Source organism: Brucella sp. 22210, from assembly GCF_052045675.1.
GTDB lineage: Bacteria > Pseudomonadota > Alphaproteobacteria > Rhizobiales > Rhizobiaceae > Brucella.
The window spans coordinates 1-212,544 of the sequence record NZ_JBQEPD010000009.1; the positions used below are offsets into that span (position 1 = coordinate 1).

The following is a 212,544-nucleotide window of genomic DNA, read 5'->3' on the forward strand; positions in this document are numbered from 1 at the left end:
GTAAGCGCTGTTTTCAGGCCACGGCTTTGAGATCGTGCGTTGCGGCATAGGCCCAAGGCAGCAGGTCGTCGATCTGGCTATTTGGATGATTGTTGACGATCTTGGTGAGGACGTCTGAGAGATAGGCCAGTGGCTCGACATTGTTGAGCTTTGCCGTCTCGATGAGCGAGGCGATAGTCGCCCAGTGTTCGGCCCCGGCGTCAGAACCGGCAAATAGCGCATTTTTGCGATTGAGGGCAATTGGCCTGATTGACCGTTCGACGACGTTGGAATCGATCTCGATCCGGCCATCGTCGATGAAGCGGGTCAAGCCGTCCCAGCGTGACAAGGCATAGCGGATTGCTTCGGCGAGTTTTGTCTTCTGGCTGATGTAGCCGAGTTGTTCACGCAGCCAGGGAGCGAGGCTGTCGGTAATCGGACGACTTTTTTCCTGACGGGCGACACGACGCTCCTCGTGGGGCCGGCCACGTATCTCTTCTTCGATCCTGTAAAGTTCGCCGATGCGTCGCAGCGCCTCGCTGGCGATGGGTGCCGGACCAGCGGCAGCAAGCTCATAGAAGCGGCGTCGAACGTGGGACCAGCAGAAGGCCAGCGACACGGTGTTCTTTGCCGCGAGCGGGCGATATCCACTGTAGCCGTCTACCTGCAGGATGCCGACGAAGCCGTCGAGATGGGCCATCGGTCGTTCGCCTTTGCGATCTGGCGCATAGACATAGGTGACACCGGGCGGGTCATCGCCCTGCCACGGCCGGTCATCTCGTGCATAAGCCCAAAGCTGGCCGGTCTTGGTTTTGCCACGTCCCGGATCGAGCACCGGGGCCGTCGTCTCGTCGGCGAAGAGCTTGGACGATGACTTCAGATGATCGAGCAGCCGCTGATGGACCGGGCGTAGATGCCAGGCGGCGCGACCGACCCAGTCGGCGAGCGTCGAACGGTCGAGGTCGATGCCCTGACGCTTGTAGATTTGCGCCTGGCGATACAGCGGCAGGTGGTCAGCATATTTAGATACCAGCACCTGGGCGACGGTTGCCTCTGTCGGGATGCCGCCCTCGATCAGCCTTGCCGGGGCCGGAGCCTGGACAACGACTTCTTCACAGGCCCGGCAGGCATACTTCGGGCGGCGCAGCACGAGCACCCGGAATTGGGCGGGCACAAGATCGAGCTTCTCGCTGACATCCTCGCCGATCCGATGCAGGTCGTTGCGGCAGCAGGGGCAGGCATGGTTATCGATATCGACCACGATCTCGACGCGCGGCAGATGCGCTGGCAGTGAACCCCGGTTCGTACGCCGTTTAGCGACCTGCGCCTGGCGCAGAGCAGTCGAGCCTTGTTCCTTCTCTTCCAGCCCGGCAGCCTCGATCTGTTCGGCCTCTTCAAGCCCAAGCAGAAGCTGGTCCTCTGGAAGCGTCTCTGCCCGTCGACCAAAGCGGTGACGCTGTAATTCCTTGATGATCTGCCGCAGGCGGGCATTCTCCGCCTCACGCGAAAGCACCATTGCTTTCAGCGCGTTCAGGTCATCCGGAAGCTCGTCTGCCGTCATCGTCATGGATCGAGAACAGCATATTTTGCCGCTCGGAGCGAGACGCTGAATGGCTCTGATTCAATTGGTCGCGCCCGTTATCCGGCCTTTATCGGCGTGCGCGTTTCGCTCGGCGCATGCACGCGTTTCCAGTCCAATCCTTCGAACAGAGCCGAGAACTGGGCGGCCGTCAGATGCATCACACCGTCTTGCATTCGAGGCCAATGGAACTCGCCATCCTCGATCCGCTTGGCGACCAGGCACACGCCGCTGCCGTCCCAGAAGATCAGCTTGATCCGGTCCGTTCGTTTGGCCCGGAATACGTAGATCGTGCCCGAGAACGGGTCGGCACCCATCTGGGCCTTTACCAATGCCGCCAATCCTTCAGCACCTTTGCGGAAGTCGACAGGCTTGGTGGCGATCATCACTTTTACCGCACCGGACGGGCCAATCACGACTGAGCCTTCAACGCCTGGATGACGGCGGCAATGGTTGCAGCATCGGTGCCAGAGGCAATACGCAGCCAGGCTCCATCAATCCGCAATTCAATGGCCGCCTCCGGAGAAGTTCTTCTTGGCAAACGTGCTTGCCGCGCCCTCTTCGGTTCCGAATTCTCGGGCGACACGACGACTGCTGGTGCAAACATTGGTGCTTGCTCCGGCACCGACAACACATCAAGCGGCTTTCGGGCGAGCCGTCGCCATGTGAACAACTGCTGCGGCGTCAATCCATGCCGCCGCGCCACAGAGCACACCGTGACGCCAGGCTCGCAACTCTCCGCAATGATCTGCGCCTTCTGATCGTCGCTCCATTCGCGACGACGGCCATTGCCTGTGAACACCTCAAACCGGCGTATCGGCTCATCCTTGGATTTAAGCGTAAGTTCTGAAATCGACATATGTCCTAGCCCTCTTTCGAGGTTGAACATCAATGATCAAGCGATGATCCGGAAGGTGGGGTCAGGACAGCGCTTACAAATAATCGCGCGGATATCCCAAACCTCAGACGTTATCCTGATTGGTGAGCCGTCATGCTCGGACGAATAGCGAAATGTTATGCCGCGGGGATCGAGAGAAGCTATCTCCCCAATACATCTTAAGAAGTTGTCAGGCGCGATGCAGCTGTCTTCATCGTCTAATTCAGTAACGACACTGCAAAAAGTATCCATCAAGATGCAGAGGTCGTGTCCAGCTCGTTTGGGAACGGTGCCTCCAGCATATTTAATATGCCACTTCAGAGCGACCTCGATAGCGTGACGAAGATTAAACAGAGCTGGAAAGATGAGATTGTTTGCGCGAGGCCATTCATCTACGACTGTCTTAAGAAGCAGACAGCTCGCATCAAGATAACCTTCCCATATTCGACACTCACGCGCTGTGCCATCCTGGAGAAGTCAACGTTAGGAACGTCTTGCAACGCAGGCGTAATCAAGCCACCAGCATGAGTGCGTTGAAACTCTTTATATAAGATAGCTTCATCATTCTTATCGATCTGCAAGGGCGGTGCTCCAGATGGATATCAAATGAGACGTTCGCTGTGACAACGAGCGCTCATCAACTCATAGTAGCACATCTTGGATTCCCGACGGATGCGAAGGCAATCCTGACCGTAAAAAAGAAAAAAGCCCGGACGAGCCGGGCCTTCTCGACAGCCGCTCACGTTCATCACGCAGCGACCGAAATCTTACCTTCACACACAAATGCTTCGAAAAGCCTTCCGGCTTTCCGAGATCATGCATTAGCCGTTAACGGCATCCTTCAGGCCCTTGCCGGCCGAGAACTTCGGCACGTTGCGAGCCGGAATAGCAACTTCCTTGCCGGTCGACGGATTGCGGCCGGTCGAAGCTGCACGGTGCGAAACGGAGAAAACGCCGAAGCCTGGCAGGCGGACTTCTTCACCAGCCTTCAGTGCGCCGGTGACAGCAGCGAGCACAGCGTCAACAGCCGTACCGGCATCAGCCTTCGTCAAACCGCCCTTTTCCGCGACTGCGGCAACCAATTCGTTCTTGTTCATTGGCATTTCCTTTCTTTACCTACCGGAACGGATAACGTGACCGGATTGGGCGGAGTTTATTCGAAACGCTCGCCAAACCAAGCCTGTCAATGTCAAAAAAGCCCGGTTTTCTGGGGTTAAACACAGAAATGCCGGGCTTTTGGCCCGGCATTTCGTTTGTTGGTCGTCTTACGGACTGTCAATGCGCTGTTGTAGCGCCTGCTTCATCGTCAACCGCAGGCACGTTTGCAGGTGCTTCGGGCTCCGTCCACTCGATTGGTTCGGGCTGACGCACGAGCGCGTGCTTCAGCACTTCACCAACGCGAGACACCGGAACGATCTCAAGATTGTTCTTCACATTGTCCGGAATCTCCGCCAGATCCTTGGCGTTTTCTTCTGGGATGAGAACCTTCTTGATGCCACCGCGCAGAGCCGCGAGAAGCTTTTCCTTCAGGCCGCCAATTGGCAGAACCCGACCGCGCAGCGTCACTTCACCGGTCATCGCGATATCCTTGCGAACCGGAATACCGGTCAGCACGGAAACGATGGTCGTGACCATGGCGATACCGGCGGACGGACCGTCCTTCGGCGTCGCACCTTCCGGCACGTGGACGTGGATGTCGCGCTTGTCGAACAGCGGAGGCTCGATGCCGAAATCAACGGCCCGCGAACGGACATAGGATGCCGCAGCGGAAATCGATTCCTTCATCACGTCACGCAGGTTACCCGTGACGGTCATGCGGCCCTTACCGGGCATCATGACACCTTCAATGGTCAGCAATTCGCCGCCAACTTCCGTCCATGCCAAGCCGGTAACAACACCGACCTGATCTTCGCCGTCGATCTGACCGAACCGGAAACGCTCGACACCCAGATAGTCAGAGAGATTCTTGTCAGTGATCTTCACCGACTTCTTCTTCGACTTCAGGATTTCGGTGACAGCCTTACGGGCGAGAGTCATCATCTCGCGCTCAAGGCTACGTACACCGGCTTCCCGGGTATAAAGGCGGATCACATTGCGCAGTGCATCGTCCGTGAGCGAGAACTCCTTCGGCTGCAAAGCATGGTCCTTGATGGCCTTCGGCAGCAGGTGCCGCTTGGCGATCTCCAGCTTTTCATCCTCGGTGTAACCGGCGATACGGATGATCTCCATACGATCCAGCAACGGACCAGGGATGTTCAGCGTATTAGCGGTCGTCACGAACATGACGTTGGACAGGTCGTACTCAACCTCAAGGTAATGATCCATGAAGGTTGCGTTCTGTTCCGGATCCAGCACCTCGAGCATTGCCGACGACGGATCGCCGCGGAAATCCTGGCCCATCTTGTCGATTTCATCGAGCAGAAAGAGCGGGTTGGACTTCTTCGCCTTCTTCATCGACTGGATGACCTTGCCGGGCATCGAGCCGATATAGGTGCGGCGGTGACCGCGGATTTCAGCTTCATCACGCACGCCACCGAGCGACATACGCACATATTCACGACCGGTCGCCTTGGCGATAGAGCGCGCAAGCGACGTCTTGCCGACGCCGGGAGGTCCAACGAGGCAGATGATCGGACCCTTGATCTTGGTCGAACGGGCTTGCACCGCCAGATATTCGACAATGCGTTCCTTGACCTTGTCGAGACCGAAGTGATCGTTGTTGAGCACTTCTTCCGCAAAGTTCAGGTCCTGCTTGACCTTCGACTTCTTGCCCCACGGAATGGACAGCAGCCAGTCGAGATAGTTGCGCACAACCGTCGCTTCGGCAGACATCGGGCTCATGGTGCGCAGCTTCTTCAGCTCAGCCTGGGCCTTTTCACGCGCTTCCTTGGAAAGCTTGGTCTTGTTGATGCGTTCTTCCAGTTCAGCCGCTTCATCGCGACCGTCCTCGCCGTCACCAAGCTCCTTCTGGATCGCCTTCATTTGCTCGTTGAGATAATATTCGCGCTGCGTCTTCTCCATCTGGCGCTTGACGCGCGAGCGGATGCGCTTCTCAACCTGCAGAACCGAAATTTCGGCTTCCATGAAGGAAAGAGCCTTCTCAAGACGCTCACGCACCGAGAGAATGGACAGCATTTCCTGCTTTTCAGGAATCTTGATCGCGAGATGCGAAGCAACCGTATCAGCAAGCTTGGAATAATCGTCGATCTGGCTGGCAGCGCCAACCACTTCCGGCGAAATCTTCTTGTTCAGCTTGACGTAGTTTTCGAAGTCAGAAACCACCGAACGGGCAAGCGCCTCAATCTCGACGGCATCTTCTTCAGGCTCCGGCAGAGCCGCAGCATAAGCTTCGTGATAGTCTTCGCGATCTGTAAACTTGGAAATCTTGGCGCGCGCTGTGCCCTCGACCAGCACCTTTACGGTGCCGTCCGGCAGCTTCAAAAGCTGAAGCACATTGGCAATCGTGCCAATTTCGTAAATCGCGTCAGGCGCCGGATCGTCATCGGCGGCGTTCTTCTGGGTCGCAAGCAGTATCTGCTTGTCTACGCCCATCACTTCTTCCAGAGCGCGAATAGACTTTTCGCGTCCGACAAAAAGCGGAACGATCATGTGCGGGAAGACCACAATATCGCGCAACGGAAGAACGGCATAAAGCCCGTCTGCACCGCCCACTTCCGATCCACCCATCGGGGTCTTGTCTTCAATACCCGTCATAACTCAAGTCCTTTCTCAGGCCTTTCGACCCGACTGCCACGCCGGCGCCCCCTTTCATCATGAGGCAGGTCGCACAGCGTGCTTCGGTTCATACTTGGAGAGCCAAGCCCAGCAATTCAATAGCCAGTATCGGGGCGGCTTTCATAGAATCGTTAACTATCCTGCGCCGTCCTGGCAATTTGCACAATATGCCGCTTCGGATATGCCCCGATACAAGAGCGTTGAACTCTCAACACTAAATTGAATTGCCAGACTGGCAACAAAAAAGGCCGCTTTCGCGGCCTTTTGAGGATATTTTCAATCTCTTAAGCCGAAACGTTGCCCTTCTCGTCCTGACGCTCCGCATAGATGTACAGAGGACGGGCGCTGCCATCCACCACATCACCGGAGATCACGACTTCGCGAACACCTTCCAGTGTCGGCAATTCGAACATCGTATCGAGCAGGATCTTTTCCATGATCGAGCGCAGACCACGAGCACCCGTCTTGCGTTCGACTGCCTTGTTGGCAATGGCGCGCAAGGCGTCGTCGTGGAACACCAGCTCAACATTTTCCATATCGAACAGGCGCTGATACTGCTTCACGAGCGCGTTCTTCGGCTCGGTCAGGATCTGAACCAGTGCATCAACGTCGAGGTCTTCGAGCGTTGCGATAACCGGCAGACGACCGACGAATTCCGGAATGAGACCGAACTTCAGCAAATCTTCCGGTTCCAGCTCGCGGAACACCGCACCGATACGACGCTCGTCAACGGAGCGGACCGTCGCGCCGAAACCGATGGAGGTCTTCTCGCCACGTGCGGAGATGATCTTGTCGAGACCGGCAAAAGCACCGCCACAGATGAACAGGATGTTCGTCGTATCCACCTGCAGGAATTCCTGCTGCGGATGCTTGCGACCGCCCTGCGGAGGAACCGAAGCAACGGTGCCTTCCATGATCTTGAGAAGCGCCTGCTGCACGCCTTCGCCCGATACATCGCGCGTGATGGACGGGTTGTCGGACTTGCGGCTTATCTTGTCCACTTCGTCGATATAGACGATGCCGCGCTGTGCGCGTTCGACGTTGTAATCAGCAGCCTGAAGCAGTTTCAGGATGATGTTTTCAACGTCTTCACCGACATAACCGGCTTCCGTGAGTGTCGTCGCGTCGGCCATGGTGAATGGCACATCGATGATGCGAGCGAGCGTCTGGGCAAGATAGGTCTTGCCGCAGCCGGTCGGACCAACGAGAAGAATATTCGACTTCGCCAGTTCGATATCGTTGCTCTTCGACTGATGCGCGAGACGCTTGTAGTGATTGTGCACCGCGACCGACAGAACGCGCTTGGCATCCTTCTGGCCGATGACGTAGTCGTCAAGAACGGCCATGATTTCCTGCGGCGTAGGCACGCCCTCGCGGGACTTCACCATCGAGGATTTGTTTTCCTCGCGGATGATATCCATGCAGAGTTCGACGCATTCGTCGCAGATGAAAACGGTCGGGCCTGCAATCAGCTTGCGCACTTCATGCTGGCTTTTGCCGCAGAACGAGCAATAAAGCGTATTCTTGGAATCGCCGCCGCTGTTGCTGACTTTGCTCATTGCAGTTTCCTTTCAATAAACCGAAACGAACCTTGGGCTGTTCATTCCGATCGTTTCTTCCGGTTCGGACCCAGTAATGAAGGAAAAACACGCCTTCTACCGGTCACAATGACAGTTGATACGCACTGTCCCTGTAGTCTCTAGGTTTCCGTTCACCGTAGACTCCCCGACCGAAGGAGTCTTTCAGTGACTTTTGCAGAACCTGAACCTTCGAACAAACAAAAAATAAGTTCCCGGCAAAGATTCGGCCTGATCTGACCAACTTTAGCGCCTTGATGCCCAACAGATGCTTAACGCGGCGCGTTAACCTTCACGTTGGTCCAAGAATTGAGCCCCTTTTGTGGCAAAAGGGGCCAAAAATTGGAAGCGAGCCGGATTCAGGCTCACTTCGATTCGTCGGCGCTCACATCGCGTGCTTCAACGACCTTGTCGATGAGACCAAATTCGAGCGCTTCCTGTGCGGTCATGAAATGATCGCGGTCGAGCGTGCGTTCGATGGTTTCGTAGTCGCGGCCCGTGTGCTTCACGTAAACTTCGTTCAGACGGCGCTTCATCTTGATGATGTCCTGCGCATGGCGTTCGATATCGGACGCCTGGCCCTGGAAGCCGCCCGAAGGCTGGTGAACCATGATGCGGGCATTCGGCAGCGCATAACGCTGGCCGGTTGCACCTGCCGTCAGAAGCAGCGAGCCCATCGATGCGGCCTGCCCCATGCAGAGCGTGGATACCGGCGGACGGATGAACTGCATTGTGTCGTAGATCGCCATGCCGGACGTCACCACGCCACCCGGCGAGTTGATGTACATGTTGATCTCTTTTTTCGGATTCTCGGCTTCGAGGAACAGAAGCTGCGCGCAAACCAGCATTGACATGCCGTCTTCGACCGGTCCGTTGACGAAGATGATGCGCTCTTTCAGAAGGCGCGAGAAAATATCATAGGCCCGCTCGCCACGGTTGGTCTGCTCGACCACCATCGGCACGAGGTTCATGACGGTTTCAATCGGATCTCTCATTATGGGCCTCTGGATGTAATGATGCGAATTGAGTGGATTTGAATCGTCGGACTACCATACATAGGGCGTTGCGCCCCTGTTCCGCAAGTGGTGCTCGGTTCCTCACGGAATCATGACTAATCCCAGTCGTTTTCCGGCTTCTCCGGCTTGATACCGCGCTTGTCGTCGAGCGTCCGGCGCGCCACTTCCGTGAGACGCGCCTTGACCCGAACCGAACCGTCTTCCAGGTCTTCGCGCTGCACTTCACTGCCGTGCTCGTAGATCCAGTTCAGTATGTGCAGCTCGAAAGGCGAAAGAACGATATCTATAGCGCCAAGCACGCCCGCTATCCGTGTTTCGATCAGACTAAGCAAGCGATCAACGCCCTCGCCTGTGATGGCTGACAGGGGTATCGGGCGGCCTTCATCGCCACCGGCAGCGGCCAGACGCAATGCTGCCTCACGGCCGCTCTCGTCGAGATTGTCGATCTTGTTCCAGATTTCCACGACGCGCTTGCGATCCTGCGGCTCGATGCCGAGACCGGCAAGGATATTCTCAACATCTTCTGCCTGCGCGGCGTTATCCGGATCGGAAATATCGCGCACGTGCAAAATGAGATCGGCTTCCACCACTTCTTCCAGCGTGGCGCGGAAGGCGGCCACCAGATGATGCGGCAGATTGGAAATGAAGCCCACCGTATCGGACAGGATGACCGTCTCGCCATGGGGCAGCCGAATGCGACGGAGCGTCGGATCAAGCGTGGCGAAGAGCATATCCTCAGCCAGCACCTCAGCACCCGTCATACGGTTGAACAGCGTTGATTTGCCAGCATTGGTATAACCGACAAGCGCAACAATCGGATGCGGCACCTTGCGCCGCTTCTGGCGATGCAACGTGCGCGTGCGAACAACTGTTTCAAGCTCGCGCTTGATCTTCAGAATCTTGTCCTGCAACAGCCGACGGTCGGCTTCGATCTGGGTTTCACCCGGGCCGCCAAGGAAGCCGCCGCCACCGCGCTGACGTTCCAAGTGGGTCCAGCTGCGAACCAGACGGCCCTTCTGATAATTCAGATGTGCCAGTTCGACCTGCAACGCACCTTCCTTGGTACGCGCGCGCTCGCCGAAAATCTCAAGAATCAGGCCCGTGCGGTCGATAACCTTGACGTTCCATTCCTTTTCGAGATTGCGCTGCTGTACCGGCGTCAGAGCATGATCGACAATGACCAGCCCGATGTCGTTTTCCTTGACCGTATCGGCAATGGCTTCGACCTTGCCTGCGCCAAGCAAAGTTGCGGGTCGCGGATTGGCAATAACCGCGACTTCAGCGTGAATGATTTCAAGATCAATGGCGCGCGCCAGACCGACAGCTTCTTCCAAACGCGCTTCACTGGAGCGCTGAAACTGCGTGCGTGCGCCATCTTCGCCCGAACCGTTGGCATTATAGCGCTCCGGCAAAATGGGAACGACAACGGCAGCTCTGGTCGGTTCTTGTTCGGAAAGGCCGTAGCCTTTGTTTGCATCGTCTTTATGCGCGTCGAAGGACGACGCGTTTTTATCCTTGAATTTGGACAAATAAATATTCTCCGGGGAGTGCAGAGACATTGCGCTCCATCATCAAGCACAAATAGGTCGCCGCTATGCGTGTTTCAAATAGAAGACGCCCCGGGCGTTAAAGCAAATATATCCGAGTCCCATGGCTGGAACCCGGAATAATTGCCTAACAAAACATCAGGGCGATGCGACATCGATGGACGAAGCCGCTGCACCCGAATGGAATTCGGAAAGCGTCAGGCTTCCTCGCCTTCGAACATCTGAACCGGCTGGCTCGGCATGATCGTCGAAATTGCGTGCTTATAGACAAGCTGCGAATGACCATCGCGGCGCAGCAGCACACAGAAATTGTCGAAAGACGTCACAATACCGGTCAGTTTTACGCCATTGATCAGAAAAATCGTCAGGGAGATCTTCTGTTTGCGTACGGAGTTCAGAAAAAGGTCTTGAAGATTTTGCGATCGTTCAGCCATTGTTTTTATTCCTTTAATCGATCAGCAGCCTGTTCGCGATACGTGAAAGCGGTGAACCCGCTCTATCTCTTTGTTTTCATGCATTTCTCGACCAGCAAAACCGTTAAACACTTTTGCTGGAAATGCCGTTATTCCTTGTCGCATTTCCGAACGCAAAACCGTTTGAGACGTTTGCGGGGAATGCTGTAGACGAGCATGCGCATTTGCATAAATCAAGCACCGGAACGCGAGGTGCCGGTACAGAACTGCAATTGCTGTGGAAAGACAACTGCTTCGCCCTCAGCTTTCGGTTAACAGGATGGGAATCTTTGCGCAACCGACAATTTTGTTGAACACGTGTCAATTATTGGTAGCAAGGTTAGTGTTGCGTGATCAGCTCGCCTTGGAAAGCTCAATATTATCATTGCGTTCAAGCAAAGGTCTAACCCGATCCCTCATCCACATGTAAAAACTGCCGGGTTGTAATGAAACAACTGCCTTGTGTTTTTTATGGACATGGAAGCCAATAAAATCCGGATGGTCGAGCGGCTCCAGACCGTAGGCCGGATCATAGATGCGCGTCGCATCCTTACCGACCCAATAGTAGAAGTTCTCACGTGGCGCGGCGTGCTTGAAAACCCCGTATTTGCGGGCGAGCCGCGAAATACCATCATTGCCAAAGACCGTAATACCGATGGAGGCCGGCGTGATTTCCTTGCCAATCGCCCGGTAATAGAGCGGCCGCAACTTTCCGCGCCGAAATCCGAGCCATCGCGGCAAAGGATAGGTCGCAGACATATAGGCTTCAAACTCGCCAATGATCGGATGATCATGCGGGAAATAGAGCGCTGATACGCCCACCCGATATTGGTTTTCACGTGCGAGATAGGGCTTTTCCGGGTCTGGATGGAACTGCTTCAGAAGAAACACGTCCGTATCAAGCCACACACCCTGCTGATGTTTCATCAGCATGATGCGGAAAATATCACTGAACTGGACAATGGTTCGCGACGAACGGAAAGTCGGATAACCGGGATCAAGCCGCTTGAACGCGCGTTCAGGCAATATCGTATTGGCGTCGTGCAATTCCACGCCAGCGGGAACATTTTCTATCGGCGCGTAGGCAAACAGCTTTACGCGCTGACCCGTCATGACCATCGACGCCAGACAAATCTGATCGACTTCGCGCAAGCGAGGTCCGTACCAAAAGGTACAAATGTCCATAAAAAGCCCCCAAGAAATAAAGCTTGGAGGCTTATATCACTCATACTTAATTAACTATATCAGATTCCTTCAATTAAAAGAATTCGAGGCTGACGCGGAACATCTGTTCCACATGTTTGACGGCTTCTGCCGTGGCAAAAATCACCACCCGATCCTTCGGCTTGATGCGAACATCGCCATTGGGGCGGATAACCTGCCCATCCCTGTAAATCGCGCCGATTCGCAAACCCACGGGCAAATCCAAATCCCGCAACGGCGCGCCGACGAGCGACGACGTTTCCAGTGCTTCGGCCTCGATGATTTCGGCCATATCGCGATAGACACTGTAGACCGCACGAATACGGCCTCGGCGCACATGCTGGAGGATTTTTGAAACCGTGACCGCCTTCGGATTGATATAGGCGTCGATCCCCACCATGTGGGTGAAATCCTGATAGGCCACCGTATTCAGCAAGGCCATATTACTTTTGCAGCCAAGGCGCTTCGCCATGATGCTGGAGAGAATATTGACCTGATCCTGATTGGTGAGCGCCACCATCAGATCGGCGTCCTGAATATCGGCTTCTTGCAGCAAGGCCTGATCCAGCGCGCTGCCATGCAGCACCATGGTCCGCTTCAGCTGATCGGCAATCGTGAAAGCGCGCTCATGGTCGCTTTCGATCATCTTTACACGGGTCTGCCATTTCCGGTCTTCGATGGCCTTGGCAACATAAAGCCCGATATTGCCGCCGCCCGCGATAACGATGCGGCGCGCTTCCGGCTTTTCATGCCCGAACAGTGACAGTGTGCGGCGGACCTGCTCGCGCGTGGTGACAACATAAGCGAGGTCGCCCGCATTCAGCTCATCGGACGAGCGTGGAATGAACAGGTTTTCATTGCGCACAACTCCGACAACCGTTGCCGCCAGATCGGGAAACAGATCGGTCAATTGCTTGAGCGGTGTGTTGATGACCGGGCATTCTTCGAGACATTCAATGGCAAGGCCAATGACGCGATCATCGGCAAAGCGCAAAACATCTGTCGCGCCCTGCAGAGCGATACGGCGCAGCACCACCTCGCCCACTTCCAGTTCAGGCGAAATGATCACATCAATCGGAAGGTTTTCGCGGAGAAACAGGTCCTGATATTCCGCCTTGAGATAGGATTGGGCGCGAATGCGTGCAATCTTCGTCGGCACATTGAACACCGAATGCGCGACCTGACAGGCGACCATGTTCACTTCGTCGGACAGCGTAACAGCGATGATCATATCCGCTTCATCAGCGCCAGCCGCAGCCAGCACATCCGGCTGCGAGCCATGACCAACGAATCCACGCACATCCAGCGTATCACGCACGATTTCGATGTGGCGCGCCGACGTATCAATGACAGAAACGTCGTTTTCCTCGGCGGCCAGTCGTTCGGCTATGCCATAGCCGACCTGCCCCGCTCCGCATACGATCACCCGCATGGCTGCTCCGCTTGTAGAATTACTAAACGCTTATACGCCGAGTGATTTCAATTTACGATGCAAGGCCGAGCGTTCCATGCCGACAAATTCCGCAGTGCGCGAAATATTGCCGCCAAAGCGGTTGATCTGCGCGATCAGATATTCCTTCTCAAAACGCTCGCGCGCTTCGCGCAGTGGCAAAGCCATGATGTGCTGGTCCGATTCCGTCGGCGCACGCGGCAGCGTGTCACCAATTTCGGCAGGCAGCAGATCAGCCGTTACCGGCGCATCCGCATCGTCGCCACGCGCCAGAATCATCAGGCGCTCCACATTGTTGCGCAGCTGGCGAATATTGCCCGGCCAGCTATGAGCCTGAAGCACCGCCATCGCATCGGCGCCGATCTTGCGCGGCTTGATACCCGCCTGCCCGGCGATCTGTGTCATGAAATATTCGACAAGCGACGGAATATCCTCGCGACGTGCTGCGAGCGGCGGAACCTGTACCGGCACAACCGACAGGCGGTGGAACAGATCTTCACGGAATGTGCCTTCGGCAATCATGCCTTCAAGATTCTGCGCAGTCGAAGAAATGATACGCACATCGACCTTGACGCGTTTGGTACCGCCGACGCGCTCAAACTGCTGATCGACCAGCACGCGCAGAATCTTGTTCTGCGTTTCGCGCGGCATGTCGGCGACTTCATCAAGATAGAGAATGCCGCCGTGGGCTTCTTCCAAAGCACCGACTTTGCGCTCGCCACCATCCATTTCCGTGCCGAAAAGTTCGATCTCCATGCGCTCCGGTGTAATCGTCGCCGCATTCACGGTCACAAACGGTCCGTTGGCGCGGGTCGATTGTGCGTGAATGGCGCGGGCCGCGAGTTCCTTGCCAGCACCCGAAGGGCCGGTGATCATGATGCGGCTGTTGGTGGGCGCAACACGCTCGATGGTCTGCCGCAACTGGCTCATGGCCAGCGATGCACCAATAAGCTCCATGCTTTCGCCGGACCGCTTGCGCAGATTGGACACTTCGCGCTTCAGCTTGGAGGTTTCCAGAGCACGCTCAGCAACGAGGATCAAACGATCCGCCTTGAACGGCTTTTCGATGAAATCGTAAGCACCGCGCCGGATGGCGGAAACCGCCGTCTCGATGTTGCCGTGACCGGAAATCATGACCACCGGCAGATCGGGATGCAACTTCTTGATTTCATCCAGCAGAGCCAGCCCGTCAAGACGGCTGCCCTGGAGCCAGATGTCCAGAAACACCAATCGCGGCACGCGATCGCCAATAGCCGCCAGTGCGCTATCCGCATCGAATGCGGTACGGGTTTCATGACCCTCATCGCTGAGAATACCAGCTACGAGCTCCCGGATATCCGCTTCGTCATCAACTACAAGAATATCGGCTGCCATATCAATTCACCTGTCCAGCTATCTTTGTGTCGTCATTTCCGTTGGCAGCCTCGGTTACACCGGCCTGCATATCTGGAAAGACCATCCGTATCATTGCGCCACGACCTCCGTGGAAATCCGCTGGCGCGTCATGCAATTCGAGATGTCCGCCGTGATCCTCAACGATCTTGCGGACGATGGCGAGGCCGAGCCCCGTACCCTTTTCACGCGTGGTCATATAGGGCTCAAGCAGCTTCTGACGGTCGTCACCCGGCAAGCCCTTGCCGTTGTCGATCACATCGACAATCAAATTTCCGTCAGCCTTGTACGAATGAATAAGAATATGCCCTTCACCGCGGTCTTCCTTGGCAACGGCATCAATCGCTTCGCTCGCATTCTTGATGACATTACCGAAAGCCTGACCGATCAGACGGCTGTCAAAAGAACCAGTCAGCTTTTCCGGTCCGAAATTGTTTTCGAACTTGATGTCGCTGCGACTGACTTCGATCAGGAAGGACGCTTCGCGCAAGGCTTCGCGCATATCCATCTGTCGCATTTCCGGCTTCGGCATACGGGCAAAAGCGGAGAATTCATCGACCATGCGGCCAATATCGCCAACCTGGCGGATGATGGTATCGGTGCACTGATCAAAAACTTCCCGATCTTCGGTGATGACCTTGCCATAGCGACGGCGAATGCGTTCAGCCGAAAGCTGGATCGGGGTCAGCGGATTCTTGATTTCATGCGCGATGCGGCGCGCGACATCGGCCCATGCCGAGGTGCGTTGCGCCTGCACGAGATCGGTGATGTCATCCACCGTCACGACATAAGAATGGTCCTCGGATTCAATATCTTCGACCGTGACCTGTACATTGAAGGTGCGCGCCACGCCGTTGCGCGTCATGCTCACCTGTTCGCGATGCATCGTCTTGTCCGCAGTACGCGCAACTTCAAAGGCCTGACCGATTTCCGGCGCAATGCTGCTGAGGCTCTTGCCCACCGCATCCTGCGATGTAACGCCAAACATGTGTTCCGCCGAGCGGTTGAGAATCGAGATGGAACCATCGGTTTCAATACCGATGACACCCGCCGTAACGCCCGAAAGTACAGCTTCCGAGAAGCGACGGCGCTCGTCGATCTGATCCTTGGCCGCAATCAGTTCGTTGCGCTGGCTCTTCAGCTCCGCAACCATGTTGTTGAAAGTGCCAGACAGTGCACCGACGTCACCATCGGACGAACGAACGGGAACGGAAACATCAAGATCACCGGCCGTCACGTCATCGGCGGCACCGATCAGCAGGCGGATTGGGCGCACCAGACGATCAGCAACCGCGATACCGGTCCAGATTGCAGACAGAAGAACGATCAGCGTCAAACCGAAATACAGGAGTGCAAAGGCAATCTGGGTCGGAATACGGTTTGCATCCATCTCCTGATAACGCTGCGTATTGGCTTCCATCAAACGCATTGCATCAAGAATCTGCGGATCGACAGCCCGCACAGTGTATAAAAACACGTCCGGAATCTCGCGCATCTTGATGATCGCGCCAACGAAATTACTGTTGCCGGGCGGGATGATGACGGGCTTGCCATCGGTCGCCGTTTTCAGCGCATCTTCAGTCGGCGGCGGCAGGCGCGGTTCCAGCCCTGTGCCGCTTTTCACCACGATAGAACCGTTTTGGCGCACGAGAAATGCGCCGAGCAGCCCGCGTCCTCGCGTCTGCAACGTCAGCAGTTCAATAAAGCCGCCCCGGTCGAGACTATAAAGTGTGCGCTGCGCATCCAGATCCTGCAGCATCGAGTAAGACGTGCTTTGCAGATTGAGTGCCGTCTCGCGAATATAGGCCGTGGTCAGGCTTTGCGACGAATTCACGATATCGCGCGTATTGGTGTCGAACCACCGGTCCAGACCGAGATTGAGCGTTACCGACGCGACAATGGCCACCACAATCGCCGGAACTGCTGCAATCAACGAGAACAACGCCACGATACGGACATGTAGCCGCGACGCCGCCTTACCCGAGCGGCGCGCTGTGACGATGCGATAGACCTCACGGCAAATCAGCAAAATCAGGAACAAAATCAATGCGACATTGATGATGACCAAGGCCAGCGTGACCGTGCGATCAGGTGTGATCGGAGTAATGCCAATCAGAATCGCAAACGAAATGGACGCCGTAATCAGCGCCGAAACGACGGTGATAATGCCGGGCAATGCCAGAAGCCTGCGCCCCTCGCCCTTGCGCGACGATTGTTCCGTCTTATCCAGATTCGTGGTCAGATTCGCTGCGTTCATATTAACCATGATACCCAATAGAGTTGCATCTATGCAACGCATTGTGGCGAAAATGCAACGTTTGTTTTCGGAGATTGCTGAAAATCAACAGTACACGCATGACGAGCATTGACTCGTGAAACGCGCCACGCCGGGCAGGCAGAACTTTTATTCCCCTGTTTCCTGCGATGATTGGGAAATCAAAGCGCGCTACGATCCCAGAAGAGGTCGTCTATTCTTTGACGTTTCCGGACGATGAATTCAAAATTCACACCATGGAAACAGCTCAGTACATATTCGTACTTATCGCCGCCTCACCCTTCGTCATCTGGGGCGTCATTCTTTATGGCCTGTCCCTCGCGGTGCCATTAAAGAGCGATCTCGGCGCAAGTCTGGCAGGTGAAGGCACATCAAAAGCGACAGATGGACAATCGTTTTATCTCTCTGAGCTTCCTGATGTTGCTATCGAACATTATTATATTCATCAGACGGAACGAACACCCTATATTTCCAGCTGAAGACCATTCATCTAAAAAGAGATATACAGACATAAATTCAGTAATCGATTGCTGACATGCAATATTGTCTGGAACCAATTGCAAAATAATGCATTCTGTTCGGCACAGTCATACAGGTTCTTTGGCTGATTGATGTGTCCGACCATGTCTCTTCAGACAATTCCCCGGTCGGGCCACCTGTTTTACAACTGGAGTTCGACATGGGCATTTTCGACAAGATCAAGGGCGCCATCTGGGGTCAGGCACAAGCAGCGACACCTGCAACGGAAACGACCGCAACCGCCGAACCGAGCCAGACGACAGCGGCAGCTCCTTCCCCGACTGCAGCTCCTTCTTCGTCAGCACCTGCTGCTACGGGCGCTGTTGATGTCAGCGCTGTTCTCGATGCAGCGGTGGCAAAAAGCGGTCAGAAGCTCAACTGGAAAACGTCTATCGTCGATCTGATGAAGGCGCTTGGCCTCGACAGCAGCCTGGAACACCGCAAGGAACTCGCCAAAGAACTTGGATATACCGGCGACACGAGCGATTCCGCGACCATGAATGTGTGGCTGCACAAACAGGTCATTCAGAAGCTCAAGGACAATGGCGGCATTGTGCCTGCCGGCCTTTAATATTTTGCGCTCATAAGGGAACTTATGATCACATAATACGTTTATAAACAGATGCTTGGAATGAGAAGTTTATCCCATGGATAAGCAATCGTTCCAAGCGTTTGTCGACTGTTCGAACGATCGATCCGATTTCTTGAGATGTGGCGTAAAGCGCTGACGTTTCGGGAACCTGTTGTCACACATGTTAGTTTCTTTTGCGGGTCCGCTTATCGGTCCCAACTTTGGAAGACATGTTTCAGGGCTTGGCATAACCAATTGGTACTTGCTGAGCCTGGATTAAAGGAGTGGATCAAATGAGCGGTGCAGGCGTGGGCTGGATTGCAGCCATCATCATAGGTGGCCTCGCTGGCTGGATTGCTTCCAATTTCATGAACAGCAATACCGGCATATTCATGAATATCATTCTGGGCATCATCGGTGCCGCAGTGGCGAGCTTCATATTCGGTTTTCTGGGTGTCTCTTTCGGCGGCTGGCTTGGCTATCTGATTTCCGGCTTTGTCGGCGCCTGTATACTCCTATGGATTGGACGAATGATCAGCTCATAAAACAAGGCGCCAATGGCGCCTTCTTTGTGCTTACGAGCCGGTCTTACTTGCCAGATATCCCCTTCAGACATCGAACATGGCAAGTGTACGCAACAACGTTTCGAACGTCGCTGGCTGGCTCTGATCCTGCTGCGTATCCGCGACCGTATCAGTTCTTGACGAAGCTTTGCGTACGGTGCTTGGGCTGTAGCCATATTGCTGCGTGAACGCGCGCGTAAAATTGGCAGCAGAATCAAAGCCGAAAGCCAGAGCAACATCCGCCACCCTTCGATTTTCGCTTGCATCTGCCAGCATGGCATGAGCCCCGAACAGACGCCTTTGCCGAATGTAATTCAGAACGCCGCCCGATCCTTCAAAGAGCTGATAAAGATGTGTGCGTGAAACAGCCAGTTCGCGGCTCAGAGCTTCCGGTGTCAAATCGCGCGACATCAGATTTTTTTGGATGAAACGTCTCGCCTTGGTCATCAATCCCAGTTGGGAAATCTGCTCGCTGACATCGATCTTTTTTACGAGCGGAGCAATCGTATCGAATATGATCTGTCGCAGACTGTCCCGCAAACCGGGTAAGTCTTCATTGGTCGCTCGACTGAGACCATCCTCAAGGCTTGTAACGAAATCGATCAACAGTTTGGCGCGATAACCGCCCAGAGTGACATTATTGCTGGCTTCCGGCATGCCGCCACGACCGGCAAACTGGTCGACAGGAATGATAAGGGACACAGATTCCGACGCAATGGCCCGCCCCCGAAATGGATAGCCGAGCGAGCGCACATCGATCATTCCCGGCTCATTTTCGGCAACACGACCGTCAACGCCTGTCCAGCTATGACCGCTGCGCAAAAAACTGATCTGCCAATGATCAATCGAGCTGAAACGCACCTTTTCCTTTGGACGCTCATAGCTGAATGCCGGTGCGGTCTGCTGGATGAGAAGCATCCCCCCCAGATCCCACACGGCTTGAGTGGCTAAAAAGCCTTCGCCGGGACGAATGCCATCGGGCAGCCGCAAGTCCAGCAAGGGGGCCATATGCTGCTGCCAAGCGGAGAACTGCTCAGACGGGTCGTAACGTTCCGTTGAAAAAACAAGGGGGGCCAATGGGTTGGAACCGCCAGTAACCTCGCCCAGCGGAGAAACCGGCGTACGAACTGATTGCCGACGCTCGACAAATTCCGATTTAAGGTCTTGCCCGGTCTTGTCATTGTCGGACGTCACGGAAATTCCCTGATTTCACCGCTCATCCCAAGCGATGCATTTCGGCATTAGACTTTATGCTTAGATAATAACATTAGAAAAAATTAAATAAATCGAATTCGCCGTCGAAAGATTAAATTAGTTTCATGTATAAAGTTGCGAAAAACTTGCCTCTGATAGTCTCTTTTAAAATGCCGACCCCACATTACTCGAAAATTGGAAAATACAAGCAAATCCAATTAGTAAGCGACCGTTTTCACCATACACCCAACGCTATTAGTATATTAGAACAAGCTAACAGTAGACAGCCGCGCGCCATTCATGGGATATATGCAACTGCATCCCATTTAGTGAAAATTGTTCGGAATTTCCGGCAGGAATGTTAAATCGCGCTTGCTAAAACACCTCCAAAATAACCAACAGGAGGCAGTCGCATGAACAATGTATTTTTCAATGCTGTACGCCGTGAAAGCGTAAAATGGGTAGCAACGGCAGCAATCGGTCTCGCAGCTTCTTTGTGCCTGTCAGCAAACGCGCAGGCAAAGGACAGCCATAAGCCGAAGAATGACACGCGGTCGGTTTATCTCGTCAAGTATCGCGTCAATAACGAAGTCCGTTACAATAAGAACCCGATGGGTCAGGTGATTAAAGTTTCGGCTTCGCAATATTTCGGCGGAAATTCCTATGTCTGCACGCCGAGCGGCTTTGGTCAAAAGTCGCGCTGCTTCATGCGTGACTAATCATGTTCGTGGCCTGGATCCGACATTTGCATTGCTTCTGATCGAGCATGCAAATGTCGTCGTCCAAAGACCACCAGCCCGCCAACTCCGCTCATGCACTCCTAACGCACGAAGTTGGCGAGCCGGTTCCCCGCCCGTTATTTCGTGGCCATCGCTTTCATGCGGTCCAGTCCCTTGCTGACCAAATCGCCCCGCACGAGCTTGTGTGCCTCATCGGTCGATTGCGAAGGATTGCTCTGGAAGACATACCATTCGCCGCCAATCGAGCGCTTCTGGTAGATCACGCCCGCCTTCTCACGATGCTGGAAGCAGGTTGTGTTTGGCACAGCGCCGGATATGTCACGCCAGCGGGCTTGCATGCAGAGCTTGCCGGCGTCCGTGGCGTACCAACGCCCCTCAGCGTATGACCAGACCTTGCCCTTCTGGGACCAGGCCTTGAACTTGTGTCCGTCGGCTGCGAAGTAGCCGCCGCCGTCCTTCCATTTCCATGTTTTGCCCGCATAGATCGCCTCAAGGGCCTGTGCGGACATTGGTGATGCTGCAGCGGCCAGCCTGGCCGTTGCGTCATCTGCTTTTGGCTTCGGTGCAGCTTCAGCGACACCTGCCACGAGGAGTACGGACAGCGCCGCACTCACGGCTGTGAAACGGATCGAAAACATTTTGCTTTCCTGTCCAATCGTTTAACGGTCGGGGTTAGACGTTTAGTTTAATCCAAAGGATGGTTCGCAACGCGCCAGTCAGGCCGTCCGACGCCCTTCGGCCACGGATAGACTTCACGGTCGTTGAAGTAGACAGCGGCTGTCAGCGCCGGGAATTCGGCATGCGGCTTGTTGGCTTCCGCAGCCCATGCCCGGACATAAGCGTCGCTGCCTTCATAGCCAAGCTCGGCAATTACAATTGGCTTTTTGAAGCCCACAACCCGATCATAGCCTGGCTTTGCGCGTTCGACGAAACTCGTGGCTCGACCGACATCCAGCATATCATAAGGCTCGTAGCCGAACACCGAGAGGCCGATCACGTCCACGAAGGCATCTCCGGGATAATAGGCCTGAAGCCCCTCTTCTCCCTTTGGCGACCACATATATTTGGCATTGGGCAAGGATTTTTTGCAAACCTTGACCGAATGCTGATAGGCGGCGATGTATCCCTGTGGCGACCAATAGGACCAGGTAAACTGCCCCGCCTTGTCGTCCATTTCCTGTGCCCAACGAATGGTGACCGGGCTTTTCAGCTTGGACGCCGCCGAGCAGACAGCCGCCATGTTGGAGTCATAACGGCCATTCTCGATGCCGCTCAAAAGTGCGTCCGGCGCAACACGCCAGTCGCGCGCCCATGACCATGGCTCGATGGTAATCAGAAGCTCACGGCCGCGTTCACGCGCATAGGCATCAGCGGCGCTCAGGCTCGTCAGATCCACATCTTCCCATGGCAAGAACAGATGTTCGATCTTCGAGTTGGGGTCGTTGGTGAAATCCCCATGCGGATCATAAGCGCCGGCCTTGATCGAGCTTGGCGTTATGACCGGGCGCTTGTCGTGAAACAGATTGCGCGTATCGACCGTCGCACCGGAAACACCGCTTGCGGCATAGACAGCGCTGGAAACGAATGCTCCGCAGAGCAAAATCGAAGCTATCTTATAAGGGGTTTTCATGTCCCCCTCCCTTCTATTGTTTCGGCGATTGCGGAGTTGTTGCTGCCGCTTTCAGCTCGCCATTCTTTTGTTCCGTTGAAAGACTGATAGAGATGAGCTTGTGCGCCTCGTCATCTGCGCGACCATCAGCGTGACGGAAGACGTACCAGGTCCCGTCCGGCTCGCGCTTCTGATAGACTGTGCCGTCACCAATTCGGTGCGAAAAGCACGTTTTCACAGGGTACTTGCCCTGTTCCGTGTGCCAATCGGCCTTCAGACACATGAGGCCGGTCGTCGTAATCATCCAGCGACCTTCCGCCCAGGCTTTGCCCTTTTCACCGTCGACACGCGCGGTGAAACGGCGATCCGTGGTCTCCATCTGGCCCGAGCCGTCCGGCCATTGCCAGTTCTTGTTGCGGTAAAGCGTGTAGATTTCGAACGGCGTCATCACGCGCGTGCCGGCAGGCGTATTATCACCGGGCATAGTCGCGGCGTCTGCCGTGCCTGCGGCAAGCCCCGTCAGGCCTGCCATCAGGGCGAGTGATGCCAGAGCCAGCTTGCTCCGGCGGCTTGAAGAGCGGCCGGTATCAAACATCGATAGTTTCATTTGATCCTCCCACGATTTTGAGATTGCGCGCGCCCGCCTGGGGTTCTTGTGGTTGGCGAGCGCGCGCCTGCGGCAGCAACGTTGTTGGTTTTATTTCCTGCCGCAGATGAACGGGGCGACCGATGGTCGAAACACGAAATCCAAGTCTTTCGGCCGCGGTTCGGGAAAAGACGTTTCTAAGGTCAACGAGAACTGCCTGATGCATCAGGCGCTTCATGCGAGCGAGATCTAGCTTGCGAATGCTGTCCCATTCAGTCACGACGACCGCAGCGTCCGCATCGGCAACGCAGTCATAGGCGTTCTCGAAAAACTCCACATCGGTCAGGATACGGCGCGCATTCTCGATGCCAACCGGATCGTGCGCCTGAATGCGCGCACCGAAACGCTGCAAGGTTTCGATCAGCGGAATGGACGGCGCATCGCGCATATCGTCCGTATCGGGCTTGAAGGTCAGACCGAGAACAGCAATGGTTCGTCCCTCGATATCGCCGCCGAGTGCATCCATGACCTTCAGCGCCATGCGGCGCTTGCGCGCTTCATTTGCGGTCACGGTTTCCTCGACCAGACGCAGGGCAACCCCGTGGTCCTGTGCGGTCCGCAGCAGAGCAATCGTGTCCTTCGGGAAGCAAGAGCCGCCATAGCCCGGACCCGCATTCAGAAAACTGGTGCCGATCCGCTTGTCCAGCCCCATGCCCAAAGCCAGATCGGTAACGTCGCTGCCCACTTCCTCGCAGAGATCGGCGAGTTCGTTGATGAAGGTGATCTTGGTGGCGAGGAACGCATTCGCCGCATATTTGATCAGTTCGGATGTACGGCGTTGTGTCACTACGATGGGCGTCTGGTTTGCTTCAAGCGCAGCGCTGTAAAGCTCGACGAGAAGCTTGCGCGCCCGCTCGTCTTCGACGCCGATTACCACGCGGTCCGGTTCCAGAAAGTCGCGAATGGCAACGCCTTCCCGCAGGAATTCGGGATTAGAGGCAACCGAGAAGGTTCCCGGCTTGCGCACCGAACCGATGATCTTCTGCACCACATCGCCGGTGCCCACCGGAACGGTTGACTTCACGACAACAACCACATTGTCATCGATCAACGGCGCGAGTTCACGTGCTGCCATATAGACGAACGACAGGTCGGCATCGCCATGTCCGGCACGTGCTGGCGTACCGACCGCGATGAGCACGAGCTGCGCACCCTTGACGGCTTCCGCAAGATTGCAGGTGAAGCTGAGACGGCCAAAGGCGAAGTTGCGCTCGACCAGTTCATCAAGCCCCGGTTCGTAAATGGGCACAACGCCGCGTTCCAGTCCGGAAATCTTCTGCGCGTCCTTGTCCACGCAGACAACCTCATGTCCCCAGGCGGCGAAGCAGGTGCCGCTGACCAAACCGACATAACCCGTTCCAATGACAGCGATCTTCATAACAAGTCCCGCCTCTCCGCTAGTTGTTTTCGTTGTTCGACCCATCGGACACTGACTCGCGCCAACGTGGGTTGAATATTGTTCTGTGAATGTCGCGCCCGCCGACGCCTGCTCCCGCTACGGAGAACCGGTCTTCAAACAGTGTGAAACTCTTCGTGCCCCAGGCCAGCGCTTCAATGCCATCGCGTCCGCGTTCGGCAGTGGTGATACCGGTCACGGCCACGAGAACCATGAAGCTGCTGGCCAAAGCAGAACGGTAGAAACCGCTCTTCGCACGCACTTTGTTTTCGCGGGCGTGCTGCACGATGATGACCAGCATCAACAGTAGATAGGCGCATGTATTGATGGTCGAGAATACGTAGAAGCCGCGGATCTGGGCTGTGTCCTGCACCAGCAAAACTGGCAGGATGGAAAACAGCGCGATCAGGGCATAAGGCGCAAGCAGGCGAAACGGAACCGGATCGACTTCCGAAGCGCCCTTGGGCGTGACACGGAAATCAACGAACGAACCGGTCATCCAGTCGCGAATTGCCGCCAGCGTTCCCGCCATGGCCCAAGGCCACCGTGCGAGCAGAAACAATGTTGCTTCCCAGCTGAAAACCTTGGCGTCGACCGGACGGAACGTCTTGCTCGACCGCCACCAGAGCGCCAGCAGCAGCATCATGATCGACTGCGGCAGAAAATGGGTCAGGAAATCCGGATAGGTCACGCTGACAAAGTTGTCGCCAGTGACGAGAATGATGATCGGCAACAGGAAACCCAGCAGCAGAAAGAATGCATAGAGCGGATACCAGAGCTGCGAAAAGAGGAACTGGAACTTCAAGCGCAGCGGCAAGCGACCGATCAGCTTTGGCGTGTATTGCAGCAGCAGCATGACCAGACTGCGCGACCACTGGAACTCCTGCGTTACAAGGTCACCGAAGGTTCGTGGGCCGTCGCCATGGGCGATAGCGTCCAGCGCATGAACACCGCGCCAGCCATGAGCATTCATGAACAGCGTCGTCGAATGGTCTTCAGCAAGCTCGGGTCCGAGACCGCCGATTTCCTTCAGAGCCGCTGTACGCACTGCATAATGTGAACCGATACACACAGGCGCAAAGCCGCCATTGTAACCCGCCTGCAACGAGCCATGCATGCTCGCCTCAACATAGAGACGTCCGCGTGCCGACCAGCTTTCATGTGCATTGCGATCACAGATGCTTGGCGCGGAAACATAGCCGATTGCCGGGTCTGCGAATGGACGCAGAATGTTGTAGAGATAATCCGGTTCTGGCACATGGTCCGCATCGAGCTGCGATACGAAGTCATAGCGTTCATAGCCGTAATGATCATAGAAGAACGCCAGATTGCCTTCCTTGCACCGCGTACGGCGTGGCCAGGTTTGCCGGTGATAATCCGCACGTCCCTTGCGCGTCGAAACAAACACACCATGCTCACGGCACCAGGCCAGCGTTGATGGCGATGGATCTTCATCGGCAAGCCAGGTGTCATGCGGGACATTCTGAGCCAGCATGGCAAGCAGTGTTTCCGACACCACTTCAAACGGTTCGGACGGTGCCTTGGTGACCACCATGGCCACACGGCTTCCTTCCGGCAGCCGCAGCGGGCCGGACGGGCGCGCAGCATGGAAGAAAATCAGGATAAAATAGAGCGGCAGGATGGTTATCCAGGCCAAAAGCGCTGTCACCAGAACGGAACCAACCGGATGGATGTGTTCGGCGCTGATCAGCCACCACTGCCAGAAATAGGCGATGGCCATGGCCCAGAGAATGATGCCGACAATATATTCAACCCGCTTGCGGCCGGTGAAAATGGGCGTCAGCAATGGTTCCTTGTTGTCCGCAACCAGAGGAATCCGGGGCGTCTTCATGATCGCGCCTCCAGACCGAAGAATGGAGCAGCAGTACGAATAATCGTGTCGAGATCGGAGTGGAGCGTTGTGAAGCCAAGCTTTACTGCTGCTTCCGCCGGATCGGCGTAAAGTGCTGGCGGATCGCCTGCCCGACGCGCGCGCATTTCGACCGGCACCTGACGTCCCGTAACACGACCGATGGCATCGACGATTTCCTTGATCGACGTGCCGCGTCCGGTTCCAAGATTGAGAACGAGATTACCGCCGCCATTGACCAGATGTTCGACCGCCAGCACGTGAGCCCGCGCCAGATCGACAACATGGATATAGTCGCGAATGCAGGTGCCGTCCGGCGTGTCGTAATCATCACCGAAAACTTCAAGCACATCGGCGCTTCCAGCTGCAGCCAGCATGGCGCGCGGAATAAGATGGGTTTCAGGATCGTGCTTTTCGCCCAGTTCCCCGTCGATATCGGCGCCGCAAGCGTTGAAATAACGCAGCGCCGCATAATGCATTCCGTAGGCTGTCGAATAATCGGCAAGCATATGCTCAGCGATCAGCTTGGTCCGCCCATAAGGATTGATTGGCCGCTGCACCTCGCCTTCCCGGATCGGCAAGCGATCGGGAACACCATAGGTAGCGCAGCTGGACGAGAAGATGACCGGACGACCGCCCGTCAAACGGCACGCTTCCAGAAGCGATTGCGTGCCGCAGACATTGTTCCGGTAATACTTGGCCGGGTCCGTGACGGATTCTCCCACATAGGCCGAAGCCGCAAAGTGGATGACTGCAACAGGATCATAGGTCTCAATCGCTGCGATGAGCTTGTCCTGCGAGAGAATATCGCCTTCGACGAATTCACCCCAACGTACCGAAGCCTTATGACCGGTCGACAGATTGTCATAGACGACCGGTGAAAAACCGTGCCCGGCCAAAAGCTTGGCCGTATGGCTACCGATAAAGCCAGCACCGCCGGCAACGAGTACGTTTTGCTGGGTCATCATGCCACCTCAACAAGCTCTCCCGAAGGTCGGACCAGCTGGCGCTCAAAGTAGGAGATCGTCGACTTCAGACCTTCTGTCAGGGCAATCGCCGGTTCCCAGCCAAGCTCGCGCTTGGCAACCGTGATGTCCGGGCGACGCTGGCGCGGGTCATCGGTTGGCAACGGGCGTTGCACAATTCGCGATGACGAACCGGTCAGAGCGATGATCTGTTCAGCCAGTTCACGCACTGTGAACTCACCGGGATTGCCGAGATTGACCGGCGTGTGGATGGCAGGCTGGCTGCCCATCAGGCGGCAGAAACCTTCAATAAGATCATCGACATAGCAGAAGGAGCGCGTTTGGGAGCCATCGCCATAGATGGTGATATCGTCGCCCTTGAGAGCCTGCACGATGAAGTTGGATACGACGCGGCCATCATCGGGGCGCATGCGCGGACCATAGGTGTTGAAGATACGCACGATGCGAATATCGACGCCGTATTGCTTATGGAAATCATAAAACAGCGTTTCAGCCGACCGCTTGCCTTCGTCGTAGCAAGAGCGCGGGCCGAACGAATTGACATTGCCCCAATAGGATTCCGGCTGCGGATGCACCTGCGGATCGCCATAGACTTCAGATGTTGAAGCCTGAAAAATCCGGGCCTGATAATGAGCAGCAAGTTCGAGCAGATTAAGCGAGCCGATAACGCTCGTCTTCATCGTGTGAACCGGATCGGCCTGGTAATGCGGCGGCGAAGCCGGGCATGCCAGATTGTAGATTTCATCAACCGGCAGATCGAGCGGATGCACAATGTCATGGCGAACGAAGCTGAACGTGTCGTAGCGCAGCAGATTGCGCAGGTTTTCGATACGCCCCGTGGAAAAATTATCGACACAGATAACGAAATTACCTTCGCGCAGGAGCCGTTCGCAAAGATGCGAACCTAGGAACCCTGCTCCGCCAGCAACGAGAATACGACGCGTTGACATGCGTTCAGCGGATATACTCGAAGATTTGAAGATGATGCTCACAAAAACCTCCCGCGATACTCATCCGGTTTATGTCAATTCTTCAAACGCAAAGAGACACCCCAGCAGCCACAGAGATGTGGACACCATAATCATTGGTTTTGGATGTTCTTTATTGGATGATTGACGATAACCGCGCCGGTTGGCTCTGTCGTTAGCGTAGAATCCTGAAACTTGTCTCCACGTCCAATTTTTCTTTAAAACGGCGCGTTTTGTACTTTTTTGGACAAGAAAATTGAATTTTGAAAACTTTAAAACCGATCAATCCGGCCGAAAAAAATCTAATGTGATTGACACTTTCAATGGCGATTTTGATGCCCAGCAAGGTGATTTTCGCGAATCGTCGACTCGAAAAATCAACGTAATAATACGCACTGTAATATTTGTTTATATTTCCATTTAATTCATTAGAGGTGGCATAGATTTGCATATAAAATATTTCATACTCTGAACCCTCGGCAGCAGCCCTACAGCAAAGATTTCGGCGCTATAACCTCACCCACGTCTCTACGTATTCATATTTGCAGCCTTTATCCATATACGGGTTTACATTAGCTTGCGCGCATTCTTGAGGTGATGAGGAGGAGACACATCGGGATGAGTGCTGCACATATTGATACTGCTGTTCGAAAGGCCACCCGGCGATTGCTGCCATTTCTGGCGCTGATGCTGATCATGGCCTTTCTGGATCGCGCGAATATCGGCTTTGCCAAGAAGGAATTCCAACTCGATACGGGTTTGAGCGATGCCGCCTATGCTTTCGGAGCGGGTATATTCTTCATCGGTTACGCTCTGTTTGAAGTGCCGAGCAATATTATCCTGCACAAAGTCGGAGCGCGGCTCTGGCTTAGCCGTATCATGATCAGCTGGGGCCTCGTATCCGCAGCGATGATGTTCGCCCATACGGAAACCGTGTTCTACACGCTGCGTTTTCTGCTGGGCGTTTGCGAAGCCGGTTTTTATCCCGGTGTGCTGCTCTATCTAACCTACTGGTTTCCAGCGAAGGAACGCGCAAAGGCGACGGGCCTGTTCTATCTGGGCGTACCGCTTGCTCTGGTGCTGGGCAGCCCCCTGTCCGGCTGGCTGCTCACACATCACGGCGTTTTCGGACTGACCAACTGGCAATGGATGTTCCTTGTCGAAGGTCTTGGCGCCTCGCTTATGGGCATCATCGCACTCTTCTATCTGACCGACCGGCCTGAAAAGGCAAGCTGGCTCACACCAGAAGAAAGAGACGCGCTGACCACTGTCGTGAAGGCAGAAGAAGCCGCCAAGGAAAACACCCACAAACATTCGGCGCTTTCTGTTCTGAAAGACGCCAGAGTGTGGGCGTTTATCGCGATCTACTTTTTCCTGCAGATCGGCACCGCGCCGCTGACATTCTACTTCCCGTCGCGATTCGCCGATGCGGCATCGGGTGGCGAGATGAACCTCTTCATCGGCACGCTGTTGAGCCTGCCGTGGCTGTGTTCGGTGATTGCAACCCGCTATTTCACAGTGCTTGCGGACAATACCGGCAAACACCGGCTTATCTGCGCCCTGATGGTTACCGCGGGCACCATCGCTTTGGGCATGATCGGCCTGACTGGAAACGCGTGGATCATGCTGATTGCGGCATGTATTGCGGTGCCGGGGCTTACGGCATCACAGCCCGTTTTCTGGAGCCTGCCGACGCGCTATCTCGGTGGCGTTGGCGCGGCAAGCGGTATTGCCTTCATCGTATCCATCGGCAATCTGGGCGCATTCTTCGCGCCGCAGATCAAGAACTGGGCCGATGTTGCCGTCGGCAATCACGATGCCGGGTTCTATGTTCTGGCTCTTCTTTGCGCCCTCGCCATCGTCGTTTTGGTCGGACTGCGTGCATGGAATGGCGGAAACGAACTCGCAAAGCGCCCTGCATAACCACTTCAACAAACAGGCTCCTGGCTGACCTTTCGGCCAGGAGTTTCACCCCGCGTTACTCATTCATGCAGCCCGCGTCAGATTTAGTCTGGTTTATGAAAATAAGTCATTGATGCGATTGCTTGGTTCAGCTAGAAACGCGGCAGATCAGGCTTTCAGCCGTCCAGTGTGCACCCGTAGCTCAGCTGGATAGAGTGCTGCCCTCCGAAGGCAGAGGTCACAGGTTCGAATCCTGTCGGGTGCGCCATTTCTCAATCAGCTTTCAAATCCACTTGGGATGCTTGTAGCCAGCCGTCAATACCTTTGGCTGCGGCTATGCCCATTGCGAAACATGCCGTCAGGAGATAACCGCCGGTCGGCGCTTCCCAATCGACCATTTCACCCGCAACAAAGATGCCGGGAAATTTTCGCAGCATCTGATTCTGGTCGATCTCGTCCCAGACGATACCGCCTGCCGAAGAGATAACTTCCTCTATCGGACGGGTGCGCAACAGCGGAACGTGAAGCGCCTTGATGGCATGAGCCAGTTTGTCAGGGTTTTTATCCCGCAGATATTCCGCGACAAGCGCTGCCTTCACACCGGTCAGGCCAGCCCCCTTGCGTAGTAGGTTGCCGAAACTGAGCTTGCTGTCCTGCCGGGCCAGATCAGCTTTCAAACGCTCGACACTGCGCCCCGGTGCAAGATCAAGCACCAGATCGGCCTGCCCGTCTGCCGCCAGCGCGTCGCGCAACGCCGCTGCGTGGGCGTAGACAAGGCTGCCTTCGACGCCCGTCTTGGTGGCAACGAATTCGCCCTGTGTCGTTCCAGCCGTGCTCGTGATGGTAACGGATTTGACTGGTTCGCCTGCAAAACGGCTCGCCAGATACTCGCTCCAGTTAACATCGAAGCCGCAATTTGCAGAGCGCAACGGAGCAATCGTGATGCCCTTCTCCGTAAAAGGCGACACCCAGGCACCGTTCGAACCGAGTTTAGGCCAGCTTGCGCCGCCAAAGGCAAACAGCGCAGCATCGCATTCGACTGTTTCACGGCCATTGGCCGTTTCCACAATCGGCATATCGCCATCAAAGCCGACCCAGCGATGACGCGTCAGCACGCGCACGCCCTGCGTTTCCAGACGACGCCCCCACGCGCGCAGAAGCGGCGAGGCTTTCATCACCTTGGGAAACACGCGATCCGACGATCCGACGAAGGTTTCAGCACCAAGCGCGTCAGCCCAATTCCGCAGATCTTGAGGCCCAAACTTTTGCAGCATTGGCAGAAGCCGGGCATTGGCTGCGCCAAACCGGGTCGTAAAGACGGAGAAATCTTCCGCATGGGTGATGTTGAGACCGGATTTTCCAGCCAGCAGGAATTTGCGTCCGACCGTCGGCATCTGCTCGTAAACAGTCACGCCATATCCGAGCGCCGACAGTTTTTCGGCTGCGATCAGACCGGATGGACCGCCGCCGAAAACCGCTATGCGACCACTACGCATGACTGTCTTGCCGGGAAGTGGACGTCAAATCCATCAGTCCTGCTTCTCCAGCATTTCCTTAACGGTGGTCGCCAACTGCTTGAGCGAGAACGGCTTTGGTAGGAAACCGAACTTTGCATCGGCAGGCAGGTTGCGCGCGAAGGCGTCTTCTGCATAACCGGATACAAACACGAATTTGATATCCGGATAAGTCTTGCGCAGTTCACGCAACAGCGTCGGACCGTCCATTTCTGGCATGACCACGTCGGACACAACGATATCCACTTCGCCGCCAAGCTCTTCCATGATTTCCAGAGCTTCGACACCAGAAGCCGCTTCATGCACCGTATAGCCGCGTGACTGGAGCGCGCGCACGCCGCCCATACGCACGGCATCCTCGTCTTCCACGAGCAGAACCGTAGCGGAACCGGAAAGGTCGGTCGCCTTTTCGACCTTCTTTTCCTTGACCGCGACAGGCACATCCTCAGCGCTCTTTTCCACGATGAGGCGTGGCAGGAAGATCTTGAAGGTCGTTCCCTTGCCGACTTCGGAATCGCAATAGATGAAGCCGCCGGTCTGCTTGATGATGCCGTAGACCATCGACAGGCCGAGACCCGTGCCCTTGCCCACTTCCTTGGTAGTGAAGAACGGCTCAAAAATCTTCTCAAGCACATCGGCTGGAATGCCGGTGCCGGTATCTTCCACCTCGAAGACGACATAATCGGCTTCCGGAAGATCGCGATAGTTGAGCTTTGCCGCTTCATGGACAGGCACGTTGCGGGTCCGCAGCGTGATTGCACCGCCCTCGGGCATTGCATCGCGTGCATTCACCGCCAGATTGACGGCAACCTGCTCGAACTGGCCCAGATCAGCTTTGACCGGCCACAGATCGCGGCCATGATCGATCTTGAGTTCGATATCCTTGCCGACAAGACGTGCAAGCAGCATGCGCAGATCGGCGAGAACGTCGGTCAGGTCCAGCACTTCCGGACGCAGCGTCTGGCGGCGCGAGAACGCGAGCAACTGGCGCACAAGCGACGCCGCGCGGTTTGCGTTCTGCTTAATGTTCATAATGTCCGGGAATGACGGATCGGATGCGCGATGATTGGTCAACAACAGGTCCGACGACATGATGATCGCCGTCAGAACGTTGTTGAAGTCGTGGGCAATACCACCGGCAAGCTGGCCGACAGCCTGCATCTTCTGGCTCTGCGCCATCTGGTTTTCGAGCGCTTTCTGCTCGGTGGTTTCAACGGCGGAAATGATTGCCGCCTCTTCCGACGATTCCCCGCCCATATCGCTAACCGGGCTCATATAGAAACGAATATGCCGTTCCTCATTACCCGGAAGCACCGTGTCGACCGGCGAAATGCTGGCCTGCCCGGCAAATGCCGCGGCAAGCGCCTTGGTGAACACTTCACGGTCACGCTCATGAACGACATTTTCGAGCTTCACACGGCGATCGACGGAATCGCGATCCACAACGGACGAGAAAATATCGAGGAAGCGCGCATTCGTGCGCAGCGTGTGGCCCTGTGCATCGACGGCGGCAATGGCCATCGGCGCTGAATTGAAGAAGCGCGTGAACCGCACTTCCGCCGAACGCAGCGCTGCCGAGGAATCATCACCCTCTGCGCGATCCAGCACGATAGTACGGCTCGTTCCGCGCGTGCCGTCACGGGCCGCCTGCACACGATGATAAAAGCGTACGGCCAGGCTCTGACCATTGCGCTTGATGAGATCGAGATCGATCACCGTATTGCGGCTGGTGCCGGGTTCAGCCTTGACGGCCTTGATGAGCGCCATGCCGCTGCCCGCAACGATTTCGTTGAGCGTCAGCGAACCCGGCGTGAAGGCGGTCAGATCGACGCCCAGCCATTCCGCCAAAGTGGCGTTGAGATAGATGATACGACCCGATGGATCGGCAGAGAAGAAGCCCGCCGGTGCGTGATCAAGATGATTGATCGCTTCCTGAAGCTCCTGAAAGAAACGTTCCTGTTCGGCGCGTTCCTCGGAAATATCGGCAATCTGCCAGGCAGCGAGCGGGCCTTTGTAGTCCTGCCCTGCCTCAATAGGGCGCGCCTTGATCCGATACCAGACCGGCGCCAAAGAGCCATGCGCCTCGCGGGAAAGCCCGCCAGACAGCCGCACTTCTTCCTGCCCGGAAAGACCGTCGCGCACCGCATTTGTAAGACGGTAGATTGCGTCGGAAGCTGCTGGTTCAGCCGTCAGCACATTGTCGAGCGAGCGGATGCCATCGGCGTTCGCAACACCAGTCATATTGGCATAGGCCTGATTGGCATAGACGATCTGCCCGCGAGAATCGGAAATGACCGTGCCTTCCGGCTGCGAATCCATGAAGGAATGTGCCAGATCCTGCCCGCCTTTACGCTGGCTGAACTGGATCAGACCTGTGGTGGCACCCAGAAGATAGAAGACGCCGACCATAGACAGGATGCCCATCAGGATAAGCGCGAAGCCATCGCCGATCCGGTCGCGAAACAGGAAATAGACAACCGCCAGCCCGGTCAGCAGAAGGCCGACGATCAGCAGACGCAGCGCGCCGCTGGAATTGCGCTTCGGTGTGACGAGCGGTTTCGGATATGCGTTGTCCGTCTGTCGAGACATCAAGCCCACCGACCTTCCATGCTGCATGACTGTTCTCCGCAGGCAGCGATTGTGCCGCGCATTGTTTCAATCAGCCAAGACGTCTTTTCACTCATTAAGCAACCCGATCCTGTCGCCACCCATTTCCTTGCGCGTTCTCCATAAACGATCGCGCAGCGGGGCGAAACGCCATGCATCTGGGTATATCCGATTCGCAGAATGCGTTAATCGGCGAGCAGCACAAGCGTTGCTACACGGAAACGGTGTAAACCGGGTCGTTTTTCACTGTTTTGATGGGCGTTCATAGATTTCCCGCATTTCGCCCACAATTTGATAGAACATTCCCAACGCTTGCAAATTCAACTACTGTCCTGAAAATGCAAGTTACGCGATGATGCGGAATGTCGGGGGATGCGCAATCTCCGTTTCATCATCGTTTTTCGAATATAGAATTTAAGAGGGTATCCGCATGAAGGAATGGCTCAGCGGCATCGTTGGAGAAAGCGCGGCTAATATTGTCGGCTTTGTGCTTATATTTGCGATCATTCTCGGCGGAATTTTCGTTGTCTTGAGTATTATCCGCCGTTTCAGCGGGGGCAGCTTCACATCGAACAGCCGGTCGCGCCAGCCACGCCTCTCCGTTATGGATGCCGCAGCGGTCGATAGCCGCCGCAAGCTGGTTCTCATTCGTCGCGATGATGTCGAGCATCTGCTGCTCATCGGCGGCCCGACCGATGTGGTGGTCGAACAGAATATCGTCATGGAATCACGTGCGCATGCCCGCGTGCAGACTTCGCGCATCGAGCCGGAACATATCGAGCGCTTTCGCCAGCACGAGGCGACGATTGCCAGCGATGTAAGCGAGCGCCCTGCTCTGTCATCACAAAACTCCGTGCCAGAATCAGCGCCGGAAAAGGATGAAGCGATCCAGCTCAGCTCGGCTATCGAGACGCCGGTCTATCGCAAGCCGGAACCGCCAAAGGAAGAACCGGTCCGGCAGGAAGCCCCGCAGGTTGTTGCACCGCGTGTGCCGCCACGCCCGCCGGTGGCACCGACTGTTGCTCCCGCGGCCCCGCAGGCACCTGCCCGCCCTCCGGTCGCACCACCCGTACAGGCAGCGCCCCAAAACCGTCCACAACCAAGACCCGCTCCGAATTATCCGCCGCAGCCGCGCACCGTACTTCCGGCTCAGCCGCCGCAGCCTTCGCAGCCGCCTGCACGCGCCCATCCTGCCTATCCGCTCAGCCAGGTATCGCGCGGCGTGGTCAGCTCCACCTCAAATCTGGCGACTACGGCTACCGTGGCGGCTGGCGCTGCTGCTGCAACCGTCGCTTCCGCAAACCTTGGCAGCATCGTTCCAGAGCGTGAACCGGTTGCCGCTCCAACAACTGCACCTACGCCGCCACTCGATGTGACCAGCCCATCCGTTTCGTCCACCGTAACGCCGGATTTCACCAGCGTAGCAGAACCTAAGCGCGTCGAGCCGGAAGTGACAGTTGCCGCGTCGACGCAATCGGCTCCGGCAACGGAAGATGACGGACTGGAAGGACTGGGCGGCGCCTTGCACGACGCGATCATGGCTGACCTCGAAACGGAAGCAGTACCGGCCAAGGAAGAAGCACCTACTGCGGAACCGGATCTGACGGCTGACTTCTTCGAGGATGAACTGCTAAGCTCACTCGATATCTCAGCGACCGACGATACACCATCAGACGATATTGAAGACGAGATGGAAAAGCTTCTCGGTGAACTGACAAAGAACGAAACCCGCCCATAAGCGAACTGTTGTTTTAGAGCGGTTCCGGTTAAAACGGAATCGTGGAACCGCTCAATCTATTTGTTTTGACGCATTATCCTACGCATCGAAGCGGGACCAGAACTCAGTCCAGTGGACTGAGTTCCCCGCGTAGGCGCTTCGCACTTTTGCTGGAAATGCTCTAAGATTGAAGCGCCAGCGGTTTATGCCGCTGGCGTTTTCATTTCATGAGAAGAAAACCTTCGCCTCTGGCGGAGGATTGGAAGAGTTTCACGCAGTATGAAAGAAACCTCCGGCTTGGATCACGAAGTGATCGAAACCGGAGGTTATAATGGACGATAACCATCTTACACATGCGACGTGGGTCTGCCAATATCATGTGGTTTTTGGCAGCAAATACCGCACGAAGCGGCTTTATGGCGACCTTCGCCTTGAGCTACGGGATTTGTTTATTCGATTGAGCTTGCAAAAAGGGTGCCGGATAGAAGAAGGACACCTGATGCCGGACCACGTGCATATGCTGATATCGATCCCACCGAAATATTCGGTGGCGCACATTGTCGGGTTTCTGAAGGGCAAGACGGCGCTTTATGTTGCCAATAAATATGCAAAGAAGCGCAAATATCGCGGTTATCACTTTTGGGCGCGAGGATACTTCGTTTCGACCATCGGTTACGATGAACAGGTCGTTAGACGTTATATCCGCAATCAGGAAAAGGCCGACAAGGTTTCAGACCATGCCGACCTTTTTAAGGGCTCTTACTAGCACATAACAAAACCACTTCTAGTGGTTCAAGCGTAGCGTTCCAAACCTCCACCTCTGGTGGAGGTCATGACTTTTGATGCATATGCAAAAACAAAAGGCTGCGGTCGCCCGCAGCCTTCGAAATTTCTCAAACCAACGTTATGTTTTAGTCGTCGCGATAAACTTTTTCACGACGCTCATGACGTTCCTGCGCCTCAATAGACAACGTCGCGATTGGGCGTGCATCCAGACGCTTCAGGCTGATTGGCTCGCCGGTTTCTTCACAGAAACCATAAGTGCCTTCGTCAATCCGGCTCAGAGCCGCATCAATCTTGGAAATCAGCTTCCGCTGTCTGTCGCGAGCCCTAAGCTCAATTGCCCGGTCCGTTTCGGAGGATGCCCTATCCGCCAGGTCGGGATGGTTTGCATTTTCCTGCTGTAGCGCTTCAAGCGTTTCACGCGCTTCGCGCAGAATATCATTCCTCCACGCGATCAACTTCGCGCGGAAATAAGACTTCTGCCGTTCATTCATGAACGGTTCGTCTTCAGTGGGCCTATAGTCAAGGTCGATTAATTCACTCATTCTGAATCACCCCACATCTAGGAGACGCGTGCGGTTATATAAGTCCATCGTCCAGTCGACACAACATCAAAGAAACGTATCCCACTACTTTTTAGTGCATCAATTTTGTGTGTATTTGCAAAAAAATTGTGCAAAAGACGCGCGCAACAGATACTCCGCCCATTATGTCTGGAGGATGACATCGACGATTAAATTTAGATTGCAATGGGAAACATCAATTCACTAATTCAGATTTCGTTGCTCTATTCTGCCCAATAAATTGGCATAAATCCGCTGTGAATAACGTCAGGCAATGGTGGAAAATCACAACCAACAGCGCAACCACCGCGCATTTTAGCAAAATTCATGGCAAAACATCTGTGTAATCAGGTTCGGGACGGTACAGATGAGTCGATTGCTTCTCCTACGACATGCCAAAGCCGTTTGGGCAAAGCCCGGGATGAAAGACTACGACCGACCGCTGGATGCGGAAGGTCACGCTGCGCTTGATCGACTTGCCGCGGCGATGCGCGCAACAGGCCTCCTGCCCGACCGCGTTGTGTTGTCCGGCTCCTCCCGTACGCGGGAAACCGCCTTCGGCCTGCTGGAAAGGCTGAGCGTCGAGGTGGAAACTGTCATCGACGACGAAATCTACAGCGGCGGCGCAGCAGAATATCTTCGATCCATCCGCACGCATGGCGATGTCGAGACGCTGATGCTGGTCGGGCACAATCCAAGCATGGAAGATCTGGCGCTTGCACTATGCGAAAAAGGTGATCCAGACAGTCTCGACCGGCTGCATGCCGGTTTTCCGACAGCCGCTCTCGCCACCATATCCTTTTCTGGAAAGCTGAGCGATCTCAGCAGTGAACACGGATTTCTTGAAAGTTTTCCGCAGCCGTAAGCTTGAAAGATGATGCGGACGGGGCCTCTTCTTGCGAAATGGGCCCGTCATCTTATTTATAGCGTGAATTGGGATTCACCCTGCGAGGACATCATTGGCAAAGCTTACCAGTATCGGCGATGAAGCCAAAATCGCACTGGACACATTGACGGAACGTGCGACCGGGCTTCTTTCTCCTTCGCTACGCCTAGGTGTGACAGGCCTGTCCCGCGCAGGTAAAACGGTTTTCATCACGGCACTGGTGCATAATCTCGTTCATGGCGGCAGGCTGCCGATGTTCGAAGCTTATAAGTCAGGCCGGATTTCCCGCGCGCTTCTCGAGCCGCAGCCAGACGACGCCGTTCCGCGCTTTCAATATGAAGAACATCTATCGGCGCTTATCGATGAGCGCATCTGGCCGGATTCCACACGCGCCATTTCGCAGCTACGCCTGACTATTGAATATGAAACGGCTTCTGCATGGGGACGCTGGCTGTCTCCCGGGCGGCTTTCGGTTGATATTGTCGATTATCCCGGTGAATGGCTGCTTGATCTGCCGTTGCTCGGCAAAAGCTATGCCGAATTTAGTGCAGATTCCTTCGCGCTTGCCAACGAACCGACCCATATCGATCTGGCGCAGCCTTGGCTGGTGGAAGCTGCCTCGGTCGATCCGACCGAAAAGGCCGACGAATTGACGGCGCAGCGGCTGGTCAAGAGCTTCACCGCCTATCTGCGTGCTGGCAAAGCCGACGAGCGTGCGCTTTCCACTTTGCCGCCCGGTCGGTTCCTGATGCCGGGTGATCTCGACGGCTCGCCTGCCCTGACCTTTGCTCCACTGCCCAATCTCTCACAGAACGACATTAAGGCCGGATCGCTCGCTGCCATGATGGAACGGCGTTACGAGGCCTATAAGACCTATGTCGTGAAACCGTTCTTCCGCGAACACATTGCGCGACTGGACCGCCAGATCGTGCTGATCGACGCCATGCAGGCCATGAACGCTGGCGGCGCTGTGGTGGCGGACCTCGAACGTGCGTTAACCGACATTCTGTCCTGTTTCCGGCCCGGACGTGCCAATCTCCTGACTGGCCTTATCCAGCGCCGCATCGGGCGTATTTTGGTGGCCGCAACCAAGGCCGACCATCTGCATCATGAAAGCCATGACCGCTTGCAGGCCATTGTGCGTCGTCTTGTGGAACGCGCCATCGAGCGCGCCAATTTTTCAGGCGCAGACATTGATGTTCTGGCCATGGCGGCAGTCCGGGCAACCCGCGAAGCGACCGTCACGCAAGGAAAAGAGGTTCTCCCCGTCATCGTCGGCACACCGCTCAAGGGCGAGCGTATCGATGGTGAGATATTTGATGGTGGAACGGAAACAGCTATATTTCCCGGTGACTTGCCAAAGAACCCTAATGTAATTTTTGAACAGTTTTCCACGCCGGAAGACCCTGCCATTCGCTTCGTCCGGTTCCGCCCTCCACGCCTTGAACGCACTGCCGAGGGTGTGACGCTGTCGCTCCCGCACATAAGGCTGGACCGCGCCCTTCAGTTCCTGATCGGAGATCGTCTGGCATGAGCGATGATACACCGCGCAAACCGACTTCCTTCAAGGTTGATACTCCGCCCCGCGCAAAGCCTCTCCCGGAAGCCCCTGATGAGACGCCACGCCGTCCTCGTGCCGTAAAAGATCTGGAGCAGATCGTCGTTGAGCCCGATATTTTCGAACTCAGCGACGAAGAAGCCGCCGAACTCGCAATCCTTGATCCAGCTTTCGAGGCGCCGAAACGCAAAGGCTGGTTCGGCGGATGGTCGCTTGGAAAAATCCTGACCGGCGCATTAGGCATTTTGGTTTCCTTCGCCGTCGGCATCTGGACAGAAGACCTTATTCAGGCGCTTTTTGCCCGTGCCGACTGGCTTGGCTGGACCGCACTGGCAGTGGCGCTTGTAGCCCTCGCCGCATTCATCGCCATCATAACCAGGGAATTGCTGGCCCTGCGACGGCTCGCCTCTGTGCAGCATCTGCGCAAGGACGCAGCGGACGCCGCCGAGCGTGACGATATGGCTGCCGCCCGCAAAGCGGTTGATGACTTGCGCGCCATTGCGGCCAATTTGCCGGAAACGGCGCGTGGACGTCAGCTTCTCGACGGTTTGACCGACGACATTATCGATGGGCGCGATCTGATCCGGCTTGCGGAAACCGAAATTTTGCGCCCGCTCGACCGCGAAGCGCGCGCGCTCATTCTCAATGCATCGAAGCGTGTATCGATCGTCACAGCGATCAGCCCGCGAGCGCTGGTTGATATTGGCTATGTGATTTTTGAGTCGGCGCGGCTCATTCGCAGGCTTTCGCAGCTTTACGGCGGCAGACCCGGCACACTGGGCTTCATCAAGCTTGCACGGCGCGTTCTCGCCCATCTGGCCGTCACCGGAACACTCGCCATGGGCGACAGCGTGATCCAGCAGCTGGTCGGTCAGGGTCTGGCATCGCGGCTGTCGGCCAAACTCGGCGAAGGCGTGGTTAACGGCCTCATGACTGCGCGGATCGGCATAGCGGCGATGGACGTCGTGCGCCCCTTCCCGTTCAATGCAGAAAGACGCCCCGGCGTCAGCGATTTCATTGGTGATCTGGCCCGCGTTAATGCCGATAGAACGGCCGCATCGAAGTCCGGAAAGGCTTCGACGGGTAAAACACAGCCGTGAGTTTTCGGGGAAAACAGTCTGACTTTCAGCCCGATGAAAACCAAGCGTTAACCATTCAAGACGATTATTAGCAGATAGAAATCCTGCGTCAGAATCGAGTGATCTGGTCGTTTGGCATAATCCTGTTTTGATGTGCCCATTCAGTCCGATTGTTTCTGACATTGCCGGTCATTCCGGCTTTTTGCAGCGTATGACACGACATTCGGTCGTGACATGCTGACCAACAACGATTAGGAATGGCGTCCAGTTGAGGTCGCAAATTCCGGGACAGAGCCGACTATGAAGAATTGCATCGCTGCCTGCCTGACGCTGCTGCCCGTCTCGCTTTCCGCTGCGCCGGTTCTGGCCGCAGACAAGGACAAGCAGTTTTTCCAGACGATCGAAGGCCAGTGGTCCGGTCCCGGTGAAATCGTTGCCGGCAAGTACAAGGGCACCAAATTCGTCTGCAATCTCGCTGGTTCCACACCGGACGATGCGGTTGGCATGACACTGGACGGCAGCTGCCGCGTCGGCGTCTTTTCGCAGCCCATGAAGGCAACCGTCACGCGCGTCGGCTCCGGTTATTCCGGCAAGTTCAATGACGGGTCCGAAGGCAAAGGCCTCGATGTCACGTCGGGCTCTGTCAGCGGCAACAAGATGGTTTTCGGCCTCAATCGCAAACAGCTGAACGGCGCCATGCTGGCTCGCGTTTCGGATCAGAACACGATGAATGTCACCGTGTCGGTGCGTGTCGAAAAGGAACTCGTTCCGGTCATCGGCATGAGCCTCAAGCGCATTGATAATGTCGCCGTCGGCAGCATCGCCAAGAACTGATTGCTTAGAGCATTTCCAGCAAAAGTGCGAAGCGGTTTTGCGTAGGATAATGCGTGAAAACAACTAGATAGAGCGGTTCCGACGATTCCGTTAAGATCGGAACCTTTCTTGAGCTTTATTGGTTCCACCAGCCCGCATCCGTGCGGGCTTTTTCTATTTCGGATGATGGAACATCCGCTTTCCATTCGGCAACGCTACGCCCGGCAACCACCAATGACGGCGCTATATCGTTGAGCGGCACAAGCACGAAAGCCCGTTCCTGCATGCGCGGATGGGGGAGCTGAAGCTCCGGCAGCGCCATCGTTATCGGCTGCCCGGCAGCGTCTTTCATCGCAAGAATGTCGATATCGATAATACGCGGGCCCCAACGCTCCAACCGCACACGCTTCAGCGAGCGCTCGACATCGAGACAGGTCGCAATAAGCTCAAGCGGTTCGAGCCTGGTTTCCAACTCTGCGCAGGCGTTGTGAAACCAAGCCTGATCTGTCTTGCCCCATGGCGGGGTGCGGTAAACGGACGAAACAGCCACGACGTTTGTATCAGCGCGCGCATCCAGCATACGCAACGCACTGGCCATTGAAATGACGGGGTCGTCAATATTCCCGCCAAGGCCAAGCCAGGCGCGATAAGGTCCTGCGTCTACGCTCACTGCGGATAAACCACCGTAACCTCGACATGATCCAGAACACCCGGCACCGGCGCATTGGGCTTGCGAACGGTAATTTCCGCACGCTTGACCTGCGGAAACCGCTTGCTCAGAGCTTTGGCGACATCAAGCGCCAGAGTCTCGATCAGATAGCGCTGGCGACCGGTGATGATCTCCTCAATCACCGTGAAAGCCGTCCCATAATGGACGGTGCCTTCAATATCGTCGCTTTCCAGCGCATTGCCCGGATCGACATCCAGAATAGCGTCGACATAAAAACGCTGACCGAGTTTGTGTTCTTCATCGAACACGCCGTGGTGCGCAAAGAATGCGCAATTCATAATCCGGATCGTGTACACGGCTTCACTTTCTGTTTTCGCTGCGCTTCACTTGCAGGATAGCATCCGCAACTGCAAGAGCGTCTCTATTAAAAGCGACATTGTGAACGCGAAAGATGTCGGCTCCTGCCAGTCGCAATGCCACCGAAGTCGCAGATGTAGCTATATCACGCTTCAATGGGTCGGTCTCACCTGTGATCGTGCCCACAAAGCGTTTGCGGGAGGTGCCGACCAGCCACGGATAGCCAAAACGCTGCAACTCCTCCATCCGCGCCATCAAAACCACGTCGTCTTCGACAGTCTTGCCGAAGCCGAAACCCGGGTCGAGAACAATGCGGGATCGATCAATATCTGCCGCTGCTGCAATCTCCAGTGACTTGTTCAGGAAGACGGCGCGATCTTCGATGACATCGGGATCAGTTTCCCGGTCGCGGGTCGTATGCATGATAACAAGCCCAGCTCCGGTTTCGCGGGCAACCTCGGCAATAGCCGGTTCGCGCTGCAAGCCCCATATGTCATTGACGATATGAGCACCGGCCTCAACTGCCGCTCTGGCGGTCGATGCCCGATACGTGTCAACCGAGATAATGCAGCCGAAACGTTCCGTCAGCGCCTTGATGACCGGCACGACACGGCCCTGTTCGGTTATCGCATCGACGCTTTCCGCGCCCGGACGGGTCGATTCCCCGCCAACATCAATGATAGTAGCGCCGTCCTCAAGCATCTTTCCGGCAGCGGCGAGCGCTGTTTCGAACTCGCTATGATGCCCGCCGTCGGAAAAGGAATCCGGCGTGACATTGAGAATGCCCATGATCACGGACTTTTCCCCGAACTCAAGGCTGCGCCCGTGAGCCAGATGCCAGATTTTCGCCATTTCCGGTTATTCCTGTATAGATGCTAATTAAGGCCCGCTATGCAACCAAGCTGGCCGAATGTCATTTAACGAGATGCGTTATAGTTCTCTTGACGTTTGCATGCCAAGCTGCGACGGCAAAAATTGAGTTTATTCAGAGTTTAGAAAAAAGGTGCCAGGATATGATTTTCAAAAAGCGGATTCTGGCTTTTGGCGCAGCTCTGGCAATCTTTGCATCTCAGGCTGACGCCGCCTCAATCTTCCGCGAATTCAAATATTACACCATCAATGGCAAGACCGCAGCTGAACTGGATAAGGCACTGTCCCGCAGCGGCCCCTTTCTGAAGAAAACCGGACAACATCATCCGGGTGCAGCGGAAATCCGCTTTGACGCCAAGGTCCGTTATGGCCGCGCGCCGGGAAAATCCTGCAAGGTGCAGGACGTTTATGTCAATGTTCACGCGAAAGTTTCGTTGCCGCGCTGGGCGCAGCGCCGCAAGGCGACGCCGGAACTGGCGCTGATCTGGGACACGCTCTATCAGGACATTCGCCGTCACGAGGAAAGCCACATCGTCATTGCGCGCAGCCATGCCAGCGAGATGGAACGGCAGATTCGTGCACTTCCTTCGCGTTCGGATTGCGCCGTTCTGCGCAAGGATATCGACAAGATCACAGCGCGTCTCATGGAAGCCCATGATGAGGCGCAACAGCGCTTCGACCGCGTCGAAACTATTAATTTTGAAAAGCGCTTCGAGCGCCTTTTGACCTATCGTCTTGAAAAGATGAACCAGCTGCCGCGCTGATTACTGGGATCCGGCTTTCTGCAATCTCTTGCGCACAGCCTGCGTCATGAGAGCAGCTTCATGAAAGCCCGACAGGATCAGCTTCAGCTTGCCCGGATAATGGCAGGCATCACCAATCGCATAGATATCGGGCTGTGACGTCGCAAAGCTTTCAGGCGAAACAGCAATCGCATTGCCTGCCCTCTCCAAGCCAAGCCCGGTCAATGGATCGGGTCGCACGATCTGACCATCCGGTCCGAACGCCCCCAGACCTGAAGCAATCACCACGGCATCAGCCTTGATTGAGATCGCCTTGTCCGTCGTCAGGGCAAAGCGCTCTCCGACGCGTTCCAGCATCATTACGGTTTGACCGTAATGGAATGTGGGACCGTAAGGCGCGATCTGTTCCAGGAGCCGCGACGCCAGCTCGTCGCCCATAATTGTCGGGAAGCCCGGAATATCGAAGATCGGCTTGTCAGGATAAAAGACGGTGCATTGTCCGCCCGGCCGATCCAACGCGTCTATCAGCTGGCATTTGAACCCGAACAGGCCGAGCTGGAAAACGGCGAAGAGGGCAACCGGCCCTGCCCCGATGATCGCTATATCGCTTTTTATACCGATCCCCGGAGTGGCTGCCATCCTCTTAGTTCTGGCGTTCCGGAACCTGCACGACGAGACCGTCGATAGCATCGGTCACGCGGATCTGACAGGAAAGGCGCGAATTCGGACGCACCTCATAGGCGAAATCCAGCATGTCCTCTTCCATCGGATCGGGTCCGCCAACTGTCTCGGTCCATTCTTCATCGACATAAACGTGGCAGGTTGCGCAGGCGCAGGCGCCGCCGCATTCGGCATCGATGCCCGGAATGCCATTGCGAATGGCCGCTTCCATTACGCTGGAACCGTTATCGGCCTCTACTTCGGTACGTGCCGCGCCGTCTGCGGATACGAATACGATCTTGGTCATTTTCATTCCTTGAAACGCGTGAAACCACGCGATCTTTTATCCCTTGCGGCGGATCACCTGAAATTGGGATCTGCACGCATAATCTCGCAAAGGCAGATACGGCGTTCCGGCCCTAGTTTCAACTGTGAGAGCCCCGTTAAGCCCAACTGCGCCAATATGCCGTGTTATATAATGTAAAAGCGGCTGCGCCAGCGGTGATATAAAAGGTTTTCTGCAAAACTCTGCCTTGCCGTTGTGCAAGATTGGGGCATATGATGAGAAAAATGGGAATGCAGACAATCGGATCAACGAATCCTGCGCCCAGGCAATACATCTTAAAGTTGCAATACCGGAACGTAAATTCGAAATACGGGCAATTTTGTTAACGAATTCGCACCGCCTTTCGAGCCGCAAAAAGCGACCCCTGCCGATTTCCACAACTTGCTAATAATTGCAAAAAGCCCGGAAACATCGCATTTTAGTGAAGCCAAACGTTTTCTGTTAACCTTGTATTTAAAGTTTTAGGCATCAGCGGGCGTCGCCTATTTCCTTAACAGGACCGAGCCGGTACGATGCAAAATGGCGGATAAAGTTTAGTAACGGCTCTTTGACGATCCGGCCGTCACGGTAATTGAGTACGAGGTAGGCGAACAATGGCTTCCAAATCCAAGGCACAGAAGCTCGACCTTGAGGTTGAAAAGGCACTAGAACAGGCACTCGACATCGACTTCGGCGATGATCTCGATATCGATATGGACTTAAGTGCGTTCGACGAGAGCTTCTCGGTCGACGATCTGGAAGAGCAGATTTCGCGCGCCGCTGAAGAGCTGGTCGCGGAACAGAAGACGAAGGCAGCAGAACCTGCGAAAGTCGCATCAGCGGCAATCGAAACCAGGGTTGCGCCAGTCGTTTCTGCATCCGTTATCGCCACGCCTGCCGCGCCGCCTGTGCCGCCGGTGGTCAAAGCCGCGCCAGCAATTCAGCAAATCGTCGCCAATACGCCGCACAAGCCTACCCCGGTTAAGCCTGACACGAAGCAAGCCGCTCCCTCGCCTCAGCTTGCAGACGTGCCGGAAGCTCCGGAGGCCATCCTGCGTCCTGTTGCACCGGCAGCGACCGTTAGCGTTGCCACGCCTGCAGCACGCACGCCCGCCAACGACGACTCCCGCAACGACCGCGCTATCGCAACCGCGCCGCGCCGCGTGACCGAACGTTCGTCCAAGCTTTACTGGACCACCACAGCCATCAGCGTGCTTTGGGCCGCCGGTGGCGTTGCACTTAGCAAGGCTATCGATCCGACTGTTTTCTCCAGTCTTGAAGCCACCAAGGACTTCTTCACTTCGCCTGCTGGCATTGGTGTGGTTGCAGGCGTTGCCCTGCCCGTCGCCATGTTCTGGGGCTTTGCGCAGCTTGTGAAGCGCGCACAGGAAATGCATAACGCCGCGCGCAGCATGTCTGAAGCCGCCATGAAGCTGCTTCAGCCGGAAGCCGTATCGGCTGACCGCGTTTCGACGCTGAGCCAGGCTGTCCGCCGCGAAGTGGCTGCAATGAACGAAGGCATCGAACGCACGCTTGCCCGTGCTGTTGAGCTGGAAACCCTCGTTCAGTCTGAAGTCAATCAGCTTGAGCGCGCTTATAGCGACAATGAAGTTCGCATTCGTTCGCTGGTCGGCGATCTGGGCAATGAGCGTGAAGCCGTTGTCAGCCATGCCGAACGCGTCCGCTCCTCGATTTCTGGTGCTCACGAACAGCTCAAGGAAGAACTGTCGAGCGCATCCAACATCATTCGCGACAATGTTCTGTCTGCTTCCCAGCAGCTCAGCTCGCTGTTGAGCGAATCTGGCGAACGCCTGATTGGCAGCATCAATGAGAGCGGCAGTTCTATTGCCGAAGCCATTGAAACCCGGACCGGCGATATCGGCTCGCGCATCACGACTTCGGGCGAGGCTTTTGCCAATCTGCTCGACACGCGTATTGCGACACTGGACGAACAGTCCCGCACGATCTCCGAGCGCTTCACGACGGCTCTGGACGAACGCGCCGCTGGCATTGCCAACCTGCTTGGCAGCTCCACGGAATCGATGGTCAGTGAGTTCGACACGCGCCTTGCCAATCTGGAAGGCACCTTGTCTGAACGCGGCCATGCCCTGCTTTCCGAGTTCGAGGCTCGCGCCCACGCACTCGACAGCAGCACAGAGAAGCTCAACGCCGCTCTGGAAACCCGCTCGCGCCAGATCAACGAAAATCTCATCGCCCGCACGCGTGAAATCGCCGAGACCTTCTCCGGCGGTCGCGCTTCACTCAGCTCGATGATTGATGAAACCAAGACGAAGATCAGCGACGATCTGACCTCGATCGGTGAAAGCGTCGGCAATCTTCTCGGTGAAAAGGCAGCTTCCTTCGCTGGTAAGCTGGCCGAAAGCCGCGATGTACTGGCCGCTTCGCTCGAAGGAGAAACCGACCGCGTTTCGGCAGTCATTCGCGGCCATGCTGATACGCTGGCAGCCCGCACCGATGACATTCGCAATGCGATTGACGGCAGCGCATCGGCGCTCAATTCTGTCGCCGATAATCATGCCGCCATTCTGGCAGAGCGTACCAATGCGCTGCAGCAGGCAATGGCGAGCCATTCGGCACTGCTGGATGCGAGCTTTGCCGATCATGCCCGTTCGCTGGAAGAACGCGCTTCCGCTCTGCATACCGTCATCACCGGCAATCAGGCCATGCTTGCTCAGCTGATGGATGAACGCACGGCTGCAATGCGCGATAATTTCAACGAAAATCGCGAAGTCATGGCGCGCACCTTCGATGAACGCGTCAGCTCGCTTCAGGCGCTCATTGCCGACAACCAGTCTTCGCTGGCACGCATTCTGGACGAACGCGCGGCAACGCTCGGCGAATCCATCGCAGCCGGACGCGACGCTTTCGAAGCAACGCTTGGTGAACATGTTCGTCATGTCGAAGAACGCACAAGCGGCCTGCGCACTGTTCTGAGCAACCACAATGACTCGCTGGTTGATATTCTGAACGGACATGAGCAGACAATTGAAACGCGTGCAGCGGCCATCCGCGCAACGCTGAGCGACAGCACGTCTTCGCTTAACCAGTCCCTGCAAGACCATAGCGACGTTCTGGATCAGCGCACTGCCAATCTGCGCGGCGCAATTGCCGACAGCGCTTCCGCTATTGGACAGGCTTTCGAAGGCCAGACCGGCATTATCGAAGGACACACCGCCAATCTGCGCAGCGTCATCGCTGAAAGCGGTGCCGTTATCAATCAGGCATTCGCAGGTCAGAACGGCGCGATTGAAGAGCTCACCGCCAATCTGCGTAACGTCATTGCCGATAGCAGCGCCATCATCAACGATGCTTTCGCAGGCCAGACCGGCATTATTGAAGAACGCACGCAGACCATGGAAAAGGCGCTTTCTATCGGCGTCGACAATGTTCGCCGTGCGCTGGAACAGAGCGCTGGCGTTGTTGCTACCTCGCTGCGCGAGAAGATCGGCGAAGCGGCAAGCACGCTTTCCGCAGAAGCTGCCAAGGCCGGTCAGGCTCTGGATGGCTTCGGCGAAGCCTTCAGCGCACGCCTGATCGACAATCTGTCGGGTACGGAAGCACGTCTCGGTGACCGCGCCGATGCGATTGCCGGACGTCTCGGCGACATCGAAACCCGCCTCACCGGCGAACTCGGCTCCATCGAAGCCCGTATCGCCGATACGGCTGCCAAGACCAGCGAGACCCTTGCCGGTCACAGCGAAGCTTTTGCAGCCAGCGTTGTCGATAATCTGGCAGGTACAGAAGTCCGCCTCAATGAACGCGCTGGCGCTATCGCGAGCGGTCTTGAAGCCATCGAGAACCGCCTCACCGGCGAACTCAGCGCTATCGAGGCTCGCATCGCCGATACCGCATCGAAGACGAGCGAGACCCTTGCCGGTCACAGCGAAACCTTCTCGGTCAGCGTTGCCGACAATCTGGCAGGCACAGAAGCCCGCCTCGTGGAACGCGCCGACGCGATTGCCACCCGTCTCGGTGACATTGGCTCGCGCATCACGATGGAACTCGGTTCTGTGGAAGCCCGCATCGCGCAGGTTACGGATACGACGGCTGTCACTCTTGAAGAGCGCACGCGTGAACTCAATGCAGTTCTCTCGGCTCGCTCGCAGGAAATCACCAAGATCCTCAACGATACCGCAGAGCCGCTGGTACAGCGCCTTGCCGATAGCGGACGTGGTCTGGCACAGCAGCTTGAAGAAGCAACCCATGCCGCAACCGACCGCCTGCGTTCGGAAAATGCCGCGCTGGTCAATGCACTGGCAAACCGCACGGCAGAAACCATCGCAGCTGTTCAGCAGGCAAAAGCTGGTCTCTCCGACAATGTCAGCGAGCTGATCGACCGCCTCTCCACTTCGAATGGCGAGCTTGGCAAGCTGATCGACGCTGCAACGCGCAACCTGACTGATATCGACGGGCGTCTCGTCGACACGACGTCCAGCTTCGTCGAAAACACCAATCGGGCTGCGCAGATGTTCCAGGCCTCGACCGGTCTGATCGACACCAATATCGGTACGCTGCGTGCGCTTTCCGATAGCACGCTGTCGCAGATCGCCGACATTGCAGACCGTTTCGAAGACCATGGAAAGGTTCTTTCCTCGGCCTCCGACATGATCAATTCGGCTCAGAATGGTCTCGTCACCACGCTGTCCGACCGCCAGCAGGCGCTCGACAAGCTGGCTTCCGGCCTCGTGGAAAAGTCGGAAGGTATTGAGAAGCTCATGCAGTCCTTCGAAACTCTGGTTGCCTCGGCATTCCAGCGCGCAGAAGGCCAGACCCGCGCCTCGGCGGAAAAGATGCGCGAAAGCGTTTCGGAAATCGTCGAGCAGGCAGCCCAGAAGTTCTCGGCAGCAACCGACGATATCCGTCGCACCGCTGGCGAAATTCGCACCGAGCTGAACACCACGCGCGGCGAGCTGAAGCGCGGCGTTCTCGATATGCCTGCCGAAGCCAAGGAAACCACGACCGCCATGCGCAAGGCCGTGAGCGAGCAGATCAGCGCGCTCAAGGAACTGGCAGAAATCGTCAACAAGTCAGGCCGTCTGGTCGACGTTGGCGAAAGCCGCGCAGACCGTCCGGTTTCGCGTCCTGCACCCGCTGCACAGCGCCCGGCTCCTGTTCAGGCACCAGTTCAGCCCTCGGCAGCTCCGGTCGCACAGGCTGATGTTGCCGTTCGCCAGCGTCCGGTTGAAATGCCCAAGGCTCCGGCAGCAACGGCACCTGCTGCCACCGCTGAAAAGCCTCGCGGCTGGGTTTCCGATCTCCTTGCCCGCGCATCGCGTGAGGAAGAAGAAGCCGTTCAACCAAAGGCACAGCCAACCGCCGCTCCGCGTTCGCCAAGCCATGTGGTTGAATCGCTGAACTCGCTGTCGGTCGATATCGCCCGCGCTATCGATCATGAAGCATCGGTTGAACTCTGGGATCGCTACCGCCGTGGCGAGCGCAACGTCTTCACCCGTCGCCTGTACACGCTCAAGGGTCAGCAGACTTTTGACGACATCAAGCGCAAGTATCAGACGGATGGCGAATTCCGCCGCGCTGTGGACCGCTACATGGACGACTTCCAGCGCCTGCTTGAAGATGTCGCCCGTAACGACCGCGACAACATGGTGACGCAGACCTATCTGACGTCCGATACCGGCAAGGTTTACACCATGCTGGCCCATGCCAGCGGCCGCCTGCGCTAACAAGCGTTAGAGACATAACTAGTCAGAACGCGGCCTTCGGGCCGCGTTTTTTGTTGCTCTGACAGGATAAAAACCGGCGCAGTGTACGTAGGCGCAGACGCGGCAAAGTCCGCCGTTCCCGGGTTTCTGATGCCAAATAAAAAAAGGCGGGGTTCAAAGCCCCGCCTTGTTCATTTCTACCGATCAGCTCGAACGTCTATGCGACTTAAATAGCGGAAACTGTCCAGCCGACAATTTCATTTGCGGCACGATCAAAGGCTGCATCGAGCGCCTTCACGTAAGCCGCATTACCGGTTCCGCTGACAGGCGCAGTACTCCGGAACACCCGCGTTGCGCGCACTTCACCGGTCTTGTCATTCATAAGCTTGATGGCGAGTTCCACAACAGCAGTTCTGGAGCCGCCGCTGACCTGTACACCGAACATACGAAGGTCTGTCAGGATCTGATAATTGATCGCCAGACCGTCACCCGGACGGCCAACGCCGCCAAACACCCCGGTATTCTCATAAGCCTGGACGAGGCGGGACTGAACGATATTCGTCAGCCTGTCGCCCCACTGCGCGCCTTTGAGATATTCGATGGAACCCGGCGCGGAACTGATCACGATATTTTCGCTATCGAGCGCCTTCAACGCTGTCGGCGTCGGAACTAAAAGCTGCAAGCTCTTGCGGCTCGGCGACGACACAGCTGGCTTCGGCGTCGTCAGATTGAACGTATCGAGAGGTGTCGTTCCACAGCCAGCAAGAAGCGCCGCCAGAACAAGCGAAACAGAACCTGCGAGAGAACGGTTGCGGCGCGATTTCACGTTCATAGACCCGTTTGTCGAATTTTCAGCCGAGAAAATCAATGACGCGCCCTTCCGTTATACTGAGGTACACTGCCTTGCCCGCCGAAAATCAAACGTTGCGGGTTGCGTTCGAGTTCTGTGATCGCCTGTTCTATACGCTGTATGGAGCGGCGGCTGTCAACAACCACAGACTGCACGTCCCTAAGACCCTGGCCTGAGAAACGCTGCAAATTATCTGCAATCGGTCCCAAGCGCTTGTCGAGATTGTCCGAAGTCTGGCGAATGGATTCAAGCGTCGCCTTGGCCTGCGCCACAACCCCGTCCTTGTCATCCGTGGACAGAAGCTTGTCGGTCTTGGCCAGAATGCCGTCAACGCGAACCGACGCAGCATTGAGACGCGCCATCGTTTCCTTCGCGTCTTCGATGATCTGCTTGATGTTACCGGCATTGGAGCCCAGTTCGTCGATGACATCGGCATTTTTGGCCAGTGCATCGGTGAATGTCTTGGTATTGTTGATCGTGTCGGTCAGAGGACCACGGGCTTCTTTGACAAAGCCTTCCAGCTCGCCGAGCACCGTGTTGGCGCGTCCGAAAATGTCCTGTGCGGTGGCGAGGAGATTGTTGACCGCAGACGGGTCAGCGTCGATACGAGCGACCGATTCTTCCTTGGCTGCTTCTGTCAGCAGGTTAGGCTCATCCAGACGGCCACCCTTGAGTTCGATATAGGCCTGACCGGTCAGACCCTGAAAGCCAAGCGTTGCGGCAGTCGAACGCGTGATTGGTGTGCTGCCGTTCACGCGGGTCTGCACGATCACCATTTCCGGGTTGCTCTCATCGAGATGCAACCCCCGAACGTCACCGACCTTGATACCGTTGAACAAAACCTGACTTCCAACAGTCAGGCCCGTTACCGAGCCGGGAATACGCACATCCATGGGAATGGATTCACGAGCCTCACCGAAGCGCGCAATCCAGTACACGAATCCGAAAGCCAGCAGGCTGACAAGCAGCGTGAAAACCCCGACCAGAACGTAATTGGCTTTTGTTTCCATATCTTATCCCGTCTGCAAGCGGCTGCCGGGCCGCCGTCTTGATGGCGCCGAAGTATCGATCTGGCGCGCTCGCTTGCCCCGAAAATAGGATTTAACCCATGGGTCGTCTACATGCAGCATGTCTTCAATCGTGCCGCTGACCAGCACTTTCTTGTTCCCCAGAACGGCAATTCGGTCACAGATGGCGAAGAGGCTGTCGAGATCGTGCGTGACCATATAGACGGTCAGACCCATCGTATCGCGCAGGTTCGCAATCAGCTCATCAAACTCCGCAGCGCCGATCGGATCGAGCCCCGAGGTCGGCTCGTCGAGAAAAACGATATCCGGATCGAGCGCCAGCGCACGCGCCAAAGCGGCGCGCTTGATCATGCCGCCTGAAAGTTCAGATGGAAATTTCTCAGCCGTATCCGGCTTCAGTCCCACGAGATCAATCTTCAGTCGCGCCAGCTCATCCATCAGCTTTGGCGACAGATCGAGATATTCGCGCATCGGAACCTGAATATTCTCAAGCACGTTGAGCGCGGAAAACAACGCGCCGTGCTGGAAAAGAACGCCCATCCGCATGTCGATGGCCATTTTCTCCATTTCATTGAGACGATCAATGTTGCGACCGAGAATCTCGATTTCGCCGGACTGCTTCTTGTTCAGCCCCAAAATGGTGCGCATCAGCACGGACTTGCCTGATCCTGATGGACCGATGAAGCCCAAAACCTCGCCCTTGTAGATATCGAGCGAAAGCCTATCCAACACTGGCGAACGGCCAAACGAAACCGTTACGTCGCGTACCGAAATCATCGGTATCGCCGTGTGATGGCTTTCATCCTGCTGTGGTTGCGACTCTACGTCGATACCGTTCTCCATACCTATTCTTTAACCGAGCCAAGCTTCCGACTGAACAGCCGAAAGCGACCGCAGGTTCAGTTTTCTGTGTAACTGTGTCTCAAAGAACCCAAACAAAACAACGGTCATATAAATCTCTAGAAATTAATCGCTGCGTAGAACATCGCAAACATGCCGTCGACGACGATAACCACGAAAATAGCCTTCACCACCGATGCGGTGACCCGGCGTCCAAGTGATTCTGCACTTCCGCCGACTTTCATACCTTCGACCGAAGCAAGAATACCGATGATCATTGCCATGAACGGTGCCTTGATCAAACCGGCGAAATAGGTATTCAGCGCTACTGCATCATGCAGACGGCTGATAAAGGCTTCCGGCGAGATATTGGAATAAAACCACGCGACGCCGCCTGCCCCGACCAATGCGGCCAGATTGGAAATGATTGTCAGCAGCGGCAGCACGATGACGAGGGCAACAAGGCGCGGAAACACCAGAACGCCTACGGGATTGAGCCCGATAACCGTCAGCGCGTCGGTTTCTTCGCGCATTTTCATGGAGCCAATTTCAGCAGTAATCGCGCTGCCGGAGCGGCCTGCAATCATGATCGCGGTCAAAAGCACGCCCAATTCACGCAAGACCAGAATGCCGACCAGATCGACCACGAAAATCTCAGCACCGAAGTAACGCAGCTGAAAAGCACCCTGCTGCGCGATGATCGCACCGACGATGGTCGACATCAGAATGATAATGGGAATGGCACCCACGCCCATGCGATCCATCTGCGTTACGATGGCGGCAATCGGAATCCCGCTTCCGCGACCATATTTGAGCTGCGCACCGCGAATAGTGGCACCCAGAATATGCATCGACATCTTGAAGTCGTCGTAAATCGAGACGACGCCACCGCCAAGGGCAGCCAGAAAAGCAATGAGAAAGAATGGTTTCTTGGTGCGAGGAACATCGAGCGCCCGCTCAACCGCACCGCCAACTTCATCCATCAGCGGTGCCCAGGATTCGCGAATGCCTTCAAGCTGCACATCGGCCTTCTGGGTCACGAGACGCTGCCTCAGCCGCTCGACAAGCCAGGCGCCTGCCGTATCGAGGCCGGATATGCCGGAAGCATCAATATGCGTGGATTGGCTGCCCGCGACTTTTTCGAGGCTGCGCATCTTGTCATCGACAAGATGAACGCTTTGCGAAACCCAGCGTCCGCTCAAGCGAACGAGGCGCACGCCATCCTGATCCGCCACATCGATCTTTGGCGCGACATTCGCGGCAGCTCTTGCTTTGTCAGCAGTGTCGGTCAACATGGCAAACCTCATATACGAGTCGTAACACGACCGAAATACAGCGTATTGGAGCATCCGCCCGATGAATCAGACGAATACCCCAATTCCGCGCTCTCACGCACCATCTCATCCCAAAAGCCCATCAACTTTTCGGGATTGAGATTCGGAAGGCTCTCCATGCAGAATACCTTGAACATCCTTGTTGAACGCTACCCCATCGCCGGAAAATTCACAATTTCGCGTGGGTCAAAGACTGAAGCTGCCGTTGTTGTGTGTGCAATTGGCAACGGTGAGCATCAAGGGCGTGGCGAATGCGTACCTTATGCGCGCTATGGCGAGAGCATTGAAAGCGTCACCGCGTCAATCGAAGCCGTCCGGGCCGAGATCGAAGGCGGCGCGACACGTCAGGACATTCAGAAGCTGATGCCTGCCGGTGCCGCGCGCAATGCCGTCGACTGTGCCTTGTGGGATCTAGAAGCCAAGATCAGCGGTAAAAGCGTTGCCGATACGCTGGGCGGTGAATTCAAGCCGCTTGAAACGGCGATTACCGTTTCGCTGGGCACGCCAGAGGAAATGGCAGAATCCACGGCCAAAGTTGCACATTATCCGCTGATCAAGGTGAAGATGGGCGGCGAGAACGACATTGAGCGCATTCGCGCCGTCACCGATGCAGCACCAAACAGCCGCATCATCATTGATGCGAATGAAGGCTGGACCGATGCAAATATTGCCGAAAACATGCGCGCTGCCGCCGATGCGGGCGTGATCCTGATCGAACAACCCCTGCCTGCTGGTAAAGATGCGATACTGAGCGAGATTGAACGCCCGGTCATGATCTGTGCCGACGAAAGTGTCCACACGTCAGAGGGTCTGGAAGAACTTGCCAAGCGCTATGACGCCGTGAACATCAAGCTCGACAAGGCAGGCGGACTGACCGAAGGTCTGGTGATGCGCGAAAAGGCCATTGGTCTTGGCCTGAAAATCATGGTCGGTTGCATGGTCGGCACATCGCTTGGTATGGCGCCCGCGGTGCTACTTGCCCAGAAGGCAACGGTTGTCGATCTCGACGGACCGCTGCTTCTTGCGCATGATCGTGATCCGGGCCTTCGTTACGACGGCGCGCTTGTTTATCCGCCGGAAGCGACCGTCTGGGGCTGAGCGGCCTCCTGATAGGTCCGCGAAGGGCGATCACCAGCAATCGAGGTCAAAGCCTCTTCAAAAATGTCGCCACAGGTTTCCCACGTAAAGGGCTTCAGAACCTGTTCGGGATCGAAGGGTTCAAGCTCCAGCGCGGCCATGCAGGCCGCGTGCAAATCTTCTGAAAGAACGCCTGCGCCCGTCGCACCGATGACGTCTTTCGATCCCGGCACAGGAAATGCCGCGACAGGCAGGCCTGACGCAATTGCTTCCAGCAGAACAAGGCCAAACGTGTCTGTCCGGCTTGGGAAAACGAACACATCAGCCGACGCATAGGTTTCCGCAAGCGCCTCACCTTCCCGCTTACCGACAAATACGGCATCCGGAAAACGTGATTTCAGATCATCGAGCGCCGGGCCGTCACCGACGATCAGTTTGGTACCGGGAAGATCGAGACTAAGAAATGCCGGAAGGTTCTTTTCCGTTGCCACGCGCCCAACGCAGATGAAGACAGGCCCCGGCAGATCGCGGTTCACATTGGCGCGGGCGTGAAAGACGCCGCGATCCACGCCGCGCGTCCACAGATTGAGGCCGGTAAAGCCGCGCTCTTTCAGATCATCCAGAATGGATTGCGTCGGCACGAGCGTATGCGACGCGGCATTGTGGAAATGCCGCAGAAATCCATAGCTCCAGCTCAAGGGAACCGGAAAACGCTCCGCCACATATTCGGGAAAGCGCGTGTGAAAACTGGTGGTGAAACTCCAGCCCTTTTTCAGGCAAGCCTGCCGCGCCATATAGCCCAGCGGACCTTCGGTAGCGATATGGATATAGTCCGGCTTCATCTGTACGAGCCGCCGCCGAAATGCACCGGGCGTAGTCAGAGCAAGCCTGATCTCGGGATAGGTCGGGCACGGTATCGATTTATAATCGAGTGGGGAAACGACGATCACCTCGTAGCCCCGTGCGCGCATCATTTCTTCGCACTTGGTCAGTGTCCGAACGACACCGTTGACTTGTGGATGCCAGGCGTCGGTGACGATGACGAGCTTGTTCATCCGGCAATTTTCGCCGCGTTGCGGGCAGCACGTGGTAGCCGGACAATTCTGTTGTCATCAGCCCGGCTGTCCTGCGCAATGGCTTTGCCGCCGGACGACTTCTCGTCGCGCATCTGGGTCCAATTCACCAGTTCCATGCGACCGTCGAAATGCTCCAGCACCGCCGTGCAACTTTCCACCCAGTCACCGGTATTGATATATTCAACATCGTTCATTTTTTCGATGGTGGCGTGGTGAATATGGCCGCAAATGACGCCATCGACGCCGATGCGCTTCGCCTCTTCAGACACGACCGTTTCGAACTCGCCGATGAAATTGACCGCCTTTTTCACCCGGAATTTCGCCCAGGCCGAAAATGACCAGTAGCGCAGGCCGAAGAGAGACCGCACACGGTTCATCAATGTGTTGATCCAGATCGCGGTATCATAGGCCCAGTCGCCGAGATAAGCGATGAAACGGGCATTGCGCACCACCACGTCAAACTGATCGCCGTGGATCACCAGAAACTTGCGGCCATCCGCCGTCTCGTGAATGGAGCGGTTCATGACTTCAATACCGCCAAAATGCGTTCCCTGAAAATTACGCAGGAACTCATCGTGATTGCCGGCGATGTAGATGATATTGGTGCCCTTGCGGCTCTTGCGCAGCAGCTTCTGGACAACGTCGTTATGTTCCTGCGGCCAGTGCCAGTTGCGCCGCAACCGCCAGCCATCGACGATATCGCCGACCAGATACATCGTATCCGCATCATGGTAACGCAGGAAATCGAGAAGCAGGTCGGCCTGCGCGGCTTTTGACCCCAAATGCACATCCGAGATGAAAATCGTCCGGAATTTCTTCGCTTCTGCTGCGTCAGTGCTCATTTTGGTTGTCCCTCTCAATGGCAACCTGAAACTGCATGCAGAAAACCTGATTCATGTCACAGGGGCATGACGGGACTGTAACGCGCATATGACAGCTGCCGACGGACCAGCCGTCGCCCGAAAACCACGATCACAGAACATTGAGCGTGAAAAACACCGAAAAACGTTCAAATCGGGCGCAAGAAAAGTGGACACATCAGCGCGTCAACCAGAATCCGGTTGATTGCCCTTGGCGCTTGGTGGCATGTCTCCATGACCTTTAAAAAAGCAAAGAGGATCGAGCCGTGGATTTGGGCTTGAAAGGTCGCAAGGCAATCGTATGCGCTTCCAGCAAAGGTCTGGGCCGCGCCTGCGCCGAAGCACTGGCCGAAGCAGGATGCGATATCGTGCTGAACGGTCGTAGTGAAGAAACACTGCTTGAAGCAGCTGAGGCCGTCCGCTCGGCCTATGGCGTCAATGTGGTTACCGTGGCTGCCGATGTTTCGACCCCGGAAGGCCAGCAGGCTTTGCTTGCCGCCTGCCCCAACCCCGATATTCTCGTCAACAACAATGGCGGGCCGCCTTTCCGCGACTTCCGTTTGCTCGACCGCGAAGCCCTTCTCGAAGGCGTGACGCAGAACATGGTCACCCCCATTGAGCTGATCAAGGCAGTCATCGACGGCATGGTCGAGCGCGGCTTTGGCCGCATCGTCAACATCACCTCCACCTCGGTCTATGCGCCCATTCCGGGGCTTGACCTGTCGTCCGGGGCCCGTGCCGGGCTGACCGCCTTTCTGGCTGGCGTTGCCCGCACCGTTGCGGGAGCCAATGTCACCATCAACAATATCCTGCCCGGTGCCTTCGACACCGACCGCCTGCGCAAGGGCTTTGCCTTCTCGGCAGAGAAGACCGGTACCACAGCAGAAGCGGAAGCAGCCAAGCGCGCGGCGCGTATCCCGGCAGGACGCATAGGCCAGCCGGAAGAGTTCGGAAAAGCTTGCGCCTTTCTCTGCTCACAGCATGCAGGCTATATAACGGGGCAGAATCTCGTTATTGACGGCGGTGCTTATCAGAGTGCCTTCTGACGCGGCCATTACATTACAGATAAACTCATTCTCCAAAACGGGCCTAATGGGACGTGAGAGTTTAAGTTAAAACCAGAATGCCCGACCCACGTGTTTAAAGGCTCGGTGTGCATGTAATTGCACCCTCCACGCGCCGTTCATCATCCCGGCGGTGCGGAAAAATGGAAAGCGATGCGACTATGACCAAGAAAACTCCTTCCACGCCGACGCGTTCGGACTTCGATGAAGCAGCTCTGTTTTTCCATCGATATCCGAAGCCCGGAAAGCTGGAAATCCAGTCAACCAAGCCGCTCGGGAACCAGCGTGACCTTGCGCTCGCTTATTCGCCGGGCGTAGCCGCTCCCTGCCTCGCCATTCAGGAAGACCCGGCAACCGCCGCCGAATACACGGCGCGCGGCAACCTCGTGGCGGTCGTTTCGAACGGTACGGCTGTTCTCGGCCTCGGCAATATCGGCGCGCTCGCATCGAAGCCGGTCATGGAAGGCAAGGCGGTCCTGTTCAAGAAATTCGCCGATATCGATGTTTTCGACATCGAAATCGACGCGCTTGAAATCAACCGTGTCGTCGACGTGGTTTCCGCTCTTGAGCCGACCTTCGGCGGCATCAATCTGGAAGATATCAAGGCGCCGGAATGTTTCGAAGTTGAAGAACAGCTTCGCGCAAAGATGAATATTCCGGTTTTCCATGACGATCAGCATGGTACGGCGATCATCGTAGCCGCCGCAGTGCTGAACGGTCTGGAGCTTGCTGGCAAGCAGATTGCAGACGCCAAGATCGTCACCTCCGGTGCCGGTGCGGCGGCTCTCGCCTGCCTCAATCTTCTCGTCAATCTCGGCGCCAAGCGCGAAAACATCTGGGTCTGCGATCTGGAAGGCGTGGTCTATGAAGGCCGCAACACGCTGATGGACCGCTGGAAAGAAATCTATGCGCAGAAGACCGACGCACGCACCCTGGCCGATGTCATCGGCGGCGCGGATGTGTTCCTCGGCCTTTCAGCAGCAGGCGTCCTGAAGCCGGAACTGCTCAATCAGATGGCTGAAAAGCCGCTGATCATGGCGCTGGCCAATCCGAAGCCGGAAATCATGCCGGAAGAAGCGCGCGCTGCGCGTGCCGACGCCATGATCTGCACCGGACGGTCCGACTATCCCAACCAGGTCAACAACGTTCTTTGCTTCCCATACATCTTCCGCGGCGCACTCGATGTCGGTGCAACCGCGATCAATGAAGAAATGAAGCTTGCCGCCGTGCGCGCCATTGCGTCGCTTGCGCGTGAAGAACCTTCCGATGTCGCTGCCAAAGCCTATTCCGGCGATACACCGACCTTCGGCCCGGACTACATCATTCCCTCGCCTTTCGATCAGCGCCTGATCCTGCGTATTGCTCCGGCTGTCGCAAAGGCTGCGATGGAAACCGGTGTCGCCACGCGCCCGATCGAAGACATGGAAGCCTATCTCGACAGACTGAACCGCTTCGTGTTCCGCTCGGGCCTCATCATGAAGCCGGTTTTCGCTGCGGCCCGTTCGCAAGACAAGCCGAAGCGCGTCATCTATGCCGATGGTGAAGACGAGCGCGTGCTGCGCGCCGCACAGGTGGTGATCGAAGAACGTATCGCCGCGCCAATCCTCGTCGGTCGTCCGCAGGTTGTTGAAACGCGCCTGCGCCGCTATGGCCTGAAAATCCGTCAGGGTGTCGATTTCGAACTCATCAACCCTGAAGACGATCCACGCTACCGCGACTATGTCGACCTGTACCTGTCCTATACGGGCCGTCAGGGCGTCACGCCGGAAGCTGCCCGCACCATCGTGCGCACCAATTCAACCGCGATTGCGGCGCTTGCTGTGATGCGTGACGAAGCGGATGCGATGATCTGCGGTCTTGAAGGCCGTTTCGAGCGCCATCTGCGCGTTGTGCGCCAGATCATCGGCATTGTGCCGGGTATCCGCGATTATTCCGCGCTCAGCCTGCTGATTTCGCAGCGCGGCGCGCTGTTCCTGACCGACACCTATGTGAATGTCGATCCGAATGCCAACGAGCTTGCCGAAATGGCAATTCTCGCCGCCAAGGAAATCGACCGCTTCGGCATTGTGCCGAAGGCTGCTCTGGTTTCGCATTCGAACTTTGGTTCGAAGGAAAGCGCCAGTGCGGAAAAGATGCGGCAGGCTGCGGCTATTCTCGCGGAAAAGGCTCCAGATCTTGAATCTGACGGCGAAATGCATGGTGACTCGGCCCTGTCTCAGGCGCTGCGCGACCGCGTGTTCCCGAATTCGCGCCTCAAGGGTGAAGCCAATCTTCTGGTTTTCCCGAACCTTGATGCGGCGAATATCACGCTCAACGTCGTCAAGACCGTCACCGACGCCCTGCATGTCGGCCCGATTCTGCTCGGTGCAGCACGCCCTGCGCATATTCTGACGCCTTCGGTGACATCGCGCGGCGTCGTCAACATGACCGCTCTATCGGTAGTGGAAGCGTTGCAGCGCGCAGGCGAAGCGCCTGCCCGCAAGACAAAGCTCCGCAAGTAAGCATCTTCCAAAACAAGAAAGCCGGCACAGTATCCACTGTGCCGGCTATTTTATTTCCTATCGTAAACGATCCGATCAGGGCTGTCGGCTTTGCGCCTTTTCCGGGCCCATCAGCACCAGAAGGTCGGCCAGTTCTGGCCCGTGAGCCTGTCCGGTCAGCACCAGACGCAACGGCATGAAGAGCCCCTTGCCCTTGCGTCCCGTTTCCGACTTGACCGCATCCGTCCACATCTTCCAGGTCTGCTGATCCCAAGGGCCTGCTGGCAAAAGCGTGAACGCGGCTTGTGCAAATTCGACATCTTCATCCGACAGTTCCGGCGTGTCCGGCAGGTCGCCGGTCACGATCTGCCACCAATGCTGCACATCACCGAAACGATCCAGATTGCCACGCACGGCGAGCCAGAATGGCTCGGCCTTGTCGCCTTCAATGCCAAGCGCTGCGAGACGCGGCTTGGCGTCTGCAAAAGACATTTCATGCAGCAATGCGCGATTAAGCGTGTCCAGTTCTGCCGGATCGAACTTGGCAGACGATTTTGAAATCGACGCCAGATCAAAACGTTCTGCCAGCGCATCCATGGTTGGCGCGGCGGCGACGTTTTCCGACGTGCCGATCAGAATAGCCAGCGAAGCAACCGCCATCGGCTCGTAGCCGTTTTCGCGCAGTGATCCGACCGAAAGCGCGCCGGTGCGCTTTGAAAGCCCCTCGCCGGTCGTGGTCGTCAGCAGATTGTGGTGTCCGAACACCGGCGGCTCAGCGCCGAGCGCGCGGAAGATTGCAATCTGCACGCCCGTATTCGTCAGATGGTCGTCGCCACGGATAATATGGCTGACGCCGAGATCGATATCATCCACGACCGAAGGGAGCGTATAGAGATAGGTGCCATCTTCGCGCACCAGCACGGGGTCCGACATGGACGCCAGATCAACAACCTGAGACCCACGCACCAGATCGTCCCAGTGAACTTCGGTGCGCTGTGTTGCGAACGGGTCGCTCTCGAAATTCGGTAGCAGGAAACGCCAATGCGGCTTGCGGCCTTCCGCCTCGAAAGCAGCCTTTTCCGCATCAGTGAGTTTTAGCGCCTCGCGGCCATAAACCGGCGGCAGGCGGCGCGCGAGGCGCAGCTTGCGGCGGCGCTCCAGCTCGTCAGCGGTTTCATAGCAGGCATAAAGCAGGCCTGCGGCCTTCAGCTTTTCCACTGCGCGGGCATAAACATCAAAACGCTTCGACTGATATTCAATGCGGTCTGGTTTCACGCCCAGCCAGTCGAGATCGACGGCGATGGCCTCGGCATATTCCACACGCGACCGTTCAACATCCGTATCGTCATAGCGCAGGATGAACCTACCGCCGTTTTTCTTGGCAAAAAGCCAGTTGGACAGCGCAGTGCGCGTGTTGCCGATATGAATATAGCCCGTCGGCGACGGAGCGAAACGCACAGTTACAGTCATTTCAAAGGCTTTCAGTCAGTATGTTCAGCGGTCGCGGAAGCGGTTCGTTATGGGATAACGGCGATCGCGTCCAAAATTCTTCCTGGTAATCTTTACACCCGGCGCAGATTGCCGGCGCTTGTATTCAGCCAGATAGAGCAGATGTTCAATCCGTTGCACGGTTTCAACCGGATGACCACGCGCAACAATATCAGCATTGCTCATTTCGTTTTCGACCAGACATTCCAAAATATCGTCGAGCACCGGATAAGGCGGCAAGCTGTCCTGATCGGTCTGGTTCTCACGCAATTCGGCGGACGGCGCCTTGGAGATGATGTTCTCGGGGATCACTGCGCCTGTAGGTCCGAGCGAACCTTGCGGAACATGGCTGTTGCGCCATTCCGACATCGCATAGACCTGCATCTTGTACACGTCCTTGATCGGATTGAAACCGCCATTCATATCGCCGTAAAGCGTGGCGTAGCCAACCGACATTTCCGACTTGTTGCCGGTCGTGACGACCATGGAGCCGAACTTGTTCGACACCGCCATAAGGATCGTGCCACGTGCCCGGCTTTGCAGGTTTTCTTCAGTCACGCCGCTATTGGTTCCAGCAAAGAGTGGCTGGAGCGCACTCATGAAGCCTTCAACCGGCTCGGCGATCGGCACGATATCGTAACGCACGCCAAGCGCCTTGGCGCAATCGGCTGCGTCTTTCAGGGATTCATCCGACGTATAGCGATATGGCAGCATGATGCAGCGCACACGCTCCGGCCCCAATGCGTCAACGCCCATGGCAGCGCAGATTGCCGAGTCGATACCGCCCGAAAGACCAAGAACGACGTCCTTGAAACCGTTCTTGTTCACATAATCACGCAGACCCAGCACACAGGCGGAATAGTCCGTCTCCAACCCTTCTGGAAGTGTGGCCTTCTCACCCTCTTCACAACGCCATGTGTCACCGTCACGCCGCCAGATGGTCAAGGCAATCTGCTCGGCAAATTGCGGCATTTGCAGGCACGGGAAATTGTTGCCCGGATTGAAAGCGAATGACGCACCATCGAAGACAAGCTCGTCCTGACCGCCAACCTGATTGACATAGAGCATCGGCAATTCTGCCAGCAGCACCTGCTTCAGAACGACCTGATAGCGCAAGTCCAGCTTGGAACGATGATAGGGGGAACCATTGGGCACGAGAAGGAATTCAGCACCACTTTCGGCAAGCGTTTCCGAAACGCCAAGTTCACCCCAGATATCCTCGCAGATCGGAATACCGATGCGCACGCCCCGGAAATTGACCGGGCCAAGCAGCGGGCCAGCCTCGAAAACGCGTTTTTCGTCAAACTCACCGTAATTCGGCAGATCGACCTTGAACCGCTCGGCAATCACCTCACCGCCATCCAGCACCATGACCGAATTATGCAATCCACTTTCGCGCCGCAAAGGCGTTCCGATGATGACGCCCGGGCCGCCATCCGCCGTATCGGCGGCGAGTTCGCGCACTGCATGCTCGCAGGCTGCAACGAAGGATGGCTTCAACACCAGATCCTCGGGCGGATAACCGGCAATGAACAGCTCTGTGAACAGGATGAGATCAGCCTTCATCTCGGCAGCTTGTGCACGAGCGGCGCGAGCTTTGACAAGATTTCCGGCGATATCGCCCATGACGGGATTGAGCTGCGCGACTGCAATACGAAGCATAATGAGATTCTCACCAACACTATTTCTGTCAGAGATTTAGCGTGGGAGTGGAAGGGATGCAATGAGCGGCTCTGCCTCCCCTCGGAGATTGGATTAGATTACTGACGAGAATGACCTGAATTATTCTCGCCCCCCCGAAGACCGACACGCGCCAACTTCGCGACCTGCCGTAAATCACTTCCCGTCCGCATTCGGTGTTGTAGGGAGACAATGAATATAATCCGCCAGATTTTCATAACTATCACAATGATGCCCATTCGTTTCCGAAGGCAAAGCATCGGCGGCGTTGGCGTCAACAAAATAGCGCCCAACCGACATCATGAATATCAACAATAAAAACGGATAAATTATTCTGATCATTTTCCTCTCCGTGAATCATTTCAAGAGAAAATACCAATCAGTACAATTTACGAAATACCAACAATGGAGAAACTATTCGTATGCTCTCCATTTCGAATAGTACTGTATTTATTTTAATAATAGAAAGACGAAATCAGCACATAGCCCCATGTTGTAACGACAAATATAATTGCAATCAACACGGCCAAGGAGCCGCAATCCTTGGCGATCTGGATTTCCTTGTGAAAATCGAGCGAAACCGCATCGCATGTGGCCTCGATACCCGTATTCAGAATTTCGACCATCATCAAAAACAGGATCGAGCCGGTCATCAGCAGGAACGCCAGCCATGTCGGCGCAAGAAAGAACGCGACCGGCAAGGAGATCAGGAACAGTACCAGTTCCTGTTGCACAGCCTTTTCATTGCCCGCGAGGTATTTCAGTGCCCGCATCGAGTTCAGGAAAGCCAGAAAAATGCGCTGCATAAATACCCCCAAAAGACACTGGTCATGATTTCGCGCTGTTGCCCGAGAATGCTTTAGAGAACTTTGCCTCAAAAGCAACAGGGCGGAGATCGAAACCTCCGCCCTGCGTAACGATAGCTATTTAAGAACTGCTCAGGCGCTAGCAACCTGCTTGTCAGCCCCTGCATCACGCTCCTTCTTCAGAAGCTCGGCCAGCAGGAACGCCAGTTCCAGTGCCTGATCGGCATTGAGGCGCGGATCGCAATGCGTATGGTAGCGGTCCTGCAGATCGTCTGCGGAAATGGCGCGGGCGCCGCCCGTGCATTCTGTAACGTTCTTGCCGGTCATTTCGACATGGATACCGCCCGGATGTGTGCCTTCGGCGCGATGAATCGCGAAGAAGGATTCCACTTCCTTGAGAATACGGTCGAACGGACGCGTCTTGTAACCGCCAGCAGTGATCGTATTGCCGTGCATCGGATCGCAGGACCAGACAACCTTGCGGCCTTCCTTCTCGACAGCGCGGATGAGCTGCGGCAGGTGATCGCCCACCTTGTCGTAGCCAAAGCGTGCGATAAGCGTCAGACGGCCAGCTTCGTTTTCCGGGTTGAGCAGGTCGATCAGGCGGATGAGATCATCCGGCTGCAAGGACGGGCCGCACTTGAGACCGAGCGGGTTCTTGATGCCACGGCAGTATTCGATATGCGCATGGTCAGCCTGACGCGTGCGATCACCGATCCAGATCATGTGACCGGACGTGCCGTACCAGTCGCCCGACGTGGAGTCGACGCGGGTCAGTGCTTCTTCATAGCCGAGAAGCAGCGCTTCGTGGCTCGTGTAGAAATCCGTTTCGCGCAGCGAATGGTTGCTGTCGGAAGTGATGCCGATAGCGCGCATGAAGTGCATCGTTTCGGAGATGCGCTGCGCCAGCGCGGTGTAACGTTCAGCCTGCGGGCTCTTGCCAACGAAGCCGAGCATCCACTGGTGCACGTTTTCCAGATTGGCATAACCACCCTGCGCGAAAGCGCGCAGCAGGTTGAGCGTCGCGGCCGACTGGCGGTAAGCCATGTCCTGGCGCTGCGGATCGGGCGTGCGCGAGGATTCATCGAAATCGATGCCGTTGATGATATCGCCACGGTAAGACGGCAGCTCAATGCCATCCTTCGTTTCCATATCCGACGAACGCGGCTTGGCGAACTGACCGGCAATACGGCCAACCTTCACCACCGGCTTGGAAGCGCCGAAGGTAAGTACGACGGCCATTTGCAGGAACACGCGGAAGAAGTCGCGGATATTATCCGCGCCATGTTCAGCGAAGCTTTCGGCGCAATCGCCGCCCTGAAGCAGAAATGCCTTGCCTTCCGCCACTGCGGCCAGCTGTTGCTTGAGCTTGCGCGCCTCGCCTGCAAAAACCAATGGCGGATAGGTGCGAAGACGGGCCTCAACGTCGTTCAAAGCCTGTGCGTCCGGATAAAACGGCACTTGCTTGATCGGTTTGTTTCTCCAGGAATGCGGGGTCCAGTTCTTCGTCATTAGAGCACCTGTTTTGCGTTATCCGCTCGATAATCCTCGGATTATATCCTCCTTACACGAAAGCCGGAATTCCCGAACATGCGGCTTGCACCTGAAGAAGATGCCAGCCTCATATCTAAACCCCGGCGTGCGTGGGTCGCGCTGATATAATGCACGCGCGGGTTTAATGCCAGTAATATTCGTTAAGGATATTTGCCTGCGGCGAAAGGATCAGTTGTCGACTTTTTCGCCGTTTACGACGCGATAACTTGGCTTGTACATGGTGACCAGTTCTTCGGCTGCAGTCGGATGAACCGCCATGGTGCGGTCGAAATCGTCCTTGGTCGCTCCCGCCTTGAGAGAGATGCCCAGAAGCTGCGCCATTTCACCGGCGTCCGGCCCCATAATATGGGTGCCCAGAACCCTGCGGCTCTTCGCATCGACGACGATTTTCATCAGCATCTTTTCGTTGCGGCCCGAAAGCGTGTTCTTCATCGGGCGGAACAGCGCGCGATAGACTTCAACTTCCGGATATTTCTTCGCAGCCTGCTCTTCGCTCAGACCGACAGTGCCAATTTCCGGTTGGGAAAAGACAGCGGTTGCAATCAGCTCGTGATCCGGCTTGGTCGGATTGTCCTTGAACACCGTCTCGAGGAAGCACATTGCCTCGTGAATCGCCACAGGCGTCAGCTGCACGCGGTTGGTGACATCGCCAACCGCCCAGATATTGGCGGTGCTGGTGCGCGAATAATCATCCACCTTGATAGCGCCAAGCTTGTCGAGCTTCACACCAGCAGCCTCAAGGCCGAGACCGTCCGTGTTGGGCATGCGGCCAAGCGCCAGCATCGCCTGCCCGGCTTCAAGCGTTTCGCCGTTGGACAGCGTGATCGACAACAGACCGTTTGCCTGCTTCGCGACGTTTTCGAACACCGCCTCGCAAATGATACGAATGCCCTTGGCTGCCATGGTTTCATGCAACAGATGGCGCACATCGCCGTCGAAACCGTTCAGGATTTCCTTGCCGCGATAGACAAGCGTGGTGTCCACACCGAGACCGTGGAAGATATTGGCGAACTCGACCGCGATATAGCCGCCGCCCGCGATGACAATCGCCTTGGGCAATTCTTCCAGATGGAAGGCTTCGTTGGAGCTGATGCAAAGCTCGTGACCGGGTAGAGCCTCATGCGGGTTCGGACGGCCGCCGGTGGCAACCAGAATATGCTCGGCCGTAATCCGACGCCCATCGGCCTTCAGCTCGATCGTGTGCTCATCGACGAGCACCGCGCGACTTGCGAAAATTTCGACCTTCGAATTTTCCAGCCCCTTCCGATAGAGACCTTCCAGACGGTTAATTTCCTTGTCCTTGGCATCGATAAGCTTCTTCCAGTCGAAGTTGCTCTCACCCACGGTCCAGCCGTAGCCAACGGCATCCTCGAAATGTTCAGGAAACTGCGAGGCATAGACAAACAGCTTTTTCGGCACACAGCCACGAATGACGCAAGTGCCGCCCATGCGATACTCTTCAGCCAGACCGACCTTTTTCCCCATGGCCCCTGCCAGACGGCCTGCACGCACACCGCCGGAACCACCGCCGATAACAAAGAGGTCGTAGTCGTAGCTGGCCATGGGAATTCTCCTTTTGAATCACACACCCGAACGCCCGAGGCTTTTCCGGCGGGATTCTGCATCAACAACAGATTCGGGTGATATGTAAGCAAAAGAAAAAGCCCGGCCAAGTCGCCGGGCTTTCAATTTTTCTTATGCTGTTCGCAAATTACTGCTGAGCAGGCTGGTCCGTCGGCTGCGCGGCGGTCGAACCGGCCTGAGCGGCCAGAACTTCAGCAACGTCGCGAGCGAGGTCACGAGCAACGCCATTCTGCCAGACATTGGCGGCCTTCACGACTTCGCGGGTCACGATCGGGCCTTCCGACAGGAGCTTCTTGCCAGCTGGCGAGGTGTAGAAGGTCGAGATTGCCTTCAGTTCCTCTTCGGAAAATGCCTTTGCATAAGCGCGGGCGGATTCTGTTTCGAGGTCCGAACGGCGGGAAGCCAGAGCCAGAGCCTTTTCGTCGACGGTCTTGGTGATCAGACCTTCGAGGTTTGGATCCTTCTGGATCAGCTCGCCCTTGAGCGCACGGGCTGCGTTCGGCAGAATTTCGTCGAACTGCTCGGTTGCGTGGATCGCGGAGATCGCTTCGCGGGCAGCCTGCAGATGGGCATCAGTGATTTCCTGCGCCGAAGCCGCATGAACGCCGGCCATCAGGGCGAATACGGAAAGCGGTGCAATCAGACGACGAAAGCCAGTTACCGGGATCATATGCTCAATACTCCGTTCAATCAGTTCAACACCAGTTGTAGCACTGGCAGTTCAAGACCGGTTCAGGGTTCGAATGCCGTCGGTTCCGGCAATTACTGCCGCACGCGCCAGCCCGATGAAAAGTCCATGCTCGACAACGCCAGGAATGGCGAAGAGAGCGTCAGAGAGTGTCTTTGGCTCGGGAATGCGGCCAAAAGATGCATCGACGATGTAGTGTCCACCATCTGTTACAAAAGGCGAACCATCTTTTAAACGCAGGTTCAGCGGGCCTGCAAGGCCGCATTTCGTGGCTGCCGCCTCGATTGCGCGCATCGTTGCGCCGAGACCGAAGCGATTGACCTCGATTGGAAGCGGAAAACGACCGAGCGTTTCCACAACTTTCGACTGGTCTGCAATGACGATCATGGCGTCGGAAGCTGCAGCCACGATCTTCTCGCGCAGCAACGCACCGCCGCCGCCCTTGATGAGCGAAAGCTCGCCATTGACTTCGTCAGCGCCATCAATGGTCAGATCGAGATGCGGGGTTTCTTCCAGTGTTGTGAGGGGAACGCCCAGTTCCTGACACAGGCTGGCGGTGCGTTCGGATGTCGGCACACCGATGATCTTGAAACCGCCCTGCACTTTTTCGGCCAGCAGACGCACGAATTCTTCTGCCGTGGAGCCGGTTCCGATGCCAAGACGCATACCGTCCTTGACATGCGTCAGTGCCTCGGCTGCGGCGGCGATCTTCAGCTTGCGTGCTTCGTCCATGAAAGAAATCCTAGCATATCCTCCGGGTTGACCCGGCGGATTCTCGTCCCAATTCGGTTCGCCTCTAGCACGCGTGGGCATCACAACAAAGCATCTATTTAAATATGACGCAGAATTTCACATCTGCGCGACGAAAGAACCTACCCTTGAGCCACCGTGCGCTATCGGTTACGTATGCCAGACCCCATCCATGCGAAAGACCCACTATGTCCGTTGCCAGTGCCAAGCCCATCATCGTTTTCGATCTCGACGGCACGCTCGTCGATACCGCGCCGGACCTTCTCGACAGCCTCAATCACTGCCTGTCGATTTCCGGCCTCAAGGCGGCTGATCGCACGGCCTTGCGCCGTTTCGTCGGTCAGGGCGGACGCACAATGATCGAACGCGCTTTTGCTGCCCAGCAAACCCAGATCGACGAGACACGTCTCGACCGTCTGGTGGAGGAGTTCCGCGAGCATTACGCGGACAATATGCCCGGACATTCCATCTTCTTCCCCGGCGTACTGGAAGCGCTCGACCGGTTTCAGGCCCACGGCTTCGAACTGGCTGTCTGCACGAACAAGTTCGAATCTCTTTCGGTCAAGCTGTTGACATCGATGGGCGAAGCCTCGCGCTTTGCCGCCATTTGTGGCGCAGACACATTCGCCTGGCGCAAGCCGGACCCGCGCCACCTGACGGACACCATTGCCCGCGCCGGTGGCAATCGGGATCGCGCGCTTATGGTCGGCGATAGCCGCACGGATATCGATACCGCCAAGGCTGCGGGTATTCCGGTAGTAGCCGTCGATTTCGGCTATACCGACCTTCCGGTCCAGCATTACGAGCCGAGCCGCGTGATTTCGCATTATGACGAATTCACCCTCGAAATGGCTGAACAGCTGATAGATGCGGTCTCCGACCCAGTCTGAAAGGATAGTGAGCAGTGAAAAATACATTTTTTCAGTTTGTTACGCTGGCTTTTTCAACTGTTTTGGCAGCGGGCGCTTTCGCTCAGGACAAATCGGCGCCCGGGCTTCCGGGCGTTGAAGCACAAAAGCCTCTTGTCTCAGCTCCGCCGCCCGCCCCGGAACCGGATCAGGCTCCGAAGGGAAACTGGAAGAACTTTCGCGTCGGCAACACCGACGTGTCTGTTTCGGGCGATATCATCATTGATGTCGGCACCGGCCAAGGCGGCTCCCGTCACCGATAGCTTTTAGTTTCGGGTTGAACCCACCAGAGCCGACCAGACGGCTGGAAGCAAAGCGGGCAGGTCTTCGGCAATCAATCCGTGACCAAAACGCCGACCGGCATCGGCATGCGCCCAGACAGCAGCACAGGCCGCTTCAAAGGGCGGCATTCCCTGCGCCAGCAATCCGCCCACAATGCCTGCCAGAACATCGCCAGACCCCGCAGTCGCCAGAAATGGCGTTCCATTCGCATTGATCGCGGCGCGACCATCCGGTGCGGCGATGACCGTATCCGGCCCCTTATAGATCAGCACAGCATTGGCAAGGGCCGCAGCCTTGCGCGCCTTATCGAGCTTTGACGCATCCTCACTGGCGACATCCGGGAAGAGCCGACGGAATTCCCCTTCGTGAGGTGTCAGAATGAGTGCGGTCTTTGCGTCTTTTCTGGCCTCGAACAGTTCACGCGGGTTGTTTTCGAAGGCCGTTATGCCATCCGCATCAAGCACAAGCCCGTTCAACGCGGGAAACGCCAATGCTGAACCACCTGCCGACATCAGGGCGTGCTCGCGCGCAAAAACCGCATTTCCATAGCCGGGGCCGAGCACAACTGATGCGACTTTCCGATCGGCGACGAAATCCCGCACATCCTTAGCGCTGCGGGTCTCGCGCACCATGATGCTCGTGACATGGGCCGCATTGACGGCCACAGCGTCCGGCGGCGATAACAGCGTTACGGCTCCTGCGCCGCTTCTTGCAGCGGCAAGTGCGGATAATCGCGCCGCCCCTGTGGCGTGCATTCCGCCGGAAAAGACCGCGACATGGCCGCGGCTATATTTATGGGCGTTGACGTTCAGGACAGGCAGGTCCTCAATCCACAATCCGGGGGCATTTTCATGCGCTTGCGGATGAATAGTGTCCAGAACGCGATCCGGAATGCCAATATCCGCGACATGAAGAACACCGCACAAGGCCCTGCCCGGCTGCAACAAATGGCCGGGTTTCTTGCGGAAGAATGTGACCGTCGCCCGCGCCTTGACGGCCACGCCCAGTATCTGCCCGCTGGCGCCCGACACACCGCTTGGCAGATCGACGGCGATAACCGGAATGTCTGATGCGTTGATGGCGTCGATGGCCACGCCTTCCGTACCGCGAACAGCGCGCGTCAGTCCCGCACCATAAATGGCGTCAATGACGCCCGAAAAACTCGCGGGCGAAAATTCGTTGATGTTGCGCACCTCGCCCTTGTGAAATAGCGAAGCGCGAAGCGCATCGCTGCCCTTTCGCGGCGGTGCCACGCTGAAGCAGACCACTTCGAAACCCGCTTCCAGAAGATATTGTGCTGCGACATAACCGTCACCGCCATTATTGCCCGGTCCGCACAAAACCGCGACCGGTCCCTTGTTCGCGAACATGCGCCGTGCGACATCCGCAACGGCCCGTCCAGCCGCCAACATCAGGGAAAAGCCGTCTCGCACGCCATTATCCATGGTCCAGCGGTCCGCTGCGGCCATTTCATCGGGCGAAAGCAGTTCCAACATCACGCACCTGTTTCGTAAGACGGATTTTGCGGTGATTAAACACGCGCCACTGGGCTTTGTGCAAGAGAGCCTATATTTGTCGCAAATTGATTACTTTTTAATCATACATTGAGTATCGGGATCACTCTTCCACACCCCAGCGATAGGCACCGCCTTGCAAAGGTGCCGCCTTTAGTGCCACTCTGCTAAGGAAATGGAAGAGAAGAGAAAATTTTGCCTAAGTTTTTGAAACTGGCACGCTTCATGCTTCTCCTACAGTGAAACGGGCACAACGCTCATTTCTGAAGAAAAGCGGAGACCATTCTCTGATGAAAAAGATCGAAGCCATTATTAAGCCCTTCAAACTCGATGAAGTGAAGGAAGCCCTTCAGGAAGTCGGTTTGCAGGGTATTACTGTCATCGAAGCCAAGGGCTTTGGACGACAGAAAGGTCATACCGAGCTTTACCGCGGCGCCGAATATGTCGTTGACTTTCTTCCCAAGGTGAAAGTCGAAGTCATTGTAGCGGATGAAACCGTGGACAACGCGATTGAAGCCATCCGCAAGGCAGCCCAGACGGGCCGCATCGGCGACGGCAAGATTTTCGTCTCCAACATTGAAGAAGTCATTCGCATCCGCACCGGTGAATCCGGCGTGGACGCCATCTGATTGACATCAGCCTACCTATCCTTCGTCGTGCAAACAGGGAATTAAAATGACGACCGCCAACGATATTCTGAAACAGATCAAAGACAACGACATCAAGTTTGTGGACCTTCGCTTCACCGACCCGAAGGGCAAGCTCCAGCACGTCACGATGGATATCGGCCTTGTTGACGAAGAAATGTTCGTTGACGGTGTCATGTTCGACGGCTCGTCGATCGCCGGCTGGAAGGCCATCAACGAATCCGACATGGTTCTGATGCCAGATCCCACGACGGCTCATATCGACCCGTTCTTCGCCCAGTCCACGCTGGTCATTCTTTGCGACATTCTCGAGCCTATCTCGGGCGAAGCTTACAGCCGCGATCCGCGCACGACCGCAAAGAAGGCGGAAGCCTACATGAAGTCGCTCGGCATCGGCGACACGGTCTATGTCGGCCCGGAAGCCGAATTCTTCGTCTTCGACGACGTGAAGTACAAGGCTGACCCATACAATACGGGCTTCAAGCTCGACTCGACCGAACTGCCGTCCAACGACGACACCGACTATGAAACCGGCAATCTCGGCCACCGTCCGCGCGTCAAGGGCGGCTATTTCCCGGTTCCGCCGATCGACAGCTGCCAGGACATGCGTTCCGAAATGCTCACCGTTCTGACGGAAATGGGCGTAACGGTTGAAAAGCATCACCACGAAGTGGCATCGGCTCAGCACGAACTCGGCGTCAAGTTCGACTCGCTCGTTCGCAACGCCGACAAGATGCAGATCTACAAGTATGTCGTGCATCAGGTTGCCAATGCCTATGGCAAGACCGCAACCTTCATGCCGAAGCCGATTTTCGGCGATAACGGCTCGGGCATGCACGTCCACTTCTCGATCTGGAAAGACGGCAAGCCGACCTTTGCTGGCAATGAATATGCCGGTCTGTCGGAAAACTGCCTGTTCTTCATCGGCGGCGTCATCAAGCACGCCAAGGCTGTGAACGCATTCACCAACCCGTCGACCAACTCGTACAAGCGTCTGGTTCCGGGCTATGAAGCTCCGGTTCTGCTGGCCTATTCGGCACGTAACCGTTCGGCTTCCTGCCGTATTCCTTTCGGCTCCTCGCCGAAGTCGAAGCGCCTTGAAGTTCGCTTCCCGGATCCGGCTGCCAACCCGTATCTCGCTTTCGCATCGCTACTGATGGCTGGCCTCGACGGCATCAAGAACAAGATCCATCCTGGCCAGGCCATGGACAAGGATCTGTACGACCTGCCTGCAAAGGAACTCAAGAAGATCCCGACCGTTTGCGGCTCGCTTCGTGAAGCGCTCCAGTCGCTCGACAAGGATCGCGAATTCCTCAAGGCCGGTGGCGTGTTCACCGACGACCAGATCGACTCGTTCATCGAGCTGAAGATGGCCGAAGTGATGCGTTTCGAAATGACCCCGCATCCGGTCGAATTCGACATGTACTACTCGGTCTAATCCATGGGTAAGCGGGGGCGCTTGCGCTCCCGCAACTCCAAGAGTTACCGAGGGGAACGACGCGTTTTTAAAAACGCGCGAAAGAAAACCCGGCTTCATGGCCGGGTTTTCTTTTTGTTATCAGTGCTTTGGATAAGCTATCTAAGAAATGGGTTCAGAGCGCCTTGAGTATGCGCGCCGCGATCATCATTTCGACTTCGCGTGCCTTACGCCGCGCCGCAGCTTCGGCGTCTTCGCCCCACTGTTCGGTCGTCCAGTCTTCATCGATATGCGCCAGCGACCAGCCGTCTTCGGCAGACACTTCTTCCTTGGCAATAGCCAGCGCAATGATGGCCGAACCAGTCAGAGTCGTCATCGTGTGAAGCGAGGCGAGCGCAATCGGATCGTTGAAAGCAGACAGATGAATGCCAAATGCCGTGATCGCCTCACGCGGCTGCTCAACATGCATGACACCTTCGGCGAGCGCAAAACGGGCGCCAAGTGTTTCCGCCCAGTCGATCAGTGGGTCCCAACGCGCTGTCTGGCGGGAAACGAGTTCCTGCGGCGCGTCGGCGCGATAGCACAGCAAATCCGTGCCAGCGAAACGCAACACATCCTCAAGCACCGCCTGCGGGTCTTGTGCAATGCCGTCAATGGCGGTGTTCACAAGCCGGGTGGCTGGCATTTTGCCCGGATCGATAACCTTTTCCTGCGCGCGGAACTCTTCCGCGACGATTTCTGCCGCGGCAGCTGTCGGCAATAGCAGAAGGCTGCGCGCTGGCGTCTTCACCGGGCGACCATCGAGATGAACTGCAAAGCCACCATCGACTTCAGCGACGTCCACCCGCTCATAGAAGCGTTTCGGCAGCTGCGCCTGCATCAGCTTCTGGGCCCGAATGATGGGATTCTCGTCGGAAAGCTGCTTACCAGCTTCAAGATCGCTCAAAGTATCACGCATGGGTCTTTCCAATTTTTAAAGCGTATCCATTGCTTTCAGCAGCGGATGAAGGTCGTGCGGCGTGCTCAATATGTGCTGTGCACCGGCTTCGACAAGCGCCTGTCGGTCATGATAGCCCCATGACACGCCTGCCGCCAAAGCGCCAGCCGAGCGGGCCATCTGCATATCGTAGATCGCATCGCCGATAACAATGGTTCGGTCGGGTTCTATCCCCATTTCCGCGCAGGATTCAAGCACCATCGCCGGATGGGGCTTGGACGGGCAGTCGTCCGCCGTGCGAATGACCAGAAAATGCTTCCCAATGCCGTGGCGTTCGAACACCGCATGAACGCCGCGACGCGACTTGCCCGTGACGATGCCCAAAAGCAGATCATCCCGCTCTCCAAGTTCCGTCAGAAGCGGCAGAATGCCATCATAAAGCGGTTCCGCAAAATCCGGCGCCTGCCGCAGGCGGATGAAATTTTCTTTATAGCGCTGCGTCAGCCAGTCGACCTGCTCGTCCGGCTCCCGCCCCAGTAATTGCGCTATGGCCAAAGGAAGCGAGAGGCCAATGATCGAATGCGTTTCGGCCTGTTTTGGCGGCGTCAGCCCTGCATCGGCAAAGCTTTCCGCCATGCAGCGATGAATGAAGTCACCGCTATCCACCAGAGTGCCGTCACAATCGAAAAGAACGAGTTTCATCGTGCTGTTGCCGCCTTTGCCGGTCGATTGATGATTATCAGGCCGAGGCCAATCAGGATCAAGGCTGCGAATATCTTCCAGCTCAATGCTTCCCCCAGAACGATGCCGCTCAGCAATACGCCGAAGGCGGGCGTGAGAAAGGCGAAATTGGAGAGTTTCGAGGCCGGATAGCGGTTCACCATCCAGAACCAGAGCGGATAGGTGAATGCAACCACGAAGAAGGACTGGAACAGCAGCGAGATCACCGAAAGAACATTCGGATCGCGAACGAGCGGACCGGCGAAGCCGATGAACGGCAACGGAACCAAAGCGGCGACGACAAGCTGGTACAACAGGATTTTCTCAGGAACGGCATAAGCAAGCTTGCTGCGCTTGATGACCAGTGTGGTCAATCCCCAGAGAATACCAGAAACGAGCGCCAGAAGATCGCCATAGAAAGCATATGGCCCCGGTCGGCTGACATGGTCGGAAAAGACGATGAACACGCCGAGAAAAGCCACGCACATGCCGACAAAGGCACGGACAGACATGCGCTCGCCGAGCAGGAAATGACTGCCGATTGCCACCCAGAACGGCATGACATTCATCATCAGGGTCACGCGGCTGACATTTGTCAGGTCCATCGAGATGAAAATCAGCACAAACTCAGTGCCGAAGAGCAATCCTGCAAGGATGCCGGGCAGCAGAGTCCCGTCTTTCCTGAACAGCGGAATGCGCCGCCAGAAACACCAGAGAAACACGCATATCCCGCCCAAAACTGAACGGGCGGAAGCCATCAGCATCGGGTTAAAACCCTGATTGCCGATCTTCACGGCAACCTGATTGAGCCCCCAGCTGAACATGATGAAGATGACCAGAGCAATGGCCAGCCCATCGAAAGAAGCCCGGCCTTGAGCCGTCCCCCCATTTTCCCCTGCCATTTCAATTCTTCTTTTTTATCGTGTTCAGTCTTCCGCACTGTCCTCGTCGAAGCCGAGCAGGTTCCACGACTGCACCATATGCGGCGGCAACGGCGCGGTCACGTCAATCACGCCACCCGATGGGTTGGGGATGCGGATGCGACGCGCATGCAGATGCAGGCGCTTCTGAATGCCGCCGGGGAACTCCCAGTTCTGGTCGGCTTCGAAATATTTTGGATCTCCAATGATCGGATGACCGATATAGGCGGCATGGACGCGTAGCTGGTGCGTGCGGCCCGTATAAGGCTCCATTTCCAGCCAGGTCAGATTGTTGCCCGCCTTTTCGATGATGCGGTAATAGGAAACCGCATGATCGGAATCCGGCTCGCCGTGCTGGCAAACGCGCATCTTGTCGCCATCCGGTGTCTGGTCCTTGACCAGCCAGGTCGAAATCTTGTCTTCGCGCTTGCGCGGAACGCCCTTCACCAAGGCCCAATAGGTCTTTTTCGTATCGCGCTCGCGAAATGCGGCAGTCAAAGCCTGCGCCGCGCCACGTGTACGGGCCACGACCAGCACGCCAGACGTATCGCGGTCGATGCGGTGCACCAGACGCGGCTTCTCGCCTCTTTTATTGCGCCAGGCTTCCAGCATGCCGTCAACATGACGCGTCAACCCCGAACCGCCCTGCACCGCCAGACCGGCAGGCTTGTTGAAGACGAACACTTTCGGGTCTTCATAGATCAGCATCTGCGAGAGAACGTCGCCGTCCTGCTGGCTGCGGATGGTGCGCGCTGTAACCGGACCTTTCGCCTTTTCGTCGACGCCGAGCGGCGGGATACGAACCATCTGGTTCGCCTGAAGACGCGTATCGGCCTTGGCACGACCGCCATCCACACGTACCTGACCGGAACGCAGCAATTTTTGCAGATGGCCAAAGCCCAGCCCAGGAAAGTGAACCTTGAACCAGCGATCGAGACGCATGCCCGCCTCGCTCGTATCCACAATCTTCTGTTCAACGCCTGCCATGGAAAAACCCGATCAATATCTTTCTGAGGCGCGACCGCGCGCGCCAACTTGTTAATCCTGTCAATAGACGTGAGTTTCCCCGATTGCTAGTGCAATTCCGGAAAACTGCAATTTGACGCCTTTCAGGCCACTTGCGCCCAATATTGGACGAAAAAGGCCAGAATCTTCACAGTCAGTTACATACGTTTTTAATTTATGGTCGGTTCTGACACCCAATAGCCACTTCTTCCCGACATTAGATATTGATAGAACAGTGGGGTCGTACCATTTAGCCCCGTAAATAGAACGAGCGGGAGTGCGAAAGTGTCATTGCTCAAAATATACTGGCGAGCCATGGAATATCTTGCGGTCGAGAAAGCCGCAACGATATCGATGTGCGTTGCGAGTGTCCTCGTTGCCCTTGTTACGCTGGCCGAGCCGATCCTGTTCGGTCAGGTCATTCAGGCTATCTCGGATAAGGGGGATATCATCTCCCCTCTATCGATGTGGGCCGCACTTGGCGTCTTCAACATCATCGCAGCCGTTTTCGTGGCGCGTGGTGCGGATAGGCTTGCGCATCGCCGCCGTCTCGGCGTGATGATCGACTCCTATGAGCGCCTGATCACCATGCCCCTCGCCTGGCATCAGAAGCGCGGCACGTCCAATGCCCTGCACACGCTGATCCGCGCAACGGACTCGCTCTTCACGCTCTGGCTTGAATTCATGCGTCAGCATCTGACCACGGTTGTGGCTCTGGCTACGCTTATTCCAGTCGCCATGAACATGGACATGCGCATGTCGCTCGTCCTAATCGTGCTCGGCGTGATCTATGTCATGATCGGTCAGCTGGTCATGCGCAAGACCAAGGACGGCCAGATGGCTGTCGAAAAGCACCATCACAAGCTGTTCGAGCATGTCAGCGATACGATCAGCAATGTTTCGGTCGTGCAGAGCTATAATCGCATTGCCTCTGAAACGCAGGCGCTGCGTGACTATGCGCGCAATCTGGAAAAGGCACAGTTTCCGGTTCTCAACTGGTGGGCACTCGCCAGTGGTTTGAACCGCATGGCTTCGACCTTCTCCATGGTGGTCGTGCTGGTTCTCGGCGCTTATTTCGTGACCAAAGGCCAGATGCGCGTTGGCGACGTGATTGCCTTTATCGGCTTCGCACAGCTGATGATCGGCCGTCTCGACCAGATCAGCGCCTTCATCAACCAGACCGTGACGGCACGCGCCAAGCTCGAAGAATTCTTCGAAATGGAAGACGCAACCGCCGATCGTCAGGAACCGCAGAATGTGGCCGATCTGGAGAACGTCAAGGGCGACATCGTTTTCGACAATGTTACGTTCGAGTTCCCGAATTCGGGTCAGGGCGTTTATGACGTGTCGTTCGAGGTAAAGCCCGGCCAGACGGTCGCCATCGTCGGTCCGACCGGTGCGGGTAAGACCACGCTGATCAATATTCTCCAGCGTGTGTTCGACCCGGCTGCTGGTCGCGTGCTGATCGACGGTGTCGATACGCGCACTGTCAGCCGTCGCTCGCTGCGTCATGCGATTGCCACCGTGTTTCAGGATGCTGGCCTCTTCAACCGTACCGTCGAGGAAAATATCCGTGTCGGTCGTGAAAACGCCTCGCATGAAGAAGTCCATGCCGCAGCCAAGGCTGCCGCAGCCCACGACTTCGTTCTTGCCAAGGCCAATGGTTACGACACAGTCGTCGGCGAACGCGGTTCACAGCTTTCGGGTGGTGAACGCCAGCGTCTGGCAATTGCCCGCGCGATCCTGAAGGATTCTCCGATCCTCGTGCTCGACGAAGCGACTAGCGCGCTCGACGTCGAGACCGAAGAAAAGGTGAAGCAGGCAGTGGACGATCTAAGCCAGAACCGCACGACCTTCATCATCGCGCACCGCCTGTCGACGGTTCGCTCGGCGGATCAGGTTTTGTTCATGGACAAGGGCCATCTGGTCGAACGCGGCAGCTTCGATGAACTCGCGGCCCGTGGCGGTCGTTTCTCCGACCTGCTCCGTGCCGGTGGCCTGGCTCTCGAAGACAAGCAGACCACCAAGAAGTCCGTTGAGGGCAGCGCTGAAGGCACCCCGGAAGGCAGCAATGTGATGCCCTTCCCGGCTCGCGCCTGATTGCGCACCACACGAAACAAAAAGCCCGGCAGAGTTGCCGGGCTTTTTCGTTTAGAGCGGGATTTCAAACCGGAGCCCGTCATAACCGGGCTCAACATTATCGGGCGTTTCACGCAGCACCGTCTCGTAGTCGAGCGGCACATGCATATGCGTGAGAATTGCCCGCTTGGGCGCAAATAGCTCAATCCATTCCAGCGCCTGCTCAAGCGAAAAATGGCTCGGATGCGGGCGATATTGCAAAGCGCCGAGGATCAGCACATCCGCATGTCGGACATAACGCAGGCTCTCATCCGGGAATGCGCTGACATCCGTGCAATAGACGACATTGCCGATGCGGAAGCCAAGCGACTCGATATCGCCATGGATCTGCCGGAATGGTTCGAACGATATTTCACCGCCTGCACCGTCGATGGTGAAGGGTGTTTCGGCTGCAATATCATGCATGCTCAGGATCGGCGGATAGCTTGAGCCCGCCGGTGTCTCGAAACAATAGCCGAAGGCGTCGTAAAGCCGGTTGCGCGTGAAGCGATTGGCATAGACGTCCATCAAGCGACGATTATCCACCACATAGGTGCGCAGATCGTCGATCCCGTGAATATGGTCGGCATGTGGATGGGTATAGACTGCCGCATCAAGCGAATGCACGCTGGCATTGATCATCTGCGTGCGGAAATCCGGCCCCGTATCGATCACCACTGTCGTATGGTGGCCGTTCGCATTGAAACGCTCCACCAGCAGGGACGTACGGGTACGACGGTTTTTCGGGTTTTCCGGATCGCAATTACCCCAATCGCCATTGATGCGCGGCACGCCGGGCGACGAACCGCAGCCCAGAACCGTGAAACGCAGGCAATTTCGGGGAAAAGTCACGCTCAAACTTCCTCTGAAGGCCGAGGCATCTTGGAGAACAGCCTGAATACGTTGTCGCTCGTGATACGGGCGATTTCGTCATTGCTCACGCCAATCGTATCGGCCAGCATGGCAGCGGTGTGCTGCACGAAAGACGGTTCGTTGCGCTTGCCGCGATGCGGCAGCGGAGCGAGAAACGGCGCATCCGTTTCCACCAGCAGGCGGTCACGCGGAACAATGGTGGCTATTTCACGAATTTCCGGCGAGTTCTTGAAAGTCAGAATGCCGGAAAAGGAAACATAGCCGCCAAGCTCAATGCCTTTTTCAGCCAATGCCCGTCCGGAAGAAAAGCAATGGAGAATGAAAGGGAAAGCGCCCTTGGCCGTTTCCTGTTCCAGAATTTCTGCCATATCATCGTCTGCACTGCGTGCATGGATGACAAGCGGCAGCTGCGTCCGGCGCGCGGCTTCGATGTGAACGAGAAACCCCTGACGCTGCGCTTCGGGCGGAGCGTAGTCGTAGTGATAATCGAGACCCGCCTCGCCTATGGCGACAACCTTCGGATGGTCCGCAAGGCGCACAAGATCGTCAGCCGTGATATCCAGTTCTTCATGCGCGTTGTTCGGATGAGTACCGACCGAGCAATAGACGGACTCATAGGCCTCCGCGATGGCGCGGATCGTATCGAATTTGCGAACGCGCGTGGAGATCGTCACCATGCGCTTGATCCCGGCATCGAGCGCGCGCTGCACAACAGCATCGCGCTCCGGCTCGAAATCGGCAAAGTCGAGGTGACAATGGCTATCGACAAGTATCATCGCACTCAGTTCTGCTCTTCTGTTTCCACATAGCGCGGGAAAACCGGCTGCGGGGCTGGCAGATCGGCACCGCCGACAAGCTGGCTTGCTGCCACGTCAGTGAACTGACGCTTGTCGGCAGGGACCGCCAGAATGTCGAGCAGCTTTTCTGCCGATTGCGGGATGAAAGGCTGCACCATGATGCCGACACGGCGAATGACTTCCGCCGTCACATAGAGCACGGTGCCCATACGCGCCGGATCGGTCTTGCGCAGCGCCCAAGGCTCCTGACCCGCGAAATAGCGGTTGGCTTCCGCGACAACGGCGAAGATCGCGCCAAGCGCCAGATGCAGCGCCTGATCGTCCATGGCTTTACGCGCGGTTTCCAGCGCCGCATCAGCCTGATCGAGAATGGCCTTGTCGGCATCCGAGAATTCGCCCGGCTGCGGAACCTTGCCTTCGCAATTCTTGGCGATCATCGACAGCGAACGCTGCGCCAGATTGCCGAGATCGTTGGCGAGATCGGCATTGGTGCGATTGACGATGGCGTCATGGCTGTAGCTGCCGTCCTGACCGAACGGCACTTCGCGCATCAGGAAGTAGCGCAGCTGGTCCAGACCGTAACGCTCGACCAGACCGAACGGATCGATGACGTTGCCGAGCGACTTCGACATCTTCTCGCCGCGGTTGAACAGGAAGCCGTGTGCAAACACGCGCTTTGGCAACGGAATACCTGCCGACATCAGGAATGCAGGCCAGTAGACCGCATGGAAACGCGAAATGTCCTTGCCGATGATATGCGCATCGGCTGGCCAATAAGCCCACTTGTCACTGGTCGTATCGGGATAGCCAAGCGCCGTGATGTAGTTGGTCAGCGCATCGACCCAGACATACATGACGTGCTTTTCGTCGCCCGGTACCGGAATACCCCAATCGAAAGTGGTGCGCGAAATCGACAGGTCCTTCAGACCGGACTTCACGAAGCTCACAATTTCATTGCGGCGTTCGGCAGGCATGATGAAGCCCGGATTCTTTTCATAAAGCTCGAGCAGCTTGTCCTGATATTGCGAAAGACGGAAGAAATAGCTTTCCTCCTCAACCCACTCAACAGGCGTGCCTTGTGGACCGTAGCGAACATTATCCGCACGGACTTCGGTTTCTTCCTCGCCATAATAGGCTTCGTCGCGAACCGAATACCAGCCCGCATAACCACCCTTGTAGATGTCGCCATTGGCAGCCATTGCCTGCCAGATGGCCTGACTGGCCTTGTAATGGCGCTCTTCGGAAGTGCGGATATAGTCGTCGTTCGAGCTGTTCAGAACCTCGGCCATGCGACGGAAAGCTTCAGTATTGCGGTCTGCAAGCTCGCGAGGCGTGATGCCTTCCTTGCGCGCGCTTTGCAGCATCTTGATACCATGCTCGTCCGTACCGGTCAGGAAATGCACATCCTTGCCGTTCAGGCGCTGAAAACGCGCCATCGCGTCGGTTGCAATCAGTTCATAAGCGTGACCGATATGCGGCTTGCCGTTAGGGTAAGCAATCGCGGTGGTGATATAGTATTTTTCGCGGCTCATTATGGACCCGGTCTTTCGATGTTTGAAAGCGCGCCTGACCGTTTGCGGGAACGATCACCAGACACACACAAGAGAAAATCGTCGGCTGTGACATAAACCATGTGAGCGGTCATGTCACGCCACAGTGCAGCAAGTTGGGCTTATCTGGAGCTACGACCCGGCACCGGTGTGAAAAGCGCGATGCGTCTTCTCCAGCAGGATCACAACCGCTTGCTTGCGATCAAGATTATAGGTTTCGGCATCGACGATCTCGCGACCGAGATCGCTCCAGAATCGTGACCACTGATCGGCCTCGCGCAATTGCCCTGCCTCGGCGCGCCTGCGCGCTTCAGCAGCGATGCGCTCCATCAGATGATCGCGGAAGAGTTGATACTGTATTTCAGCCTCGCGACCGGTCAGCACACTGGCCAGCGCCTGTGCCTTGGGCAAATCGAAAGCTGGCCGTTCCAGTATCCCATCGACCGTGTCGGAAATCTCGATGCCGCCGTGCGCCACAAGCAGAAGGGCCTTGCGCACGCTGCCTTCCGCGCGTTCCAGCAGCGTCGGCGTGACGCTTGCCGCATCAAGCCCGATATGCGCTCCCACATGGGACAGTGCATCCTTCATGGCCATTTCGTCCAGCGGGCGCAGCTGGATGCTCTGGCAGCGCGAGCGGATGGTCGGCAAAAGGCGACCGGATGAATGCGAAACCAGAACGAACAGCGCACGCGCTGGCGGTTCTTCCAGCGTTTTCAAAAGCGCATTGGCCGCATTGCGGTTCATGTCATCGGCAGGATCAACAATAACGATACGCCATGCATGATCGGAGGCGGTGCGTGTCAGAAAATGCGTGACCCGGCGGATTTCCTCGACCGTGATACCCGTGCGGAATTTGCCGGTCTTCTGATCGAATGGGCGATTGATATGCAACACCGCCGGGTGCATTCCACCCGCGATCTGCCGCCACAAGGGCCTCGCGAAATCCGGCGTGCCGATGTCTTCCGGCGCATTGGCCTGATCGCCATGGCTCAGCATGTGTCCTGCCAGATGAAAGCCCAGCGTCGCCTTGCCGATGCCCTGCTCGCCCTCAAGCAGCAACGCATGATGCATCCGGCCTTCGCGATAGGCCTGCGCCAGAAAGCGCGTCACCTCTCCGTGGCCGGTCAGATAATCGCTCGCGGACGGCTCCGGAATGCCTTCAATGGAATCATGCGCCTTGGGGACGTCGAGTTCGTCGATCACAACAGCCCCTTCTTCTTCAGGAGTTCCCTGGCCAGTGCGCCGATATCCTCGGCGATTTCTTCCTGCGGGCGATCTGCCGTAACAACCTTGCAGCGCTCAGGCTCCGCTTCCGCAATGGCCAGAAATGCCTGACGGCGCGCCTCATGCACGGCAATATCTTCCTTTTCAAAACGATCCGCAGTCTCGTTCCCGCGGCGTTTCCCTGCGCGAGAAAGCCCTTTTTCAGCGGGAATATCGAGAATGATCGTCATGTCGGGAACAGCACCATCGATTGCAATGCGTTCAATTGCTGCCATATAGGTCGCATCGAGATTACCGGTCACACCCTGATAGGCACGGCTGGAATCGATGAAGCGATCACACAGCACAACACGCCCCTCGGCAAGCGCCGGGCGGATCAGCTGATCGACATGATCGGCGCGGGCGGCTGCGAACAACATTGCCTCCATAGCCGGGCCATAGCTTTCGGCATTGCCGCTCAGGATGACGTGCCGCACAGCCTCGGCACCCGGCGAACCGCCGGGCTCACGCGTAATGACGGGATTAAATCCGTTTGCGCGCAAATATTTGGCCAGCAAGGCGATCTGCGTCGACTTGCCTGCACCTTCGCCGCCTTCGAATGTGATGAATAATCCTGACACTCTGGCTTCCGCATTACGTTCTGAAAAGATTCAATCGCTACAAGAGCTTGATTCAAGTTCATACCGGCCTTTGGCGGTCAGGTCGAGAATTTTGAGCACATCCCAAAAACTGTCTAAAGATATTTCCGCAGCCAGCCGGTCGAGAGTTCGACCGCGCTGCTCCAGGCTCGCTGGGCAAGAGAGCCTTCCTCGACAGATTGCGCTGCATATAACGGCACTTGCTGAACCATATTGCCGTTGAGGTCAAATTCCAGAAGACCGATCTTGCTGTCCGCTTCAACCGGCGCATGCAGCGGTCCCTCATAAATGAACCGCGCTTTTAGCTTATCCCGCCCCTCTTTTGGCAGCAGCAATTCGACATCATCTTTGACTTTCAGCGAAACGCTGGCCTGCGTGCCGCCGAAGACCTGCGCTTCACCGACAATATCGTTTGCCGAATAAAGACGCATATCATCAAACGACGTCATACCCCACTGAATGAGCTTTCTGGCTTCCTCTTCGCGTTCCTTAACGCTGGCAAGACCGCTCAATGCCAGAAACAGACGCCGCCCATTCTGCTGCGCCGATGCGACGAGAGCGTAGCCCGATGCTTCCGTATAACCGGTGCCCATGCCATCCGCACCAACGTCCAGCCGCAACAGCGGATTGCGGTTGCGCTGCGTGATGTTGTTCCAAGTAAAGGCTTCCTGCGAATAATATTTGTAGAAATCCGGGTGAGCCGAGTGAATATGGCGCGCAAGTTTGGCCAGATCATCCAGTGTGACCGACTGTCCGTTTGCTGGCAAACCAGTCGAATTCACAAACACCGAATTAGAAAGACCAAGCTCCCTGGCGCGCTGGTTCATCCGCTCTGCGAAACTTTGCTCGCTTCCAGCCAGTCCTTCAGCCAGAATGATCGCACCATCGTTAGCCGACTGAACAATTAGTCCCTGAAGAAGATCCGCGACGGTCGGTGACGACTTAATGCGGGCGAACATGGTCGATGTGCCCGATGGAGCGCCGCCGGTGCGCCATGCATTTTCACTGACCGTATAGGGGGTTTCAAGCGTCGTCTGGCCTTTTTCCAGCGCTTCAAACACCACTTCCGCCGTCATCAGCTTGGCGAGCGATGCAGGAGGGATTGGCGTTTCTGCACCTTTTGAGAGAAGCACAGTGCCGCTGCGATCATCGATCAGCAGGGCTTGCGGAGCCTTGACCACGAGTGAAGTCTCGACCGGTGCAGCGACAGACGCAACAGACGTCAGAACGGCAGCGATTCCCACCGTTCCAGCTGCTAAAACCCCAGCAATTCTCGAATGAAGCCCCATGGAAATCCTGTCACGACCGCACTGAACGCAAGCTTACGCAACGAATTCGACCAAAATCAATCCTTCAAACCGCATCACTCAAATATGATGCGATTGAACGGGTCTTCGTGCCTGAATCAAAAAGCAAAAAGACTTACGGCTTTAGAGCAGACACTCAGTCCATACGCACGACAAATGCGTTCGCTGCTCCAGCCTTCCAGGCGGCGCGCAGAAGAGCGTCGTTACCGCCTTTTTCCGCAACGGCGGTCAGTTCATAGAACTCGCCCTTTTCAGTCGGCACCTTGGTGCGGCTGATTTTAGCTGTTTTCGGAAGTGCGCGCTGCATCTTTTCAGCAGCTTCAAGCGTGTCGAACAGGCCCAGCTCGACATATTCGCCGTGCTCTTCCGCGTTGCGGCGCTTCCATGCACTGGAAATAGCGCTTGGCGTCAGGATGCTGCCATAGGTGCGCTCTTCGGTATAGGCGCTCGCGGCGATCCGGTCAGACGCATAACCTGCCAGTCCGTTGATATGACCGGCATTGGCCATACCAAAGCTGGAATTCGGCTTGCGCGACGGCGTCGGCACATTGGGCGGCAAAATCGGTGCGGGGCCGGAAGCGTCGCCATAAGCCGGATTGACCGAGAACGGCGATTCCTGCGGAACAGGCGCATAGCCTGGCATAGGCGCGCTTTGCGGCTCCATGGCAGGCATCGGAATGCGGGATTTCGGCGATGTGGGCGTCGGACCATTCATGGCCATCATTACGCCCGTTGCTGGCTGGCCGATCATGTCGCCGCCAGACGGACGGTAGGATGCCAACAGATAGGCGTCGTCGTTGCCTTCCAGAGGCGCGCGCCCGACATATTCGACCTTCACATTGGCGGTGCCGTGATGCTGGTAGTCGAGCATTTCCGCCGCCTTCTGCGACAGATCGATCACGCGGTTAAATTCGTAAGGACCGCGATCATTCACGCGAACAATGACGGAGCTGCCGGTGTCCATATTGGTCACGCGGGCATAGCTCGGCAGCGGCATGGTCGGATGCGCTGCGGTCAGATGCGCCATATCATAGACTTCGCCATTGGCGGTCAGACGGCCATGAAAGGCCTCGCCATACCAGGACGCACGGCCGACAGCCGTATAGTTCTTGTCTTCTTTCGGATAGTACCAGCGGCCCTTGACCTTGTAAGGCTGGCCTGTCTGATCGCGTCCGCCGCCGCGCGGCAAAGGCTTACCGGTGCCATAGGCAACACGGGGGCTGGCTTTCACGCCATATTTGGACTCGGCGAAATATTCCTTGGAGCGCTTGGGTTTAGGCTTGCCCTGTGGAGGCGTGGCGCAACCAGCAAGAGCAACGGCAATAGCCATGAAGGTCATCATGGCGACCGAGCCGCGTTTGTCACGCAACATCGCCGCCTTTTCGCTGACCGAAATTTTCAGCCCACGCTTCGAACTCATACGCCACACGCCCGTTACTCGACAGGCAGCCAAAAACGCTGGCTGCACTTTACATAAATCCAGTGATGTCACCGATTTATTGACGGATCATTAAAACTTTCAGAAAAGCTGTAATTTGAGTCGATACACGCACAAGATGATTAACAGTGCAGCGCGCCGCCTCCCTGAATTGTGGAACCAACCTGCCTCCCACAGAGTTGGAAACATACAACAAGGAGAACATCATGTTTCGAGCACTCATTCTGTGGCTTCTGGGCGTACCATTCATCCTCGTGCTGATTATCTGGTATTTTTTCTTCTAAAGGGGGAACATTCGAAGGAGTATCCCGTTTTAGAAGTGGCTCTCATGACCTCTGAGCCAGTCACCTAACGTCATGATTAGGCCCGCGCTTCATAGCTGCGGGCCCTTTTTTTGACTAACTTTCAGCGACTACGCGCCGATGGAGCCGGAATAAGGGCATTGATCGCCCGCCGATGCAGTTTGAAATGCGCTGGCGTCCAGGTGGAAAGTTCACCATCAGTATTGACCGCGCGCGGCTTCTTGGTGCGGATAATCACCTCTGTGGTGGGAAAAGCGCGCACATCATCCCATTTCGACTGTGTGCCTCGCCGCAAGCTTGGCAACAGCCGCAGCAAATGCCACCAGTGGTCGACTTCGAGGCTGTAGAAATCCAGCTTGCCGTCATCGATGGCAGCGTCCTTTTCAACGGCCATACCGCCACCGTAAAACTTGCCATTACCGACCGACACCTGCAGGGTTTTGATCTTTTCTGTGATGCCGTCATGTTCAAGATAGGCGGTAAACAGCTCTGAACGCATTAAAATGCGCGCTGCGACGATACCGTAGCCGAGCTTGCCCCATTTCTTTTTCGCGTCCGCGCTCAACTGCTGCGCAAGTTCGGCGCTAAACCCGATGCTCGCCACATTGAAATAGAGATGACCATTCACCTCGCCCAGATCGATGGGATGAGTTTCATAAGCCACGAGCTGACGTGCCGCCTCAACTGGATCGGCTGGGATGCTCACCGTGCGGGCAAAATCATTGGCTGTGCCAAGGGGCAAAATGGCAAGCGGCATGCCGGTCTCCATAAGCCCTTTTGCAGCCGCATTGAGTGAGCCGTCTCCGCCGCCAATGATGACCAGATCATGGTCCCGCTCGCGTGAGATGACATCCGAGATGGTTTCGCCCTCGCGAGGTTGATGCTCGAACAACTCCAATCCGCCGCGCTCAAGTTCCGTCCTCATCATGCCGCCAAACCCCTTCCCGTTACGGGCATTGGGGTTCACGATCAGCAATGCGCGACGCTTGGTTGTCTTCACCATGTAGTATCCGTCAATCGATTTCGCTCTTAGTCCGCACCTTGGAGAACCGCTGGGCGGGACTCATTATCGATCCGGTCCGGGACTCCGTGTTCTGCAAATGGCGACAGATTGACGGATATCAATATGCGACAGCGCTAATTCTCGCGCCCCGACAGCAGAGTTGAAGACGGTAACAGCGCGTGATCAAAAGCAAAGAGGCGGCACGAATGCCGCCTCTTCCACGAAGCTGTTCTTATTTGAAGCGCCTAGTATCAATGCATCGGCATCGGACCGACAAAATCGGCATGGTCATCGCCGTTCAGATTGCTCTGCCAGTCAACAATCACCTTCTGTCCAACCCTGACATTGGGATGTGTATTCGGGAAAAGTTCGAAACTCTGACCATTATCCAATGTCACGACCTGGCTCGCGCGATCATAGGCCTTCAGTTTTCCGATGGTGAAATCTTCTGCGTGTGCCGCAAAGGCAAAAAGCGAAACACCTGCTGCGACAGCAGCCATAAGATGGTAACGCATACTAGTCTTCCTCCAGACAGCGCAATCGAATTGCACTCCTCCGACGGTCCGTCAACTCGCAGATTTCTTCGATGATCCTATCTCCGAAGAACATCAATACCTGTCGGGCCGGGCCGTACTTATAAATAAGACCAAATATTCTTATTTTCATGGCGCTTTCGATCAATAAGGATCACGGTCAATCACAGCTTTGCGACTGAGGGACAACTTTCTTCATGATGGATAGCCTTGCCGTGATCTTACAGATTGACGGGCTCGGCAAGAGAACATAGCTTGTTTCCCAGAGTGCAAAACTCTTCGATCTGATTGAGCCAGAATAGGCTTCAAGATATTGAAATATCTTGCAGATTGCGGGTATGATGTAATGGTAGCCTGTCAGCTTCCCAAGCTGAACGCGCGGGTTCGATTCCCGCTACCCGCTCCAGTTTTTGCCGCCACTCAAAACCAATTGCTGTCTTAACTTTGCCTGACCATCGGGGCTGACATATTTCGCGTCACACCCAATTTCTTTGTAGTATAATTATATATTATATTTCTAATAATAAACATTATAAAATTAAACCCAATTATTTGCGATGCAACCATTCCTCAACTCAATATATAATTTGACATTATTTAAGAACGAGATGGTTCATGCAAAAATTTTCCATTCTGGTTTCTGTTGTAACCAGAAATCGCCCTGCGATGCTGGGTACACTTTTAGAGTCATTGAAAAGCGTCATCGTACCAGAACAGGCCGCTCTGCATTTTCTGGTCGTGGAGAACAACACGCGCAGAACGCTGGATGAACGGGTTGCTCGCTTTGAAGCGCATATGCCGCAGCACGTTGTCCAGTATCAGCTGGAACAGCGGATCGGCATTTCGCATTCCCGCAATTGCGCGCTCAACCATGCCATCAGAAATGATCATGATTTTCTGGTCTTCATTGACGATGACGAGATTCCTGAAGCTGACTGGCTGGTTGAGTTATTTGCGGAGCAGCAGCGCGAAAAGCTGGATATTGTCGGCTCGCCGGTGCGCCCAATGCCCATAGATGGCAAATTGAACAGCTGGCAGAAATTCGTCTGGTCCGGACTGGATCGGCTCGCCAGCCGTTCAGAGCGCAAATCACGCCTGAAATGGGAAGGCGGCATGGCTGATGGCATCAAGGTTGCCACCGGGAGCTGGATGGGCAGGCTCGATTTTTTCCGCGAGACGGGCCTCAAATTCGATTCCTATTTCGGCCTGACAGGCGGCGAGGACTGGCATTTATGGGCGAAGGCGAAAACGCTCGGCGCGCGAACGGGTTGGGCGCCAGATGCGATCGTCTACGAAACCGTGCCGCTTTGCCGGTTGACGCTTTCCTATCATTTCCGCCGCAATCGCGATCACAACACGACGGAGTTCATTTCATCCTATAAGAAGAACCCGTCGCGAGCGCTTGGAAAACTGCCTTCCTTGCTGGCAAGCCGCAGCTGGAAATTGCTGGTGTCCATATTGTCTATCCCCCTGAAAGGAGCACCTGCAGTACTTGCATCCGCAACGGCGCTTGGCGGCCTTGTCGGATTACTGCGTGGCTGTGCAGGCAAGCAATCCCTGCATTACGCCAAGACGACCGGACATTGAGCCACTAAGCACTGCAAACAAAAAAGCCCCGCATAACGGGGCTTTTTCGTACATGAATTTGTAACGACAATCAGTACCAGCCGACAGCGACCTGCGCTTCTTCGGACATGCGGTCTGCAGTCCATGGCGGATCGAATGTCATCGAAACTTCGACCATGGAAACGCCTTCAACCGCGCCGACAGCGTTTTCCACCCAGCCCGGCATCTCGCCAGCAACCGGGCAGCCGGGAGCTGTCAGGGTCATTTCGATCTTCACGGTACGGTCGTCTTCGATATCGATCTTGTAGACGAGGCCGAGTTCGTAGATATCAGCCGGAATCTCTGGATCATAAACAGTCTTCAGCGCCGCAATGATGTCGTCCGTCATGCGCAGGAGTTCCTCCTGCGGAATGGCGGAGGCAGAAAATACAGAGCCGCCCTCGGCTTTCGCCGTTTCATCGGCAGGCTTGGTTTCAGCCTGATCCTGAACTTTTTGTTCCATCTCGGTCATCCGAAAAACTTCCTCGCCTTTTCCAAGGCTTCCGCCAATGCATCCACTTCAGCGCGGGTATTGTACATGGCAAAGGATGCACGGCATGTAGAGGTGACGCCAAAGCGTTTCAAGAGGGGTTGCGCGCAATGCGTGCCCGCACGCACAGCGACCCCGGCCCTGTCGATCACCATCGACACATCATGCGCATGGATGCCTTCCAGCGCAAACGAGATGATCGCTCCCTTATCCGGCGCATGACCGAAAATACGGAGCGAATTGATCTTGCCCAGCTGTTCGTGGGCGTAATCGCGCAAATCTTCCTCATGGGCGAGAATGGCGTGACGGCCAATCTTTTCCATATATTCAAGTGCTGCGCCAAGGCCGATCGCCTGAACGATAGGCGGTGTGCCAGCCTCAAACCGGTGCGGCGGATGATTGTAAGTCACGTTATCTTCCGTGACTTCCTCGATCATTTCGCCGCCGCCCTGGAAGGGACGCATCTTTTCCAGCATCTCGGCGCGTCCGTAAAGAACACCGATACCGGACGGACCATAGACCTTGTGGCCGGTGAAAACATACCAGTCACAACCCAGATCCTGCACGTCGACCGGCAGATGCACTGCGCCCTGACTGCCATCGACCAGCACCGGAATGCCGCGCGCATGGGCAAGTTCAACGATCTTCTTGATCGGCGTCACGGTGCCGAGCGCATTCGACATATGCGTGATGGCGACCAGCTTGGTGCGATCCGTCAGACGCTTCTCGAATTCCTCGATGTGGAAGATGCCTTCATCGTCCACCGGAGCGAAAACCAGCTTCGCGCCCTGACGTTCACGAATGAAATGCCATGGCACGATATTGGAGTGGTGCTCCATGATCGAGACCAGAATCTCGTCGCCCTCGCCGATATGCGGCATGCCATAGCCATAAGCGACCGTATTGATCGCTTCAGTAGCGTTCTTGGTGAAGACGATTTCATCGACTGAGCCAGCATTCAGAAAACGCCGAACGCTTTCGCGCGACTTTTCATAGGCATCGGTTGCGGCATTCGACAGGAAATGCAGACCGCGATGAACATTCGCATATTCATTGGAATAGGCATGCGTCACGGCGTCAATGACGCTCTGCGGCTTCTGCGCCGAAGCGCCATTGTCGAGATAGACAAGCGGTTTGCCGTGTACTTCGCGCGACAGGATCGGGAAATCCCGGCGGATGGCTTCCACGTCATAGGCCGCAACAAGCGGATTCTTCTGGTCCATGATCGTACCTTTTGCCGTTCGGCAGGAAAAGACAGCGCGCACATCTGCGCGCTGTCTCATTCAATCAGGCCCGATTTACTCAGGCCCGATTTACTCAGGCATGAATGGCGAGCCAGTTGGACAGCACTGCTTCCAGTGCGTCAACCAGCGTTTCGTCTTCCAGCTCTTCGATGATCTCGGCGATGAACGCCTTGATCAGCAGGCCACGCGCCTCGTTTTCCGGAACACCCCGGGCCATCAGATAGAACAGATAGTCCTTGGAAAGCTCGGCAACCGTTGCACCGTGACCGCAGGCCACGTCATCCGCAAAGATTTCGAGTTCCGGCTTGGCATCGAACTCGCCCTCATCCGAAAGCAAGAGCGTGTTGCAGGCCATGCGGGCATCGGTCTTCTGGGCGATCTGCGCAACGCGGATCATGCCCTGGAAAACGCCGCGCGCACGGTCCTTGACCACATTGCGGATGATCTGGGTCGAACGGGTGTTCTCCACCAGATGACCGACCGTCATGGTAATGTCGGTATGCGTGTCGTCGGCCAGAAGATTGAGGCCGCGAAGCTCGAAGTCGGAATCTTCACCCGTCACATTGACGTGCACTTCCTGACGAACCAGCTTGCCGCCCGCATTGACGATGTAGAGCGTGAGCTTGGAGCCCTTGCCGATCGTCGCATTGAACTGCGAAAGCTGCGTCGCCTGGCCGAAATCGCGCAGGATGACCCAGAGGACTTCTGCACCATCACCAACCGAAACATGGCTCACCGACGTCGAGAAAGCATCGCTTTCGCCGCCGTTCTGGCGTTCGATGATCGTTGCCTTGACATCGGAACCGATGCGAACCGGAAAGCGCGTATGGCCCTGCCCGGTCTTCTGGATGTTCTGGATTTCGAGAGGCGATTCCAGCTCGGTGCCGTCGGCAATCGAGATCATCCAGCCATCGCTGACATAAGCAGCGTTGATCTGGCCGATTGTATCGTCGGTGCCACGCGTCTTGAGCTGGAGGGCCAACGAGCCATCGGCCAACGCTTCACGAACCGGCGTCAGCGAAACGCCTTCAAGTGCCTTGGCGTCAAGCGCAACGCCATTGCTGGCGGCCAGAATGGTGGAACCGGCAAGCAATGCCGAAAGCGGCTGCGAACCCGCAGAGCTGTCGAATGCCGCAACGCCCTTCAAAAGCGTGCGGAAATCCGTGTAATGCCAGCTTTCAACGCGACGGGACGGCAGCCCGTTGGTCTTGAGCAGTTCAAGCGCCGTATCGCGTGCTACAACGACATCGCCATTACCGGACAAATTGCCGATAAGATCGCCAAAGCTGTCAATCAGCGCGCTTTCAGCAGGCGTCCTCGGCTTTGCGGTCTGAGTGGTCTGGATATTCATAATCCAATCCTCCTCAGGCTGCTTCGCCGATTACTTCGGCATAACCGTTTTCTTCCAGATGCAGTGCGAGGCTCTTGTCGCCAGACTTGATGACCTGGCCCTTGTAAAGCACGTGCACGCTATCGGGAACGATGTATTCGAGCAGACGCTGATAGTGGGTGATGACGATCACGGCGCGATCAGGCGAACGCAGCGCATTGACGCCTTCCGAAACGATCTTCAGCGCATCGATGTCGAGGCCGGAGTCGGTTTCGTCGAGCACGCAGAGGCTTGGCTCCAGAAGCTGCATCTGAAGAATTTCAGCGCGCTTCTTTTCGCCGCCCGAGAAGCCGACATTGAGCGGGCGCTTGAGCATGTTCATGTCGATGTTGAGGCCGCCGGCGACGTCCTTCACGCGCTTGATGAATTCCGGAATCTTCAGTTCCGGTTCACCGCGCGCCTTGCGCTGGCTGTTCATCGCAACCTTCAGGAATTCCATCGTGGCAACGCCCGGTATTTCCATCGGATATTGGAAAGCGAGGAAAATGCCCTTGGCGGCGCGTTCTGCCGGGTCGAGTTCGAGGATCGACTCGCCGTTATAGAGAATGTCGCCTTCGGTCACTTCGTAGTCGTCGCGACCAGCGAGGATGTAGGACAGCGTGGACTTGCCCGAACCGTTCGGACCCATGATCGCAGCCACTTCACCCTTGTTCACGGTGAGGTTCAGGCCACGGATGATCTCGGTATCCGTGTCGGCGATCTTTGCATGGAGGTTCTTGATCTCAAGCATGAATGTAAACCTTGTTCTAATGCCAGGAAAAGGCTGGCCAGAAAATCTGATGCGAGAAGGGAGGAATGCGTCGGTTAACCGACGCTGCCCTCAAGCGAGATGCCGATAAGCTTCTGAGCTTCGACGGCGAACTCCATCGGCAGTTCCTGAATGACTTCCTTCACGAAGCCATTGACGATGAGAGCGATTGCCTCCTCTTCCGGAATGCCGCGCTGCATCACGTAGAACAGCTGGTCTTCGGAAATCTTGGAGGTGGTTGCCTCGTGCTCGAACTGCGCCGTAGCGTTCTTTGCTTCGATGTACGGCACCGTATGCGCGCCGCAATCGTTGCCGATCAGAAGCGAGTCGCACTGGGTGAAGTTGCGGGCATTCTCAGCCTTGCGATGGGCCGAAACCTGTCCGCGATAGGTGTTGTTCGACTTGCCAGCCGAAATACCCTTGGAAATGATGCGGCTCGACGTGTTCTTGCCGAGATGGATCATCTTGGTGCCCGAGTCGATCTGCTGATAACCGTTCGACACGGCAATCGAGTAGAACTCGCCGCGCGAATTGTCGCCGCGCAGAATGCAGGACGGGTATTTCCAGGTGATGGCGGAACCGGTCTCAACCTGTGTCCAGGAGATCTTGGAATTGTCGCCACGGCAATCGCCACGCTTGGTTACGAAGTTGTAGATGCCGCCCTTGCCACTGCTATCGCCCGGATACCAGTTCTGGACCGTCGAATACTTGATTTCGGCGTTTTCCATCGCAACCAGTTCAACCACGGCGGCGTGCAGCTGGTTTTCATCGCGCTGCGGCGCGGTGCAACCTTCCAGATAGGAAACATAGGCGCCTTCATCAGCGATGATGAGAGTGCGTTCGAACTGACCCGTATTCTTCTCGTTGATACGGAAATAGGTCGACAGTTCCATCGGGCAGCGAACGCCCTTCGGAACATAGACGAACGATCCATCCGTGAAGACAGCCGAATTCAGCGTCGCATAATAGTTGTCCGACACCGGAACGACCGAAGCCAGATATTTCTGGACCAGCTCCGGATGCTCGCGGATCGCTTCCGAAATCGAGCAGAAGATCACGCCCGCCTTGGACAGTTCTTCCTTGAAGGTGGTCACAACCGAAACACTGTCGAACACGGCATCGACGGCCACGCGGCCGGATGCATAGACATTGTCGGAAGGATTGCCGTCAATTTCGCTCGGATCGCCCTGCTTGCGGACACCAGCAAGAATTTCCTGCTCGCGCAGCGGAATGCCAAGCTTTTCGTAGGTTTTCAGAAGTTCCGGATCGACTTCGTCCAGCGACTTCGGGCCGCTCTGGTTCTTCGGGGCCGCGTAATAATAGGCGTCCTGGAAATCGATCTTCGGATAGTCGACACGCGCCCAGCTTGGCTCTTCCATGGTGAGCCAGCGCTCATAGGCCTTCAGGCGCCATTCCAGCATCCATTCCGGCTCGTTCTTCTTAGCGGAGATGAAGCGAATGATGTCTTCGTTCAGGCCCTTGGGAGCCTTCTCTGCTTCGATCGTCGTTTCGAAGCCGTACTTGTACTGATCCACGTCAAGGCCGCGGACCTGATCAATGGTCTCCTGCACTGCAGGCATTGGCGTTCTCCATCCTCGTCGGGGTCAAGGCCCGACAGTTGCAAACGTCAAGGTGATATGTCTTGAACAATACCGCCTCAATATAGTGTGCGTGGCCCTTCTTTAAAACCTCTCTAAACTGAATTTCAAGCGCCGGTTTCAAATTTGCCCCTAAAAATGCCGATTAAAATGATCAACTTATTGAAACAGTCCGATGAAACGTATCGCAGGAAAAGCCAATACCGGCTTTGAAGCGTTGATTTTCCTTCGAAAACTCCGGCGTTCAAGCCGAGCAAAGGAATCATCGCGCTCTTGCCGTCTGCGGGCTTGCTCATATGTAGTTCAGCATGGAAGGAAAACCATGATGAGCACCAGTGATCTGCAGGACTATGTGAAATTCCTCGAGCAGCAGGTGAATGACGAGGGCAAAACCATCGAACAGCTGAAGTTCTTTCAGAACGCCCACGACAAGTTCAATATTTCAAATGCCAGTGCTTCCTCCGATATCGCAGACGATATTGCCAAGCGGGAAGAGTTCAAAACCCGCTATGAAGGCTATATCGCAGCTGCGAAGAAGAAACTTGGCCTCGATTTTTAGGTCGAGGCTTTTCTGGTGTGGCGTTCGACGATTGTGCGCAGGACCGCGAGAAACGCGTCGACCGAATCCGCACAGACATCTGGTTCCAGCGAAACACGGATCGCGCCGGGACCATCCTCGTGGCCCATGGCGGCCAGCACGTGGCTAGGGCCGACCTTGCCTGACGAACAGGCTGAACCCGCGGAAAGCGCTATTCCGCCAAGATCAAAGGCAATCTGAACCGTTTCCGCTTTCTGGCCATCGAGCGAGAAGAATGTCGTATTGGGCAAACGGCTGACCGACTTGCCGTGAATGACAGCGCCCGGTGCAATTTCTGCAATGCCCGCTTCCAGACTGTCCCGCATATTGGAAGACCAGCCACCAGCATCGAGCCGCTTTTTTGCTACGGCAGCAGCAGCGCCAAAGCCCGCAATCAGCGGCAAAGCCTCTGTGCCCGCACGGTGCCCTTTCTCCTGCCCGCCGCCACGCACCAGCGCGCGCGGCATCATAAGGTCGGAAACGGCGATAACTGCGCCGACACCCTTCGGGCCGCCGATCTTATGGGACGAAACAATGAGATAATCGCCGCAATTGTCTGAAATATCGAGCGGAATACGCCCTGCGGCCTGAACAGCGTCCACGACATAGATGCCCCCCGCAGCCTTCACGATAGCAGCAATTTTCGCCACGGGCTGAATGACGCCGGTTTCGTTATTCGCGGCCTGCACGGCGACCAGCGGCAAGCCTTTGCTCTTGTCATGGGCAGCGAGCGTTTCCGTCAGCACATCCAGCCGTAGAATGCCGTTTTCATCGACAGGCAATGTGGTGATATTCTCCGCCGCAAACTGGCCGCCAGCGGTCATGCAAGGATGTTCGGTCGCACTGACATAAAGATGCGAAAGACGCACCGTCGAGCGGCCCATCATGTAATTCGGCGTCAAAAGCGTGGATGCAGCTTCGGTTGCGCCAGAGGTAAAGAAGACATGTTCGGGTTTAGCATTGACCAGCGATGCAACGTTGCGGCGGGCCGCTTCAACCAGCGCACGCGCAGCACGGCCCTCACGATGCACGGAGGACGGATTGCCCGTAATGCCCAAAGCCTCGATAACCGCATCCCGCGCTTCATCGAGCAAAGGCGCACTGGCATTATAGTCCAGATACAGCCTCTTGCCGCTCACGTTCACCGTCCCTATCTCCTAAATAACGTCAAGAATGGGCTTCGAGCGCAATTTCCTTGAATTTTCAATCCGGAAAAGCCTATTAAGCCATTCTACGTGCTGAACTTCAGGTTCAGCCTGTCAAAATTTCAAATCGGTTCTAGAAGCGGCGTCCCCCAACGTCAAGTTCGCAGCTTCCGGTCCGGTCTTCCCGTTACAAGCGGAGTACACATGCCAGAAGTCATTTTTAACGGACCTGCCGGACGCCTCGAAGGCCGCTATCAGCCTTCCAAGGAAAAGAATGCGCCCATCGCGCTCATCCTGCACCCGCATCCGCAGTTCGGCGGCACGATGAACAACAAGATCGTCTACGATCTGTTCTATATGTTCCAGCAGCGCGGTTTTACGACACTGCGCTTCAACTTCCGCGGCATCGGTCGCAGCCAAGGCGAATTCGATCATGGCGCAGGCGAATTGTCTGATGCGGCGAGCGCGCTCGACTGGGTGCAAGCCCTGCATCCGGATTCCAAGAATTGTTGGGTTGCCGGTTATTCCTTCGGGTCCTGGATCGGCATGCAGCTTCTGATGCGCCGTCCAGAGATCGAAGGCTTCATCTCCGTCGCGCCGCAGCCGAACACCTATGACTTCTCGTTCCTCGCGCCCTGCCCTTCGTCTGGTCTCATCATCCATGGTGATCAGGACAAGGTTGCACCGCCCAAGGACGTGCAGGCGCTGGTGGACAAGCTCAAGACCCAGAAGGGCATCACCATTACGCAGAACACGATTGAAGGCGCCAACCACTTCTTTGCAGGCCATGGCGACCAGCTGATCGAAGAATGCTCGGAATATCTCGACCGCCGCCTGATGGGCGAACTGGTCGAAGCGCGTCCAAAGCGACTGCGCTAAGCAACGCTTCGGCCTCAGTCGCAAACCAGATTTATCTGGTCTTATCCGGCGGATCGCTCCGCCGGATTTTTTGTGCATAGTGTTTTCGTCAGGTCGATTCGTTTCTCAGCAGGTGCGCCATGCCGGTCTATGCCCTTCTCGCAATTGCCATCTGCTCCGAAGTCATCGGCACATTGAGCCTCAAGGCCTCGGACGGCTTTACCCGCCTTGGCCCATCTGTCGTGGTGATCATCGCCTACGGACTTGCCTTTTATTTCTTGTCTCTGACCTTGAAGACCATTCCCGTCGGCATCGCCTATGCCGTCTGGTCGGGGATCGGCGTCACGCTGGTCGCGCTGATTGGCTGGCTTGTCTTCGGCCAGAAGCTCGACTTTGCCGCCGTGGCCGGCATGGGCTTGATCATCGCCGGTGTCATCGTGCTCAATCTGTTTTCAGGCACCGCACAGCACTGAACAGTCGAAGCTGTTGACGAAACCTGCGCAAATTACGTGTTTCCCCAGTCCTTGGGGAGTTTCCTTGTTTTTGGCGGTTGATTGGTGCTAAAGGCCAACTTATCACTTTGTTGTAAGCAGCCGCTTACTCCAGTTTCAACTTCGCCTTATCAGTCAGGAAAAAGGAATGTCCGGTTTCAAATCCGATTTTCTTCGCACGCTTTCCGAGCGTGGCTTCATTCATCAAATCTCTGATGAAAGCGGCCTCGACGAATTGTTGGCCAAGGAAACCGTGACGGCTTATATCGGCTTCGACCCGACGGCACCAAGTCTGCACGCGGGCGGCCTTATCCAGATCATGATGCTGCATTGGTTCCAGCAGACCGGCCACAGGCCTGTCGCCCTGATGGGCGGCGGCACGGGCATGGTTGGCGATCCGTCCTTCAAGGACGAAGCACGCAAGCTGATGACCGAAGATACGATTGCCGAGAATATTGCCGGCATCAAGCGCGTCTTCGCGAACTACCTCACCTTTGGTGATGGCGCTACCGACGCGCTGATGGTCAACAATGCCGACTGGCTGCGCAACATCAATTACCTCGAATTCCTGCGCGACGTGGGCCGTCACTTCTCGGTCAATCGCATGCTGTCCTTCGATTCGGTGAAGACGCGTCTCGACCGTGAGCAGTCGTTGTCCTTCCTCGAATTCAACTACATGATCCTGCAGGCTTATGATTTTGTCGAGCTGAGCAAGCGCCACGATATCCGTCTGCAGATGGGCGGCTCCGATCAGTGGGGCAATATCATCAACGGTATCGACCTCGGCCACCGCATGGGGACACCGCAGCTCTATGCCTTGACCTCCCCGCTGCTCACCACCGCTTCCGGCCAGAAGATGGGCAAGTCGCTGGGCGGCGCCATCTGGCTCAATGCGGAAATGCTAAGCGCCTATGACTTCTGGCAATACTGGCGCAACACCGAAGATGCCGACGTCGAGCGCTTCCTGAAGCTCTACACGACGCTTCCGATGGATGAGATCGCCAAGCTGGCGGCGCTCGAAGGCTCCGAGATCAACGAAGCGAAGAAGATCCTCGCGACTGAGATAACGGCTATTCTGCATGGCCGCGACGCAGCTGAGGAATCCGCCGAAACCGCCCGCAAGACCTTTGAAGACGGCGAACTGTCTGAAAATCTTCCGACGGTCGGCGTCCATAAGGCCACGCTCAACAGCGGCATCGGCATTCTGGCGCTGATGGTTCTGGCAGAACTCTGCACGACGAATGGTGAAGCACGTCGTCACGTCGAAGGTGGAGCTGTGCGCATCAATGACGAACCGGTTACCGATCCGCGCATGATGATCGATGCCGGTGCATTGAACGATCAGGGCGTCATCAAGCTCTCGCTCGGCAAGAAGCGCCACGTGCTTATCCGCCCGGCCTGATCTGCCAATCAGTATGAATTGAAATGAAGAAGCCGGGCTTAGTGCCCGGCTTTTTTGTGCACGGTAGTTCCACACAGAACCACTCTAGAATTCGAAGATCGAGCGGAAGATACCCGGTGCTATGATCGAGATCGGATTGACGATAACCTGTGGCTGCTTGGCGCTTCCCGAAAGCTTGTACGTAATGCCGATCAGGCCGCGATCACGACCATTCCCCAGCAGCATGCCCACGATAGGCACTTCACCGAACAGGCGGTTCACGCCATAGGCTGGCATGAAGGTGCCGGTGATCGCCATATTGCCTTGCTTGTCGTAAAGCGTTCCCTGGAAGGTGGTCCCGACCGATGGCCCGCGCACCACGCCCTTCGACAGGTTGAGATAGCCATCACCCTTTTCAATCAGCGAGAAGCCGCGCTCGATATCGACGCGCGACACATCGATATCACGCTTTACCGCCTGATTGAGGCTCGCTCCGCCGGTGGCAGGTGGGCTGGATACGAGCTTGGCCAGACGCGGCTCGTTGATGATCGCAAAATTGCGCGCATCAATCTGCCCGCGCAATGGACCGTCGCCCTGTGCAGCGAGACCCACCGTTATTTTGCCGCCGCGCATCTTGTCGTACAAGTCGAAGAAGCGCAGCACCGCGCCCGCATCGTTGGACTGGAGCGAAATCGACCGGGCGTCGCCCTGATCATTGTTGGTGGCGACGAATGACTGACCGGATGCGGTCTGGGCATTGACAGAAACACCGGAAATGCGATTGCCGGAGCTTTCGTAAGAAATGGCAACATTGCGCAGGGATTCGCCGTTGAAGCCGCTGACTTCATCCACCTGTGCGCTCACGACCACACGTGGTCCCTTGCTTTTGCCGCTGCTACCCCTGCCGCCCAGATCCGACGCCTGCTTGATCAAAGCGCGCGCGTCGAATTGCGATCCGCGCACAGTGACACGGTAGCCATTGGCGCCCTTGGTGGCTTTGACTGACAAATCGTCATTTCGATTGAGACGCAATTCGCTGAAATCAGCGGACTGGAAGTCGCCCTTGGCAATCGACAGATTGCCTTTCACACCGAAGGCATCACCAGTGAAGACCAGATTGGTGATATCGATCTTGCTCTTGTCGTCCGGGTTCTGGAAAAAATCAAAAGTCGCCTTGGCCGGAATGCCTGCGCCCTTGCGCCATCCAAGCCATGACAGGTCCACCTGCGTCTTGGCAAGATCGGCAGTGACGTGGCGTTTTCCGCCGTCTGCCATGCTCAGATCGACCGACATCGGCCCAGAAAAGACGGAATTGAGTCCCGGAAAGACCGCGTTGCGGGTCTTGTCGTCGATTTCCAGCTTGATCTTCTGATCGCGTTTTGCAGGGCCGGAGAGATCGACCGGCTCGACCATCGTCACCTTACCCGGCACGCCGTCGAGCTTGGCATCCGCGGTGATGACAGCGGCAGTCTGGTCAACCTTGATCGTGCCTGTGGCATTGCTTACATTCGAGCCGCCAACGGGCTTTGCAATATCGAGATTGTTGAAACCGATATCGGCATTCCATTTCAACGTACCGGGCGGCGGGTCCTTCGACACGGCGAAGCTTACCTTCACCTGCGCCTTGACATCACCTGAGACGTCTTCTGGCAGGAACGGCACATTTTTCAACACATCAATCGGCTTTTTGCCGGCAATCTCGGCGATGGCGGATGCATCGCCCGAAACCGTAATATCGAGATCAGAAATAACCGGACGCTGCGGGCCCCACGGAATGATCAGCGTGCCGTTGGAAACATCCGCTCTTCTGTTGTTCGCCGTGTAGACTACGCCTTTAGGCAGCTTGATCGTCGTATGCGCGCCGCGAACGGTGATCACGCCATCCGCATCGCGAACTGGCGGCAATTCACCGACAACATCCAGACGCGTGTCGAAAACCTTGAAATCACCCTTGATTTCATCGCCCGTGAGCGGTGGCGGCAGACCCGGACCGTTGAAGCGTCCCGCAGCCAGCGAAATGTCGATCTGGCTGTCTTTCAGCGTACCGCCATAGAGGTTTTTCAGCACCCATTCACGGGCGCCATCGGCCACATCGATTGGCCAGAGATGCTTGGCATCTGCCACCGGCATTTTCGGAATGCGCAGCATGAAGATCATTTCCGGCGAACCGTTGCCGAAGGCCATGCCGCCCTGCCCGTAAAGCTGGCCATTCTCGGTCTGCACATCGAGATTGGCGAACTGCACGCGCAACTGGTTGGCGAGAAAACGACCAGATATGCGAGTCGCAAAAGAAAGCGGCTGTTCGGTCGATTCAGCAGGCATGCTTGTGGCAGAACTGGTCAGAACCTCGAAACGATAGGCCGGGCCGTCCTGATTGCCCACATCTTCCGGCTCCGGACCAAATGCACCGTTGAACTGCGCCTGTAGCCCGCCCAGTTGTAATTGCGATTGCTTGATCTCGATCTTGCGGCTGCCAACCTGATGCTCAAGGCTCAAAAGCGCATGACCGCGAATATCCTCTACCCGCCCCATCTGCATGTCGATGCCATCGACGCCCAGATCGACGCCGAGGCGTTCTGGCTGATCAGATGTAGCCGCTGTACCGGAAAGCGTAATTTTCGCCTGCCCATCCAGCTCGAAATGCGCCGGGTTGATCCTGTTGTTCGCCATGACGGGCGTTACTTCAGGCGGCGAACCGAGTGTCACCGGAATATCATTGATGTTGAGCGTAAAGCCTTTAAGGCTGTTATCCGCCACATTGCGATCAATCTTGCCGTCAATCGCTATTCTCTTGCCCTGCCAGAGCAGATCACCCGTAATGGCGATCTTTCCCTGATCTTCGACCAGTCGCGCGCTCTGGATATTGACGGACTGCTGCCCGTCGCCCGCCTTAAAGCGGATCGTGCTGTTGAAAATGCTGATAGCACGCGTGTCCTGCTGGCGCAGAAGCTCCACACTCCTGCGCATAGCCGCGAAAATCTGTTCGGACACCGCATCGAAATCGACAATGCCGCGTTCGTCATAAGGCAGAGATTTCCAGAAACCGTCGCCCTTGGCCTCCGGCATATCGAAAGTCACACCCTCGACTTCGAGCTGCGCCACGCGAACCGAGCCGGTCAGCAACGGCAGAGGCGCCAAACCGAGGCGCACAGACCGGATACCTTTGATTTCAACGCCTTGCTTGGGATCAGCCACGGAAACATCGCGTGCTTCCATGGCAACATGGCTGTCCTGATCGAGCGACAATGCGGCGCTGCCAATTGATGCCGTCGCGCCATCGCCCAGCACCCCGATCAGAGCTTTCTGCGCCTCATTGCGCAAAAGCTCGCTGTTCACACCACCACGGAGAATGAGAAAACCGGCACCGCCGATGAGAATGAGCAGAATGCAGATTGAAACGAAAGCATGGGAACAACGCGAAATAAAAGATCGTCCCGAGCGCGGCGGGCCGTCTGCGAGACCATCTGTGCCATCAGCGGCCAGACGCTCGATTCTGTCCATTTCCCGCTTACTGAAGCGGATTCGTTTCGGTTTCTCTGTCAATAACCCAGCCGGATATCAAGTGCTGCAATCGACGTTTGTTTCATAAAGTGAATCATGAAACAATCGTATGGAATTGATTTTACTCACCCTTTCCATCTGAGACGGTGTCCGCGGTTTTCGCTTGCGTCCATATTCCGACATTTCGCCAATCTGCGAAACGATGTGGTTTCCATGGTTGCACAAGCGTCACTCGAATGCGATAGCTCGGACTGTAACAGGTGATTTCCATGCTAATCCATAAAAGAAAGGCACAGATATGGCTCATCCCCAAGTTGGCGAAACGGCACCGGATTTCAGCTTGCCGTCAGATGGACTTTCGGGCGGCGGCCAACTCACCCTGTCATCGCTGAAAGGCAAGCCTGTTGTCCTGTATTTTTATCCCAAGGATGACACGTCCGGCTGCACCAAGGAAGCGATTGCCTTTTCACAATTGAAGCCGGAATTCGATAAGATCGGCGCACGCGTGATCGGCCTGTCGCCAGACAGCGCCACGAAACATGCCAAGTTTCGCAAAAAGCATGATTTGACCGTCGATCTCGTCGCAGACGAAGAGCGTACCGCGCTTGAAGCCTATGGCGTATGGGTCGAGAAAAGCATGTATGGCCGCAAATATATGGGCGTCGAGCGCACGACCTTTCTGATCGATGCAGCTGGCCGCATTGCCCGTGTCTGGAACAAGGTGAAAGTTGCCGGTCACGCTGAAGAGGTACTCGAAGCGGCGCGCGCGCTTTAAAGCGGTATCTGTTTCAGATGCGTGAGACAAAATCCCCCGAACAAACGCTGCGCGGCAATGCCATTCGTGCCATTGCCTCAGCCGACCTGAACGAAAAGGTGCGCCTCACCCGCGAGACAGCCGCACGCTGGTTCGGGCGCACGCTTTCAGTGCGCAGCCCGCTTGATCCGCCCTTGCCGGATCGCCCGGGACGTCCGGACAAGCCGGAACTTGTGCCGCCGCGCATGATGAAGAAGCGCTCGCTCCATTCAGAGCATGGCCGTATCGCGCTCATGCACGCGCTCGCCCATATTGAGCTGAATGCCATTGATCTGGCGCTCGATATCGTGGCGCGCTTTGCGGCCAAACCCATTCCGCGCAGCTTTTTCGATGGCTGGATGAAGGTCGCCGATGACGAGGCTCGCCATTTCACCCTGTTGCGCAATCGCCTGAACGACCTTGGCGCGGATTATGGCGACATGCCCGCCCATGACGGGCTGTGGCAGTCGGCACACCAGACGCGCAATGATCTGGAGGCGCGGCTCGCCGTGGTTCCGCTCATACTGGAAGCACGCGGCCTTGATCTAACACCTTCGCTTCTGGAAAAGATGATCGAAACCGGCGACCACGAGACGGCGGCGATACTCGATGTCATCTACAATGATGAGAAGACCCATGTGGCGGTGGGTGCAAAATGGTTTCGCTTTTTCTGCGCGCGCAATCGTATCGACCCGGTTGCCCGCTTTCAGGAACTGGTGCGAACGAATTTTCGAGGCGATCTCAAGCCGCCATTCAACGACCTGGCGCGTGCCGAAGCTGGTCTCACGCCATCCTTTTATCGCACTTTGTCTCCCGTCTCGATCTGAGGCTAATTCTGGCCCGCATGGCTGGCGCAAGCCAGAAATGCAAAGCTTTGTTAACCCTAATAAGTTGTAATCAAACTTAGGGAATCGGTGCGTTTTCTAAGACGTTCCGCCAAACTTCTGCGGTCCTTACCTTCATTCACCAGCTGAATTCAGGTTCCGGGCTGCTCTACTGAGGGGCATGCGGGTGCCATGACGAATAAGCGGGCGAAAACAGCGGGAAAGACGGTCTTCGGCGAACGCAAGGAGCCGCCTGTCGTCATTATCGCTCGCGGTGAAAAAATCAGCCATTTTACCTTTCGCCCATGGATGGCTATCGCAGGCGGCGCTGCTTTTCTGGCGCTTTCAGCCGCCTATCTCGGTTCAACTGCCTATCTTGTGTTGCGCGATGATCTGATCAGTTCGGGCATTGCCCGGCAGGCCCGCAATCAGCAGCTTTATGAAGACCGCATTTCCTTGCTGCGCACGGAAGTGGATCGCATCACGAGCCGCCAGATGCTCGATCAGCAAGTCATGGAAAACAAGCTCGCCGAGCTGATGCAGCGCCAGCAGACGCTAAGCGCGCGCGACGGCAAGCTTGCACCTTTGCTGGAACGGGCCTCGAAGCTGCAGCCAATGCCGGATATGCCGACACAGGCAGCGCCCTTTGCCGAAGAACACAGCCAGCTTGTCCCGGACGAAGCGATTGGCGGACGGGATTTTCCCGGCATCGATCCGATCATAACCGGGCCAGTGCCCAAAGACATCAAGCCGGAACGTCGCGCCGATGCGGGGCCGCTGGGCTTGCGTCTTGCTGGCGGCATGTCGGGTGAATCCACAATCGAAACCTCCGACAAGCTGCTCGCTACCATTAATCAGACCCTGCATCGCATTGAAAGCGAGCAGAACGGCAAGGTGCGCAATCTGGCCGATGCGGCTTCTGAAAAAGCCGACACCATCGTCGATACGTTGAATTCCGCAGGCCTGCGCATCGAAACGTCGGACAGTGCGCATTCCGCCATGGGTGGTCCGCTGATCCCGATTTCAGCGCCGGGCACAGTCATCAACGATTTCGACATGCAGATCCGCAATCTCGACAGCGCGCTCGAGCGGCTTGACAGCGTTCGCAAGCAGATCAAGGCAATGCCGCTGGCAAACCCTGCCCCCGGCATGCCGGTGACAAGCCTTTTCGGATATCGCAGCGATCCGTTTTTCGGAAGTACAGCCTTTCATTCGGGCATCGATTTTCGCGCAGCCTATGGCCAGACAGTAAGAGCGACGGCGGCAGGAACAATCACAAAAGCCGGACGTTTCGGCGGCTATGGAAATATGGTCGAGATCGACCACGGCAATGGCTTTGCCACGCGCTTTGCGCATCTCTCGCAGGTTCTCGTCCACGATGGCCAGAAAATTGCGCGCGGCGCGGTCGTCGGACAGGCGGGCAGCACCGGACGCTCGACCGGTAGTCACCTTCACTATGAGGTTCGCGAGAATGGTCGCCCGGTCAACCCGGTCAATTTTCTCAAGGCTGGCAAGCAGATAGAGCCGCTTCTCTAATAAGAGGTATAAAAAACCCGGCACTGAGGCCGGGTTTTGTATTCGGAGATTTTGAAGCGATATCAGTCGATATCGTCGATCATCTCGCCACCGCCCTGAATACGATGGGCAAGCGCTGCTTCCATGAAAGGCGTTACCGCGCCGTCCAGCACTTCCTGCGGATTGGTGCTTTCCACGCCAGTGCGCAGATCCTTCACCAACTGGTATGGCTGCAGAACGTAGGACCGAATCTGATGCCCCCAGCCAATATCGGTCTTGGTGGCATTGGCTGCGTCGGTCGCTTCTTCGCGCTTCTTCAGCTCTTCCTCGTACAAACGCGCGCGCAACATGGACCATGCTTTTTCACGGTTCTTGTGCTGTGAACGTTCCGCCTGACACTGCACCACGATACCGGTCGCGATATGCGTGATACGCACAGCGGAGTCGGTCGTGTTGACGTGCTGTCCGCCCGCACCCGATGCACGATAGGTATCGATGCGAACATCTGCTTCCGTCACCTGCACATCGATATTGTCATCGATCACCGGGTAAACCCAGATGCTGGCGAAGGACGTATGACGACGGGCGTTGGAGTCATAAGGCGAAATGCGGACCAGACGATGAACGCCTGATTCGGTTTTCATCATGCCGTATGAATTGTGCCCCTTGACGAGAATGGTCGCGGATTTGATACCCGCTTCTTCGCCTTCGTGCACTTCCATCACCTCGACCTTACGGCCGTTGCGTTCCGCCCAGCGCGTATACATGCGCAGCAGCATCGACGCCCAGTCCTGGCTTTCCGTACCGCCGGCACCGGCATGCACTTCGACATAGGTGTCGTTTGCATCGGCTTCGCCTGACAGAAGCATGTCGATCTGACGACGATCAATCTCGACCTTGAGTTCACGGATAGTTTTTTCCGCGTCCTCGATGATCGACTTGTCGCCTTCCTCTTCGCCCATGGCGATGAGTTCGATGCTGTCGTTCAATGTCTGGGTAAGCTGATTGATGCCGTTAATGCTGTCTTCCAGCTGCTGGCGCTCACGCATCAGCTTCTGGGCTTCCTGGGCATCATTCCAAAGCGTGGGATCTTCGGCTCTCTGGTTGAGATAGCCGAGACGTTTTATCGCCTGATCCCAGTCAAAGATGCCTCCTCAGCAGGCTTATGGCCTGCTTGATTTCGTCAACCAGCGTCTCGATTTCCGCGCGCATGGGCAAATCGTTCCTTCAGTAATTCGTATTTCGGTGGGAAAACCAAGTCGAACGCAAAGCCCGGCTCGTCATTTCCAGCATCGGACAGTCTGTCCAAGCGCCGCGGACCATAGTGACGACGCCCCGCTGTGTAAAGGGAAAAGCCCTTTATTCCAATCAGTAAAGTCCGCCAGAACCAGAGCTGATCGCGCGCGTGGCCTGTGGCGATTGCGGTGCGACAGGCGCGCCTTCGCGGAACGAATCCATACCGATGACCGAATAGCTATCAGACGGTCCGGTGCCCGGCTTGAAGGCTTCCATGATGAGGTTCGGATCGCCCTGATTGGTGCGCATGCCGGTCTTGCGGTTGATCGCAATCAGCGTCATGCCTTCCGGCACGCGGAAGTCCACCTTGGGCGTTCCAGCCAGAGCCTGTTCCATGAACGACTTGAACACAGGTGCAGCAAGGCCGCCACCGGTGCCGCCGCGTCCAAGCGAAGTCGGCGTGTCGTAGCCCATGAAGACGCCAACCACGAGGTCAGGCGTAAAGCCGACGAACCAAGCGTCCTTTTCGTCATTGGACGTACCGGTCTTGCCAGCCAGTGGACGGTCAAGGCTCTTCAAAATCTGCGCCGTACCACGCTGAACAACGCCTTCCATCATCGATGTGATCTGGTAGGCGGTCATCGGATCCAGCACCTGATCGCGATTGTCGATCAGGGTCGGTTCTTCCTGATTGGCCCAATCCTGCGCATTGCAGCCTTCACACTGGCGTCCATCATGCTTGAACACGGTCTTGCCGTAGCGATCCTGAATGCGGTCGATCATCGACGGGGTGATGCTCTGTCCGCCATTGGCGATAACCGAATAGGCTGTCACCATGCGCAGCACGGTGGTTTCACCAGCACCGAGCGACATGGAGAGAACCGGCAGCATCTTGTCGTAAACGCCGAAACGTTCAGCATATTCAGCGACAAGCTTCATGCCCATATCCTGCGCCAGACGCACGGTCATGACGTTACGCGACTGCTCGATACCGTAGCGAAGCGTAGACGGACCGGCGAATTTGCCGGAATAGTTTTTCGGAGCCCAGACGCCGAGCGAACCGCCCTGATTGACTTCCAGCGGACCGTCGAGAACCACGGATGCCGGCGTATAACCATTGTCGAGCGCTGCCGAATAGACGAACGGCTTGAACGACGAACCCGGCTGGCGATAGGCCTGCGTTGCGCGGTTGAATTCCGATTCCGCATAGGAGAAGCCGCCGACCATCGACAGAACACGGCCTGTATGCGGGTCCATGGCGACGAGCGCGCCTTCAAGCTTCGGCGGCTGCTGCAGCCGGTATCCATTGCCTTCTTTCGCGACATAGATGATGTCGCCGGTGTTGAGCACGCCTTCAGGCGACTTCGCACTGCTGCGCTTGCCGCCAATATTGGTAACGCGCATTGCCCACTTCATGTCATCGGCAGAGATAAAGGCGCGCTTGCGTTCCTTGCTGCGTGAACCGGTCGCTTCGACTTGTGGCTGAAGGCCGATATCGGCGCCCGCTGCGGAAACATTGAGCACAATGGCAAGCTGCCATTCCGGAACATCCGAATAAGACTGCATGTCGCCAAAGGCCGTGCCCCAGTCATTGCCGAGTTCGACATTCTTTAGCGGCCCGCGCCAGCCGCGCGCTTCGTCATAGCGCAGCAGAGCCGATTGCAGCGATTTGCGCGCTTCGGCCTGCAAGGTCGGATTCAGCGTTGTGCGGACGGACAGACCGCCTTCATAAAGGGCATCGACACCATATTTCTGGATGATCTGGCGACGCACTTCCTCGGTGAAATATTCCGATGCGAAGACGTAGTTTGTATCGCTGCGCGAGGTGACGCCGAGCGGCTGCTTCTTGGCGTCTTCCGCTTCCGCCGTCGTGATGTAACCGTTTTCGGCCATACGATCGATCACCCAGTTGCGACGCTCCAAAGCGCGGGCTGGCTGACGGAAGGGGTGATAATTGTTCGGGCCTTTCGGGAGCGCCGCGAGATATGCGCTTTCAGCGATGTTCAGCTCGCCGACCGACTTGTCGAAATAGGTCAGCGCTGCGCTGGCGATACCATAAGAGCCAAGGCCGAAGAAAATTTCATTCAGGTAAAGTTCGAGAATGCGATCTTTCGAATAGGCCTGCTCGATACGCATGGCCAGAATCGCTTCGCGAATCTTGCGGTCATAGGTCTGGGTCGAGGACAGGAGGAAGTTCTTCGCCACCTGCTGCGTGATGGTCGACGCCCCCATCGGACGGCGACCCGAGCCCATATTCTTGACATTGGTGAGAACGGCACGCGCCAGACCGCCGAAATCGAGACCATGATGCTCGTAGAAGGTCTTGTCTTCAGCGGAGATGAATGCAGCCTTGACCCGGTTCGGCACGGCCTGGATCGGCAGATACATGCGACGTTCCCGCGCAAACTCTGCCATCAGACTACCATCCGACGCGTGAACGCGGGTCATCACCGGGGGTTCGTATTTCGCGAGCACTTCGTAATCGGGCAAATCCTTGGAAAGGCTTCCCACGTAAAGGGCGACGCCGCCTGCCACCAGGAGCAACAGCACCGTTCCAATTCCGAAGAAATATCCGATAAGCCTTACCATATTCGCAGAATCCTGCCGTCAGATTAGTCCCATGATAAGCGTCAAAGCGCCAACCGCCAACCCACGAGCCTCGCAAGGTCTCATGATACTAAGGCTTAGTGACCACCAAATGCGTCAAACGCAAGATCGTTTGTCGGTTTTAACAGAATTAACGCCTTTACGCTCGGTCCCCGTACAAAAATACGACAAACTGTTGCATGCGTGCATCGTTATGGTGGTCATCAACCTTTCGTTACAATAGCTGGTCGCCGTAATGTTTCGAACGACTTAATTGCCAAAGCAAGACGGTCAGCTAATTTTTTGCGCCATTCCGGATTGCTTATCAGTTTTTCGTCTTCTGCATTGGACAGATAACCGATCTCGATCAGTACGGAAGGCACGTCCGGCGCACGCAGGACCTGAAACCCTGCGAAACGATGCGGATTGTTGATGAGATTCACCTGCCCCTGCAAATGGGTGATCACTTTTTCCGCAAAGCTCAGCGAGAATGTGTGGGTCTCCCGGCGAGTCAGATCGAGCAGGATATCGGCAACTTCCGGCATTTCATCCGGCGCAGCGCCCCCTAGATTGTCAGATTTGTTTTCACGCTCCGCCATTGCGCGCGCCACGGCATCGGACGCCTTGTCCGAAATCGTATAAACCGTCGCGCCGCGAATATCGTTTTGGTTGATCGTATCCGCGTGGATGGAGATGAACAGATCGGCCTCATGCTGGCGCGCAATGCGAACACGTTCGGATAGACGAAGATAGGTATCGTCGTCGCGTGTCATCAGGACCTGGATATTCTTTTCCTGCGCCAGACGGTCACGCAATTCGATACCAAAGGCCAGCGTCAGGTCTTTTTCCTTGATGCCGCTCAGGCTTTCGGCGCCGCTGTCGATGCCGCCGTGCCCCGGATCAATCATGACCGTGAAGGGGCGAGGCTCGTTTTTGCCCGCGTCCGGAGCTGTCGCCGATTTGCGCTCGGTGGAACTGGTAATTTCGGAGCGCCCTTGCAGTTGCGCCGTGAATTCGCGGTCGGAAGTTGCGACAATATCCGCAACGAGACGATAGCCCGATGCGCTTTCATTTTTCAAAACGCGGAGGTCTTCCACCTTGAAGGGGCCGCGCAGCGTCAGAATGAGGCGCGAACGCCCCTTCCCGGCCAATCCATAGCGGACATGGGAAACAAGACCCCGGGGTTTGACGCTCTTTTCATCGAAACCGAAGCGGGTCTCGGGCAGTTCGACCACCAGACGATGCGGGTTGTCGAAGAGACTCGTGGTCAGCGTCGGCTCACGATCGAACATAACGACAATGCGGGTGCGCAGATCGTCGCCAGCCATGCGGAATGTGAGCGCCGTGAGCGGCTTGTCGTTCTGCTCGGCTGCCAGAGCGGCACCAATGTGAAAGAGACCAACAAAGAAAAACATCGCAAGCGCGAGCCACTGCCGCACGCCTGAAGAGATTGTCGTCGCTTTTTCACCGTTTCGAAAATGCATTCGCCACACGATCGACTAAAATTGAATTGGTGACACCAAATAGCGATGCCAGCGCGATTTATGTGCGCCTCAATGCGCGATTGTCCATTCGACCCGCCGCACGCAACTCTTCAAACTGTCGTACAGAACTACGGTTAACGAAGGATTTCCAGCCGCAATTGAGCCGCGAATATCACCTACACTCGGGTTACGACGAAATTGCGATGCGGATGTCAACTGATATTCGTACTTGTCATCATGCATCCGACGCCATAAAAGCTAATGCAGGTTACGGGTTAGCTGTCAGAATCGTTTGCCGGTTTTTAAATATGGCCGGAGAGAACGAGAGCGAGAACAGTGGTTTATACGCTCACAGTCCCGGTAGCCGGAACAGAATTCAGTGGAGATGTGGCTCCCCCGCCATCCACTTTTGATTGGTCGATTGCGCATTGTTACGCGCTGTCGCCACCGCATCGAGCTTAAAGCCGGGTCTGGCTTCAGGATAGAACGGTGCGTGGATTTGAGAATTTAAGGTGTCCTTGTGCGCCCAGATGGACGCACGGCGCTTTAACGCTCGAGAAGAGCAACGAAATCGGCCCGGTCTCCGGGTCATATATTGAGGTCGTTTCGTTCGGAACAGCTATGGGTCTAGTAAGACTGACCATTGCAAGCCTGAAGACCGTGATCGCCACGAGGCCGTCGCGCGTACAGGCAACAGCTTATGTTCCGGCGAACCCAGAACCATCCGGCAGATGCAATACGGTTAGGTCGGCAGCCTTCAGGGCTTCGTCCGGCGCACGTGTTTTGCGTCTTCGCGCCGGCAGGAAAGACAATAATGTCCAACAAAATGCTCATCGATGCCTCCCACCCGGAGGAAACCCGCGTCATCGTCACGCGTGGCAACAAGATTGAAGAATTCGACTTCGAGTCGGAACACAAGAAGCAGCTGAAAGGCAATATTTACCTCGCGCGGGTCACGCGCGTCGAACCTTCGCTTCAGGCTGCGTTTGTGGAATATGGCGGCAACCGTCACGGTTTCCTCGCCTTTTCGGAAATCCATCCCGATTATTACCAGATTCCGGTCGCCGACCGTCTGGCTCTGCTTGAAGCGGAAGCCAAGGCGCAGCGCGCCGAAGACGACGATGACGACGAGCCGCGCGCCAAGAGCGAACGGTCTGGCGAGCGCTCGGGTGAACGGTCGAACGACCGCTCGCGCCGTAATCGCCGCCGCGGCGGTCGTGACAACCAGAACAAGGCGCAGGCCAGCACCTCCGATAACGGCCTGCCCGCAGCAGAGCCTGTCGGCCCTGGTTTCGCAAACTATGTGCCGGGAACGCCTGCCAGCGCCCTGTCGCACAAGGGCGACGTGATTTCCGAGGCCGTCGACAGTGGCGACGAAGACGATATCGAACATGAAGAAGACATGGTCGAATCGGTCGGTTCGGAAGATGCGCTGGAAGAACTGCCAACGCATACCCGCACCCATCGTCGCCAGTACAACATTCAGGAAGTGATCAAGCGTCGCCAGATTCTGCTGGTGCAGGTGGTCAAGGAAGAGCGCGGCAACAAGGGCGCAGCTCTCACCACCTATCTGTCGCTGGCCGGTCGTTATTCGGTTCTGATGCCGAACACTGCGCGTGGCGGCGGCATTTCCCGCAAGATCACTCAGCCACAGGACCGCAAGCGCCTGAAGGAAATCGTCAAGGAACTCGAAGTGCCGCAGGGCATGGGCGTGATCCTGCGTACCGCTGGCGCCAATCGCACCAAGGCGGAAGTCAAGCGCGACTACGAATATCTGATGCGCCTTTGGGAAAATGTCCGCACGCTGACCTTGCAATCGACGGCGCCTTCCCTCGTCTATGAAGAAGGCAGCCTGATCAAGCGCTCGATCCGCGACCTTTATAACAAGGACATCACGGAAATCCTGGTTTCCGGCGAGAACGGCTATCGCGAAGCCAAGGATTTCATGCGCATGCTCATGCCGAGCCATGCCAAGGTGGTCCAGCCCTATCGCGAGCAGGTGCCGATCTTCACGCGCAACGGCGTCGAAGCGCAGCTCGACCGCATGCTGCTGCCGCAGGTTACGTTGAAATCGGGTGGCTATCTGATCATCAACCAGACCGAAGCGCTGGTTGCCATCGATGTCAACTCCGGTCGTTCGACGCGCGAACATTCCATCGAAGACACAGCGCTCCAAACCAATCTGGAAGCTGCCGAGGAAGTGGCGCGCCAGCTGCGTCTGCGCGACCTTGCCGGTCTGATCGTCGTCGACTTCATCGACATGGAAGAAAAGCGCAACAACCGCGCTGTCGAAAAGAAGATGAAGGACTGCCTGAAGGACGACCGCGCCCGCATTCAGGTTGGTCGCATCTCGCATTTCGGCCTTCTTGAAATGTCGCGCCAGCGCATCCGTGCATCCGTGCTCGAAAGCACGATGCAGGTCTGCCAGCATTGCGGCGGTACCGGACATGTCCGCTCTGACTCTTCGATGGCCCTGCACATCATTCGCGGCATCGAAGATTATTTGCTGCGCCATTCGGGCTTTGACATCAATGTTCGCACACCAGCGGCTTCGGCCCTTTATGTGCTGAACCACAAGCGCCAGTTGCTGGCCGATCTCGAAGGCCGCTTTGGCGTTGCCATCAGCATCGATGCCGACGAAAGTGTTGGTCACCAGCATTTCGCTATCGACAAGGGCGCGCCGTCCACCCGTCCGGTGACGCAGCCGCCTGTCCAGCCGATGGCCTATCTTGAAGACGACTTCGAAGATCCTGAAATTCCGGTCGAGGAAGACGAGGAAGAAGAAGACGTCAAGGCCGAAGCACCGGCCCGTGAAGAACGCAGCGAAGAAGGCGATCGCAAGCGTCGCCGTCGTCGCCGTCGTCGTGGCGGAAAGGATCGCGATAGCCGCGAACAGACCGCTCAGGACGATGCTGCTTCCGATGAAGCAGATGACGATGCAGAAGAAGGCGACGAAGCTTCTGACGCCCGTTCGGATGCCGCATTGAGCGACGATGATCGCCGCAAGAAGCGTCGTCGTGGCCGTCGTGGTGGACGCAAGAACCGTCGTGAAGACGAAGTGCGCGGTCGCAAGGTTCCGGATCCGGAATTCGTCGGCTACACGCCTGTTCTGCCGGTAAAGGTCGAGGCCGCTATTGAAGCCGCCACCGCCGAAGTCGTCGCTGCCAAGGCCGAAATCGTTGAAGTTGTGGAAGCGGTTGCCGTCGCAACGGAAGCTGCCGAAGCCCCGGCTGAAGCTGAAAAGCCAACGAAGACTGCCCGCAAGCCGCGCGCGCGCAAGTCTGCAAAGACTGAGGAATCTGCAGAAGAAGTCGTGGCGGCGGAAGTTGAAGAAGCGCCAGCCAAGCCAGCCCGGAAGAACACCCGGTCTCGCAAGAAGGCTGATGACGTCGCAGCCGCACCGGAAGCCGTAGAAGCACCTGAAGCAGTCGAAGCTGAAAAGCCGAAGCGCCGCACGCGTAAAGCAGCTGCCAAGCCGGTTGCGGAAGTCGAAGAAGCTGTTGCCGTTGAGGCTGAAGCCGAAGTGGCTGTGATCGAAGAACCGGCCAAGCAGACCGAGCCTGTCGTCACGTCGAGCGATACCGACGAGCAGAAGCCGAAGCGCGGCGGATGGTGGCAGAAGAAGGGTTTCTTCTAAGCCCGGCCCAATTGCACAACTAAAAAAACCGGCGGAAACGCCGGTTTTTTGTTGGTCTGTTTAGAGCGCTTTTCGATCTGATTATTTGTGTTAACGCGCATCCCGAAAACCGTTTCACACTTTTCGGGATGCGCTTTAATCAGGCTGACTGTTGCGGCAGCCAGTCTTCCAGACGGCGAACGGCTTCCTGCATCTCCCCGACTTTTCCAGCATAGGAAAAGCGCATCGTGCGGTGCCCATCCAGCGGATCGAAATCACGGCCCGGCGTTGCAGCAATATTGATCTCTGCAATCATCTTGCGTGCGAATTCCATGCTGTCATTGGTGAAGCGCGAAACATCGCAATAGGCGTAGAACGCTCCATCCATAGGTGCCGCCAGTTTCAGGCCCATGCGTGGCAGATGTTCAAGCAGGATTGCGCGGTTCTGCCGATAACGATCCTTGATGCGCTCCAGCTCGGCTGTGGCGTGGAAAGCCTCGATGGCCGCACGCTGCGAAAGTTCGGGTGCGGAAATATAAAGGCTCTGGCTCAGCCGTTCGATGGCTCGCACATCGCCCTCCGGCAAAACCATCCAGCCGATGCGCCAGCCCGTCATGCAATAATATTTCGAGAAGGAGTTGATGATCGTAACATCGTCGGCAATTTCGAGTGCCGTCACATCATCGGTTTCATAGGAAAGCCGATGATAGATTTCGTCCGAAATCACGCGAATACCGAGCGAGCGGGCCGTATCGATGATCGCCTTCAGTTCAGGCTTGGCAATAACAGCGCCCGTTGGATTGGCCGGGCTTGCAAACAGCACGCCCTTCAATGGCTTTTCGGCGTGCGCTGCGGCTAGTGCCTCGGCAGTCAGAGCCGCCGATGTGCCGTTGCCGGTCGGTATTTCCACCACTTCCAGCCCAAGCGCCGTCAGAATATTGCGATAGGCCGGATAGCCGGGACGCGTGATCGCCACCCGGTCACCCGGATCGAAATAGACCACGAAAGCCAGATTGAAAGCTGCCGATGAACCGGTCGTCACGGCGATTCGATCCGCCGAAACGGAAACGCCGTAATGATCGGCATAATGCGAGGCAATTGCCTCACGCAGTTCAATCAGCCCAAGAGCGTCGGTATAGCCGATGCGTCCGTCTTTCAGTGCCTGTTCGGCCGCCTGTCGCACGATCTGCGGCGCCGGATCTGCGGGCTGGCCCACCGCCATGGAAATAATCGGATGGCCCGCGGCGCGGCGGCGGTTTGCCTCTGCCAGAACATCCATGGCGTGAAATGGCTCGACCGCACTGCGACTTGAAAGACTGATCAACTTTACCTCCAGAACACTGCAAGCGCTCCCGTGGAGCGCCGCATGGACAGAACATATTATCACCGCCGTATAAACGTCGGATTGGTAAAGCAACAGCGCTTTTAGGAAATTGGGTGCAATGTCCTGGATGATTGCTTGTAAAGGACGCCTGTAGCGCGGCCTTCACGCACATTGGGGTCTAAAGATTGATGGCAACAATATCGGAATTGACCGGCTGGCACTACAGTTGCAAATTCGTCAGGCCGTCGCGAAGCGAGTGATTTTCGAGCACCGGAGCGGAGCGTACTTTTAGGTACGTGAGCACCGGAGCACAGGAAATCGCTCGTTGCAGCCCGGCATGGCGAAGAATGCAACTGTAGTGATAGGAAAGTCGGCAGAGATTGCACTGCCAATATCTGGCTTTTTAAGATCATGCTGCCTTGTCCATATGCCGTTTAAAATGCAACCGGACGGTTATAAGGTCCTGAACCGAAACCCGTTTGCCGATAGAATGAGCAAACCACTGCGAGATTCGCGGAAACTAAGAGGAGGACGACGAGCATTATGGCAGCATTGATCGCGCCGTTCCCGACCGGGACCTTATCCTTTGGAAGATTCGTGCGCCGTTCCGTGGCGGCACTTTCGGCCCTTGCCGTGGCGGTTACCGGCGTTATCCCCGCTTCCGCCCAGTCGCGCGGCGTACCAATCGTGCGCGACGCAGAAATCGAGGCGCTGGTCGCGGATTATGCTGCGCCGATCCTAAAGGCCGCCGGTCTTTCCAGCCGTGGCGTGCGCGTCATTCTCGTCAATTCGCAAAGCTTCAACGCCTTCGTCGATGGCCGACGTATTTTCATCAATACCGGCGCCATCATGCAGGCCGATACGCCCAATGAAATCATTGGCGTGATTGCCCATGAGGCAGGCCATCTGGCCGGTGGGCATCAGGACCGTCTGCGTGAACAGTTGAGCCGCGCGCGGACCATGGCTGTGATCGGTATGCTGCTTGGCGTGGGTGCCGGTGTTGCAGGCGCGGCAGCCGGCAGTGGCTCGGCAGCCGGTGCGGGCGGCGGCATTGCGCTCGGCAGCGCCGAAGCGGCGATGCGCAGCGTTCTCAGCTATCAGCGCACCGAAGAAATGACGGCTGACCGTATGGCGGTCAACTATCTCAACGCGACCGGGCAATCGACCAAGGGCATGCTGGACACGTTCCAGCGTTTTGCCTCCGCCCTCTCCTTATCGGGCACGCAGATCGACCAATATCGCATCAGCCATCCGCTTCCACGCGAGCGTATCGCCAATCTGGAAGAACTGGCCAAGAAGAGCCCTAATTTCAACAAGACGGATTCGCCTGCCCTGCAATTGCGCCATGACATGGCGCGCGCCAAGATCGCCGCCTATTCGGGCAATATGGGCGAGTTGCAGCGTATGTTTCGGGGCAATCCCGGCGGACTTCCCGCGCGCTATGGCAGCGCGATTACCACCTATCTGAACGGCTCGGCGCGTTCTGCCCAGCCCAAATTCGATGCCCTGATCAAGGAACAACCAAAGAACCCCTATTTCTACGAAATGCGTGGCGAGGTTCTTATCAAGGCGAATGATGCTGCCGGTGCCGCCAAGGCCTTCCAGACCGCCGTGTCGCTCGATCCGCTCAAATCTCCGCTGCTGCGCATGAGCTATGGGCGTGCGCTCATGCTGACGGGCGCTAAGGCAAACATGCCGACAGCAATCAAGGAGATAAAAGCGGGCATCGCATCCGATCCGGAATTCCCGGGCGGCTATGGATATCTCGCGCAAGCCTATGGCCAGCAGGGCAGCATGGGACTTGCAGACCTTGCGACCGCCGACATGAACTTCTATTCGGGCAAACTTCAGGATGCCCAGATATTCGCGATCCGCGCGCAGAAGCAACTGAAATCCGGAACTCCCGACTGGTTGCGCGCGCAGGACATTATCAGTACGAAGAAAAGCAAATAACGTCCGGTATTGGTCTATATTGGTCACGGCGTATTTTTGAACGGATTGGAATTTCACGATGAAGAATGCAGTTTCCATCACGCTGGCGAGCGGCATTGTCGGTTTGGCAGCGTTGGCTCTTGGTTATGGCGCGGGTCTGTCGCGCCACGCGTCTGCGCCGGTCGCGGCGGCAACAGCCGCAACGACAGCTGAGGCACCGCTTAACCAGCAGGCTATTGAAAATGTGGTGCGCAACTATCTTCTCCAAAATCCTGAACTGATGCTGGAAGTGCAGAGCGCGCTGGAAACCAAGCAGGCGCATGAGGCGCAGGAACAGGTCAAAAAGGTTCTGACCGCCAATCAGAGCGCACTTTACAATCCGCAGCATGACGCCGTTTTCGGCAATCCGAACGGCGATGTGACCGTTTACGAGTTCTTCGATTACAATTGCGGCTATTGCAAACGCGCCCTGCCCGACATGCAGGCCATCCTGAAAAACGATCCGAATGTTCGTTTCGTCATGAAGGAATTCCCCATCCTCGGCCCGGATTCGGTGAAGGCGCATATTGTTGCGCAGGCTTTCAAGGCACTGATGCCGGAAAAATATGCCGAATATCATAGTGTCCTGCTCGGCGCACAGGAACGCGCCACCGAAGCATCCGCCATTGCAGATGCCGTCAAGCTCGGCGCTGACGAAACCGCGCTGCGTGAAAAGATGAAGGACCCGGCGATCACCGGCGCTTTCCAGGACACCTATCAGCTGGCAACGCAGCTCAACATCACCGGCACGCCGTCCTATATCATCGGTAATGAGCTGGTGCCGGGCGCCATCGGCGCCGACGGCCTTATCGAGAGAATCGCCGCCGCACGCACTGCCGCCAAGATGTGAAAATGACACCCTGTGCCCGATAGGCTTTCTTATCTGAAAGCCTATCGGGCACAGACTTATCAAAAGCCGGTGATTACCGGCTCTTGAAGAAAAAATGCCGTAATGCCGGTGCATCTCGCAAAGAATAGCGGGAAAAACCGGTCAGGCAGAACATCTGCACTGAATTATAGGGTTTCGGCTTGCATCCAAGCTCTCTATATGGAAAGCGAAGTGTTACTAAATTTTCGTGGTAACACGATATCGGTTGCAAAGGATTTGGCGCGGACACAAATGACAAAGACGGTTTTTGTTCTAAACGGTCCCAATCTCAATCTTCTGGGAAAGCGTGAACCGGGAATTTATGGCGTTGCGACGCTCGCCGACATTGAAGCGGCCTGCAAGCGCGAAGCCGGTTCTCTTGATCTCGAAGTTGATTTTCGCCAGTCCAACTATGAAGGCGATCTGGTCACCTGGATTCAGGAAGCGGGCGAAAAAGACGCCTATGTCCTGATCAATCCGGCAGCCTACAGCCACACTTCAATTGCCATCCACGACGCGATCCGCTCAGCGAAGGTCACAGTTGTGGAAGTGCATCTTTCGAACATTCATACGCGTGAGGCCTTCCGGCATCACTCTTATGTATCCGCAGTCGCCAAAGGCGTCATTTGCGGCTTTGGCGCGGAAGGGTATCTGCTCGGCCTACGCGCGCTCGCGGCAATTGCCAAAGAACAAGAACACAACGGGCAAAGCGTAAAAGGGGCCTGATATGTCCAGCAAAAATACTGTCATCGACAAAGAAACCATCCGCGATCTCGCGGATATCCTCAACGATACCGACCTCACCGATATCGAAATCGAACATGGCGATCTGCGTATCCGCGTTTCGCGCAATGTAACGGTTCAGGCCGCAGCGACCGTCTATCCGCCCGCAGCACCGGTCGCTGCAGCAGCACCTGCCGCCGCCGCTCCGGCAGCAGCCGAGCCGACCAAGGCTGAACTGGCAAAGAACGCCGTTCTGTCGCCGATGGTTGGCACTGCCTATCTTGCTCCGGCACCGGGCGCACGCAACTTCATCGAAGTTGGCACGCAGGTGAAGGAAGGCCAGACCCTCCTCATCATCGAAGCCATGAAGACCATGAACCAGATCCCCGCCCCGCGCGCTGGTACGGTCAAGGCCATTCTGATCGAAGACGCCCAGCCGGTTGAATTCAACGAACCGCTCGTCGTGATCGAGTAAGCGTCGTTCAACCCTTGTTTGACGTGTCTTCACTTCACGAAACCGGAACTGGCAGCAAGCGCATGTTTCAAAAGATCCTCATAGCCAATCGTGGCGAAATCGCTCTTCGCGTGCTCAGAGCCTGTAAGGAACTGGGCATCAAGACGGTCGCTGTTCACTCCACGGCGGATGCCGACGCGATGCATGTCCGTCTGGCAGATGAAAGTGTTTGTATCGGCCCGCCGCCATCGCGCGACAGCTATCTGAACATTCATCAGATCGTTGCTGCATGCGAGATCACCGGCGCGGATGCGATCCATCCCGGCTACGGCTTCCTGTCCGAGAACGCCAAGTTCGCGGAAATTCTCGAAGCACACAACATCACCTTCATCGGCCCCACCGCCTCCCATATCCGCATCATGGGCGACAAGATCGAAGCCAAGCGCACAGCCAAGCGCCTCGGTATTCCGGTCGTTCCCGGGTCGGATGGCGGCATCACCGACGATGTTGAAGCTGCACGCGTGGCGAAGGAAATCGGCTTCCCGGTCATCATCAAGGCTTCGGCTGGTGGTGGCGGTCGCGGCATGAAAGTGGCGCGCACTGAGGAAGACCTGTCGATTGCTCTTGCAACCGCACGTTCCGAAGCAGCTGCCGCTTTCGGTGATGATGCCGTGTATATTGAGAAGTATCTCGAAAAGCCGCGTCACATTGAAGTTCAAGTCATGGGCGACGGTGCGGGTAACGCGATCCATCTGGGCGAACGCGACTGCTCCTTGCAGCGCCGTCACCAGAAGGTCTGGGAAGAAGCCAACTCCCCGGCTCTCAACACGGAAGCACGCGACAAGATCGGCATGATCTGCGCCAACGCCGTTGCCGAGCTTGGCTATCGCGGCGCAGGCACGATCGAGTTCCTCTATGAAAACGGCGAGTTCTATTTCATTGAAATGAACACCCGTCTGCAGGTGGAACATCCGGTCACGGAAGCCATCACCGGCATCGATCTCGTGCATGAGCAGATTCGCGTAGCTGCGGGTCTCGGCCTTTCGGTGAAGCAGAAGGACGTGCGTTTCTCTGGCCACGCCATTGAATGCCGCATCAATGCGGAAGACCCGCGTAACTTCACGCCGTCACCGGGTCTCATCACCCACTACCATACGCCCGGCGGCCTCGGCATCCGTGTGGATTCCGGCGTTTACTCCGGCTATCGCATTCCGCCTTATTACGACAGCCTCATCGGCAAGCTCATCGTACATGGACGCAACCGCGTCGAATGCATGATGCGTCTGCGTCGCGCGCTGGATGAATTCGTGGTGGATGGCGTCAAGACGACCCTGCCCCTGTTCCAGGAGCTGATTGGAAATCAGGACATCGCCAATGGTGCCTATGATATCCACTGGCTGGAAAAATATCTGGCTAGCCAGTCCGAGAGCGAAGGCGCTTAAATAAGTGACAGCAGGAGCAAAACCGGACGACTATACAATCGAACCGGAATTGCTCCTGCGCGCTTACGCCACCGGGGTTTTCCCGATGGCCGAAGAGGCGGATGATCCAGAGGTCTTCTGGGTACGCCCTGAAAAACGCGGTGTCATACCGCTTGATGCATTCCATATCCCCCGCAGCCTGCAAAAGACCATTCGGCAGGGCATTTTCGATATCAGGCTCGACAGTGATTTCGAGGGCGTCATCGACGGATGCGCCAGCGGCGCCGGCGAACGCGCGCGCACATGGATCAACGGTCCAATCCGCGAAGCCTATGGCAAACTGTTTGAAATCGGACATTGCCATACGGTCGAGGCATGGCACGGGGGCAAGCTGGTCGGCGGCCTTTATGGCGTAACGCTCGGCAGAGCCTTTTTCGGCGAGAGCATGTTCACGCGCAAGCGCGATGCTTCAAAAGTCTGTCTCGCTTTTCTGGTGCAGCATCTCGTCAAGCAGGGCTTCCTGCTGCTCGATACCCAGTTCACCACACCGCATCTTGAGCGTTTCGGTGCTATCGAAGTTCCCCGCAAGAAATACGAGAAAATTCTCGAGCAAGCCCTTGAGAGCATTGCCCGTTTCTAACTTGACCGGAAAAAGTTGGAATCAGTTCTGCTGTGCAGCTGGTGCCGGGACGTCGGACTTCTGCTTGCAGTCTTTCAGCCACACGTCATAGATCGGATGCTCAACAGCGTTGAGACCGGGGCTGTCAGCAAACATCCAGCCCGTGAAGATACGGCGAATCTTGCGATCCAGCGTAATTTCCTCAACCTCGACAAAACTGTCGGTGCGTGGCGCTTCATTCTCGGTGCGGGAATAGCAAACCTTCGGCGTTACCTGAAGCGCGCCGAATTGAACCGTCTCATTGATATAGACATCAAATGTCGTGATGCGGCCGGTGATCTTGTCCAGTCCCGAAAACTCCGCGACCGGATTGGAAACACGTTCTGCCTGAGCTGCATGCAAGCTGCCTACAGCCGCAAAAAGCGAAATCAGGGCCACATGTGCAGCCTTCTTGATTTTGTCTTTTCCGTTGCCAGCCGTGCCGGGGGAATGCTTCGTCAAAACGGAAACCCGCATCAAAGATTGATCAAATGAACTGGAATCGTTCCTAGGCTCGAAATGTGACGATTCGTTGCCCTGCTGCAAGGTGCAATGGCCGGAACAGACCTTCATCACCCGTCTATCCCGGCCTTTTAAGTCTAAAAAGCCAAAACGTAGCGGGAAATAAGAAAATCCGGCGTGAAAATCACGCCGGATTGTAAACTTGTTCAGTCTCAGTTGCCCGGTGTCCAGGCATCGTATTCGCCCGTCACGCGCGGACGCTCGGCCTGTTCCGTACCCGGACGGGCAATCGAGCCCTTCGGACGATAAGCCAGCGGCGAACCTGTCAGATTCTGCAAATGCGGCTTCTGCCAGTCGCGCGGCTTGTAGTCTTCCTTGCTCGGCGGCGTATCGACGCGATGATGCATCCAGCCGTGCCAGCCCGCAGGAATTGCACTTGCTTCCGCATAGCCATTGAAAATGACCCAGCGACGTGTGCGACCTTCGGAGTCCTTGCCACCCTGATAGTAGATGTTGCCGAACTCGTCTTCACCGACGCGCTCGCCTTTGCGCCATGTGTGCAAACGCGTACCGAGCGTCTGACCATTCCACCAGGTGAAGACTTGCGTAAGAAATTTCATCATGGCCTTTTCCAGATCCATCATCATCGCGGACAGACGAAACTGTCGCTTTGTCCTTGCTTATGGCCCTATCGCCCGATCAAGGCAAGGGTCAAGTTGCCGCTGTCACAAGAGTATGAAGAGGCTAAAACTCGTCAGCTTTCGGCTTTTCGCTTGGGCAAGACGCGCTTCACATGCTCCAGCCGTCGAGCGACTTTTCCATCACGAGAACCGGTTCCTTGCAGTTCGGATCGCCCCAGTCCTCGTTACGCCCGACGGTGGCATAGCCCTTGCGTTCGTAGAACTTCACCGCCTTGGCGTTCTTCTCGATCACTTCGAGCTTGATTGCGCGCACATCGGGGAAAGCCATCTCGATTTCTGCAAGCAGCATCGTGCCCACACCCTGAACCTGCACGTCTGGACGCACATAGAGCTGGTGCAGCGATGCCTTGCCTTCCTCGGACTGGCTGGCGAAAGCCATGCCATCGATACCGCCCTCGCCGTTATCGGCGACGATGAATTCCGAATAAGGCTTGCGCAGATTGGCTTTCAGCGCGGCAACGCTATGCCACTGGCCGGTGACGGCGTTGACCATCTCCCGGCCCAGAATGTCGTCGAAAGTCGCGTGCCAGGTCGATACGAGCAGCTCGTGAACTGCCTTCAGATCAGCCTCGGTGGCGCTGCGAACGCACATTACTCTTCAATCCCGAGCTTGGCCTTGACCAGATCGTTCACAGCCTGTGGGTTGGCCTTGCCGCCCGTGGCCCTCATGACCTGACCGACAAACCAGCCAGCCAGCGTCGGCTTGGCCTTGGCCTGTTCGACCTTCTCCGGATTGGCGGCAATGATGTCGTCGACCGCCTTTTCGATGGCGCCGGTATCGGTGACCTGCTTCATGCCGCGTTCTTCAACGAGCTTCTTCGGGTCCCCGCCTTCGTTCCAGACGATTTCGAACAGGTCCTTGGCGATCTTGCCGGAAATCGTGCCGTCCTTGATGAGGTCAATCACTGCGCCAAGCTGTTCAGGGCTGACCGGCGATTCCTCGATGCTCTTGCCCGCCTTGTTGAGCGCACCGAGTAGATCGTTGATGACCCAGTTGGCCGCAGCTTTGCCATCGCGGCCGGCAGCTACAGATTCGTAATAGTCGGCAATCGCCTTTTCCGTGACGAGAATCGAGGCGTCGTAGATCGAAATGCCCTGCTTTTCGACCAGACGCTGCTTCTTCTCATCCGGCAGTTCCGGCAGGTCAGCAGCCAGTGCATCCACAAATGCCTGATCGAATTCGAGCGGCAGCAGATCAGGATCCGGGAAATAGCGGTAATCATGCGCTTCTTCCTTGGAGCGCATCGAACGGGTTTCGCCCTTCACAGGATCGAACAGGCGCGTTTCCTGATCGATGGAACCACCATCTTCCAGAATGCCGATCTGACGGCGCGCTTCATATTCGATGGCCTGACCGACAAAGCGGATCGAGTTGACGTTCTTGATTTCGCAACGCGTGCCGAATTCACCGCCCGGACGACGCACGGAAACGTTGACGTCGGCGCGCATGGAGCCTTCGTCCATATTGCCGTCGCAGGTGCCGAGATAACGGACAATCGTGCGCAGCTTGGTCAGATAGGCGCGCGCCTCATCCGACGAGCGCAAATCCGGCTTGGAGACGATTTCCATCAGCGCCACGCCAGAACGGTTCAGGTCGACATAGGACATGGTCGGATGCTGATCATGCATCGACTTGCCCGCGTCCTGTTCCAGATGCAGACGCTCGATACCGATCTCCACATCTTCGAACTGGCCCTTATTGTCGGGGCCGACCGAAATCATGATCTTGCCCTCGCCGACAATCGGCTGCTTGAACTGCGAAATCTGATAGCCCTGAGGCAGATCGGGATAGAAGTAGTTCTTGCGATCGAAAACCGACTTCAGATTGATCTGGGCATTGAGGCCAATACCGGTGCGGACAGCCTGCTTGACGCATTCCAGATTGATGACCGGCAGCATGCCCGGCATGGCGGCATCCACCAGAGATACATTGGCGTTCGGATCGGCGCCGAACGAAGTGGAAGCGCCTGAGAACAGCTTCGACTCGGACGTGACCTGCGCATGGACTTCCATGCCGATGACGACTTCCCAGTCGCCAGTGGCGCCGGAGATGAAGCGTTTCGGTTCCGGTATGCGTGTATCAATAAGGGACATGCTGGCTCGCAAATATTCTGATTGAGCTAAAAACGGATTGATTACTGGCTAGAGCAAAGCCCCCATGGATGCAAGCTTTTCAGCCGTTTATCCGTGGGTTGAAACGGAAAAGGCCGCGCAATGCGCGGCCAGTTCCAAATTCGCTAGAGCGGTTCCGTTTAATACGGAATCGTGGAACCGCTCTATCTATTTATTGTGAAGCATTATCCTACGCAAAACCGCTACGCACTTTTGCTGGAAATGCTCTAGACAGAGAAGATTAAGCCTCTTCGGACTTGTCTTCGTCGGCCTTCTTCTTCGGAGCGGCCTTCTTCTTCGGCGCAGCCTTCTTTGCAGGCTTTGCTTCCGAACCGTCTTCGTCTTCAGCCGTCAGCTCTTCCTTCGAGACCTTCTTGTCGGTCACGTTGATGTTGGCGAGCAGATGGTCAACGACCTTTTCTTCGAAGATCGGGGCGCGGAGGTTAGCAACGGCATCCGGCGTCTTGCGCAGGAAGTCGTAGATTTCCTTTTCCTGGCCCGGATAACGGCGAACCTGGTCGTAAACAGCGCGCTGCAGCTCTTCTTCAGAAACTTCAACGCCAGCCTTCTCGCCGATTTCGGAGAGAACGAGGCCGAGACGCACGCGGCGTTCTGCGAGCTTGCGATATTCTTCGCGAGCAGCTTCTTCCGTGGTTTCTTCGTCTTCGAAGGTACGGCCAGCCTGCTGCAGGTCGAAGTTGATCTGCTGCCAGATGTTGTTGAATTCAGCGTCGACCAGCTTCTGCGGAGTTTCGAACTGATAATCGCCATCCAGAGCGTCGAGAATCTGACGCTTTACCTTCTGGCGGGTGATCTGGCCGTACTGGCTTTCGATCTGTTCGCGAACAACCTGACGCAGACGCTCAAGCGACTCGATGCCGAGCTTCGTAGCGGTTTCGTCGTTGAGTTCCAGTTCGTTCGGCTTGGCAACTTCCTTGACCTTGATGTCGAAGGTAGCTTCCTTGCCTGCAAGGTGCGCTGCGCCGTATTCAGCCGGGAAGGTCACATTGATGACCTTTTCGTCGCCAGCCTTGACGCCAACGAGCTGCTCTTCAAAGCCCGGAATGAACTGGCCCGAACCCAGAACGAGCTGGGCGTCGTTGTCTGCGCCGCCGTCGAACGGCTCGCCGTCGAGCTTGCCGAGATAGTCGATCGTGACGCGATCTTCGTTTTCGGCCTTGCCCTTCTTGGTTTCGAAGGTGCGGGTCGAGGAAGCGATGCGCTTGACCTGCTCGTCAACTTCTTCTTCCGAGATTTCGACGACTTCACGGGTCACGGCGATCTTGGAGAAATCCTTGACGTCGATAGCCGGCAGAACTTCGTAGTTCAGCGAGAAAACGAAATCGGCCTTGCCGTCGAGAACCTTTTCGGCCTCTTTTTCGTCTTCCGACATGATGACTTCAGGCTGGGTAGCCGACTTTTCGTTACGGTCTGCGAGAACCGAACGCGACGAATCGCTCAGGATTTCATTGACGATCTCGGCCATGAACGAACGGCCATACATCTTGCGCAGGTGACCGGCAGGCACCTTGCCCGGACGGAAACCATTGATCTTGGCGCGGCCGCGCGCGGTATCGAGCCGCTCAGCGAGCTTGGCTTCGAGATCTCCGGCCGGAACCACGACTTTAATCTCGCGCTTCAGCCCTTCATTGAGCGTTTCGGTAACCTGCATGTTCAAACCTTCACTTCTTGTCATTATCCCGCCGTTTCCGGCACCTTGCTCTAGACGCTGGGCCTCTAGACGCGGGAGAGAAATTCTTTGGCCTTATTGGCAGTTGGTGCGGATAGAGGGACTCGAACCCCCACGGTCTCCCGCCAGAACCTAAATCTGGTGCGTCTACCAATTTCGCCATATCCGCTTCTGAACCGAAGCGCATTCTTTAGAACGCACCAAATTCGTCTCAGATCTTGAACTGCCCTCGAAAGCGCGCGTCTCTATATCATCCAATTTTCCCGGTTCAAAGGAAAAAAGCCGCCTTCCCGGTATAGATTTTCCGGTTTGGCAAGACGAAACACTTCCGGCACTCTGCCCCTCTATATAGCGATCATTCCGCGCATGCCAAGCCTGAGATAAACTTCAGCTTGAAGTAGCCGGATAAGACTGCCGGAACAGCGGGAAACCCTGATCAATAGAGCGGTTCTTCATAGAGTTGCCGCCCCTCGTCCCGCAAAGCCTTGATGACCGCCGCACCGCTATCATCGACAGCAACGACAACAGAAATCCGGCTTTCGCGTTGTCCGATTTCGATATCGCGACCCTGCCCTTCGGGAACATAATAGCGTTCGATGCCGAAATTGAGGCGAATGGTCTGATCCGGATAGCCTGAAACCGGGTAAGTCGACTGGCCGCGAATCTGTACCTCATCCGGTGCAAGATCGGTGAAAGGGCTGAGCGCCGCCCGCGAGAAATGCCACAGCTTCTCCGCATCCGGTTTCAGGGCCACATAGACGGTTCGCGGCTCGCCCGAAGGTTTGCCCTGCACGTCCTTGCCCATGACACTGGAAATCTCATAGCCCAGAATGACGTAATCGCCGCGCATCAGATCGCGCGGATCGACCGGCTCGGTCTGCAACACGATTTCATGGCCTGAGCGCAATATGGATGCGCGCTGTTCAATCCCCGCATAAAGAATGCCGCTTTGCAGCAAGGCGGAGACGGCAGCACCTATATAAAGCCACTTCCTGCTCATGACTGGCTCCCCGCTTCACGCTTTTTACCGAACCGTCGTTCCATCCGGCGGACAAAGGCCGCCAGAAGCAGCACAAGAACACCTGCCGTCAGGAAGAAACCGGACGTGCCGATCATCGTGCCCACGGTCGTGAATGCCAGATAAAGCACCTGAAATGAAAACGCCGCATAGGCAATGGAGCGCAATCCGCCATTGTCGCGACCGCACAATGCGATAGCGCCAATCGATAGGCCGAGGATCAGCATACTATAAAGCACGTCCTGATCGAAGGAGGCAGAGCCGCCCGAAGACGAGAACATATGATTGAGTTGCAGAATGCCGAGCGATAGCAACGCCAGCATCAGACCATAGGATGCCAGCGGCTGCGCAAAGCGTGTGAGCCGCTCCATCGTGTCATGCGCGAAAGCGTCCGCCAGCATGAAAGCGATGCCGACCGCAATCATAAGGCACAACACCACATCGTTTTCATTCTTGGCATAAACCAGCAAGGCCCAGCCAATCGCGAACAGCGCCCAGAGATGAGCCGCATGGCGCGAGCGCGTGAGGAGCGCTGCACCGACGCCGACCAGCAGCAGAAGCGGACCAATCCAGCGATAGGCCAGATCGGCATTGTCCGCCGGTGTGCCGTCAAACACGAATGTTGAAAGATAGAAGCACGCAACGCCTGCGCCAAAAGCGGCCAGAACCGGCGCACGCAGCAGGAAGGCTGACGCAAGCACGCCGAGGGTCCAGTAGACGGCAGCGGAATGAACATCACCGGACACGTGATACATCTGCCCGACAAGCGCGATGCCCGCGCCGAAGGATGCAGCACCGATGACATAAAGAGCGGACGAAAACACCTTGTCGCCCTTTGCCTGTCGCCACGCGCCGCCAAGATAACCAATCCAGATGAGTGCAAGCACGAGCCCGATCCGCATCAGACGCGGCATATCCTGCCAGTTGGCGGCAACCAGCATGATGACGGCGGCACCAAGAAGCAGACCGCCAAGCGTGGCGAGCACTGCACCGAGGCTGAAACCCGTGGCTCGTTTTTCAAGATCGGCATTCAGGCGCGACGCGGTAACCGCATCGATCAGACCTTCCTGCTGCCAGCGCACAATCAGGCGCTCCACTGAGATTGAAAAAGACAAAATGACTCCCGGGTCAACGAACTGAGATGACGGTCACAATCGCAACCGGCTGAGAACATATAAGAAACTTCGCAACCAGCAAACCAAGCGATCAAATCGCATTGCGGCAATTTTGTGCCGGAACAGTCCAATCGATTTAAACCGTCTTGCAGCATCCGCAGAGCAGCTATGCAAAGTCGGCTCTGCAACTTGCAAAAACAATAGCTTATATCATGGGCAACAAAAGAGATGAATTGAACCCAAGCGATACCATCGCACACTGAAGGATTAAGACCATGAACCTGTTTCGCTCTTACAACAACTGGCGTCGTTACCGTGAAACCATCAGCGAACTGAACCAGCTTTCGACTCGCGAACTGAACGATCTCGGCATCTCCCGCGCCGACATCCCTTACGTCGCTCGTCAGAGCAAGGCTCGCTAAGCATCAAGCTGAAGACCGAAAAGCTGTTCGCGACGATTGCATTACGCTGAACGCCTTTCGATGAAAATTTCAGATTGAAGTTTCGAGCTGTGAATACCACCAGGACTGGATCCTCCTCCCACCAGCCCTGGCTTGTCGCCAAGCCCTCCTCCTCCCAGGCTTAGCGACAACGAGACCGGTTTCCTCCCAATCCGGTCTTTCCATATGGCATCCGTCGCACCTCCTCCCGCGACGGATGCCATTTGTTTTTTTGGGATACTGCTCGCCCATTGATGGCCGCCCGCAAAGGCGATATGGGAAGGGCCATGACAAACACATCGCCAAACACATCCGATCTCAGCCCCATTCACGTCGTTGGCGGCGGTCTCGCTGGCTCTGAAGCCGCCTGGCAGATTGCGCAGGCAGGCATTCCTGTCGTGCTGCATGAAATGCGCCCCGTGCGCGGCACCGATGCACACAAGACCGAGCAGCTGGCAGAACTCGTCTGCTCCAATTCGTTCCGCTCAGACGATGCCGAAACCAACGCTGTTGGTGTCCTCCACGCCGAAATGCGCCTTGCGGGTTCACTCATCATGGCCTGCGCCGACGCGCATCAGGTTCCGGCGGGCGGCGCGCTTGCCGTGGACCGCGAGGGATTTGCACAAGCCGTCACCGAAAAGCTCGAAGCTCATCCGCTGATCACCATCCAGCGTGAGGAAGTCACCGGCTTGCCGCCAGCAGAATGGGGCACGACAATCGTTGCCACCGGTCCCTTGACCGCGCCGTCGCTGGCCGAAGCCATCGCTGCGGAAACGGATGCCGACGCGCTCGCATTCTTCGATGCGATTGCGCCCATTGTGCATTTCGATTCGATCAATATGGATGTCTGCTGGTTCCAGTCGCGCTACGACAAGGTCGGCCCCGGCGGCACCGGCAAGGACTATATCAACTGCCCGATGGACAAGGAGCAGTATGAGGCGTTCGTGGCGGCGCTTGTCGAAGGCGACAAGACGGAATTCAAGGAATGGGAAGGCACGCCTTATTTCGACGGCTGTCTGCCGATCGAAGTCATGGCGGAACGCGGACCTGAAACGCTGCGCCACGGCCCGATGAAGCCGATGGGCTTGACCAATGCGCATAACCCGACCGTGAAGGCCTATGCGGTTGTGCAACTGCGTCAGGACAATGCGCTTGGCACGCTCTACAACATGGTCGGTTTCCAGACGAAGCTGAAATACGGCTCGCAGACGGGCATCTTCAAGATGATTCCTGGACTGGAAAATGCCGAATTCGCGCGTCTCGGCGGGTTGCATCGCAACACTTACCTCAATTCGCCCGTGCTGCTCGACAGTGTGCTGCGCCTGAAGTCGCGCCCGACCCTGCGCTTTGCTGGTCAGGTGACGGGTTGCGAGGGTTATGTCGAATCGTCGGCCATCGGCCTTCTTGCCGGTCGGTTCACCGCCGCAGAACGACTGGGCAATGCCGCCGTCCCGCCACCGCCAACGACCGCCTTTGGTGCGTTGCTTGGACACATCACAGGCGGCCACATCGTCGCCGACGATGCGGAACCCGGCAAACGATCGTTCCAGCCGATGAACGTCAATTTCGGCCTGTTTCCGCCGGTCGAAGTTCCGAAGGAAGAAGGCAAGCGCCTGCGCGGCAAGGAAAAGACCATCGCCAAAAAGCGTGCGCTTTCCGCCCGCGCTCTTGCGGATTTCCGCCAATGGCTGGAACAACTGGCCTGACGGTCAGAAATTGGCGCGAAACATAAGCCATTGCTTCCGGATAGCCGAAATATCGGCTGTCCGTTCCGCCGCCTTGCCGCCAAGGCGTTCAATCGCTTTCAGATAAGCGGGTACGATGGCCATCGGCAAGAATGCGGGAGCCAGGCTTTTCGGCAATGTCGCCTTTGCCTTATCGAAAATCGCCAGATGTTCACGCGCCAGCGCCAGCATCACGCTGACCACGCGCTCGCACGCCGATGGATCGTCGCTGCCTAAAAATGCCTCCCGCGTCACGCCAACCGAAGCCAGCATGTCGGCTGGAACATAGAGCTGAGCGCGACGGCGATGAGTCGGCAGAAGACGCAGCAGCCCCGTGACTGCCTGAGCAACACCTGCATGACCGGCGGTTTCGCTATGCGCCTGCGCCGCATCGCGATCCAGAATAAAGCCGGCTAACTGAATGATTGCTGATGCGGTTTCACCGCAATAGCCCTCAAGATCGTTCCGGCTCGGCATCGGATCATCGTAAAGATCGAAGATGCGTGCTTCGCAATAATTGTCGAAAGCGGTGCGCGGAAGCTCGTATTTGTTGATCGTTTCGACCAGAGCAGCGGCAACCGGATGCGCCTCGGCGCTGCCCCTCGCCTCACCATTGATCAGGTCGCGCCACCATTGCAGGCGCACTTCGCCCGGCAACGGCTCATGAACGAGATCGCGAATGCGCGCCACTTCCGCATTGAAGGCATAAAGAGCCGCCAGACCGCCGCGTTTATCCTCCGGCGCATAGAGCACCGACAGGTAACGGTCCCGGTCAGCCTCACGAAGAAGGGCCAGGCAATGTGCCTCATTCTGGTTCATGATCGTTATTCTACTGCAATAAGCGCCGCCGCGACCGCGCGATCTTCCGCGAGGAGCACATTATAGGTCCGCACGGCAGCACCTGTGCTCATCGGATCCGACGAAATGCGGTGTTCCCTCAATACGGCGCGCACATCTTCCGGAATACGCCGCAGATCCATACCGGTTCCAACCAGCAGAATTTCGATATCCGAGGCCTGCTCCAGAATAAGCTCCAGATCGGCGCGTGACAGCACGGGCGGCGTTGCAGGCTTCCAGCCGTGAATTCCAGATGGCAGACACAGGATCGAACCGCGATGCGACATTTCGGCGAAGCGAAAACCGCCATCGCCGTAAGCATCAATCGGAGCGCGCCCCGGAAAATGCGCTTCGCGTATTTCTATTCCCTTGGCCATTCTCAGCTTTCCAGATTCAGCGACTGCGCCAGTTCGTCGCCCATTTCCTCATCCTGCTCGGGACCACGCGGGTTCAGTCCGAACTGAACCAGCAGCGGTGCGGCGATGAAGATCGACGAATAGCTCGCCACGATAATACCCACACTCAGCGCCAGCGCGAACATGCGGATATCGGCGCCGCCGAAGGCGTAAAGCGGAATATGCGCAAGGAACGTGACAAATGATGTCAGCAAGGTACGGGACAAGGTCTGGTTGATCGAGGCATCGATAATCGCAGGCAGCGGCGCGCTGCTATAGCGGCGCAGATTTTCACGCACGCGGTCATAGATCACCACCGTATCGTTCAGCGAGTAGCCGATGATCGTCAGGATAGCCGCAACGCTCCAGAGATTGAATTCCATCCGGAACACAATGAACATGCCCGCGAGAATGACCACGTCATGCAATGTCGAAAGCACCGCGCCGAGCGCCAGCTGCCAGCGGAAGCGAACCCAGACATAGATGAAAATGCCGATCAGCGACAGAACAACGGCCAGAATACCGGCGCGTGACAGCTGTTCGGAAACGGTCGGACCGACCACCTCGACACGCTGGAACGAATAATCCTGTTCAAATTCACCACGAAGCTTCACGGCGACCGTCTGTTCGGCATCGTCGCCCACTTCCTGACTGCCGATGATCACAAGCGCCGAACGGGGCGATTTGGCAGGCAGAACGCGGGCACTGTCGATATTCAGTTCGGAAAGACGGTCCTGAATGTCTTCCAGATTGGCGTCACCGCTGCGCGCCTGAAGCTCGACCATCGAACCGCCACGGAAGTCGATGCCGTAGTTGAAGCCGATATTCACGAACAGCGCCACCACGATCGCGCAGGCCAACACCGAAATGCCAAGCGTAATGAACTGCAGGCGCATGAACGGAATATGCGTCACCGTCGGCACAAGCTTGAGACGGCGCTTCGGCACTTCCTTCGGCTTCGCCGTCCGCACCCATTGTGCGATCAGCAGACGGGTAAAGGTGAGCGTGGTGAACAGCGTCGTGCCGATACCGACCGCAACGGTCAGGGCAAAGCCATGCACCGTGCCGGAGCCCAGCAAGAAAAGAACCAGTGCGGCAATCAGTGTCGTCAGATTGGCGTCAACGATGGTCGACAGCGCACGGTAGAAACCCGATTCCATCGCCTGCACCACCGAATAGCCCTTACGGCGATCTTCGCGCACGCGTTCGTAGATCAGGATATTCGCATCGACCGCCATTCCGATGATCAGCACCAGACCTGCAACGCTGGCAAGACTGATCGAAGCCCCGATCAGCGACATGACCGCAGTCAGGATGATGATGTTGACCACAAGCGCCACCATCGCGATGACGCCCAGAATGCCGTAGGACAGCACCATGAACAGGCCGACGAGAAGCGCGGCAAGAAGCGCTGCCGTCACGGCGGCGCTGGCATAATCTTCGCCAAGCGCTGATGCGATAGTGCGTTCTTCCAGCACGGTCACCGCTTGCGGCAATGTGCCGGAGCGCAAAACAACGGCCATATTATTGGCGGCCTGCAAATCGAAGGCGCCAGAAATCTGCAATTCATTTGTGTCGAGCGGCTCGCTGATAACCGGCGCAGACACGACCTGATTATCGACCACGATGGCAAAGCTCTTGCCCGTCGCATTGGCGGTCAGGGCGGCCAGACCTTTGCGGCCTGCATCATCGAGGGTCAGGGTTATAACCGGCTCATTATCATCGGAAGAAAGCGTTGCCTTCGCGTCGGTGATATTTGCGCCGGTGAGAACTGGTTGTTTCTTGACGAGATAGCCGACTGGCGGATCGTCATAGGAATAGACGATTTCACTATCCGCTGGCGGCGTGCCACGAATGGCGTCGTCCGGCGAAACGGAATCATCCACAGCGTGGAACGAAAGATCGCCGCGAATGCTCAGAATATCTTTCAAAAGCTGCGCATCGTAAAGGCCCGGCACTTCAACGCGAATCTGGTTGCGCGCTTCGGTTTCCACAACGGGATGACCGTAACCCAGCTCTTCCAGACGCTGACGCATGATTTCGGCGGAGCGTTCCAGATCGTTCTTGCCCGCATTTTGAACTTGCAGAACAAGGCGGGAGCCACCGGAGAGATCAAGGCCGAGTGCGACCTGTTTCTTCGGCAGGAAACCGGGCAGATTTGCCAGCGTTTCACGCGAGAAAAAATTAGGGGAAGCGATGACGAAGCTGACGAGTACCGCCAACCAGATCAGGGCCGATTTCCAGCGTGAAAAATAGAGCATAGAGCAGCAATTCCGTTTCAGCTTGGCCCGTTTTGGCCTGGACAGAGCATGCCGGGGTGCGAATGCGCACCGCTCTCCGGCCTTGAGGTAAGCGCGCTTATGAAGGTCGCGCCGACCGAATATTGCACGGGCTCCGTTAGAGCGGCGTGCGTCCAATTGGACGCACAAAGGTCGCTCTAACACTTTGTACTGGCGCATCGTGCTTTCCAAAAATCGATATCGATTTTTGGGCCGATGCGCTAGTGAAAGCTTACCGGAGCCCGTTTCATCTCAAAAAAAGATTATTTGTTCTTATTATCGGCGACAGGTTCGCCCTTGACGCGCACATCCATCAGCGTGCTGCGCAGAACCTTGATGCGAACGCCTTCGGCGATTTCGACTTCGACTTCATTGTCGTCGACGACTTTCTGCACCTTGCCGACGATGCCGCCGCCGGTCACAACCGTATCGCCACGGCGAACTGCGGTCAGCATTTCCTGACGCTTCTTCATCTGGGTCCGCTGCGGGCGGATGATGAGGAAATACATGATAACGAAGATCAGGATGAACGGCAGAATGCTCATCAGCATGTCTGGGCCAAAAGCGCCGCCGCCAGGTGCTTGAGCGAAAGCCGGTGTTACGAACATTAGGAACTCCTCTGAAGTCTCAAAGACAATTTGTTAAGGGCATTACAATGGTTGGCGCGCCAATTGCAACCGACGATCACCCCGCCTGCGCCAAGGTCGCACACTTTTCGCCTCTGCTGTGGCATGTTAAGCCGTTCGCCTACGACGCGTGGATTGAATCTGACCTTTGAACTTCGTTTGTCACAAACGCTTGTTCAAACGTCAAACTGGAAAAATCCACGAGAGTCTTACAGCATCTGGTGATCTTTTCGATTCTGACATTCGCTGGGACCGATTGTAACACCGGGAAGCAAATGTCGGAATAAGACCACTAGGGGCATGAAATGACGACCGAAAACATACTCAGCCAGAAACTGGACCGTTTGATCGCCGCGCTCGAACGTATCGCGCCACCAGAAGCCAAAACACCAGACCTCGGCGCCGCAGACTGTTTTGTCTGGGCGCCGGAACGACTGACGCTTGATCCGGTGAAGCGGGTGAACCGCGTGGATATCTCCCTGATCCGTGGCGTAGATTTGGTGCGTGATCAGCTCGTAGACAATACCCGTCGCTTCGCAAATGGCTATCCGGCAAACAATGTTTTGCTGTGGGGCGCTCGCGGCATGGGCAAATCCTCGTTGGTGAAGGCCGCACAGGCCAGCGTCAACGCCGAACTGGCCTCCCAGAAGCCGCTCAAGCTGATTGAAATCCACCGCGAGGATATCGACAGCCTCCCGACCCTGATGAACATGATCAAGGATACGGAATACCGCTTTATCCTGTTCTGCGACGACCTTTCCTTCGACCATGACGACACGTCATATAAGTCGCTGAAGGCCGCACTCGAAGGCGGCGTCGAGGGCCGTCCCGGCAATGTGATTTTCTACGCCACGTCTAACCGCCGCCATCTCATGCCGCGTGACATGATCGACAATGAGCGCTCTACCGCGATCAATCCTTCTGAAGCCATCGAGGAAAAAGTATCGCTGTCGGACCGCTTCGGTCTTTGGCTCGGCTTCCACAAATGCAGCCAGGACGATTATCTCGCTATGGTCGACGGCTATGCGGCCCATTTCAAACTGAGCTACGACAATGCCAAGCTTCACGCAGAAGCTCTGGAATGGTCAACCACGCGCGGCAATCGCTCCGGTCGTGTGGCATGGCAATATGTTCAGGACCTTGCCGGACGCCTTGGCGTGGCCATGTAAAAAACGCGCATCAACAAAAAGGCGGGCTTTTCAGCCCGCCTTTTTGTTTGCCTTGTCCTGTCCGGATCAGCTTTCCAGATATTTGGAAGGATTGACCGGCGAGGAATTCTTGCGCACTTCGAAGTGCAGCTTCGGCGACTTCGCGTTGCCGCTCATGCCCGACTTGGCGATATCCTCGCCACGGCGAACCTTCTGGCCGCGCTGCACCAGTATCTGGCTGTTGTGGCCGTAAACCGTGACAAGCCCGTTGTCGTGGCGGATCAGAACCGTCTGGCCGAATTCCTTCAGGCCATCACCAGCATAGATGACGACGCCGTTTTCAGCGGCCTTAACCGACGTTCCTTCCGGAACCATAATGTCGATGCCATCGCTGACTGCGGTACCATCACGCTGACCGAAGCTTGCCAGGATGCGACCGCGAACAGGCCAGCGCATCTGGGAAATGCCGGTGGACGAAGGCGCTGCGGCCTGATCCTTCTCGGCATCTTCGATCACCTTGTTGCTCGCCTGCGGCGGCGTATAGGGCTTCACATTTCCGGCGTCCGCATCGTTTGCAGCGGCTGCGGCCTTCGCCGGGCTTGCTGGCTGCGGCGTGACAGCGGCAACTTGCGTTACAGCAGCAGCACCTGCGGCAGGGACCACCAGTGTCTGACCGACGCGGATCGCACCATTGGAGAGGCCGTTAGCCCGCTTCAGATCTTCAACCGGAACATTGTGCTTCTGTGCGATCGAGAACAGCGAATCACCGCTCTGAACCGTATAGCCGCCCTTTGGCGCAGGAGGTGTTGCGGTGTTTGCGCCTGCGGAAGCCATACCGGTAGCGGCGGACGACTTCTTGCCGTTGACCGAAGGGGCTGCCGGAACAACGGCAATGTTGTTGCCCATCGGACGCGGAGCACCCTGCCCCGGCGTTGCCGGAAGCTGCCCCAGAACCTTTTCCTTCGCGCCGTTAACAGTACCGTTCACGGCGTTGTGGGTCGTGGTTGCCGCGCTTGCCACGCGGGTCTCTGCACCATTGACCTGGTTGGCTGCCATAGTGTGGGCCTGACCAACCTGATTCTGCATCTGCGTGGAGGCTGCAGCGACAGGGGCCTGAACCGACTGACGTGCTGCCGCAACGGGTGCCGCCATTGGGGCGGAAGATACGGCTGATGGTGCAGGCAGCGAATTACGCTGTACCGTTCCGCTGGAAACCCGCGGAGCCGGCGCTATTGGGGCTGACGCATAAACATCGCCTGCGGGCTGTTGCGCAACGCGCTGATTGGACGTCGAACCGGTAAAGATGCCGTCGGTGAAACGCATCGTATCGGAACTGCACCCGGCTCCAAAGCCGGCAATCAGAACGATTGCGACATTCCGCAGGAGACGTTCGGACGTATGCTGCAAAATTGGGAAACGCATGTTCAACTCGTCCATACTCGAAACTCAGTAAGACGATTAAAGCGCGTTAATGTTACTCGCTGGTTAAGAACGACCCAACTTTGAAAAAAGATTCACCAATTAAACACCATAAGCGAACATTGGCGCGCAGCCGCCCTTCCGATGAAAACCGGAATGGATGGCATGGTAAGATTAGAAAATGGCAATTTAGAGCGCCGATCTGATTCAATCAGATCGGCGCTCTAAATGTTTATTGAAACGCACATCTCATCCGAAACCCGTTTCACACTTTTCGGGATGTGCTCTAAAGAACCGAAGAAACGCCTTCGATGAAGGGCTGATAGCGAACAACCATCAGGTTTTCCTGCTCGAAGCGGCTACCGACCTTCGAGATTCGCGTCACGATCTGTTCGCCGTCGCCGGGACCGATCGGCGCGATGAGTACACCGTGCGTCGCGAGCAATTCCACGAAATGGCGCGGGACTTCTTCGCAAGCCAGCCAAAGAATGATTCGGTCGAACGGACCACCCGGCATGCCATGGCGTCCATCAGCATGCTTGACCATGATGTTTTCACGCTTGAGCGAAACAAACTGCTGCAAGGCGTGATCGCAAAGTTTGCGATAACGCTCCACCGTCGTCACGCGGCCCGATAGCGATGACATGACGGCGGCGGTAAAGCCCGACCCCGTACCGATTTCCAGCACGCGATGACCCGGTTCCAGCTTGAGCGCTGCCAGCACACGCGCCTGATCGTCAATACCTTCGATATATTCACCGCAATCGAGCGGCGCGGTGCGGGTGCTATAGGCAAGATGCGACCACGCCGAAGCAAGAAAGCTCTGGCGTGGCGTTGCTTCAATGGCTGCAAAGAGGCGCGGATCATCAATGCCGCGCGCGCGCATGCGCAAGACGAAGGATGCAAATCCTTCCCGGTCCGAAAGCCTTGGCCGCTCAGACGTTGCCTGCCTCATGCTTCCCCCCGCTTCAAGCTTCAAGACCGAGCGCTGTGCTCAGTTCTGCACGAACCTTATGCGCGGTCAGATCAAGGTGCAACGGCGTGACCGAGATGCAGTCCGAACGAATGGCTGCAAGATCACTGTCGTCGGCGACCGGAGCCTTGCCGCGACCGAAACGCAGCCAGAAATACGGGAAACCGCGACCGTCGCGGCGCTCGTCGAGACGCGCATCATGGCTAAGCTTGCCCTGCGCCGTCACGCGTTTGCCCTGCACTTCATCAGCGCCGCAATTCGGGAAATTAAGGTTCAGCAGAACGCCTTCCGGCCAACCGGCAGCGACCAGCTTACGAATGAGGTCTGGTGCATGGGTCTCAGCCGTTTCCCAAGGAACGATCCGGCGGTCGCCTTCGTAATCATATTCCTGCGACAGAGCGATGGAGCGGATGCCGAGCAGCGTGCCTTCCATTGCACCGGCCACGGTGCCGGAATAGGTCACGTCGTCTGCAATATTCGCACCGGAATTGACGCCGGACAGGATAAGATCCGGCGCGCCCGGCAGAACGTGACGGACACCCATGATAACGCAATCGGTCGGCGTGCCGCGCAACGCGAAATGAGTGTCGTCGATCTGGCGCAGACGCAGCGGCTCCGAGAGGGTCAGCGAATGCGCAAGACCGCTCTGGTCGGTTTCCGGTGCAACAACCCAGACATCGTCCGAGAGCTGTCGTGCGATTCGCTCCAGAACTGCGAGGCCTTCAGCGTGGATACCATCATCGTTCGTCAGCAAAATTCGCACGTCTTCACTCCTGTCCTAATTGTTGAAATCCTGAATCACGCAGCCTTTTCAATGCGCGTGAGACCGCCCATGTAGGGCTGCAGTGCTTCAGGAATATGAATGCTGCCATCTTCCTGCTGGTAATTTTCCATGACGGCGATGAGCGCGCGACCGACTGCAACGCCAGACCCGTTAAGGGTGTGGACAAAGCGCGTCGACTTCTCGCCTTCCGGACGATAGCGGGAGTTCATGCGGCGGCCCTGGAAATCACCGCAGACCGAGCAGCTGGAGATTTCGCGATAAGTGTTCTGACCCGGCAGCCAGACTTCGATGTCGTAGGTCTTCTGCGCTCCGAAGCCCATATCGCCGGTGCAGAGTACGACAGTGCGGAACGGCAGCTCAAGACGCTTCAGCACTTCTTCGGCGCAGGCCGTCATGCGTTCATGTTCGGCAACCGAGCTGTCTGCATCGGTGATCGATACCATTTCCACTTTCAGGAACTGGTGCTGGCGCAGCATGCCGCGCGTATCGCGACCGGCGGAACCGGCTTCCGAACGGAAGCAAGGCGTCAGCGCGGTGTAGCGCTGCGGCAGGGTCTTCACATCGACGATTTCGTCCGCGACCAGATTCGTCAGTGGCACTTCCGCCGTCGGAATCAGCCAGCGGCGGCTAGGATTATCACCCAAGCCAAATGAAACTTTCTCTGGCGACTTCATGTGTGTCCGAAGCGACCCAAGTATCTCGTTGGAGCTTCTATATGGTTCACGTGCAATAGCTTGTTGAGCAACATCCCAAGCCGCATCATAATGTTCTTTTAAATCCCTTTCGAGATTCTCTTGGTCCGCAGTTCGAAAAAGATCTTCCGAGAACTTTGGGAGTTGACCCGTTCCATAGACAGATTTGTCGTTGACCAATAATGGAGGCATCACCTCCATGTAGCCATGCTGGGTCGTATGCAGATCAAGCATGAACTGTCCGAGCGCACGTTCGAGGCGTGCCAGACCACCCTTCAGGATGGTGAAGCGCGCACCGGCGATTTTCGCCGCGCGTTCGAAATCCATCAGGCCGAGCGCTTCGCCCAGCTCATAGTGCTCTTTCGGCTGGAAAGAGAAATTACGCTGATTACCGACACGACGAATCTCGACATTGTCGGCTTCGTCCTTGCCAAGCGGCACATCGCCAAGCGGAACATTCGGGATCGTCGACAGGACGTCATTCAATTTCTTGACCAGACGGCGCTCTTCTTCTTCTGCCTCAGCAAGAAAATTCTTGAGCTCACTGACTTCCGCTTTCAGCTTGTCGGCAGTGGCGGCGTCTTTTTCAGCCATCGCCTTGCCGATTTCTTTCGAAGCGGCATTGCGGCGCTCCTGCGCAGCCTGAACCTTGCCGACATTTTCGCGACGCTTTTCGTCGAGCGCGATCAATTCGGACGAGAGCGGCCCTGCCCCGCGCTTTGCAAGCGCCTTGTCGAGGTCTTCAGGGTTTTCGCGAATCCATTTGATGTCGAGCATGGGAAAAGCCGTTTCGTGAAATTGAACAGAAGCGGGCCGCAAAGACTGCGGCCAGCGGAAATCGTAGTCTACGATCAGGAGGAAGAAGCGTCGTTTTCAGCTTCTTTTGCGTTCTCTGCTTCGTCGCGCTTCTTCTCGATCATACGAGCCACGATAATGGAAATCTCGTAGAGAAGGATCGTCGGCAAGGCAAGACCGATCTGGCTCGCCGGATCGGGCGGTGTCAGAACAGCTGCCACGATGAAGGCGATCACAATCGCATATTTACGCTTGTCCTTCAGGCCAGCCGAAGTCACGAGGCCAACACGCGCCATGAGGCTTGTGACGACCGGCAACTGGAACACCAGACCGAAAGCGAAAATGAGCGTCATGATGAGGCTCAGATATTCCGAAACCTTCGGCAAAAGCGAAATCTGCACTTCGCCAGCGCCACCCGTCTGCTGCATGGCCAGGAAGAACCACATCACCATCGGGGTGAAGAAGAAATAGACGAGCGCGCCGCCGAGCAGGAACAAAATCGGTGATGCAATGAGGAATGGCAGGAAAGCCATGCGCTCATGCTTATAGAGCCCCGGCGCAACAAACTTGTAGATCTGCGCCGCGATGATCGGGAAAGCGAGCACAATCCCGCCGAACATCGCCACCTTCACCTGCGTGAAGAAGAACTCCTGCGGCGCAGTATAGATCAGCTCCGCCTTGGAACGGTCCATGCCTGCCCAGTCGATGGCCCACTGGTAGGGCACGACAAGCAGATTGAAGAGGTGCTTTGCGAATGCGAAGCAAACTGCAAATGCCACGAAAAATGCCAGGATTGCCCAGATAAGGCGGCGGCGCAGTTCGATCAGGTGTTCAAGCAAGGGCGCTGAGCTCTGCTCGATTTCATCCTCGTCACGGGTCACGCTTTGGTTCCTGTCTTCTTGGTGGTCTTTTTGGCAGGAGCAACCGCCTTTTCGGCAGCTGGCTTGGATGCGTCCGCTGTTTTAACCGGAGCAACTTTCTTCGGTGCGGGTTTCGCCGTAACCGTTTTCGGAGCAGCCGTTTTTGCGGCAGCAGGCTTGGCAGCCGCTGGCTTTGCTGTCGCCGCCTTGGCCTTTACAGCCTTCGGCGCAGCGGGTTCAGCTTTCGCTACCGCAGCTTTAGGCGCTGCTTTTGCTGCTGTCTTGCGTGGAGCGCGCGGCGCCTTTGCAGGTTTTTCTGCAACCGCTTCAGACTGAACAGGCGTGGCTACAGGAACGGGCGTTCCGCTCGCGTCGACCGGCGTAGTCACTTCTGCAACCGTATCGGGTGTCGCCGGAGACATGGAAGTCGAGGATTTGATGCTCGATTTCAGGTCTTCACCTGCACTTCGAATCGGATCGAAAACCTGAGTAAGCTTGGAGCGTGGATCGAGCTTGCGTGTTTCGTCGATGATATTCTTGACGTCTTCCAGCTCCGCCTCTTTCAAGGCTTCGTTGAACTGGTTGCGAAACTCGTTGGCAGTCGCGCGCATGCGCGCGGTCGCCTTGCCGAAGGCTCTAAGCATCTTCGGCAAATCCTTGGGGCCGACAACAACGATCATCACGATCGCAATGACCAGCAATTCAGACCAACCGACATCGAGCATTTTATACCCCGCGCACTGCGCGCGTGTCCCGTCTTTCGGCGGAAAACCGCACTTTTACAGATGGCAAACATGCTGCGTATCCGTTTTGACACGCAGCATTCTTGATCCGATAGATCAGGACTTGGTGGTTTTCTTGACGTCGTTGACGGTTTCTTCCGCCTTGGCGTCGATCGTGCGACCATCGTCCCGGGCGTCCTTGGCTGCGTCTTCGTCGTTCATTCCCTGCTTGAAGTTCTTGATGCCCTTGGCAACGTCACCCATCAGCTCGGGAATCTTGCCGCGGCCAAAAAGAAGCAGCACAACCGCTAGAACGATCAGCCAGTGCCAGATGGAAAAGCTACCCATTTCATTCCTCTCATCGCCGCTTAAACGCAGCCTGTTCCTGCAATGTCGATAGTGATTTAAGCGCTTTCAAGCAATCTTTCAAACGGAAGTATAGCTGTGAAGGCAGATGTGACGATTTTATTCGTCGCATGTGTCCTCTTTATGTGCAGCAAATTGTGGATGATAAGGAAGTCGATCGCTGACTTAACCCTTGGGGGCCAACAAACCCAGGTCTTCGAGATCGATATCCTCGAGCGGCTCTTCCTCATCCGTCAGCTCATCCGGGTCGATATTCGGTACCGGAACGGCAAAACTTGAAGGCATACGGGCGGACAGAAGCCCTGCCCCGCGCAGTTCTTCCAGCCCCGGAAGATCGCGGATTTCCGGCAATCCGAAATGATCGAGGAACGATTCCGTCGTGCCATATGTCACCGGGCGGCCCGGCGTGCGGCGACGTCCGCGCAGCTTGATCCAGCCGGTTTCCATCAGCACGTCAAGCGTGCCTTTCGATGTTTCGACGCCACGAATATCTTCCAGTTCGGCGCGGGTGACCGGCTGGTGATAGGCAATGATCGCCAGCACTTCCATTGCAGCGCGCGACAGCTTGCGCTGCTGCACCGCTTCACGGCTCATCAGGAAGGCCAGATCCGGCGCGGTGCGGAATGCCCAGGCCGCACCGACCTGCACGAGATGCACGCCGCGCGACTCATAAACCTTCTGGAGATGCTGCAAAATCGGGGCAAGCTCGGCATTGGGCGGCAAACGCTCCTGAAGTGCGCGCTCCGACACCGGTTCGGCGGAAGCAAAAATGATCGCTTCGACGATACGCGCCAGATCAGCCAGCCCACTTGCCGGAAGCTGTGCTTCCTCAAATTCATTATCCATATCGAATTCCGCCAGCTGGCGTTCCGCCTCAGACATCTTCGTCCTCGTCAAATTCGCTTAAACCGGGCTTGGCCCGCATATAAATCGGCTCGAATGGCGCATTCTGGCGGACTTCCAGCTTGCCCTCCCGCACCAGTTCCAGACTGGCGGCAAAGGAGCTTGCCAGTGCCGACGCCCTCTCCTGCGGCGACAGCGCATAGTCGATCAGAAAACGGTCGAGTGAAATCCAGTCCTCAATATCGCCGCCCATCAGACGCACCAGTGCGACCCGCGCCTCCTGCAGTGACCAAACGGAGCGTTTGGTGATCTGAACATGAGACACCGCCTGCCGTTGGCGCTGCGAGGCATAGGCCGTCAGCAGATCGTAGAGTGTTGCGGAAAACTGGCTGGCGCGGTCGACCATCACCACTTCCGGCATACCGCGTGCGAAGACATCGCGTCCCAGCCGGTTGCGATTGACCAGAGCGGCTGCGGCATCGCGCATTGCTTCCAGCCTTTTCAGGCGGAATTGCAGGGATGCCGCAAGCTCCTCGCCGGTCTCGCCATCATCACCCTGCTGCTTGGGAATAAGCAGCTTGGATTTCAGATAAGCGAGCCACGCCGCCATGACGAGATAGTCGGCGGCAAGCTCAAGCCGGACTGCCCGGGCCCGCTCGACGAATTCGAGATATTGCTCGGCCAGCGCCAGAACGGAAATACGCGCCAGATCGACACGCTGGTTGCGCGCCAGATGCAGAAGAAGATCGAGAGGGCCTTCAAAGCCCTGCACGTCGATCAGCAATGATGGTTCGCTTAAAGCTCTTTCGGCATCGCTTTGCCACAGCGAATCCATCGGCACGAGCGTGCCGTCTTTTCCGTCTGTGTTGGTTCCTGATGCTGCCAAGCCGCTAGCCTCTCGATGCGCAATCGTCACTCACGCTGCCCGGACAGGCCGGGCGGCGCATATGTGCAGTTTAACAAGTTTTAACGATTACGCTATCGCTTCGAACATGCCATTGAATTCGGCGCGCAGTTCAGCCTCATCGGAGAGGTCCGGATCACCGGCATAGACTTCGGCCAGATCAGCGCGGCGCTTCGATTTGCCTTCGAGCACTGGCACCCGGGCAGCAACCTGTACCAGCTCTTCCATCACGCCTGCGCAATAAAGAACGATATCGCAGCCTGCACCGATGATGCCCTCGGCGATATCGCCCAGTTCACCCGAAAGCGCCTTCATCGAAATATCGTCGCTCATGATCAGACCGTCGAACTGAATCACTTCACGAATGATCGTGTTGATCACGGTCGGCGACAAAGTGGACGGACGCTTTGGGTCGAGCGCATCGAACACGACATGCGCCGTCATGGCCATGGGCAGATCATTCAGCGCCTTGAACGGCACGAAATCATGCGCCAGCAATTCGCTCAGCGGCGCGCTCACGCGGGCCAGTTCCTTATGCGTATCCGCGAAGGCACGGCCATGGCCCGGCATGTGTTTCATGACCGGCAAGACACCGCCAGCCAGCAGACCCTCGGCAGCGGCGCGGCCCATCTCGGCCACCGCATGCGGGTTCTTGGAATAAGCGCGCGCGCCAATCACATCATGCGCGCCCTCAACGGGCACGTCGAGAACCGGCAAGCAGTCGGAGGTGACGCCAACTTTCAAAAGATCGAAGGCATGCAAACGTGCGTGCAGCCATGCGGCGCGCAGGCCTGCTTCGCGGTCGCGCGCAAAGATCGCACCAATCTCTCCAGCGGACGGATAATTCGGCACAAGCGGTGGACGCAGACGCTGCACGCGCCCGCCTTCCTGATCGATGAAAACCGGCGTCTGATCGCGGCCCGTCACATCGCGCATATGCGCGGTCAGCTCGGCAACCTGTTCAAGACTTTCGACATTGCGGGCGAACAGAATGAACCCCCAAGGCCTTTCATCGCGGAAAAAGGCAACCTCATCCGGTGTAAGCTTTGTACCCGACACACCGGCAATCCATGCCTTGCACTGTTTCATGCGAATATCCCTCGTATTTTCCGCCACTTAGATAGTTGTTCTAACTAAAATTCCATGCGCTCGATAGTGCATATGAAAAGGGCGGCTCAAGCCGCCCTGTTCTTGTCTGTTGTTATGGCTCAGCGCGTTACGAGACAGCTGCCGCCAGCCGACTTCAAGCGACCGCACAGCGCATTGGCATCATCACGCGAACCAGCCTGAACGCGGACGCGGTAGTAGGTGCCCTTGCCCGGAATGTCGGCGCGCTTGATATCCACGCCGCGTCCGCCGATCACATTGGCATATTTCTGCGCCATGTTGGCATAGGACTTCTGCGCCAGTTCAGCGGAAGGCTGGGATGCGATCTGGATGAAATATCCACCTGCACCAGCAGCGCCACCGGCAGCCGATGCAACCTGCTGGTTAGCAACGGGAGCAGCTGCGGCAGGCGCCTGCGTCTGCGTACGCTGCGGAACGTTGCCCACGATGTTGACCGGCTGTTCAGCTGGACGCGAAGGAACAACCGGAGCATGTGCCGGGAGGCGCGGCGTTTCTGCAGCCGGTGCCTGAGCGACAGGCGCCTGTGCCGCTGGCTGCTGGGCCTGCGGTGCAGTTGCGGTCGGTGCTGGCAAAGCACTACCCGAAGCGATTGCCGCGATTTCGTCACCACCAGCCGGAGCGGATGGCTGTGCCGAAGGCTGCACACTGTTGTTGGCCGTCTGCGGTGCTGCCGGTTCCGGAGCGCGTTCCGGCTGCATGATCGTGCCATCCGGGCGAACAATCATGGTTTCAACTTCGCGAGGCTGGATCAAAGGCGCATTTTCTTGCGCGTTCTGTCCATTTTGAGCGCCAGCATTGGCCTGACCGTTTTCAGCCGATGAGTCCGGCGTATCAGTCATGGCTTCATTGTCGTCCGTACCGGAAATATCGACTGGCTCTTCACCCGAGGTGATCAGTGATTTCTGTTCCGGATTGTTCGGCAACGTACCGGCAACGCGATCGTAAACCGCCTTGTCCTGATTCGGGACCGTTGCACCGCCGGGGTTTTCCGGCTGCATCTTGATCGGCTGGTTGTCGGCATGAATGACGACCGGCTCCTGCGAACCACCGCCCATGAAATGATATCCGATACCACCGAGCAATACGACGGCACCGGCAACGCTGGCCAGAATCAGGCCGCGACGGCCACGAACCGGGCGATTGCGATAGGCTTCCGACGCTTTGCCAAGATCGTCTTCCGGCTGCATGGCGGCACGTGCGCCATAGTCGCCGCCTTCGACGGTCTGCGCGCCCTGGGCGGCCCAATGATTGTAGAAATCGTCTTCGCTGCCAGCCTGTTCGCCTGCATTATAATCGCCAGTCTGGCGCGGCTGCGAGCGACCATAAGAGCTTGCAGCGGCGGCAACGGCTGCGCCGAGGCCAACTGTTGCAGCACCTGCAGCAACACCGGCATTCGGCAGATAGCTGGATGCGCTTTCGCGGAAAATATCCTCAAAGGCCTTGTCGGCTTCGCTCTGCGCTTCGGTAGGCGTGTTCAACTCATCAACGCCAACCGTATTGAAGACCTCGGCAAATTCAGCTTCGAGATCGCCAAGACCAGCAGCGGTTTCCTCTTCACCGTAATTGACTTCCGGCAGATCGAGGGAATGGGTCTGCTCAACCTTGTTTTCGGCAACGCTCAGCGTTTCAACGTCCGGTGCAGGTGCACTGGCGGCCTGCTGTGCAGCTGCGAAATGCGGCATCGACGTGGTCGGGCGATAATCCTCATCCGAAAGCACTGCATGAGCATAGGCAGGCGCGGCTGCGGCTGCACTATTGTCATCATGCAGATCGAGATCGTCTTCGTTGAAGAAATCATCGCCGCCGAGCAATTCTTCGTCGGTCGCCTTGAGGACTTCCGATTCGGAGTAATCGCCGGAAGGCTCGAAACCGAAGTCGTCTTCGCTCAGGCTCAGCTCATCGAGATCCGACAGATCGTCGTCCGTGCCTTCCGCTGCTGTCGTTGCGGAGAATGCAGCGGCATCGAATGAGAAATCATCGTCGAAGGAGAAGTCGTCCTCCTGCGCTGCAACTTCGTTTGAAGCCTGCTCCGAACCGGCAAAGGTACTGGAAGCAGCGTAAGGCGCTTCCGCCTCACCCGCATGCGCGGTTACCGTCGGCATCTGCGCGACAACGCCCGAAGCGAAATTGCCACGGGTGTAATAGGGATAGCCAGATGGCTCCGTGCGGGCGGCGGCTTCCTGCGCAGGCGCAGCAGCTTCTAAGGGCTGATGCGGCTGTTCGAAGGCCTGCTCGTCCAAATGCAGTTCATCGAGCTGAAAATCGTCAAATGCGGGCTCAGCCTCTTCCTCTGTCGCATAGCCATGATCCGATGCAGCGGATGCGTAGGATGCAGCCTCCTGCGGCTCGTATGCAGCGGCCTGCGGCGCATAGGATACTGGCTCTTGCTGATAGCCATAGGCGCTGTCGTTCGCGGAGGCTGGCTGCGGCTCGTCACCGAACAGTAGGTTTTCCAGCTCGTCTTCAAGCGACATGGACTGATGGGCAGGCTCAGCGCCATAAGACGGCGTTGCAGGTTCAACAGCCTGTACATCCCAGTCACGGCTTTGCGCGGTCTGCGTCAGATAGGATTCTTCGTGCGGCTCGATAGCCGGCTGATAGATCGTCGGATCATATGCGCCGTGGTCGGCTGTATGACCTCCCTGCGCACTATCCGGCGATTCGTGATTATCATAGGCCGAGCTTTGCGCTGCCGCATAAGGGTCGCCATACGAATCACGCGCATTCGAATAATCGGCATAATCGAACTGCTGAACAGGCTCGGTGCGTTCGACGTCTTCGAAGTCGTCCAGTTCAGGCGCTGGAACGGATGCTCCATTATCCAGATGCAGGTCGAGTTCTTCTTCCAAAGCAGAAGCAAGGTCTTCTTCGTGCGCCAGCGGTTCCGCGCCACGATAATACTGTTCGCTATAGCGCTGGTCCTGAGCAACTTCCGGCTCAGGCTCGACAGGCTGATTGTGACTTACCGGCTGCGCGTAATTGTCAAAGTCGCCGAGAAGCTCGCGTTCAAGGTCAAGCGCCGGATCAAAGTCAGGCTCGGGCCGGTCGTGAGATTGGCGCTCGTTCCAAGCGGAATGATCACCTTGAGGCGTGCCAAAGTCCACGATTCGCGACAGTTCCATCAGCGGATCGTCTTCGTGCAGCGGACGCTCGCCGTAATTACGGGGATTTGCACTGCTGTCCGTCATGGTGTGTTCCTAACTCAAACCCTGGACGCCGCAAGACGTCACTTTACATTGCTTATTAGCGAGGCAATGTGGGCAAAAGTTGACGGTAGTTTCCTACGCCGAAAGACCAGAACGGGATAAACCAACACCTTCAGTTCATCCCGGTCTTCTCTTTTTAGACTTGATCTACCGCATTCAAGAGCTTCGTTTGACTTAACGAGCTCCCGGTCAGTCCATCAATCCTAGCGCATTTCCGTCGGAGCGTCAGCCCCGATGATCGTCAATCCGGACGTCAGAACATCGGAAACAACCTGTACCAGCCCTAGCCTGGCTAGTGACAAGTCTGGATCGTTAACCTTAATAAAACGTAAGTCCGGGTTCTCTGTGCCCTTATTCCATTGCGAATGGAACGCGCTGGCAAGGTCAAACAGGTAAAAAGCAAGACGATGCGGCTCCTGATGGATCGCCGCTGCTTCGATCAGACGCGGATATTCTGCAAGCTTGCGAACCAGTGCAATTTCGCTCTCGTCGGTCAGCTTGTCGAACTGTGCGGCCATGGCAACACGATCCAGATCGGCAAGGCCCAGCTGGTCGGCAGCCTGACGGAAAACCGAGTGCGAACGCGCAGATGCGTACTGCACGTAGAACACCGGATTGTCCTTGGACTGTTCGGTGACTTTCGCAAAATCGAAATCGAGCGGCGCGTCGTTTTTCCGGTAAAGCATCATGAAACGCACCGGATCGCGGCCCACTTCGTCGACCACATCGCGCAAGGTGATGAATTCACCCGAACGCTTCGACATGCGCACCGGCTCGCCGTCGCGGAAGAGCTTTACCAACTGGCAGAGCAGCACGGTGAGCTTGGCCTTGCCGTCGGAAACGCCACGCGCAACGGCTTCAAGACGCTTCACATAGCCGCCATGATCGGCGCCCAGCACGTAAATCATCTCGTTGAAGCCGCGGTCGTACTTGTCCTTGAAATAGGCAACGTCGGCCGCAAAATAGGTGAATGTGCCGTCAGACTTCATCAGCGGACGGTCGATATCGTCACCCACTTCGGTCGAGCGGAACAGGGTCTGTTCGCGATCTTCCCAATCTTCCGGCAGCTGGCCCTTCGGCGGCGGTATCTTGCCCTTATAGACATGGCCCTTCAGCGTCAGATCGTTGATTGCATTGCGAATCGCACGGGCATGGTCGGCGTGCAGCTGACGTTCGGAATAGAACACATCGTGATGGACGTTCAGCGCTTCCAGATCAGCGCGGATCATCGCCATCATGGCATTGATGGTGGTTTCCTTGACGATAGCCATCGCTTCAGCTTCCGGCATTTCCAGAAGCTTCGTGCCATATTCCTTTGCGAGCGCCTGCCCCACCGGCACGAGATAATCGCCCGGATAGAGGCCAGCCGGAATTTCACCGATGATTTCGCCCAGCGCTTCGCGATAACGCAGCATCACGGAGCTTGCGAGCACGTCGATCTGCGAGCCAGCATCGTTGATGTAATATTCCTTGACGACGTCATAGCCTGCGAATTTCAGCAGGTTGGCCAGCACGTCGCCGACAACGGCGCCGCGGCAATGACCGACATGCATCGGGCCGGTCGGGTTGGCCGAAACATATTCGACATTGACCTTATTGCCCGCACCAAGCTTGGAGCGACCGAAATCCGTGCCTTCATTGAGCATCGCGGCAAGCTCGCGCTGCCAGTAGCTAGCCTTCAGACGCAGATTGATGAAGCCCGGACCGGCTACATCGACCGTTTCGACATCGTCGTCATTCTTCAAGGCTTCGGCGATACGCACCGCAAGTTCGCGCGGGTTCTGACCAACAGCCTTGGAAAGAACCATGGCCGCATTGGTCGCGATATCGCCATGGGTCGCATCGCGCGGCGGCTCGACGCCAACGCGAGAAAGATCGAGTTCACCGCCATCTTTCGGTTTCAGATCAATATCTTGCAACGTCTTTTTGATACGTGCGTCGAAATCTGCGAAGATATTCATGGTCTGTCCTGTCAGGCTTTCGTCTGGAATTTTGACTGCGTGTTCCAGAGTCGGCTCGTTCTATTAGATAGTTGTGTTGCAGACGGCCTTTCAGCCTCGCAATCACTTCGTTTGGCTCCGATTAAGCTAAATCGGGGGTATGGTCAAACAATCGTCGGTGTTCGCGCACGGCAAAATTATCAGTCATACCCGCCAGATAGTCGGCGACACGGCGCGCGCGCGACGGGATATCCAGCGTTTCACAGTCGGACTGCCATTCGGGCGGCATGATCGACGGATCAGCAAAACAGGCGTCGAACAAGTCCTGCACAATTTTGTCTGCCGCCTGTCGGCGCAGCACGACGCTGTTATGGAAATAGAGGTTTTTGAACAGAAACCGCTTCAGCACCTTTTCCTCGTCGCGCATCGTGGGTGAAAACGCTACCAGCGACTGCGACTGGGCATGGATATCGGCAATGCTTTGCGGCTGCGCCGCCGCCAGACGGCGCTGGGCTTCGGCGATAACATCCTCGACCATGATGGTGATCTGCCTGCGAACCAGTTCATGGCCGGTGCGCACGGCATCAAGATTGGGATAGCGCCCGCGCACCACATCGAGCAGCCGCTTGGTCAGGGGCACTTCATCCAGCGCCTCAAGCGTCAGCAGGCCCGCGCGCAGGCCGTCATCGATATCATGGGCGTTATAGGCGATGTCGTCGGCAATCGCCGCACATTGCGCCTCCAGACTGGCAAAGCGCCCCAGTTCCAGATCGTAGCGTTCGTTGAAATCGAGGATGGGTTGCGGCACCGGCTCATCCGAATGCACGGCATATGGTCCGACCAGCGGGCCATTGTGCTTCACCAGCCCTTCCAGCGTTTCCCAGGACAGGTTGAGACCGTCAAAATCCGCATAGCGATGCTCAAGCTTGGTAACGATACGGAGCGATTGGGCGTTGTGATCAAAGCCACCGTAATCCTTCATGCGTTCGTTGAGCGCATCCTCACCGGTATGGCCAAAAGGCGTGTGTCCAAAATCATGCACCAGCGCGACGGCTTCGGCGAGATCTTCATCCAGCCGCAGCGCACGGGCCAGCGCACGCGCAATCTGCGCCACTTCAATCGTATGCGTCAGCCGCGTGCGGTAATGGTCGCCTTCATGCGCAATGAAAACCTGCGTCTTGTGCTTCAGACGGCGAAAGGCGGTAGAATGGATGATGCGGTCGCGGTCGCGTTGAAACGGGGTGCGTGTCGGGCTTTCCGGTTCCGGCACCAGCCGCCCACGGCTTGAGATCGGATCGCAGGCATAGGGCGCGCGCTCACGATAACCAAAGCCTATTCCTTCCAGCGACATTGCGATGCATCCTTCACTGTAATATGATTACACTATATTCATGCTGACATTGACTTCTATTGGTAGCGTTCATAGCTATCAGAGGAATATGAAGGCAAGTCTGCGATAACGGGCAGCCGGGGAAAATCCCGCTCTGGCCCAGCAACTGCAAACGGACGAGACCGATGACAGGCATTACCGTTTCCGATTCCGCCGCAAAGCGGATCGCTAAGATTCTCAATTCCGAACCGGACAAGACCGCGCTGCGCGTTTCTGTCGAAGGCGGCGGCTGCTCCGGTTTTTCCTACAAATACGATCTGGTCGATGAACAGACCGAGGACGACATCGTCATTGAAAAGCTCGGGGCGAAAGTTCTGATCGATTCGATCTCGGTTCCTTACATGGATGGATCGGAAATCGATTTCGTTGACGATCTGATGGGCCAATCGTTCCAGATCCGCAACCCGAACGCGACTGCGTCTTGCGGCTGCGGCACGAGCTTCGCGATTTAATCGAACCGAAACGCATAACGTGAAAATAAACCGGCTGCCTCATGGCAGCCGGTTTTGTTTTGTCAGACTTTGACCGAAGCGACCGTGGTATCGATATGGTCCACCAGCGCATCCGGCAGACCCAGGCGTCCGGCCAGCATATCGAGATAACCGCGCTCCGCCCGGCTATCGGGATCGATGGCCAGACGCGAAGCAGTGTAAAGCTCCACTTTCTGCTCTTCCGTCTGAGCGGCAGCGACCAGCGCGTCGAGATCGACCGGATCTGCCAGTTCTTTCTGGAAAAACGCTTCCGCCTCGTCATCAAGGCCAGAAATCTGAAGCTTCTCCATGATACGTGCACGTTCCGCATCATCGATATGACCGTCTGCCTTGGCTGCGGCAATCATCGCCTGGATCAGCGTCAGGGCGAAACTGTTGCTCATGGCCGGCGACTGCGGATGAAACGGCGAATCGGCAGGCGGCGGCGGAAGAAGCTCCTGCTCCTTGGCAACCGGCTGTTCCGCCGTTTGCGGCGACTGGCCGGACTTGTAATTCTTGTAGGCCAGATAGCCGAGACCAGCGATGGCTGCGATGCCGCCAACAGTAGCGACATTACCGGCCAGCTTGCGGCCCGTCTTGGTGCCAAGAACTGCGGCAGCGATAGCGCCGGTGGCAAGCGGGTTCTTCTTGGCGAGATCACCGACCTGCCCGGCTTTGTCCTTCACACTCCCCGACATGCCTGGTACCTGCGATCCCAAAAACTGGTCGAGAAGTTTCTTGGCGTCGAACATTGTTATCTCCTGTCTGGCTCCAATGAGTCCGAGATAGGAACGCAAGGGCGGCAATACAAATGCGCACAGCATCGAAATATGCGCAAAGCTGCAATTTCTGTGATGAGGCCAGCGCCGTGCTTGCCCTCACCCGCTCAAGCGCCTAATCATTGAGCCATGAAGATCGCTACGTGGAATATCAACGGCGTCAAGGCCCGCATCGAGAACCTTCAGCATTGGTTGAAGGAGTCTTCGCCCGATATCGCCTGTTTGCAGGAAATCAAGTCGGTGGACGAGCAGTTCCCCCGGCTTGAGATTGAGGCGCTTGGCTATCACGTCGAGACCCATGGCCAGAAAGGCTTCAACGGCGTCGCACTTCTTTCCAAGAAGTCACCCGACGAGATCAATCGCGGCCTGCCCGGCGATGACAGCGATGAACAGGCGCGCTTCATAGAGGGCGTTTATTCGACCGATAAAGGCGTCATCCGCGTCGTGTCGCTCTATCTGCCCAACGGCAACCCGATCGATACCGAGAAATTTCCCTACAAGCTCTCCTGGATGCAGCGTCTGGAAGCCTGGGCGAAAGATCGTCTGGCGCTTGAAGAGCCGCTTGTGCTGGCTGGCGACTATAATGTCATTCCCGAACCACAGGACGCGAAGAACCCGCAGGCATGGCTTGGCGATGCATTGTTCCAGCCGCAATCGCGGCAGGCGTTTCGCAAGCTGGAAAATCTCGGTTTCACCGAGGCTATTCGCGCGGCGACCGACGATGACGGTATCTATTCATTCTGGGATTATCAGGCAGGCGCCTGGCAGAAAAACAATGGCATCCGCATCGATCATCTGATGCTGTCGCCAGAAGCGGCCAATCGTTTCGTATCGACCGATATTGAAAAGCACGTTCGCGCCTGGGAAAAGCCGTCTGACCACGTACCGGTTACGGTCACGCTGTCGGTTTAAGACGAAAGAAGCTTAGAACGAGCCCTTGGTGGTCATATCGCTGGCAAGAGCGACAGCGTTCCGGCGATCCGCTTCACCGACAATCGAGAAAGCCTGTTCCTGCATTTCGCGTATCCAGGTGCAATCCTCGGCTGCGCAACGCTCAGAGGCAGCCGTCATGAAGGCCAGCCCGCGCACGGTCTTGCCAGCCTGAAACAGCATGTTTCCAAGCATGGCTTGAGCACTGACATTGCCCTTGTTCGCAGCCAGCTGGAACCAGCGTGCGGCCTGAACCGAATTGCGCTCTCCGCCCTCACCGGACAGGAGCATCTTGCCAAGCTCGAACTGGGCAGCAGAATCGCCGAAATTCGATGCGGCCTGCACATAAAGATCGCGGGCGACACCCAGATCAGCGCGCACCGGCGTACCCGGAATGCCACGCTTCACATATCCAGCGAGCGCAACCAGCGCATCAGCCACATAGGAATCGTTCTCGGAACCGGGTTCGGAACCTTCACGGACGATCTTCTCGAAAATCTTGTAGGCTTCGTAGTCATTTTCAGCCACGCCATCGCCATCGGCATACATGCGGGCCAGTTTCCACTTTGCACCCTGATGACCGCGCTCGGCGGCATAACGCAGCGCCTTGATCGCTTCGTCCTTGTGACCGTTCTTGTAAGCGGAGAAGCCGAACTTGAAGAGCTCGAACGGGCTGCGCGACTTTTCGGAATCGTCGTTCAGATCAAAAGCAAAGGCACTGTTGCAGGCGATGGCCAAACCAACAGCCATGGCAAGAACAGGATATGAAAAACTGCGACTACGCATCACAACGCCGGTCTTTCACAATAGTTGGCACAAATCGTGGAGAAATAATTCATTGAAGGCAGAATAGCCATGCTTTTCGTCAAGACTGAGACCCGATCTTGGCCGAAAAAAGCCTTACCATCATAGGAAGGAATCGGAGCAGCGTCGGCAAGGTTTCCCTTGCTTGCATTCGGTTTGCTCTGCAACAACGCGCTCTTGCTCATTCCTGCCTAATCCTGCGGGAGCCTTCGCTCCTGATTGTTTGACGGCTTCTGCCTTTCCTTGACGGATGATGTCCCTTTGTGGCGGGAAATAGGCAAAAATGACCGTAGTTCTTTGTAACCTAAAGTAACGGTAAAGACTGTTGCCGTTTGACAACAAACTCACTGTTGTTGCTCATCGAAATGCGCTCCCCATCGAACAAAGCGATGGCGATTGTTTCCGTCTGGCGGACGCATAGAATAGAACAGCTATGACACAACCGATTGGAACCAACCGGATCACATGCGCAATTACCGACGCCCCTATAGGCGCCCGCAGAGGCGATTTACCTCCGGCACCCGCCGAAGCGGAATAGGAGGATTTCGCAGCATCATACTGACTTTATTGTTCTTTTCCGCGATTATCGTTGGTATTTCATACCTGCCGGATGAAAAGCGTCCGACCGAAACGCGCGACGGCCCCGTCTATGTGATAGATGGGGATACGGTGATCATAAACAAGGTGCATATTCGCCTGAAGGGCATCGATGCGCCGGAGATGGCGCAGACCTGCGAGCGAAACGGTATTCTTTACGATTGCGGCACGGAGGCTCGCAATTTCTTGCGGGCAAGAATCGGAAGAACACCGATTCGGTGCGAGACGGAGGGCTTTGACCGCTATGGCCGCGATCTGGCGCGTTGTTACCTCGGCGAAACCGATCTGAATAGCTGGATGGTCCAACAGGGTTGGGCGATTGCCTATGGCGATTATGAGCGCGAGGAAGCGGACGCCCGCAAAAATGGTCGCGGCATCTGGGCTGGCCGCTTTGAAAAGCCCTCGTCATGGCGAAAGGAAAATCCGCGCGAAAGCGAAAACGCGCAAACGAACCATGGCAGCGCTCAGACGAACGGGCACAATAGCTTCAGCGCATTCACTCACTATATTAAAGAGCGTATCACTGCCCTCATCAATTATTTCCGATGACGACATCCCAAAATCCGGAGCGAAGCTTCATGGAAGACCTGAACACGCTCAGTCAGTCGATCAAAGCGTGTCGCATCTGCCGCGATGAGCCGCTGTTTCAACCACCGCTGCCGCATGAGCCCAACCCGGTCTGTATTGTCTCCAATACGGCGTGCATTGCCATATGCGGACAGGCGCCCGGTATCCGCGTGCATAATACATCCCTGCCGTTCAACGATCCATCCGGCGACCGCCTGCGGCAATGGCTCGGAACGACCCGTGAAGAGTTCTACGATCCTGCCCGGTTTGCCATCGTTCCCATGGGCTTCTGCTTTCCCGGTTATGACAAACATGGCGGCGACCTGCCCCCGCGCCGCGAATGCCGCATGACATGGCATGACCGTGTCTTTGCAGCCATGCCACAATTGGAGTTCGTTCTGGTGGTCGGGCAATATGCGTTAGCCTACCATCTTCCCGACTATCGCGGGCGCAATCTGACCGAAACGGTGAAGAACTGGCGGCACTTCATTGAAACGCCCAACAAGGCCGGACGTATCGTGCTGCCGCTCCCTCATCCTTCCTGGCGCAATAGTGGCTGGCTGAAGCGCAATCCATGGTTCGATGAAGAGGTTGTGCCTATTGTTCAGGCAAAAGTCCGAAGCCTCATCAACGACGATAAATAAATTTTACAAGATCGGTTTTCATAAGAATATTTTTCCTGTAACTTCTGTCGATAGCACATCATAAGGTATGACGTTTCGCACACTCGCAAAGTTCGGGAAACGATTTCTAAAACCGGGAACGGAAACGCATGGACAGGCTCGACAGAAAAATACTGCGCTTATTGCAGGAAGACGCAACATTGGCAGTGGCAGACGTTGCCAAGAAGGTTGGCCTTTCCACAACGCCTTGCTGGCGTCGTATCCAGAAGCTTGAAGAAGATGGTGTCATCAAGCGCCGTGTGGCGATCCTCGACCCGATCCGCGTCAATGCGCGTGTGACGGTCTTCGTATCGGTGCGCACCAGCTCGCACAGCCATGAATGGCTCAAGCGCTTCTCGGAAGTCGTGCAGGAATTCCCCGAAGTTATCGAATTCTACCGCATGAGCGGCGATGTCGATTATCTTCTGCGCGTCGCAGTGCCGGATATTGCGGCCTATGACGCCTTCTACAAGCGACTGATCAGCAAGATCGAAATCCGCGACGTGTCGTCATCCTTTGCGATGGAGCAGATCAAGTACACAACTGAACTGCCGCTCGACTACATGGTACTGGACAAGGAAAATAATTGACCTCCCAAACTTTGAAATGAAAAAGTCCGCCGATCGGCGGGCTTTTTGTTTTAAAAGACATTCAAATCAGAGCAGCCCGAGTGCGGCCAGTTCCTGACGCAGTTCGGCGGGAAGTGCCGCTCTGCCCGATTTTCCGGCTGCTTCATCACGCGGCACTTCATTGTCGCTCAGATAACGCCACCCCTGAAAGGCGCGGCGCGGTTGCCATTCCGTCGGAACGATCTTCGGTTCCAGCACGAAGTGGCAGCGGCTGATGCCCGCCTCATCCGTAAAGGGTCGGACATCCAGCAATCGCTGACGGCACTGGATATTGCCCTTGATGACCCAGTAAAGCGAACCGCCTTCAAGCAGCTCATCAATGCGTTTTGGCACCATCCGCGTCGTGTGGGTCTGTTCGGGCACAAGCCCAGCGCCCCGCTGTTCGGCGAGACGGAAATCGATCCAGGCTGCGAGATCTTCGATACTATCGCAACCGACACAAAGCTTGACGAGATTGAGAGCCATAGAAGCGGTTTAACCAAGGGACGCGACCGCTTCAAGCGTGAAGAATCGCGTTCTCCTAAAATTGAGAGCCTGAATCAAAAAGCGGCGTGTGTGTGCGAAAATGGTGATTTTCGAGTACCGGAGCGGAGCGTACTCAAGGACGTGAGCACCGGAAGCCTCGCATAATCCCGAAAAGTTGTAGACTTTTCGATTCAGATTATGCGAAAGCAGATTTCAAATTGCCATTTGCAGCCGCACAGGGCGACTTTTGGAACAGGCTCGAGCGCTCAGCAGGCCACCACGTTCACAGCAAGACCGCCCTGACTGGTTTCCTTGTAGCGCTCGCTCATGTCATGGCCGGTCTGGCGCATGGTTTCGATGCAGGCATCCAGCGGCACGAAATGCTTGCCATCGCCCTTCACTGCCAGCGACGCAGCGGTCACCGCCTTCACGGCACCCAGCGCATTGCGTTCGATGCACGGCACCTGCACCAGTCCGGCGACCGGGTCGCACGTCATGCCAAGATGATGCTCCAGCGCGATTTCAGCGGCATTTTCGATCTGTTCGGGCGAACCGCCGAGAACTGCGGCAAGTCCGGCAGCAGCCATTGCCGAAGCGGAACCCACCTCGCCCTGACAGCCAACTTCAGCACCTGAAATAGACGCATTGTGCTTGATAACGCCGCCAATAGCTGCCGAGGTCAGCAGAAAATCGCGTATGCCCTTCTCGTCGGCATCGTCGTGAAAATGCAGATAATAGCGGAGGACCGCCGGGACTACGCCCGCCGCGCCATTGGTCGGGGCCGTAACCACCCTGCCGCCCGAGGCGTTTTCCTCGTTGACCGCCATGGCATAGACCGACAGCCAGTCATTGGCGAGCAGCGGATTGCTGCGATTGTTCCGCCAGTCATCCTGAAGTTTGTCATGGATATGCCGCGCACGACGACGAACGCCCAGCCCGCCGGGCATGATGCCTTCACGGCTCAGGCCGCGCTCGATACAGCCGCGCATAGCGCCCCAGACGCGATCCAGTCCTGCGTCGAGTTCGTCACGCGACATATGCACTTCTTCATTAGCGCGCTTCATTTCAGCGATCGACAGCCCACTATCATGGGCCATGACCAGCATCTCGGCGGCATTGCGGAAAGGATAAGGCACATCGGCCTTGTCGTCCTGCTTCGCTCCGCTGCGCTGGACGCGGCTCAACTCTTCCTCGGTGACGACAAAGCCGCCACCAATGGAAAAATATGCACGGCGCAACAGGAGATTGTCGTCACGGTCATAAGCGGAGAATGCCATGCCGTTGGCGTGGCCGGGAAGCGGCGTCTTGCGGTCGAGAACGAGATCGACCGCCGGATCGAACTGATAGGCCGGATGGCCTTCCGGCTGCACTTTCTTGCTCGCCAGAACCTTCTCTACTTCCGCATCCATGATATCGGGGTCGATTGTGTCCGGCAGAAAACCGCAAAGGCCAAGTATGACCGCGCGGTCGGTCGCATGACCAACGCCTGTATAAGCCAGCGAACCGTGCAGGCTCGCTTTCAGGCGAACGATCTTGGAATGCGCAGGCCGAGGCCAGTTGCCGCTGATGATCTCATTGAGAAACATTCGGGCAGCCGTCATGGGCCCCATCGTATGGGAACTGGAAGGCCCAATACCAATCTTGAAGAGATCGAAAACCGACAGAAACATTCCACACCTTCTACAGCCCGCCGACATGCGAGGACTGACCAAGCTTTGACCGTAACGCTGACCCTGTCAGGACAGTTGTATGCGCAAGCGAATACAACACGCGTTTCGGTACATTCATATCAGATAGTGTAGGAAAGGAATAACGCAAACGGATTGCCGAAATGCGGCATCAATTTTCCGGAATGCGTAGCTCTGTTTCCGCGCTGCCTTCGGATCAGTCTGATCCGCAGCGCCTCATCGATCAGACAGAGAAGAGATAGGCCATGAGAATGATAGCGGCGAGCCCAATGACTGCCCAGAGCGTAACGCCCCAGCAGGATTTTTGAACGGTTTCGTCCATGGAACTTTTCATAACCCTATTGTGTATCGGTCCGGATAACAGCGGTTTTGATCACGTCACTGTTACCAATCATATAGCTATGTGGAGCGCGAAAAGCAACGGCGAAAAGCGGCTGAAATGCGGCGATCTGTTAAAAGTGCCAGCGCCGCACTTCAAAAAATTATTTCTAATCAAATGCTTACGAATTTTTTTCGTTAACAAAAGCTTTATAGTGACGGCGGAATTGCGGCATCAGGGTTGTGGCAGGAACATATCTGTCTTGCCTGTGAACCGGTAAGCGGCCAGTCCCACCCACTCCCGCATTGCCACGCTGAAGCGCGACAGAGCGTCATTGGGTGACTCCAGATAGATGGAGAGTTTTTCGTTGAGGCGCGTCTTGTAATCGACTGGCCAAGCGATCACGTCGAAACCGGCCTTGCGAAAACAGCCGACAGAACGCGGCATGTGATAAGCGGAGGTCACCAGCAACCACTTTTCACCCGGCTTGGGTTGGGCCAGCTCTTTCGAGAACACCGCATTTTCAACCGTATTGCGCGACTTGTTCTCGTAAATATAGCGATCCCCGGAGAAACCCAGATCATTCAAAAGCGCCCGGGTCGTGTCGGCTTCACTGCTCGATTCTTCAAAAAATGCGCCCTCGCCGCCAGAAATAATAACCTTTGCATTCGGATAAAGCCGCGCAAGTCGCATAGCTTCCACGATACGGTCGGCGGCGCTGTTCAGTTCAAATCCCGGCCGTCCCGCATTGATGTCACCGTTCATATAACCGCCCAGCACAACGATGCCGTCGACATGCTCCGGCAACGCGGCTTTTGGGAAACGGTCTTCAAGCGGCGCGAGAAACAAAGCGCCAAGCGTCGTGAAGGCGCTGACAAACAAAATGAGCGCTGCCGCGCCCAGCGCGGCCAGACCGGTTTTGCGAAAGCCTATCCATAGGGCCACAAAGCCAAGCAAAACGAACAGGAAAATGATCGTAAGCGGTTGAAAGAAAAGCCAGAAAAGTTTTGAAAAACTATAGAACACTATGAAGCCCCGAGCATACCGACCAATGCGGGATCGAATCCCGCTTATCGCAATACTATAGAATTGGCCGCAGGCTGTGTTAGAGATTTGCGAGGAATCGGAGCCGGAAAGCACCATGCAGAACACTGCCGAAGCAGAAACCACACCTGCCAGCCCTCGCACCTCGCTGGGGCGTCTCGGGCGCATCGATATAGCGCGCGGCATCGCGCTGATCGCCATGGCGATCTACCATTTTGGCTGGGATCTGGAGTTTTTTGGCTATATGGCGCCGGCGACGACGGCACAGGGCGGTTGGAAACTGTTTGCACGCTGCATCGCCTCCAGCTTCCTGTTTCTTGTCGGTTTCAGCCTCGTTTTGGCCCATGGTCGCGGCATACGCTGGCGTTCGGTAGGCATACGTCTGGCGCAGATCGTGGTCGCAGCAGCGGCCATTACCGGCGTCACCTATCTGATGTCGCCAGAGAGCTTCATCTTTTTCGGCATTCTGCATCAGATTGCACTGGCGAGCGTTCTCGGCCTGCTCTTCTTGCGCCTGCCGTGGATTGTGACTCTGATCGTCGCAGTGTTGGTGATCGCCGCGCCCTATTTTGCCAGAGCCGAGATTTTCAATCATCCAGCACTGGCGTTTGTCGGGCTTTCAACCGTCACCATACGTTCCAACGACTATGTGCCGTTGTTCCCATGGTTTGGCGCTGTTCTGGTGGGGATTGCGGCTGCGCGTATCGCCGAGCGTTACAATTTGCTGGCACTGCTTGCGGGAGGCATCAAGCCCACCTTCCTGCAAAAGCCGCTCACCTTCATCGGCAGGCACAGCCTTGCCTTCTACCTCATCCACCAGCCGGTGCTCATTTCGCTGGTTTATGTGTTTGTGCAGATCGCGCCGCCTGCCCGACCAGCGCCCAGAGAAGCCTTTACGCAGTCATGCGTGGCGGCTTGTTCGCAAACCGGCAGCGAAGCGCTTTGCAATGCGTTCTGCGGCTGCGTCGTGAGTGAACTCGACAAGGCGCAACTGTTTGATGATGTCTTTACCGGCAAGGCCGATCAGCAGAACAACAGCACGGTGCGCGAGATTGCGAATATGTGTTCGCCAGTTCCCGATACACAACCCGAATAAGCGGTGTTACGTACTGACGCCGAGCTCCGCCAGCCGCTCAATGCAAGCTTCTTCGATCTGATCCAGCTCGCCGACCGTTTCGTCGATATCGCGGCGCTTCTGGCGCAGGTCGTCGCGTTTTTCTTCAACGCGCTTCATCAAAAGCTTGAGCTGACCCGTTTCGCCGGGGGGCTCGCGATACATCTGGATGATCTCGTGAATCTCGGCAATGGAGAAGCCCAGACGCTTGCCGCGCAGAATCTGCTTGAGAAGGTGACGGTCAGACGGACGGAACAAACGGGTCCGGCCACGCCGAACAGGCGCGATCAGTCCTTCATCCTCGTAGAAACGCAGCGTGCGGGTCGATATTCCGAATTCCCGCGTCAACTCCGTAATCGTATAATATTCGCGCACCACGATCATCACACCTTACTTAAGAGCACATTTTGAACTGAATGAATCAGACTTGCACCCTCAATCTTTATTTTACACTCATCTTATCCAAAAACCGTCACACAGTTTTTGGGACAAGCACCAAATGATTGAATGTTGTGCAACTGCATTTACGTAAAAGTCAACATCAATCCGTCACATACTAAAATATTGGCATTCTTTTAGGAGCCGCAATCTTGGGCCTATAACAGGCAGAAATTGCGGAAAATGCGCGAATACTCGCAGAAAAGACGCATTAAAACAGCAATATAGCGCTGTATCCGGCTAGGCGATCTTGCCATGATATTGCCGATCATGCGTTATAGCGACATCACGAAACAGGTATGACGGCAATTTATGCGGCGCTCGGTAAAATCCACATTGATCGGACTCATCGTCATCGCAATCGGCGGCGCGGTTCCATTTGCGGTCGAGCCTATTGTGGTCAAGATCGGCGAAGGATCGATTCGCCAGCTCGCGCAGGATGGCAAATTCTGCAAAACAGACACGTGCGACGAAGGCATTCAATATGTGACGGCCTTTCTGGAAACCAATTATGGCCTCTCGCCGCACGATGTTAAATGGTGTATGGGCGTCGATGTCATCGCGCATTACGAACTGCCATTCGGCAATAATCTAAAAAAATCCGTTACAGACCGCATGTATGCCCGATGCGGCGATCCCCGGCAGGACGAAGCTGAGGGCGATCACAGTGAAGAATAGAGCCGGATAGAGGACACACTTTCATGAAGCGTTTTTTGCGCATTGTTGCCTGGCTTGTCCTCGTCTTCATTCTCATCGTCACAGTCGGCCCGATCAACTTGCGTCCGATCAGTGGTGAACCTGCGAATGTTGAACGTTTCGGAGCATTCTTTGTCGTGGGTGCGCTTTTTTCCCTCGCCTACCCCCGCCATTGGCTATCGGTCTTATTGCTGACAGTTGGCTGCGCAGGCGCGTTCGAGCTTTTGCAGCGTCTGGCGCCTGGGCGTCACGGGGAAATCGCAGATTTCCTGTTCAAGGCTGCGGGCGCCGTCTGCGGAACGACCGCAGGCTATTTTCTAAGCCTGCTCATCCCATCCCGCAAATCATAATCGATCAGGCGACCGACATCAGGCTCAGCCTGTCGCGCGCGGTCTGGCGCATGAATTCCTGATGGATTGAGCGCAGCAACGCGAACAGATCGTCATTTGCGGCCAATTGTCTGCTTTTGCCAGCGGTTTCGAGCATCAAGGCCGAGACTTCAACCGGGCCGAACTTGCTGCGTCCGCTGGCAACGGCGCGCCATGCCTCGACGGCTGCAATCAGCGCAGCATGTGTGGCATCCGCCAAACCGGCAGAACGCAGCAATGCGACCAGCGCTGCCGGGCGTCCATGCGAGATGATCGAGCAGATGCGGTCTTCATCGAGATCGGATAACGACGCCATCAAAGCCGCGAACAGATCGATGCGGCCCCCTGCGACAACGCGGATGATGAAACTGGTCGTCACCTCACCGCGCAGACGCAGATGCTCCACAACGGCAGGCAACTCCTCATGTGAGCAGGCCTCGGCAATGTCGATGGAAGCACGCATGGCGGCATCGCCGACGAGCTTCGCAGCGCGCCGCTCGCCCAGAAGACGATTGACCAGCGGCATTTCTTTCAAGGCATCGCCAACCTTCACCACCAGCAAATGACGGCAATCGGCAGGCAGTTGCGGATGCGCCAATAACGCCTCACGCACATGCGGCTCATGTCCACAGCGCTCCGCGATCCGACGGAATGACAGCGGGGCAATCCGCGCACAACCGTTGCGAAGCAGTTCGGCGACCGATTCGAACGTGCCGACTTCTGCAATAGCGGCAGCAAGCGCGATTGAAACATGCGGGCGAGCCGCAACTAGCAGCTGGATCAGCGGCGCACCGAAGGAAACACGGTCGATAAGGTCTGCTTCGCTCAGCAGCGGCGAGCGGGCGATAATATAGCCCGCCACTTCCGGCTGATCGGCTGCAAGCGCCGTGACGATATGCAATGGGGAATGCGCGCTGGTAGACAGAACATCGGCCATGGCGATACGCACTTTGGGCGACGGATCATCCAGCATCAACGTCAGGCTTGCTTCAGCAAAGGCACGAGATTGCTGCGGCTCCTGCTGGTCAATGCAGCATTGCGCAAGCGCTGCGGCTTTGACGATACGTGCTGAAACCGGCTCGTTTCGGCTGATAGGCGCACCATTCTCGATATACATTCTGGCCCCGCTCCAGACAGTTCATGTATTCGAAATTGGTAAATTAAAATGGTTTATGATCCGTTTACCATAAGCCCCACACGGCTCTGAAATGGAATGGAACCGAACGGCCTTCCGCACGTTTTCCCTGCATCAGTAAACGGAGACGACAAATGGCCGAAGACAAGACCACCAACGATATCCAGCAGGCTTTGGAAAAGCAGATCGCCGATATGCGCGGTGAGCTGAAACGTCTTTCCCGTACGCTTGCCTCCCAATCCGGAGAATTCCGGGAGCGTGCGGAAGACGCAATGGATGACGTATCGGGTCGGCTGCGGCACACGGCGCAGGCTGTTCGTGATCGCGGACAAGTGGTGGCGGAAACGATACGCGAGAACCCCGGAACGGCGACTACGCTGTTCGGGACAGCCGGCATTCTCGGCATTCTGATCGGCGTGGCCATCGGATGTGCGATCTCGGATCGCCGCTGAGTATATTCTGAAACGTCTGGAACGGTTTTCGGAATATGCGTTAAAGCAAGCCGATTGAAGCCGGTTTAAGGAAGGCCCGCGCCGCCCCCTCGCGCGGGCCTTCCTGCATCCAAATTGCTTTTTACTTTACGCAGGTTCGGCTGGCTGATAGTCAGCCGCATCGGCAATTTTGCCACCGGTCGCAGCCTACCCGGTCAAAACAAGGACAAGAGCCAAGCAGCAATGCTTGTGCTGCGCGCATAAGCGCGAAACTGGCTGCGCCGCAACCTGACGAAAGGCGCTTAAATGTCAGAAAACACGATATATTCCGGCTTGACCCAGCTGGGTTCGACCACCGGCGTGCCAACCTCGCCCGAAGAAGCCGTTCTCGAAAAAGTCGCCAATCCGCAGCATGGCACGCGCTATTGCGTACGCTTTACCGCGCCGGAATTCACCTCGCTCTGCCCCATGACGGGCCAGCCGGATTTCGCCCATCTGATGATCGACTATGTGCCGGATCGCTGGCTGGTGGAAAGCAAATCGCTCAAGCTCTTCCTGTTTTCATTCCGCAATCACGGTGCTTTCCATGAAGATTGCACAGTCACCATCGGCAAGCGTCTGGTGGACCTTCTGCAACCGGAATGGCTGCGCATCGGCGGTTACTGGTATCCGCGCGGCGGCATCCCGATTGACGTGTTTTACCAGACCGGCGCAGCACCGCAGGATGTGTGGATCCCGGAACAGAATGTGCCAAATTATCGAGGAAGGGGATGATGGAGGCCTCGCCCTGGGTTTGAACCAAGGACAGGGGAGTTTGCAGGCTCCCTGCGTTGCATTCCGCCACGAGGCCATTACCGATCGCTACTAGAAGATAGAACTTGCTGACCGGTTAATGGTTGCAATCATACCCAATTAATCTGGCGAGAATGTGAACCTTCGGATGTACGCAAGGACAACAGCCGGTAACCGCTCTATTGTTCTGCGTTGCGGCCGTACCTATTATCTTGTCAGCCTACAGCGCCTGTCCAATTTCGGGAAAACACCATGAAACGACCCGGTATCTTCATCTCCCTCACCCTGCTATCCGGCATCATCCTGACGGGCTGCGGTGGTGCGGGGAACGCCGCCATGGATACGGGCAAGAGTTTTGACCGATTCGCCTGTATGTCTCGCAACTTCAAGGGAGAGCCGCCCTGCCCGCAGCCGGATCAGGCTCCGCCCAAGGCTCAATAGTTCCTGAGCCTGAAACAAAAGACGAAAAACCAGACAAGGAGGCCCCCAATGGCTATTGAACCGCAAGATGTGCTCAAATTCTGGTTTTCTGCCAAGATGCGTGAAAACTGGTTCACGAAAAGCGACGCTATCGACGAAGAGATTCGCGAAAAATTCGCAGCAGCCTATGAAGATGCACGTGCTGGCAAGCTCGAATCCTGGAAACAGCAACCGGAAAGCGCGCTGGCCCTGACCATTCTGTTCGACCAGTTCCCGCGCAATATGTTCCGTGGCGCGTCCCGCTCCTTCGAGAGCGACGGTCTGGCGCTGGATGTGGCCATGCAGGCGCTTGACCACGATTTCGACCGGCAGCTTTCCGCCGATGAGCGGCAGTTCTTCTACCTGCCCTTCATGCACAGCGAAAATCTGGACAACCAACGCCGCTGTGTGGATCTTTATGAAAAACTCGGCGACCAATACTCGCTCGGCTTTGCCCGCGAGCACCACAATATCATCGAGCAGTTCGGACGCTTCCCGCATCGCAACAAGGTGCTAGGCCGCAGCACGACGGAAGACGAAGCCGATTTCCTCAAGGAACATGCCGGTTTCTAAAGCACATCCCGAAAAGTGTGAAACGGTTTTCGGATAAGATGTGCGTCAAAACAAATGGATAGGGTATTTCTGGTTTCAATTGAAACCAGAAATACCCTATCTACATCAACCGGTACGGCAGGATTCCACGGCGGTCGTGATCGACCGCCAACCTGCTTTTGAGCGGCGGTACAGCGCGCTGCACACATTCCGCACGGTCGCAAATACGGCATGAAACGCCAATGGGGTCGAAGGCTGACCGCGCCGTGATATCGAGACCATCCGCATAGACGAAATCATGCGCGTAGCCGACTTCGCAGCCAAGCGCGATGGCATAGCGCCGCTGCGGAGCGTTGAAGCCTCCTTCGCTTTTCGTCAGTTCGGTCGCCACGCAAAGATAGCGTGCGCCATCGGGCGTTTCGGCCAACTGGCGAATAATCCGCCCCGGCATTTCAAAGGCCTGATGCACATTCCAGAGCGGACAGGCAGCACCATAACGCGCAAATTGCAGCTTGGCGGCACTGTGGCGCTTGGTGATATTGCCTGCGCGGTCGATGCGCGCGAAAAACACGGGGATGCCGCGCTGGCCGGAGCGCTGCAAGGTGCTGAGACGATGCGCAACCTGCTCCAGACTGGCCCCGAAGCGCGAAGCCAGCAGTTCAAGATCATGGCGCAACTCCTTCGCCGCTGCGAGGAAAGTCTGGTAAGGCATGACCAGCGCTCCAGCGAAATAGTTTCGCAGCCCGATCTTGCAAATCTCCACCGCTTCAACCGAGCGAAAATCGGCTCGTCTTGCTATCGCATTGACCAGATCTTCCATTTCAAGTTCGGCGATCTGAAACGCAATCTGAAAATGACGGGTGGAAGCAGGTGAATAGGGGTTGAGATAGAGAACCCGCGCCACCGGATCGAAGCGGCGCAGAACCGCCTCGTCGGAGCCAGCTCTTGCCAGCCGCACCCGATGCCGCTCTTCCATATATTGCGGCAGGGCTACGCCGATGTCCCGTCCGGGAATATCCAATTGCTCCGCAAGCTTTTCCGCTGCAACATCAATCTCATGCACATAATTGTCGATAAAATGAAAGAAGTCGCGCACTTCCTCATAAGGCGCGGGCTCGGCTATCGAGGGTGCGCGCCCCAGCTGGTTATCGAGACTGGCAAGCTGCTCACTGTTGCGCCGATAAGCCTGATGACACGCAATCAGGGCATGGGCCAGCCCCGGCGCATTCTGGGTGATGAGTTTCAGTTCCTGAAGGTTCGGCTTGTAATTGTCGAATACGGGATCAGCCAGCGCCTCGGAAACCGCCGATAGCAGCCGGTCATCATCGCCAAGCGAGATTGCGCCGATATCGATCTGATAGTTTTCAGCCAGCGCCAACAGGACAGCAGCCGAAACCGGACGCTGGTTATTCTCGATCTGGTTCAGATAACTCGTTGAAATACCGAGACGTTCAGCAAAAGCCGACTGGGTCGCCTTATGCTGCTCGCGGATTTCGCGTATCTTCCTGCCGACATAAAGCTTCTTGGGTGCCATTTTCGCAATTTCGCATTTTGCTATTTGCAAATTTATAACTTACACAATCGCACCTTTTCAAGCTTTTCTAGACGGCTCACAAGCGCTTTAAGCGTTTCAGAAAACGCATATAAAAATGCCTATCATTTCAGTTTCATAACCGACTTTCGAAGGTCGCAATAATGCAGGAACTCCTAGAACAGCTCGAAGCCCGCCGCGCCGAAGCGCGTCTTGGCGGTGGCCAGCGTCGTATCGACGCCCAGCACGCCAAAGGCAAACTGACCGCACGCGAACGCATCGAAGTGCTTCTCGACGAAGGATCGTTCGAGGAGTTCGACATGTATGTCACGCATCGCTGTACCGATTTCGGCATGGCGGAGCAGAAAGTGGCGGGCGATGGCGTTGTCACCGGCTGGGGCACGATCAATGGCCGTCAGGTCTACGTGTTCAGTCAGGATTTCACCGTTCTCGGCGGCTCGCTGTCGGAAACCCATGCCCAGAAGATCTGCAAGATCATGGATATGGCGATGAAGAACGGCGCACCAGTCATCGGCCTCAACGATTCCGGCGGTGCACGCATTCAGGAAGGTGTCGCTTCGCTGGCCGGTTATGCCGATGTGTTCAAGCGCAATGCCGATGCTTCCGGCGTCATCCCGCAGATTTCGGTCATTATGGGCCCCTGCGCGGGCGGCGCGGTCTATTCCCCTGCCATGACGGATTTCATCTTCATGGTGCGCGACTCATCCTACATGTTCGTCACCGGCCCGGATGTGGTGAAGACCGTCACGAATGAGATCGTCACCGCAGAAGAACTGGGCGGCGCGCGCGCGCACACCGCAAAGTCGTCGGTCGCTGACGGCGCTTACGAGAACGACATCGAAGCGCTGGAACAGGTGCGCATCCTGTTCGACTTCCTGCCGCTCAACAATCGCGACAAGCCGCCGGTTCGCCCGGTCCATGACGACCCGTCGCGACTTGAAATGCGGCTCGATACGCTGATCCCCGACAGCGCAACCAAGCCTTACGACATGAAGGAACTCATCCTCGCACTGGCCGACGAAGGCGAGTTCTTCGAAATTCAGGAAGCCTTCGCCAAGAATATCATTACCGGCTTCCTGCGCATCGAAGGCCAGACCGTCGGCGTCGTCGCCAACCAGCCCATGGTGCTGGCAGGCTGCCTCGACATCGATTCCTCACGCAAGGCAGCGCGCTTCGTGCGCTTCTGCGATGCTTTCTCAATACCGCTCCTGACCCTTGTGGACGTACCGGGCTTTCTGCCGGGCACAGCGCAGGAATATGGCGGCGTCATCAAGCACGGCGCAAAGCTGCTGTTTGCCTATAGTCAGGCGACGGTGCCGATGGTCACGCTCATCACGCGCAAGGCCTATGGCGGTGCTTATGACGTGATGGCCTCCAAACATATTGGTGCGGATATCAACTACGCCTGGCCGACGGCGGAAATCGCCGTGATGGGCGCCAAGGGCGCAACGGAAATTCTCTACCGTTCGGAACTGGGCGACCCTGAAAAGATCGCCGCACGCACGAAGGAATATGAGACGCGTTTTGCCAATCCGTTCGTGGCTGCGGAGCGCGGCTTCATCGACGAGGTAATCATGCCGCATTCCTCGCGCCGCCGCATTGCACGCGCTTTTGCCAGCTTGCGCAACAAGCAGCAGAGCACGCCCTGGAAAAAGCACGACACCATTCCGCTGTGATCCGGTTCAGTTGAGTAGATAAAATGATCAAGAAAATCCTCATTGCCAATCGCGGCGAAATTGCCTGCCGTGTGATCAAGACCGCAAAGAAGATGGGTATTGCGACGGTGGCGGTTTATTCCGATGCCGACCGCAATGCGCTGCATGTGAAAATGGCCGACGAGGCCGTGCATATCGGCCCGGCACCTTCCAACCAGTCTTACATTGTCATCGACAAGATTCTCGGTGCCATCAAGGCGACCGGCGCGGATGCCGTACATCCCGGCTACGGCTTTCTTTCGGAAAACCCGCGCTTTGCCGAAGCGCTGAAGGCAGCCAATGTCACCTTCATTGGACCACCGGTGAACGCCATCGACGCGATGGGCGACAAAATCACTTCCAAGAAGCTGGCCGCGGAAGCAGGCGTATCCACCGTGCCGGGCCATATGGGGCTGATCGAGAATGCCGACGAAGCGGTGAAGATCGCAGGCATGATCGGCTATCCGGTGATGATCAAGGCGTCTGCCGGTGGTGGCGGTAAGGGTATGCGTATTGCGTGGAACGACGAGGAAGCCCGCGAAGGCTTTCAGCTGTCGCGCAACGAAGCCAAGGCCTCCTTCGGCGACGACCGCATTTTCATCGAAAAGTTCGTCACCCAGCCGCGCCATATCGAAATTCAGGTGCTCGGCGACCAGCACGGCAACGTCGTCTATCTTGGCGAACGCGAATGCTCGATCCAGCGCCGAAACCAGAAGGTGATCGAGGAAGCGCCCTCACCTTTCCTCGACGAAGCAACCCGCAAGGCCATGGGCGAACAAGCCGTCGCGCTTGCCAAGGCGGTGGGATATTATTCTGCCGGTACGGTTGAGTTTATCGTCGATGGCAGCCGCAATTTCTATTTCCTAGAAATGAATACCCGCCTGCAGGTGGAGCATCCGGTGACGGAACTCATCACCGGCATCGATCTCGTGGAAGAAATGATCCGCGTCGCCGCCGGTGAAAAGCTGCGCTTCGGTCAGGCAGACGTAAAGCTCAACGGCTGGGCCATGGAGAGCCGTCTCTATGCCGAAGACCCATACCGCAACTTCCTGCCATCGATCGGTCGCCTGACCCGCTACCGGCCGCCTGTGGAAGGCCGTCGCGAAGATGGAACCGTCATCCGCAATGATACCGGCGTGTTCGAGGGGGGCGAAATCTCGATGTATTACGATCCCATGATCGCGAAGCTTTGCAGCTGGGGTCCGGATCGCCTTGCCGCAATCGACGCCATGGGCAATGCGCTCGACGCATTTGAAGTTGAAGGCATCGGCCATAATCTGCCGTTCCTGTCCGCTGTTATGGATCACCGGCGCTTCAGAGCCGGTGCGCTGACCACGGCATTCATCGCCGAGGAATATCCGGATGGCTTCGCTGGCGTTACACCGTCAGAAGACGATGCCCGCCTGCTGGCCGCTGTCGCAGCCCATATCAATCTCACCGTCGTCACCCGCGATGGACAGATTTCTGGTCGCCTTTCTGATCAGGACGTTAAGCCGGGTAACGACTGGGTTGTGAAGATCGGCGATCATCTGGTGCCCGTCCGCCTTGCGGATGGCGAAGGCGGCGCAACGGTGAATTTCGCCGATGGCGGCGACCTCACCATTGCCAGCGATTGGCACCCCGGCAGCCAACTTGCCACATTCACCGTTGGCGGCAAACCGGTCAGCGTGAAAGTTGCCCGTGCAGGGTCCGGCTGGCGGCTGCGCTGGCGCGGCATGGACCTGACGGCGCATGTGCGCAAACCGCGTGTTGCGGAGCTGGCAAAGCTAATGCCGGTCAAGCTGCCACCGGATACGTCGAAAATGTTGCTTTGCCCAATGCCGGGCGTCATCACCTCGATTCTGGCCGAGGAAGGCGCTACGGTGGAAGCCGGGCAGCCGCTTGCAACAGTCGAAGCCATGAAGATGGAAAACGTGCTCCGCGCAGAGCGCCGCGCCACCGTCAAGCGCATTGCGGTCAAGGCCGGAGAGAGCCTTGCCGTCGATGAGCTGATCATGGAATTCGAGTGATCCTGGAGACGGCGCTTCGCGCCTCCTCCAGCCGTAGTTTCCTCATCCTGAGGAGCGCCCGCAGGGTGCGTCTCGAAGGATGGGGAAGCCGGACAGGATCGATATACTGATGAACTGGACCCTCGCCCTTCGAGGGTCGCTACGCTCCCACCTCAGGGTGAGGGCAGGATGGGATGGAGAAGAAGCCAATGACGCAGAAAACCCGCGCGGATTGGGAAGCGTTGGCCGAGAAGGAACTGAAGCGTCCGGCGGATAGCCTTGTCTGGCATACGCCGGAAGGCGTCGACGTAAAGCCGCTCTACACGGCGGATGATCTGCAAAATGTCGGTCATCTCGACAGCATGCCCGGCTTCGAGCCTTTCGTTCGTGGCCCGCGCGCCACCATGTATGCCGGGCGTCCGTGGACCATCCGCCAATATGCCGGCTTCTCCACCGCCGAAGCATCCAACGCCTTTTACCGCAAGGCGCTTGCCGCCGGGCAGCAAGGCGTTTCGGTTGCTTTCGACCTTGCCACCCATCGCGGCTATGACAGCGACCATCCGCGTGTTGTGGGCGACGTTGGCAAGGCGGGCGTGGCCATCGACTCCGTCGAAGACATGAAAATCCTCTTCGACGGCATTCCGCTTGAAAAAGTCTCTGTTTCCATGACCATGAATGGCGCGGTCATCCCGATCCTCGCCAATTTCATTGTTGCGGGTGAAGAACAGGGCGTGTCGCGCGATCTGCTTTCCGGCACCATACAGAACGACATTCTCAAGGAGTTCATGGTCCGCAACACCTATATTTATCCGCCGGAACCATCCATGCGGATCATTGCGGACATCATCGCCTATACCGCGACGGAAATGCCGAAATTCAATTCGATTTCCATCTCTGGCTATCACATGCAGGAAGCGGGTGCGACGCTGGTGCAGGAACTGGCCTTCACTCTGGCCGACGGGCGCGAATATGTGCGTGCGGCATTGCAAAAGGGCCTGAATGTCGACGACTTCGCCGGTCGCCTGTCGTTCTTCTTCGCCATTGGCATGAATTTCTTCATGGAAATCGCCAAGCTGCGTGCTGCACGCCTGCTCTGGACGCGCATCATGAAGGAATTCGAGCCGAAAAAGCCGGGCTCACTGATGCTGCGCACCCATTGCCAGACGTCTGGTGTATCGCTGCAGGAACAGGACCCCTACAACAATGTCGTGCGCACGGCATTCGAGGCTATGTCGGCAGCACTGGGCGGCACGCAGTCGCTGCATACGAACGCCTTCGACGAAGCCATTGCTTTACCTACCGAATTTTCGGCACGTATTGCCCGCAACACGCAGCTCATTCTCCAGAATGAGACCGGCGTGACGAAAGTGGTCGATCCGCTGGCAGGCTCCTACTACATCGAGAGCCTGACCAATGAACTGGCGGAAAAAGCCTGGGCGTTGATCGATGAAGTCGAAGGTCTGGGCGGCATGACCAAGGCCGTCGAAAGCGGTTTGCCGAAGCGCCTGATCGAAGAAGCTGCCACCCGGCGGCAAGCTGCAGTCGACAAGGGCGAGGAAGTGATCGTCGGCGTCAACAAGTTCCGTCTGGAACAGGAAGACGAGATCGACATTCTCGAAATCGACAATACCGCTGTGCGCCAGTCGCAGATTGCCCGCATCGAGCGTATCCGCCAGACGCGTGACAAGACGAAGGTGGAAGCGGCTCTTGCTGAACTTGAGAAAATCGCGACCAGCGGTGAAGGCAATCTTCTTGCCGCCGCTGTGGAAGCTTCCCGTGCTCGCGCCACAGTCGGCGAAATCTCCGACGCCATGCGCCGTGCTTTCGGTGACCACGCTGCCGAGCCGAAAGTCATTCGCAAGGTCTATGGCGACGCCTATAAGGACGAGCCGGAATATCAGATGCTGGTATCGCGGCTGGAAGAATTCTCCCAGCATAGCGGCGCAAAGCCGAAAGTGATGGTCGCCAAGCTTGGGCAGGACGGACATGATCGCGGCGCGAAGATTATTGCGTCGGCCTTCGGCGATATCGGTTTCGAAGTTCTGGCCGGACCCTTGTTCCAGACACCCGACGAAGCCGCCGACATGGCGATCAAGTCGAAAGTGCATGTCATTGGCGTGTCGTCCCTCGCCGCCGGTCACAAAACCTTGCTGCCGCAACTTGTTGAAACGTTGAAAGCCAAGGGCGCTGAAAATATCGTCGTGGTCTGCGGCGGCGTGGTGCCACGTCAGGATTATCAGTACCTTTTCGACCACGGCGTCGCTGCCGTATTCGGTCCCGGCTCCAACGTGCTGGACTGCGCGCGCGCGGTTCTGGACATTCTGGAAGGCAAGCGCCGAAATCTCTGATTTTGACTATAATTCATAGAGTTAAACCAAAAAAGAGATTCAATTTCTCAACACGAAAAGCCGAGGCAGATGCTTCGGCTTTTCTGCTTTTAAGGTCTCAGGATTTCGGATCGGCGGAGGCAGGTATTGCAGAACTGGTGACGGACACCGGATCGCTCGCGGGGAACGTATCCTCCAGCCCTTCATCCAACTGGCGCTCCAGTTCCGCCCGGTCACCTGCCCGCCTTGCGCTTGGGCGCGTCAGCAACCGATCTGGCTCAATCCCGCACTCCATGGCTGCAACGCCAAGCGCCGCTCCGAGCTTCACCGCCGCACGACGAATGGCATCATCGCGCTTCAGTTCCGCTCCGGTTTCATTCTCGAAAATCACGGATACTTTTTCATCACCCTCGGCAATAAACTCGACCGTGTAGAGCTTAAAACCACCAATCGAACCGATGCGAGTTTCGACGATTTCCATGTGCTGATCTCCGCGCTGATCTCCAGATCATATAACGGGAAGTCATCATGATAGTTCCATGGTTGAGCGGCGGGCGATCATTGTAAAAAGAGCGACATAAAAACTTAAATCACGCTCTTCCCGGCCCAGAAGCGGGGCCTATATCCTTATTGGGATTTTGAAGGGAACTGCTCTTTTAAGGAAAGGATATCCCATGGCCGTCAGCAGAAAGGATCAGGCGCGCGCGCTCAATGCAGACGAAAAGGAGTTGGTGGAAAAGACCCAGCATCCGCATTTGCAGGAAGTGTCTGACGAAGAACTGGCAAAACTGGCAAAACTGATCCGCGAGCGCCGCCAGAAGGCGCGCGATCAGGCCAACCAGCGCCGTCGCGAAATGCGTGGCAAGTCGGCTGCCCGTGGCGCTACCGCCTCAAAGCGCGATGATGGCTCCCATCTCAAGGTTGCTGTTCTTGCAACGGCTGTGGCCCGTATCAATGGCGAAGTCGAACGCCGCGAACAGATGGCTGCTGCTGACGATCTGATCGCCAACGCCCAGAAGGCGCTTGCAGCAAAGCTCGCCAGCGAAAGAAAAGGCAAGACCTTCAATACGCGTCACGCGCATCTCGGTATGCGCAATGTCCCGAACGAAAAACACAGCACTTTCACACGGGCTGCGGATCGCGGGCGCAACCGCAAGACGGCAAGCGTGCGACAGGCAAAGAAAGACTCCCGCTAAAAAAGCATGCGCGATGACGAATGCCTTTGAGAGGTATAGCTTCAGTTAAAACAGATAGTTATATCGGAAACCTGATTCAATCTGACAAGATATCATCAGAGCATTTCCAGCGCCACTTTTCGCGAAGGTGGCGCAAAAATCTGGTCAAGACGCGCCAATTGCTCGCCGGAAAGCCGCAGATCTGCGGCTTTTCTGTTATCCCGAACGTGATGCAGGTTCGACGACTTCGGAATAGCAATGACGTTGCCATTCCGCATCGTCCAGGCCAAGGCGACAGCCGCAGGCGTAACACCACATTCGGTAGCAATCTCTGCCAAAACGCGATTGCCGAGCAACCGCCCCTGCTCGATGGGCGAATAGGCCATGAGCGGAATATGCTGCTGATCGCACCAAGGCATGAGATCGAATTCCGGCCCGCGCCTCGTGAGATTGTAGAGAATCTGGTTGGTTGCGACGGCCTGACCACCCGCAACGCCGGACAGCTCCTTCAGATCACTCGTATCGAAATTGCTGACACCCCAGGCGACGATCTTGCCTGCCTGCTGCAACGCCTCGAAAGCGGCCACTGTTTCCGCCAGCGAATGGCGTCCGCGCCAGTGCAGCAGATAGAGATCGATATGATCCGTGCCGAGACGTCCCAGACTGCGATCGCAGGCCTCAATCGTGCCTCGACGCGACGCGTTATAGGGCAGAACCTTGCTCACCAGAAACACATCGTCGCGGCGACCGGCTATGGCTTCGCCCACAACATCTTCGGCCTCACCATCGGCGTACATTTCGGCAGTGTCGATCAATGTCATACCAAGATCGATACCGTGCCGAAGCGCCTCGACCTCATGGTGACGCTCTCCGGCATTCTCCCCCATATACCAGGTGCCCTGTCCCAAGGCAGGAACGGCCTGACCTGAAGGAAGTTTGATCTGCGGTATGGTGCCGGTCATCGCTTTTTCCTCATCGACGGATCATGAACATGATCGCGTAAGATCAGGAAAATTCAAGGCTTTAAGAGTAATATCTTATGCGAATTGCAGTCCAAAGCCCTGCATCAGCCTGCGGACAGCATAATCCGGCTTCTGCGAGGTGAATACCGCCAAATCGTCGTGATGATGCAGCTCCAAATCGCCCTTGCGCGCCGGCAGCAGCGATACGGTTCGGCGCGCAATCGCTTCCGCCGGATCGAGCCAGTCCACCGGCCACGGCGCCAGACGGCGGAAGACATTGGCGAGAAATGGATAGTGCGTGCAGGCAAGCACCACGATATCGGTGCGTCTGCCATCCTTCTCGATAAAGCACGGCGCGATCTGTTCCACAACAAGCGCCTCATCAATCTCTTCACCGCGAATATGCGCCTCGGCAACGCCCGCTAGCCGGTCGGCACCGACCAGACGCACATGGCATTGCGAGGCGAAAGACTGGATGAGATCGCGGGTATAAGCACGCTTCACCGTACCGGGTGTCGCCAGCACCGACACAAGTCCTGATGAAGTGCGCTCGGCAGCTGGCTTGATGGCTGGCACAGTTCCTACGAAAGGCACCGACGGATAAGCGCGGCGCAAGTCGTCCAGCACCAGCGTCGACGCCGTATTGCAGGCGATGACCGCAATTTCGGGATTATGCGTTGCGATGAAACCGCCGAACAGCTCGACGATACGCGCCCGCAGCGCCTCTTCTTCCCATCCACCATAAGGAAAACCGGCATCGTCAGCGATATAGACGAAACGCCGGTCCGGCATGATCACCCGTGCCTCGCGCAATACCGTCAAACCGCCAATACCGCTGTCGAAGACCAGTATCGGCCTTTCCTTCTCGGTTGTTACGGAAGCGGAAAAGCTGGCGACGGGCGCGTCTTTCATTCTGCCTTGTCCTCTGGGGCGGGCTTGCGGGCACGACCTTCCGGCGCACCTGAGCCACGCGGTTTCTTGGGCGTGAATACATCAAGCGAGGTGACCACCCCGCGCAGGAGTTTCAATTCTGCCGAGGCGAAACCGGCGCGCGTCAGAACGGCACGCAGATTATTGACCATGATTTCCTTGCGCGCTTCCGGCCGGAAATAACCTCTGACATCAAGGGCTTCTTCCAGATGGTTGAACAAGCCCTGCAATTCCTGCTTCGGTGCAAGTTCCATCTCCGGCCCACGGAAAACCGTTTCGGTCTCCGTTTCCAGACCGGACTTCATCCACTCATAGGACATCAGCAGCACGGCTTGCGCGATGTTGAGCGAAGCGAAAGCGGGATTGACCGGGAAAGTCACCAACTCGTCGGCCAGGCCTACTTCCTCATTGCTGAGGCCGAAACGTTCGCGACCGAAAAGAATACCGGTCTTTTCGCCCGTTTTGAAACGCCTGCGCAACTCGTTGCCAGCCTCAACGGCGCTGCGAACCTGCTTGAAGCCGTCGCGTTCACGCGCCGTGGTGGCATAGACAAAATTCAGATCGGCAATGGCCGACGGCAGATCGTCATAAACCACCGCATTGTCGATAACATGGTCGGCCTTGCTGGCGGCAGCCCTCGCCTTTTCGCTCGGGAACTCCTCACGCGGATTGACGAGACGCAGTTCAGCCAGACCAAAATTCGCCATGGCGCGCGCCACCATGCCGATATTTTCCGGCAATTGCGGCTCCACCAGCACGATTGCCGGTCCTTCCGCGATAAAGGGGCGCTGTTTGTCGGTTCCTGCCATTATATTTTCCGCTAAAGCATGGCGCAGCTCAATGACTTCATTGAGCGCCCGCGACCATGCGACATTGAAAGAAACGAGAGCCAAAAGCTCTAGTGATATTAGATCGTGGCGTTTCCCTGACATAATTGACGCGAAATCGCAAAGATTCCCCTTACGTTCATGCGCAAAAAGCGTTTGTAGTATCTGAATAACACCTGCCCTCACATCATCCATGCCAGATTAACCGCACGGAAAATCAGGATTCAGGGAGGAAGCCATGTCCGGTAAAAAAATTCTCATGCTGTGCGGTGATTTCGGCGAAGACTATGAAACCATGGTCCCGTTCCAGACCCTGCTTGCGGTCGGCCACACGGTTCATGCCGTTTGCCCCGGCAAGAAAGCGGGTGATCAGGTTGCCACCGCCATCCACGATTTCGAAGGTCATCAAACCTATTCCGAAAAGCCGGGACATAATTTCACGCTCAACGCCAGCTTCGCTGATGTGAAGGCTGAAAGCTACGACGCGCTGGTCATCCCCGGCGGTCGCGGGCCTGAATATCTGCGCCTCGATGATAAGGTCATCGCTGTCGTGAAACACTTCTTCGAAGCAAACAAACCAGTGGCCGCCGTTTGCCACGGCGCACAACTGCTCGCTGCTGCTCGCGTGCTGGAAGGCCGCACCTGCTCGGCATATCCGGCCTGCCGCCCGGAAGTCGAACTTGCCGGTGGCACCTATGCCGATATTCCTGTCGACCAGGCTGTAACGGACGGAAACCTCGTCACCGCACCGGCCTGGCCAGCCCATCCGGCGTGGCTGTCGCAGTTCCTTGGCGTTCTCGGCACCAAGATAACGCACGCTTGAGCCAACTTGATCTTGCCTGCAACCATCATCGGTTGCAGGCAGCTTCATATTGCGCAAAACTATCCGGGGAGTTTCATCCGGGAGAAAATCATGTGCAGATTGTTCATCGGTGCCAATCCAGAACTCTGGCAGAGCGTGACACGCTCTCTGCGCATTGATGGTGTCGTCACCAGCGTCCGGCTTGAAAACTTCTTCTGGTGGACACTGGAAGATGTCGCTTCCCGTGATGGCCTCAGCGTGAGCCGCCTTATCGGCAAGCTTTATGGTGAATCCCGCGAGGAAGGTCACGACCTCGAAAACTTTGCTTCGTTCCTGCGCGTCTGCTGCGGGCGCTATCTCTCACTGCAACTGAGCGGCCTTGTGCCGACCGACAAGGCGGCAGCCATTTCCGCGCTCGACGCCGATGCTATTCTGGCGCGCGAACAGGAAAATTATCGCCAGCAGCAGGAGAGCTGGAAGAAGCCGCGCAACGGCGAGATCACAACGCATCGCGCTGCCTGACCCAAACCAGCACCCTTCCCAATTTTTTGACTGCCAATTTCACCTATAGGCCAAAGAATAAGGCTTGAGAGCTTTGCCTTATTCCCTACGGGTGCTATAGGGGCGCGACGAATTTAAAAAGAGGCTTCATCCATGGCAAAAATCAAGGTTGCGAACCCAGTCGTTGAACTCGACGGCGACGAGATGACCCGCATTATCTGGCAGTTCATCAAGGACAAGCTGATCCATCCCTATCTCGACGTCGATCTGAAATATTACGATCTGTCGGTTGAAAACCGCGATGCGACCAATGACCAGGTCACCATCGATGCAGCCAACGCAATCAAGGAACATGGCGTCGGCGTAAAGTGCGCGACGATCACCCCTGACGAAGCGCGCGTTGAAGAATTCAAGCTCAAGAAGATGTGGAAGTCGCCTAACGGCACCATCCGCAACATTCTCGGCGGCGTTATCTTCCGTGAGCCAATCATCTGCAAGAACGTTCCGCGCCTCGTGCCGGGCTGGACCCAGCCGATCATCGTTGGCCGTCATGCTTTCGGCGACCAGTACCGCGCGACCGATTTCAAGTTCCCGGGCAAGGGCACGCTTTCGATCAAGTTCGTCGGCGAAGACGGCGAAACCATCGAACACGAAGTCTATCAGGCTCCGGCGGCTGGCGTGGCAATGGCCATGTACAACCTCGACGAATCGATTCGCGAATTTGCCCGCGCTTCGCTGAACTACGGCCTGCAGCGCAACTACCCGGTCTATCTCTCGACGAAGAACACCATCCTGAAGGCCTATGACGGTCGCTTCAAGGATATCTTCGAAGAAGTCTACCAGACCGAATTCGCCGACAAGTTCAAGGCAGCCAAGATCTGGTACGAACATCGCCTCATCGACGACATGGTCGCTTCGGCGCTCAAGTGGTCCGGCGGCTATGTCTGGGCTTGTAAGAACTACGACGGTGACGTTCAGTCGGACATCGTGGCTCAGGGCTTCGGCTCGCTCGGCCTGATGACCTCGGTTCTGATGACGCCGGATGGCAAGACCGTTGAAGCTGAAGCTGCACACGGCACCGTGACCCGTCACTACCGCCAGCATCAGAAGGGCGAGGAAACCTCGACCAACTCGATCGCTTCGATCTTCGCATGGACCCGCGGTCTCGCCCACCGCGCCAAGCTCGACGACAATGCCGAGCTGAAGCGCTTTGCCGACACGCTGGAAAAGGTCTGCGTCGACACCGTCGAAAGCGGCTTCATGACCAAGGATCTGGCACTGCTCATCGGTCCGGATCAGCCGTGGCTTTCCACCACCGGCTTCCTCGACAAGATCGACGAAAACCTCAAGAAGGCAATGGCTGCCTGATTGGGGGCTGCCTGATTGGGGGCTGCTTAATTAGCGCCTCTCCTTTATTGAAATGCAAAACGGCGGGTTTATCCCGCCGTTTTCTTTTTGATTTGCTTCATATGGGAAAACGCGCATCCTGTGCCAACCAGGTTCAGGAGGAAAAAATGGCTGACCTCACGCTTTTCACCAATCCCATGTCGCGTGGACGTATCGCACGCTGGATGCTGGAGGAAACGGGCAAGCCCTACGACGTACAAATTCTCGACTTTGGCCCTCCGATGAAGGGCCCTGAATATTGTGCCGTGAACCCCATGGGGAAAGTTCCGGCACTGCGCCACGGCGAGGCCGTCGTCACCGAAGCTGCGGCCATCTGCGCTTATCTGGCTGTCACCTTTCCGGAAGCTGGACTTGCGCCCCACCCGGATGAACGCGCCGATTTCTATCGTTGGATGTTCTTCGCCGCCGGTCCACTGGAAGCAGCCCTTTCAAACCGCTCCATGGGCTTCGAAATCCCGCCGGACCGCGAGCGCATGATGGGTTATGGCAATTACGACAGCGTCGTCGATACACTGGAAAAGGCGATATCGCGCCATCTCTATATCACCGGCAATCGTTTTACAGCCGCCGATGTCTATGTCGGCTCCCATATTGGCTGGGGCATGATGTTCGGCAGTCTGCCGCATCGTCCGGCCTTCGACACCTATTGGGAGCGGCTGCAAGCCCGTCCGGCATGGAAACGCGCATCCGAACTGGATGACGCCGCCGTTAAAGCTGCAACCTAAAGCGCCGATTTCAAGTCGGCTGCGCTTCAATCGAGAACGTGCTCTTAAAGGCCTGCGCACCGGTGGGTGAAAATGCGATCACCCGCCCCTCAGCGCGTCTGGCCCAACCACGTGCAATGAAATTATTCAGAAGCGCTGCGCCAAGTGCGCCACCCAGATGGTTGCGCCGTTCGCTCCAGTCAAGACAATGGCGGCACACAGGCCTCTTGCCGTGTTCCAGCGCCGTCACGTCAACACCCAGGCAGGTGAAGAACGACTTTCCCTCATCCGTTAGCACCGGCTCATCCGCATCATCAATCAGGCGGAGCTTATGCGCCGCATCGAGCATCTCAACCCCGCGCTCGCCTGCCAGATGGTCGTAGCAAATGCGCGCTTTGCGCAATGCTTCGTCCTTCGGCCCCGTGCGCACACGCACCGCACCTGTTCGCTGGGCAAGTCCCATCAGCCCTTCCAGCACCTGCGCCACATCTGTGCCCGACAGGCGAAAATAACGATGGCGTCCCTGTTTTTCCGCAACCAGCAGGTTGGCGGCATCAAGCTTCGACAGATGCCCGCTCGCCGTTTGTAGCGTCACGCCCGCCGCAGCCGCCAGTTCGCTGACGGTCAGGGCACGCCCATCCATCAGCGCAGTCAGCATATTTGCGCGTGCCGGATCACCGAGAAGAGAGGCGACGGAAGCTATGATCGGTCCATCTTTCATACTTCGATCGTAACCGAAGTGTCATTGTCGTTCAAGCGCTACAGTGTCTCCATCAAAAGCATGCATATCAAGGAGACCCCCGCATGATCACCTGTTTCATCCGCTACCAGATCCACCCATTCAAAGCGGATGCCTTTGCCGAATATGCGCGTAATTGGGGACAAGCCATTCCACGTTGTGGCGCGCAACTGATCGGCTATTTCGGCCCGCATGAAGGTTCGGCCACGACGGCCTATGGCGTTTATTCTCTGGAGAACCTCGCTGCTTACGAGGCCTATCGGGCGCGGCTGGCAGCCGACCCGCTGGGACGCGAGAATTACGAATTTGCGCGCCGGGAACAATTCATCCGGTCTGAGGATCGCATCTTTCTCAAGTTGCAATCTGGACCCGGCGCGGAGTTGAAAAAGCCATGATTGCAGTCATCTTCGAAGTATGGCCCGCCGATGACGAACGGCGCGAACAATATCTGGATATAGCGGCAAGCCTGCGGGAGGATCTCAACCGCATCGACGGCTTCATCTCAATCGAGCGCTTTCAAAGCCTTGTGGAACCGGACAAGCTGCTCTCTTTATCCTTCTGGCGTGATGAAGAGGCGGTGCGCGCCTGGCGTAACCTTCCCTCGCATCGCATCGCTCAGACCAAGGGACGCAGCGGCGTTTTTGAAGATTATCGTCTGCGTGTTGCCAGCGTGGTTCGCGACTACGGGCTGGATGAGCGCCGCGAAGCGCCCGACGACAGCCGCACAGCTCATGCAGCCTAAGCCACAAAGAAAAAGGCCGGGTTGCCCCGGCCTCTCTAATTTGAGTTAGACGATCAGCGCCTTGACCGCTGCTATAGCAGCGTCGGCTTTGTCGCCATCCGGACCACCGGCCTGCGCCATATCCGGGCGACCGCCGCCACCGGCGCCGCCGAGTGCTGCCGAAGCTGCACGCACGAGATCCACAGCACTGAAACGGCCAACCATATCTTCCGTCACGGCAGCAACCGCACTGGCCTTGCCATCTTCACCGACGCCGATGAACAGAACCACGCCGGAACCGACCTGCTTCTTGCCTTCGTCGGCCAGCGGCTTCAGATCGCGTGGCGAAACGCCGGTCACGACCTTACCGAGGAAGTTGACGCCGTTCACAGCTTCAACCGCGCTGCCGCCTTCCGACGAACCGCCGCCGAGCGCCAGCTTCTTGCGTGCATCCGACAGTTCGCGCTCAAGCTTCTTGCGCTCGTCCATCAGGGCATTGACGCGTTCAAGCGCTTCGGCAGGTGTGGTCTTCAGCGCGCTGGCGATTGCCTTCACGCGCTCATCTTGCTCTTCGAGATAGAGGCGCGCGGCCTCACCCGTCAGCGCTTCCATACGACGAACACCGGCTGCAACTGCACCTTCAGAAACGATGCGGACAAGACCGATATCACCCGTCTGGCGCACATGGGTACCGCCGCAAAGCTCGACCGAATAGGCCTTGCCCGACTTGGGACCATGCTTGGCCGTGCCCATCGAAACGACGCGCACTTCATCGCCGTATTTTTCACCGAACAGCGCCATTGCGCCTTCGGCAATCGCATCGTCCACAGCCATCAGGCGCGTCGAAACCGGCGCGTTCTGCAGGATGATCTCATTGGCCATGTTTTCAACCTTGGCCAGTTCCTCAGCCGAAATCGGCTTCGGGTGCGAGAAGTCGAAGCGCAGACGGTCAGGCGCGACAAGCGAACCCTTCTGCGCCACATGGCTACCCAGCGTTTCGCGCAGGGCTTCATGCAGAAGATGGGTGGCCGAATGGTTGGAGCGAATGCGCGTGCGGCGGTCCGAATCGACTTTCAGTTCAACGGCTTCGCCGGTCTTCGCAGTGCCCTTGGCAACTTCGCCGATATGAACGAAGACGCCCTCGCCCTTCTTATGCGTGTCCTTGATGGTAATGACAAAGCCTTCACCGGAAATCGTTCCGGTGTCGCCCTGCTGGCCGCCAGATTCGCCATAGAACGGCGTCTGGTTCACCACGACGGCGACGGTCTCACCCTCGGAGGCCGACTGCACTTCCGCGCCGTCGCGCACCAGAGCGGCGATAACGCCTTCAGCGCTTTCCGTTTCATAACCGAGGAATTCCGTCGCGCCGACCTTGTCCTTGATGCCGAACCAGATCGTCTCGGTTGCAGCTTCGCCCGAACCGGCCCAATTGGCGCGAGCCTCGGCCTTCTGGCGTTCCATGGCGGTGGAGAAGCCGTCCGTATCGACAGTGATGCCGCGCTGGCGCAGCGCATCCTGCGTCAGATCAAGCGGGAAACCATAGGTGTCGTAGAGTTTGAAAGCAGTTTCGCCATCGAGACGGTCACCTTCAACCAGCTTTTCCGATGCATCGGACAACAGGCCGAGGCCACGTTCCAGCGTCTTGCGGAAACGGGTTTCTTCCAGCTTCAGCGTTTCCGAAATCAGCGCTTCAGCGCGGATAAGTTCTGGATAGGCCTGACCCATTTCGCGAATGAGCGCCGGCAGCAGACGCCACATCAACGGTTCTTTCGCACCCAGAAGCTGGGCATGACGCATGGCGCGACGCATGATGCGGCGCAGCACATAGCCACGACCTTCATTCGAGGGCAGCACGCCATCGGCAATCAGGAAGCTCGAAGCACGCAGATGGTCGGCGATCACGCGATGGCTGGCGCGGAAATCGCCTTCAGCCTTGATACCAGTTGCTTCTTCCGAAGCGCGGATCAGCGCCTTGAACAGGTCGATGTCATAATTGTCATGCACGCCCTGCAGCACTGCCGCAACGCGTTCCAGACCCATCCCGGTATCGATCGACGGACGCGGCAGATCAATGCGCTGATCCGGCGTCACCTGTTCGAACTGCATGAAAACGAGATTCCATATCTCGATGAAGCGGTCGCCATCTTCGTCAGGCGATCCGGGAGGTCCACCCCAGATGTGATCGCCGTGATCAAAGAAGATTTCCGAACACGGGCCGCATGGACCCGTATCGCCCATCGCCCAGAAATTATCGCTGGTGGCAATGCGGATAATGCGGTCATCGCTCAGACCGGCGATCTTCTTCCAGTAATTCGCGGCATCCTCATCCGTGTGATAGACGGTGACGAGCAGCTTATCCTTCGGCAGGCCGAATTCCTTGGTGATCAAGTTCCAGGCGAAGCTGATGGCATCTTCCTTGAAATAATCGCCGAACGAAAAATTGCCCAGCATTTCAAAGAAAGTGTGGTGACGCGCGGTGTAGCCCACATTGTCGAGATCGTTATGCTTGCCGCCAGCGCGAACGCATTTCTGCGAGGTGGTCGCGCGATTATAGGCGCGATGTTCCAGACCCGTGAACACATTCTTGAACTGCACCATGCCCGCATTGGTGAACATGAGTGTCGGGTCATTGCGCGGTACGAGCGGACTCGACGGAACGATTTCATGTCCGTTCTTACGGAAGTAATCGAGGAATGTGGACCTTATCTCGTTGACGCCAGCCATAATTCACCCTTGGGCTTTTCTTGCCCTGCATTGATGCACCCTGTTTCAAAGGCTGCATCGATTGTCTTTTGCACCTGCATACCGCCAACAAATAACGGAAACCGCAGGCATTACTCCCCTCTCGTACTGCAAAGACGTGAAGTGGAGTTCTTCGGTTGACCGCTTTTAACGATGTGCTGCTTTTCTGTCCAGATAAGCAGCGTGCGCCATAAAGGCAAATTCACCCGGAGAAAGCACCTTCAGCGGTGCTTTTGAATTCTAATCAAGCTGCGACTGAAAAAAGTGAAGCCCCGCGCAACAGCACAGGGCTTCCAACTTTCAAGCGGTACTTGAGGCTCGGGTCGAACCTCCTGCGGATATTACATCTCCGCTGCGTCGGACCCGCTGTCTTCTTCCGGACCGCCATCATCGAGGAACTGTTCCGCGATCAAACCGGCATTCTGACGAAGCGTCGTTTCGATTTCGCGCGCAACCTCTGGATTCTCCTTCAGATAAAGCTTCGCATTTTCGCGGCCCTGACCGAGACGCTGCGAATTATAGGAGAACCAAGCGCCCGACTTTTCGACAACGCCTGCTTTCACACCAAGATCGACCAGTTCGCCTGTCTTGGAAACACCGGCACCATACATGATATCGAATTCAACCTGCTTGAAGGGAGGAGCGAGCTTGTTCTTCACCACCTTCACGCGGGTCTGGTTGCCGACAACTTCATCACGTTCCTTGATCGAACCGATGCGGCGAATATCGAGACGAACCGAAGCATAGAACTTCAGCGCATTACCGCCGGTCGTCGTTTCAGGCGAACCGAACATGACGCCGATCTTCATACGGATTTGGTTGATGAAGATGACCATGCAGTTTGAGCGCGAGATCGAAGCTGTGAGCTTGCGCAGCGCCTGGCTCATCAGACGAGCCTGAAGGCCCGGCAGCGAATCGCCCATCTCGCCTTCGATTTCCGCACGCGGCGTGAGCGCTGCAACGGAGTCCACGACCAGAACGTCAATCGCGCCGGAACGCACGAGCGTATCGGTAATTTCAAGCGCCTGCTCGCCGGTATCGGGCTGCGAAATCAGCAGGTTTTCCAGATCCACACCGAGCTTACGTGCATAGACAGGATCAAGTGCATGTTCCGCATCAACGAATGCGCAGATGCCGCCCTTTTTCTGCGCTTCGGCAATCGTGTGCAGCGCGAGCGTGGTCTTACCAGAGCTTTCCGGCCCGTAAATTTCAACGATACGGCCCTTGGGCAAGCCGCCTACACCCAGCGCGATGTCCAGAGAGAGCGAGCCGGTCGATACGGTTTCGATCTCGACCACCTTGTCGTTCTGACCCAGGCGCATGATCGAGCCTTTGCCGAACGCTCTTTCGATCTGTGACAGCGCCGCATCAAGTGCCTTAGTCTTGTCCACTGAATTATCCTCAACAAGTCGCAATGAATTCTGAGACATCTTACACCATCCTCTTGTCCCGCTAGAAGCCCGGCAGGCTCATCGCTCATATCTATTTGTATCTGTTTTGTTCTCATTTGGCAATACAGATAACACACGGAAATTATTGGATATTATTATTTTGTTCCATTATTGTTCTCTACAATTAGACATAGGTAAAATAAAAAGCCTATCCACGCTTTAAGCCACTCAGGCGCTTCTGACAGAACAACGATTCGGTTCAAACAAACAAAAACGCAGCCCTTCTTGCGAAGAACTGCGTTCAATATGACGGGCCTGGACGACCCGATTCTGTCTGCCGAAGTGTTAGCTTGCAGCTCGCAGCGGCGAAATCTGGATTTCAACGCGACGGTTCTGAGCGCGACCATCCGGCGTGGCGTTGGTGGCCACTGGCTGGCTTGCACCATAACCGATGATTGCAAAGCGACGTGGATCAATGCCTTGTGAGCCGAGATAGCTCGCCACCGATCCGGCGCGACGCTGCGACAGATCCTGATTATGGCTGGCGCTACCTGTCGAGTCGGTGTGACCCAGAACATCAACGAGGGTCTGGTTGAACTTGCGCAGCACGATGGCCACGGAGTTCAGCGTCGGATAGAACTGGCTCTTGACCTGATCCTGATCCGTGTCGAACGTGATGCTCGATGGCATGTTCAGGATAATCTGATCGCCGTTACGCGTCACGGAAACACCGGTGCCCTGCAACTGGGCACGCAGTTCGCTTTCCTGACGATCCATGTAGTTGCCGATAGCGCCGCCGCCGAGCGCGCCGATACCCGCGCCGATCAGCACGGCATTGCGCTGTGCGCGGCTGGAACCGCCAACCATGAGGCCGCCCAGAGCGCCCACAGCAGCACCGATTGCCGCCCCGCCCGCCGTGTTCGACATCTTCTGTTCGCCCGTATATGGGTCAGTGGTGCAGCCCGCCAGCAAAGTGGCTCCAATCAGGGCGATACCGATTCTTTTCAACATGCAAAGGTCATCCTCAATTTGCGATTCCGCGCGCATGATAATTGCGATTAAGGCCGGATGGTGTTCCAAATCTCGTATTTGAATCCACCGTCCTCATCTTTTAGCTAATACCGCCACAAGAACGCAACTGCGCCGCGTAGCGATTGGCCATTGCCTGCGCCCGCTTTGCTCCGTTGAGCGCCGTGGCGTTGCCGCGCCAAGCCCCGCGTGCATAACCACCATGACCACTGTAATAGGCCAGATAGAGGCTGTAGGCGTCGCCACGATTGATGCCGTTTTTCTGATAGCTCTGATAGTGATACCAGCCGATGAAGTGGATGGCGTCGGCAAAGTTGGTGCGCGAAGCGGTCCAACGGCCGGTCTCACGCTTGTAGCGCTCCCAGGTGCCGCTCAGCGCCTGTGAATAGCCATAAGCGCTGGATGCCCGTTTCCATGGAATAATCCAGAGAATCTTCGTGCGAGGCGGCCTCGCATAGGGCTGGAAGCCCGATTCCGTATAGATCGTCGCCATAAGAACAGGAACAGGCACGCCGAACTCACGCGATACACGCGTCGCGGCACTCTGCCAATTGTTAAACCAACCGTCACGCTGATCGAAGACTGCGCATACATTGCTGACCTGCCGTGGGGCGGTCGCACAGCCTCCAAGGATCACGAGCGCTACGAGACACAAAACGCGCATCATGGGAAACCTCGTCAAATTGTAAAAATTGATAAAATGTAAAAGTAAACTTCCTATTAACCTGAATACACCGCTTCGCGTGCGCGACATCCGGCCTGGAAGATAAAATTCATTCTGATAACCAATGTTTTCGCCGAAATAAGAAATATTATTGAATAAATGCATTGATGCACGAATTAATAAACATAAAATCATGCTAGTAATATTTGATAAAAATTTTGGAATTTCTAGAAAATAAACATTCAATTAGTATTTTTATAAATAATTGGAGAATGAATTATGAGCTATATGCAATATTTTATTCCCTATGGATTTACCTATATATTTCTGGCGGCATCCGTCATCGCACTTGTAACCAGACATGAAATTGTCGCCCTCGCTCTCCTGATCGCCGTGTTCATCACAGCATTGCTCGGAGAGTCCATCTCTCTGGTAGGCCTGTTGGCGCTGGCAATATTCGCGATCCTTACGCGCTGGCGGTTCAACATTCTCCGCGAGAGCATGTATCGCCGGTTTCCCTGGACGGAGTGGGCTGCAGACCTGATTGTGGTCGTAGCGAGTGTCGCATTTTTCCTTCATTATGTGCTGGGTTTTCACAACACAAAAGTCATTGATGCTGTGGTGATGTCGGCTGGCGGTGTGCCGTTTTCCATGTATCTGAACTTGGACAAGACAGCGGCCGCGATCCTTCTCGCTCTCAGTGGGCGATTTTTCACATCTGGAACCGAATTTGACGCCCCGATAAAGCCAGCGGGGACAGCTTACACCCTGAAGATCATAGGCCTGATGTGGGGTGGCTGCCTTATCACCTTGATTCCGGCGGCACTGGCCATCGGCTATATCAAGTTCGACCCGAAGATCATGCCCTATTTCAGCATCTGGGCCATCAACAATCTTGTCTTCGTTGCCTTTGCAGAAGAAGTGCTGTTTCGCGGCATGATACAGGGACGCCTGCTAGCCTATTCCCACTATCGTGGCTGGCATCCAGCCTTTGCGATCACGATCGCAGCAATCCTGTTCGGTTTTCTGCACTTTGATGGCGGCTGGAGCTATATCGCGCTGGCGGGTGTTGCCGGGATTTTTTACGGTACAGCCTATTACAAGACAGGCCGGCTGACCTCATCAATCGCAGTGCATTTTCTGCTGAATCTGAGCCACGCATTGTTCTTCACCTATCCGGCACTCATGCGTTGAGTTTCAACCGGGCAGGTTCTTCGAGCATTTCCAGCAAAAGTACGAAGCGCCTACGCGGGGAAATCAGTCCACTGGACTGATTTCTGATCCCGCTTCTATGCGCTAGATAATGCAAGAAAACAAATGGATAGAGCGGTTCCGATATTGCCGTCAGGTCAAGAACCGCTCTAGCGGCCCCTACCCTGACGCTCCTGACGCAGCCGTGCCCAGTAGTCGAGCCGCTTGCGGATATCGCGCTCAAAACCGCGTTCCGGCGGGTCGTAGAATTTCTGCCGCCCAAGGCTTTCCGGGAAATAATCCTGCCCCGAAAATGCATCCGGCTGATCATGGTCATAGGCGTAACCGTCGCCATAGCCCTCATTCTTCATCAGCTTGGTTGGAGCGTTGAGAATGTGCTTTGGCGGCACAAGAGAACCATGCTCCTTGGCTGCGCGCATGGAGGCTTTGTAAGCCATGTAAACTGCGTTCGATTTGGGTGCCGTGGCGAGATAAACACATGCTTGCGCCAGCGCCAGCTCGCCTTCCGGCGACCCCAGATAATCATAGGCGTCCTTGGCGGCGTTGCAAATCACGAGCGCCTGCGGATCGGCGAGCCCGATATCTTCAACCGCCATGCGCACAAGACGCCGCCCCAGATAGAGCGGATCTTCGCCCGCATCGAACATGCGCGATAGATAATAAAGCGCCGCATCAGGATCAGAGCCCCGCACCGATTTGTGCAGCGCCGAGATCAGGTTGTAATGCCCGTCCTGGCTCTTGTCGTAAACCGGCGCACGACGCTGTACCACATCCTGAAGTTTCTCGGCGGTAAAGACCTCGTCCGGTCTCGCAGTGCGCCAGACTTCTTCGGTCAGCGTCAACGCAGCACGGCCATCACCATCGGCCATACGAATCAGACTAGCCCTCGCCTCTTCATCCAGCGGCAACGAACGGTCTTCCTGTTCCTCGGCGCGGATCAGCAGCGTTGCGATACTCTCTGCGTCATGCGGATGAAAGGTCAGCACCCGCGCCCGCGATAGAAGAGCGGCGTTGAGTTCGAATGACGGGTTCTCGGTCGTCGCGCCGATCAGGATAACGGTGCCGTCTTCCATCACCGGCAGGAACGAATCCTGCTGCGCACGATTGAAGCGATGAATCTCGTCGACAAAAAGCAAGGTCTGACGCCCGGACATGCGCCGCGCACGGGCCGTCTCGAAGACTTTCTTAAGGTCGGCCACACCGGAGAAGATCGCCGAAATCTGCTCGAAGGCCAGATCGGTTTCGCCCGCCAACAGGCGAGCGACCGTCGTTTTACCGGTTCCGGGCGGGCCCCAGAAAATCATCGAACCGAGCGAACCAGATTCGATCATGCGCGTCAGCACGCCTTCCGGTCCCGTCAGATGTTCCTGACCGGTCACTTCAGACAAGTGCCTCGGCCGCAAGCGATCCGCCAGCGGACGATTACGGTCCGCATTCGGATCTGAGGCCGATGAAAAAAGATCGCTCATTCGATAACTCGGTCGATAAATAAAATGCCGCTTCAGGCATAATCTTACCTGAAGCGGCATGCAACTTTTCGTAGCGGGTTTATCGAACGAACTGGCGCAGAAGCGTACCGTTGCGTTCGATTTCCATGCGCCATGCCAGACCACGGCCGGCATTCAGAACCGAAGAAAGATCGGTCACACTGCGGATCACGTTGCCATTGAGATTGCGAATGATATCGCCCGGGCGCAGCCCCAGCCGTGCAGCGGGCGAACCGGAATAAACGTCCATCACAGCTACACCATTTACATCGCTCTTCAGACGCAGTTTGGTAGCTGTGGCAGGCGTCAGTTCCTGCACCGCCGCACCGGAGAAGGGATTATCCCCCTCGATAACGAGAGGTGCTGTCTGCTTCACCTCCGGCGCTTTGGTCAGCTTGACCGGCACGGTGACATTTTCGCCGCCGCGCAGGATCGCAACGGAAACCGTGCTGTCGATCCCTGCGGTCGACAGGCGATAGCCCAGCACATCCTGATTATCCACGCGTGCGCCCTGCACGGAGAGCACCACGTCGCCAACCTTCAAACCGGCAGCTTCCGCAGGCCCGCCTTTGGCGACAGCGGTAATCAAAGCGCCATAGGGCTTTTCCATACCAAGGCCCTCGGCCAGATCAGCCGTCACGCCCTGGAAGGTCGCACCAATATAGGGGCGCTCAAAACTGGAACTGCCCCGCTGCGCCGCATCGATAACCGCACGCACCATATTGGACGGAATGGCAAAGCCGATGCCGACAGAACCGCCCGAACGCGAATAGATTGCTGTGTTAATACCAATCAGCCGTCCGCGCATATCCACCAAAGCGCCGCCGGAGTTACCCGGATTGATGGCGGCATCGGTCTGGATGAAGAAGTCGAAATCAGAAATGCCAACCTGCGTGCGCGATTGCGCCGACACGATACCGCTCGTCACAGTCTGGCCGACGCCGAACGGATTACCGACAGCAAGCACCAGATCGCCCACTTCCACCTCGTCGGAATTGCCGAGCGACAGAACCGGGAATTTTTCCTTGGACTCGATCTTCAGCACAGCCAGATCGGTCGTCTCGTCGCGCAGCAAAAGCTTGCTTTCGAATTCGCGACCATCAGCCAGCGCAATCTTGATCTCGTCCGCATCCTTGATGACGTGATTATTGGTCACGACAATGCCTGATGCATCGACAATAACGCCCGAGCCAAGCGACTGCTGTATGCGCGGCTTGCTATCGCCGAACTGCCTGCCGAAGAACTGTTCGAAGAACGGGTCGCCTGCAAACGGCGAGCGCGCCTGTGCCTGCACTTGTCGCGCAGCATAGACATTAACAACGGCGGGTGTGGTTTCCTTCACCAATGGCGCGAAGGAAAGCTGCATATCACCGCGGCTGAGCGGTATCTGTTTTCCCGGTGCCGCTGGCGCGTCCTGCGCTGAAGCTGGCAGGCATGCCATGCCAATCGATGCCAGAATGATGCCCGTAATCCCGAAACGTCGCCAATTCATGCACAAACTCCGCGCTTTCCCAGCCTTCCCGCAAAACTTCCGATGGGAGCATGCGAGACTCTTTGTCCATATGTAACCAACTGAGGCCAAGGATAAAGGGCCACATTGTGACCACGGGCGAAAAGCTCGTGTAATTTTCCCTCACATCAATGTGTGAGCGCATATGTCGGCAACAGCGCAAACAAAAAGGGCCGCGCAAGGCAGCCCTTTTTAATCTCTTCTCATAATCGTGCATTATCCGACGCAAAGACGCTTCGCGCTTTTGCTGGAAATGCCTTGATTACGCTGCGTCGGCTTCAGCAGCAGCTTCAGCTTCTACGCGAGCGCGGTCAGCCTTGCCCTTTGCATCGACGTCGCGTTCCACGAATTCAACAACAGCCAGAGGCGCGTTGTCGCCAGCGCGGAAGCCAGCCTTCATGATGCGGATGTAGCCGCCGTTGCGGGTTGCATAGCGCGTAGCCAGGGTATCAAACAGCTTAGCCACGACCTTAACGTCGCGGATAGCCGAGATAGCCTGACGGCGTGCATGCAGGTCGCCGCGCTTGCCGAGCGTGACAAGCTTTTCTACGATTGGACGGATTTCCTTAGCCTTAGGAAGCGTGGTCACAATCTGTTCATGCTCGATGAGCGAAGCCGCCATGTTGGCGAACATTGCCTTGCGATGCGAGGCAGTGCGGTTCAGCTTACGCTGTCCATTACCGTGGCGCATGGCCTTCTCCTTTAATTCGTAACGTACCGGAATATGCCGGTCTTATCTTCGTTTTACGCATTGTCCGACGCGAAACCGCTTCGCAGTTTCGCTGGCAATGCTTAGTATTGGTCTTCGTAACGCTTTGCGAGATCTTCGATATTTTCCGGCGGCCAGGACGGGATTTCCATACCAAGATGGAGACCCATCGACGCGAGAACTTCCTTGATCTCGTTGAGCGACTTGCGGCCGAAATTCGGAGTCCGCAGCATCTCGGCTTCCGTCTTCTGGATCAGATCGCCGATGTAGACGATGTTGTCGTTCTTCAGGCAGTTTGCCGAACGGACAGACAGTTCGAGCTCGTCCACCTTCTTGAGCAGAGCCGGGTTGAAAGCCAGTTCCGCAACCTGTTCCTGCGGAGCTTCCTTCTGAGGCTCTTCGAAGTTGACGAAGATCGCCAGCTGGTCCTGGAGAATACGAGCAGCGTAAGCCACTGCGTCTTCGCCGGTAACCGAACCGTTGGTCTCGATGTTCAGCGTCAGCTTGTCATAATCGAGAACCTGACCTTCACGGGTGTTCTCAATCTTGTACGACACCTTGCGAACCGGGGAATACAGGCTGTCGACCGGGATAAGCCCAATCGGAGCGTCTTCCGCACGGTTGCGGTCGGCAGGCACATAACCCTTGCCGGTGTTGACGGTGAATTCCATGCGGATTTCAGCGCCTTCGTCCAGCGTGCAGATGACGTGATCCGGGTTAAGGATTTCGACATCGCCGACAGTCTGAATGTCGCCAGCCGTAACGGCGCCTGGGCCTTCCTTGCGGACGACCATGCGCTTCGGGCCCTCGCCTTCCATACGGATGGCGATCTCCTTGACGTTCAGAACGATATCCGTCACGTCTTCGCGGACGCCCGGAATAGAAGAGAATTCATGCAGAACGCCGTCGATCTGTACGGCGGTCACGGCAGCGCCGCGCAGCGACGACAGAAGCACGCGACGCAGAGCATTACCGAGCGTCAGACCGAAGCCGCGTTCCAGCGGTTCAGCAACGACGGTTGCATGCGTGCGGGAGCCGTGGGTGAAAAATTCCACCTTGTTCGGCTTGATCAGTTCCTGCCAGTTCTTCTGGATCATGTGAGTATCCCTCTATCAATCGTCGCTACCATCCTATCGTAGCGATCAAGTGAAGAAACCGCAGAGGAGCCCCGGATGAAATCCGAGGCTCTTACAGCATGTGAACGAGGATTAGACCCGGCGCTTCTTGCGCGGACGGCAACCGTTGTGCGGGATCGGCGTAACATCGCGGATCGACGTGATCACAAAGCCGGCAGCCTGAAGGGCGCGCAGCGCAGATTCACGGCCAGAGCCCGGTCCGCAAACCTCGACTTCGAGGGAGCGCATGCCGTGTTCCTGAGCCTTCTTGGCGCAATCTTCGGCAGCGATCTGTGCGGCGAACGGGGTCGACTTACGCGAACCCTTGAAACCCTGAGCACCTGCGGAAGACCAGGCAATAGCATTGCCCTGAGCATCCGTGATGGTGATCATGGTGTTGTTGAACGTCGAATTTACGTGGGCAACGCCCGACGAGATGTTTTTACGCTCGCGACGGCGAACGCGCGTGGCTTCCTTGGCCATGATAGTCCTTTCAATCGATCTCTACACCGCCGTAATTCCAGCGGCTACACCGGTCCTCAAGAAAGAACCAGTATCAAACCCAACCGGCGCACCGGAAAGGCCCGACGGAACGAAAACGTTCCGTCGAAATTACTTCTTCTTGCCTGCGATAGCCTTCGCCGGACCCTTACGGGTGCGTGCGTTGGTGTGCGTGCGCTGGCCGCGAACCGGCAGCGAACGACGATGACGCAGGCCGCGGTAGCAACCCAGGTCCATCAGGCGCTTGATGTTCATCGAAACTTCACGACGCAGGTCACCTTCGACCTGGTAGTCAGCATCGATTGCTTCGCGGATCTGAAGGACTTCAGCATCCGTCAACTGGTTAACGCGACGATCGTCGGCAATGCCAACCTTCGTTACGATTTCCCGAGCAAATTTCGGTCCAATCCCGTGGATGTACTGAAGCGCAATAACAACGCGCTTGTTCGTCGGGATGTTGACGCCAGCGATACGTGCCACGTCTGTTCTCCTTAATGTTAATCACTTCCGCCTGAAAGACTAATCTCCCAGACAGCATAAAATGACCGATATCGGCCTCTTTTCGATTTCCGCCGCTACCTGCCATTCAAAACCAAATGAAGTGGCGCAGTCTTTGACGGAATCGCCCGAAAAAGTCAACTCTTAACTGTCCGTAAAGCCATCAAACCGGCCTGACAGACAATTAAAGCGACTTCTGGAAGCAATAAACGGGCAGAGAACCGCAAAGCGTTTCTCTGCCCGTGTTTGTATCAGCGCATCGTGCTCTACAAAAACCGATCCCGATCTCAGGGCCGATGCGATAGTCCAAGGCTTTGAAAAGCCTTATGCCGGAACGAGAATTCTCTCGATTTCAGCGGTAACTTCTTCAACCGGAGCCATACCGTTGAGGACACGCAATTCGCCAGTCCCGGCATAGTAGGTTGAAAGCGGTGCGGTCTTTTCGCGATATTCGACAAGACGCTTGCGGAAAGCTTCCGGATTGTCATCCGAGCGCACCTGACCGCCCTTGGCGATCGTTTCGGCCACGCGGCTCTCCATCCGCTTGACCAAGGCATTCTCATCAACCTTCAGCTCGATGACAGCATCAAGCTTCAGGCCTTTATTTGCGAGCATTCCGCCGAGAGCTTCAGCTTGCGGAACGGTACGCGGGTAGCCGTCGAGAATGAAACCGTTCGCGCAGTCCGGAGCATCAATGCGCTCCGACACGATCTGGTTGACGATCTCGTCGGATACCAGCTGACCGGCATCCATGACTGCTTTGGCGCGCTTTCCGACTTCGCTCTGCTGAGCGACTGCCGAACGCAGCATGTCGCCAGTCGAAAGCTGCGGAATTCCATGCTTCTTGGTAAGAAGTCCAGCCTGCGTCCCCTTACCTGCTCCGGGCGGCCCAAGAAGTATCAGTCTCATTTATTGCGTTTCCCACCTCTGAGTTTGGACTTCTTGATCAGCCCTTCATACTGATGGGCGATAAGATGTCCCTGAACTTGCGCAACCGTATCGAGCGTCACGCTCACAACGATCAGCAGCGATGTACCACCAAGATAGAATGGCACGCCGGTCGCGGAAATCAGGAATTCCGGCAGAAGACAGACAAGCATAATATAGATGGCGCCGACAACCGTGATGCGGGTCAACACATAGTCTATATATTCGGCAGTCCGTTCACCGGGGCGAATGCCCGGAATGAAGCCGGAATGCTTCTTGAGCTGGTCAGCCGTGTCCTTGGGATTGAACACGATGGCCGTATAGAAGAAGCAGAAGAACGCCATCAAGCCAGCGTAGAACAGCATGTAAAGCGGCTGTCCATGGCCCAACGCGTTGAGAATCGTGGTTGCCCAGGAAGGCATTTCCGTCGTGTTGGCAAAGCCAGCCACGGTCGCAGGCAGCAGCAGCAGCGACGATGCGAAGATCGGCGGAATCACGCCTGCGGTATTGAGCTTCAGCGGCAGGTGCGAAGTATCGCCCTGGAACATGCGGTTGCCAACCTGACGCTTCGGATACTGGATCAGCAGGCGGCGCTGCGCACGCTCGACGAACACGATGACCGCGATCAGCGCGATTGCGAGCACGATAACGCCCAGAATGAGGCCCGTCGACAGCGCACCGGTGCGGCCCAGTTCCAGCGTGCCGGAAATGGCATGCGGAAGGTTTGCAACGATACCCGAGAAGATGATCAGCGAAATACCGTTACCGATACCGCGCGCGGTGATCTGCTCACCGAGCCACATCAGGAACATGGTGCCGCCAACAAGCGTAATCACCGATGAAACGATGAAGAACGGTCCCGGATTCATGACGATGCCGTTGCCCGACTGCAAGCCAACCGAAATGGCGTAGGCCTGCACGAGCGCCAGAAGCACTGTACCGTAACGCGTATACTGATTGATGATCTTGCGGCCCGCCTCGCCTTCCTTCTTCAGCGCTTCAAGCGACGGAACAACCGACGTCATGAGCTGCACGATGATGGAGGCCGAGATGTAAGGCATGATGCCGAGCGCGAAAATGGCCATACGACCTACAGCGCCACCGGCGAACATGTTGAAAAGTCCGAGCACACCCTGGCTATGCTGCTGGAAAGCCTGCGCAAGAGCGTCAGGATTGATTCCTGGAAGCGGAATATAGGTGCCGAACCGATATACGAGCAAAGCGCCCAGAGTAAACCAGATGCGCTTCTTGAGTTCTTCAGCTTTCGAAAAAGCCGAGAAATTGAGATTGGAAACTAGCTGTTCAGCAGCCGATGCCATTAAATTTCTCCGGTGAAAAGTCTCCGGTCCCCTACTCCCATCGACACGCGTTTATTCAACCCGCGTCCTCACGGACAAGAAGACCCAACCCAGATATGCGCATTGGCATAAATGTGCAAGCGGCGGCCCAGTTTTTATCGCAATTCCAAATAGAAAAATGCATTGCATTTATCCGGAATCGCTCTGGGCCGCCGCTTATAATTTTAGTGCAGAAGCCTTATTCGGCAGCTGCGGCTTCAGGAAGCTTGATGCTACCGCCAGCCTTTTCGATTTTCTCGACTGCCGACTTGGAAGCGCCAGCAACCTCAAAGGTTACCTTAGCCTTCAGTTCGCCATCCGAAAGAATGCGAACGCCGTCCTTGGCGCGACGAATCACACCAGCAGCCTTCAGCGCTTCGAGGTTCACAACAGCCTTGGCATCCAGCTTGCCGGCGTCGATAGCGGCCTGAACACGGCCGAGCGACACAACGTTGAAGCTCTTTGCGAAGATGTTGGTGAAGCCGCGCTTTGGCAGACGGCGGTAGATTGGCATCTGGCCGCCTTCGAAGCCATTGATCGCGACGCCCGAACGGGACTTCTGACCCTTGACGCCGCGGCCAGCGGTCTTGCCGGTGCCCGAGCCGATACCACGGCCAACGCGCTTGCGAGCCTTGACGGAACCTGGCTTGTCACGCAGATCGTTGAGTTTCATGTCTCTATCCCCTGCGTTATCAGGCCTCGTCCACGATGCGGACGAGATGCTGAACCTTGGCGATCATGCCACGAACCGAAGGAGTATCCTCCAGCGTGCGGCGGCGGTGCATTTTGTTAAGTCCGAGACCGATCAGCGTTGCACGCTGCTCGGCTGGACGACGGATAGGGCTTCCGATCTGTTCGACCGTAACCGTCTTACCCTTCTTCTCAGCCATCACTCAAATCCTTTGTCTATGGCGTATCCGGTGGCCCGGCTCAGTATCGAATGCAACTTCTTGCAGAAACTGCCAGGCCCCGGACTAACACAAACTATCGGCTATTCTTCCGAACCGACCACATCATGGCGGCGAGCCTGAAGGGTCGAGTACTTGATGCCGCGCTGTGCCGCGATATCCTTCGGATGCATCTGATGCTTGAGGGCATCAAACGTCGCGCGAACCATGTTGTACGGGTTCGACGAACCGAGCGACTTGGCAACAACGTCCTGAACGCCGAGCGTTTCGAACACTGCACGCATCGGACCACCGGCGATGATACCCTTACCGGCAGGAGCTGCGCGGAGCAGAACCTTGCCAGCGCCATGACGGCCTTCGACGTCATGATGCAGAGTACGACCCGAACGCAGCGGAACGAAGATCATGTCGCGCTTGGCAGCTTCGGTAGCCTTACGGATAGCTTCCGGCACTTCACGTGCCTTGCCATGACCGAAGCCTACGCGGCCCTTCTGATCGCCAACGACGACGAGAGCAGCAAAACCGAAGCGACGGCCGCCCTTGACGACCTTGGCTACGCGGTTGATGTGAACGAGCTTGTCAACGAACTCGCTGTCGCGCTCCTCGCGACCGCGGTCTTCGCGGTTACGTTCTCTCTGTGCCATATCCTGATTTCCTTTTTTCTTTTCCGGAAGCACAAACTTCTATTAGAAGCTGAGGCCGCTTTCGCGGGCAGCTTCGGCGAGAGCCTTCACGCGGCCGTGGAAAATGAATGCACCACGGTCGAACACTACGTCCTTGACGCCAGCCTTGACGGCGCGCTCAGCAACCAGCTTGCCGACAGCAGCTGCCGCTGCCTGGTCTGCACCGGTCTTGAGCTTGCCCTTGAGGTCGCCATCGAGGGTCGAAGCGGCCGCAAGCGTAACGCCGCGGACGTCGTCGATGATCTGGGCGTAGATGTTCTTCGAAGAGCGATGTACGCTGAGGCGTGGTCGGCCGTTGGCGGCAGACTTGAGCTGACGGCGCACGCGAGCAGCGCGACGCTGCAAAGTTTCTTTTGGCGATGCCATGACGCGCTTCCCTTACTTCTTCTTGCCTTCTTTGCGAACGATCTTCTCGCCCGCATACTTGACGCCCTTGCCCTTGTAAGGCTCGGGGCCGCGATATTCGCGGATCTCAGCCGCGACCTGACCGACCTGCTGCTTGTCGATACCGTTGATGACGATTTCCGTCGGCTTCGGTACAGCAACAGTGATGCCAGCAGGCACGTCATAGACCACTTCGTGGCTGAAGCCGAGCGAAAGCTGCAGGTTCTTGCCCTGCATGGCAGCGCGGTAACCAACGCCGCTGATTTCGAGCTTCTTTTCAAAGCCGTCCTTCACGCCAACAAAAATGTTGGAGATCATGGTGCGGGACATGCCCCACTTCGAACGAGCTTCCTTAGACTGATCGCGCGGATCGACGCTGACAGCGCCGTCTTCCAGCTTAACCAGAACTTCATCGTGCACGACGAAGGAGAGTTCCCCCTTCGCGCCCTTGGCCTTGACGATCTGCCCATCAACACTGGCGGTCACGCCTGCCGGGACCGGCACGGGTTTTTTACCGATACGAGACATTTTTATACCTGTCTTTTATCTGTTCGCTGTCAACCGCATCAGAAGATGCGGCAGAGCAGCTCACCACCAACGTTTTGTTCACGGGCTTCATGATCCGCCATTACGCCCTTCGGCGTCGAGAGGATCGAGATGCCGAGGCCGTTCGCGACCTGCGGGATCGACTTGACCGACACGTAAACGCGACGACCAGGCTTCGATACGCGGCTGATCTCACGGATAACCGGAACACCTTCATAATACTTCAGCTCGATTTCGATCTCAGCCTTGCCGTTCACGAATTCGCTCTGCGAATATCCGCGGATGTAACCTTCAGACTGAAGAACATCGAGAACGCGAGCGCGCAGCTTCGAAGCCGGGGTCGTAACCTTGGTCTTCTTGCGGCCTACTGCGTTGCGGATACGGGTCAGCATATCGCCGAGAGGATCTGACACAGACATATGCTACTCCTTACCAGCTCGACTTGACGATGCCCGGGATCTGACCGAGCGAACCCAACTGACGAAGCGCGATACGCGACATCTTCAGTTTACGGTAATAACCACGCGGACGGCCCGATACTTCGCAACGATTGCGAATACGAACCTTCGATGAATTGCGCGGCAGTTCGGCAAGCCGGATAGTGGCGCGGAAGCGCTCCTCCAGCGGAAGGCCCTGATCCATTACGATCGCCTTCAGGCGTGCACGCTTTTCAGCATGACGCTTAACCAACTTTTCGCGGCGCTTGTTTTTTTCGACTGCGCTAGTCTTGGCCATGTTATCTATACCTCGCTACGCTTGCCGTTACTGCCGAAACGGGAAGTTGAATGCACGCAGAAGAGAGCGCGCTTCATCATCCGTCTTGGCGGTCGTGCAAACGATGATGTCCATGCCCCAGATCTGATCAACCTTATCGTAGTTGATTTCGGGGAACACGATGTGCTCCTTGATGCCCATGGCAAAGTTGCCACGTCCGTCAAAGCTCTTCGGGTTCAGGCCGCGGAAGTCGCGAACGCGAGGAAGAGCAATCGTAACCAGACGATCAAGGAATTCATACATGCGGTCCTGGCGAAGGGTGACCTTCGTGCCGATCGGCATGTCTTCACGCAACTTGAAGGTTGCGATCGAGTTACGGGCGCGCGTGATGACGGCCTTCTGGCCAGCAATCTGGCTGAGGTCTTCTGCGGCTACCGACGGCTTCTTCGAATCGCCGGTGGCTTCGCCAACGCCCATATTGAGGACAACCTTGGTGATGCGTGGAATCTGCATCTCGTTGTCGTATTTGAACTCTTCAAGCAGAGCCTTACGGATATTATCCTGATAAAGCTTCTTGAAGCGTGGAAGTGCCTTAGCTTCAGCCATCGATCAGCGCTCCAGAACGTTTTGCGACACGAACCTTCTTGCCGTCCTCAACGCGGAAACCGACGCGGGTCGGCTTGCCGTCCTTGGGATCAACAATAGCCAGGTTGGACAGGTGGATCCGCGCTTCCTTGGAGATAATGCCGGCTTCCTGGGTCTGGGTCTGGCGCTGATGACGCTTCACAATATTAATGCCGCGTACGAGCGCCTGCTCGTCCTTAGGCATAACCTTAAGGACCTCGCCCTTACGGCCCTTGTCCTTACCGGACAGCACGACAACGCTGTCGCCTTTGCGAATCTTTTGCATCGTTGTGCTTCCTTACAGAACTTCCGGAGCCAGCGAGATGATCTTCATGTGGTTCTTTGCGCGAAGTTCGCGCGGAACCGGTCCGAAGATACGCGTGCCGATAGGCTCTTTCTTGTTATCGATGAGAACAGCTGCGTTGTTATCAAAACGAATTACGCTGCCGTCCGGACGACGGATGTCCTTGGCGGTGCGTACAACAACCGCCTTCATCACGTCACCCTTCTTGACGCGGCCGCGCGGAATAGCTTCCTTGATCGACACCACAATGATGTCGCCAACGGAAGCATAACGCCGCTTCGAGCCGCCCAGCACCTTGATGCACATGACACGACGTGCGCCGGAGTTATCCGCCACGTCGAGGTTTGTTTGCATCTGAATCATGACTGGCCGCCTTCTTTTCCTTCAGCTGGTTAAGGGCTCCTGCCCTACCTAAGCTGCGTGTTTGTAATTTAGCCCGCTGCTTCGTTCGTCAGAACGATCCAGCGTTTGTCCTTCGAGATCGGAGCCGATTCCTGGATGGAAACGGAATCACCAACCTTGAACTGGTTGTTTTCGTCATGCGCCTTGTACTTCTTCGACTGACGCACGGTCTTCTGGAGGAGCGGATGCGAATAGCGACGCTCAACCTTAACCACAACAGTCTTGTCGTTCTTATCGCTGACGACAACGCCCTGCAGAACGCGTTTAGGCATGATATTTTTTCCTTATGCCTTGCTTTCGGCCGCCTTCTGGCGGGCAATAGTCTTAATACGCGCGATGTCGCGGCGAACCTGCTTCACGCGCGCGGTCTTTTCGAGCTGGCCGGTAGCCTTCTGAAAGCGCAGATTGAACTGTTCTTTCTTCAGTGCGGCCAACTCGTCGTTCATCTGATCGGTGCTTTTCGCCCGAACGTCTGCGGCTTTCATAGTTGCCTCTCCTTATTCAGCAATGCGCTGGATAAAGCGCGTCTTGATCGGCAACTTTGCTGCGCCGAGTCTGAGGGCTTCGCGTGCCACATCTTCGGGTACGCCGTCAAGCTCAAACATTACGCGACCTGGTGCCACACGGCATGCCCAGTAGTCAACCGAACCCTTACCTTTACCCATACGGACTTCGGTAGGCTTCGAAGTAACCGGCAGGTCAGGGAAGATGCGGATCCACACGCGACCGGCACGTTTCATGTGACGGGTGATCGCGCGGCGAGCCGCTTCGATCTGACGTGCGGTGACGCGTTCCGGCTCGAGAGCCTTCAGACCGAAAGCACCGAAATTCAGATCCGTGCCGCCTTTCGAGTTGCCGTGGATACGGCCCTTGAACTGCTTGCGGAACTTGGTGCGCTTAGGCTGCATCATTGTTCTCTACTCCAAATTTCTCGCCCGCGGCCCGCTTTTTAAGCGTTTTCGCGGCGGCGGTTCGACGAGGAACCCTGATTGTCACCCTCGACCGCACGACGTTCGGAAGCCATCGGATCGTGTTCAAGGATCTCGCCCTTGAAGACCCAGACCTTCACGCCGCAGATACCATAAGCGGTCTTCGCTTCTGCTGTGCCGTAGTCAATATCGGCGCGCAGAGTATGAAGCGGAACGCGACCTTCACGGTACCATTCCATGCGAGCGATTTCCGCGCCACCCAGACGACCCGAGCAGTTGATACGGATACCTTCGGCTCCAAGACGCATTGCCGACTGAACGGAACGCTTCATGGCGCGACGGAATGCCACACGGCGTTCGAGCTGCTGAGCGATCGACTGAGCGATCAGCGTAGCGTCGATTTCCGGCTTGCGAACTTCAACGATGTTGAGCGAAGTATCGGCATTGGTCATCTCGGAAAGCTTCTTGCGGAGCTTTTCGATGTCTGCACCCTTCTTGCCGATGATGATGCCCGGACGAGCCGAGTGGATCGTCACGCGGCACTTCTTGTGCGGACGCTCAATTACGATCTTCGAAATCGCAGCCTGCTTGAGTTCCTCGGTGAGGAACTCACGGATCTTGACATCTTCATGCAGCAGCTTGCCGTACTCACCGGTATTTGCGTACCAACGCGAATCCCAGGTGCGGTTGATGCCGAGACGAAGACCGATCGGATTAATCTTCTGACCCATTATGCGGCCTCCCCTTTTTCCGCGACTTCGCGGACAACAATGGTGAGATGCGAAAACGGCTTCTCGATACGGCTTGCCTTACCACGTCCGCGGACATGGAAGCGCTTCATGACGATCGACTTACCGACATAGGCTTCGGCGACGATCAGAGCATCGACGTCGAGGTCGTGATTGTTTTCAGCGTTTGCAATCGCCGACTCAAGCGTCTTCTTAACCGTATCGGCGATCCGCTTGCGCGAAAACGTCAGATCGGCAAGTGCCGCATTCACTTTCTTGCCGCGAATCATGCTCGCGACAAGGTTAAGCTTCTGCGGGCTGACGCGGAGCGTACGGGCGACGGCTTTCGCCTCGTTATCCTTAAGCTGGCGGGGAGCCTTGGCCTTGCCCATCGTTACTTCCTCTTTGCCTTCTTGTCCGCGCCGTGACCGTAGTAGGTACGCGTAGGCGCGAATTCACCGAACTTGTGTCCGACCATTTCTTCCGAAATCGACACCGGCACATGCTTGTTGCCGTTGTAGACGCCGAAAGTCAGACCGACAAACTGCGGCAGAATGGTGGAGCGGCGGCTCCACATCTTGATAACTTCGTTACGACCGCCTTCGCGTACCTTCTCAGCCTTCTTGAGAAGATAGCCGTCGACAAACGGACCTTTCCAAACTGAACGAGCCACTTCAGACTACCTCTCTTACTTCTTGCGCTGATGGCGCGAACGCATGATGAACTTGTCAGTCGCCTTGTTCGAGCGCGTCTTCTTGCCCTTCGTAGGCTTGCCCCACGGAGTGACAGGGTGACGACCACCCGAGGTACGACCTTCACCACCACCATGCGGGTGATCGACCGGGTTCATTGCAACACCGCGAACGTGCGGACGCTTGCCACGCCATACCGAACGACCGGCCTTGCCGTCGTTGATATTGCCGTGATCCGGGTTCGAAACTGCACCAACCGAAGCGAAGCAGGCGCCGGAAACCAGACGCTGTTCACCAGAGTTGAGGCGCAGGATCGCCATGCCCTGGTCGCGACCGACGAGCTGGGCGTAGGTGCCAGCCGAACGTGCGATCTGACCGCCCTTACCAGGCTTCAGTTCGACGTTGTGGACGATCGTGCCAACTGGCATCGAAGCGAGCGGCATTGCGTTGCCCGGCTTAACGTCAACGGAGTTACCAGCAACAACCTTGTCGCCAACAGCAAGACGCTGCGGAGCCAGGATGTATGCGAGTTCGCCGTCTTCGTAACGGATCAGCGCGATGAACGCGGTGCGGTTCGGATCGTATTCCAGGCGTTCGACGGTGCCGACGACGTCAAGCTTGCGACGCTTGAAGTCGATGAAGCGGTACGAACGCTTGTGACCACCGCCCTGAAAGCGAACGGTGATACGACCGGTGTTGTTACGGCCACCCTTCTTGGACAGACCTTCGGTCAGGGACTTGACCGGCTTGCCCTTGTAGAGTTCCGAGCGATCCACGATGACCAGCTGACGCTGGCTCGGCGTGGTCGGATTAAAATGCTTGAGTGCCATTGTCTCTTACTCCATGGCCTCTCAGAGACCGGTCGAAACGTCGATGCTCTGGCCTTCAGCCAAAGTAACGATCGCTTTCTTGACGTCGCTCTGGCGCCCGATAATGCCGCGGAACCGCTTGACCTTACCTTTGCGCACTGCAGTGTTGACTGCGGTAACCTTGACGCCGAACAGCGCTTCGACTGCAGCCTTGATTTCCGGCTTCGTTGCCTTGCGGGCTACGTTGAAGACGACCTGGTTGTGTTCAGAAACCAGAGTAGACTTCTCGGTGATAACCGGGCTGACGATCACGTCGTAATGGCGAAGATCAGTCATTTGAAACGCTCCTCGAGGGCTTCGACAGCCGCCTTGGAAAGCACGAGCTTGCCACGGCGAAGAATGTCGTAAACATTGATGCCCTGCACTGGCAGAACGTCGATGTTCGGGATGTTCGAAGCCGCACGCTGGAAGTTCACGTCGATCTCTGCACCACCGATGAGGAGTGCATTTTCCAGACCGAGCTTGGCGAACTGAGAAACAAGCTGCTTCGTCTTGGCTTCGGAAGCCGCCAGATCATCGATGATGATCAGGTCGGATGCCTTTGCCTTGGCGGAAAGAGCATGACGCAGGCCAAGAGCGCGAACCTTCTTCGGCAGGTCGTGTTCATGGCTACGGACAACTGGTCCGTGAGCCTGACCACCACCGCGGAACTGCGGAGCGCGAGCCGAATGGTGACGAGCGCGACCCGTACCCTTCTGCTTGTACATCTTCGCGCCGGTGCGGCTTACGTCGCCACGGCCCTGAGCCTGATGGGAGCCCTGCTGGCGGCGAGCCAGCTGCCAGCGCACGACGCGCTGAAGAATGTCGTCACGCGGGTCGAGGCCGAAGATATCTTCGTTCAGCTTGACCTTGCCGGCATCCTTGCCTTCAAGAGTTGTAATCGTGAGATCCATTATTCGGCTCCCTCAGTCGCGGCGACTTCAGCCTTGGCGGCACCTGCACGCAGAGCGGCCGGCTTCGGCGCGCTTTCTGGCAGCGAGACCTTGACTGCGTCGCGGACGATGATCCAGGCGCCCTTGGAGCCTGGAACCGCGCCGCGGACCAGAATGAGGCCACGATCAGTGTCCGTCGAGACAACTTCAATATTCTGCGTGGTCACGCGGGTCTGGCCCATATGACCAGCCATCTTCTTGCCCTTGAACACCTTACCCGGGTCCTGACGCTGACCGGTCGAGCCGTGAGCGCGGTGGGTAACGGAGTTACCGTGGGAGGCACGATGACCAGCAAAATTGTGACGCTTCATAACACCGGCAAAACCTTTACCGATCGAAGTACCCGTCACATCGACCTTCTGGCCGGCGACGAAGTGTTCGGCGGTGATTTCCGCGCCGACTTCGAGGAGGTTGTCCGGAGAAACGCGGAATTCGGCAAGCTTCGCCTTGGGCTCGACCTCGGCCTTCGCGAAATGACCGCGCATAGCCTTGGACGTGTTCTTTACCTTGGCGATACCAACGCCAAGCTGAACAGCCGTGTAACCATTCTTTTCAACTGTACGCTGAGCTACCACGTGGCAATTCTCCATGCGGAGAACCGTCACCGGCACATGCTCGCCGGCGTCGTTATAGACGCGGGTCATGCCCAGCTTCTGTGCAATAACACCTGAACGCATCGGGTTCGTTCCTTCCGTCCTCAAGCCGATTAAAGCTTGATCTCGACATCGACACCGGCGGACAGATCGAGCTTCATCAGCGCGTCAACAGTCTGCGGGGTCGGGTCAACGATATCGAGAAGACGCTTGTGCGTGCGCATCTCGAACTGCTCGCGGCTCTTCTTGTCGATGTGCGGCGACCGGTTAACTGTGAACTTTTCGATCCGCGTAGGAAGCGGGATCGGTCCGCGCACATTTGCACCGGTACGCTTGGCAGTCGACACGATTTCCCGCGTCGAAGCGTCAAGGATCCGATGATCAAACGCCTTAAGGCGAATGCGGATGTTTTGACCGTTCATTTCATCTGTTCCTTGTTACGCGGAGCGTCTCCGGAGAGACGCTCCTGCACAAACCTTAATTACTCGATGATCGAAGCGACGATGCCTGCACCGACGGTGCGGCCACCTTCACGGATAGCGAAGCGGAGCTTCTCTTCCATGGCGATCGGGACGATCAGCGTAACGTCAACGGTGACGTTGTCGCCTGGCATAACCATTTCCGTGCCTTCCGGCAGGGTCACAACACCGGTCACGTCAGTCGTACGGAAGTAGAACTGTGGGCGGTAGTTGGTGAAGAACGGCGTATGACGGCCACCTTCGTCCTTGGTCAGAATGTAAGCTTCTGCCTTGAACTTGGTGTGCGGCTTAACCGAACCCGGCTTGCAGAGAACCTGACCGCGTTCAACGTCTTCACGGCCGATACCACGAACCAGTGCGCCGATGTTGTCGCCAGCCTGGCCCTGATCGAGCAGCTTGCGGAACATTTCAACGCCGGTAACCGTCGTCTTGCCGGTCGCCTTGATGCCGACGATTTCAACTTCTTCGCCAACCTTGACGATACCGCGCTCAACGCGACCCGTCACAACCGTACCGCGACCCGAGATCGAGAACACGTCTTCGATCGGCATCAGGAACGGCTGGTCGATCGGACGTTCCGGGGTCGGAATGTAGCTGTCGACTGCGTCCATCAGGTTGCGAATGGCGTCTTCGCCGAGTTCCTTCGAGGAATCTTCGAGAGCTGCCAGAGCCGAACCCTTGACGATCGGAACTTCGTCGCCCGGGAAGTCGTACTTCGAGAGAAGTTCGCGAACTTCCAGTTCAACCAGTTCGAGCAGTTCTGCGTCGTCAACCTGATCGCACTTGTTCAGGAACACGACGATTGCCGGAACGCCAACCTGACGAGCGAGCAGGATGTGCTCACGGGTCTGCGGCATCGGGCCGTCAGCTGCCGAAACAACCAGGATCGCGCCGTCCATCTGTGCAGCGCCGGTGATCATGTTCTTCACATAGTCAGCGTGGCCTGGGCAATCGACGTGGGCGTAGTGACGAGCTGCGGTTTCGTACTCAACGTGAGCCGTCGAGATCGTGATACCGCGGGCGCGTTCTTCCGGTGCAGCGTCGATCTGGTCATACGCCTTGAATTCACCGAAAAACTTCGTGATTGCCGCAGTCAGCGAGGTCTTGCCATGGTCAACGTGACCGATGGTGCC

202 protein-coding genes, 3 tRNA genes and 3 pseudogenes are annotated in these 212,544 nt (G+C 56.5%); 65 read left to right on the plus strand and 143 right to left on the minus strand.

Going from position 1 to position 212,544, the window contains the following annotated elements:
* Window positions 1–13: 13 nt before the first annotated feature.
* The 13 genes from tnpC to ACTJKP_RS13165 form a co-directional block, all read right to left on the minus strand.
* Window positions 14–1,546, minus strand: a complete 1,533-nt coding sequence (tnpC, locus tag ACTJKP_RS13105; protein WP_121539677.1) for an IS66 family transposase — start codon at window positions 1,544–1,546, stop codon at window positions 14–16.
* Between the two features lie 71 nt (window positions 1,547–1,617).
* Window positions 1,618–1,974 (minus strand): IS66 family insertion sequence element accessory protein TnpB, encoded by a 357-nt coding sequence (gene tnpB, locus ACTJKP_RS13110; protein ID WP_109366349.1) that lies wholly within the window; start codon window positions 1,972–1,974, stop codon window positions 1,618–1,620.
* Window positions 1,971–2,417: an IS66-like element accessory protein TnpA gene (gene tnpA / locus ACTJKP_RS13115; RefSeq protein WP_181375986.1), complete on the minus strand. Its 447-nt coding sequence runs from the start codon at window positions 2,415–2,417 to the stop codon at window positions 1,971–1,973. Before tnpA (ACTJKP_RS13115) ends, tnpB begins: the two co-directional genes overlap by 4 nt.
* Before the next feature lie 839 nt (window positions 2,418–3,256).
* A complete protein-coding gene (locus tag ACTJKP_RS13120) occupies window positions 3,257–3,532 on the minus strand; it encodes an HU family DNA-binding protein (protein ID WP_006470422.1) in 276 nt (91 codons plus the stop codon).
* A gap of 178 nt (window positions 3,533–3,710) precedes the next feature.
* On the minus strand, window positions 3,711–6,149 hold the full coding sequence (gene lon / locus ACTJKP_RS13125; protein ID WP_440630982.1) for an endopeptidase La: 2,439 nt from the start codon (window positions 6,147–6,149) through the stop codon (window positions 3,711–3,713).
* A gap of 305 nt (window positions 6,150–6,454) precedes the next feature.
* Window positions 6,455–7,729, minus strand: a complete 1,275-nt coding sequence (gene clpX / locus ACTJKP_RS13130) for an ATP-dependent Clp protease ATP-binding subunit ClpX (protein WP_078338598.1) — start codon at window positions 7,727–7,729, stop codon at window positions 6,455–6,457.
* Window positions 7,730–8,112: 383 nt separating this feature from the next.
* The gene (gene clpP, locus ACTJKP_RS13135; protein ID WP_078338597.1) at window positions 8,113–8,742 is read right to left on the minus strand and encodes an ATP-dependent Clp endopeptidase proteolytic subunit ClpP; all 630 of its coding nucleotides are present in this window, start codon (window positions 8,740–8,742) and stop codon (window positions 8,113–8,115) included.
* Between the two features lie 116 nt (window positions 8,743–8,858).
* Window positions 8,859–10,292: a GTPase HflX gene (hflX, locus tag ACTJKP_RS13140; RefSeq protein WP_440630983.1), complete on the minus strand. Its 1,434-nt coding sequence runs from the start codon at window positions 10,290–10,292 to the stop codon at window positions 8,859–8,861.
* Between the two features lie 215 nt (window positions 10,293–10,507).
* Window positions 10,508–10,744: an RNA chaperone Hfq gene (hfq, locus tag ACTJKP_RS13145; RefSeq protein ID WP_002964239.1), complete on the minus strand. Its 237-nt coding sequence runs from the start codon at window positions 10,742–10,744 to the stop codon at window positions 10,508–10,510.
* A 372-nt stretch (window positions 10,745–11,116) separates the two neighbouring features.
* On the minus strand, window positions 11,117–11,947 hold the full coding sequence (locus ACTJKP_RS13150; protein WP_440630984.1) for a hypothetical protein: 831 nt from the start codon (window positions 11,945–11,947) through the stop codon (window positions 11,117–11,119).
* A gap of 73 nt (window positions 11,948–12,020) precedes the next feature.
* Window positions 12,021–13,397 carry a Trk system potassium transporter TrkA gene (gene trkA, locus ACTJKP_RS13155; protein ID WP_078338594.1) on the minus strand — a complete coding sequence of 459 codons (1,377 nt, stop codon included), beginning with the start codon at window positions 13,395–13,397 and terminating at the stop codon, window positions 12,021–12,023.
* Between the two features lie 30 nt (window positions 13,398–13,427).
* Window positions 13,428–14,789, minus strand: a complete 1,362-nt coding sequence (gene ntrX / locus ACTJKP_RS13160; RefSeq protein ID WP_078338593.1) for a nitrogen assimilation response regulator NtrX — start codon at window positions 14,787–14,789, stop codon at window positions 13,428–13,430.
* Window position 14,790: 1 nt separating this feature from the next.
* On the minus strand, window positions 14,791–17,106 hold the full coding sequence (locus tag ACTJKP_RS13165) for an ATP-binding protein (RefSeq protein WP_440630985.1): 2,316 nt from the start codon (window positions 17,104–17,106) through the stop codon (window positions 14,791–14,793).
* A gap of 125 nt (window positions 17,107–17,231) precedes the next feature.
* On the opposite strand from ACTJKP_RS13165, the gene ACTJKP_RS13170 reads away from it, so the two are divergent.
* From ACTJKP_RS13170 to ACTJKP_RS13180, 3 genes are all read left to right on the plus strand, one after another.
* Window positions 17,232–17,561 carry a hypothetical protein gene (locus tag ACTJKP_RS13170; RefSeq protein WP_440630986.1) on the plus strand — a complete coding sequence of 110 codons (330 nt, stop codon included), beginning with the start codon at window positions 17,232–17,234 and terminating at the stop codon, window positions 17,559–17,561.
* 200 nt (window positions 17,562–17,761) lie between these two features.
* Window positions 17,762–18,172, plus strand: coding sequence for a DUF3597 domain-containing protein (locus ACTJKP_RS13175; RefSeq protein WP_113533561.1), 411 nt, complete (start codon window positions 17,762–17,764; stop codon window positions 18,170–18,172).
* Between the two features lie 293 nt (window positions 18,173–18,465).
* On the plus strand, window positions 18,466–18,717 hold the full coding sequence (locus ACTJKP_RS13180; RefSeq protein ID WP_078338589.1) for a GlsB/YeaQ/YmgE family stress response membrane protein: 252 nt from the start codon (window positions 18,466–18,468) through the stop codon (window positions 18,715–18,717).
* A 63-nt stretch (window positions 18,718–18,780) separates the two neighbouring features.
* Here ACTJKP_RS13180 and ACTJKP_RS13185 read toward each other — a convergent pair whose 3' ends face one another.
* Entirely contained in the window at window positions 18,781–19,929 is a 1,149-nt protein-coding gene (locus tag ACTJKP_RS13185; protein ID WP_440630987.1) for a helix-turn-helix transcriptional regulator, read from the minus strand.
* Window positions 19,930–20,342: 413 nt separating this feature from the next.
* On the opposite strand from ACTJKP_RS13185, the gene ACTJKP_RS13190 reads away from it, so the two are divergent.
* The gene (locus tag ACTJKP_RS13190) at window positions 20,343–20,648 is read left to right on the plus strand and encodes a hypothetical protein (RefSeq protein ID WP_440630988.1); all 306 of its coding nucleotides are present in this window, start codon (window positions 20,343–20,345) and stop codon (window positions 20,646–20,648) included.
* Window positions 20,649–20,785: 137 nt separating this feature from the next.
* Here ACTJKP_RS13190 and ACTJKP_RS13195 read toward each other — a convergent pair whose 3' ends face one another.
* The 7 genes from ACTJKP_RS13195 to ACTJKP_RS13225 are packed head-to-tail and all read right to left on the minus strand — an operon-like array spanning window position 20,786 to window position 28,168.
* Window positions 20,786–21,307, minus strand: coding sequence for a DUF995 domain-containing protein (locus tag ACTJKP_RS13195; protein WP_440630989.1), 522 nt, complete (start codon window positions 21,305–21,307; stop codon window positions 20,786–20,788).
* Between the two features lie 47 nt (window positions 21,308–21,354).
* Window positions 21,355–22,299, minus strand: a complete 945-nt coding sequence (locus ACTJKP_RS13200) for a glycoside hydrolase family 26 protein (RefSeq protein WP_440630990.1) — start codon at window positions 22,297–22,299, stop codon at window positions 21,355–21,357.
* Window positions 22,300–22,312: 13 nt separating this feature from the next.
* Complete coding sequence (locus tag ACTJKP_RS13205; protein WP_440630991.1) at window positions 22,313–22,885, minus strand: DUF995 domain-containing protein; 573 nt, start codon at window positions 22,883–22,885, stop codon at window positions 22,313–22,315.
* A complete protein-coding gene (locus tag ACTJKP_RS13210; RefSeq protein WP_440630992.1) occupies window positions 22,866–24,302 on the minus strand; it encodes a UDP-glucose dehydrogenase family protein in 1,437 nt (478 codons plus the stop codon). The genes ACTJKP_RS13205 and ACTJKP_RS13210 overlap by 20 nt, the downstream gene beginning before the upstream one ends.
* Before the next feature lie 19 nt (window positions 24,303–24,321).
* Window positions 24,322–26,172: a glycosyltransferase family 2 protein gene (locus tag ACTJKP_RS13215; protein WP_440630993.1), complete on the minus strand. Its 1,851-nt coding sequence runs from the start codon at window positions 26,170–26,172 to the stop codon at window positions 24,322–24,324.
* Entirely contained in the window at window positions 26,169–27,155 is a 987-nt protein-coding gene (gene galE, locus ACTJKP_RS13220; protein ID WP_440630994.1) for a UDP-glucose 4-epimerase GalE, read from the minus strand. The genes ACTJKP_RS13215 and galE overlap by 4 nt, the downstream gene beginning before the upstream one ends.
* On the minus strand, window positions 27,155–28,168 hold the full coding sequence (locus ACTJKP_RS13225) for a UDP-glucuronic acid decarboxylase family protein (RefSeq protein ID WP_078338582.1): 1,014 nt from the start codon (window positions 28,166–28,168) through the stop codon (window positions 27,155–27,157). Before ACTJKP_RS13225 ends, galE begins: the two co-directional genes overlap by 1 nt.
* Window positions 28,169–28,762: 594 nt before the next feature.
* On the opposite strand from ACTJKP_RS13225, the gene ACTJKP_RS13230 reads away from it, so the two are divergent.
* A complete protein-coding gene (locus ACTJKP_RS13230; protein WP_078338581.1) occupies window positions 28,763–30,067 on the plus strand; it encodes an MFS transporter in 1,305 nt (434 codons plus the stop codon).
* Between the two features lie 170 nt (window positions 30,068–30,237).
* Window positions 30,238–30,314, plus strand: a tRNA-Arg gene (locus ACTJKP_RS13235).
* A gap of 4 nt (window positions 30,315–30,318) precedes the next feature.
* Here the strand turns inward: ACTJKP_RS13235 and ACTJKP_RS13240 are convergent.
* Together ACTJKP_RS13240 and cckA are read right to left on the minus strand one after the other, a co-directional pair.
* A complete protein-coding gene (locus tag ACTJKP_RS13240; protein WP_440630995.1) occupies window positions 30,319–31,542 on the minus strand; it encodes a TIGR03862 family flavoprotein in 1,224 nt (407 codons plus the stop codon).
* A gap of 33 nt (window positions 31,543–31,575) precedes the next feature.
* Complete coding sequence (gene cckA, locus ACTJKP_RS13245) at window positions 31,576–34,149, minus strand: cell cycle histidine kinase CckA (RefSeq protein WP_078338656.1); 2,574 nt, start codon at window positions 34,147–34,149, stop codon at window positions 31,576–31,578.
* Window positions 34,150–34,597: 448 nt separating this feature from the next.
* Between cckA and ACTJKP_RS13250 the strand changes: the two genes are divergently transcribed.
* Window positions 34,598–35,905 carry a flagellar biosynthetic protein FliO gene (locus tag ACTJKP_RS13250; protein WP_440630996.1) on the plus strand — a complete coding sequence of 436 codons (1,308 nt, stop codon included), beginning with the start codon at window positions 34,598–34,600 and terminating at the stop codon, window positions 35,903–35,905.
* Between the two features lie 310 nt (window positions 35,906–36,215).
* Complete coding sequence (gene tnpA, locus ACTJKP_RS13255) at window positions 36,216–36,650, plus strand: IS200/IS605 family transposase (RefSeq protein WP_440630997.1); 435 nt, start codon at window positions 36,216–36,218, stop codon at window positions 36,648–36,650.
* Between the two features lie 145 nt (window positions 36,651–36,795).
* Here tnpA (ACTJKP_RS13255) and dksA read toward each other — a convergent pair whose 3' ends face one another.
* Window positions 36,796–37,212 (minus strand): RNA polymerase-binding protein DksA, encoded by a 417-nt coding sequence (gene dksA, locus ACTJKP_RS13260; RefSeq protein WP_078338578.1) that lies wholly within the window; start codon window positions 37,210–37,212, stop codon window positions 36,796–36,798.
* Between the two features lie 385 nt (window positions 37,213–37,597).
* On the opposite strand from dksA, the gene ACTJKP_RS13265 reads away from it, so the two are divergent.
* The 4 genes from ACTJKP_RS13265 to ACTJKP_RS13280 all read left to right on the plus strand — a co-directional run bounded on the left by ACTJKP_RS13265 (window position 37,598) and on the right by ACTJKP_RS13280 (window position 41,587).
* A complete protein-coding gene (locus tag ACTJKP_RS13265; RefSeq protein WP_440630998.1) occupies window positions 37,598–38,095 on the plus strand; it encodes a SixA phosphatase family protein in 498 nt (165 codons plus the stop codon).
* Between the two features lie 94 nt (window positions 38,096–38,189).
* Window positions 38,190–39,650, plus strand: a complete 1,461-nt coding sequence (locus ACTJKP_RS13270) for a YcjX family protein (protein ID WP_440630999.1) — start codon at window positions 38,190–38,192, stop codon at window positions 39,648–39,650.
* Window positions 39,647–40,774, plus strand: a complete 1,128-nt coding sequence (locus ACTJKP_RS13275) for a YcjF family protein (protein ID WP_440631000.1) — start codon at window positions 39,647–39,649, stop codon at window positions 40,772–40,774. Before ACTJKP_RS13270 ends, ACTJKP_RS13275 begins: the two co-directional genes overlap by 4 nt.
* Before the next feature lie 279 nt (window positions 40,775–41,053).
* Entirely contained in the window at window positions 41,054–41,587 is a 534-nt protein-coding gene (locus ACTJKP_RS13280; RefSeq protein WP_078338574.1) for a hypothetical protein, read from the plus strand.
* Window positions 41,588–41,702: 115 nt separating this feature from the next.
* On the opposite strand, the gene folK is transcribed toward ACTJKP_RS13280, so the two are convergent.
* From folK to folP, 3 genes are all read right to left on the minus strand, one after another.
* The gene (gene folK / locus ACTJKP_RS13285; protein WP_440631086.1) at window positions 41,703–42,164 is read right to left on the minus strand and encodes a 2-amino-4-hydroxy-6-hydroxymethyldihydropteridine diphosphokinase; all 462 of its coding nucleotides are present in this window, start codon (window positions 42,162–42,164) and stop codon (window positions 41,703–41,705) included.
* A gap of 68 nt (window positions 42,165–42,232) precedes the next feature.
* Window positions 42,233–42,592, minus strand: coding sequence for a dihydroneopterin aldolase (gene folB, locus ACTJKP_RS13290; RefSeq protein ID WP_078338572.1), 360 nt, complete (start codon window positions 42,590–42,592; stop codon window positions 42,233–42,235).
* A 4-nt stretch (window positions 42,593–42,596) separates the two neighbouring features.
* Complete coding sequence (folP, locus tag ACTJKP_RS13295; RefSeq protein ID WP_440631001.1) at window positions 42,597–43,445, minus strand: dihydropteroate synthase; 849 nt, start codon at window positions 43,443–43,445, stop codon at window positions 42,597–42,599.
* A 161-nt stretch (window positions 43,446–43,606) separates the two neighbouring features.
* Here folP and ACTJKP_RS13300 point away from each other — a divergent pair, with 161 nt between their 5' ends.
* Window positions 43,607–44,227 (plus strand): DUF922 domain-containing Zn-dependent protease, encoded by a 621-nt coding sequence (locus ACTJKP_RS13300; protein WP_078338570.1) that lies wholly within the window; start codon window positions 43,607–43,609, stop codon window positions 44,225–44,227.
* On the opposite strand, the gene ACTJKP_RS13305 is transcribed toward ACTJKP_RS13300, so the two are convergent.
* Together ACTJKP_RS13305 and ACTJKP_RS13310 are read right to left on the minus strand one after the other, a co-directional pair.
* On the minus strand, window positions 44,228–44,845 hold the full coding sequence (locus ACTJKP_RS13305) for an FAD-dependent oxidoreductase (RefSeq protein WP_440631002.1): 618 nt from the start codon (window positions 44,843–44,845) through the stop codon (window positions 44,228–44,230).
* Window positions 44,846–44,849: 4 nt separating this feature from the next.
* The gene (locus tag ACTJKP_RS13310; RefSeq protein ID WP_078338655.1) at window positions 44,850–45,173 is read right to left on the minus strand and encodes a 2Fe-2S iron-sulfur cluster-binding protein; all 324 of its coding nucleotides are present in this window, start codon (window positions 45,171–45,173) and stop codon (window positions 44,850–44,852) included.
* A gap of 609 nt (window positions 45,174–45,782) precedes the next feature.
* On the opposite strand from ACTJKP_RS13310, the pseudogene ACTJKP_RS13315 reads away from it, so the two are divergent.
* Window positions 45,783–48,364 (plus strand): annotated as a pseudogene (locus tag ACTJKP_RS13315) (kinesin); the annotation flags it as partial.
* Between the two features lie 93 nt (window positions 48,365–48,457).
* Window positions 48,458–50,893 carry a hypothetical protein gene (locus ACTJKP_RS13320; RefSeq protein ID WP_440631088.1) on the plus strand — a complete coding sequence of 812 codons (2,436 nt, stop codon included), beginning with the start codon at window positions 48,458–48,460 and terminating at the stop codon, window positions 50,891–50,893.
* A gap of 205 nt (window positions 50,894–51,098) precedes the next feature.
* Here ACTJKP_RS13320 and ACTJKP_RS13325 read toward each other — a convergent pair whose 3' ends face one another.
* From ACTJKP_RS13325 to ACTJKP_RS13340, 4 genes are all read right to left on the minus strand, one after another.
* Window positions 51,099–51,698, minus strand: a complete 600-nt coding sequence (locus tag ACTJKP_RS13325; protein ID WP_440631089.1) for an ABC-type transport auxiliary lipoprotein family protein — start codon at window positions 51,696–51,698, stop codon at window positions 51,099–51,101.
* 38 nt (window positions 51,699–51,736) lie between these two features.
* Window positions 51,737–52,732: an MlaD family protein gene (locus ACTJKP_RS13330; RefSeq protein ID WP_078338566.1), complete on the minus strand. Its 996-nt coding sequence runs from the start codon at window positions 52,730–52,732 to the stop codon at window positions 51,737–51,739.
* 3 nt (window positions 52,733–52,735) lie between these two features.
* Window positions 52,736–53,593 (minus strand): ABC transporter ATP-binding protein, encoded by an 858-nt coding sequence (locus tag ACTJKP_RS13335; protein ID WP_078338565.1) that lies wholly within the window; start codon window positions 53,591–53,593, stop codon window positions 52,736–52,738.
* Window positions 53,594–53,709: 116 nt separating this feature from the next.
* Window positions 53,710–54,885 (minus strand): MlaE family ABC transporter permease, encoded by a 1,176-nt coding sequence (locus ACTJKP_RS13340; protein ID WP_440631003.1) that lies wholly within the window; start codon window positions 54,883–54,885, stop codon window positions 53,710–53,712.
* Between the two features lie 156 nt (window positions 54,886–55,041).
* Between ACTJKP_RS13340 and dgcA the strand changes: the two genes are divergently transcribed.
* Window positions 55,042–56,022 carry an N-acetyl-D-Glu racemase DgcA gene (gene dgcA / locus ACTJKP_RS13345; RefSeq protein WP_440631004.1) on the plus strand — a complete coding sequence of 327 codons (981 nt, stop codon included), beginning with the start codon at window positions 55,042–55,044 and terminating at the stop codon, window positions 56,020–56,022.
* On the opposite strand, the gene ACTJKP_RS13350 is transcribed toward dgcA, so the two are convergent.
* Both ACTJKP_RS13350 and ACTJKP_RS13355 read right to left on the minus strand, forming a co-directional pair.
* Window positions 55,992–57,056 carry a glycosyltransferase family 4 protein gene (locus tag ACTJKP_RS13350; protein WP_440631005.1) on the minus strand — a complete coding sequence of 355 codons (1,065 nt, stop codon included), beginning with the start codon at window positions 57,054–57,056 and terminating at the stop codon, window positions 55,992–55,994. The two genes, dgcA and ACTJKP_RS13350, sit on opposite strands and share 31 nt — an antisense overlap.
* The gene (locus tag ACTJKP_RS13355) at window positions 57,053–57,919 is read right to left on the minus strand and encodes a UDP-2,3-diacylglucosamine diphosphatase (protein ID WP_440631006.1); all 867 of its coding nucleotides are present in this window, start codon (window positions 57,917–57,919) and stop codon (window positions 57,053–57,055) included. The genes ACTJKP_RS13350 and ACTJKP_RS13355 overlap by 4 nt, the downstream gene beginning before the upstream one ends.
* Before the next feature lie 284 nt (window positions 57,920–58,203).
* On the opposite strand from ACTJKP_RS13355, the gene ACTJKP_RS13360 reads away from it, so the two are divergent.
* Window positions 58,204–58,983, plus strand: a complete 780-nt coding sequence (locus tag ACTJKP_RS13360) for an SDR family oxidoreductase (protein WP_440631007.1) — start codon at window positions 58,204–58,206, stop codon at window positions 58,981–58,983.
* Between the two features lie 179 nt (window positions 58,984–59,162).
* Window positions 59,163–61,502: an NADP-dependent malic enzyme gene (locus ACTJKP_RS13365; protein WP_440631008.1), complete on the plus strand. Its 2,340-nt coding sequence runs from the start codon at window positions 59,163–59,165 to the stop codon at window positions 61,500–61,502.
* 75 nt (window positions 61,503–61,577) lie between these two features.
* Here the strand turns inward: ACTJKP_RS13365 and gltX are convergent, their stop codons facing one another.
* The 8 genes from gltX to rpiA all read right to left on the minus strand — a co-directional run bounded on the left by gltX (window position 61,578) and on the right by rpiA (window position 70,013).
* Window positions 61,578–62,951: a glutamate--tRNA ligase gene (gene gltX / locus ACTJKP_RS13370; RefSeq protein ID WP_440631009.1), complete on the minus strand. Its 1,374-nt coding sequence runs from the start codon at window positions 62,949–62,951 to the stop codon at window positions 61,578–61,580.
* A gap of 24 nt (window positions 62,952–62,975) precedes the next feature.
* Window positions 62,976–64,631, minus strand: coding sequence for an NAD+ synthase (locus ACTJKP_RS13375; RefSeq protein ID WP_440631010.1), 1,656 nt, complete (start codon window positions 64,629–64,631; stop codon window positions 62,976–62,978).
* Window positions 64,632–64,805: 174 nt separating this feature from the next.
* A complete protein-coding gene (locus ACTJKP_RS13380; RefSeq protein WP_440631011.1) occupies window positions 64,806–64,991 on the minus strand; it encodes a hypothetical protein in 186 nt (61 codons plus the stop codon).
* Window positions 64,992–65,104: 113 nt separating this feature from the next.
* Window positions 65,105–65,455 carry a diacylglycerol kinase gene (locus ACTJKP_RS13385; protein WP_440631012.1) on the minus strand — a complete coding sequence of 117 codons (351 nt, stop codon included), beginning with the start codon at window positions 65,453–65,455 and terminating at the stop codon, window positions 65,105–65,107.
* A gap of 132 nt (window positions 65,456–65,587) precedes the next feature.
* Window positions 65,588–66,967 carry a class II 3-deoxy-7-phosphoheptulonate synthase gene (locus tag ACTJKP_RS13390; protein ID WP_078338555.1) on the minus strand — a complete coding sequence of 460 codons (1,380 nt, stop codon included), beginning with the start codon at window positions 66,965–66,967 and terminating at the stop codon, window positions 65,588–65,590.
* A 210-nt stretch (window positions 66,968–67,177) separates the two neighbouring features.
* Window positions 67,178–68,572, minus strand: a complete 1,395-nt coding sequence (gene gor, locus ACTJKP_RS13395; RefSeq protein ID WP_440631013.1) for a glutathione-disulfide reductase — start codon at window positions 68,570–68,572, stop codon at window positions 67,178–67,180.
* Window positions 68,573–68,720: 148 nt separating this feature from the next.
* On the minus strand, window positions 68,721–69,263 hold the full coding sequence (locus ACTJKP_RS13400) for a DUF2059 domain-containing protein (protein WP_138785068.1): 543 nt from the start codon (window positions 69,261–69,263) through the stop codon (window positions 68,721–68,723).
* Window positions 69,264–69,314: 51 nt separating this feature from the next.
* Entirely contained in the window at window positions 69,315–70,013 is a 699-nt protein-coding gene (gene rpiA / locus ACTJKP_RS13405; RefSeq protein ID WP_151589606.1) for a ribose-5-phosphate isomerase RpiA, read from the minus strand.
* 206 nt (window positions 70,014–70,219) lie between these two features.
* On the opposite strand from rpiA, the gene ACTJKP_RS13410 reads away from it, so the two are divergent.
* Both ACTJKP_RS13410 and ACTJKP_RS13415 read left to right on the plus strand, forming a co-directional pair.
* Window positions 70,220–70,921 (plus strand): HAD family hydrolase, encoded by a 702-nt coding sequence (locus ACTJKP_RS13410; RefSeq protein WP_078338551.1) that lies wholly within the window; start codon window positions 70,220–70,222, stop codon window positions 70,919–70,921.
* A 14-nt stretch (window positions 70,922–70,935) separates the two neighbouring features.
* Window positions 70,936–71,202 carry a hypothetical protein gene (locus ACTJKP_RS13415; RefSeq protein ID WP_440631014.1) on the plus strand — a complete coding sequence of 89 codons (267 nt, stop codon included), beginning with the start codon at window positions 70,936–70,938 and terminating at the stop codon, window positions 71,200–71,202.
* A 3-nt stretch (window positions 71,203–71,205) separates the two neighbouring features.
* Here ACTJKP_RS13415 and ACTJKP_RS13420 read toward each other — a convergent pair whose 3' ends face one another.
* Window positions 71,206–72,717, minus strand: a complete 1,512-nt coding sequence (locus ACTJKP_RS13420; RefSeq protein WP_440631090.1) for an NAD(P)H-hydrate dehydratase — start codon at window positions 72,715–72,717, stop codon at window positions 71,206–71,208.
* A 308-nt stretch (window positions 72,718–73,025) separates the two neighbouring features.
* Between ACTJKP_RS13420 and ACTJKP_RS13425 the strand changes: the two genes are divergently transcribed.
* Entirely contained in the window at window positions 73,026–73,364 is a 339-nt protein-coding gene (locus tag ACTJKP_RS13425; RefSeq protein WP_078338549.1) for a P-II family nitrogen regulator, read from the plus strand.
* Between the two features lie 46 nt (window positions 73,365–73,410).
* Window positions 73,411–74,820 (plus strand): type I glutamate--ammonia ligase, encoded by a 1,410-nt coding sequence (gene glnA / locus ACTJKP_RS13430; protein ID WP_078338548.1) that lies wholly within the window; start codon window positions 73,411–73,413, stop codon window positions 74,818–74,820.
* A 154-nt stretch (window positions 74,821–74,974) separates the two neighbouring features.
* Here glnA and ACTJKP_RS13435 read toward each other — a convergent pair whose 3' ends face one another.
* From ACTJKP_RS13435 to ACTJKP_RS13450, 4 genes are read right to left on the minus strand one after another with little or no spacing between them, the layout of a single operon-like run.
* Window positions 74,975–75,757, minus strand: coding sequence for an ATP12 family chaperone protein (locus ACTJKP_RS13435; RefSeq protein ID WP_440631015.1), 783 nt, complete (start codon window positions 75,755–75,757; stop codon window positions 74,975–74,977).
* A gap of 15 nt (window positions 75,758–75,772) precedes the next feature.
* On the minus strand, window positions 75,773–76,438 hold the full coding sequence (locus ACTJKP_RS13440; RefSeq protein ID WP_440631016.1) for an HAD-IA family hydrolase: 666 nt from the start codon (window positions 76,436–76,438) through the stop codon (window positions 75,773–75,775).
* Window positions 76,435–77,358 (minus strand): DMT family transporter, encoded by a 924-nt coding sequence (locus ACTJKP_RS13445; RefSeq protein ID WP_440631017.1) that lies wholly within the window; start codon window positions 77,356–77,358, stop codon window positions 76,435–76,437. Before ACTJKP_RS13445 ends, ACTJKP_RS13440 begins: the two co-directional genes overlap by 4 nt.
* 24 nt (window positions 77,359–77,382) lie before the next feature.
* Window positions 77,383–78,363 carry an RluA family pseudouridine synthase gene (locus ACTJKP_RS13450; RefSeq protein ID WP_440631018.1) on the minus strand — a complete coding sequence of 327 codons (981 nt, stop codon included), beginning with the start codon at window positions 78,361–78,363 and terminating at the stop codon, window positions 77,383–77,385.
* A 303-nt stretch (window positions 78,364–78,666) separates the two neighbouring features.
* On the opposite strand from ACTJKP_RS13450, the gene ACTJKP_RS13455 reads away from it, so the two are divergent.
* On the plus strand, window positions 78,667–80,481 hold the full coding sequence (locus ACTJKP_RS13455; RefSeq protein ID WP_440631019.1) for a glucan ABC transporter ATP-binding protein/ permease: 1,815 nt from the start codon (window positions 78,667–78,669) through the stop codon (window positions 80,479–80,481).
* 51 nt (window positions 80,482–80,532) lie between these two features.
* Here the strand turns inward: ACTJKP_RS13455 and ACTJKP_RS13460 are convergent, their stop codons facing one another.
* The 9 genes from ACTJKP_RS13460 to ACTJKP_RS13500 form a co-directional block, all read right to left on the minus strand.
* Window positions 80,533–81,351 carry an MBL fold metallo-hydrolase gene (locus ACTJKP_RS13460; protein ID WP_440631020.1) on the minus strand — a complete coding sequence of 273 codons (819 nt, stop codon included), beginning with the start codon at window positions 81,349–81,351 and terminating at the stop codon, window positions 80,533–80,535.
* Between the two features lie 2 nt (window positions 81,352–81,353).
* Window positions 81,354–82,148 (minus strand): TatD family hydrolase, encoded by a 795-nt coding sequence (locus ACTJKP_RS13465; RefSeq protein ID WP_440631021.1) that lies wholly within the window; start codon window positions 82,146–82,148, stop codon window positions 81,354–81,356.
* A 5-nt stretch (window positions 82,149–82,153) separates the two neighbouring features.
* On the minus strand, window positions 82,154–83,701 hold the full coding sequence (metG, locus tag ACTJKP_RS13470; protein WP_078338541.1) for a methionine--tRNA ligase: 1,548 nt from the start codon (window positions 83,699–83,701) through the stop codon (window positions 82,154–82,156).
* A gap of 150 nt (window positions 83,702–83,851) precedes the next feature.
* Entirely contained in the window at window positions 83,852–84,922 is a 1,071-nt protein-coding gene (locus ACTJKP_RS13475; RefSeq protein WP_440631022.1) for a DNA polymerase III subunit delta', read from the minus strand.
* Complete coding sequence (gene tmk, locus ACTJKP_RS13480; RefSeq protein WP_440631023.1) at window positions 84,919–85,563, minus strand: dTMP kinase; 645 nt, start codon at window positions 85,561–85,563, stop codon at window positions 84,919–84,921. Before tmk ends, ACTJKP_RS13475 begins: the two co-directional genes overlap by 4 nt.
* 113 nt (window positions 85,564–85,676) lie before the next feature.
* Window positions 85,677–86,870, minus strand: a complete 1,194-nt coding sequence (locus tag ACTJKP_RS13485; protein ID WP_440631024.1) for a D-alanyl-D-alanine carboxypeptidase family protein — start codon at window positions 86,868–86,870, stop codon at window positions 85,677–85,679.
* 154 nt (window positions 86,871–87,024) lie between these two features.
* Complete coding sequence (locus ACTJKP_RS13490) at window positions 87,025–88,308, minus strand: septal ring lytic transglycosylase RlpA family protein (RefSeq protein ID WP_440631025.1); 1,284 nt, start codon at window positions 88,306–88,308, stop codon at window positions 87,025–87,027.
* 423 nt (window positions 88,309–88,731) lie between these two features.
* A complete protein-coding gene (locus ACTJKP_RS13495; protein ID WP_440631026.1) occupies window positions 88,732–89,631 on the minus strand; it encodes a lipid kinase in 900 nt (299 codons plus the stop codon).
* 251 nt (window positions 89,632–89,882) lie between these two features.
* Window positions 89,883–90,146, minus strand: coding sequence for a hypothetical protein (locus ACTJKP_RS13500; protein ID WP_078338535.1), 264 nt, complete (start codon window positions 90,144–90,146; stop codon window positions 89,883–89,885).
* Between the two features lie 350 nt (window positions 90,147–90,496).
* Between ACTJKP_RS13500 and ACTJKP_RS13505 the strand changes: the two genes are divergently transcribed.
* Both ACTJKP_RS13505 and ACTJKP_RS13510 read left to right on the plus strand, forming a co-directional pair.
* A tRNA-Gly gene (locus ACTJKP_RS13505) sits at window positions 90,497–90,570 on the plus strand.
* A 209-nt stretch (window positions 90,571–90,779) separates the two neighbouring features.
* Window positions 90,780–91,751, plus strand: coding sequence for a glycosyltransferase family 2 protein (locus tag ACTJKP_RS13510; RefSeq protein ID WP_440631027.1), 972 nt, complete (start codon window positions 90,780–90,782; stop codon window positions 91,749–91,751).
* Between the two features lie 70 nt (window positions 91,752–91,821).
* On the opposite strand, the gene ACTJKP_RS13515 is transcribed toward ACTJKP_RS13510, so the two are convergent.
* The 5 genes from ACTJKP_RS13515 to sufB form a co-directional block, all read right to left on the minus strand.
* On the minus strand, window positions 91,822–92,241 hold the full coding sequence (locus tag ACTJKP_RS13515; RefSeq protein WP_078338533.1) for an SUF system Fe-S cluster assembly protein: 420 nt from the start codon (window positions 92,239–92,241) through the stop codon (window positions 91,822–91,824).
* The gene (locus ACTJKP_RS13520; RefSeq protein ID WP_078338651.1) at window positions 92,238–93,482 is read right to left on the minus strand and encodes a cysteine desulfurase; all 1,245 of its coding nucleotides are present in this window, start codon (window positions 93,480–93,482) and stop codon (window positions 92,238–92,240) included. The genes ACTJKP_RS13515 and ACTJKP_RS13520 overlap by 4 nt, the downstream gene beginning before the upstream one ends.
* A gap of 94 nt (window positions 93,483–93,576) precedes the next feature.
* The gene (gene sufD, locus ACTJKP_RS13525) at window positions 93,577–94,854 is read right to left on the minus strand and encodes a Fe-S cluster assembly protein SufD (protein ID WP_440631028.1); all 1,278 of its coding nucleotides are present in this window, start codon (window positions 94,852–94,854) and stop codon (window positions 93,577–93,579) included.
* 13 nt (window positions 94,855–94,867) lie between these two features.
* Window positions 94,868–95,623, minus strand: coding sequence for a Fe-S cluster assembly ATPase SufC (gene sufC / locus ACTJKP_RS13530; protein WP_078338532.1), 756 nt, complete (start codon window positions 95,621–95,623; stop codon window positions 94,868–94,870).
* 74 nt (window positions 95,624–95,697) lie between these two features.
* The gene (gene sufB / locus ACTJKP_RS13535; RefSeq protein WP_078338531.1) at window positions 95,698–97,221 is read right to left on the minus strand and encodes a Fe-S cluster assembly protein SufB; all 1,524 of its coding nucleotides are present in this window, start codon (window positions 97,219–97,221) and stop codon (window positions 95,698–95,700) included.
* A gap of 193 nt (window positions 97,222–97,414) precedes the next feature.
* On the opposite strand from sufB, the gene ACTJKP_RS13540 reads away from it, so the two are divergent.
* Window positions 97,415–97,798, plus strand: a complete 384-nt coding sequence (locus ACTJKP_RS13540; protein WP_440631029.1) for a hypothetical protein — start codon at window positions 97,415–97,417, stop codon at window positions 97,796–97,798.
* Here ACTJKP_RS13540 and ACTJKP_RS13545 read toward each other — a convergent pair.
* Complete coding sequence (locus ACTJKP_RS13545) at window positions 97,795–98,961, minus strand: cysteine desulfurase family protein (protein WP_440631030.1); 1,167 nt, start codon at window positions 98,959–98,961, stop codon at window positions 97,795–97,797. The genes ACTJKP_RS13540 and ACTJKP_RS13545 overlap by 4 nt on opposite strands.
* 204 nt (window positions 98,962–99,165) lie before the next feature.
* Here ACTJKP_RS13545 and ACTJKP_RS13550 point away from each other — a divergent pair, with 204 nt between their 5' ends.
* The 3 genes from ACTJKP_RS13550 to tyrS all read left to right on the plus strand — a co-directional run bounded on the left by ACTJKP_RS13550 (window position 99,166) and on the right by tyrS (window position 101,712).
* The gene (locus ACTJKP_RS13550; protein ID WP_078338528.1) at window positions 99,166–99,840 is read left to right on the plus strand and encodes an alpha/beta hydrolase; all 675 of its coding nucleotides are present in this window, start codon (window positions 99,166–99,168) and stop codon (window positions 99,838–99,840) included.
* A 119-nt stretch (window positions 99,841–99,959) separates the two neighbouring features.
* Window positions 99,960–100,292: a DMT family transporter gene (locus ACTJKP_RS13555; protein ID WP_182520483.1), complete on the plus strand. Its 333-nt coding sequence runs from the start codon at window positions 99,960–99,962 to the stop codon at window positions 100,290–100,292.
* Between the two features lie 166 nt (window positions 100,293–100,458).
* Window positions 100,459–101,712, plus strand: coding sequence for a tyrosine--tRNA ligase (tyrS, locus tag ACTJKP_RS13560; protein WP_138785018.1), 1,254 nt, complete (start codon window positions 100,459–100,461; stop codon window positions 101,710–101,712).
* Window positions 101,713–101,796: 84 nt separating this feature from the next.
* Here the strand turns inward: tyrS and ACTJKP_RS13565 are convergent, their stop codons facing one another.
* The gene (locus tag ACTJKP_RS13565; RefSeq protein ID WP_440631031.1) at window positions 101,797–105,192 is read right to left on the minus strand and encodes an RNA-binding protein; all 3,396 of its coding nucleotides are present in this window, start codon (window positions 105,190–105,192) and stop codon (window positions 101,797–101,799) included.
* Between the two features lie 298 nt (window positions 105,193–105,490).
* Here ACTJKP_RS13565 and ACTJKP_RS13570 point away from each other — a divergent pair, with 298 nt between their 5' ends.
* The 3 genes from ACTJKP_RS13570 to ACTJKP_RS13580 all read left to right on the plus strand — a co-directional run bounded on the left by ACTJKP_RS13570 (window position 105,491) and on the right by ACTJKP_RS13580 (window position 108,345).
* Window positions 105,491–105,967: a peroxiredoxin gene (locus ACTJKP_RS13570; RefSeq protein ID WP_078338524.1), complete on the plus strand. Its 477-nt coding sequence runs from the start codon at window positions 105,491–105,493 to the stop codon at window positions 105,965–105,967.
* A 17-nt stretch (window positions 105,968–105,984) separates the two neighbouring features.
* Window positions 105,985–106,812, plus strand: coding sequence for a ferritin-like domain-containing protein (locus ACTJKP_RS13575; protein ID WP_078338523.1), 828 nt, complete (start codon window positions 105,985–105,987; stop codon window positions 106,810–106,812).
* Between the two features lie 189 nt (window positions 106,813–107,001).
* Complete coding sequence (locus tag ACTJKP_RS13580; protein ID WP_440631032.1) at window positions 107,002–108,345, plus strand: peptidoglycan DD-metalloendopeptidase family protein; 1,344 nt, start codon at window positions 107,002–107,004, stop codon at window positions 108,343–108,345.
* A 62-nt stretch (window positions 108,346–108,407) separates the two neighbouring features.
* Here ACTJKP_RS13580 and prfB read toward each other — a convergent pair.
* From prfB to ACTJKP_RS13600, 4 genes and pseudogenes are all read right to left on the minus strand, one after another.
* Window positions 108,408–109,536 (minus strand): peptide chain release factor 2 gene (gene prfB / locus ACTJKP_RS13585; RefSeq protein WP_113533553.1). Its coding sequence is split into 2 segments (ribosomal slippage): window positions 108,408–109,466 and window positions 109,468–109,536, totalling 1,128 coding nucleotides; the frame shifts between segments, so codons are not numbered across the junction.
* A 156-nt stretch (window positions 109,537–109,692) separates the two neighbouring features.
* A complete protein-coding gene (locus ACTJKP_RS13590; RefSeq protein WP_078338520.1) occupies window positions 109,693–112,149 on the minus strand; it encodes a penicillin-binding protein 1A in 2,457 nt (818 codons plus the stop codon).
* A 221-nt stretch (window positions 112,150–112,370) separates the two neighbouring features.
* Window positions 112,371–113,630, minus strand: coding sequence for an N-acetylmuramoyl-L-alanine amidase (locus tag ACTJKP_RS13595; RefSeq protein ID WP_440631033.1), 1,260 nt, complete (start codon window positions 113,628–113,630; stop codon window positions 112,371–112,373).
* A 632-nt stretch (window positions 113,631–114,262) separates the two neighbouring features.
* Window positions 114,263–114,442 (minus strand): annotated as a pseudogene (locus ACTJKP_RS13600) (hypothetical protein); the annotation flags it as partial.
* A 2-nt stretch (window positions 114,443–114,444) separates the two neighbouring features.
* Between ACTJKP_RS13600 and ACTJKP_RS13605 the strand changes: the two are divergent.
* Entirely contained in the window at window positions 114,445–117,267 is a 2,823-nt protein-coding gene (locus tag ACTJKP_RS13605) for an Rne/Rng family ribonuclease (protein ID WP_440631034.1), read from the plus strand.
* A 139-nt stretch (window positions 117,268–117,406) separates the two neighbouring features.
* On the opposite strand, the gene ACTJKP_RS13610 is transcribed toward ACTJKP_RS13605, so the two are convergent.
* Window positions 117,407–118,570, minus strand: coding sequence for a pyridoxal phosphate-dependent aminotransferase (locus tag ACTJKP_RS13610; RefSeq protein WP_440631035.1), 1,164 nt, complete (start codon window positions 118,568–118,570; stop codon window positions 117,407–117,409).
* A 543-nt stretch (window positions 118,571–119,113) separates the two neighbouring features.
* Between ACTJKP_RS13610 and ACTJKP_RS13615 the strand changes: the two genes are divergently transcribed.
* The 6 genes from ACTJKP_RS13615 to aat all read left to right on the plus strand — a co-directional run bounded on the left by ACTJKP_RS13615 (window position 119,114) and on the right by aat (window position 124,647).
* Window positions 119,114–120,523 (plus strand): M48 family metalloprotease, encoded by a 1,410-nt coding sequence (locus ACTJKP_RS13615; protein WP_440631036.1) that lies wholly within the window; start codon window positions 119,114–119,116, stop codon window positions 120,521–120,523.
* Window positions 120,524–120,581: 58 nt separating this feature from the next.
* Complete coding sequence (locus tag ACTJKP_RS13620; protein ID WP_440631037.1) at window positions 120,582–121,391, plus strand: DsbA family protein; 810 nt, start codon at window positions 120,582–120,584, stop codon at window positions 121,389–121,391.
* A 270-nt stretch (window positions 121,392–121,661) separates the two neighbouring features.
* Entirely contained in the window at window positions 121,662–122,135 is a 474-nt protein-coding gene (aroQ, locus tag ACTJKP_RS13625) for a type II 3-dehydroquinate dehydratase (RefSeq protein ID WP_138785006.1), read from the plus strand.
* Between the two features lies 1 nt (window position 122,136).
* Entirely contained in the window at window positions 122,137–122,607 is a 471-nt protein-coding gene (gene accB, locus ACTJKP_RS13630) for an acetyl-CoA carboxylase biotin carboxyl carrier protein (RefSeq protein ID WP_440631038.1), read from the plus strand.
* 62 nt (window positions 122,608–122,669) lie between these two features.
* Complete coding sequence (accC, locus tag ACTJKP_RS13635) at window positions 122,670–124,028, plus strand: acetyl-CoA carboxylase biotin carboxylase subunit (RefSeq protein ID WP_078338512.1); 1,359 nt, start codon at window positions 122,670–122,672, stop codon at window positions 124,026–124,028.
* A 49-nt stretch (window positions 124,029–124,077) separates the two neighbouring features.
* Entirely contained in the window at window positions 124,078–124,647 is a 570-nt protein-coding gene (gene aat, locus ACTJKP_RS13640; RefSeq protein WP_440631091.1) for a leucyl/phenylalanyl-tRNA--protein transferase, read from the plus strand.
* Window positions 124,648–124,668: 21 nt separating this feature from the next.
* Here aat and ACTJKP_RS13645 read toward each other — a convergent pair whose 3' ends face one another.
* The 8 genes from ACTJKP_RS13645 to ACTJKP_RS13680 all read right to left on the minus strand — a co-directional run bounded on the left by ACTJKP_RS13645 (window position 124,669) and on the right by ACTJKP_RS13680 (window position 131,763).
* Window positions 124,669–125,142: a DUF2155 domain-containing protein gene (locus ACTJKP_RS13645; RefSeq protein WP_078338511.1), complete on the minus strand. Its 474-nt coding sequence runs from the start codon at window positions 125,140–125,142 to the stop codon at window positions 124,669–124,671.
* 197 nt (window positions 125,143–125,339) lie between these two features.
* A complete protein-coding gene (locus ACTJKP_RS13650; protein ID WP_078338649.1) occupies window positions 125,340–125,750 on the minus strand; it encodes an NADH:ubiquinone oxidoreductase subunit NDUFA12 in 411 nt (136 codons plus the stop codon).
* Between the two features lie 166 nt (window positions 125,751–125,916).
* A complete protein-coding gene (locus tag ACTJKP_RS13655) occupies window positions 125,917–126,420 on the minus strand; it encodes an N-acetyltransferase family protein (RefSeq protein ID WP_440631039.1) in 504 nt (167 codons plus the stop codon).
* Complete coding sequence (gatB, locus tag ACTJKP_RS13660) at window positions 126,420–127,922, minus strand: Asp-tRNA(Asn)/Glu-tRNA(Gln) amidotransferase subunit GatB (protein WP_440631040.1); 1,503 nt, start codon at window positions 127,920–127,922, stop codon at window positions 126,420–126,422. Before gatB ends, ACTJKP_RS13655 begins: the two co-directional genes overlap by 1 nt.
* Before the next feature lie 259 nt (window positions 127,923–128,181).
* Window positions 128,182–129,612: a trigger factor gene (gene tig, locus ACTJKP_RS13665; RefSeq protein ID WP_268898815.1), complete on the minus strand. Its 1,431-nt coding sequence runs from the start codon at window positions 129,610–129,612 to the stop codon at window positions 128,182–128,184.
* Between the two features lie 104 nt (window positions 129,613–129,716).
* Window positions 129,717–129,799, minus strand: a tRNA-Leu gene (locus tag ACTJKP_RS13670).
* Between the two features lie 267 nt (window positions 129,800–130,066).
* Complete coding sequence (locus ACTJKP_RS13675) at window positions 130,067–130,630, minus strand: GDYXXLXY domain-containing protein (protein ID WP_440631041.1); 564 nt, start codon at window positions 130,628–130,630, stop codon at window positions 130,067–130,069.
* Window positions 130,627–131,763: a DUF2157 domain-containing protein gene (locus ACTJKP_RS13680; RefSeq protein ID WP_440631042.1), complete on the minus strand. Its 1,137-nt coding sequence runs from the start codon at window positions 131,761–131,763 to the stop codon at window positions 130,627–130,629. Before ACTJKP_RS13680 ends, ACTJKP_RS13675 begins: the two co-directional genes overlap by 4 nt.
* A gap of 275 nt (window positions 131,764–132,038) precedes the next feature.
* On the opposite strand from ACTJKP_RS13680, the gene ACTJKP_RS13685 reads away from it, so the two are divergent.
* Window positions 132,039–132,185: a DUF1127 domain-containing protein gene (locus tag ACTJKP_RS13685; protein WP_440631044.1), complete on the plus strand. Its 147-nt coding sequence runs from the start codon at window positions 132,039–132,041 to the stop codon at window positions 132,183–132,185.
* Window positions 132,186–132,490: 305 nt separating this feature from the next.
* Window positions 132,491–133,909 (plus strand): methylenetetrahydrofolate--tRNA-(uracil(54)-C(5))-methyltransferase (FADH(2)-oxidizing) TrmFO, encoded by a 1,419-nt coding sequence (gene trmFO / locus ACTJKP_RS13690; RefSeq protein WP_440631045.1) that lies wholly within the window; start codon window positions 132,491–132,493, stop codon window positions 133,907–133,909.
* A 3-nt stretch (window positions 133,910–133,912) separates the two neighbouring features.
* Here the strand turns inward: trmFO and ACTJKP_RS13695 are convergent, their stop codons facing one another.
* From ACTJKP_RS13695 to yajC, 4 genes are all read right to left on the minus strand, one after another.
* The gene (locus ACTJKP_RS13695; RefSeq protein ID WP_440631046.1) at window positions 133,913–134,746 is read right to left on the minus strand and encodes a phytoene/squalene synthase family protein; all 834 of its coding nucleotides are present in this window, start codon (window positions 134,744–134,746) and stop codon (window positions 133,913–133,915) included.
* Window positions 134,747–134,751: 5 nt separating this feature from the next.
* Entirely contained in the window at window positions 134,752–135,141 is a 390-nt protein-coding gene (locus ACTJKP_RS13700; RefSeq protein WP_151589570.1) for an Mth938-like domain-containing protein, read from the minus strand.
* Between the two features lie 2 nt (window positions 135,142–135,143).
* Window positions 135,144–137,420 carry a protein translocase subunit SecDF gene (secDF, locus tag ACTJKP_RS13705; RefSeq protein ID WP_440631047.1) on the minus strand — a complete coding sequence of 759 codons (2,277 nt, stop codon included), beginning with the start codon at window positions 137,418–137,420 and terminating at the stop codon, window positions 135,144–135,146.
* A gap of 281 nt (window positions 137,421–137,701) precedes the next feature.
* Complete coding sequence (yajC, locus tag ACTJKP_RS13710) at window positions 137,702–138,046, minus strand: preprotein translocase subunit YajC (protein ID WP_078338501.1); 345 nt, start codon at window positions 138,044–138,046, stop codon at window positions 137,702–137,704.
* Window positions 138,047–138,369: 323 nt separating this feature from the next.
* Here yajC and ACTJKP_RS13715 point away from each other — a divergent pair, with 323 nt between their 5' ends.
* Window positions 138,370–139,233: an ATP-binding protein gene (locus ACTJKP_RS13715; RefSeq protein ID WP_440631048.1), complete on the plus strand. Its 864-nt coding sequence runs from the start codon at window positions 138,370–138,372 to the stop codon at window positions 139,231–139,233.
* 66 nt (window positions 139,234–139,299) lie between these two features.
* Here ACTJKP_RS13715 and dipM read toward each other — a convergent pair whose 3' ends face one another.
* The 14 genes and pseudogenes from dipM to ACTJKP_RS13785 form a co-directional block, all read right to left on the minus strand.
* Window positions 139,300–140,649: a cell division endopeptidase DipM gene (gene dipM / locus ACTJKP_RS13720; RefSeq protein WP_440631049.1), complete on the minus strand. Its 1,350-nt coding sequence runs from the start codon at window positions 140,647–140,649 to the stop codon at window positions 139,300–139,302.
* Window positions 140,650–140,917: 268 nt separating this feature from the next.
* On the minus strand, window positions 140,918–141,586 hold the full coding sequence (locus ACTJKP_RS13725) for a protein-L-isoaspartate(D-aspartate) O-methyltransferase (RefSeq protein ID WP_078338498.1): 669 nt from the start codon (window positions 141,584–141,586) through the stop codon (window positions 140,918–140,920).
* A gap of 13 nt (window positions 141,587–141,599) precedes the next feature.
* Window positions 141,600–142,367, minus strand: coding sequence for a 5'/3'-nucleotidase SurE (surE, locus tag ACTJKP_RS13730; protein ID WP_440631050.1), 768 nt, complete (start codon window positions 142,365–142,367; stop codon window positions 141,600–141,602).
* Between the two features lie 35 nt (window positions 142,368–142,402).
* Complete coding sequence (gene serS, locus ACTJKP_RS13735) at window positions 142,403–143,032, minus strand: serine--tRNA ligase (protein ID WP_440631092.1); 630 nt, start codon at window positions 143,030–143,032, stop codon at window positions 142,403–142,405.
* A 153-nt stretch (window positions 143,033–143,185) separates the two neighbouring features.
* Window positions 143,186–143,857, minus strand: a pseudogene (locus ACTJKP_RS13740) (serine--tRNA ligase); the annotation flags it as partial.
* A 74-nt stretch (window positions 143,858–143,931) separates the two neighbouring features.
* The gene (gene tatC / locus ACTJKP_RS13745; RefSeq protein WP_078338495.1) at window positions 143,932–144,756 is read right to left on the minus strand and encodes a twin-arginine translocase subunit TatC; all 825 of its coding nucleotides are present in this window, start codon (window positions 144,754–144,756) and stop codon (window positions 143,932–143,934) included.
* Complete coding sequence (gene tatB, locus ACTJKP_RS13750; protein WP_440631051.1) at window positions 144,753–145,460, minus strand: Sec-independent protein translocase protein TatB; 708 nt, start codon at window positions 145,458–145,460, stop codon at window positions 144,753–144,755. The genes tatC and tatB overlap by 4 nt, the downstream gene beginning before the upstream one ends.
* A gap of 114 nt (window positions 145,461–145,574) precedes the next feature.
* A complete protein-coding gene (locus tag ACTJKP_RS13755; RefSeq protein WP_078338493.1) occupies window positions 145,575–145,805 on the minus strand; it encodes a twin-arginine translocase TatA/TatE family subunit in 231 nt (76 codons plus the stop codon).
* A 183-nt stretch (window positions 145,806–145,988) separates the two neighbouring features.
* Window positions 145,989–146,705: an SMC-Scp complex subunit ScpB gene (scpB, locus tag ACTJKP_RS13760; protein ID WP_078338492.1), complete on the minus strand. Its 717-nt coding sequence runs from the start codon at window positions 146,703–146,705 to the stop codon at window positions 145,989–145,991.
* A complete protein-coding gene (locus ACTJKP_RS13765) occupies window positions 146,698–147,552 on the minus strand; it encodes a segregation and condensation protein A (RefSeq protein WP_078338491.1) in 855 nt (284 codons plus the stop codon). Before ACTJKP_RS13765 ends, scpB begins: the two co-directional genes overlap by 8 nt.
* Before the next feature lie 87 nt (window positions 147,553–147,639).
* On the minus strand, window positions 147,640–148,659 hold the full coding sequence (nagZ, locus tag ACTJKP_RS13770) for a beta-N-acetylhexosaminidase (protein ID WP_440631052.1): 1,020 nt from the start codon (window positions 148,657–148,659) through the stop codon (window positions 147,640–147,642).
* 119 nt (window positions 148,660–148,778) lie between these two features.
* Complete coding sequence (locus ACTJKP_RS13775; protein ID WP_440631053.1) at window positions 148,779–151,886, minus strand: SPOR domain-containing protein; 3,108 nt, start codon at window positions 151,884–151,886, stop codon at window positions 148,779–148,781.
* A 221-nt stretch (window positions 151,887–152,107) separates the two neighbouring features.
* Complete coding sequence (gene argS / locus ACTJKP_RS13780) at window positions 152,108–153,865, minus strand: arginine--tRNA ligase (RefSeq protein ID WP_440631054.1); 1,758 nt, start codon at window positions 153,863–153,865, stop codon at window positions 152,108–152,110.
* A 121-nt stretch (window positions 153,866–153,986) separates the two neighbouring features.
* The gene (locus tag ACTJKP_RS13785) at window positions 153,987–155,195 is read right to left on the minus strand and encodes a deoxyguanosinetriphosphate triphosphohydrolase (protein ID WP_440631055.1); all 1,209 of its coding nucleotides are present in this window, start codon (window positions 155,193–155,195) and stop codon (window positions 153,987–153,989) included.
* Between the two features lie 164 nt (window positions 155,196–155,359).
* Between ACTJKP_RS13785 and erpA the strand changes: the two genes are divergently transcribed.
* The gene (gene erpA, locus ACTJKP_RS13790; RefSeq protein ID WP_182520321.1) at window positions 155,360–155,686 is read left to right on the plus strand and encodes an iron-sulfur cluster insertion protein ErpA; all 327 of its coding nucleotides are present in this window, start codon (window positions 155,360–155,362) and stop codon (window positions 155,684–155,686) included.
* A gap of 62 nt (window positions 155,687–155,748) precedes the next feature.
* Here the strand turns inward: erpA and ACTJKP_RS13795 are convergent, their stop codons facing one another.
* On the minus strand, window positions 155,749–156,456 hold the full coding sequence (locus tag ACTJKP_RS13795; protein WP_113533543.1) for a tellurite resistance TerB family protein: 708 nt from the start codon (window positions 156,454–156,456) through the stop codon (window positions 155,749–155,751).
* Window positions 156,457–156,612: 156 nt separating this feature from the next.
* On the opposite strand from ACTJKP_RS13795, the gene xth reads away from it, so the two are divergent.
* Window positions 156,613–157,395, plus strand: coding sequence for an exodeoxyribonuclease III (xth, locus tag ACTJKP_RS13800; protein WP_440631056.1), 783 nt, complete (start codon window positions 156,613–156,615; stop codon window positions 157,393–157,395).
* A gap of 12 nt (window positions 157,396–157,407) precedes the next feature.
* Here xth and ACTJKP_RS13805 read toward each other — a convergent pair whose 3' ends face one another.
* Together ACTJKP_RS13805 and ACTJKP_RS13810 are read right to left on the minus strand one after the other, a co-directional pair.
* Window positions 157,408–158,199: a tetratricopeptide repeat protein gene (locus ACTJKP_RS13805; RefSeq protein WP_280992027.1), complete on the minus strand. Its 792-nt coding sequence runs from the start codon at window positions 158,197–158,199 to the stop codon at window positions 157,408–157,410.
* Window positions 158,199–158,402, minus strand: coding sequence for a hypothetical protein (locus ACTJKP_RS13810; RefSeq protein WP_440631057.1), 204 nt, complete (start codon window positions 158,400–158,402; stop codon window positions 158,199–158,201). Before ACTJKP_RS13810 ends, ACTJKP_RS13805 begins: the two co-directional genes overlap by 1 nt.
* Before the next feature lie 484 nt (window positions 158,403–158,886).
* On the opposite strand from ACTJKP_RS13810, the gene ACTJKP_RS13815 reads away from it, so the two are divergent.
* From ACTJKP_RS13815 to ACTJKP_RS13825, 3 genes are all read left to right on the plus strand, one after another.
* On the plus strand, window positions 158,887–159,363 hold the full coding sequence (locus ACTJKP_RS13815) for a thermonuclease family protein (protein WP_440631058.1): 477 nt from the start codon (window positions 158,887–158,889) through the stop codon (window positions 159,361–159,363).
* 29 nt (window positions 159,364–159,392) lie between these two features.
* Window positions 159,393–160,025 carry a uracil-DNA glycosylase family protein gene (locus tag ACTJKP_RS13820; protein ID WP_440631059.1) on the plus strand — a complete coding sequence of 211 codons (633 nt, stop codon included), beginning with the start codon at window positions 159,393–159,395 and terminating at the stop codon, window positions 160,023–160,025.
* Window positions 160,026–160,153: 128 nt separating this feature from the next.
* Entirely contained in the window at window positions 160,154–160,633 is a 480-nt protein-coding gene (locus tag ACTJKP_RS13825) for an Lrp/AsnC family transcriptional regulator (RefSeq protein WP_078338480.1), read from the plus strand.
* Window positions 160,634–160,699: 66 nt separating this feature from the next.
* On the opposite strand, the gene ACTJKP_RS13830 is transcribed toward ACTJKP_RS13825, so the two are convergent.
* The 3 genes from ACTJKP_RS13830 to ACTJKP_RS13840 all read right to left on the minus strand — a co-directional run bounded on the left by ACTJKP_RS13830 (window position 160,700) and on the right by ACTJKP_RS13840 (window position 164,170).
* A complete protein-coding gene (locus ACTJKP_RS13830; protein ID WP_151589489.1) occupies window positions 160,700–161,137 on the minus strand; it encodes a DUF1489 family protein in 438 nt (145 codons plus the stop codon).
* 266 nt (window positions 161,138–161,403) lie between these two features.
* A complete protein-coding gene (locus ACTJKP_RS13835) occupies window positions 161,404–162,807 on the minus strand; it encodes an L-serine ammonia-lyase (protein ID WP_440631060.1) in 1,404 nt (467 codons plus the stop codon).
* A 571-nt stretch (window positions 162,808–163,378) separates the two neighbouring features.
* Window positions 163,379–164,170, minus strand: coding sequence for a YdcF family protein (locus ACTJKP_RS13840; RefSeq protein ID WP_440631061.1), 792 nt, complete (start codon window positions 164,168–164,170; stop codon window positions 163,379–163,381).
* A gap of 115 nt (window positions 164,171–164,285) precedes the next feature.
* On the opposite strand from ACTJKP_RS13840, the gene ACTJKP_RS13845 reads away from it, so the two are divergent.
* Window positions 164,286–165,284, plus strand: a complete 999-nt coding sequence (locus ACTJKP_RS13845) for a heparan-alpha-glucosaminide N-acetyltransferase (protein ID WP_440631062.1) — start codon at window positions 164,286–164,288, stop codon at window positions 165,282–165,284.
* Between the two features lie 6 nt (window positions 165,285–165,290).
* On the opposite strand, the gene ACTJKP_RS13850 is transcribed toward ACTJKP_RS13845, so the two are convergent.
* A complete protein-coding gene (locus ACTJKP_RS13850) occupies window positions 165,291–165,677 on the minus strand; it encodes a MerR family transcriptional regulator (protein ID WP_078340841.1) in 387 nt (128 codons plus the stop codon).
* A gap of 375 nt (window positions 165,678–166,052) precedes the next feature.
* Between ACTJKP_RS13850 and ACTJKP_RS13855 the strand changes: the two genes are divergently transcribed.
* Together ACTJKP_RS13855 and ACTJKP_RS13860 are read left to right on the plus strand one after the other, a co-directional pair.
* Complete coding sequence (locus ACTJKP_RS13855) at window positions 166,053–166,418, plus strand: hypothetical protein (protein ID WP_440631063.1); 366 nt, start codon at window positions 166,053–166,055, stop codon at window positions 166,416–166,418.
* 23 nt (window positions 166,419–166,441) lie between these two features.
* Entirely contained in the window at window positions 166,442–166,786 is a 345-nt protein-coding gene (locus tag ACTJKP_RS13860; protein WP_440631064.1) for a VanZ family protein, read from the plus strand.
* Window positions 166,787–166,790: 4 nt separating this feature from the next.
* Here ACTJKP_RS13860 and ACTJKP_RS13865 read toward each other — a convergent pair whose 3' ends face one another.
* A complete protein-coding gene (locus tag ACTJKP_RS13865; RefSeq protein ID WP_440631065.1) occupies window positions 166,791–167,921 on the minus strand; it encodes a DUF2336 domain-containing protein in 1,131 nt (376 codons plus the stop codon).
* A 152-nt stretch (window positions 167,922–168,073) separates the two neighbouring features.
* Here ACTJKP_RS13865 and ACTJKP_RS13870 point away from each other — a divergent pair, with 152 nt between their 5' ends.
* From ACTJKP_RS13870 to ACTJKP_RS13885, 4 genes are all read left to right on the plus strand, one after another.
* The gene (locus tag ACTJKP_RS13870; protein ID WP_078340814.1) at window positions 168,074–168,391 is read left to right on the plus strand and encodes a DUF883 family protein; all 318 of its coding nucleotides are present in this window, start codon (window positions 168,074–168,076) and stop codon (window positions 168,389–168,391) included.
* A 285-nt stretch (window positions 168,392–168,676) separates the two neighbouring features.
* Window positions 168,677–169,144 (plus strand): preQ(1) synthase, encoded by a 468-nt coding sequence (gene queF / locus ACTJKP_RS13875; protein ID WP_182514696.1) that lies wholly within the window; start codon window positions 168,677–168,679, stop codon window positions 169,142–169,144.
* Window positions 169,145–169,414: 270 nt separating this feature from the next.
* Entirely contained in the window at window positions 169,415–169,603 is a 189-nt protein-coding gene (locus ACTJKP_RS13880; protein WP_440631066.1) for a hypothetical protein, read from the plus strand.
* Between the two features lie 48 nt (window positions 169,604–169,651).
* Window positions 169,652–170,194, plus strand: a complete 543-nt coding sequence (locus tag ACTJKP_RS13885) for a DUF924 family protein (RefSeq protein WP_440631067.1) — start codon at window positions 169,652–169,654, stop codon at window positions 170,192–170,194.
* A gap of 100 nt (window positions 170,195–170,294) precedes the next feature.
* Here ACTJKP_RS13885 and ACTJKP_RS13890 read toward each other — a convergent pair whose 3' ends face one another.
* Window positions 170,295–171,707 (minus strand): helix-turn-helix domain-containing protein, encoded by a 1,413-nt coding sequence (locus tag ACTJKP_RS13890; RefSeq protein WP_440631068.1) that lies wholly within the window; start codon window positions 171,705–171,707, stop codon window positions 170,295–170,297.
* A gap of 161 nt (window positions 171,708–171,868) precedes the next feature.
* On the opposite strand from ACTJKP_RS13890, the gene ACTJKP_RS13895 reads away from it, so the two are divergent.
* The 3 genes from ACTJKP_RS13895 (at window position 171,869) to scpA (ending at window position 177,755) form a co-directional block, all read left to right on the plus strand.
* Window positions 171,869–173,401: an acyl-CoA carboxylase subunit beta gene (locus tag ACTJKP_RS13895; protein WP_440631069.1), complete on the plus strand. Its 1,533-nt coding sequence runs from the start codon at window positions 171,869–171,871 to the stop codon at window positions 173,399–173,401.
* Between the two features lie 23 nt (window positions 173,402–173,424).
* Window positions 173,425–175,428 (plus strand): acetyl-CoA carboxylase biotin carboxylase subunit, encoded by a 2,004-nt coding sequence (locus tag ACTJKP_RS13900; RefSeq protein ID WP_440631070.1) that lies wholly within the window; start codon window positions 173,425–173,427, stop codon window positions 175,426–175,428.
* A gap of 188 nt (window positions 175,429–175,616) precedes the next feature.
* Entirely contained in the window at window positions 175,617–177,755 is a 2,139-nt protein-coding gene (scpA, locus tag ACTJKP_RS13905; RefSeq protein ID WP_440631071.1) for a methylmalonyl-CoA mutase, read from the plus strand.
* A 97-nt stretch (window positions 177,756–177,852) separates the two neighbouring features.
* On the opposite strand, the gene ACTJKP_RS13910 is transcribed toward scpA, so the two are convergent.
* Window positions 177,853–178,215, minus strand: a complete 363-nt coding sequence (locus ACTJKP_RS13910; protein ID WP_078340808.1) for a hypothetical protein — start codon at window positions 178,213–178,215, stop codon at window positions 177,853–177,855.
* A 193-nt stretch (window positions 178,216–178,408) separates the two neighbouring features.
* On the opposite strand from ACTJKP_RS13910, the gene ACTJKP_RS13915 reads away from it, so the two are divergent.
* Entirely contained in the window at window positions 178,409–178,930 is a 522-nt protein-coding gene (locus tag ACTJKP_RS13915; protein WP_440631072.1) for a hypothetical protein, read from the plus strand.
* A 95-nt stretch (window positions 178,931–179,025) separates the two neighbouring features.
* Here ACTJKP_RS13915 and ACTJKP_RS13920 read toward each other — a convergent pair whose 3' ends face one another.
* From ACTJKP_RS13920 to ACTJKP_RS13930, 3 genes are all read right to left on the minus strand, one after another.
* Entirely contained in the window at window positions 179,026–179,871 is an 846-nt protein-coding gene (locus tag ACTJKP_RS13920) for an aldo/keto reductase (RefSeq protein WP_440631073.1), read from the minus strand.
* 75 nt (window positions 179,872–179,946) lie between these two features.
* Complete coding sequence (gene murI, locus ACTJKP_RS13925; protein ID WP_440631074.1) at window positions 179,947–180,783, minus strand: glutamate racemase; 837 nt, start codon at window positions 180,781–180,783, stop codon at window positions 179,947–179,949.
* A complete protein-coding gene (locus ACTJKP_RS13930; protein ID WP_078340840.1) occupies window positions 180,780–181,610 on the minus strand; it encodes an RNA methyltransferase in 831 nt (276 codons plus the stop codon). The genes murI and ACTJKP_RS13930 overlap by 4 nt, the downstream gene beginning before the upstream one ends.
* A gap of 256 nt (window positions 181,611–181,866) precedes the next feature.
* Here ACTJKP_RS13930 and ACTJKP_RS13935 point away from each other — a divergent pair, with 256 nt between their 5' ends.
* The 4 genes from ACTJKP_RS13935 (at window position 181,867) to ACTJKP_RS13950 (ending at window position 185,063) form a co-directional block, all read left to right on the plus strand.
* A complete protein-coding gene (locus ACTJKP_RS13935) occupies window positions 181,867–182,451 on the plus strand; it encodes a DJ-1/PfpI family protein (protein ID WP_440631075.1) in 585 nt (194 codons plus the stop codon).
* Between the two features lie 90 nt (window positions 182,452–182,541).
* On the plus strand, window positions 182,542–182,952 hold the full coding sequence (locus ACTJKP_RS13940) for a ribbon-helix-helix domain-containing protein (RefSeq protein ID WP_440631076.1): 411 nt from the start codon (window positions 182,542–182,544) through the stop codon (window positions 182,950–182,952).
* Window positions 182,953–183,084: 132 nt separating this feature from the next.
* Window positions 183,085–184,299 (plus strand): NADP-dependent isocitrate dehydrogenase, encoded by a 1,215-nt coding sequence (locus ACTJKP_RS13945; protein ID WP_078340802.1) that lies wholly within the window; start codon window positions 183,085–183,087, stop codon window positions 184,297–184,299.
* Between the two features lie 146 nt (window positions 184,300–184,445).
* A complete protein-coding gene (locus tag ACTJKP_RS13950; RefSeq protein WP_440631077.1) occupies window positions 184,446–185,063 on the plus strand; it encodes a glutathione S-transferase family protein in 618 nt (205 codons plus the stop codon).
* A 10-nt stretch (window positions 185,064–185,073) separates the two neighbouring features.
* Here the strand turns inward: ACTJKP_RS13950 and ACTJKP_RS13955 are convergent, their stop codons facing one another.
* The gene (locus tag ACTJKP_RS13955; protein ID WP_440631078.1) at window positions 185,074–185,763 is read right to left on the minus strand and encodes an ArsR/SmtB family transcription factor; all 690 of its coding nucleotides are present in this window, start codon (window positions 185,761–185,763) and stop codon (window positions 185,074–185,076) included.
* 83 nt (window positions 185,764–185,846) lie between these two features.
* Between ACTJKP_RS13955 and ACTJKP_RS13960 the strand changes: the two genes are divergently transcribed.
* Both ACTJKP_RS13960 and ACTJKP_RS13965 read left to right on the plus strand, forming a co-directional pair.
* A complete protein-coding gene (locus ACTJKP_RS13960; RefSeq protein WP_440631079.1) occupies window positions 185,847–186,176 on the plus strand; it encodes an NIPSNAP family protein in 330 nt (109 codons plus the stop codon).
* Window positions 186,173–186,523, plus strand: a complete 351-nt coding sequence (locus ACTJKP_RS13965; RefSeq protein WP_440631080.1) for an antibiotic biosynthesis monooxygenase family protein — start codon at window positions 186,173–186,175, stop codon at window positions 186,521–186,523. Before ACTJKP_RS13960 ends, ACTJKP_RS13965 begins: the two co-directional genes overlap by 4 nt.
* Before the next feature lie 45 nt (window positions 186,524–186,568).
* On the opposite strand, the gene alaS is transcribed toward ACTJKP_RS13965, so the two are convergent.
* The 4 genes from alaS to ACTJKP_RS13985 form a co-directional block, all read right to left on the minus strand.
* Complete coding sequence (gene alaS / locus ACTJKP_RS13970) at window positions 186,569–189,226, minus strand: alanine--tRNA ligase (RefSeq protein ID WP_440631081.1); 2,658 nt, start codon at window positions 189,224–189,226, stop codon at window positions 186,569–186,571.
* 359 nt (window positions 189,227–189,585) lie between these two features.
* On the minus strand, window positions 189,586–190,674 hold the full coding sequence (gene recA, locus ACTJKP_RS13975; RefSeq protein WP_078340796.1) for a recombinase RecA: 1,089 nt from the start codon (window positions 190,672–190,674) through the stop codon (window positions 189,586–189,588).
* A gap of 306 nt (window positions 190,675–190,980) precedes the next feature.
* Entirely contained in the window at window positions 190,981–191,646 is a 666-nt protein-coding gene (locus ACTJKP_RS13980; RefSeq protein ID WP_113533607.1) for an OmpA family protein, read from the minus strand.
* Window positions 191,647–191,746: 100 nt separating this feature from the next.
* Complete coding sequence (locus ACTJKP_RS13985; protein WP_138786847.1) at window positions 191,747–192,331, minus strand: transglycosylase SLT domain-containing protein; 585 nt, start codon at window positions 192,329–192,331, stop codon at window positions 191,747–191,749.
* 276 nt (window positions 192,332–192,607) lie between these two features.
* Between ACTJKP_RS13985 and ACTJKP_RS13990 the strand changes: the two genes are divergently transcribed.
* Window positions 192,608–193,522, plus strand: coding sequence for a lysostaphin resistance A-like protein (locus ACTJKP_RS13990; RefSeq protein ID WP_440631082.1), 915 nt, complete (start codon window positions 192,608–192,610; stop codon window positions 193,520–193,522).
* Window positions 193,523–193,689: 167 nt separating this feature from the next.
* On the opposite strand, the gene ACTJKP_RS13995 is transcribed toward ACTJKP_RS13990, so the two are convergent.
* The 30 genes from ACTJKP_RS13995 to tuf form a co-directional block, all read right to left on the minus strand.
* A complete protein-coding gene (locus tag ACTJKP_RS13995) occupies window positions 193,690–195,009 on the minus strand; it encodes a replication-associated recombination protein A (RefSeq protein ID WP_440631083.1) in 1,320 nt (439 codons plus the stop codon).
* 79 nt (window positions 195,010–195,088) lie between these two features.
* Window positions 195,089–196,519, minus strand: a complete 1,431-nt coding sequence (locus ACTJKP_RS14000; RefSeq protein WP_440631084.1) for a DegQ family serine endoprotease — start codon at window positions 196,517–196,519, stop codon at window positions 195,089–195,091.
* A gap of 280 nt (window positions 196,520–196,799) precedes the next feature.
* Window positions 196,800–197,228, minus strand: coding sequence for a 50S ribosomal protein L17 (rplQ, locus tag ACTJKP_RS14005; protein ID WP_078340790.1), 429 nt, complete (start codon window positions 197,226–197,228; stop codon window positions 196,800–196,802).
* 101 nt (window positions 197,229–197,329) lie between these two features.
* Window positions 197,330–198,343, minus strand: coding sequence for a DNA-directed RNA polymerase subunit alpha (locus ACTJKP_RS14010; RefSeq protein WP_078340789.1), 1,014 nt, complete (start codon window positions 198,341–198,343; stop codon window positions 197,330–197,332).
* Between the two features lie 111 nt (window positions 198,344–198,454).
* Window positions 198,455–198,844 (minus strand): 30S ribosomal protein S11, encoded by a 390-nt coding sequence (gene rpsK / locus ACTJKP_RS14015; protein ID WP_002964339.1) that lies wholly within the window; start codon window positions 198,842–198,844, stop codon window positions 198,455–198,457.
* A gap of 129 nt (window positions 198,845–198,973) precedes the next feature.
* Window positions 198,974–199,342: a 30S ribosomal protein S13 gene (gene rpsM, locus ACTJKP_RS14020; protein WP_078340788.1), complete on the minus strand. Its 369-nt coding sequence runs from the start codon at window positions 199,340–199,342 to the stop codon at window positions 198,974–198,976.
* Window positions 199,343–199,684: 342 nt separating this feature from the next.
* Window positions 199,685–200,269 carry an adenylate kinase gene (locus ACTJKP_RS14025; protein ID WP_078340787.1) on the minus strand — a complete coding sequence of 195 codons (585 nt, stop codon included), beginning with the start codon at window positions 200,267–200,269 and terminating at the stop codon, window positions 199,685–199,687.
* Entirely contained in the window at window positions 200,266–201,606 is a 1,341-nt protein-coding gene (secY, locus tag ACTJKP_RS14030) for a preprotein translocase subunit SecY (protein ID WP_078340786.1), read from the minus strand. The genes ACTJKP_RS14025 and secY overlap by 4 nt, the downstream gene beginning before the upstream one ends.
* 217 nt (window positions 201,607–201,823) lie before the next feature.
* The gene (rplO, locus tag ACTJKP_RS14035; RefSeq protein ID WP_078340785.1) at window positions 201,824–202,297 is read right to left on the minus strand and encodes a 50S ribosomal protein L15; all 474 of its coding nucleotides are present in this window, start codon (window positions 202,295–202,297) and stop codon (window positions 201,824–201,826) included.
* A gap of 19 nt (window positions 202,298–202,316) precedes the next feature.
* On the minus strand, window positions 202,317–202,514 hold the full coding sequence (gene rpmD / locus ACTJKP_RS14040) for a 50S ribosomal protein L30 (RefSeq protein WP_078340784.1): 198 nt from the start codon (window positions 202,512–202,514) through the stop codon (window positions 202,317–202,319).
* 101 nt (window positions 202,515–202,615) lie between these two features.
* On the minus strand, window positions 202,616–203,176 hold the full coding sequence (gene rpsE / locus ACTJKP_RS14045) for a 30S ribosomal protein S5 (RefSeq protein WP_006467009.1): 561 nt from the start codon (window positions 203,174–203,176) through the stop codon (window positions 202,616–202,618).
* A 42-nt stretch (window positions 203,177–203,218) separates the two neighbouring features.
* On the minus strand, window positions 203,219–203,581 hold the full coding sequence (rplR, locus tag ACTJKP_RS14050) for a 50S ribosomal protein L18 (protein WP_078340783.1): 363 nt from the start codon (window positions 203,579–203,581) through the stop codon (window positions 203,219–203,221).
* Between the two features lie 12 nt (window positions 203,582–203,593).
* Window positions 203,594–204,127 (minus strand): 50S ribosomal protein L6, encoded by a 534-nt coding sequence (gene rplF, locus ACTJKP_RS14055; protein ID WP_078340782.1) that lies wholly within the window; start codon window positions 204,125–204,127, stop codon window positions 203,594–203,596.
* Window positions 204,128–204,165: 38 nt separating this feature from the next.
* Window positions 204,166–204,564 (minus strand): 30S ribosomal protein S8, encoded by a 399-nt coding sequence (gene rpsH / locus ACTJKP_RS14060; protein WP_078340781.1) that lies wholly within the window; start codon window positions 204,562–204,564, stop codon window positions 204,166–204,168.
* A gap of 10 nt (window positions 204,565–204,574) precedes the next feature.
* The gene (rpsN, locus tag ACTJKP_RS14065; protein ID WP_078340780.1) at window positions 204,575–204,880 is read right to left on the minus strand and encodes a 30S ribosomal protein S14; all 306 of its coding nucleotides are present in this window, start codon (window positions 204,878–204,880) and stop codon (window positions 204,575–204,577) included.
* A 27-nt stretch (window positions 204,881–204,907) separates the two neighbouring features.
* Window positions 204,908–205,465: a 50S ribosomal protein L5 gene (gene rplE, locus ACTJKP_RS14070; protein ID WP_078340779.1), complete on the minus strand. Its 558-nt coding sequence runs from the start codon at window positions 205,463–205,465 to the stop codon at window positions 204,908–204,910.
* Complete coding sequence (rplX, locus tag ACTJKP_RS14075) at window positions 205,458–205,769, minus strand: 50S ribosomal protein L24 (protein WP_440631085.1); 312 nt, start codon at window positions 205,767–205,769, stop codon at window positions 205,458–205,460. Before rplX ends, rplE begins: the two co-directional genes overlap by 8 nt.
* Window positions 205,770–205,781: 12 nt before the next feature.
* Complete coding sequence (gene rplN / locus ACTJKP_RS14080) at window positions 205,782–206,150, minus strand: 50S ribosomal protein L14 (RefSeq protein ID WP_004683923.1); 369 nt, start codon at window positions 206,148–206,150, stop codon at window positions 205,782–205,784.
* 68 nt (window positions 206,151–206,218) lie between these two features.
* On the minus strand, window positions 206,219–206,461 hold the full coding sequence (gene rpsQ, locus ACTJKP_RS14085) for a 30S ribosomal protein S17 (protein ID WP_078340777.1): 243 nt from the start codon (window positions 206,459–206,461) through the stop codon (window positions 206,219–206,221).
* Window positions 206,462–206,473: 12 nt separating this feature from the next.
* On the minus strand, window positions 206,474–206,674 hold the full coding sequence (gene rpmC / locus ACTJKP_RS14090) for a 50S ribosomal protein L29 (protein ID WP_078340776.1): 201 nt from the start codon (window positions 206,672–206,674) through the stop codon (window positions 206,474–206,476).
* Window positions 206,675–206,686: 12 nt separating this feature from the next.
* Window positions 206,687–207,100, minus strand: a complete 414-nt coding sequence (rplP, locus tag ACTJKP_RS14095) for a 50S ribosomal protein L16 (RefSeq protein ID WP_002964355.1) — start codon at window positions 207,098–207,100, stop codon at window positions 206,687–206,689.
* Window positions 207,101–207,138: 38 nt separating this feature from the next.
* Window positions 207,139–207,849 (minus strand): 30S ribosomal protein S3, encoded by a 711-nt coding sequence (gene rpsC / locus ACTJKP_RS14100; protein ID WP_078340775.1) that lies wholly within the window; start codon window positions 207,847–207,849, stop codon window positions 207,139–207,141.
* Window positions 207,849–208,238, minus strand: coding sequence for a 50S ribosomal protein L22 (rplV, locus tag ACTJKP_RS14105; protein WP_078340774.1), 390 nt, complete (start codon window positions 208,236–208,238; stop codon window positions 207,849–207,851). The genes rpsC and rplV overlap by 1 nt, the downstream gene beginning before the upstream one ends.
* A gap of 2 nt (window positions 208,239–208,240) precedes the next feature.
* Window positions 208,241–208,519, minus strand: coding sequence for a 30S ribosomal protein S19 (gene rpsS / locus ACTJKP_RS14110; RefSeq protein ID WP_070997411.1), 279 nt, complete (start codon window positions 208,517–208,519; stop codon window positions 208,241–208,243).
* Window positions 208,520–208,534: 15 nt separating this feature from the next.
* Window positions 208,535–209,368 (minus strand): 50S ribosomal protein L2, encoded by an 834-nt coding sequence (rplB, locus tag ACTJKP_RS14115; RefSeq protein WP_113533596.1) that lies wholly within the window; start codon window positions 209,366–209,368, stop codon window positions 208,535–208,537.
* Between the two features lie 21 nt (window positions 209,369–209,389).
* A complete protein-coding gene (locus tag ACTJKP_RS14120; protein WP_078340773.1) occupies window positions 209,390–209,683 on the minus strand; it encodes a 50S ribosomal protein L23 in 294 nt (97 codons plus the stop codon).
* Entirely contained in the window at window positions 209,680–210,300 is a 621-nt protein-coding gene (gene rplD, locus ACTJKP_RS14125; protein WP_078340772.1) for a 50S ribosomal protein L4, read from the minus strand. The genes ACTJKP_RS14120 and rplD overlap by 4 nt, the downstream gene beginning before the upstream one ends.
* A complete protein-coding gene (gene rplC, locus ACTJKP_RS14130) occupies window positions 210,300–211,016 on the minus strand; it encodes a 50S ribosomal protein L3 (protein ID WP_078340771.1) in 717 nt (238 codons plus the stop codon). Before rplC ends, rplD begins: the two co-directional genes overlap by 1 nt.
* A gap of 29 nt (window positions 211,017–211,045) precedes the next feature.
* Window positions 211,046–211,354, minus strand: a complete 309-nt coding sequence (rpsJ, locus tag ACTJKP_RS14135; RefSeq protein ID WP_002964363.1) for a 30S ribosomal protein S10 — start codon at window positions 211,352–211,354, stop codon at window positions 211,046–211,048.
* 59 nt (window positions 211,355–211,413) lie between these two features.
* The coding region (gene tuf, locus ACTJKP_RS14140; protein WP_113534998.1) for an elongation factor Tu at window positions 211,414–212,544 on the minus strand (1,131 nt) is incomplete at its 5' end.

Excerpts from the sequence above, each read along its gene's own strand:
- ACTJKP_RS13265 (WP_440630998.1), top strand. The coding sequence starts at position 37,598 with ATGAGTCGATTGCTTCTCCTACGACATGCCAAAGCCGTTTGGGCAAAG.
- ACTJKP_RS13350 (WP_440631005.1), bottom strand. The coding sequence starts at position 57,056 with ATGAACAAGCTCGTCATCGTCACCGACGCCTGGCATCCACAAGTCAAC.
- scpB (WP_078338492.1), bottom strand. The coding sequence starts at position 146,705 with ATGTCTGAGGCGGAACGCCAGCTGGCGGAATTCGATATGGATAATGAA.
- trmFO (WP_440631045.1), top strand. The coding sequence starts at position 132,491 with ATGACAAACACATCGCCAAACACATCCGATCTCAGCCCCATTCACGTC.
- tnpA (WP_440630997.1), top strand. The coding sequence starts at position 36,216 with ATGGACGATAACCATCTTACACATGCGACGTGGGTCTGCCAATATCAT.
- ACTJKP_RS13365 (WP_440631008.1), top strand. The coding sequence starts at position 59,163 with ATGACCAAGAAAACTCCTTCCACGCCGACGCGTTCGGACTTCGATGAA.
- clpP (WP_078338597.1), bottom strand. The coding sequence starts at position 8,742 with ATGAGAGATCCGATTGAAACCGTCATGAACCTCGTGCCGATGGTGGTC.
- rpmD (WP_078340784.1), bottom strand. The coding sequence starts at position 202,514 with ATGGCTGAGAAGAAGGGTAAGACGGTTACGGTCGAACAGATCGGAAGC.
- ACTJKP_RS13400 (WP_138785068.1), bottom strand. The coding sequence starts at position 69,263 with ATGATCCCGGTAACTGGCTTTCGTCGTCTGATTGCACCGCTTTCCGTA.
- ACTJKP_RS13375 (WP_440631010.1), bottom strand. The coding sequence starts at position 64,631 with ATGCTTCGTATTGCAGTCGCGCAGCTCAATCCCGTCATGGGCGATATC.
- ACTJKP_RS13915 (WP_440631072.1), top strand. The coding sequence starts at position 178,409 with ATGGCCGTCAGCAGAAAGGATCAGGCGCGCGCGCTCAATGCAGACGAA.
- galE (WP_440630994.1), bottom strand. The coding sequence starts at position 27,155 with ATGACCCAGCAAAACGTACTCGTTGCCGGCGGTGCTGGCTTTATCGGT.
- rpmC (WP_078340776.1), bottom strand. The coding sequence starts at position 206,674 with ATGAAAGCCGCAGACGTTCGGGCGAAAAGCACCGATCAGATGAACGAC.
- ACTJKP_RS13615 (WP_440631036.1), top strand. The coding sequence starts at position 119,114 with ATGGCAGCATTGATCGCGCCGTTCCCGACCGGGACCTTATCCTTTGGA.
- ACTJKP_RS13935 (WP_440631075.1), top strand. The coding sequence starts at position 181,867 with ATGTCCGGTAAAAAAATTCTCATGCTGTGCGGTGATTTCGGCGAAGAC.
- ACTJKP_RS13305 (WP_440631002.1), bottom strand. The coding sequence starts at position 44,845 with ATGGCAGCCACTCCGGGGATCGGTATAAAAAGCGATATAGCGATCATC.
- rplF (WP_078340782.1), bottom strand. The coding sequence starts at position 204,127 with ATGTCTCGTATCGGTAAAAAACCCGTGCCGGTCCCGGCAGGCGTGACC.
- ACTJKP_RS13390 (WP_078338555.1), bottom strand. The coding sequence starts at position 66,967 with ATGACGAAGAACTGGACCCCGCATTCCTGGAGAAACAAACCGATCAAG.
- recA (WP_078340796.1), bottom strand. The coding sequence starts at position 190,674 with ATGTCTCAGAATTCATTGCGACTTGTTGAGGATAATTCAGTGGACAAG.
- gor (WP_440631013.1), bottom strand. The coding sequence starts at position 68,572 with ATGGCCAGCTACGACTACGACCTCTTTGTTATCGGCGGTGGTTCCGGC.
- ACTJKP_RS13825 (WP_078338480.1), top strand. The coding sequence starts at position 160,154 with ATGGACAGGCTCGACAGAAAAATACTGCGCTTATTGCAGGAAGACGCA.
- ACTJKP_RS13920 (WP_440631073.1), bottom strand. The coding sequence starts at position 179,871 with ATGACCGGCACCATACCGCAGATCAAACTTCCTTCAGGTCAGGCCGTT.
- ACTJKP_RS13200 (WP_440630990.1), bottom strand. The coding sequence starts at position 22,299 with ATGAAAACCCCTTATAAGATAGCTTCGATTTTGCTCTGCGGAGCATTC.
- ACTJKP_RS13755 (WP_078338493.1), bottom strand. The coding sequence starts at position 145,805 with ATGGGTAGCTTTTCCATCTGGCACTGGCTGATCGTTCTAGCGGTTGTG.
- murI (WP_440631074.1), bottom strand. The coding sequence starts at position 180,783 with ATGAAAGACGCGCCCGTCGCCAGCTTTTCCGCTTCCGTAACAACCGAG.
- ACTJKP_RS13205 (WP_440630991.1), bottom strand. The coding sequence starts at position 22,885 with ATGAAACTATCGATGTTTGATACCGGCCGCTCTTCAAGCCGCCGGAGC.
- ACTJKP_RS13885 (WP_440631067.1), top strand. The coding sequence starts at position 169,652 with ATGGCTATTGAACCGCAAGATGTGCTCAAATTCTGGTTTTCTGCCAAG.
- rplV (WP_078340774.1), bottom strand. The coding sequence starts at position 208,238 with ATGGGCAAGGCCAAGGCTCCCCGCCAGCTTAAGGATAACGAGGCGAAA.
- ACTJKP_RS13835 (WP_440631060.1), bottom strand. The coding sequence starts at position 162,807 with ATGTTTCTGTCGGTTTTCGATCTCTTCAAGATTGGTATTGGGCCTTCC.
- ACTJKP_RS13900 (WP_440631070.1), top strand. The coding sequence starts at position 173,425 with ATGATCAAGAAAATCCTCATTGCCAATCGCGGCGAAATTGCCTGCCGT.
- ACTJKP_RS13190 (WP_440630988.1), top strand. The coding sequence starts at position 20,343 with ATGAACAATGTATTTTTCAATGCTGTACGCCGTGAAAGCGTAAAATGG.
- ACTJKP_RS13195 (WP_440630989.1), bottom strand. The coding sequence starts at position 21,307 with ATGTTTTCGATCCGTTTCACAGCCGTGAGTGCGGCGCTGTCCGTACTC.
- ACTJKP_RS13410 (WP_078338551.1), top strand. The coding sequence starts at position 70,220 with ATGTCCGTTGCCAGTGCCAAGCCCATCATCGTTTTCGATCTCGACGGC.
- ACTJKP_RS13555 (WP_182520483.1), top strand. The coding sequence starts at position 99,960 with ATGCCGGTCTATGCCCTTCTCGCAATTGCCATCTGCTCCGAAGTCATC.
- trkA (WP_078338594.1), bottom strand. The coding sequence starts at position 13,397 with ATGCGGGTGATCGTATGCGGAGCGGGGCAGGTCGGCTATGGCATAGCC.
- ACTJKP_RS13865 (WP_440631065.1), bottom strand. The coding sequence starts at position 167,921 with ATGTATATCGAGAATGGTGCGCCTATCAGCCGAAACGAGCCGGTTTCA.
- ACTJKP_RS13955 (WP_440631078.1), bottom strand. The coding sequence starts at position 185,763 with ATGAAAGATGGACCGATCATAGCTTCCGTCGCCTCTCTTCTCGGTGAT.
- ACTJKP_RS13890 (WP_440631068.1), bottom strand. The coding sequence starts at position 171,707 with ATGGCACCCAAGAAGCTTTATGTCGGCAGGAAGATACGCGAAATCCGC.
- ACTJKP_RS13830 (WP_151589489.1), bottom strand. The coding sequence starts at position 161,137 with ATGGCTCTCAATCTCGTCAAGCTTTGTGTCGGTTGCGATAGTATCGAA.
- rpsQ (WP_078340777.1), bottom strand. The coding sequence starts at position 206,461 with ATGCCTAAACGCGTTCTGCAGGGCGTTGTCGTCAGCGATAAGAACGAC.
- ACTJKP_RS13170 (WP_440630986.1), top strand. The coding sequence starts at position 17,232 with ATGATTGGGAAATCAAAGCGCGCTACGATCCCAGAAGAGGTCGTCTAT.
- ACTJKP_RS14010 (WP_078340789.1), bottom strand. The coding sequence starts at position 198,343 with ATGATCCAGAAGAACTGGCAGGAACTGATCAAGCCGAACAAGGTGGAA.
- yajC (WP_078338501.1), bottom strand. The coding sequence starts at position 138,046 with ATGTTCGTAACACCGGCTTTCGCTCAAGCACCTGGCGGCGGCGCTTTT.
- ACTJKP_RS13820 (WP_440631059.1), top strand. The coding sequence starts at position 159,393 with ATGGAAGACCTGAACACGCTCAGTCAGTCGATCAAAGCGTGTCGCATC.
- ACTJKP_RS13540 (WP_440631029.1), top strand. The coding sequence starts at position 97,415 with ATGAAACGTATCGCAGGAAAAGCCAATACCGGCTTTGAAGCGTTGATT.
- rplX (WP_440631085.1), bottom strand. The coding sequence starts at position 205,769 with ATGCAAAAGATTCGCAAAGGCGACAGCGTTGTCGTGCTGTCCGGTAAG.
- ACTJKP_RS13945 (WP_078340802.1), top strand. The coding sequence starts at position 183,085 with ATGGCAAAAATCAAGGTTGCGAACCCAGTCGTTGAACTCGACGGCGAC.
- ACTJKP_RS13520 (WP_078338651.1), bottom strand. The coding sequence starts at position 93,482 with ATGGACCAGAAGAATCCGCTTGTTGCGGCCTATGACGTGGAAGCCATC.
- ACTJKP_RS13440 (WP_440631016.1), bottom strand. The coding sequence starts at position 76,438 with ATGAAACTCGTTCTTTTCGATTGTGACGGCACTCTGGTGGATAGCGGT.
- rplO (WP_078340785.1), bottom strand. The coding sequence starts at position 202,297 with ATGAAACTCAACGATCTGCGTGACAAGCCAGGTTCCGTCAAGGCTCGC.
- ACTJKP_RS13210 (WP_440630992.1), bottom strand. The coding sequence starts at position 24,302 with ATGAAGATCGCTGTCATTGGAACGGGTTATGTCGGTTTGGTCAGCGGC.
- hfq (WP_002964239.1), bottom strand. The coding sequence starts at position 10,744 with ATGGCTGAACGATCGCAAAATCTTCAAGACCTTTTTCTGAACTCCGTA.
- rpsN (WP_078340780.1), bottom strand. The coding sequence starts at position 204,880 with ATGGCCAAGACTAGCGCAGTCGAAAAAAACAAGCGCCGCGAAAAGTTG.
- secDF (WP_440631047.1), bottom strand. The coding sequence starts at position 137,420 with ATGCTCTATTTTTCACGCTGGAAATCGGCCCTGATCTGGTTGGCGGTA.
- aroQ (WP_138785006.1), top strand. The coding sequence starts at position 121,662 with ATGACAAAGACGGTTTTTGTTCTAAACGGTCCCAATCTCAATCTTCTG.
- ACTJKP_RS13655 (WP_440631039.1), bottom strand. The coding sequence starts at position 126,420 with ATGTGCGTTCGCAGCGCCACCGAGGCTGATCTGAAGGCAGTTCACGAG.
- ACTJKP_RS13570 (WP_078338524.1), top strand. The coding sequence starts at position 105,491 with ATGGCTCATCCCCAAGTTGGCGAAACGGCACCGGATTTCAGCTTGCCG.
- ACTJKP_RS13120 (WP_006470422.1), bottom strand. The coding sequence starts at position 3,532 with ATGAACAAGAACGAATTGGTTGCCGCAGTCGCGGAAAAGGGCGGTTTG.
- ACTJKP_RS13565 (WP_440631031.1), bottom strand. The coding sequence starts at position 105,192 with ATGGACAGAATCGAGCGTCTGGCCGCTGATGGCACAGATGGTCTCGCA.
- ACTJKP_RS13940 (WP_440631076.1), top strand. The coding sequence starts at position 182,542 with ATGTGCAGATTGTTCATCGGTGCCAATCCAGAACTCTGGCAGAGCGTG.
- ACTJKP_RS13715 (WP_440631048.1), top strand. The coding sequence starts at position 138,370 with ATGACGACCGAAAACATACTCAGCCAGAAACTGGACCGTTTGATCGCC.
- ACTJKP_RS13605 (WP_440631034.1), top strand. The coding sequence starts at position 114,445 with ATGTCCAACAAAATGCTCATCGATGCCTCCCACCCGGAGGAAACCCGC.
- ACTJKP_RS13695 (WP_440631046.1), bottom strand. The coding sequence starts at position 134,746 with ATGAACCAGAATGAGGCACATTGCCTGGCCCTTCTTCGTGAGGCTGAC.
- ACTJKP_RS13580 (WP_440631032.1), top strand. The coding sequence starts at position 107,002 with ATGACGAATAAGCGGGCGAAAACAGCGGGAAAGACGGTCTTCGGCGAA.
- alaS (WP_440631081.1), bottom strand. The coding sequence starts at position 189,226 with ATGGCTGGCGTCAACGAGATAAGGTCCACATTCCTCGATTACTTCCGT.
- ACTJKP_RS13700 (WP_151589570.1), bottom strand. The coding sequence starts at position 135,141 with ATGGCCAAGGGAATAGAAATACGCGAAGCGCATTTTCCGGGGCGCGCT.
- sufC (WP_078338532.1), bottom strand. The coding sequence starts at position 95,623 with ATGCTTGAGATCAAGAACCTCCATGCAAAGATCGCCGACACGGATACC.
- ACTJKP_RS13785 (WP_440631055.1), bottom strand. The coding sequence starts at position 155,195 with ATGTCGCTGGAAGGAATAGGCTTTGGTTATCGTGAGCGCGCGCCCTAT.
- ACTJKP_RS13930 (WP_078340840.1), bottom strand. The coding sequence starts at position 181,610 with ATGGCAGGAACCGACAAACAGCGCCCCTTTATCGCGGAAGGACCGGCA.
- rpiA (WP_151589606.1), bottom strand. The coding sequence starts at position 70,013 with ATGGACGAAGCACGCAAGCTGAAGATCGCCGCCGCAGCCGAGGCACTG.
- ACTJKP_RS13175 (WP_113533561.1), top strand. The coding sequence starts at position 17,762 with ATGGGCATTTTCGACAAGATCAAGGGCGCCATCTGGGGTCAGGCACAA.
- ACTJKP_RS13230 (WP_078338581.1), top strand. The coding sequence starts at position 28,763 with ATGAGTGCTGCACATATTGATACTGCTGTTCGAAAGGCCACCCGGCGA.
- ACTJKP_RS13150 (WP_440630984.1), bottom strand. The coding sequence starts at position 11,947 with ATGGACATTTGTACCTTTTGGTACGGACCTCGCTTGCGCGAAGTCGAT.
- ACTJKP_RS13180 (WP_078338589.1), top strand. The coding sequence starts at position 18,466 with ATGAGCGGTGCAGGCGTGGGCTGGATTGCAGCCATCATCATAGGTGGC.
- nagZ (WP_440631052.1), bottom strand. The coding sequence starts at position 148,659 with ATGAAACAGTGCAAGGCATGGATTGCCGGTGTGTCGGGTACAAAGCTT.
- ACTJKP_RS13310 (WP_078338655.1), bottom strand. The coding sequence starts at position 45,173 with ATGACCAAGATCGTATTCGTATCCGCAGACGGCGCGGCACGTACCGAA.
- ACTJKP_RS13355 (WP_440631006.1), bottom strand. The coding sequence starts at position 57,919 with ATGAGCACTGACGCAGCAGAAGCGAAGAAATTCCGGACGATTTTCATC.
- ACTJKP_RS13855 (WP_440631063.1), top strand. The coding sequence starts at position 166,053 with ATGCGGCGCTCGGTAAAATCCACATTGATCGGACTCATCGTCATCGCA.
- ACTJKP_RS13340 (WP_440631003.1), bottom strand. The coding sequence starts at position 54,885 with ATGTTGACCGACACTGCTGACAAAGCAAGAGCTGCCGCGAATGTCGCG.
- accC (WP_078338512.1), top strand. The coding sequence starts at position 122,670 with ATGTTTCAAAAGATCCTCATAGCCAATCGTGGCGAAATCGCTCTTCGC.
- ACTJKP_RS13445 (WP_440631017.1), bottom strand. The coding sequence starts at position 77,358 with ATGGCAGGGGAAAATGGGGGGACGGCTCAAGGCCGGGCTTCTTTCGAT.
- ACTJKP_RS13795 (WP_113533543.1), bottom strand. The coding sequence starts at position 156,456 with ATGTTCGACGCCAAGAAACTTCTCGACCAGTTTTTGGGATCGCAGGTA.
- ACTJKP_RS13645 (WP_078338511.1), bottom strand. The coding sequence starts at position 125,142 with ATGCGGGTTTCCGTTTTGACGAAGCATTCCCCCGGCACGGCTGGCAAC.
- rpsK (WP_002964339.1), bottom strand. The coding sequence starts at position 198,844 with ATGGCCAAGGAAGCCACGCGCGTTCGCCGTCGCGAGCGTAAAAACATC.
- ACTJKP_RS13910 (WP_078340808.1), bottom strand. The coding sequence starts at position 178,215 with ATGGAAATCGTCGAAACTCGCATCGGTTCGATTGGTGGTTTTAAGCTC.
- ACTJKP_RS13880 (WP_440631066.1), top strand. The coding sequence starts at position 169,415 with ATGAAACGACCCGGTATCTTCATCTCCCTCACCCTGCTATCCGGCATC.
- dgcA (WP_440631004.1), top strand. The coding sequence starts at position 55,042 with ATGCAGAATACCTTGAACATCCTTGTTGAACGCTACCCCATCGCCGGA.
- ACTJKP_RS14025 (WP_078340787.1), bottom strand. The coding sequence starts at position 200,269 with ATGAGACTGATACTTCTTGGGCCGCCCGGAGCAGGTAAGGGGACGCAG.
- ACTJKP_RS14000 (WP_440631084.1), bottom strand. The coding sequence starts at position 196,519 with ATGAATTGGCGACGTTTCGGGATTACGGGCATCATTCTGGCATCGATT.
- metG (WP_078338541.1), bottom strand. The coding sequence starts at position 83,701 with ATGAGCCGCGAAAAATACTATATCACCACCGCGATTGCTTACCCTAAC.
- ACTJKP_RS13870 (WP_078340814.1), top strand. The coding sequence starts at position 168,074 with ATGGCCGAAGACAAGACCACCAACGATATCCAGCAGGCTTTGGAAAAG.
- sufB (WP_078338531.1), bottom strand. The coding sequence starts at position 97,221 with ATGCCTGCAGTGCAGGAGACCATTGATCAGGTCCGCGGCCTTGACGTG.
- rplP (WP_002964355.1), bottom strand. The coding sequence starts at position 207,100 with ATGATGCAGCCTAAGCGCACCAAGTTCCGCAAGCAGTTCAAGGGCCGT.
- ACTJKP_RS13250 (WP_440630996.1), top strand. The coding sequence starts at position 34,598 with ATGAAGGAATGGCTCAGCGGCATCGTTGGAGAAAGCGCGGCTAATATT.
- ACTJKP_RS13515 (WP_078338533.1), bottom strand. The coding sequence starts at position 92,241 with ATGACCGAGATGGAACAAAAAGTTCAGGATCAGGCTGAAACCAAGCCT.
- dipM (WP_440631049.1), bottom strand. The coding sequence starts at position 140,649 with ATGGACGAGTTGAACATGCGTTTCCCAATTTTGCAGCATACGTCCGAA.
- scpA (WP_440631071.1), top strand. The coding sequence starts at position 175,617 with ATGACGCAGAAAACCCGCGCGGATTGGGAAGCGTTGGCCGAGAAGGAA.
- folP (WP_440631001.1), bottom strand. The coding sequence starts at position 43,445 with ATGGCGAAAATCTGGCATCTGGCTCACGGGCGCAGCCTTGAGTTCGGG.
- rpsJ (WP_002964363.1), bottom strand. The coding sequence starts at position 211,354 with ATGAACGGTCAAAACATCCGCATTCGCCTTAAGGCGTTTGATCATCGG.
- ACTJKP_RS13495 (WP_440631026.1), bottom strand. The coding sequence starts at position 89,631 with ATGGTGAAGACAACCAAGCGTCGCGCATTGCTGATCGTGAACCCCAAT.
- sufD (WP_440631028.1), bottom strand. The coding sequence starts at position 94,854 with ATGAATATCCAGACCACTCAGACCGCAAAGCCGAGGACGCCTGCTGAA.
- rplD (WP_078340772.1), bottom strand. The coding sequence starts at position 210,300 with ATGGATCTCACGATTACAACTCTTGAAGGCAAGGATGCCGGCAAGGTC.
- ACTJKP_RS13845 (WP_440631062.1), top strand. The coding sequence starts at position 164,286 with ATGCAGAACACTGCCGAAGCAGAAACCACACCTGCCAGCCCTCGCACC.
- ACTJKP_RS13620 (WP_440631037.1), top strand. The coding sequence starts at position 120,582 with ATGAAGAATGCAGTTTCCATCACGCTGGCGAGCGGCATTGTCGGTTTG.
- tig (WP_268898815.1), bottom strand. The coding sequence starts at position 129,612 with ATGCAGGTTACCGAAACGCTCAATGAAGGGCTGAAGCGCGAGATTAAA.
- ACTJKP_RS13950 (WP_440631077.1), top strand. The coding sequence starts at position 184,446 with ATGGCTGACCTCACGCTTTTCACCAATCCCATGTCGCGTGGACGTATC.
- ACTJKP_RS13490 (WP_440631025.1), bottom strand. The coding sequence starts at position 88,308 with ATGAGTTCGAAGCGTGGGCTGAAAATTTCGGTCAGCGAAAAGGCGGCG.
- ACTJKP_RS13330 (WP_078338566.1), bottom strand. The coding sequence starts at position 52,732 with ATGGAAACAAAAGCCAATTACGTTCTGGTCGGGGTTTTCACGCTGCTT.
- ACTJKP_RS14120 (WP_078340773.1), bottom strand. The coding sequence starts at position 209,683 with ATGACTGATCTTCGCCATTACGACGTGATCGTCAGCCCGGTTATCACC.
- tnpC (WP_121539677.1), bottom strand. The coding sequence starts at position 1,546 with ATGACGATGACGGCAGACGAGCTTCCGGATGACCTGAACGCGCTGAAA.
- ntrX (WP_078338593.1), bottom strand. The coding sequence starts at position 14,789 with ATGGCAGCCGATATTCTTGTAGTTGATGACGAAGCGGATATCCGGGAG.
- folK (WP_440631086.1), bottom strand. The coding sequence starts at position 42,164 with ATGGCCAGTGCGTTGCGTATGCTGGATGCGCGCGCTGATACAAACGTC.
- ACTJKP_RS13895 (WP_440631069.1), top strand. The coding sequence starts at position 171,869 with ATGCAGGAACTCCTAGAACAGCTCGAAGCCCGCCGCGCCGAAGCGCGT.
- clpX (WP_078338598.1), bottom strand. The coding sequence starts at position 7,729 with ATGAGCAAAGTCAGCAACAGCGGCGGCGATTCCAAGAATACGCTTTAT.
- rplQ (WP_078340790.1), bottom strand. The coding sequence starts at position 197,228 with ATGCGCCACGGTAATGGACAGCGTAAGCTGAACCGCACTGCCTCGCAT.
- ACTJKP_RS13995 (WP_440631083.1), bottom strand. The coding sequence starts at position 195,009 with ATGAGCGATCTTTTTTCATCGGCCTCAGATCCGAATGCGGACCGTAAT.
- ACTJKP_RS13675 (WP_440631041.1), bottom strand. The coding sequence starts at position 130,630 with ATGAGCAGGAAGTGGCTTTATATAGGTGCTGCCGTCTCCGCCTTGCTG.
- rplE (WP_078340779.1), bottom strand. The coding sequence starts at position 205,465 with ATGGCTGAAGCTAAGGCACTTCCACGCTTCAAGAAGCTTTATCAGGAT.
- ACTJKP_RS13420 (WP_440631090.1), bottom strand. The coding sequence starts at position 72,717 with ATGTTGGAACTGCTTTCGCCCGATGAAATGGCCGCAGCGGACCGCTGG.
- gatB (WP_440631040.1), bottom strand. The coding sequence starts at position 127,922 with ATGTCCCTTATTGATACACGCATACCGGAACCGAAACGCTTCATCTCC.
- queF (WP_182514696.1), top strand. The coding sequence starts at position 168,677 with ATGTCAGAAAACACGATATATTCCGGCTTGACCCAGCTGGGTTCGACC.
- ACTJKP_RS13450 (WP_440631018.1), bottom strand. The coding sequence starts at position 78,363 with ATGGCAGGCGTTGAACAGAAGATTGTGGATACGAGCGAGGCGGGCATG.
- accB (WP_440631038.1), top strand. The coding sequence starts at position 122,137 with ATGTCCAGCAAAAATACTGTCATCGACAAAGAAACCATCCGCGATCTC.
- secY (WP_078340786.1), bottom strand. The coding sequence starts at position 201,606 with ATGGCATCGGCTGCTGAACAGCTAGTTTCCAATCTCAATTTCTCGGCT.
- lon (WP_440630982.1), bottom strand. The coding sequence starts at position 6,149 with ATGACGGGTATTGAAGACAAGACCCCGATGGGTGGATCGGAAGTGGGC.
- ACTJKP_RS13990 (WP_440631082.1), top strand. The coding sequence starts at position 192,608 with ATGAGCTATATGCAATATTTTATTCCCTATGGATTTACCTATATATTT.
- argS (WP_440631054.1), bottom strand. The coding sequence starts at position 153,865 with ATGAATATCTTCGCAGATTTCGACGCACGTATCAAAAAGACGTTGCAA.
- ACTJKP_RS13685 (WP_440631044.1), top strand. The coding sequence starts at position 132,039 with ATGAACCTGTTTCGCTCTTACAACAACTGGCGTCGTTACCGTGAAACC.
- ACTJKP_RS13595 (WP_440631033.1), bottom strand. The coding sequence starts at position 113,630 with ATGCATTTTCGAAACGGTGAAAAAGCGACGACAATCTCTTCAGGCGTG.
- ACTJKP_RS13960 (WP_440631079.1), top strand. The coding sequence starts at position 185,847 with ATGATCACCTGTTTCATCCGCTACCAGATCCACCCATTCAAAGCGGAT.
- tyrS (WP_138785018.1), top strand. The coding sequence starts at position 100,459 with ATGTCCGGTTTCAAATCCGATTTTCTTCGCACGCTTTCCGAGCGTGGC.
- ACTJKP_RS13650 (WP_078338649.1), bottom strand. The coding sequence starts at position 125,750 with ATGATGAAATTTCTTACGCAAGTCTTCACCTGGTGGAATGGTCAGACG.
- xth (WP_440631056.1), top strand. The coding sequence starts at position 156,613 with ATGAAGATCGCTACGTGGAATATCAACGGCGTCAAGGCCCGCATCGAG.
- ACTJKP_RS13215 (WP_440630993.1), bottom strand. The coding sequence starts at position 26,172 with ATGAAGACGCCCCGGATTCCTCTGGTTGCGGACAACAAGGAACCATTG.
- ACTJKP_RS13240 (WP_440630995.1), bottom strand. The coding sequence starts at position 31,542 with ATGCGTAGTGGTCGCATAGCGGTTTTCGGCGGCGGTCCATCCGGTCTG.
- ACTJKP_RS13335 (WP_078338565.1), bottom strand. The coding sequence starts at position 53,593 with ATGGAGAACGGTATCGACGTAGAGTCGCAACCACAGCAGGATGAAAGC.
- dksA (WP_078338578.1), bottom strand. The coding sequence starts at position 37,212 with ATGAGTGAATTAATCGACCTTGACTATAGGCCCACTGAAGACGAACCG.
- ACTJKP_RS13380 (WP_440631011.1), bottom strand. The coding sequence starts at position 64,991 with ATGATCAGAATAATTTATCCGTTTTTATTGTTGATATTCATGATGTCG.
- rpsH (WP_078340781.1), bottom strand. The coding sequence starts at position 204,564 with ATGTCTGTGTCAGATCCTCTCGGCGATATGCTGACCCGTATCCGCAAC.
- ACTJKP_RS13575 (WP_078338523.1), top strand. The coding sequence starts at position 105,985 with ATGCGTGAGACAAAATCCCCCGAACAAACGCTGCGCGGCAATGCCATT.
- ACTJKP_RS13805 (WP_280992027.1), bottom strand. The coding sequence starts at position 158,199 with ATGCGTAGTCGCAGTTTTTCATATCCTGTTCTTGCCATGGCTGTTGGT.
- ACTJKP_RS13280 (WP_078338574.1), top strand. The coding sequence starts at position 41,054 with ATGAAGAATTGCATCGCTGCCTGCCTGACGCTGCTGCCCGTCTCGCTT.
- erpA (WP_182520321.1), top strand. The coding sequence starts at position 155,360 with ATGACAGGCATTACCGTTTCCGATTCCGCCGCAAAGCGGATCGCTAAG.
- ACTJKP_RS13485 (WP_440631024.1), bottom strand. The coding sequence starts at position 86,870 with ATGGGGCTTCATTCGAGAATTGCTGGGGTTTTAGCAGCTGGAACGGTG.
- ACTJKP_RS13385 (WP_440631012.1), bottom strand. The coding sequence starts at position 65,455 with ATGCAGCGCATTTTTCTGGCTTTCCTGAACTCGATGCGGGCACTGAAA.
- gltX (WP_440631009.1), bottom strand. The coding sequence starts at position 62,951 with ATGACTGTAACTGTGCGTTTCGCTCCGTCGCCGACGGGCTATATTCAT.
- ACTJKP_RS13590 (WP_078338520.1), bottom strand. The coding sequence starts at position 112,149 with ATGGTAAGGCTTATCGGATATTTCTTCGGAATTGGAACGGTGCTGTTG.
- ACTJKP_RS13275 (WP_440631000.1), top strand. The coding sequence starts at position 39,647 with ATGAGCGATGATACACCGCGCAAACCGACTTCCTTCAAGGTTGATACT.
- ACTJKP_RS13425 (WP_078338549.1), top strand. The coding sequence starts at position 73,026 with ATGAAAAAGATCGAAGCCATTATTAAGCCCTTCAAACTCGATGAAGTG.
- rpsC (WP_078340775.1), bottom strand. The coding sequence starts at position 207,849 with ATGGGTCAGAAGATTAATCCGATCGGTCTTCGTCTCGGCATCAACCGC.
- ACTJKP_RS13985 (WP_138786847.1), bottom strand. The coding sequence starts at position 192,331 with ATGATGCGCGTTTTGTGTCTCGTAGCGCTCGTGATCCTTGGAGGCTGT.
- ACTJKP_RS13810 (WP_440631057.1), bottom strand. The coding sequence starts at position 158,402 with ATGAGCAAGAGCGCGTTGTTGCAGAGCAAACCGAATGCAAGCAAGGGA.
- ACTJKP_RS13435 (WP_440631015.1), bottom strand. The coding sequence starts at position 75,757 with ATGCGTGATACTTTGAGCGATCTTGAAGCTGGTAAGCAGCTTTCCGAC.
- rplC (WP_078340771.1), bottom strand. The coding sequence starts at position 211,016 with ATGCGTTCAGGTGTTATTGCACAGAAGCTGGGCATGACCCGCGTCTAT.
- glnA (WP_078338548.1), top strand. The coding sequence starts at position 73,411 with ATGACGACCGCCAACGATATTCTGAAACAGATCAAAGACAACGACATC.
- ACTJKP_RS13550 (WP_078338528.1), top strand. The coding sequence starts at position 99,166 with ATGCCAGAAGTCATTTTTAACGGACCTGCCGGACGCCTCGAAGGCCGC.
- ACTJKP_RS13860 (WP_440631064.1), top strand. The coding sequence starts at position 166,442 with ATGAAGCGTTTTTTGCGCATTGTTGCCTGGCTTGTCCTCGTCTTCATT.
- rplN (WP_004683923.1), bottom strand. The coding sequence starts at position 206,150 with ATGATTCAGATGCAAACAAACCTCGACGTGGCGGATAACTCCGGCGCA.
- ACTJKP_RS13165 (WP_440630985.1), bottom strand. The coding sequence starts at position 17,106 with ATGCGTTGCATAGATGCAACTCTATTGGGTATCATGGTTAATATGAAC.
- ACTJKP_RS13510 (WP_440631027.1), top strand. The coding sequence starts at position 90,780 with ATGCAAAAATTTTCCATTCTGGTTTCTGTTGTAACCAGAAATCGCCCT.
- rplR (WP_078340783.1), bottom strand. The coding sequence starts at position 203,581 with ATGGCATCGCCAAAAGAAACTTTGCAGCGTCGCGCTGCTCGCGTGCGC.
- ACTJKP_RS13500 (WP_078338535.1), bottom strand. The coding sequence starts at position 90,146 with ATGCGTTACCATCTTATGGCTGCTGTCGCAGCAGGTGTTTCGCTTTTT.
- ACTJKP_RS13300 (WP_078338570.1), top strand. The coding sequence starts at position 43,607 with ATGATTTTCAAAAAGCGGATTCTGGCTTTTGGCGCAGCTCTGGCAATC.
- ACTJKP_RS13775 (WP_440631053.1), bottom strand. The coding sequence starts at position 151,886 with ATGACGGACAGCAGTGCAAATCCCCGTAATTACGGCGAGCGTCCGCTG.
- ACTJKP_RS13980 (WP_113533607.1), bottom strand. The coding sequence starts at position 191,646 with ATGTTGAAAAGAATCGGTATCGCCCTGATTGGAGCCACTTTGCTGGCG.
- rplB (WP_113533596.1), bottom strand. The coding sequence starts at position 209,368 with ATGGCACTCAAGCATTTTAATCCGACCACGCCGAGCCAGCGTCAGCTG.
- tatB (WP_440631051.1), bottom strand. The coding sequence starts at position 145,460 with ATGCTCGATGTCGGTTGGTCTGAATTGCTGGTCATTGCGATCGTGATG.
- cckA (WP_078338656.1), bottom strand. The coding sequence starts at position 34,149 with ATGTCTCGACAGACGGACAACGCATATCCGAAACCGCTCGTCACACCG.
- ACTJKP_RS13965 (WP_440631080.1), top strand. The coding sequence starts at position 186,173 with ATGATTGCAGTCATCTTCGAAGTATGGCCCGCCGATGACGAACGGCGC.
- rpsE (WP_006467009.1), bottom strand. The coding sequence starts at position 203,176 with ATGGCACAGAGAGAACGTAACCGCGAAGACCGCGGTCGCGAGGAGCGC.
- tnpA (WP_181375986.1), bottom strand. The coding sequence starts at position 2,417 with ATGTCGATTTCAGAACTTACGCTTAAATCCAAGGATGAGCCGATACGC.
- ACTJKP_RS13465 (WP_440631021.1), bottom strand. The coding sequence starts at position 82,148 with ATGATACTTGTCGATAGCCATTGTCACCTCGACTTTGCCGATTTCGAG.
- ACTJKP_RS13725 (WP_078338498.1), bottom strand. The coding sequence starts at position 141,586 with ATGAGGCAGGCAACGTCTGAGCGGCCAAGGCTTTCGGACCGGGAAGGA.